Annotated in this window: 164 protein-coding genes, 1 tRNA gene and 2 pseudogenes (1 of these 167 running past the window's edge); 92 read left to right on the top strand and 75 right to left on the bottom strand. The window is 63.2% G+C overall.

Going from position 1 to position 163942, the window contains the following annotated elements:
• The 4 genes from FJ414_RS02150 to FJ414_RS02135 all read right to left on the bottom strand — a co-directional run.
• Window positions 1-341, bottom strand: a 341-nt coding sequence (locus tag FJ414_RS02150) for a transposase (protein ID WP_140640802.1), incomplete at its 3' end; no start/stop codon positions are given.
• Window positions 342-624: 283 nt separating this feature from the next.
• The gene (locus FJ414_RS02145; protein WP_140640800.1) at window positions 625-1920 is read right to left on the bottom strand and encodes a glucoamylase family protein; all 1296 of its coding nucleotides are present in this window, start codon (window positions 1918-1920) and stop codon (window positions 625-627) included.
• Between the two features lie 122 nt (window positions 1921-2042).
• Window positions 2043-3353, bottom strand: coding sequence for a hemolysin family protein (locus FJ414_RS02140; protein WP_140640798.1), 1311 nt, complete (start codon window positions 3351-3353; stop codon window positions 2043-2045).
• 172 nt (window positions 3354-3525) lie between these two features.
• Complete coding sequence (locus FJ414_RS02135; protein ID WP_140640796.1) at window positions 3526-4233, bottom strand: LssY C-terminal domain-containing protein; 708 nt, start codon at window positions 4231-4233, stop codon at window positions 3526-3528.
• Window positions 4234-4370: 137 nt separating this feature from the next.
• Between FJ414_RS02135 and FJ414_RS02130 the strand changes: the two genes are divergently transcribed.
• Entirely contained in the window at window positions 4371-5054 is a 684-nt protein-coding gene (locus tag FJ414_RS02130) for a gamma-glutamylcyclotransferase (protein WP_181181493.1), read from the top strand.
• A gap of 1 nt (window position 5055) precedes the next feature.
• Here the strand turns inward: FJ414_RS02130 and FJ414_RS02125 are convergent, their stop codons facing one another.
• The 3 genes from FJ414_RS02125 to FJ414_RS02115 form a co-directional block, all read right to left on the bottom strand.
• Window positions 5056-5865, bottom strand: a complete 810-nt coding sequence (locus tag FJ414_RS02125) for an extensin family protein (protein ID WP_140640870.1) — start codon at window positions 5863-5865, stop codon at window positions 5056-5058.
• Window positions 5866-6023: 158 nt separating this feature from the next.
• Window positions 6024-7025, bottom strand: coding sequence for an extensin family protein (locus tag FJ414_RS02120; RefSeq protein WP_246672272.1), 1002 nt, complete (start codon window positions 7023-7025; stop codon window positions 6024-6026).
• A gap of 120 nt (window positions 7026-7145) precedes the next feature.
• Entirely contained in the window at window positions 7146-7571 is a 426-nt protein-coding gene (locus FJ414_RS02115) for a DUF3775 domain-containing protein (protein WP_140640790.1), read from the bottom strand.
• 178 nt (window positions 7572-7749) lie between these two features.
• Between FJ414_RS02115 and FJ414_RS02110 the strand changes: the two genes are divergently transcribed.
• Window positions 7750-8286, top strand: a complete 537-nt coding sequence (locus FJ414_RS02110; protein WP_140640788.1) for a tetratricopeptide repeat protein — start codon at window positions 7750-7752, stop codon at window positions 8284-8286.
• Between the two features lie 264 nt (window positions 8287-8550).
• Window positions 8551-9024, top strand: coding sequence for a transcription elongation factor GreA (gene greA, locus FJ414_RS02105; protein WP_027168132.1), 474 nt, complete (start codon window positions 8551-8553; stop codon window positions 9022-9024).
• Window positions 9025-9028: 4 nt separating this feature from the next.
• On the opposite strand, the gene waaC is transcribed toward greA, so the two are convergent.
• From waaC to rfaD, 3 genes are read right to left on the bottom strand one after another with little or no spacing between them, the layout of a single operon-like run.
• On the bottom strand, window positions 9029-10003 hold the full coding sequence (gene waaC / locus FJ414_RS02100; protein WP_140640786.1) for a lipopolysaccharide heptosyltransferase I: 975 nt from the start codon (window positions 10001-10003) through the stop codon (window positions 9029-9031).
• The gene (gene waaF / locus FJ414_RS02095) at window positions 10000-11007 is read right to left on the bottom strand and encodes a lipopolysaccharide heptosyltransferase II (RefSeq protein ID WP_140640784.1); all 1008 of its coding nucleotides are present in this window, start codon (window positions 11005-11007) and stop codon (window positions 10000-10002) included. The genes waaC and waaF overlap by 4 nt, the downstream gene beginning before the upstream one ends.
• A complete protein-coding gene (gene rfaD, locus FJ414_RS02090; RefSeq protein WP_140640782.1) occupies window positions 10980-11930 on the bottom strand; it encodes an ADP-glyceromanno-heptose 6-epimerase in 951 nt (316 codons plus the stop codon). The genes waaF and rfaD overlap by 28 nt, the downstream gene beginning before the upstream one ends.
• Before the next feature lie 153 nt (window positions 11931-12083).
• On the opposite strand from rfaD, the gene FJ414_RS02085 reads away from it, so the two are divergent.
• From FJ414_RS02085 to FJ414_RS02070, 4 genes are all read left to right on the top strand, one after another.
• The gene (locus FJ414_RS02085) at window positions 12084-12716 is read left to right on the top strand and encodes a LysE family translocator (RefSeq protein WP_140640780.1); all 633 of its coding nucleotides are present in this window, start codon (window positions 12084-12086) and stop codon (window positions 12714-12716) included.
• A 153-nt stretch (window positions 12717-12869) separates the two neighbouring features.
• Window positions 12870-14354 (top strand): D-glycero-beta-D-manno-heptose-7-phosphate kinase, encoded by a 1485-nt coding sequence (gene rfaE1 / locus FJ414_RS02080; protein ID WP_140640778.1) that lies wholly within the window; start codon window positions 12870-12872, stop codon window positions 14352-14354.
• A gap of 7 nt (window positions 14355-14361) precedes the next feature.
• Window positions 14362-14934 carry an SIS domain-containing protein gene (locus FJ414_RS02075; protein WP_140640776.1) on the top strand — a complete coding sequence of 191 codons (573 nt, stop codon included), beginning with the start codon at window positions 14362-14364 and terminating at the stop codon, window positions 14932-14934.
• Window positions 14927-15559 carry an HAD family hydrolase gene (locus tag FJ414_RS02070; protein ID WP_140640774.1) on the top strand — a complete coding sequence of 211 codons (633 nt, stop codon included), beginning with the start codon at window positions 14927-14929 and terminating at the stop codon, window positions 15557-15559. Before FJ414_RS02075 ends, FJ414_RS02070 begins: the two co-directional genes overlap by 8 nt.
• 68 nt (window positions 15560-15627) lie before the next feature.
• Here FJ414_RS02070 and FJ414_RS02065 read toward each other — a convergent pair whose 3' ends face one another.
• Window positions 15628-16104, bottom strand: a complete 477-nt coding sequence (locus FJ414_RS02065; RefSeq protein ID WP_140640772.1) for an Lrp/AsnC family transcriptional regulator — start codon at window positions 16102-16104, stop codon at window positions 15628-15630.
• Window positions 16105-16380: 276 nt separating this feature from the next.
• Here FJ414_RS02065 and trxB point away from each other — a divergent pair, with 276 nt between their 5' ends.
• Together trxB and FJ414_RS02055 are read left to right on the top strand one after the other, a co-directional pair.
• Window positions 16381-17355, top strand: a complete 975-nt coding sequence (gene trxB / locus FJ414_RS02060; RefSeq protein WP_140541479.1) for a thioredoxin-disulfide reductase — start codon at window positions 16381-16383, stop codon at window positions 17353-17355.
• A gap of 72 nt (window positions 17356-17427) precedes the next feature.
• Window positions 17428-18324 carry a LysR family transcriptional regulator gene (locus FJ414_RS02055; protein ID WP_140640770.1) on the top strand — a complete coding sequence of 299 codons (897 nt, stop codon included), beginning with the start codon at window positions 17428-17430 and terminating at the stop codon, window positions 18322-18324.
• Window positions 18325-18342: 18 nt separating this feature from the next.
• Here the strand turns inward: FJ414_RS02055 and FJ414_RS02050 are convergent, their stop codons facing one another.
• The 3 genes from FJ414_RS02050 to FJ414_RS02040 all read right to left on the bottom strand — a co-directional run bounded on the left by FJ414_RS02050 (window position 18343) and on the right by FJ414_RS02040 (window position 23320).
• Entirely contained in the window at window positions 18343-18843 is a 501-nt protein-coding gene (locus FJ414_RS02050; protein ID WP_140640768.1) for an isoprenylcysteine carboxylmethyltransferase family protein, read from the bottom strand.
• Window positions 18844-19519: 676 nt separating this feature from the next.
• Window positions 19520-21568: an elongation factor G gene (locus tag FJ414_RS02045; RefSeq protein ID WP_140640766.1), complete on the bottom strand. Its 2049-nt coding sequence runs from the start codon at window positions 21566-21568 to the stop codon at window positions 19520-19522.
• Window positions 21569-21790: 222 nt separating this feature from the next.
• A complete protein-coding gene (locus tag FJ414_RS02040; protein WP_140640764.1) occupies window positions 21791-23320 on the bottom strand; it encodes a bifunctional diguanylate cyclase/phosphodiesterase in 1530 nt (509 codons plus the stop codon).
• A 411-nt stretch (window positions 23321-23731) separates the two neighbouring features.
• Between FJ414_RS02040 and FJ414_RS02035 the strand changes: the two genes are divergently transcribed.
• On the top strand, window positions 23732-24127 hold the full coding sequence (locus FJ414_RS02035; protein WP_140640762.1) for a cupin domain-containing protein: 396 nt from the start codon (window positions 23732-23734) through the stop codon (window positions 24125-24127).
• A gap of 54 nt (window positions 24128-24181) precedes the next feature.
• Here FJ414_RS02035 and FJ414_RS02030 read toward each other — a convergent pair whose 3' ends face one another.
• Window positions 24182-25384, bottom strand: a complete 1203-nt coding sequence (locus FJ414_RS02030; protein ID WP_140640760.1) for a pyridoxal phosphate-dependent aminotransferase — start codon at window positions 25382-25384, stop codon at window positions 24182-24184.
• Between the two features lie 199 nt (window positions 25385-25583).
• Here FJ414_RS02030 and FJ414_RS02025 point away from each other — a divergent pair, with 199 nt between their 5' ends.
• From FJ414_RS02025 to FJ414_RS02015, 3 genes are all read left to right on the top strand, one after another.
• A complete protein-coding gene (locus tag FJ414_RS02025; RefSeq protein ID WP_140640758.1) occupies window positions 25584-26486 on the top strand; it encodes an EAL domain-containing protein in 903 nt (300 codons plus the stop codon).
• A complete protein-coding gene (locus FJ414_RS02020; protein ID WP_140640756.1) occupies window positions 26483-27343 on the top strand; it encodes an EAL domain-containing protein in 861 nt (286 codons plus the stop codon). The genes FJ414_RS02025 and FJ414_RS02020 overlap by 4 nt, the downstream gene beginning before the upstream one ends.
• Before the next feature lie 151 nt (window positions 27344-27494).
• Window positions 27495-28103, top strand: coding sequence for a glutathione S-transferase family protein (locus tag FJ414_RS02015; RefSeq protein WP_140640754.1), 609 nt, complete (start codon window positions 27495-27497; stop codon window positions 28101-28103).
• Window positions 28104-28147: 44 nt separating this feature from the next.
• Here FJ414_RS02015 and FJ414_RS02010 read toward each other — a convergent pair whose 3' ends face one another.
• The 3 genes from FJ414_RS02010 to FJ414_RS02000 form a co-directional block, all read right to left on the bottom strand.
• Window positions 28148-28336, bottom strand: a complete 189-nt coding sequence (locus tag FJ414_RS02010) for a hypothetical protein (protein WP_348639979.1) — start codon at window positions 28334-28336, stop codon at window positions 28148-28150.
• A 62-nt stretch (window positions 28337-28398) separates the two neighbouring features.
• Window positions 28399-28599, bottom strand: coding sequence for a hypothetical protein (locus FJ414_RS02005; RefSeq protein WP_140640750.1), 201 nt, complete (start codon window positions 28597-28599; stop codon window positions 28399-28401).
• A 274-nt stretch (window positions 28600-28873) separates the two neighbouring features.
• Window positions 28874-29086, bottom strand: coding sequence for a cold-shock protein (locus FJ414_RS02000; protein ID WP_027168154.1), 213 nt, complete (start codon window positions 29084-29086; stop codon window positions 28874-28876).
• Between the two features lie 258 nt (window positions 29087-29344).
• Here FJ414_RS02000 and FJ414_RS01995 point away from each other — a divergent pair, with 258 nt between their 5' ends.
• Window positions 29345-29671, top strand: coding sequence for a hypothetical protein (locus FJ414_RS01995; RefSeq protein WP_140640868.1), 327 nt, complete (start codon window positions 29345-29347; stop codon window positions 29669-29671).
• A 131-nt stretch (window positions 29672-29802) separates the two neighbouring features.
• Here the strand turns inward: FJ414_RS01995 and FJ414_RS01990 are convergent, their stop codons facing one another.
• Window positions 29803-30372: a methylated-DNA--[protein]-cysteine S-methyltransferase gene (locus FJ414_RS01990; RefSeq protein WP_140640748.1), complete on the bottom strand. Its 570-nt coding sequence runs from the start codon at window positions 30370-30372 to the stop codon at window positions 29803-29805.
• A 165-nt stretch (window positions 30373-30537) separates the two neighbouring features.
• On the opposite strand from FJ414_RS01990, the gene FJ414_RS01985 reads away from it, so the two are divergent.
• From FJ414_RS01985 to FJ414_RS32065, 7 genes and pseudogenes are all read left to right on the top strand, one after another.
• Window positions 30538-31533, top strand: a complete 996-nt coding sequence (locus FJ414_RS01985; RefSeq protein ID WP_140640746.1) for a lytic transglycosylase domain-containing protein — start codon at window positions 30538-30540, stop codon at window positions 31531-31533.
• Between the two features lie 39 nt (window positions 31534-31572).
• Window positions 31573-32070, top strand: a complete 498-nt coding sequence (locus FJ414_RS01980) for an N-acetyltransferase (RefSeq protein WP_140640744.1) — start codon at window positions 31573-31575, stop codon at window positions 32068-32070.
• A 461-nt stretch (window positions 32071-32531) separates the two neighbouring features.
• Entirely contained in the window at window positions 32532-33752 is a 1221-nt protein-coding gene (locus FJ414_RS01975; protein ID WP_140640866.1) for an ABC transporter substrate-binding protein, read from the top strand.
• 23 nt (window positions 33753-33775) lie between these two features.
• Window positions 33776-34690, top strand: a complete 915-nt coding sequence (locus tag FJ414_RS01970; protein ID WP_140640864.1) for a sugar ABC transporter permease — start codon at window positions 33776-33778, stop codon at window positions 34688-34690.
• A 1-nt stretch (window position 34691) separates the two neighbouring features.
• Window positions 34692-35516 (top strand): carbohydrate ABC transporter permease, encoded by an 825-nt coding sequence (locus FJ414_RS01965; RefSeq protein WP_140640742.1) that lies wholly within the window; start codon window positions 34692-34694, stop codon window positions 35514-35516.
• Window positions 35517-35660: 144 nt separating this feature from the next.
• On the top strand, window positions 35661-36215 hold the full coding sequence (locus FJ414_RS01960; protein WP_140640740.1) for a DUF4142 domain-containing protein: 555 nt from the start codon (window positions 35661-35663) through the stop codon (window positions 36213-36215).
• 281 nt (window positions 36216-36496) lie between these two features.
• A pseudogene (locus FJ414_RS32065) lies at window positions 36497-36880 on the top strand (RidA family protein).
• Window positions 36881-37150: 270 nt separating this feature from the next.
• On the opposite strand, the gene FJ414_RS01945 reads toward FJ414_RS32065, so the two are convergent.
• Window positions 37151-37540: a hypothetical protein gene (locus tag FJ414_RS01945; RefSeq protein WP_140640735.1), complete on the bottom strand. Its 390-nt coding sequence runs from the start codon at window positions 37538-37540 to the stop codon at window positions 37151-37153.
• A 331-nt stretch (window positions 37541-37871) separates the two neighbouring features.
• Here FJ414_RS01945 and FJ414_RS01940 point away from each other — a divergent pair, with 331 nt between their 5' ends.
• Window positions 37872-38468: a hypothetical protein gene (locus tag FJ414_RS01940; protein ID WP_140640733.1), complete on the top strand. Its 597-nt coding sequence runs from the start codon at window positions 37872-37874 to the stop codon at window positions 38466-38468.
• Here FJ414_RS01940 and FJ414_RS01935 read toward each other — a convergent pair.
• The 4 genes from FJ414_RS01935 to FJ414_RS01920 all read right to left on the bottom strand — a co-directional run bounded on the left by FJ414_RS01935 (window position 38461) and on the right by FJ414_RS01920 (window position 44020).
• Window positions 38461-38775 carry a hypothetical protein gene (locus FJ414_RS01935; RefSeq protein WP_140640731.1) on the bottom strand — a complete coding sequence of 105 codons (315 nt, stop codon included), beginning with the start codon at window positions 38773-38775 and terminating at the stop codon, window positions 38461-38463. The two genes, FJ414_RS01940 and FJ414_RS01935, sit on opposite strands and share 8 nt — an antisense overlap.
• Before the next feature lie 258 nt (window positions 38776-39033).
• Window positions 39034-42537, bottom strand: a complete 3504-nt coding sequence (gene carB, locus FJ414_RS01930; RefSeq protein ID WP_140640729.1) for a carbamoyl-phosphate synthase large subunit — start codon at window positions 42535-42537, stop codon at window positions 39034-39036.
• A 227-nt stretch (window positions 42538-42764) separates the two neighbouring features.
• Window positions 42765-43553 carry an SH3 domain-containing protein gene (locus tag FJ414_RS01925; RefSeq protein WP_140640727.1) on the bottom strand — a complete coding sequence of 263 codons (789 nt, stop codon included), beginning with the start codon at window positions 43551-43553 and terminating at the stop codon, window positions 42765-42767.
• 110 nt (window positions 43554-43663) lie between these two features.
• Complete coding sequence (locus tag FJ414_RS01920; protein WP_140640725.1) at window positions 43664-44020, bottom strand: helix-turn-helix transcriptional regulator; 357 nt, start codon at window positions 44018-44020, stop codon at window positions 43664-43666.
• A gap of 194 nt (window positions 44021-44214) precedes the next feature.
• Between FJ414_RS01920 and FJ414_RS01915 the strand changes: the two genes are divergently transcribed.
• Window positions 44215-45393, top strand: a complete 1179-nt coding sequence (locus tag FJ414_RS01915; RefSeq protein ID WP_140640723.1) for an MFS transporter — start codon at window positions 44215-44217, stop codon at window positions 45391-45393.
• Between the two features lie 84 nt (window positions 45394-45477).
• On the opposite strand, the gene FJ414_RS01910 is transcribed toward FJ414_RS01915, so the two are convergent.
• A complete protein-coding gene (locus tag FJ414_RS01910) occupies window positions 45478-45942 on the bottom strand; it encodes a MarR family winged helix-turn-helix transcriptional regulator (RefSeq protein ID WP_140640721.1) in 465 nt (154 codons plus the stop codon).
• Between the two features lie 188 nt (window positions 45943-46130).
• On the opposite strand from FJ414_RS01910, the gene FJ414_RS01905 reads away from it, so the two are divergent.
• Window positions 46131-46925 carry an SDR family oxidoreductase gene (locus tag FJ414_RS01905; protein ID WP_140640719.1) on the top strand — a complete coding sequence of 265 codons (795 nt, stop codon included), beginning with the start codon at window positions 46131-46133 and terminating at the stop codon, window positions 46923-46925.
• Between the two features lie 171 nt (window positions 46926-47096).
• Here the strand turns inward: FJ414_RS01905 and FJ414_RS01900 are convergent, their stop codons facing one another.
• The gene (locus FJ414_RS01900; protein WP_140640717.1) at window positions 47097-47696 is read right to left on the bottom strand and encodes a LysE family translocator; all 600 of its coding nucleotides are present in this window, start codon (window positions 47694-47696) and stop codon (window positions 47097-47099) included.
• A gap of 100 nt (window positions 47697-47796) precedes the next feature.
• Between FJ414_RS01900 and FJ414_RS01895 the strand changes: the two genes are divergently transcribed.
• On the top strand, window positions 47797-48663 hold the full coding sequence (locus tag FJ414_RS01895; protein ID WP_140640862.1) for a LysR substrate-binding domain-containing protein: 867 nt from the start codon (window positions 47797-47799) through the stop codon (window positions 48661-48663).
• Between the two features lie 121 nt (window positions 48664-48784).
• Here FJ414_RS01895 and FJ414_RS01890 read toward each other — a convergent pair whose 3' ends face one another.
• The 4 genes from FJ414_RS01890 to FJ414_RS01875 form a co-directional block, all read right to left on the bottom strand.
• On the bottom strand, window positions 48785-49435 hold the full coding sequence (locus tag FJ414_RS01890) for a glutathione S-transferase family protein (RefSeq protein WP_140640715.1): 651 nt from the start codon (window positions 49433-49435) through the stop codon (window positions 48785-48787).
• Between the two features lie 91 nt (window positions 49436-49526).
• Entirely contained in the window at window positions 49527-50177 is a 651-nt protein-coding gene (locus tag FJ414_RS01885; RefSeq protein ID WP_140640713.1) for a dihydrofolate reductase family protein, read from the bottom strand.
• A 94-nt stretch (window positions 50178-50271) separates the two neighbouring features.
• Window positions 50272-51114 (bottom strand): protein-L-isoaspartate O-methyltransferase, encoded by an 843-nt coding sequence (locus FJ414_RS01880; RefSeq protein ID WP_140640711.1) that lies wholly within the window; start codon window positions 51112-51114, stop codon window positions 50272-50274.
• A 36-nt stretch (window positions 51115-51150) separates the two neighbouring features.
• The gene (locus FJ414_RS01875; RefSeq protein ID WP_140640709.1) at window positions 51151-52509 is read right to left on the bottom strand and encodes an Nramp family divalent metal transporter; all 1359 of its coding nucleotides are present in this window, start codon (window positions 52507-52509) and stop codon (window positions 51151-51153) included.
• A gap of 226 nt (window positions 52510-52735) precedes the next feature.
• Here FJ414_RS01875 and mntR point away from each other — a divergent pair, with 226 nt between their 5' ends.
• From mntR to FJ414_RS01855, 4 genes are all read left to right on the top strand, one after another.
• Complete coding sequence (gene mntR / locus FJ414_RS01870) at window positions 52736-53194, top strand: manganese-binding transcriptional regulator MntR (protein WP_140640707.1); 459 nt, start codon at window positions 52736-52738, stop codon at window positions 53192-53194.
• A 95-nt stretch (window positions 53195-53289) separates the two neighbouring features.
• Complete coding sequence (locus tag FJ414_RS01865) at window positions 53290-53478, top strand: hypothetical protein (RefSeq protein WP_140640705.1); 189 nt, start codon at window positions 53290-53292, stop codon at window positions 53476-53478.
• A 176-nt stretch (window positions 53479-53654) separates the two neighbouring features.
• Window positions 53655-54584 (top strand): neutral zinc metallopeptidase, encoded by a 930-nt coding sequence (locus tag FJ414_RS01860; RefSeq protein WP_140640702.1) that lies wholly within the window; start codon window positions 53655-53657, stop codon window positions 54582-54584.
• Between the two features lie 164 nt (window positions 54585-54748).
• Entirely contained in the window at window positions 54749-56020 is a 1272-nt protein-coding gene (locus FJ414_RS01855) for a TCR/Tet family MFS transporter (RefSeq protein WP_140640700.1), read from the top strand.
• Between the two features lie 110 nt (window positions 56021-56130).
• On the opposite strand, the gene carA is transcribed toward FJ414_RS01855, so the two are convergent.
• A complete protein-coding gene (carA, locus tag FJ414_RS01850; RefSeq protein ID WP_140640698.1) occupies window positions 56131-57336 on the bottom strand; it encodes a glutamine-hydrolyzing carbamoyl-phosphate synthase small subunit in 1206 nt (401 codons plus the stop codon).
• 260 nt (window positions 57337-57596) lie between these two features.
• Between carA and FJ414_RS01845 the strand changes: the two genes are divergently transcribed.
• Entirely contained in the window at window positions 57597-58046 is a 450-nt protein-coding gene (locus tag FJ414_RS01845; RefSeq protein ID WP_140640696.1) for a GatB/YqeY domain-containing protein, read from the top strand.
• 11 nt (window positions 58047-58057) lie between these two features.
• On the opposite strand, the gene FJ414_RS01840 is transcribed toward FJ414_RS01845, so the two are convergent.
• Window positions 58058-59056, bottom strand: coding sequence for a hypothetical protein (locus tag FJ414_RS01840; protein ID WP_140640694.1), 999 nt, complete (start codon window positions 59054-59056; stop codon window positions 58058-58060).
• Between the two features lie 285 nt (window positions 59057-59341).
• Here FJ414_RS01840 and FJ414_RS01835 point away from each other — a divergent pair, with 285 nt between their 5' ends.
• Together FJ414_RS01835 and FJ414_RS01830 are read left to right on the top strand one after the other, a co-directional pair.
• The gene (locus FJ414_RS01835; protein WP_140640692.1) at window positions 59342-60052 is read left to right on the top strand and encodes a DNA helicase; all 711 of its coding nucleotides are present in this window, start codon (window positions 59342-59344) and stop codon (window positions 60050-60052) included.
• 48 nt (window positions 60053-60100) lie between these two features.
• The gene (locus FJ414_RS01830; RefSeq protein ID WP_140640690.1) at window positions 60101-60658 is read left to right on the top strand and encodes a GNAT family N-acetyltransferase; all 558 of its coding nucleotides are present in this window, start codon (window positions 60101-60103) and stop codon (window positions 60656-60658) included.
• 3 nt (window positions 60659-60661) lie between these two features.
• On the opposite strand, the gene FJ414_RS01825 is transcribed toward FJ414_RS01830, so the two are convergent.
• On the bottom strand, window positions 60662-61048 hold the full coding sequence (locus FJ414_RS01825; RefSeq protein ID WP_140640688.1) for a DUF983 domain-containing protein: 387 nt from the start codon (window positions 61046-61048) through the stop codon (window positions 60662-60664).
• Window positions 61049-61161: 113 nt separating this feature from the next.
• Here FJ414_RS01825 and FJ414_RS01820 point away from each other — a divergent pair, with 113 nt between their 5' ends.
• The gene (locus FJ414_RS01820) at window positions 61162-62538 is read left to right on the top strand and encodes a PLP-dependent aminotransferase family protein (RefSeq protein WP_140640686.1); all 1377 of its coding nucleotides are present in this window, start codon (window positions 61162-61164) and stop codon (window positions 62536-62538) included.
• Between the two features lie 16 nt (window positions 62539-62554).
• Here FJ414_RS01820 and FJ414_RS01815 read toward each other — a convergent pair whose 3' ends face one another.
• From FJ414_RS01815 to FJ414_RS01805, 3 genes are all read right to left on the bottom strand, one after another.
• Window positions 62555-63736 carry an MFS transporter gene (locus tag FJ414_RS01815; protein ID WP_140640684.1) on the bottom strand — a complete coding sequence of 394 codons (1182 nt, stop codon included), beginning with the start codon at window positions 63734-63736 and terminating at the stop codon, window positions 62555-62557.
• Between the two features lie 125 nt (window positions 63737-63861).
• Entirely contained in the window at window positions 63862-64071 is a 210-nt protein-coding gene (locus FJ414_RS01810) for a DUF2061 domain-containing protein (protein ID WP_140640682.1), read from the bottom strand.
• A 95-nt stretch (window positions 64072-64166) separates the two neighbouring features.
• Window positions 64167-65831 carry a Na/Pi cotransporter family protein gene (locus tag FJ414_RS01805; RefSeq protein ID WP_140640680.1) on the bottom strand — a complete coding sequence of 555 codons (1665 nt, stop codon included), beginning with the start codon at window positions 65829-65831 and terminating at the stop codon, window positions 64167-64169.
• Between the two features lie 361 nt (window positions 65832-66192).
• Here FJ414_RS01805 and FJ414_RS01800 point away from each other — a divergent pair, with 361 nt between their 5' ends.
• The 6 genes from FJ414_RS01800 to FJ414_RS01775 all read left to right on the top strand — a co-directional run bounded on the left by FJ414_RS01800 (window position 66193) and on the right by FJ414_RS01775 (window position 72832).
• A complete protein-coding gene (locus FJ414_RS01800; protein ID WP_140640678.1) occupies window positions 66193-66555 on the top strand; it encodes an RcnB family protein in 363 nt (120 codons plus the stop codon).
• A 136-nt stretch (window positions 66556-66691) separates the two neighbouring features.
• Window positions 66692-68635, top strand: coding sequence for a DNA primase (gene dnaG / locus FJ414_RS01795; RefSeq protein WP_140640676.1), 1944 nt, complete (start codon window positions 66692-66694; stop codon window positions 68633-68635).
• Between the two features lie 429 nt (window positions 68636-69064).
• On the top strand, window positions 69065-71092 hold the full coding sequence (gene rpoD, locus FJ414_RS01790) for an RNA polymerase sigma factor RpoD (protein WP_140640674.1): 2028 nt from the start codon (window positions 69065-69067) through the stop codon (window positions 71090-71092).
• A gap of 207 nt (window positions 71093-71299) precedes the next feature.
• A complete protein-coding gene (locus FJ414_RS01785) occupies window positions 71300-71593 on the top strand; it encodes a GYD domain-containing protein (protein WP_140640672.1) in 294 nt (97 codons plus the stop codon).
• Window positions 71594-71658: 65 nt separating this feature from the next.
• Window positions 71659-72039: a DCC1-like thiol-disulfide oxidoreductase family protein gene (locus FJ414_RS01780; protein ID WP_181166798.1), complete on the top strand. Its 381-nt coding sequence runs from the start codon at window positions 71659-71661 to the stop codon at window positions 72037-72039.
• A 136-nt stretch (window positions 72040-72175) separates the two neighbouring features.
• Complete coding sequence (locus tag FJ414_RS01775) at window positions 72176-72832, top strand: PadR family transcriptional regulator (RefSeq protein ID WP_140640670.1); 657 nt, start codon at window positions 72176-72178, stop codon at window positions 72830-72832.
• Between the two features lie 81 nt (window positions 72833-72913).
• Here the strand turns inward: FJ414_RS01775 and FJ414_RS01770 are convergent, their stop codons facing one another.
• Window positions 72914-73174 carry a YiaA/YiaB family inner membrane protein gene (locus FJ414_RS01770; protein ID WP_140640668.1) on the bottom strand — a complete coding sequence of 87 codons (261 nt, stop codon included), beginning with the start codon at window positions 73172-73174 and terminating at the stop codon, window positions 72914-72916.
• 42 nt (window positions 73175-73216) lie between these two features.
• Window positions 73217-73894, bottom strand: coding sequence for a PspA/IM30 family protein (locus FJ414_RS01765; RefSeq protein WP_140640666.1), 678 nt, complete (start codon window positions 73892-73894; stop codon window positions 73217-73219).
• Window positions 73895-74068: 174 nt separating this feature from the next.
• Here FJ414_RS01765 and FJ414_RS01760 point away from each other — a divergent pair, with 174 nt between their 5' ends.
• Complete coding sequence (locus FJ414_RS01760; protein ID WP_140640664.1) at window positions 74069-74710, top strand: TetR/AcrR family transcriptional regulator; 642 nt, start codon at window positions 74069-74071, stop codon at window positions 74708-74710.
• A 67-nt stretch (window positions 74711-74777) separates the two neighbouring features.
• Window positions 74778-75071 (top strand): HlyU family transcriptional regulator, encoded by a 294-nt coding sequence (locus FJ414_RS01755; protein WP_140640662.1) that lies wholly within the window; start codon window positions 74778-74780, stop codon window positions 75069-75071.
• Between the two features lie 12 nt (window positions 75072-75083).
• Here the strand turns inward: FJ414_RS01755 and FJ414_RS01750 are convergent, their stop codons facing one another.
• The 4 genes from FJ414_RS01750 to FJ414_RS01735 are packed head-to-tail and all read right to left on the bottom strand — an operon-like array spanning window position 75084 to window position 79086.
• On the bottom strand, window positions 75084-76016 hold the full coding sequence (locus FJ414_RS01750) for a 3-keto-5-aminohexanoate cleavage protein (protein WP_140640660.1): 933 nt from the start codon (window positions 76014-76016) through the stop codon (window positions 75084-75086).
• Between the two features lie 36 nt (window positions 76017-76052).
• Window positions 76053-76883 (bottom strand): carbohydrate ABC transporter permease, encoded by an 831-nt coding sequence (locus tag FJ414_RS01745; RefSeq protein WP_140640658.1) that lies wholly within the window; start codon window positions 76881-76883, stop codon window positions 76053-76055.
• The gene (locus tag FJ414_RS01740) at window positions 76883-77818 is read right to left on the bottom strand and encodes a sugar ABC transporter permease (RefSeq protein WP_140640656.1); all 936 of its coding nucleotides are present in this window, start codon (window positions 77816-77818) and stop codon (window positions 76883-76885) included. The genes FJ414_RS01745 and FJ414_RS01740 overlap by 1 nt, the downstream gene beginning before the upstream one ends.
• Before the next feature lie 17 nt (window positions 77819-77835).
• Window positions 77836-79086, bottom strand: coding sequence for an extracellular solute-binding protein (locus FJ414_RS01735; RefSeq protein WP_140640654.1), 1251 nt, complete (start codon window positions 79084-79086; stop codon window positions 77836-77838).
• Between the two features lie 149 nt (window positions 79087-79235).
• Between FJ414_RS01735 and FJ414_RS01730 the strand changes: the two genes are divergently transcribed.
• From FJ414_RS01730 to FJ414_RS01720, 3 genes are all read left to right on the top strand, one after another.
• Window positions 79236-80159, top strand: a complete 924-nt coding sequence (locus FJ414_RS01730) for a BadF/BadG/BcrA/BcrD ATPase family protein (protein ID WP_140640652.1) — start codon at window positions 79236-79238, stop codon at window positions 80157-80159.
• A gap of 19 nt (window positions 80160-80178) precedes the next feature.
• A complete protein-coding gene (locus FJ414_RS01725; RefSeq protein WP_140640650.1) occupies window positions 80179-81198 on the top strand; it encodes a sugar isomerase in 1020 nt (339 codons plus the stop codon).
• Between the two features lie 149 nt (window positions 81199-81347).
• On the top strand, window positions 81348-82523 hold the full coding sequence (locus FJ414_RS01720) for an ROK family transcriptional regulator (protein WP_140640648.1): 1176 nt from the start codon (window positions 81348-81350) through the stop codon (window positions 82521-82523).
• 122 nt (window positions 82524-82645) lie between these two features.
• Here FJ414_RS01720 and FJ414_RS01715 read toward each other — a convergent pair whose 3' ends face one another.
• Complete coding sequence (locus FJ414_RS01715; protein ID WP_140640646.1) at window positions 82646-83284, bottom strand: FMN-dependent NADH-azoreductase; 639 nt, start codon at window positions 83282-83284, stop codon at window positions 82646-82648.
• A 116-nt stretch (window positions 83285-83400) separates the two neighbouring features.
• Between FJ414_RS01715 and FJ414_RS01710 the strand changes: the two genes are divergently transcribed.
• Window positions 83401-84348, top strand: a complete 948-nt coding sequence (locus FJ414_RS01710; RefSeq protein ID WP_140640644.1) for a LysR family transcriptional regulator — start codon at window positions 83401-83403, stop codon at window positions 84346-84348.
• Here the strand turns inward: FJ414_RS01710 and FJ414_RS01705 are convergent.
• Window positions 84290-84916, bottom strand: coding sequence for a TetR/AcrR family transcriptional regulator (locus tag FJ414_RS01705; protein WP_140640642.1), 627 nt, complete (start codon window positions 84914-84916; stop codon window positions 84290-84292). The genes FJ414_RS01710 and FJ414_RS01705 overlap by 59 nt on opposite strands.
• 66 nt (window positions 84917-84982) lie before the next feature.
• Between FJ414_RS01705 and FJ414_RS01700 the strand changes: the two genes are divergently transcribed.
• Entirely contained in the window at window positions 84983-85408 is a 426-nt protein-coding gene (locus FJ414_RS01700; protein WP_140640640.1) for a VOC family protein, read from the top strand.
• Window positions 85409-85423: 15 nt separating this feature from the next.
• On the opposite strand, the gene FJ414_RS01695 is transcribed toward FJ414_RS01700, so the two are convergent.
• Window positions 85424-86371 (bottom strand): trypsin-like peptidase domain-containing protein, encoded by a 948-nt coding sequence (locus tag FJ414_RS01695; protein ID WP_140640638.1) that lies wholly within the window; start codon window positions 86369-86371, stop codon window positions 85424-85426.
• A 160-nt stretch (window positions 86372-86531) separates the two neighbouring features.
• Between FJ414_RS01695 and FJ414_RS01690 the strand changes: the two genes are divergently transcribed.
• The 3 genes from FJ414_RS01690 to FJ414_RS01680 all read left to right on the top strand — a co-directional run bounded on the left by FJ414_RS01690 (window position 86532) and on the right by FJ414_RS01680 (window position 89197).
• Complete coding sequence (locus FJ414_RS01690) at window positions 86532-87407, top strand: S1C family serine protease (RefSeq protein WP_140640636.1); 876 nt, start codon at window positions 86532-86534, stop codon at window positions 87405-87407.
• 8 nt (window positions 87408-87415) lie between these two features.
• Complete coding sequence (locus FJ414_RS01685; protein ID WP_140640634.1) at window positions 87416-88069, top strand: helix-turn-helix transcriptional regulator; 654 nt, start codon at window positions 87416-87418, stop codon at window positions 88067-88069.
• A 261-nt stretch (window positions 88070-88330) separates the two neighbouring features.
• Entirely contained in the window at window positions 88331-89197 is an 867-nt protein-coding gene (locus FJ414_RS01680) for an NAD(P)-dependent oxidoreductase (RefSeq protein ID WP_140640632.1), read from the top strand.
• Here the strand turns inward: FJ414_RS01680 and FJ414_RS01675 are convergent.
• Both FJ414_RS01675 and FJ414_RS01670 read right to left on the bottom strand, forming a co-directional pair.
• The gene (locus FJ414_RS01675; protein WP_140640631.1) at window positions 89181-89729 is read right to left on the bottom strand and encodes a TIGR00645 family protein; all 549 of its coding nucleotides are present in this window, start codon (window positions 89727-89729) and stop codon (window positions 89181-89183) included. The genes FJ414_RS01680 and FJ414_RS01675 overlap by 17 nt on opposite strands.
• Window positions 89730-90029: 300 nt before the next feature.
• Window positions 90030-92285 (bottom strand): OmpA family protein, encoded by a 2256-nt coding sequence (locus tag FJ414_RS01670; protein WP_348639978.1) that lies wholly within the window; start codon window positions 92283-92285, stop codon window positions 90030-90032.
• 243 nt (window positions 92286-92528) lie between these two features.
• Between FJ414_RS01670 and FJ414_RS01665 the strand changes: the two genes are divergently transcribed.
• Together FJ414_RS01665 and FJ414_RS01660 are read left to right on the top strand one after the other, a co-directional pair.
• Complete coding sequence (locus tag FJ414_RS01665) at window positions 92529-92975, top strand: YcgN family cysteine cluster protein (protein WP_140640628.1); 447 nt, start codon at window positions 92529-92531, stop codon at window positions 92973-92975.
• A gap of 336 nt (window positions 92976-93311) precedes the next feature.
• Entirely contained in the window at window positions 93312-93671 is a 360-nt protein-coding gene (locus tag FJ414_RS01660) for a hypothetical protein (RefSeq protein WP_140640626.1), read from the top strand.
• 187 nt (window positions 93672-93858) lie between these two features.
• Here FJ414_RS01660 and FJ414_RS01655 read toward each other — a convergent pair whose 3' ends face one another.
• Complete coding sequence (locus FJ414_RS01655) at window positions 93859-94569, bottom strand: SIMPL domain-containing protein (protein ID WP_140640624.1); 711 nt, start codon at window positions 94567-94569, stop codon at window positions 93859-93861.
• Between the two features lie 210 nt (window positions 94570-94779).
• Between FJ414_RS01655 and FJ414_RS01650 the strand changes: the two genes are divergently transcribed.
• A tRNA-Ile gene (locus FJ414_RS01650) sits at window positions 94780-94855 on the top strand.
• Window positions 94856-94898: 43 nt separating this feature from the next.
• On the opposite strand, the pseudogene FJ414_RS01645 reads toward FJ414_RS01650, so the two are convergent.
• Together FJ414_RS01645 and FJ414_RS01635 are read right to left on the bottom strand one after the other, a co-directional pair.
• A pseudogene (locus tag FJ414_RS01645) lies at window positions 94899-96044 on the bottom strand (integrase core domain-containing protein).
• A 179-nt stretch (window positions 96045-96223) separates the two neighbouring features.
• Window positions 96224-96544: a YdhR family protein gene (locus FJ414_RS01635; RefSeq protein WP_246672270.1), complete on the bottom strand. Its 321-nt coding sequence runs from the start codon at window positions 96542-96544 to the stop codon at window positions 96224-96226.
• A gap of 220 nt (window positions 96545-96764) precedes the next feature.
• Between FJ414_RS01635 and FJ414_RS01630 the strand changes: the two genes are divergently transcribed.
• On the top strand, window positions 96765-97718 hold the full coding sequence (locus FJ414_RS01630; protein WP_140640618.1) for a LysR family transcriptional regulator: 954 nt from the start codon (window positions 96765-96767) through the stop codon (window positions 97716-97718).
• A gap of 1629 nt (window positions 97719-99347) precedes the next feature.
• Here FJ414_RS01630 and FJ414_RS01615 read toward each other — a convergent pair.
• Window positions 99348-99965 carry a TetR/AcrR family transcriptional regulator gene (locus tag FJ414_RS01615; RefSeq protein ID WP_140640614.1) on the bottom strand — a complete coding sequence of 206 codons (618 nt, stop codon included), beginning with the start codon at window positions 99963-99965 and terminating at the stop codon, window positions 99348-99350.
• 338 nt (window positions 99966-100303) lie between these two features.
• Here FJ414_RS01615 and FJ414_RS01610 point away from each other — a divergent pair, with 338 nt between their 5' ends.
• The 3 genes from FJ414_RS01610 (at window position 100304) to FJ414_RS01600 (ending at window position 103952) form a co-directional block, all read left to right on the top strand.
• The gene (locus FJ414_RS01610) at window positions 100304-101419 is read left to right on the top strand and encodes a substrate-binding domain-containing protein (protein WP_181181492.1); all 1116 of its coding nucleotides are present in this window, start codon (window positions 100304-100306) and stop codon (window positions 101417-101419) included.
• Entirely contained in the window at window positions 101416-102936 is a 1521-nt protein-coding gene (locus FJ414_RS01605; protein ID WP_140640610.1) for a sugar ABC transporter ATP-binding protein, read from the top strand. Before FJ414_RS01610 ends, FJ414_RS01605 begins: the two co-directional genes overlap by 4 nt.
• 191 nt (window positions 102937-103127) lie before the next feature.
• Complete coding sequence (locus FJ414_RS01600; RefSeq protein WP_181181491.1) at window positions 103128-103952, top strand: ABC transporter permease; 825 nt, start codon at window positions 103128-103130, stop codon at window positions 103950-103952.
• 58 nt (window positions 103953-104010) lie between these two features.
• Here FJ414_RS01600 and FJ414_RS01595 read toward each other — a convergent pair whose 3' ends face one another.
• A complete protein-coding gene (locus FJ414_RS01595) occupies window positions 104011-104856 on the bottom strand; it encodes a helix-turn-helix transcriptional regulator (RefSeq protein WP_181181490.1) in 846 nt (281 codons plus the stop codon).
• 189 nt (window positions 104857-105045) lie between these two features.
• Between FJ414_RS01595 and FJ414_RS01590 the strand changes: the two genes are divergently transcribed.
• From FJ414_RS01590 to FJ414_RS01575, 4 genes are all read left to right on the top strand, one after another.
• On the top strand, window positions 105046-105453 hold the full coding sequence (locus tag FJ414_RS01590) for a nuclear transport factor 2 family protein (RefSeq protein ID WP_140640604.1): 408 nt from the start codon (window positions 105046-105048) through the stop codon (window positions 105451-105453).
• A 47-nt stretch (window positions 105454-105500) separates the two neighbouring features.
• Window positions 105501-106997 carry a nuclear transport factor 2 family protein gene (locus tag FJ414_RS01585; protein WP_140640602.1) on the top strand — a complete coding sequence of 499 codons (1497 nt, stop codon included), beginning with the start codon at window positions 105501-105503 and terminating at the stop codon, window positions 106995-106997.
• Between the two features lie 30 nt (window positions 106998-107027).
• The gene (locus tag FJ414_RS01580; protein ID WP_140640600.1) at window positions 107028-108434 is read left to right on the top strand and encodes an aldehyde dehydrogenase family protein; all 1407 of its coding nucleotides are present in this window, start codon (window positions 107028-107030) and stop codon (window positions 108432-108434) included.
• A gap of 483 nt (window positions 108435-108917) precedes the next feature.
• Window positions 108918-109424: a ferritin-like domain-containing protein gene (locus FJ414_RS01575; RefSeq protein WP_140640598.1), complete on the top strand. Its 507-nt coding sequence runs from the start codon at window positions 108918-108920 to the stop codon at window positions 109422-109424.
• A 160-nt stretch (window positions 109425-109584) separates the two neighbouring features.
• On the opposite strand, the gene FJ414_RS31970 is transcribed toward FJ414_RS01575, so the two are convergent.
• On the bottom strand, window positions 109585-109716 hold the full coding sequence (locus FJ414_RS31970) for a hypothetical protein (RefSeq protein ID WP_281405788.1): 132 nt from the start codon (window positions 109714-109716) through the stop codon (window positions 109585-109587).
• 370 nt (window positions 109717-110086) lie between these two features.
• Here FJ414_RS31970 and FJ414_RS01570 point away from each other — a divergent pair, with 370 nt between their 5' ends.
• The 4 genes from FJ414_RS01570 to FJ414_RS01560 all read left to right on the top strand — a co-directional run bounded on the left by FJ414_RS01570 (window position 110087) and on the right by FJ414_RS01560 (window position 112511).
• Window positions 110087-110653: a sigma-70 family RNA polymerase sigma factor gene (locus tag FJ414_RS01570; protein ID WP_226892236.1), complete on the top strand. Its 567-nt coding sequence runs from the start codon at window positions 110087-110089 to the stop codon at window positions 110651-110653.
• A gap of 240 nt (window positions 110654-110893) precedes the next feature.
• Window positions 110894-111049 carry a hypothetical protein gene (locus tag FJ414_RS31310; RefSeq protein WP_181181489.1) on the top strand — a complete coding sequence of 52 codons (156 nt, stop codon included), beginning with the start codon at window positions 110894-110896 and terminating at the stop codon, window positions 111047-111049.
• Window positions 111050-111059: 10 nt separating this feature from the next.
• Window positions 111060-111656, top strand: coding sequence for an isochorismatase family cysteine hydrolase (locus FJ414_RS01565; protein WP_226892177.1), 597 nt, complete (start codon window positions 111060-111062; stop codon window positions 111654-111656).
• Between the two features lie 195 nt (window positions 111657-111851).
• Window positions 111852-112511, top strand: coding sequence for a DUF6766 family protein (locus tag FJ414_RS01560; protein ID WP_140640854.1), 660 nt, complete (start codon window positions 111852-111854; stop codon window positions 112509-112511).
• A gap of 154 nt (window positions 112512-112665) precedes the next feature.
• On the opposite strand, the gene FJ414_RS01555 is transcribed toward FJ414_RS01560, so the two are convergent.
• The gene (locus tag FJ414_RS01555; protein WP_140640596.1) at window positions 112666-114816 is read right to left on the bottom strand and encodes an FdhF/YdeP family oxidoreductase; all 2151 of its coding nucleotides are present in this window, start codon (window positions 114814-114816) and stop codon (window positions 112666-112668) included.
• Here FJ414_RS01555 and FJ414_RS31305 point away from each other — a divergent pair.
• From FJ414_RS31305 to FJ414_RS01545, 3 genes are read left to right on the top strand one after another with little or no spacing between them, the layout of a single operon-like run.
• Complete coding sequence (locus FJ414_RS31305) at window positions 114815-114976, top strand: hypothetical protein (RefSeq protein ID WP_181181488.1); 162 nt, start codon at window positions 114815-114817, stop codon at window positions 114974-114976. The two genes, FJ414_RS01555 and FJ414_RS31305, sit on opposite strands and share 2 nt — an antisense overlap.
• On the top strand, window positions 114976-115782 hold the full coding sequence (locus tag FJ414_RS01550) for a nucleotidyltransferase family protein (protein WP_140640594.1): 807 nt from the start codon (window positions 114976-114978) through the stop codon (window positions 115780-115782). The genes FJ414_RS31305 and FJ414_RS01550 overlap by 1 nt, the downstream gene beginning before the upstream one ends.
• Window positions 115775-116524: a metallophosphoesterase gene (locus FJ414_RS01545; RefSeq protein ID WP_140640592.1), complete on the top strand. Its 750-nt coding sequence runs from the start codon at window positions 115775-115777 to the stop codon at window positions 116522-116524. The genes FJ414_RS01550 and FJ414_RS01545 overlap by 8 nt, the downstream gene beginning before the upstream one ends.
• Window positions 116525-116542: 18 nt before the next feature.
• Here the strand turns inward: FJ414_RS01545 and FJ414_RS01540 are convergent, their stop codons facing one another.
• Window positions 116543-116824: a hypothetical protein gene (locus tag FJ414_RS01540; protein WP_140640590.1), complete on the bottom strand. Its 282-nt coding sequence runs from the start codon at window positions 116822-116824 to the stop codon at window positions 116543-116545.
• 136 nt (window positions 116825-116960) lie between these two features.
• Between FJ414_RS01540 and FJ414_RS01535 the strand changes: the two genes are divergently transcribed.
• Window positions 116961-118172 (top strand): FAD-binding oxidoreductase, encoded by a 1212-nt coding sequence (locus tag FJ414_RS01535; protein WP_140640588.1) that lies wholly within the window; start codon window positions 116961-116963, stop codon window positions 118170-118172.
• A 33-nt stretch (window positions 118173-118205) separates the two neighbouring features.
• Here FJ414_RS01535 and FJ414_RS01530 read toward each other — a convergent pair whose 3' ends face one another.
• From FJ414_RS01530 to FJ414_RS01520, 3 genes are read right to left on the bottom strand one after another with little or no spacing between them, the layout of a single operon-like run.
• Window positions 118206-119219, bottom strand: coding sequence for an ATP-dependent DNA ligase (locus FJ414_RS01530; protein WP_140640586.1), 1014 nt, complete (start codon window positions 119217-119219; stop codon window positions 118206-118208).
• Entirely contained in the window at window positions 119213-119644 is a 432-nt protein-coding gene (locus FJ414_RS01525) for a GFA family protein (protein ID WP_140640584.1), read from the bottom strand. The genes FJ414_RS01530 and FJ414_RS01525 overlap by 7 nt, the downstream gene beginning before the upstream one ends.
• A 47-nt stretch (window positions 119645-119691) precedes the next feature.
• Complete coding sequence (locus FJ414_RS01520; RefSeq protein ID WP_140640582.1) at window positions 119692-120135, bottom strand: PPC domain-containing DNA-binding protein; 444 nt, start codon at window positions 120133-120135, stop codon at window positions 119692-119694.
• A 258-nt stretch (window positions 120136-120393) separates the two neighbouring features.
• Here FJ414_RS01520 and FJ414_RS01515 point away from each other — a divergent pair, with 258 nt between their 5' ends.
• The 3 genes from FJ414_RS01515 to FJ414_RS01505 are packed head-to-tail and all read left to right on the top strand — an operon-like array spanning window position 120394 to window position 124269.
• Entirely contained in the window at window positions 120394-120963 is a 570-nt protein-coding gene (locus FJ414_RS01515; RefSeq protein WP_181175250.1) for a (2Fe-2S)-binding protein, read from the top strand.
• A gap of 1 nt (window position 120964) precedes the next feature.
• Entirely contained in the window at window positions 120965-121987 is a 1023-nt protein-coding gene (locus tag FJ414_RS01510; protein WP_140640578.1) for a xanthine dehydrogenase family protein subunit M, read from the top strand.
• Window positions 121988-121989: 2 nt separating this feature from the next.
• Complete coding sequence (locus tag FJ414_RS01505; protein WP_140640576.1) at window positions 121990-124269, top strand: xanthine dehydrogenase family protein molybdopterin-binding subunit; 2280 nt, start codon at window positions 121990-121992, stop codon at window positions 124267-124269.
• 223 nt (window positions 124270-124492) lie between these two features.
• Here the strand turns inward: FJ414_RS01505 and FJ414_RS01500 are convergent, their stop codons facing one another.
• Window positions 124493-126946, bottom strand: coding sequence for a membrane-bound PQQ-dependent dehydrogenase, glucose/quinate/shikimate family (locus FJ414_RS01500; RefSeq protein WP_140640574.1), 2454 nt, complete (start codon window positions 126944-126946; stop codon window positions 124493-124495).
• A 196-nt stretch (window positions 126947-127142) separates the two neighbouring features.
• Between FJ414_RS01500 and FJ414_RS01495 the strand changes: the two genes are divergently transcribed.
• From FJ414_RS01495 to FJ414_RS01440, 12 genes are read left to right on the top strand one after another with little or no spacing between them, the layout of a single operon-like run.
• Window positions 127143-127799 (top strand): cytochrome c3 family protein, encoded by a 657-nt coding sequence (locus FJ414_RS01495; RefSeq protein WP_210239628.1) that lies wholly within the window; start codon window positions 127143-127145, stop codon window positions 127797-127799.
• The gene (locus FJ414_RS01490) at window positions 127783-130773 is read left to right on the top strand and encodes a TAT-variant-translocated molybdopterin oxidoreductase (protein WP_140640570.1); all 2991 of its coding nucleotides are present in this window, start codon (window positions 127783-127785) and stop codon (window positions 130771-130773) included. Before FJ414_RS01495 ends, FJ414_RS01490 begins: the two co-directional genes overlap by 17 nt.
• A complete protein-coding gene (gene nrfD, locus FJ414_RS01485; RefSeq protein ID WP_140640568.1) occupies window positions 130766-132124 on the top strand; it encodes an NrfD/PsrC family molybdoenzyme membrane anchor subunit in 1359 nt (452 codons plus the stop codon). Before FJ414_RS01490 ends, nrfD begins: the two co-directional genes overlap by 8 nt.
• Window positions 132121-132648 (top strand): DUF3341 domain-containing protein, encoded by a 528-nt coding sequence (locus FJ414_RS01480; protein WP_140640566.1) that lies wholly within the window; start codon window positions 132121-132123, stop codon window positions 132646-132648. The genes nrfD and FJ414_RS01480 overlap by 4 nt, the downstream gene beginning before the upstream one ends.
• The gene (locus FJ414_RS01475) at window positions 132645-133187 is read left to right on the top strand and encodes a cytochrome c (RefSeq protein WP_140640564.1); all 543 of its coding nucleotides are present in this window, start codon (window positions 132645-132647) and stop codon (window positions 133185-133187) included. The genes FJ414_RS01480 and FJ414_RS01475 overlap by 4 nt, the downstream gene beginning before the upstream one ends.
• Window positions 133184-134296, top strand: a complete 1113-nt coding sequence (locus tag FJ414_RS01470) for a hypothetical protein (RefSeq protein WP_140640562.1) — start codon at window positions 133184-133186, stop codon at window positions 134294-134296. Before FJ414_RS01475 ends, FJ414_RS01470 begins: the two co-directional genes overlap by 4 nt.
• On the top strand, window positions 134289-134735 hold the full coding sequence (locus FJ414_RS01465; RefSeq protein ID WP_140640559.1) for a hypothetical protein: 447 nt from the start codon (window positions 134289-134291) through the stop codon (window positions 134733-134735). The genes FJ414_RS01470 and FJ414_RS01465 overlap by 8 nt, the downstream gene beginning before the upstream one ends.
• Window positions 134732-135484: an SCO family protein gene (locus FJ414_RS01460; RefSeq protein WP_140640557.1), complete on the top strand. Its 753-nt coding sequence runs from the start codon at window positions 134732-134734 to the stop codon at window positions 135482-135484. The genes FJ414_RS01465 and FJ414_RS01460 overlap by 4 nt, the downstream gene beginning before the upstream one ends.
• Window positions 135481-136434 (top strand): cytochrome c oxidase subunit II, encoded by a 954-nt coding sequence (gene coxB / locus FJ414_RS01455; RefSeq protein ID WP_140640555.1) that lies wholly within the window; start codon window positions 135481-135483, stop codon window positions 136432-136434. Before FJ414_RS01460 ends, coxB begins: the two co-directional genes overlap by 4 nt.
• Window positions 136431-138071 carry a cytochrome c oxidase subunit I gene (gene ctaD / locus FJ414_RS01450; protein ID WP_140640553.1) on the top strand — a complete coding sequence of 547 codons (1641 nt, stop codon included), beginning with the start codon at window positions 136431-136433 and terminating at the stop codon, window positions 138069-138071. Before coxB ends, ctaD begins: the two co-directional genes overlap by 4 nt.
• Entirely contained in the window at window positions 138068-138703 is a 636-nt protein-coding gene (locus FJ414_RS01445; RefSeq protein WP_140640551.1) for a cytochrome c oxidase subunit 3, read from the top strand. Before ctaD ends, FJ414_RS01445 begins: the two co-directional genes overlap by 4 nt.
• Complete coding sequence (locus FJ414_RS01440; protein WP_140640549.1) at window positions 138700-138948, top strand: cytochrome C oxidase subunit IV family protein; 249 nt, start codon at window positions 138700-138702, stop codon at window positions 138946-138948. The genes FJ414_RS01445 and FJ414_RS01440 overlap by 4 nt, the downstream gene beginning before the upstream one ends.
• Before the next feature lie 10 nt (window positions 138949-138958).
• Here the strand turns inward: FJ414_RS01440 and FJ414_RS01435 are convergent, their stop codons facing one another.
• The 3 genes from FJ414_RS01435 to FJ414_RS01425 form a co-directional block, all read right to left on the bottom strand.
• Window positions 138959-139582: an NAD(P)H-dependent oxidoreductase gene (locus FJ414_RS01435; RefSeq protein WP_140640547.1), complete on the bottom strand. Its 624-nt coding sequence runs from the start codon at window positions 139580-139582 to the stop codon at window positions 138959-138961.
• 94 nt (window positions 139583-139676) lie between these two features.
• Window positions 139677-139961 carry a low affinity iron permease family protein gene (locus FJ414_RS01430; protein ID WP_246672269.1) on the bottom strand — a complete coding sequence of 95 codons (285 nt, stop codon included), beginning with the start codon at window positions 139959-139961 and terminating at the stop codon, window positions 139677-139679.
• Window positions 139962-140187: 226 nt separating this feature from the next.
• Window positions 140188-140505: a hypothetical protein gene (locus tag FJ414_RS01425; protein ID WP_140640545.1), complete on the bottom strand. Its 318-nt coding sequence runs from the start codon at window positions 140503-140505 to the stop codon at window positions 140188-140190.
• A 206-nt stretch (window positions 140506-140711) separates the two neighbouring features.
• Between FJ414_RS01425 and FJ414_RS01420 the strand changes: the two genes are divergently transcribed.
• Window positions 140712-141206 (top strand): hypothetical protein, encoded by a 495-nt coding sequence (locus tag FJ414_RS01420; RefSeq protein ID WP_140640543.1) that lies wholly within the window; start codon window positions 140712-140714, stop codon window positions 141204-141206.
• A gap of 845 nt (window positions 141207-142051) precedes the next feature.
• Here the strand turns inward: FJ414_RS01420 and FJ414_RS01415 are convergent.
• The 6 genes from FJ414_RS01415 to FJ414_RS01390 form a co-directional block, all read right to left on the bottom strand.
• Window positions 142052-142255 (bottom strand): DUF2934 domain-containing protein, encoded by a 204-nt coding sequence (locus tag FJ414_RS01415; RefSeq protein ID WP_140640541.1) that lies wholly within the window; start codon window positions 142253-142255, stop codon window positions 142052-142054.
• 173 nt (window positions 142256-142428) lie between these two features.
• A complete protein-coding gene (locus tag FJ414_RS01410; RefSeq protein ID WP_140640539.1) occupies window positions 142429-142632 on the bottom strand; it encodes a hypothetical protein in 204 nt (67 codons plus the stop codon).
• A gap of 153 nt (window positions 142633-142785) precedes the next feature.
• Window positions 142786-144777 carry a protein-L-isoaspartate(D-aspartate) O-methyltransferase gene (locus tag FJ414_RS01405; protein ID WP_140640537.1) on the bottom strand — a complete coding sequence of 664 codons (1992 nt, stop codon included), beginning with the start codon at window positions 144775-144777 and terminating at the stop codon, window positions 142786-142788.
• A 12-nt stretch (window positions 144778-144789) separates the two neighbouring features.
• The gene (locus FJ414_RS01400; protein WP_140640535.1) at window positions 144790-146550 is read right to left on the bottom strand and encodes a thiamine pyrophosphate-dependent enzyme; all 1761 of its coding nucleotides are present in this window, start codon (window positions 146548-146550) and stop codon (window positions 144790-144792) included.
• Window positions 146551-146693: 143 nt separating this feature from the next.
• A complete protein-coding gene (locus FJ414_RS01395) occupies window positions 146694-147659 on the bottom strand; it encodes a complex I NDUFA9 subunit family protein (protein WP_140640851.1) in 966 nt (321 codons plus the stop codon).
• A 60-nt stretch (window positions 147660-147719) separates the two neighbouring features.
• Entirely contained in the window at window positions 147720-148268 is a 549-nt protein-coding gene (locus FJ414_RS01390; protein ID WP_140640533.1) for a DUF6496 domain-containing protein, read from the bottom strand.
• Between the two features lie 275 nt (window positions 148269-148543).
• Here FJ414_RS01390 and FJ414_RS01385 point away from each other — a divergent pair, with 275 nt between their 5' ends.
• Window positions 148544-148981 (top strand): DUF2267 domain-containing protein, encoded by a 438-nt coding sequence (locus FJ414_RS01385; protein ID WP_140640531.1) that lies wholly within the window; start codon window positions 148544-148546, stop codon window positions 148979-148981.
• A 44-nt stretch (window positions 148982-149025) separates the two neighbouring features.
• On the opposite strand, the gene FJ414_RS01380 is transcribed toward FJ414_RS01385, so the two are convergent.
• The 7 genes from FJ414_RS01380 to FJ414_RS01350 all read right to left on the bottom strand — a co-directional run bounded on the left by FJ414_RS01380 (window position 149026) and on the right by FJ414_RS01350 (window position 157522).
• Window positions 149026-149466 (bottom strand): CBS domain-containing protein, encoded by a 441-nt coding sequence (locus tag FJ414_RS01380; protein ID WP_140640529.1) that lies wholly within the window; start codon window positions 149464-149466, stop codon window positions 149026-149028.
• A gap of 666 nt (window positions 149467-150132) precedes the next feature.
• On the bottom strand, window positions 150133-150675 hold the full coding sequence (locus tag FJ414_RS01375) for a sarcosine oxidase subunit gamma (protein ID WP_246672267.1): 543 nt from the start codon (window positions 150673-150675) through the stop codon (window positions 150133-150135).
• On the bottom strand, window positions 150668-153616 hold the full coding sequence (locus FJ414_RS01370) for a sarcosine oxidase subunit alpha family protein (protein WP_140640527.1): 2949 nt from the start codon (window positions 153614-153616) through the stop codon (window positions 150668-150670). Before FJ414_RS01370 ends, FJ414_RS01375 begins: the two co-directional genes overlap by 8 nt.
• A 4-nt stretch (window positions 153617-153620) precedes the next feature.
• Window positions 153621-153878 carry a sarcosine oxidase subunit delta gene (locus FJ414_RS01365; RefSeq protein WP_140640525.1) on the bottom strand — a complete coding sequence of 86 codons (258 nt, stop codon included), beginning with the start codon at window positions 153876-153878 and terminating at the stop codon, window positions 153621-153623.
• An 11-nt stretch (window positions 153879-153889) separates the two neighbouring features.
• Complete coding sequence (locus tag FJ414_RS01360; RefSeq protein WP_140640523.1) at window positions 153890-155146, bottom strand: sarcosine oxidase subunit beta family protein; 1257 nt, start codon at window positions 155144-155146, stop codon at window positions 153890-153892.
• Between the two features lie 9 nt (window positions 155147-155155).
• Complete coding sequence (locus tag FJ414_RS01355; protein ID WP_140640521.1) at window positions 155156-156304, bottom strand: Xaa-Pro peptidase family protein; 1149 nt, start codon at window positions 156302-156304, stop codon at window positions 155156-155158.
• A 36-nt stretch (window positions 156305-156340) separates the two neighbouring features.
• Window positions 156341-157522 carry a M24 family metallopeptidase gene (locus FJ414_RS01350; RefSeq protein ID WP_140640519.1) on the bottom strand — a complete coding sequence of 394 codons (1182 nt, stop codon included), beginning with the start codon at window positions 157520-157522 and terminating at the stop codon, window positions 156341-156343.
• Between the two features lie 231 nt (window positions 157523-157753).
• On the opposite strand from FJ414_RS01350, the gene ehuB reads away from it, so the two are divergent.
• The 7 genes from ehuB to FJ414_RS01315 all read left to right on the top strand — a co-directional run.
• Complete coding sequence (gene ehuB, locus FJ414_RS01345; RefSeq protein WP_226892181.1) at window positions 157754-158617, top strand: ectoine/hydroxyectoine ABC transporter substrate-binding protein EhuB; 864 nt, start codon at window positions 157754-157756, stop codon at window positions 158615-158617.
• Window positions 158618-158674: 57 nt separating this feature from the next.
• Window positions 158675-159403: an ectoine/hydroxyectoine ABC transporter permease subunit EhuC gene (gene ehuC / locus FJ414_RS01340; protein ID WP_140640515.1), complete on the top strand. Its 729-nt coding sequence runs from the start codon at window positions 158675-158677 to the stop codon at window positions 159401-159403.
• On the top strand, window positions 159400-160059 hold the full coding sequence (gene ehuD, locus FJ414_RS01335; RefSeq protein WP_140640513.1) for an ectoine/hydroxyectoine ABC transporter permease subunit EhuD: 660 nt from the start codon (window positions 159400-159402) through the stop codon (window positions 160057-160059). Before ehuC ends, ehuD begins: the two co-directional genes overlap by 4 nt.
• Window positions 160056-160835 (top strand): ectoine/hydroxyectoine ABC transporter ATP-binding protein EhuA, encoded by a 780-nt coding sequence (gene ehuA / locus FJ414_RS01330; RefSeq protein ID WP_140640511.1) that lies wholly within the window; start codon window positions 160056-160058, stop codon window positions 160833-160835. The genes ehuD and ehuA overlap by 4 nt, the downstream gene beginning before the upstream one ends.
• A complete protein-coding gene (locus tag FJ414_RS01325; protein ID WP_140640509.1) occupies window positions 160832-161581 on the top strand; it encodes a GntR family transcriptional regulator in 750 nt (249 codons plus the stop codon). Before ehuA ends, FJ414_RS01325 begins: the two co-directional genes overlap by 4 nt.
• A 694-nt stretch (window positions 161582-162275) precedes the next feature.
• Window positions 162276-163043 (top strand): SDR family NAD(P)-dependent oxidoreductase, encoded by a 768-nt coding sequence (locus FJ414_RS01320; protein WP_140640507.1) that lies wholly within the window; start codon window positions 162276-162278, stop codon window positions 163041-163043.
• Between the two features lie 61 nt (window positions 163044-163104).
• A protein-coding gene (locus FJ414_RS01315; RefSeq protein ID WP_140640505.1) for a sugar ABC transporter substrate-binding protein crosses the window boundary here: on the top strand, window positions 163105-163942 show its 5' portion. Its footprint extends 233 nt past the window's final position; only the first 838 of its 1071 coding nucleotides appear in the window; its start codon is at window positions 163105-163107; the stop codon falls past the right edge of the window.

Here is a 163942-nt window from a genome sequence, read left to right as displayed (position 1 = left end):
CGACGCCGACGGTTCTGAGACAGCGTCGAGGCGTCGAACACCTTGTCCGTCAGCTTCAGCCGCAGGAACCAGCGGTAAGCGACATTGACCTCGATCTCGCGAACCAACTGCCGCTCCGAGCGCACGCCGAACAGGTAGCCGAGGAACAGCGCCTTGAACATCAAGGTCGGATCGAGCGGCGGTCGGCCATTGTCGGCGCAGTAGAGCGGCGCTGTTAGATCGTGGATGAAGGAAAAGTCGATCGCGCGATCAATCTTGCGCAACAGGTGGTCAGCCGGAACCAGCTGATCCAACGTCACCATCTCGAGCGCAGTCTGTTCAGGGGCGGGTCGCTTCAACATGACCCAGTGAATCAAAAACCCCCGGCAAATGCCAGAGGTTTGTCAGCAGTCTGAGGGCGGCGCTTGCGCCGCCCTTTTTTTTGGTTTGCGGAAGTCGCGAGGCCTCGACGATGGCCTATGCCGATGCGTTCCTGGTCATCATGGTGGCTTTCGTCATCGCCACGGCGCTGGTGCCGTTCCTGCGCAACGTGACGCCGAAGGCGCCGCCGCCGGATGCCCATTGAGCGCAACCGGCGGAGGCCGGTGCGGACGCTGCCCTGCGATACGAACAGTAGGCTCACCCTTACAGCCAGCCGCCCGAAAATCCGGCCCGTCGCAGGCCCGTGGCAATTGCCGGCACGCTTCGCATCAGCCGCCACAGGAAATCGGACCTGTAATTTTCGATCATCAACACTATCGGCCCCTGATTGATGCCGAGATGGTCCGGCGACACCCAGCCGCAAGGCCGGCCTTCAATGGCGGCGATCGTTGGATTGAAGCTCGCGGTGAAGCCGTAGGGATTGCCGTCGTGCAGGTCGATTTCGTGGAAGTAGCGCAGCGCCGGCAGCACGATCTCCGGCGCAAACGGCAAGGAGGCGATCGCCGCCCATGGCGACAGCGTGCCGTCATCGGGACCGAAAGGCGCGCCGCGCGCCAGGTAGTTGAAGAAGCGACGTCCACCGGCCTGGTTCTGTTGCGGGCCCGGGCCGTCGCTGGCCGTGAGGCCCCAGCAATTCTCCCCGTAGCCAGTGAAGCCCTTGGGATTGCGGATGGCATAGTCGCGCTGGAGAAAGGTCGCCTGCCGGCTGTTCTCGAAATAGTCGCTGCCGACATTGCGCATGAAGACATCGCGAATGCCGCGAAAATCGATCCAGATATGCGAGAACTGATGGATGAAGAGCGGACCGGCATAGACAAGGTCCCGGCCATAGATCGTCTTCCATCTATAGCTCGGCAGCCAGGCGGCGTAGCTCTCGGGCGACAATGGGAAAGTCGGCGAGCCGAGGCCCAGCATGTAGAGGATCAGCGCCTCGTCATAGCCTTCCCAGCGGTAACGCAGGAAGCCTTTTTCGGGCCGCCAGCCATGGGTGACGGTGGCGCCGCCATTCTGGGCCCAGCGCCAGTCGGTGCGGCGGTAGAGCGCATCGGCGAGCCGGCGGATCTCCAGTTCGAATTCGTCGTCGGCGTCGAAATAGGCGCCGGCCGTCAGGATACCGGCAAGCAGAAGCGCGGTATCGATGGTGGACAATTCGCAGTTCCAGACGCGGCGTCCGGTCCGCATGTCGAGGAAATGATAATAGAAGCCCTTGTAGCCGGTGGCGTCGGGCTCCGGCCCATGCGGCGCATTCCAGAAGAAGCGGAGCGTGGCGAGCGTCCGCTCGACAGCGGCGGCGCGTGTCATGAAACCGCGCTCGACTCCGACAGGATAGGACGACAAAGCGAGGCCGACGGCGGCTATGCTGGCGGGCGATGCCGCGGTGTTGCGGTCGGCGACCAGGCCGTTGACCGGATTGGCCTCCTTCAGAAAATAGTCGAAGGACAGACGTTGGATGTCTGAAAGAAGCTCGTCGTTCAGCGCGTGTTCGCTCGATGCATCCATGGTTGCCGATATAGACGCTTTCGCAGCGCTTCAAAGCTTTCTGACGGGTCAATCCTAAGTGAGGAAGCGAAGCTTGGCTGCCGCGCCAACCGCCCCGACGCCCGATCGAACTTTCCGGCCACTCAGCGCGCCACCGGGCGATGGCCGCCGGGCAGGCGGGTGACGATCAGCTTGTCGATGCGGCGGCCGTCGAGGTCGACCACCTCGAAGCGCCAGCCTTGCGCGTCGACGCACTCGCCGGTCGTCGGCAGATGGTGGAGATGTGACAGCACATAGCCGGCGACGGTTTCGTAGTCGCGGTTTTCGGGCAGGTCGATGCCCAGCACCTCAGCCATCTCGTCGGCCTGCATGTAGCCGGCCAGCAGCCACGAGCCGTCATCGCGCTTGACGGCGTTCTCTTCCTCGCCCGCCTCGAGGTCGGAGCGGAACACGCCGGTGATGGCTTCGAGGATGTCGGCCGGCGTGACGATGCCTTCGAAATGGCCGTATTCGTCATGAACGAGCGCCATCGGCACGTCCGATTCCCTAAGCTTCTGCAGCACGTCGAGCGCGTCGGCCTGGTCATGCACGATGGGGGCGGCGCGCACATGCTGGCGCGGATCCAGCACCCTGCCGGCGAGAAGGGCGGCCAGCACGTCGCGCGTCTGGATGACGCCGACCATGGCGTCGACATTGCCGTCGCCGACGGGCAGGCGCGAGTGCTGGGTATCCATCAGAAGCTTTTTGACGGCGGTCTCGTCGGACTGCAGGTTCAGCCAGTCGACCTCGGTGCGCGGCGTCATGACGGCGCGCACGGCGCGGTCGCCGAGGCGCATGACGCCGGCGATCATGCGGCGCTCGTCGGATTCGATGGTGCCGTGATGCTCGGCCTCGGCGACCAGCATCTTGATCTCCTCGTCGGTGACCTTCTCTTCCGCCTCGCCGGCCTGGCCGAGCAGCCACAGAACGGCGCGGCCGGAAATGTCGAGCAGGAAGACGACCGGCGCCGAGATGGTGGCAATGATGGTCATTGCGGGCGCCGCGCGGACGGCGACGCGCTCGGGATCGCGCAGCGCGATCTGCTTCGGCACAAGCTCGCCGACGATCAGCGAGGCATAGGTGATGATTGCGACGACGATGCCGACGCCGACAGGGTCGGCGATGTTTTCGCGGATGCCGGTCGTGGCCAGATACTGCGCCAGCCTTTCGCCGAGGGTCGCGCCCGAGAACGCGCCCGAAAGAACGCCGACGAGCGTGATGCCGATCTGCACCGAGGACAGGAATTTGCCGGGGTTCGAGCCCAGCGCCAGCGCGCGGCCGGCGCCCTTGACGTTGCGGTCGATCATCGCCTTGAGGCGGGCGGGCCGCGACGAGACGATGGCAAGCTCCGACATTGCCAGAAGGCCGTTCACGCAGATGAGGACGGCAACGACGGCGATTTCAACATAAAGCATGGGCGGTCAATAGCATTGCTGCAGTGCATTCGAAAATAGCTTGTCGGTATTTTTGGAACATGACAGGCGCGCTGTTCAAGCCGCATCCCAGATCGGCGCCGAGAAATGCCCGACAAGCGCGTCGATGACGACGCGCACCTTCGGCGTCAGCGCGCGCATGGCGGGCGCGCCGTCATTGCGGCGTCTTCAGCACGCCGATCACGGCCATGCCGTCGGTGAAATAGGGATCGCCGCCGCCGTTGCGTCCGGCCTTGGTGGCGCCGATCCCCGGTATCTCGCTGGTGGATGCCAGCAGATCGGCGGCCTTCAGGTCGCCGATCAGGAAGTCGCGCTCGGCGTCGATGTCGGGGCCGATATGGTGGGTGACGGCGCCCGTATCGTGGCTGAGGCCGACGCCGCGATCGAAGCTCGCGGCGCCCAGCCAGAGCGGACGGCCGTCGTCGCCGACCGTATCCGTCTGCCAGAAGCGGACGTGGTGGCGCCGGTCGGCGCTGCCTCCGATCGGCTTTTCGAAGGCGAGGTCCTGGGCACGGCCCTCGAACAAAAGGCGGCTCATCGGCGCATCGGGGTAGGGGCGGGAAAACAAGACGCTTTCGCCGATGTCGATCGCGGTCCGCAGCGTCACGGCATCGGCCGTATCCCAGCCGGCGACGGCGAAGGCGTGGACGACTTCCTTCTCGGTGCCGACCAGGCCGACATTGATCGGGTCGCCGGGAATGCCTTGCGGCGTGTGCGTCACCATCTCGAAGGGCCGCGTGCGGAAGCCGCGCTCCCTCCAGGTCCAGAATTCCGGCGCGGCGAGATAGGCGAGCGCCAAATAGAAGGCACAAAACGCCACCAGCCAGATCGCCGCCCGCCGTCTTAAGCTTCGTTGGCTCATGAATGCCGCCCGACCCGTATGGTATCTGTTGCGCTACAATCATGGGAAATCAATGGCCAGCGATCTGGAGACCATTTATCATTATTTATCGCTAAAGGGGGGTGCGAATGGGGCGGACAAAGACAAGCCACGGGAAAATGGCGCTGACCGCGGAGCTTGTCGCGAGGGTCGAGCGCATGGAGCCCGATCCCGGTCCCGAGCCCGGAACTGACGAACACAGCGATGCCGAATTTGACGATCTGGCCGAACAGCTGCTTGCGCAATATCGGCCTGAGACGCTCTGGGTCTTTGCCTATGGCTCGCTGATCTGGAATCCGGAGTTCATCTATGAAGAGCAGCGTCCAGCCATCGCGCCAGGGTGGCATCGCTCATTCTGCCTGACGCTGACACGTTGGCGCGGAACGCGTGAGTTGCCAGCGCTGATGCTGGCGCTCGACCGGGGAGGCAGTTGCAACGGCATCGCCTACCGGCTGCCGCCGGAGGACCATTTTGGGCAAATCGTCCAACTGCTTCGTCGCGAAATAGACGCGAACCCGCCGACCAATGTGCCCTGCTGGATCAAGCTCCGGACCAAGGACGGACCGTTGCGTGCCCTGGCCTTTGTCGCCGCACCCCAAGGAAGGGCCTATGCCGGCAAGCTGGCGCTGGAGCAGGTTGCGCACACGCTGGCGCGCGCCGCCGGGCATTGGGGCTCCTCGGCGCAATATCTTTTCCGAACGGTCGCCAAACTGGAGGAAAGCGGGATTCGCGACAGAAACCTTTGGCGTATCCAGGATCTGGTCGCCCGGCAGATCATCGCCGCCACCGAAGCCCCAGGCTGATCTAGCGGCAGGCGCGGTAGCCGCTTTTGCGGTTCTTGATGTCGAAATGGAAGTGGTTGCGGTGGTCGTAATTGTAGCCGGGGCCGAGCACCGTGGTGAAATACTCGCAACCGTCGGCGCGCACATTGTTGAGGAAGCCGCGCGTGCGGAAGGCGAACAGGCCGGGCTTGCGGACATCGATGTCATCGCCATTGTTGAGCTCGATGCTCATGACGTCGAGGGCGTTGCCCTTGCCGTGCTCGGACAGGACGCCTTCGCCGGCGATGTTGCGGCAGGAATAGCTGGAGCCCTGGTGGATCGCCTTGACGCCGGAGAAATAGCGCCAGCGGGCGGCCGGCTGCAGCTCGTTCTTCGTCCAGGCGGCAAAGGTGGCGGCCATGTTGCAGGTCAGCGTTGCGGCCGGCTTCATGGCGACGCTGCCGATGGCCGAAACTTTTACCGGGAAATCGATGCCGCACTGGCCTTCATGGATCGGCTGGATGTCCTGATAGACGACGCCCATCCGCTTCAACTCGTTGCGGCAGTCGATCTCGCTGGCCGGCAACTGCTCGCCGGGCGACATCGGCTCGTCCATGCGCGGATAGGCGGCCTCGGTCATGTAGGGATTGGACGGAACGAGGCGCTGCATTCCGGAATATTGCGGCGCGTCGGGCTGCGGCACGGCTGCCGTCTGGCTGCCGACATCGACGGCCGGCTGCAGCGCAAAGACGTCGCCCGTCGTACAGGCCGATATGGTCGCGATGGCAACGCCCGCGGCCAGCCCTGCGATCGTGACGCGCACACGCTTGTTCCGTAGCGCCAAGCCAAGCATGGCGCCAAGTCTTCGAGCCATTGAAAGGCGTCCTTGTCCCCGAATGGCACAAGATTAATCGCCAAGAGTAAAGGAAAGATCAGCGGCCCCATTCACGCATGGGGCGGAATTGCGGCGCTGTTCTTGCCGGACGTGACCAGAGACTTTCGATATCGCGCTTACTGGCAAAAAGTGCCGCCGTGGCGGCGCGGTTCCAGGTCGAGGTGGAAATGCAGCGCATGGTCGGCGTCGGCGCCCGGTCCGAGCACCGTCTTGAACGGCCCGCAGGCAGCCTTGCGCACCGCGTTGAGGAACTTCGCGTCCTTCTCCGGCGGCGCCGGCCCGACCTCGATCGTCCTCCCGTCCGACAAGGTGAAGCTGGCGATGTCGAGCGCGTTGCCGAAGGCGTGTTCCGACAGTTTGCGCGTGCCGTGGCGCGGCCGGCAGACAAAGGCCGAAGTCTGGTTGATCGACTTCAGGTCGGCCCCGAGTTCGGCCTTCGCCGTGGGTTGGACCACATCGGCCATGAAGCGCGCGGCCGCCTCCGCCATCTGGCAGTTGAGCTCGGTGCCGGGACTGATACCGATGGATTTGCCAAGCGTTTTCAAAATTATCGGATAGGGAATCGAGCAGCCGATTTCCGCGTCGTGCTCGGCCTTGTGCTCCTCGAATTCGATGCCAAGCGCCTTCAGCCTTTCCCGGCATGCGGTTTCCTCCGCCGGCATCTTGTCGGCCGGCATCTCGGCGGAACGCGGATCGGGAGGCATCTTTTCCTCGCCCGGCGGTTCGGGTTTTTCCGATGGTTGCGGCCCAGTTTCCGGCGGCTCGGGCTCCAGTTCGGTGGGCTTCTGCGGGGGCGTGGGTACGACATCCGGCGTCTGCGGTTCGGATTGCGTCCGCGGCCCGGATTGAGCGCCCTTCGAACGTGGCGGGCGGGCATCCCATTTCGGATGCGACTTGTCCTGGTTGAGAAAGTCGTCATTGCTGTCGAGGCGGCTTTTGTCTCGCCCGGACCTATCGGCGCCGTTCTCCATATCCCGCGGACGCGACCCCGGAACCGGTGTCGCCGCAGGCGTTTGCGGCGCCGGAGCGGCGCTTTGGCCGGCCGGCGGCAGGTGCCTCTTATGCCGATGATGATGCTTGGCGGCGGCCGGCGTAACCAGCAGGATCGCAGCCGCCACAGGCAGCGCCAGTCTGCAAAATCGTGAAAGGCTCAGCGTTGCCATCGCCCGGAAACGGCGGTCGCGTCGCGAAGTTGCCTGCGCGACCCGCCTTGCCGATCACAATCGGTTACCGGCGCGTTACGCGCCGATGGCTTCAAGGCCTTCCTCCAGCCAGTCGGCAAGCATCGGCAGGCCGAGCAGATACTTGGCCGTGCGCTTCCTGGGACGCTCCCTAGCCGCGGCCACCGCGTCCGCCCATTCGGATGCGTCATAGTCGCCGCGTCCGACCCAGGCGAGCGCGATCAGTTCGGCCGCTTCGTCGATATTGAGATCGTTGATCAGCTCGCGGAATTCCTCCTCGGTGAGGTCTTCCGAGGCTTCCTCGACAAGGCCGTCATGGTGATGGCTGGCATGGGTGTCGCCGTCGAACTCGATCTCGTGCTCGGCGCCGTCGTCATAGTCCTCGTTTACGGCGGCGCTCAGCGCCTTGGCCTTGAGGATGAACAGGCGCACCGTGTCCGGATCGATCGAAAGGTCCCACTCCTTCTCGAGGCGCTGCTGCACGATCCTTCTCCACGTGATGCGCTTGGCCCCGATGATAGCGGAATTAAAGCGCGCGTCACGTCCGGCGGTAACGGCTTCTGTCCGGCCGTCCAAAATAGTTCGGCAGCTACCCGCATTTCGGGATGAAACCGCGCCAAGGCGGCGTTAATCTGGCATTGTCACGCTCATGGAGGCTTCGATGCGCAGACGTTTGCTTGTTCAGGTCATGGCTATTGCGGCGCTGCCGCTGTTCGTTGCGCCGGCTTTTGCAGCTGGTGAAGGCGGCAGCAGCGGTGGCCAGACGACCACCACCTGCAAGAAGGGCGAGGTTTGGGACAAGAAAAAGAAGAAGTGCGTCGTGCCGCAATATGGCATGCTGGATGATGACAGCATCTATGAGGCCGGCCACGATCTGGCGATGGCCGGGCGCTATGACGAGGCGATCTCGGTGCTGACGCTCGCCGCCAACAAGCAGGATCCGCGCATCCTCAATTATCTCGGCTATTCGCATCGCCATTCCGGCCGCGTCACGGTCGGCCTTGGCTATTACGAGGAAGCGCTTCGCATCGACCCGAACTACACGCTGGTGCGCGAATATCTCGGCGAAGCGCATCTGCAGATCGGCGATCTCGCCGGCGCCCAGCAGCAGCTCCAGGAAATCGAAAAGCGGACCGGCAAGGGCTCGCGCGAATACGGCATGCTGTCCGAGCAGATCGATCATTTCCTGAGGAGCTGAGCAGGGCCCGACGTCTCTCGAACCGGCTGTGATTGCTCACAGCCGGTTTTTGTTGCTCGCCGTCAGCCGCGGGCCCGCGAAAGCGGTGATCATTTTGCCGAACTTCAATTTTTGGGCGTGAAAATCGCGCGAAGATCGCTATATTCAGGGAAATTGTGGTGAAACGGTTCCGTTAGCCCGAGGCTGCCGGACCGTTTTCTTTTTGTACCCATTTGACAAGGTTGCTCCCGAAAAGCGGGGGTGGCGGCAGGAAAGGTCAGGCATATGATCAAGGTCCCGATGACAGGCGAGGGGTTCGCGTCATTGAAGGAAGAACTTCGCTGGCGTCAGCAGGAGGAACGTCCCCGTATCATCGAGGCGATCTCCGAAGCGCGCTCGCATGGCGACCTGTCGGAAAATGCCGAATATCACGCGGCGAAGGAGTCGCAGAGCCACAATGAGGGCCGCATCAACGAGCTCGAGGATCTGATCGCGCGGGCCGAGGTCATCGACGTCTCCAAGCTTTCCGGCGACAAGGTGAAGTTCGGCGCGACCGTCGTGCTCGTCGACGAGGACACCGAGGAAAAGAAGACCTACCAGATCGTCGGCGACCAGGAAGCGGACGTGAAGTCCGGCCGCATCTCGATCTCCTCGCCGATCGCGCGGGCGCTCATCGGCAAGGAAGTCGGCGACGCCATCGAGGTCAATGCTCCGGGTGGCGCCAGAGGCTACGAGATCGTCCAGGTGCAGTTTATCTAGCAGCTCAGGCTGGCGCCTTCGATCGGAGCGCCAGCAGCCGTTCCGCTTCCGCTATCACCTCAGCCGCCGTGATCTTGCCGCTGGCCGGCGCCATCAAGGTCGACGCAAACTTCCCGCGCGGGCCGGTGAGACCCGGTTCCGTCGCCAGGAAGATGGCGACCGTCGGCAGGCCGAAGGCGCTGGCGAGGTGGGTGAGGCCAGTGTCGGCGCCGATGACTAGCGTCGAGCGGCCGAGGAGCGCGGCGACGTCCGCGAGCGGCGATTTGGCAACCAGCACCGTCCCTGGCACGGCACCGGCAACGGCTTCCGCCACTTTCTTTTCCGCCTCGTTCGACCAAGTGACCACCGGCGTGAACTGCCGGTCGGCCAGCTGGTGCGCGGTTTCGATCCAATCCTCGACCGGCCATTTCTTGTCCTCGCGGCTGGTGCCGTGCAGCAGGAGGGCGGTTCTGCCTTCAATGCCGGCCGGATTGCCCGCCGGCGGCACGATGCCGGAGTCGAGCGTCGACAGGTCAGGCTGATAGCCAAGCGCCAGCCCGAACAGCCGCCTGGTGCGCTCTATGGCATGCAGGTCGCGCGGCACGGCATATTTGCGCTGATAAAACAGCGTCGCCGATGGCTCGCGGGCGCTCGCCCGATCGAAGCCGGCAATCGGCGCGCCGGCCTGTATGGCGACCAGGGCCGACTTCAACAAGCCTTGGGCGTCGATGACGAGATCGTAGCGGGAGGCGCGCAGCGCTTTGCGCAGTCCGGCCATCTCGCGCCATGTGGTGCCGTCGAGAAGCCGCTTGCGCCAGCGCCGGACCGCCACCTTGTGGATCACTCCAATGGCTGGGTGCAGCGCAACGATCCCGGCAAACGCCTCCTCCACGCACCAGTCGAAATTTATGTCGGGGCGGTTGCGCACCGCGTCCTCGACGGCGGGAAAGGTGTGAATGACATCGCCCATCGACGATGTCTTGACGATCAGCACTTTCATGCGGCTGCCGGAACCTCGAGCAAGCGGTCGGCCGCGGCTGTAACGCGGGCGACATCGAGCGTCTTCAGGCAGTTGAGATGGCCGAGCGGGCAGACCTTCTTGTGGCAGGGCGAGCAGGACAGATGCAGCCAGATCAGTTCGGAGCGGTCGCCGAGCGGCGGCGTGTTTTGCGGCGAGGTCGAACCGTAAACGGCCACGATCGGGGTGCCGACGGCGGCCGCGACATGCATCAGTCCGCTGTCGTTCGACACCGCAAGCTTCGCCGCGGCGATCAGGTCGATGGCGTCCTCCAGCCGCGTCTTGCCGGCAAGGTCGACGGCGCCCGGGGCAAGTGCTGCGATCTCACCGGTCACATCGGCATCATTCTTCGAGCCGAGCAGGACGACGCCCAGTCCCCTGGCCATCATGTCCCGGGCAAGCCCGGCATAATGATCGCTCGGCCAGCGTTTTGCCGGGCCGAACTCGGCGCCGGGCATGAGCGCCACGAATTTCTCGCCCGCCAGCCCGAAGCGCGCCAGCAAATCCGCCTGGTTGGCCTCGTCGACGGTAAGCCTCGGCGCGCGAAAGGTGCCGCCGCGCGCGAGGCCGAAATAGGCGCGCGCCGTGCGCCGTTTCAGCGCTTCGGGCAGCGGCACGACATCGGTCAGCAGGCCATAGCGCATCTCGCGCAAATTGCCGACACGATGCGGGATGCGGGCAAAGAACGGGATCAGCGCCGATTTCCAGCTCCCCGGCAGCACATAGGCCATGTCGTAGCGGCCGCGCAGCAGGCGGCCGAAGCGCCGGCGGCTGCGGAATTCGAGCGCTCCCGGCATCAGCGGAAAGTCGATCTGGCTGCGTATCTCGGGCATGCGCTTGACCAGTGGTGCCGCCCAGGCCGGCGCCAGCACGTCGATGGCGGCGTGCGGATGCCTTTCCTTCAGCGCCGCAAACAGGCACTGCGCCATGACCATGTCGCCCACCCAGCGTGGGCCGATCACGAGGATCGTTGGGCCTTCAGCCATTCGACATAGTCCCTGACGCCGGTTTCGACTGTACGGAATTGGCCATTGTAGCCGGCCGCGCGCAAGCGGGACATATCAGCCTGTGTGAAACTCTGGTAGCTGCCCTTGAGATGGTCAGGGAAGGGGATGAATTCGATCTCGCCCTTGCCCAGCGTGTCGATGACCGTCTCGGCGATGGCGCGGAACGGCTGGGCGCGGCCGGTGCCGCAATTGAAGATGCCGCTCGTGCCGCGTTTCCACAGCCACAGATTGACCTCCGCGACGTCGCCGACATGGATGAAGTCGCGGCTCTGCTCGCCGGGGCCGAAATCGCCATAAGCGCCGAACAGCTTCGGGTTTTCGCCGCGTTCGACCTGGTTGAACAGATGGAAAGCGACCGAAGCCATGGCGCCCTTATGCGCCTCGCGCGGTCCATAGACGTTGAAATAGCGCAGGCCCGCCACCTGCGAATGATCGGTGTCGAAGACGTTACGGCGGACATAGTCGTCGAACAGCTTCTTCGAATAGGCATAGACGTTGAGCGGGCGCTCGCACTCCGGCTCTTCGCGAAATTCTGAGCCGCCGCCATAGACCGACGCCGAGGAGGCATAGAGGAACGGGACACGCAGTCCGAGGCAGGCATGCAGCAGGCGCTTGGAATAGGCGTAGTTCACCTCCATCATGAACTTGCCGTTCCATTCGGTGGTGGTCGAGCAGGCGCCTTGATGGAAGACGGCCTCGATGCGGCCGAGCGCGCCGTCCTCGATCCGGGCGAGAAAATCGTCCTTGTCGAGATAGTCGGCGATGCGCAGGTCGGCGAGGTTGGCGATCTTGTGGCCGTCGGTGAGGTCGTCGACGACGACGATGTCGTCATGCCCCTCGGCGTTGAGAGCGGCGACGATGTTGGAGCCGATCATGCCGGCGCCGCCCGTGACAATGATCATGCTTTTCAGCCTTGCTCCGTTGCCGATTCCGGCCCTTATAGGGGAGGTGGACGGGAGTGTCGATAAAGCAGGCGCTCCGGTGCATCACAGTGAAGCCGCAAAGCTCCCGCTTCAGTAGGCATTCGCTACCCGCAGTACCATGAGGGACCAAGAATGCCGTCGACCGAACTGCTCATCGCGTTCTTCGCCACCACGGCGATCTTCGCCTATATACCCGGCCCCGCCATGCTTTATGCGGCGGCGCAGACCATGGCGCGCGGGCGCTGGTCCGGGCTGACGGCGGCGCTGGGCATCCATCTCGGCGGCTATTTCCATGTCTTCGCGGCCGCCGCTGGCCTGTCCGTGCTGTTCCATGCCGTGCCGCCGCTCTACATGGCGGTCAAGCTCATCGGCGCGCTCTATCTGATCTGGCTCGGCGTTTGTCTCTTCCGCAAGCGCGCGGATGGCGAGACGGCGCTGCCCGCGATCGAGCGGAAATCGGCCCGCCGGGCCTTTTTTGAGAGCATCACCGTCGAGGTGCTCAATCCCAAGACGGCGATCTTCTTCATGGCGTTCCTGCCGCAGTTCATCGACGCTTCGGCGGCGTTGCCGGTCTGGCTGCAGTTCGTGGTGCTGGGAACCATCGTCAATCTGATGTTTTCCTCGGCCGACATCGCTTGCGTGTTCCTGGCCGGCGCGATGATTGCGCGGCTGCGGCGTTCAGGACGCGCGCAGCGGCTGATGCAGCGTGCGGGTGGCGCCGTGCTGGTCGGCCTCGGCGTCCATGTCGCCCTTCAGAGGAGCTGATTGCGCAGCCGTCTCCGGCTTGGGTCCGCGTCGGGCCTGCCGTTGCGCTCGCCCGAATTGCGGTATATCGGCATCGCCTTGAGCAGCCCACGCCACAATTCCGGCGCTGAAACCTAATCAAGTCCGGCCGTCTTCAGGCAGACCTCGAGTGAGATGATCAAGCACAATCCGCCTTCTCCGGAACCTTTGCATCGCACCATCGCCCGGTTCGGCGACGTCACCGTGCTGGTGGTGGGCGATTTCATCCTCGACCGCTTCGTCAGCGGCGTGATCGAGCGCATCTCGCCGGAGGCTCCCATCCCCGTGCTGCATGGCAAAGGCGAGTCGCTGAACATGGGCGGCGCCGGCAATGTCGTATCCAACATCGTTTCGCTGGGTGCTGCCGCCATCCCCGTTTCGGTGATCGGCGCCGACCAGGCGGGTAACAATCTGATGCGCATGCTGGACGAGATCGGCGTCGACACCGATGGGCTCCTGCAGCGCCAGGACCGCATGACCTCGTCGAAAAGCCGCTTCAGCGCGCTCAACCAGCAGGTGCTGCGTTTCGACGAGGAAGAGATCAAACCGCTCACTTCCGCCGAGCGGGCGAAGCTTATCGATCACTTCCAGGCCGCGCTTGGCCGTGCCGACATCGTCATCCTCTCCGATTACGGCAAGGGCATCCTGCTCGACGGCGTCGCCGGCGAGCTGATCGCGATCTGCCGCGATGCCGGCAAGCCGGTGCTGGTCGATCCGAAGGGGCGCGATTACGCGCGCTATGCAGGTGCTACGGCAGTGACGCCGAACCGCAAGGAGCTTGGCGAGGCGGTCGGGCGCAAGGTGTTCGGCGACGACGAGATCGTAGCCGCTGCGCGCGATCTGATCGCCGCGCATGACTTCGAGTTCATCGTCGCCACGCGCAGCGAGAAGGGGATGAGCGTGGTCTCCGCCGAGGATGCCCGCCACATCTCCACCCAGGCGCGCGAAGTGTTCGACGTTTCCGGTGCCGGCGACACGGTCATCGCGAGCTTCGCGCTGTCGCTCGCCGCCGGCGCCGACCGGGTGCATGCCGCCGTCATTGCAAATGCGGCCGGCGGTGTCGTGGTGGGAAAACGCGGCACGGCGCGGCTGAACGTCGAGGAACTGTCCGGCGCGCTGTTCCGCTCACATGGGCCGACCGGTCACCAGGATGCCATCCTCGATTTCAACGCCGCAGCCAGGATGGTCGCCGCCTGGAAGGAAGAGGGACTGACCGTCGGCTTCACCAATGGCTGTTTCGATATCCTGCATGCCGGCCATGTCAGCCTGCTGCATGCCGCGCGCAGCCAGTGCGACCGGCTGGTGCTCGGCCTCAACAGCGACGCCTCGGTGCACCGGCTGAAAGGGCCGGGGCGCCCGGTCAACAACCAGCATGATCGCGCCTGCGTGCTGGCCGCGCTCGCGTCGGTCGATGCCGTCGTCGTCTTCGAGGAAGACACGCCGCTGAAGCTGATCGAGGCGCTTCTGCCGGACATCCTGGTCAAAGGCGCGGATTACACGGTCGAGACCGTGGTCGGCGCCGATGTGGTGCAGAAGGCGGGCGGGCGCGTGGTGCTGGTCGATCTCGTCGCCGGCAAGAGCACGACGAACACGATCGGCAAGCTGCGTGCCACAAACTGAGGATCTCATGTCTGAATTGAACGACTATTTGGCCCGCTCGGCGGCGGCGATCTCGGCGATGGTCGAGCGTGACCTCACCCAGGAGATGGAGCGTGCCGTCACGGCCGTCGTCGAAGCTCTGTCGCAAGGCAAGGCGCTGCTGATCTGCGGCAATGGCGGCTCGGCGAGCGACGCCATCCACATCGCCGGCGAGCTGGTCGGCCGCTTCCTGAAGGAGCGCAAGGCCTATAATGTCATCGCGCTGCCGGCCAATGCCGCAGTGCTGACTGCGTGGGGCAACGACTACGGTTTCGACACCGTGTTCTCGCGCCAGGTCGAGGCGCATGGTTCGAAAGGCGCGGTGCTGCTGGCCATCTCGACCAGCGGCAATTCACCGAGCATCCTTGCCGCGGCCGAGCAGGCGAGGGCGATGGGCATGACGGTGATCAGCCTGACCGGCGAGACCGGCGGCAAGCTCAGACCGCTGACCGACATCCTGCTCAACGTGCCGTCGACCTCGACGCCGATCATCCAGCAGGGGCATTTGTGCCTCTATCATCATCTGTGCGAGGCGGTCGAAGCGCGCCTGAGCGATGGCTGAGGGCGAGGCCGCCTTTCCGCTCGTCGAGCCCGGCCTATGGGTGGAGCGGATTGGTAGCAAGGTCTTTGCGGCCGACCGACCGGCACTGTTTCTCGACCGTGACGGCACCATCAATGTCGATACCGGCTATCCCGACAATCCGGCCGATGTAGTGCTGCGCGACGATATCATACTTGCCATCGAGGCCGCGAACCGGCGCGGGATTCCGGTCGTTGTCGTCACCAACCAGTCCGGCATCGCACGCGGCTATTTCGGCTGGGATGCGTTCGCCAGGGTCAACGAGCGCGTGCTCGGCCTCATGGCTGAACAAAACGCGTTTGTCGACATGGTGCTTGCCTGCGCCTACCACGACGCCGGCAAGGACCCGCTAGCGGTTGCCGACCATCCGATGCGCAAGCCCAATCCGGGCATGCTGCTGGAGGCGGGCCGGCGGCTCGGCCTCGATCTCAAGCGATCGCTGGTCGTCGGCGACAAGCCGGCCGATATGGAAGCCGGCCAGCGCGCCGGCCTTGCGCGTGGCTGGCTGGTCGACGGCGAAGGCTCGACGATGGACGGGCTCTCGGTTTTGCCGTTGCGCGGCGCTCATGACCTCGAGACGCTGCTTACCGCGATACGGTCGCTCTGATCGCGGGTTGATTCAAAGCCCCGAGCTAAACCGCTTGTTTTGCAGGTGAATTTCCGGAAGCCGGCACATTAAGTCGGAAAAGCCACCAGACCCTCATCCTTGACGCGGCGGATGGTCAAGGCGGTGCGCACGGTGTCCACATTAGGGGCCGAAGCCAGCTCCTCGATGACGAAGGTCTGGAAGGTGCCGAGGTCGCTTGCCACGCAATGCAGCAGGAAGTCGGATTCGCCCGACACCATCCAGGCGTCGCGCACGATCGGCCAGCCGCGCGTGCGCTCGGCGAAGGCTTTCAGTTCGGCATCGGCCTGATGATGCAGGCCGATCAGGCAGAAGGCGACGACATCCATGCCCAGTGCCGGGGCGTTGAGAAGCGCGCGGTAGCCGCGGATGATGCCGGCCTCTTCCAGCCGCCTGACGCGGCGCAGGCAGGGCGGCGCCGAGATACCGACCCGGTTGGACAGTTCGACATTGGTCATGCGGCCGTCGCCCTGCAACTCGCGCAGGATCTTCCAGTCGATGGCGTCGAGATCGGCTTTCAGCGGCATGAAGGGCTTTCGCGCAAGAATCTTTCGCAATTTTGTAATTTGGTTTCGCGCCGGAGGCCATAGCTTTGCGATGATTTTCTCCCTGTTTTGAGGCATGCCGTGATCCCAGAGCCGCGCATATCTCTGGACGACATGCATCGGTGACGGGCGGCGATATGGCCCGATATGCAGGGGATGAAGCTTTCCGGGGACGAAAGCCAACCTGCCTTGCTGGTCTCACGGGCAACACTTACATTACGCGCGACAAACCACGGCTGCGCGCCGCAGGGGACTTTCATGAACACCAAACATGCGCCCGTTCTTATCATCGGTTCCGGCCCGGCCGGCTACACGGCGGCGGTCTACGCCGCCCGCGCCATGCTGAAGCCGATGCTGGTCGCCGGCCTGCAGCAGGGCGGCCAATTGATGATCACTACAGACGTCGAGAACTATCCCGGCTTCGCCGATCCGATCCAGGGCCCCTGGCTGATGGAGCAGATGCTCAAGCAGGCCGAGCATGTCGGCACCGACATCATCAACGACATCATCACCGAGGTCGACCTCAATGTGCGGCCGTTTCGCGCCACAGGCGACTCCGGCACGGTCTACACGGCGGACGCCTTGATCATCGCCACCGGCGCGCAGGCCAAGTGGCTGGGCATCCCGTCGGAGCAGACTTTCATGGGCTTCGGCGTTTCGGCCTGCGCCACCTGCGACGGCTTCTTCTATCGCGGCAAGGACGTCGCGGTGGTGGGCGGCGGCAATTCCGCGGTGGAGGAGGCGCTCTATCTGTCGAACCTCGCCAAGAGCGTCACCGTCATCCACCGGCGCAGCGATTTCCGCGCCGAGCGCATCCTGCGCGAGCGGCTGCTCAAGAAGGACAATGTCCGCGTCATCTGGGACACGGTCGTCGACGAGATCACCGGACGGCCGGGCAAGGCGCCGCTGCCGCCCTCGGTCGAGGGCCTGACGCTGCGCAACGTGGTGACCGGCCAGGAATCGAAGCTGCCGGTCGACGGCGTGTTCGTCGCCATCGGCCACGCGCCGGCGGTGGAACTCTTCGCCGGCAAGCTGAAGCAGAAGCCGAACGGCTATCTGTGGACGGCGCCCGATTCCACCCGCACCGATGTGCCCGGCGTCTTCGCCGCCGGCGACGTCACCGACGACGTGTACCGCCAGGCGGTGACGGCGGCCGGGCTTGGCTGCATGGCGGCGCTCGAGGCGGAAAAATATCTGGCGGGCATCGAGGTTCACCGCGAAGCGGCGGAATGACAGATCGGCTGAAAGAAGCCGTTTAAAAGCCTGATTTTTCATTCAGACGCCGAAGGCAACGCGAGGGGAATCATGGCGCTGGACTGGGACAAATTACGCGTATTTCACGCAGCGGCGGAGGCTGGGTCGTTCACCCATGCCGCGGAGACGCTGCATCTGTCGCAATCGGCTATTTCGCGGCAGGTCAGCGCGCTGGAGCATGATGTCGGCGTCGCGCTGTTCCACCGCCATGCGCGCGGCCTGGTGCTGACCGAGCAGGGCGAGATGCTGTTCCGCACGGCGCATGACGTGCTGATGAAGCTGGAAACGATCAAGACGCGGCTGACCGAGACCAAGGACCGGCCGTCGGGCGTGCTCAGGGTAACGACCACGGTGGGCCTGGGCGCCGGCTGGCTGACCGAACGGGTGCAGGAATTCATCGAGCTCTATCCCGAGATCAGCCTGCAGCTGATCCTCGCCAATGAGGAGCTCGACCTCACCATGCGCCAGGCCGATTGCGCGATCCGGCTGCGCCAGCCGCAGCAGCCCGACCTCATCCAGCGCCGGCTGTTCACGGTGCATTTCCACCTTTACGCGGCGCCGTCCTATATCGCCAAGTTCAGCAGGCCGGCCTCGATCGCCGAGCTCAGAAACCACCGCATCGTCACCTTCGGCGTGCCGGTGCCTTCGCATCTGTCGGAGCTGAACTGGCTGGAGACCGTCGGCGATTTCGAGGGCGCGCAGCGGGTGCCGACGCTGCAGATCAACGACATCCTGTCGATCAAGCGGGCCGTGCAGGGCGGCGCCGGCATCGCCATGCTGCCGGACTATGTGATCAACAAGGACTCGAACCTGGTGCAGTTGCTGCCGGAGACCGAGGTGCCGTCCTTCGATACCTATTTCGCCTATCCCGACGCGATGAAGAACCAGGCGAAGCTGCACGTTTTTCGCGATTTCATCATCGCCAAGGCCCGTAGCTGGTCTTACTAAAAGCGCCCGGCCGAGAAACTACTGCCCGCGCCACGGTGTCAGCCGTGGCAGCCAGCCGGGGACGGCGCGGCGGTAGGTTTCGTATTCCGCGCCATAGCGTTTGGCGAGCGTCGGCTCTTCATAGATATTGACGAAGGAGACCATCGCCGCGGCGGCGATCAGGCCGTAGACCAGCACCGCCCAGCTCGAAAAGATCAGCGCCTGGCCAAGGATGATCGCCAGCACAGCCACGTACATTGGGTTGCGCACATGGCGGTAGATGCCGCCGACGACCAGTTTCTCGGTCGGCGCCACGGGAGCGGGCGTGCCCAGGCCCTCGAGGGCAAAACGGGCAAAGGCATGAAGCAGGATGGCGGCGGCTCCGACCACGAGAAGCGAGCCCGCAGACACGAAGCCCGGCAGGGCCGACAGAGGTTTGCGATAGTGGTCGGTCAAGAGCCATGGCGCCAGGCCGGCGACGACGCCGGGCGCAACGACAAGGAACAGCGCGCTGCCGGCGATTGCCGAAAAAGTTCGCATCGTCGGTCTCCTGCCGTAAAAACAAACTCGGCTTGCCGAAATCGACATCATTTCGCCGATTCGCATATTTCCGGGCAAAATCAGCTCGATTTTGCATTTAAGCAGTCGCTTTAGGGCCGGAAACGCACCGGAATCGGCGATTTTTCTGGTCCTATGGGTTCCAGGAATAGGTTGGACCACAGCCTGCGTCTTTTTGCATGCGTGTGTTGCAAAATAGATGCTTGTTTCTTGGGCATGATGAGCACATATATAGTGTCATCTCCAGGGCGCGTTCTCCTCCCATTAGCGCCCTCGAGTGTTCCCCTCTGGAGGTTAGCCCTAATCGGCACTTCCAATCAACTCAGCCGGATCTTTATTGATCCGGCTTTTTTGTTGCCCGCGTGCCTTCGAGCCGGGAAAAAAACGACTGGATCCACCACGTAACAGTGACATGTAACATCGGGTAACATGTCGCGGACGAACTCTATGGTTTAAGTAGAGGATAGGACGCGGTTGGTCGGTTCGGGAGATGGGGGCATCACTCGGAAGACCGGGCTCAGGCAAGCACCGCGTCCGAACCATTTTTCCGGATGCGGCGGACCAGCCGTTGCCTCCCAGGAAAACGGTCCGCAATAGGAACGGCGTCCGGATCATCCGGACGCCGTTCTCATGTCTTCAACAGAAGTCTGCGACCTGCTCAGGCGGCTTTGCCGTTGGCGTTCATCGCCTCGTCGGCGAGCCGGCCGGTGAGCTCGGCCATGTGGTCGAAAGCGGCCTTGTAGCTGGCGACGCCGGCGGTCGCCGAGCGCAGCTCGATGATCAGGTCACCGATCTCGGCCTGCGGCATGGTCGCCTCGACGACGTCCCAGCCGGGCCAGTCGGGCCTTGCATCATAGCCGAGGATCTGACCGCGCCGCTGCGGGATCAGCGCGATGATCTTCGAGGTCGCGTCCGAAGGCGTGACGATCTCGACCTTCATCACCGGCTCCAGCAGGACCGGCGAACAGGCGGTCATGCCTTCCTTCATCGCGAGCTTCGCCGCCATCTGGAAGGCCATGTCGGAGGAGTCCACGGCATGGTAGGAGCCGTCCGACAGGTTGACGGCGACGTCGACAACCGGGAAGCCGAGCGGGCCTGTCTTCAGATAGTCGCGGATGCCGGTCTCCACCGACTGAATGTAGGTTTTCGGCACCACGCCACCGGTGATGGTGTCGGAGAACTGGAAGCCGGACCCGCGCGGCAGCGGCTTGATCTCGATCACCACGTCGCCGAACTGGCCGTGGCCGCCGGACTGCTTCTTGTGGCGGCCGCGCTGCTGCGCTCCTTTGCGGATCGTCTCCCGGTAAGGCACCGCCGGGGCATGACCCTCGATCGGGATCTGGTTCTTGCCCTCGAGGCGCTCGCGCACCACGCGCAGATGCATTTCGCCGTGGCCCGACAGGACGGTTTCGGCGGAATCCTGGTTGTGGCGCAGGCTGAGCGATGGATCCTCCTCGGCAAGCCGCTGGATCGCCGCCGACATCTTGACCTCGTCCTTGCGTTCCTTGGGGCGAAGCGCGAAGGCGAAGACAGGCTGCGGTGGTTCCAGCGTGACCAATGGCCGGATGCCGCCCTTGGCCGAACTCAGCGTCTGGCCGGTCTTGACGTCGTCGAGCTTGCCGAGCGCGACCGTGTCGCCCGCCTTGGCGGATGTCAGCTTCGTCTGGTCCTTGCCGAGCATCTTGTAGATGCCGGAAACCTTCGCCGTGTCGCCGTTGGAAAGGAAGAGCTCGGCCGCGTCGGCCAATTGGCCGGAAAGCACGCGCGACACCGAAAGCTTGCCGCCATGCGCGGTGTGGATGGTCTTCATCACCTGCACCACCGTGTGGCCGTCCGGCGCGCCAAGGCGCTTCCTGGTTGCCTCGACATCGGGCGCGTCGTGGCGAATGGCCTTCAACAGGCGCAGCACGCCATTGCCCTTCTCGGCCGTGCCGATCAGCACCGGCGTTACCGCGCCGGCGCGCAGGTCGGCCGAGAGATCATCGAAGATCGCATCCTTCGGCGGCTCGATCTCCTCCAGCAACTGCTCCATCAGGTGATCGTCATGGTCGGCGAGCGTCTCCAGCATGGAGAACCGCGCCTCCAGCTCGCGCGCCTTGTCGTCGTTCGCGATGTCGGCGACCTGGCTCTCGGCATATTCGCGGTAGATGTAGGCGCGTTCCAGCGCCAGATCGATCGAGCCGATGACGACGCCGTCCTTGCGCACCGGAATCTGGCGCAGCAGCAGCGGCACAGAACTTGCCGGCTGCAGCATCTTCAGCGTGTCGCGCACGCCCGTGATCGCCTTATCGACCTTGTTGAGGAACAGGATGCGCGGAATGGCGAGATCGTCGAGCTTGCGCATGATGAGCTGGAGCGCCGGGATCTTCTTCTCGTCGGCCTCGGCGACGACGACAGCGAGGTCGCAAGCGGCAAGCACGGGTTCGGCTTCGAAGGCGAATTCGATGGAGCCGGGGCAGTCGACGAAGGTGATCTGCTCGCCCATGAAATCGGTGGTGGCGAAGGTCGCCTCGACGCTCATGGCGTGAGCGCGGGCCTCGGGCGAATGATCGGAAACAGTGTTGCCCGACGAAACTGGTGACTGGCGGGGAATGGCGCCCGTGCGGGCGAGTATGGCTTCGAGAAGTGTCGTCTTACCGCTTGCGAAGGGACCGATTATGGCGATGCATTTCGGTCCCGTGCGTCGTCCTCCGGCGCGAGTACCCATGGCTGACCTCCACTCAGGCGTTTCCCAAGAGAGCGACCAGCAAAAGTGAAAACCGGTTTTGCGTCCGATCGCACCCTGTGCAGAGCGGCGGCCGGCCTGTTCGGCCGTCGCGGGCGGGGTTTATCCACCCCTTCCCAAAGCCATCGTCACACGGGTTCGCCGGGAGGGCAAGAAAAATAGGATGTTCGCCGGCTTGGAGTCGTCAGGCCACCATTTCCTATGTCAGGCTGTGAGGGCGAGCGGTTCGCGGGCGGCTGCACACAACGCGCTTGCCTTGTCGCGCGGCGCGGGCTTGCCAAAGAAATAGCCCTGGAAACGGCTGCAGCCGGCGGTCCTGGCGAGGGCGAATTCCTCCGCGGTTTCGACGCCTTCCGCGACGATGGCAATGTCCTGGATGCGGGCGATCTGGGCAAGTGCGGAAACGAAGATCTGCGCCACCTGGTCATGGGCGAGGCTGCGGATGTAGGAGCGGTCGATCTTGACGCTGTCGATGGGCAGCGACTTCAGATAGTTGAAGCCGCAATGGCCGGTGCCGAAGTCGTCCAGCGCAATGTGGAAGCCGAGGCCGCGCAGCGCCTCCAGGCGCCTCAGAACCTCGGGCGTCGCGGCCGTCGCCACCGTCTCGGTGATCTCGATGATGAACTGCGATGCGGACCGGCCGGTTTCGCGCAGGATCCGGTTGCACATCGTCACGATCTCGTCGCGCTTCAACTGCTCGCCCGAGACGTTGATCGAGATACGCCGTCCGGGAAAATGCCCGACATCGGCACAGGCGCGCTTGAAGACCCACTCGCCGATCATGTCGATCAGCGTCGAGCGCTCGGCGAACGGGATGAATTCCGCCGGCGAGATCAAACCGCGCACCGGGTGACGCCAGCGGATCAAGCCTTCCAGCGCGTCGACCGAGCCGTCGGGATTGACGATCGGCTGATAGTGCAGCTCCAGCTCGCCGAGATAGACCGCGGCGCGCAGTTCGCGTTCAACCAGGCGGCGATAACGCTTGTCCGACAGCATCTCCTCATCGAAAACGGTGATGCGGCCGCGACCGGCGGCCTTGCTTTCGTAGAGCGCGAGATCGGCCAGCAGCATCAATTCAGCGCCGTTCGAAGCATGCAACGGCGCGAGCGCGACGCCCACCGAGATCGACAGGGGAATGATCTTGCCTTCATGCCTCTTGCCGGCACGCATCGCGTCCAGCAGCCGGCGTGCGTCCTTGTTGATAATGGCGACGTCGCCATGCGGAACCATGATGCCGAACTCGTCGCCGCCGAGCCGGCCGATGACGCCGTCCTCGAAGATGCGCTGGGCTTCCGCGACCAGGTGCGCCAGCGCCAGATCGCCGAACTGATGGCCGAACGTGTCGTTGAGCTGCTTGAAATGATCGAGGTCGATCAAAAGCAGGCTTGCCTGGCGACGGTTGCGCAAGCCACCCAACCAGTCGCCCAGCGCTTCGATGAAATAGCGCCGGGTCATGGCCCCGGTCATGGCATCGACGGTGAGAAAGCGATGCTTCTCGGCCTCGGCATCCGCCGCCGATTGCAGGCGCTGGACGACGCTCGCGCGCATATACATCAACACCAGAAGCGCCATTAAGGTCGATGCCACCGATACCACCAGCGCGCCTGCGCGGGAGGCGTTCTCCGTCAGCGCGAAAGCCGCAAGCCAGGTGGCGGCGATGCTCATCACGAGCAAAGCCTGGATGCCGCGATAGATACGGCCGCTGTGATCCTTGATTGTCGCCAAGATACTCATGTCCGCGCCCCCACAGCACGCGACATGGCTAGGGCTTCAGCCGTTAACAAACACTGAGTTCGGCGACCGTTCCGCGGCATTAATCAGCGCCGGATTGAGCGGTGGCGTTTTATGGTTAAAAAGCAACGATTTATGACAGTTTGTTGACCGGCTAACGAGCCTCTATCGCGGGGCCTCGACGCGGTCGTCAGGCGGCTGAAAAAGGCCGGTTGCGTCAACAGCGCATCGGGGTGAAACTGCTTCGCAAGACGAGGCTGGAGCGGTTCACCGTCTCGCGGAAACGGCGAAACGCTCCATCTCTTTGTTTTTACGCAATTCCGGACGGAAGGTTACGGCGAAGGCGCCGAACTTAACCGCTCACACTTTTCCTGGAATTGCTCCAGCGAAGCATTATTCGAGAAGGATTGGACGATGAAGATCATTGCGTGCGGCTCAGTGCCGACAGTCATCGCGCCGGACAAATACTTTACCGGGCGGGTGTTGCAGACGCCAATCGTCGAGAAGGAGGCGCCGGCAAGGCTCAGGGCGACGCTGGTCAGCTTCGAGCCCGGCGCGCGCACGCATTGGCACACGCACCCGCTCGGACAGACGCTCTATGTCACCTCCGGCGCCGGGCTTGCCCAGACTTGGGGCGGTCCTGTGCAGGAGATCAGGGCCGGGGATGTCATTTCCTTCGCGCCGGGCGAAAAGCACTGGCACGGTGCCGGGGCGAAAACCGCCATGACCCATATCGCCATGCAGGAGGCGCTGGACGGCGTCCATGCCGACTGGCTGGAAGCGGTCACGCCGGAGCAATATGGTAGCTGAGGCAACAAAAAACCCGGCTGAAGCCGAGTTTCCGATGTGACAGCGTGTGCGCGATCAGGTCAGCGACGCAGTAAAGCGCTGGATGCGCGTGCAGGCTTCTTCCAGCAAGGCATCCGATGTGGCGTAGGAGATGCGGAAGTTCGGCCCCAGCCCAAAGGCCGAACCGAACACCACCGCGACGCCTTCGGCCTCCAACAGTTCGGAGCAGAAGGCTTCGTCGGTGTCGATGACCTTGCCCGTCTTGGTCTTCTTGCCGATCAGCTGGGCGCAGGACGGGTAGACATAGAAGGCGCCTTCCGGCGACGGGCAGGAGATGCCGCGCGCCTGATTGAGCATAGAGACGACGAGGTCGCGCCGGCCCTGGAAGATCGCCTTGTTCTTGGCAATGAAATCCTGCGGCCCGTTGAGCGCCTCGACGGAAGCCCATTGCGCGATGGTGCAGGCGCCCGACGTCTGCTGGCCCTGGATCATGTCCATCGCCTTGACGAGCGGCACCGGGCCGGCGGCATAGCCGATGCGCCAGCCGGTCATGGCATAGGCTTTCGACACGCCGTTCATGGTCAGCGTGCGCTCATAGAGGTTCGGCTCGACCTCGGCGATGGTCTTGAAGACGAAGTCGCCATAGGTCAGGTGCTCATACATGTCGTCGGTCAGCGTCCAGACATGCGGATGCTTGAGCAGCACGTCGGCCAGCGCCCTGAGCTCGGCCTCCGTGTAGGCGGCGCCCGAGGGGTTCGACGGCGAATTCATCAACAGCCATTTGGTCTTCGGCGTGATCGCCTTTTCCAGCACTTGCGGTGTGAGCTTGAAGCCGTTGTCGATCGAGGTGTCGGCGAACACCGACGTGCCGCCGCAGATCGCCACCATTTCGGGATAGCTCACCCAGTAGGGGCGCGGGATGACGACTTCGTCGCCGGGGTTCAGCGTCGCCATGAAGGCGTTGAACAGGATCTGCTTGCCGCCGGTGCCGACGATGGTCTGCTCCGGCCGGTAGTCGAGGTTGTTCTCGCGCTTGAACTTCCTGGCGATCGCCTCGCGCAGCGGCACGATGCCGGAAACCGGCGGATATTTGGTCTCGCCGCGGCGGATCGCCTCGATCGCCGCGTTCTTGATGTTGTCGGGCGTATCGAAATCCGGCTCGCCGGCGCCGAGGCCGATCACGTCACGGCCGGCATTTTTCAGCTCGCGCGCTTTCTGCGTCACCGCGATGGTCGCGGAAGGCTTAACGCGGGAAAGGGCGTCGGCGAGAAAGGCCATGACAAAATGTCTCCTAGGAAAGCGGCCAGGAGCGGCCGCGGCGCCTCTCATGTCGCATCGTGGCGCGGAGCGCAAGCATTGTGCGATGAGCCAGAGGTCAAGGAGGCGTGAGCGGCAACGCTAAATTCATCAACGGCCGGTAAACCCTTGGCTGGCAGGATCGCAGATCGGATTGCGCCTGTTCGCGGAGCGAGAAACCTTGTCGCGCAGCATCGGGCTTGCCCACCTCATCCGTCATGATGACGGCACCTCGACCGGTGTCTGGGGCATCTATACGCTGCAGAGCGCGTTCCAGCCGATCTTCGCCTTCAAGGAGGGCAAGCTTTCGGTCGCCGCTTTCGAGGGGCTGATCCGGCCGTTCCGCGACGGCGAGCCGCAGTCGCCGGGGACATTTTTCGGTACCTGCCCGGCGGCCGACCGGCTGCATATCGAGGCGCTGACGCGCACTCTGCATCTTCTGAACGCCGGCGCCTGCCTGCCACAAGAGGCGTCCATCTTCGTCAATTTCGACCCGTCGGTCTTCACCGATCGCAGCATCGCCGACAAGGCCCTGCGCGACATGCGGCTGGTGCTGCACGAAGCCAGCATCGATCCGCGCCGTATCGTCTGCGAGGTCACCGAGCAGAAATCGGCTTCGCAGGAAACACTCTACGATTTTGTCGAGGCGCTGAGGGCCAACGGCTTCCGCATCGCGGTGGACGACTATGGCGCCGATGAATCCGACATCAACCGGATCAAGGAACTCAAACCAGACATCGTCAAGTTCGATGCGCATTGGATCACCCATCTGATGGAGTCCGGCGCCGGCTTCGCCTTGCTGACGGCGATGGTGCAGAGCTTCGAGAACCAGGGCATCCGCACCGTCTTCGAAGGCATCGAGGAAGGCTGGCAGCTGGAGCTTGCCGAGAGGTCCGGCGCCTCCATGGTGCAGGGCTATGTGCTTGCTCGGCCGGAACTTGCTCCCACCACCTTTCGCGTTTTCAGCAAGGGCACGCAGCAGCCTTCGACCGGAGACAGCAAGGCATCGGCCGCCGCAAGCCCGGCGGCGCCAACGCCGCACGGACGGCCGGCAAGGGTGTTCGGGCGCAAGGTCACGCCATGAGCGGACAACCAGACAGGCGGCGCAACGTCGCCGAGGCGATCTTCGCCGACGAGATCGGCCTCCAGTTCGGCGTTTATGGCGAGTTCCGGCTGTGGAGCGCCTATCAGCCGATTTTCGCGCCGGAGGGCAGGGTGCTCAGAGCCGTCGCCGTCGAGGGGCTGATCGAGCCGCGCCGCGTCGCGCAGCCGGTAGCCTCTTCGGTCTTCTTCGGCGGCATTCCCGCGCCCGACCTTCTGTTTGTCGAAACGATGTGCCGGATGCTGCATCTCGGCAATTATCGCAACATCGGCGTCGAGGGGTTGACGCTGTTCTTCAACTATAATCCGACCATCAACGACCATCTCGGACGGGCGCTCGCCGAGATCCGGCTGATGACCAGGCATCTCGACGATCTGGAGCTTGAGCCCAGCCTGCTGGTCTGCGAGATCACGGAGCAGGCAGCCGACGATCGGGTTCTTGCCAGCGTGGTGCGCGAAATGCGGCGCGATGGCATCCGCATCGCCATCGACGATTTCGGCACGGGGCATTCGACCGAGGCCCGCATCGATCTGCTTGCGCCCGACATCGTCAAGATCGATGGCGCCTGGTTTGGCGAGCTCTGCCGCCATGCCGCCGCCGAACGCTTCTTCCGGCCGTTGGTGGCGACGCTGCACCAGCGCGGCGCCAAAGTGCTGGTCGAGGGCATCGAGAACGCTCAGCATTTGCGCGTCGCGCTCGAGGGTGGCGTCGACCTTTTGCAGGGTTTCCATCTCGCCCGTCCGGCGCTCGCCGGCACGATCTTCAAGGAAGAACCGCTTTCCGTCGACGCCCTGCTCGGCGCCGGCAACAAGGTCGTGCCCCTGCACCAACATCGCTGATGCCGACCAAGGAAAACGCATCAGCATCGCTGATGCGGGACTCCAAAGGACGCATCAGCGCCGCTGATGTTTCGTCTCAAAAACAAATCACTGGATGGGACCTAGCCGCGCGCGTTAGAGCGTTCCCAGGAGACTCGAGAGGGCAAGAGGCATGATCCTTTACGACATGGCCGACAGCGGCAATTGCTACAAGCCGCGGCTGTTGATGGCGAAGCTCGGCATCCCCTTCACCCGGGTCGAGGTGAGCTCGCATACCGGCGAGACGCGCAAGCCCGACTATGTCGCCAAGAATCCGAATGCGATGGTGCCGATGCTCGAGCTCGATGACGGCAGGCGCATCGCCGAGAGTAATGCCATCCTACTTTATCTTGGCGAAGGCACACGCTTCCTGCCCGCCGACAAGTATGAACGCGCCCTGGCCTACCAATGGCTGTTCTTCGAGCAATACAGCCATGAGCCCTATATCGCGGTGCGCAAGGCGCTTTTGACTTTTCCGGAACGGGCGAAGGACGCGACGGCGGAACGATTGGCGCAGACGCTGGAGCGCGGCAACAAGGCGCTCGGCGTGATGAACAGCCACCTGCAGCAAAACGCGTTCTTCGCCGGCAGCGCCTACAGCGTCGCCGACATCGCTTTATATGCCTATACCCACACCGCCGAGATGGGCGGCTTCCAGCTGGACGCCTATCCGGCGGTCGCCGCCTGGCTGAAGCGGGTCGAGGCGGACAAGGGGCATGTGCCGATCGAGTGGAAGGAATGATCTAGCGTCTGCTAGCCGCTTTCGCTGGAGCACAAGCGCGAGGGCTATTTGATAAGTCGATCATATTCGGCATGGGTGCCGATCCAGATCCAGTCAAAACCATCACCGCTTTCAAGAGCCAAGGCCCGATAATTGTCGTCTATTCTCGCCGACCAAAGCTCTCCCACCTTCTTGAAATGGAGGGATGGATGTCGCGGATTGGTCTTCATCAAAATGAAATTCTTGTCGGCCACGCGGCGAGCGGCCTTTGGCAAAGAATTGTATTTTGTCCAGAAGCTAGCGGTGGCTCTGTGCCTCACAGGTCACGCAGTTTGCCGGCGGCTATTTCGGCACGTGCGTCTGCCACCAGCTTATCCAGCCGGCCCGATTTTGCGTCGGCCTCGATCTTCCGGTCCCATAAATCAGCCTGCAGCGCTTCGAACCATGCGGCGAACGCTTTAAGCTCATCTGGGCTGAGCTCCGCGACGGATTTTTCGATCTGTTCGAGTTTGGTCATGCATCAAAGGTAGCATTGATGGGCCAAAAGTGCCACCCGCGGGCTGCTGAGCCCGGACAACAACCCACCCAAAAATCCGGACAACAAAAAAGGCGGGCAATGCCCGCCTTCCTCTGCCGGTAGCCTGATCGGGAGCGTCTGGTCCGGGCTGGCAGCTATCTGCTGTTCCAGCTTGTCGGGTCTTTTCGCTCCGGCGCGCTTCTCGCGCGACCGTCAGTACATCCGTGACTTGCCGCGCGCCCCGAACCTTCGTCCGGCGCGCGCTATCGCCAAATCAGGCTGCCTTGCTAAGAGATCCAGCAGCGGACTTGCCGGTGCGGCGGTCCTGCTCGATCTCGAAGTTGATTTTCTGGCCTTCGGCGAGGCTGGTCATGCCAGCGCGCTCGACAGCGGAGATGTGGACGAAAACGTCCGCGCCGCCATTGTCAGGCTGGATGAAGCCGTAGCCCTTGGTGGCGTTGAACCACTTGACCGTACCAGTTGCCATATAAATGCCCTTCCACATTTGCTTTCGTTTGACCAGACCCGAAGTCCGGCCGGTGGTATCGAAATTTTGGAGACGTCAGCAAACGCGAGGGATCGCGAGGCCCGATCGATCGGCCAAATTCAATGGCCCGCATATAGGACAGTTTGCGAAGGAATACAAGACGGGTTGCAGGCGCGCTGCTCGCGGTTGCATGGAAGTTTTGACAGCGGCCGCGCGTTGTGGAGGGATGAGATGCTTGCCGTTCCATGGAGAGGAACCCTGAAGACCGTTTTGCTTGCCGCCTGCTTCCTGCTGCTGGCCGCCGAGGCGCAGGCGGTGTCGCGCTACGATCCGACGCGCATGAGCTGCGACCGGGTGCAGGCGACGATCGCCAGACAGGGCGCCGTCATCCTGCGCTACCAGTCGACGCGCGTGCCGGGGCTGCCGCTCTACGACCGCTACGTGCGCGACGAGCGCTTCTGCAACGCGGGCGAAGTGAGGGCGCGCGCCTATGTGCCGAGCGCCGACACCAGGTCCTGCATGGTCTATGTCTGCAAGCGTCCGGATTTCGACCGGCGCTTCCGCCGCCGGTTCCTGCACGACTAGAGCGGTTCGGCGTTTCACGGAAACGCCGAACCGCTCTATCTTCTTTGTCTGACGCAATTCCGGACGGAAGGCTACGGCGAAGCCACCGAGCCCAACCGCTATGCATTTTTCCTGGAATTGCTCTTGTGTTATCAGAACCCGAACGAGGCCTGCATGGCCGGCGGCGGGCCAATGCGCACGCCCTCCATGGCCAGCATCTTTTCCTTGGTGGCCGAGCCGCCCGGCGCGGAGAAGCCGCCGATCTTACCGCCGGCCGCCAGGATGCGGTGGCACGGAATGACCAGCGGGACCGGGTTGGCGCCAAGCGCCGCGCCAGTTTCGCGCGGAAGGCCGGCATGGCCGGCGCGCTTTGCCAACTCACCATAGGTGGTGGTCTCGCCGAAGCGGAGCTTGCGCGCCGCGTCATAAATGGCGAGGCGGAAATCGTCGACGCCGTCGAGATCGACCGGCACGCCGGAGAAGTCGATGTCCTCGCCGGCCGCATAGGCCTTGATCGAGGCGATCAGATCGACCACCCAGGACGGCTGGTCTGTCGAGGCAGAGACGCCGGGGTGGCGAAGCAGCCGGCGCTCGACAGCTTCGCGGCTGCGTTCCGGCAGGCAAAGCCGGATCAGGCCCTTCTCGCTCCAGGCGATGCCCATGAAGCCGATCACTGTTTCTAACACTGCGTGGCCGGCCGTGATCTGGGATGTGGGTTTCATGACGTATTCCTTCCGCAAAACAGCGAAAAACGAGTACATATCCAGAACAATATGGCACTTCCGCCCTGTTGTCGCCACCCGAAAACCGCCGGGTGGCCCCGATTGCCGGGTGTGAATCGCTGGTGTAAGGACTCCTTAACAACCGACAAACCGGATCCGCACGGCTTGCCCGCTAAAATCATATTCACCGCGCTCGGCGTGCTCGTTGCCGCTGCTGGTCTGAGCGGTTGCACCTCGACCTCGCAGATGAAGGCCATGCCCGCGCTTGCGGAAGCCGCGACGCCTGCCGCCGCGGACGACACGCCGACCGTCGCGCTGCCTGAAACGGTGGCGGTGCTGCCAGAACCTTCCGGCCTCGCGCAGGTGCAGACCGCGGCGCTGACCGGCGATGCCGTTGCGGCGGCAACCACGCCAGGCTCGCCCGCGACGCAAAGCGCGCTCGCGACGCAAAGCGCGCTGTTGCCGCCACCTGCCCAGGCCGGTGCGCCCCAGTCCGGAGTAGCCTTGGCGCAGCCGGCGGCTTTCGCCGGTTCTACGCCGCTCGTCGGCCAGTTTCCGCCGCCCCCGGTGCTGACCGCCGGCGGCTCGCCGACCGGCCCGGGATCCATCAGCCGAGCGGCGGTCTATACGACCGCGGGCGTCGCCATGCCGGTCACCGGCCAGTCGGCGAAAGTCGCTCCGATGCCCGGCGTCCAGCAGGTCGCCTATGTGGCGCCGGAAAATCCGGCGCTGCTAGCGGCACCCGGCCAACCCGAGCAGCACGCCAGCGGCCCGCGCGGCGAGATCGAACGGCTGATCGAGAAATATTCGGCGATCTATGAGGTGCCGATCGACCTGGTACGCCATGTCGTCAATCGTGAAAGCACCTTCAACCCGAAAGCCTATAATCACGGCCATTGGGGACTGATGCAGATCAAGCACGCGACGGCTCGCGGCATGGGCTATGGCGGACCGGCGACCGGCCTGTTCGACGCCGAGACCAATCTCAAATACGCGGTGAAATATCTGCGCGGCGCCTGGCTGGTTTCGGGCGGCAACGCCAAGCGGGCCGACATGCTCTACCAGACCGGCTATTATTACGACGCCAAGCGCAAGGGCCTGCTCGAGGCGACGGGCCTTGGCGTCGACCGCAAGCGCCGCCGCCTGCAACCCGACGCCTGAGCCGAGGGTCAGGTCGCGCGCGGCGTTCGAGACAGCGCCATGCATGAAAACACAACGCCTCGCCCGCCGGCTGCCAACGACATCCGCCTGCGCAAGCTGTTCGACGATACGCTCGCCGCGCCGCACTGGCCGGAAGGTTTCGTCATGCGCGTGTTCGAGCAGCGGGATGCGCAGGCTTTGCACGCGCTGCTGGAAGAGGTGTTCGATGACGGCGCCGACGGGCCGTTCGACGAATGGTGGCCGCGCATTGCCGGCGATGCGGAGTTCGATCCCGCTCTCTGTTTCCTGGCGATCGACGGCAAGGGCCTGCTGGCGGGCGCGGCGCTTTGCTGGACGTCCGGTTTCGTCAAGGACCTCGCCGTCCATCCGGAATCGAGACGGCAGGGCCTCGGCGAGGCGCTGATGCGGCAGGTGTTCCTGACGTTTCGCGAGCGCGGGGCGGCGCATGTCGATCTCAAGACCAATAGTGTGAAGAACACCACGGCCTTCCGGCTCTACGAACGGCTCGGCATGTTCCCGGTCGGCTGGGAAGGCTGATGCGCAAAGCGCGGCGGGCCGGATTGGAGGCTCCCGGCGCGGCGTTGCAATCACCTGCGCGCGTGAGCATTGTGAACGGCTTCACATAGGCTGACGTTAGGGCATGCTAATTCGTCGTCGTGCCGGGCGGCCGATCGGCGGATCGACGCGGGCAAGGCGTCGGAGGAGGCTGTGCCGGCATGCGTCAGCCACTCCCAGGCGGGCTCCGGGGCGGGGGTTTCGGAGCCCGTCCGCTTTGCGTGAAGCGAGGTGGACGGAACGGGTCATCGACGCGGTCGACCCAACCGAGATCGGCTTCACCAACCCGCCGGCCCGATCGGCACGTACAAGCGCGGGAACCCTAAGCGGCGTCGCGCATTCAACGCAGGGGCCTTGATGAGCCGCGACCTGTGCGTCGCCGGTCGCGCAGGGAGGTCCGCAATCCCGTGAAACTTGCTTTGGCATTCCTGGCCGTCGGCATCATGCTTGGCGCTGTCCAGGCGCGAGCCGTGGAGCTGTCGATCGTGTCGGGCGATACCGGCAACGGCATCAAGATGCTGCGCGAGATACTCGACCGTTACGAGAAGAAGAGCGGCAACAAGGTCGACATCGTCGTCATTCCGCCTTCGACCACCGACCAGTTCGGCCAATACCGGCTCTGGCTCGCCGCCGGCAGCAGCGATATCGACGTCTACCAGACCGACGTGATCTGGGCGCCGCAGCTTGCCAGCCAGCTGCTCGACCTGACCGAGGCGACCAGGGATGTGGTGGGTGAGCATTTCCCGTCGATCATCAGGTCGCAGACGGTCAACGGCAGGCTGGTCGCCCTGCCGATCTTCACCGATGCGCCGGCGCTCTACTACCGCAAGGATCTGCTCGACAAATATGGCGCCAAGGTGCCGACCACCTGGAAGGAGCTCGCCGATACCGCGAAGCTTGTGATGAACAAGGAGCGGGCGGCCGGCAACAGGGACATCTGGGGCTTCGTCTTCCAAGGCAACGCCTATGAGGGGCTGACCTGCAACGCGCTCGAATGGGTGATGTCGAATGGCGGCGGCGGGATTATCGAGCCGGACGGCACGATCTCCATCGACAACCCCAAGGCTGCGGCCGCGCTCGACATGGTCAAGGGCTGGATCGGCACCATCGCGCCGCCGGGCGTGCTCGCCTATCAGGAGGAGGAAGCGCGCGGCGTCTGGCAGACCGGCAATGCCGTCTTCATGCGCAACTGGCCCTATGCCTATGCGCTCGGCAACAGCGAGAATTCGCCGATCAAGGGCAAGTTCGACGTGGCGCCGCTGCCGGCCGGCGAAGACGGACGGCCGGTCGCCACGCTCGGCGGCTGGAACCTTGCGGTCTCCAGATATTCGAAACATCCTGCCGCTGCGATCGAACTGGTCAAGTTCATCGCGTCGCGCGAGATGCAGAAATACCGGACGCTCAAAACATCCAACCTGCCGACCATTTCGGCACTCTATGACGACCCCGACATCGCCCGGCAGCAGCCGATCGTGCCGCGCTGGAAACCGATCTTCCTCGACGCCCAGCCGCGTCCCTCGGCAACCGCCAGGATCAAATACAACGAGGCGTCCAGCGAGTTCTGGACTGCCGTGCACGACACGATCTCCGGCCAAGGCACCGCCGCCGACAATCTGGCCGATCTCGCGGCGAGGCTGGCAAGGCTGAAAGGCAAGGGCTGGTGAGCGCGGCAAGGCGATCGCCGCTGATGCGCCAGCGCGTGCGCACGGCATGGCTGTTTCTCGCGCCGATGCTTTTGGTGCTTGGCCTCGTCGCCGGCTGGCCGTTCCTGCGCACGGTCTACTACAGCTTCACCGATGCTTCGCTGGCCGACCTGGACGCGCGGCAATGGATCGGCTTCGACAATTACTTTTCGGTGCTGCGCCTGCCGAGCGGCCGCCTGCTCTATGACGGGCTGCTTGTCGATCCGGTCTGGTGGCGCGCGGTGTGGAACACGGTGCGCTTCGCCGTGGTGTCGGTGGCCTGTGAGACGGTGCTGGGCATGGTCGTGGCGCTTGCGCTCAACGCCGAATTCCCGGGACGTGGGATCGTGCGGGCGGCGATCCTCATTCCCTGGGCGATCCCGACCATCGTCTCGGCCAAGATGTGGCAGTGGATGCTCAACGACCAGTTCGGCATCATCAATGCCGCGCTTCTCGATCTCGGCCTGATCCACGCCAAGATCGCCTGGACCGCCAGCGCCGACACCGCGATGATCGCCGTGCTGATCGTCGACATCTGGAAGACCACGCCGTTCATGGCGCTGCTGATCCTGGCGGCACTGCAGATGCTGCCGCGCGAGATCCTCGAGGTGGCCAGGCTCGACGGCGCCAGCCCCTGGCAGATCTTCTGGCGGGTGACCTTGCCGCTGATCCGGCCGGCGGTGATGGTGGCGGTGATCTTCCGCGCGCTCGACGCGCTGCGCATCTTCGACCTGATCTATGTGCTGACGCCCAACAATGTGCAGACGAAATCGATGTCGATCTTCGCGCGCGAGAACCTGTTCGAGTTCGACAAGTTCGCCTATGGCTCGGCCGCCTCGACGCTGCTTTTCCTGATCATCGGCCTGCTCACCATCGCCTATATCCGGATCGGCCGGCTGAGCCTGGACGGAGGCCGCTGACATGAGGTTGCTGAAGCGCGCCGGCTTCTACCTGCTGCTTCTGGCGATCGTCTTCGTCGCGGTGTTTCCGTTCTACTACGCCATCGTCACCAGCCTGAAATCGGGAACCGAACTGTTCCAGGCTGGCCTGTGGCCGAAATCGTTCAGCCTTGCCAATTACCGCAATGTGCTGAGCGAAGGTCCCTTCCTGCGCAATCTCGTCAATTCGCTGATCGTCTCCGGCGCGGTCGTCGCGATCTCGCTGCTTCTTGGCGTCACCGCGGCCTATGCGCTGGCGCGCATCCGCTTCCGCGGGCGTTCGGCGCTGATGCTCGCCATCCTATCGGTGTCGATGTTTCCGCAGGTCGCGGCACTGGCCGGGCTGTTCGAGATCATCCGGGCGCTGCACCTCTACAATTCGCTCTTGGCGCTCATCCTGTCCTACATGATCTTCACCTTGCCGTTCACCGTCTGGGTGCTGACCACTTTCGTGCGCGACCTGCCGGTCGAGATCGAGGAAGCGGCGATCCTCGACGGCGCCGGGCCATGGACCATCCTGACGCGCATCTTCCTGCCGCTGATGTGGCCGGCGCTCGCCACCACCGGCCTGCTCGCCTTCATCAGCGCCTGGAACGAGTTCCTGTTCGCGCTCACCTTCACCTCCACCAACACGCAGCGCACCGTGCCGGTGGCGATCGCGCTGCTGTCGGGCAACTCGCAGTTCGAGATCCCCTGGGGCAACATCATGGCCGCTTCGGTGATCGTCACCGTGCCGCTGGTGGCGCTGGTGCTGATCTTCCAGCGCCGCATCGTCTCCGGCCTCACCGCCGGCGGGGTGAAGGGCTGACGCGGCGCGGTCTCAGGCCGCCCGGCGGGCGAAACAGCCGACGCAGGACCGACGGCGGGCCGGTGGGGCTTCTTTCCACGCAACCCCCGACGCCGGTGCCGCGTTGGGGATGGCGGAGGGGCTGTTTCGGATCGGAGATTTGAGATGAAAACGCTGCTGCCCCTGGTCGCCGTCGCGGTTCTTGCCGGCGCGCCCGCCGCGTTCGCCCAATCGGACAATTCGGATGCGGTCGGGCCGATGGTGACCGCCAACAAGGTCGACACCCCGACCTTCGTCGCGACCGTGCCCAACGCCAATGCATTCGAGATTCAGTCGAGCAAGCTGGCCGAGGAAAAGTCGGCGTCCGACGACGTCAAGGCTTTCGCCGCGCAGATGATCAAGGACCACACCAAGGCCGGCGAGGAGTTCAAGGCGGCGCTGAGCCAGGGCCAGACCACCGCTTCGATCAAGCCTGCCGCGCCGGGACTGCAGCCCAAGGAGCAGCAGATGCTCGACGAATTGAAGGCTGCGAGCGGCAAGGACTTCGACACCAAATACATCACGATGCAGACCGACGCGCATAAGGACGCGGTCGCGCTATTCTCGACCTATGCCAATTCCGGCGACGACCCGGCGATGAAGGAATTCGCCAAGAAGACGCTGCCGGTGCTGAAGATGCACGAGAAGCATGCGAAGGAACTGGCGGTGGCGCATCAGTGAGGGGCCGCACTTGCCTTCTCCCCTTGTGGGAGAAGGTGGATCGGCGCGATAGCGCCGAGACGGATGAGGGGTGCTGGAAGAAATGAGACGGAGGTCATTGCGCGCCTTCCGGCGTCGATGGGAAGGGTGCGTGTGAACGGACGCCTCGCTCCGCTGGAGCACCCCTCATCCGTCTCGGCGCTGCGCGCCGATCCACCTTCCCCCACAAGGGGGGAAGGGAAGCCGCTGGCGTTCCCTCGCTGCCGCGATAGGTTCGCGCCCAACAAAGGGGGAGGACCGCCATGGACAAGGAAATCATCGAAGTACCCGTGATGTCGGCAAAGGTGCGCTCGCTCGGCCTGCCGTGCTCGACGGCGGTGAGGGCCAACGGCTTCGTGTTCATCTCGGCGACGCCGCCGGTGGACGGTGACCGGCGAGATGGTGCGCGGCGACATCAAGACCGAGGCGTCGCTGAAGGCGCTGAAACATTGCCTGGAAGCGGCTGGCACCTCGCTTGAAAACGTCGTGATGGTGCGCATCTACGCCGTCAATTCCGGCTTCTACAACGCCATCACCGGGTCTATGCGAAGTATTTCAGCGTGAACCCGCCGGCGCGGAGTTTCGTGCCGGTGGCGTCATGGCCGATGGAGTTTGATATCGAGATTGAGTGCGTGGCGGTGGTGTGAGGTCCAACGGCGTTGACCGCGTGATATTTGATCAACTAGTGTGGTGATGCGTGTTACAGGCACGCATCACCACTACCGGGCTCCCCGGCTGCTCGCTACGGATGACTGAGTCATGCGTAGCGAGGGTTGTAGCTAAGGCGGCTGCATGTAAGGCCTCTTTCAGTCAGAGAACGCCGATCGCTAGAACTGCAATCGTAACGATCGGTAGGGTTAGGGGGCATCTTCGGGTGCCCCGTTCTCGTTTAGGCCGATGAACTTCAAACTGAATTGCTATTTAGGCACCAACACCCATCGATCATCTTCTCTGTAGACGACACCCTCGCCTTTGAGACGGGATAGTTGGGGGCTCAAGCTAGATCTTGGATAGTCAGTTCCAAGCTTTTCATTTACAACCTTAAGAATAGCGTTGGCTGTCATCCCCAAAGGCTCATCGGTCAAAGCTTCTATAGCCGCCTCTTTAATTGTGGTTGGCAATCTTACTCGAGCTATTTTTTCTCTAAACATTTCCTTTTCATCAGGAATTACTATTTCTGCGGCCTGCGCTGCTTTTTCGATCTGCCTAATTTCCTCTTCTATGGACGCAAGTTCGCGCTGCCTTTCTGCACGCGCTCGCAGCAGAGCCCTGTGTCGTGAGGCAAGAAATTCGTTCAGTGAAGCCATATGATAAGTCTAGCTCTAGTCCGATCCGATTGCAAGGGAAATCGGACTCGGAGTCATGGTTAACGAGTCCTACCTAAAACTTTGCGAGCCGTAACTGGCATGGCTTTTGCTACGCGCAGTAGGTCCTCTCCGCCCGGATTCGTCAAATTGTGGGCGAGTCATAGTTAACGAGTCATAAGCGGACTCGACTCGCGATGAGTATCACCGCCACGTAGGCGGGGTGCCTTGGTGAAGCCTCAGTCGGGTGGCTGAGTCAACTCGCCGCATAATGTTAATGATTATTTAACTATATGATTCTGTTATCATTTTTGTGCCAGCGGAGTCGAATCACATGGATGCGACCTATAATCTCAACGGCGGCTTTAAGCCGACGATGAAGCGGTTTGCCGATCTCGCCGGTCCGGATTACTTTCCGACGCCGGCTTGGGCGACGCATGCCCTGATGGAAAATGAAATATTCTCCGGTGAGATTTGGGAATGCGCCTGTGGTGACGGTGCAATGTCCCGAGTTCTGGAGCGCGATGGCAACGCCGTCCGCAGTTCGGATCTTTTTGATCGTGGCTTTGGGGAAGCTGGAATTGACTTCAATACAGCCCGAATGCCAGCGGACAACATCGTGACCAATCCTCCCTATAACAGCGCGGAAAGTTTCGTTCGCTCGGGGGTGAAGCTGGCGCGCAGTAAGTTCGCGCTGCTTTTAAGGTTAGCTTTTCTGGAAGGGGCAAATCGAGCGAATACGATCTTCGCAGAATGCCCACCGGCCCGCGTCTGGGTGTTCAGCGAACGGATCACTTTCTACCCGGCCGGAGCCGTGCAAGCAGGGTCCGGAACCACAGCCTATGCGTGGTTTGTGTGGGACAAGAACGCTCCAGACGGAACAGAACTGAAATGGTTCAAGCCGGGATATAAGAGTAGATTCTCTAGATAAGCCCCTTATTCTTGAGATGTAACAGGCCTGCATCAGTGAGCTGATATAGACCACGACCAACGTGCTCTACAAATCCCTCTGCAATCACGTTGCCGGGCGTCTTGTCGTGTGATTTTAGATTTCGTACTCGCTGCTCCCACATTTCTTCGCCCTGACGGATCAGTGAAGGCTCTTGGTCATCAGCTGTTAGTTTCACTTGGTTAGGAACCTCTCTGATCAAGGTTCTGACGGTCGCCACGTGTTTTGGGCGTGTTACCAGAACTTGCATGACTGCAAGCCCTAGTTTCGGTTCAGATGTTTTTGCCATTTACCCCTCCCGTAGACCTAGGAGTGGATGCTACGCGACTTTTTTCGCTAGTGGGAGTCTATATTTCCTGCTTCTAGTCGCGCATCGAAGTCCCGCCGCAAAATGAAGACGCCCAATGGTTGGCGATGTCAATCTATGCATCTCAAGGGATATTTCCCATCGTTGAGGATAGCTATCAGTATCTCTTGGCAGGCGCCGCCCCTCATCTGCCTGTCGGCATCTTCTTCCCGTATAGTGACGGGGAGAAGAAAGCTTTCTCTAAGCAAAATACTCCTGCAGCGGCCTCACCTCCAAGTTCCCCGCCCTTAACGCCGCAATCGCCTCGGCCACGGCCGCGGCGCCCGACAGCGTCGTGTAATACGGGACCTTCTGCATCAGCGTGGCGCGGCGCAGCGACTTCGAGTCGGACACCGCCTTCTGGCCGTCGGTGGTGTTGAAGACGATCTGGACCTGGCGGTTGCGGATGGCGTCCTCGATGTGGGGGCGTCCTTCCAGGACCTTGTTGATCTTTTCGGCCGTCACGCCGTTCTCGGCGAGGAAGCGGGCGGTGCCGGAAGTGGCGAGCACTTTAAAACCCTGGCCGGCAAGGCGCTTGACCGCCGGCAGGATGCCTTTCTTGTCCTCGTCGCGCACCGAGACGAACAGCGTGCCCGCGCGGGGGAGATCGACACCCGCCCCTAACTGGCTCTTGGCGAAGGCGAGCGCGAAATCGCGGTCGAGGCCCATGACCTCGCCGGTCGAGCGCATTTCCGGGCCGAGCAATATGTCGACACCCGGGAAACGGGCGAAGGGGAAGACGGCTTCCTTGACCGCGATATGGCCGGGATTGCGTGGGTCGGGCATCGCGCCGTAATGGGCGAAGGCGTTTTCAAGCGTCTCGCCGGCCATGATGCGGGCGGCGATCTTGGCGATCGGGCGCCCGATGGTCTTGGCGACGAAGGGCACGGTGCGCGAGGCACGAGGGTTGACCTCCAGCACATAGACCGTGCCGTCCTTGATCGCATATTGCACGTTCATCAGGCCGCCGACATTGAGCGCGCGGGCCAAGGCGGCCGTCTGGCGCTCCAGCTCGTCCACGAGGTCGGAGGGCAGCGAGTGCACCGGCAGCGAGCAGGCCGAGTCGCCCGAATGGATGCCGGCTTCCTCGATGTGTTCGAGAATGCCCGACACGAACGTCGCCTTGCCGTCGCAGAGGCAGTCGACATCGACCTCGATGGCGCCCGAGAGATAGGTGTCGAACAGCAGCGGGTTCTTGCCCAGCAGCGTGTTGATCTGGCCGGTCTTGTCGTTGGGGTATTTCTGCTTGATGTCCTCCGGCACCAGGCCGGGCACGGTGTCGAGCAGATAGGTCTGCAGCATGCCCTCGTCATGGATGATCTGCATGGCGCGGCCGCCGAGCACATAGGACGGGCGCACCACCAGCGGGAAGCCGAGTTCGCCGGCGACGAGGCGGGCCTGCTCGACCGAATAGGCGATGCCGTTCTTGGGCTGGCTTAGGTTCAGCTTGTGCAAGAGCTTCTGGAAGCGGTCGCGGTCTTCGGCCAGGTCGATCATGTCGGGCGAGGTGCCGAGGATCGGGATGCCGGCCTTCTCCAGCGCGTCGGCCAGCTTCAGCGGCGTCTGGCCGCCGAACTGGACGATGACGCCGACGAGTTCGCCGGACGCCTGCTCGGCGCGCAGGATCTCCAGCACGTCCTCCGCCGTCAGCGGATCGAAATAGAGGCGGTCCGAGGTGTCGTAGTCGGTCGAGACTGTCTCCGGGTTGCAGTTGATCATGATCGCTTCATAGCCGGCGTCGCGCAGGGCAAAAGCCGCGTGGCAGCAGCAATAGTCGAACTCGATGCCCTGGCCGATACGGTTCGGGCCGCCGCCGAGGATGACGACCTTCTTGCGCGACGACACGCGCGCCTCGTTGGCGGGCTCGCCGACGAAGGGCACTTCATAGGTCGAGTACATATAGGCGGTCGGCGAGGCGAACTCGGCGGCGCAGGTGTCGATGCGCTTGTAAACCGGATGAACGTCGAGCTTTTGCCTAGCCTTCTGAATCACTTCGGCGTCGGTCTTCGTCAGCGATCCGAGGCGGGCGTCGGAAAAACCCATGGCCTTCAGCATGCGCAGATTGACGGCGTCCTGCGGCAGGCCATGCTCGCGGATGCGTTCCTCCATGGCGATGATGCCGGCGATCTGCTCGAGGAACCAAGGGTCGATCTTGCACATGGCGTGCACGTCTTCCAGCGAGGTGCCCATGCGGATCGCCTGCGCCACCATGCGCAGCCGGTCCGGGGTCGGCGTGCCGAGTGCCGCACGGATCGCGTTGCGGTCGTCGGCGTGGCTGGCTGGCGCGCTGCCGTGACCGAGGCCGGGGATTTCGATCTCGTCCAATCCGGTCAGGCCGGTTTCCAGTCCACGCAAAGCCTTCTGCAGCGATTCCTGAAAAGTGCGGCCGATGGCCATCACCTCGCCGACCGACTTCATGGCGGTGGTCAGCACCGGCTCGGCGCCGGGGAATTTCTCGAAGGCAAAGCGCGGGATCTTCGTCACCACGTAGTCGATGGTCGGCTCGAAGGAAGCGGGCGTCGCGCCGCCGGTGATGTCGTTTTCCAGCTCGTCCAGTGTGTAGCCGACAGCAAGCTTCGCCGCGACCTTGGCGATCGGAAAGCCGGTGGCCTTGGAAGCCAGCGCCGATGAGCGCGAGACGCGCGGGTTCATCTCGATGACGACCAGCCGGCCATCGGCCGGGTTGACGGCGAACTGCACGTTGGAGCCGCCGGTCTCAACGCCGATCTCGCGCAGCACCGCGATCGAAGCGTTGCGCATCATCTGGTATTCCTTGTCGGTCAGCGTCAGCGCCGGCGCGACGGTGATGGAATCGCCGGTGTGCACGCCCATCGGATCCAGGTTCTCGATCGAGCAGATGATGATGCAATTGTCCGCCTTGTCGCGGACGACCTCCATCTCATACTCCTTCCAGCCGAGCACGCTTTCCTCGATCAGCACCTCGGTGGTCGGCGAGGCGTCGAGGCCGGACTGGACGATGTCGTAGAATTCGGCGCGGTTGTAGGCGATGCCGCCTCCGGTGCCGCCCATGGTGAAGGAGGGGCGGATGATCGCCGGCAGGCCGACATGGTCGAGCGCCTGCGCGGCGATCGCCATGCCGTGGCTGATATAGCGCTGCTTGCGGTCGCCTTCGCCGAGGTTCCAGCGGGTTTCCAGCGCATCGAGCGCGGCGTCGAGGTTTTCCGGGTTCTCCGCCTTCAGCGCGGCACGCTCGGCCTCATGCGTCTTGCGGTCGGCGTTCTTGACGTCGGTGGCGTTGGCCAGCATCGACTTCGGCGTTTCGAGGCCGATCTTGCTCATCGCCTCGCGGAACAGCGCGCGGTCCTCGGCCTTGTCGATCGCGTGCGCGTCGGCGCCGATCATCTCTACCTGATAGCGCTCGAGCACGCCCATGCGACGCAGCGACAGCGCGGTGTTGAGCGCCGTCTGGCCGCCCATGGTCGGCAGCAGCGCGTCGGGCCGCTCCTTGGCGATGATCTTGGCCACCACTTCGGGCGTGATCGGCTCGATATAGGTGGCGTCGGCCAGCTCCGGATCGGTCATGATGGTGGCCGGATTGGAGTTGACCAGGATGACGCGGAAACCTTCTTCCTTCAGCGCCTTGCAGGCCTGGGTGCCGGAATAGTCGAATTCGCAGGCCTGGCCGATGACGATGGGGCCGGCCCCGATGATCAGGATCGACTTGATGTCGGTGCGTCTTGGCATATTCGAAAATCCGTTCGGCGAGCGGCTTGCACGAAAAACCGGGCGGGGGAGGACCCGGCCGGTTGTGCTTGCGATTCTGGTATCAGGCTAGGAGGGCCTTATAGGGAAGAGTTTTGGCGGATGTAACCCTGAAAATGCGGGTTAGGCAGTAGGCAGTAGGCAGTAGGCAGTAGGCAGTAGGGAGACGCTCTTGATTGCCCTACTGCCTATTCCCTACTGCCTAACCCCTAATTCCCCAACGCCATCTGGTCCGTGATCTCGAAGCGTTCGGAAACGCCGATGCGGATCATGTTGAGGCTGCCTTCGCGCGTGAAACGGAATTCGTCCGGCGAGTCCGAGCCGCTCGGCTTGCCGCCATGGAAGGTTATGACGCGGCTGCCGCCATCCGGCCAGGTCACCGTCACGGTGCTGTCGGCGCCTGTGTGCGCGACGCTGATCTCGCAACGGATCATTGGCTGGCCGACATCGCGAGCGCAGGGGATGCTGGCGTCTGGGGTGTCGGACTCGGCGCTTGCCGAGGCCGCGAAGGCGAGACCATACGCGTCCTGCATGGCGGTCCTGCCGATCTCGGCCGCAGACGGCGGCTCGGCCGGCTCCCCGCCACCCAGGCGCGCCGCTATATCAGGCTGCTGCTCCCCGGAAGGTTGAGGCGCAACGGCCGCGACCGCCGGCGCGGCGGCGTCTTCAGGCACCGGCGCAGGGTTGTTGGGGCTGAGATAGCGGGCGGGCGCCCAACCGACGATATGCGCATCCTGCGTATCCTCAACCTTGCACCAGGGATAGCCGTTGATGACGTTGCAGCCGAAATTCTTGACGGCCGTGCCGTTGGGCAGCCGCGCCGCCACCTTTCCACTCGGCGAGGCGGTGGCACGGATATTGAGGAGATCGTCCGGTGCAAGGCCGCCGATAATCGAAATGATCGGTCCCGGCGGATCCTGAGCCATGGCCGGCAACGCGGCCAGCAGCAAAGGAGCGGCGATCAGCAGTGTCGATCGGAGCGTGACTTTGCGCTTCATCTTTTAACTGCAAGTTCCAAGGCGCGACCAGATATAGGCGGCGAGGCTGCCGAATGTCATCCTGAATTTAGCGGCGATTGTGAGGCTCGAGCCACGCGCAAATGTGTCGCTCAGGCCGAAACCTCGACTTCAGCGGTGCCGACTGCCGGCAAAGCAGGATCTCCCTCAGCCGCGGCAATCACGCTGTCGAGCAGGCCGGGGAAACGCCTGTCGAGATCGTCACGGCGCAATGTGATCAGCCGGCTGGTGCCGACCGCTTCGCTGCGGGTGACGCCCGCCTCGCGCAGCTTGGCGAGGTGGTAGCTGAGATTGGTCTTGGAGGCGAGGTCGAGGAACTTGCTGCAGTTCAGCGGCACGCCTTCCTTGCTCGCCAGATAGCGCACGATGGCAAGCCGGGTCGGGTCGCCGAGCACGGCAAGTACGATCGGCAGGCTGATCTGGTCGGCGGTTGGATGGGGCAGGGTCATGGCTCAGAATTAAGCATAAACGGCACGAACTTCAACGCGGCTTCCTTTCTGCCGATGGACATAGCCTCTCCATTTTGGCCCCGGTCCTGACACAGGGCTGTCAGCAGGGTTCAGCTATTTTGTCCCGGCTCGGTTGACATCATGCCCTGTTATGTCCAATTGTTCAATAACTTTTGAACTAAGGACAACTCCCCATGGACAAGCGGATCTTCTGGCTTGCGCTCGGATCGTTTGCGATCTCGACCGAAGGCTTCGTCATCTCGAGCCTTCTTCCCGATATCGCCACTGACGCCGGCATATCCGTGCCGCTCGCCGGCTCGCTGATCACCGCCTTCGCGCTCGCCTATGCGATCGGCGCGCCGGTGCTGGCGACGCTGACCGGCGAATGGGACCGGCGCCGCGTCATCCTATGGACGCTGGTGTTCTTCGTCATCGGCAACATCGTTGCCGCGCTCAGTTCGTCCTTCGAACTGCTTTTGATCGCGCGCATCGTCATGGCGCTGTCGTCCGGCCTGTTCGCGGCGACCGCGCAAGGGACCGCCGTGGCGCTGGTCGACGACCATCACCGGGCGCGCGCCATTGCCGTCGTCGTCGGCGGCACCACGGTGGCCGTGGCGGTCGGCGCGCCGCTCGGCGCGCTGGTCGCGGCGATCGCCGGCTGGCGCGGCACCTTCTTCGCCATTGCCGGGCTCGGCGCGCTGTCCGGCGCGATCCTGTGGTGGCGGCTGCCGCGCGGCATCGTCGGCACCAGGCTGCCGCTGAAGCGCAGGCTGGCGGCGGCTGTGCGCCCCGGCGTGATGCCGATCCTTCTGACGACGGCGCTTGCGCTGGTCGGCGCCTTTACCGTCTTCAGCTTCATCGCGCCCTTGGCGATCCAAGGCGGCGGGCTCTCGCCGATCGCGCTGCCGGGCATGCTGCTCGCCTTCGGCGTCGGCGCCGTCATCGGCAACATCGCCGGCGGGCAGGCGGCCGACCGCTTCGGCGCCACCCGCACCGTCGCCTGGTCGCTGGCGCTCTCCGCCGCGATGCTCGCCACCTTCTCGCTGATCCCGGCCTTCCTGCCGCATCATCTCGCCGGGCCGGCGCTGATGGGTATGATGGTGCCGTGGGGCATCGTCGGCTGGGCTTTTCCGCCGGCGCAGGCGAGCCGCATCATCAAGCTCGCTCCTGACGCCGCGCCCATTGTTTTGTCGCTCAACGCCTCGGCGCTTTACTTCGGCGTCGCGCTGGGCGCCGTGGTCGGCGCCGCCGTGCTGCGCTTCGGCGTCCCGGCCGACCTCGGCCTGATCGCCGCCGTGTTCCCGATTGTTGGCCTGGGCATCGTGCTCGCCGGCCGCATGTTGGCCCGGCCAGTGGCGATGCCGGCCGAATAAGAGGTGCCGATATTCAGGTGAGCCCAGCCCGACCTGGATCTCGGCACCTCTTCACAGCTAAAGAATTAACGGGCGGCCGCTTCTTCAAGGCGAAAGAGCGGCCGCCGGCATTTGAAGATCGAGATCGGCCACCGCGTCCAGCGCCGCGCGCAGCTTCGTTGCCCGCTCCGCGCCGACCTTGTCCTCGAATTGCCGCTGCGCGAAGCTCCAGAGCTTGAGCGCCTCGTCGAGCTTGGCCTGGCCTTGCGGCGTCAGCCGCAAACGCTTGACGCGGCGGTCGTTCGTGTCGGCAAAACTCTCGACATAGCCGTCGCGGATCAGCGGCTTCAGCGTGTGGCCGAGCGCCGACAGGTCCATGATCAGGGCGTCGGCCACGGTGCTCATCGCAGGCTCGTTGCTGACATGGATCTGAAAGAGCAGTCCGAACTGCGTGCCCTTCAGGCCCGAAGGCGCCAGCGCGTTATCATAGAAGCGGCCGAGGCTGCGCGCGGCGCGGCGCAGCGTGGCGTTGTTGCAGCGGCTGAATCCGGGTTGTTGAGCGTCGGTCATGTTCACTCCTGCCGGCGAGGCGACGGGCCGGCCTGCCGCAGAAATAGTTTTCGCGGCCGCCGTTGACAAGATAGTGGCATATACCTACTTCGGCGAAAGTGGCATATGCCACTAATTGAAATCAGAGGCTCAGCGGATGACGTGATCATCGACGCCGAACCAAGCGAAGCGAACAAAGGAACAGGACTATGAGCACGAAGGACAACAAGGGCACGGCGGTCATCACCGGCGGATCGTCGGGCATCGGCGCGGTCTATGCCGACCGGCTGGCGGGGCAGGGCTACGACCTGGTGCTGGTGGCGCGGCGCGCCGACCGGCTGCAGGAAGTGGCGGACAAGCTGGCCTATGCCTATGGCCGCAAGGTCAAGACGATCGTCGCCGATCTCTCCGTCGATGCCGATCTGCGCCGCGTCGAACAGACGGTCGCGACGGACGATAGCGTGACGCTGCTGATCAACAATGCCGGCGTGGCCGGCCTGGAGACGATTGCCGACGCCGACGCCGACACGGCGGAGCGCATGATCAAGGTCAATGTCGTGGCGCTGACAAGGCTGACCAGAGCCATCTTGCCGGGCCTGCTTGCGCGCAACCGCGGCGCCATCATCAACATCGCCTCGGTCGTCGCCTATGGCATTGCCGTCGGCGGCATCTACAGCGGCACCAAGGCTTATGTCGCCAACTTCACCGAGGCGCTGCAGAAGGAGGTCGCCGGCACCAATGTGAAAGTCCAGTCAGTGGTGCCCGGACCGATCCGTACCGAGCTGTGGGACGTCTCCGGCATCAGCCTCGACGGGATCAATCCGGACTGGATCATGAGTGCCGAAGATCTGGTCGATGCGGCACTTGCCGGGTTCGCCCAGGGCGAGGCCGTCACCGCGCCCGGTCTTGCCGATGCGGCCGGGCTGGCCACCTATCTCGGTGCCAGGGACCAGTTCTTCGGCAGCCTGTTCTCAGGCAAGCCGGCGGCGCGCTACGCCGTCTGAAGTTCCTCGCCCCACGAAGTGGGGAGAGGTGGCCGCGGAGCGGCCGGAGAGGGGCTTTCGTAGGGCGATCCCGTCACCGGATAATTGGCAACCTTGGGCGCCAGCCCCCTCTCCGTCTCGGCTTCGCCGAGCCACCTCTCCCCCACTTTGGTGGGGGCGAGGAATAAGCGTTCATACCGGCCGCCACATCTGCAGGATCGAGGCGGCCAGCAGCAGGCCCAGCACGAGGTTGAGCATACGCCACTGGCGCTCGGTCTTGAGCAGGCGGGCAAGCAGGGTTCCCGCCACGCACCACAGCGACAGCGAAAAGGCCGCTGCCAAGCCGAACACGGCGCCGAGCAGGAGCGCCAGTTGCAAGGGACCATCGGCCAGCGCCGCGAAGGATGCGGCCGCGCCCAGTCCCATCGCCCAACCCTTCGGGTTCATCCACTGGATGCCGGCGCCACCGAAGAAGCTGTTTGGCCTTGCCATGCTGATGTCGAGGTTGGGGGGACCGCTGCGGCCGATCTTGATGGCCAGCCAGATCAGATAGAGTGAGCCGGCGATCTTCATGGCAAGCTGCAAGGACGGCACCGCGGCGAGCAGACTGGCCAGCCCGGCAGCGCCCGCAGCCGCCACGGTAGCCAAACCGGCGGCGCTGCCGGCCATCAAAGGCACGGAACGGCGGAAGCCGAATTGCGCGCCGGACGCCGTCGACAATGTCGTGGCGATGCCTGGCGTCGAGGTCGAGATCAGCGCGAACAGGACCAGCGGGATGATGGTGTCGGACATGCGGGCTTCCCAGTCGAGGAAGCCGGCATGCTTAGGCGCTTCGTAGCATCAGTAAATGCAATGTTTGATATGGTTTGCATTAGGGATTATAATGCAAGTCATGATCCGCGATCTCGATATGACTCTCATCCGCACCTTCGTCACGACGGCCGACAAGGCCAGCATGACGGCGGCGGCCAATGCCCTTCACCTGACGCAAGGCGCCGTCAGCCAGCAGGTCAAGCGGCTGGAAGAGGTGCTCGGTCAGAGCCTGTTCGAGCGCGACCGCCGCGGCCTGAAGCTGACGCGATCCGGCGAGCGGCTGCTCGACAGGGCAAGGCGCCTGCTGCAGCTCAACGACGAGATCCTTGCCGAAATCAGGGGCGGGGCGGTTGCCGGGCAGGTGCGGATCGGCGTGCCTTACGATCTCGTCGGCACGCTGCTCGCGCCCGCGCTGAAGGCCTATGCCGAAGCGTATCCGCAGGTGGAGATTTCGCTGGTCTGCGCGTCCTCGCCGGAACTCGCGGCGGCTCTGGCGGCGGGCACGATCGACCTTGCCGTCGTCGAGGAGCGCGTCGGTCCCACCGCCGGCGAATGCCTGCTCGTCGACCGGCTGGTATGGGTGGGCGCCAGAGGCGGGGCGGCACGCCTGAAGCGGCCGCTGCCGGTTTCCATCGTCGCCGACACCTGCGCCTTCCGGCCGGCGGTGCTGGCAGCGCTTGGCGAGCACGGGCTCGACTGGCGCACCGTGTTCGAGAACGGCAACATCGATGCGACGACCGCCACTGTGCGGTCGGACCTCGCGGTGACCGCATGGCTTGCCTCGACGGTTCCGACCGATCTCGACATCCTGTCCGATGCCGGGCTTCCGGCGCTGCCGAATTTCTCCGTCAACCTGCATATGCCCAAACATGCCACCCAACCGGCCGCGCAGGCTTTTGCCAGCCATATCCGCGGGGGCCTTTCACGCTATCGCCAGGCAGCGTGAACGGCTAGCTAGAGCAATTCCAGGAAAAGTGTGAGCGGTTTTCCGTCCGGAATTGCGTAGAAACAAAGAGATAGAGCGGTTCGCCGTTTCCGTGAAACGGTGAAACGCGCTAGGCACCCGGTCAGCCGTTCGACGCGGCCATGGCGACCGCCAATTGCGCATCGAAAGCGCGCCTGAAGGCGGGCCGAGCCTCGCCGCGGGCGACATAGGCGGCAACGTTCGGGAATTCGTTCAGCAAACCCGATCTCTGCAGCCGGCGCAGCACGCCCACCATGACGAGGTCGCCGGCGCTGAACGCGCCGTCGAGCCAGTCGCTATCGCCGAGATGGCGGGAGAGCTCGGCCAGCCGCTTGCGGATCCGGTCATCGACCAAAGGCAGGCGCTGGTCGTGCCACGCCGCGTCGCGCTCCAGGATCACGGCTGTCGTGCGATCGAGGATCGGCTGCTCCACGGTGCTGAAGGCTGCGAACATCCAGGCGATCGCGCGCGCCCGCGCGTTTGCATCCTCGGGCATCAGGCCGGGGTGACGAACCGCGATGTGAAGGACGATCGCGCCTGACTCGAACAGAGCGAGATCGCCTTCTTCATAGGTCGGGATGCTGCCGAAGGGGTTGATCGCAAGAGGCGCGGGTCGCTTCATCGCATCGAACGAAACAAGACGAACGTCATAAGGCTGGCCGACTTCCTCGAGTGCCCAGCGCACGTGCATGTCGCGCGCCAGCCCCCTGCCGCCATCGGGCGAGCATTCAAAGGCGGTAATGGTGGGGATCATCGGCGGCTCCTGACCGTTCAGTCGTCGTTGCGAAGAGAGGCTTCATAAAGCGAATACGCGGCGGGCCCGGCCGCCGCGCGACAGCCTTGTGCTACTTCCAGTTCCTGCGCCGTTCGAGTTCGGCTTTGGAAGGCTCCTGCTGAGCAAACGAGCCCGTGTGGATTTCGCCCGCGCGCTCATAGATCGCTATGATGACGCCGGTGGCGGAAGCTTGCGATTTGACGAGCTTGAACGCCGCCGGCATCGCGCTGTCGCCGAACAGCCGCTTGCCCTTGCCCAGGACCAGCGGGAAGGTCATCAGCCGGATCTCGTCGATCAGCCCGTTGGCGAGCAAGGTCTGGGTCAGATTGCCCGATCCCTGGATGAGCAGGTCCGGTCCGTCTCCCTGCTTGAGTTCCTTAAGCCTGGCAACGATATCGGGCCCGAGCGACTGCGTGTTCTGCCAGGTCAGCGAATCCGGCCGGTGCGTGGCCACATATTTGGTTGCAGGGTTGAAGACGTCGGCGATGGCGTCGTTCTGATACGGCCAATACGCGGCGAAGATATCGTAGGTTCTGCGGCCGAGCAGCAGGTCGAACGGTTTGGAGAACAGTTCCTCCATGGCCGCGCCTGCCACCTCGTCAAAATAATGGAAGGTCCAGCCACCGAATTTGAAGCCGCCGACCGGATCCTCTTCCGGCCCGCCCGGCGCCTGCATGACGCCGTCGAGGCTGACGAATGTGGCGGCGATGATCTTGCGCATCTGTCTTCTCCTTTTCGCTGATCCGCGCCGTCAGGCCGGATTTCGAGCTAAGGACGAACGGCAAGGCCGCTTTCCGACACGGCCCCGCGAATTTCTATCGCGTGTTGTCGGCGCGAATGGTGCGTGACGAGAACCAGACATCGCCGAAGACGGCGGTGGCGGTGCGGTCGGGCGCCTTGTCCTTCCTCAGCCAGATCGAGCGGGTGCGCGCGGCGCGCTCGCGCGTCGGTATTTTCGCGCCCGGCTCGGCGGTTGAGGCGCCGATGCAAGGGATGAACCAGGAGCCCATGAAGGGCCGGCAGGCAAAGCCGTTTTTCAGGCGCGTTATGATGACCGCGAGGCCGACGGTTTCGGAGGGACGCCACGGAAAGATCATGCGGCCGCCGGGTTTCAGCGCTTTCAGCCATGCGACGGGCGGGGCGACGACGCCGGCATTGACATAGATGATGTCGGAGGGCGGCAAAGGATCGGAGACAGCATCGCCATGAATCACCTCGATGTTGGCGTACCGGGCGAGGTTCGCCCTGGCGCGCGTGGCGAGACCGGCCTCGATCTCGAAGGCGGTGACGCTGCCGCCCGGCTCGACCAGCCTCGCCAGCAGCGCCGTGTAATAGCCTGTGCCGGCGCCGATATGGGTGACGTGCTCGCCCGGCTTCGGCTCGACCTTGCCGAGCCACATCGCGTGCAGCATCGGCTCGCCATTGTTGATGCCTTTGTCGGCATCGAGCACGACAAGCACGTTCTGGTAGATATAGGTTGGATCGGCACTTGGCGTCTCGAACCGGCCCTCGCCGGCAAAAACAGTCCATGGTCCCGGACCCAGGAAAGCCTCGCGCGGCACCGAGGCGAATACCTCCTCGATGCGCGGATCGGACGACCGGGCCTGCGCGGCCATCAGCCTGGCGTAGAATCTGCGGGCTTCGTCCGGTTTGGCCATGGCGCGAAGATAGCGCGGCCGGCGCGAATGTCGCGGTCAGCCGGCGAAGGTGTCGTAGAGCAGCTTGAAGTTGAGAACGAGGATGACGGCGGCCACCACCCAAGCCAGCGCCGCGACGCCGCGCGGTACGGCGAAATTGCCCATCTTCTTCTTGTCCGACACGAACTGCACCAGCGGGATGACCGCGAAGGGCAGTTGCATCGACAGCACCACCTGACTGAAAACCAGCAATTGAGCTGTGCCCTTTTCGCCGTAGAGCGCGGTGACGAACACCACCGGGACGATGGCGATGCCGCGCGTCAGGAGGCGCCGTGCCCATTGCGGGATGCGCAGTCGCAGAAAACCTTCCATCACGATCTGGCCGGCAAGCGTCGCGGTGACGGTCGAATTGAGGCCAGAAGCCAGCAGCGCTATGGCAAACAGGATCGAGGCGATGCTCAGGCCCAGCAGCGGCGACAGCAGCTCGAAGGCCTGGCCGATCTCGGCGACGTCCTGATGACCGGTGCCGTGGAAGGCGACCGCCGCGACGATCAGGATCGAGGCGTTGACGAACAGCGCCAGGATCAGCGCGATGGTCGAATCCGTCGTCGCCCATTTGATGGCGTCGCGCTTGCCTGCATCGGTTCGCTCGTAGGCGCGGGTCTGCACGATCGAGGAGTGCAGATAGAGATTATGCGGCATGACCGTCGCGCCGATGATGCCGATGGCGATATAGAGCATCGTCGGATTGGTGACGATCTCGGGTGACGGCACGAACATCGAATGCAGGATCGTGCCGGCCGGCGGCGCGGCGACGAAGATCTGGACGGCAAAGCAGCCGAAGATGATGATCAGGAGCGCGATCACGAAGGCTTCGAGATAGCGGAAGCCCTTGTTCATCAAGAGAAGCACCAGGAAGGCGTCGAGCGCGGTCAGCATGGCGCCGCCGATCAGCGGAATGCCGAACAGAAGCTGCAGCGCGATCGCCGTGCCGATCACCTCGGCGAGGTCGCAGGCGATGATCGCCAGCTCGCAGGCGATCCAGAGCACGAAATTGACGGGGCGCGGATAGTAGGCGCGGCAGGCCTGCGCGAGGTCGCGCCCGGTGGCGATGCCGAGGCGCGCGGCGAGCGCCTGCAACAGGATCGCCATCAGGTTCGACAGCATGATGATGAAAAGCAGCGTGTAGCCGAACTGGGCGCCGCCGGCGAGGTCGGTTGCCCAGTTGCCCGGATCCATATAGCCGACGGAGACCATGTAGCCCGGTCCCATGAAGGCGAACAGGCGGCGGAACCAGACTCCAGTCTGTGGCACCGCGATCGAGGCGTTCACCTCGCGCAGGCTTGGCTGCTCGTCGTCGGGCTTGTCAAATCGCCATGTGGGTCGGGCTACGGTTGCTGCATCGGCATCGGACATGGGGGATTTCCGCTGGAATGTATCGAAGGTACCTTTTATCTACGCCATGGCTCAACATTATGCAATAGGCTATATTTCATTGATCATGCTTTCGTGATGCGCCGGAGCAGGTCTGGACGCGGGCGACCGCAAACGCTGGTTGCGCCCGCGCGGGAATGCAAATAAACGGCCGGACCATCAGGGGTTCGTGTTATGGATACGACCCCGATTCAAGGAGGAGCGCGTATTGGCGCTTAGGAACAAACCAGTTCGACGCGAGGAGCCGCTTCCCGATGCCGAAATCCATTCGGAGGGTTTCCGGCAGACGCGCGAAGCGCGCCGCGGCGCGCTGGTCGAGGACTATGTCGAACTGATCGCCGACCTGATCGAGGACGGCAACGAAGCGCGGCAGGTGGATATCGCGGCAAGGCTCGGCGTCGCGCAGCCGACGGTGGCAAAGATGCTGACTAGGCTGTGCGCCGATGGGCTGGTTTCGCGGAAGCCCTATCGCGGCGTGTTCCTGACTGAAGCCGGCCGCAAGGTCGCCGAGGAAAGCCGTATCCGCCACCAGACGGTGGAGGCCTTCCTGCGCTCTCTCGGCGTCAGCGCCGAGACGGCGCGCATCGACGCCGAGGGCATCGAGCACCATGTCAGCGCCGAAACGCTGGAAGCTTTCCGCCGGGCGATGACGAACCGCCAGGACTAGGTCTGCGGTCCGTCCGAGCGTATTGAAGCGGAACCGACGCATCTCCGCCGCATTACTTCCCACATCGCGCGATTGCCGCGCTCAAGGAGGAAGCAATGGGCGTCGAACAGGCTCCGACCGCTAAAGGGAAGCAGGCAGCCAGGGGATTGCGGCAGGCGGCCGCCAAGGACGAGCGCAAGACCGAAGCCGAGACCGGCCATCCGCTGAAGAAGGGCGCGGCGCGTTTCGAGGAACGTTCGAAAAGTTCGGACGGCAAGAGCGCCGGCGCCAAGCAGAAAAGCTGATGCTTTTAGCCGGTTTATGGTCGGTGGGCTTTGCTTGTCCGATTGAGGTTTCCGGTGCGTCCGACATTTGGCGGGAGCGAAAAATTCTGTGACTTAGGCCAGCCGTTGCGATAATTGTCTGCAGGGGGTGGTCGTGGGCCAGTCCCTCCAGGACATTCGCGTTGCGAGGAGTTGCCATGCTTTGGAGAGGCCGTCGTCAGAGCGACAACATCGAGGATGACCGTAGCGACAGCGGCGGCGGACTTGGCGGCGGAATGGGCGGCGGCGGTCAGTTCCGACTTCCCGTCGGCGGCCGTACCGGTGGCGGCGGCAGCATTATCCTGGTCATCCTGGTCGTGCTTGCGGGATGGTATTTCGGTTTTGATCCGTCGCAGATCCTGGGTGGCGGCGACGGCGGATTGCTCCCGGGCGGCGGCGGCCAGATCACCGACAACAGCGGCTCGCAGGACAATGGCGGCGCGCCCGCCAATGACGAGATGAAGCAGTTCGTCGCGACGGTGCTGGCGGAAACCGAAGACACCTGGACCGGCATTTTCAAGGCCCAGGGCCTGACCTATGAGGATCCCAAGCTGGTGCTGTTTAGCGGCCAGATCCGTTCAGCCTGCGGTTTCGCCTCGGCGGCGGCCGGGCCGTTCTACTGCCCGGGCGATCGCAAGGTCTATCTCGACATGACCTTCTTCCAGCAGCTCGACCAGCAGTTCGGCGCTTCCGGCGAGTTCGCCCGTGCCTATGTGGTGGCCCATGAGGTCGGTCACCATGTGCAGAACCTCACCGGCATCATGAGCAAGTTCAACCAGATGCGCCAAGGCATGAGCGAGGCCGACGCCAACCAGCTCTCGGTGCGCATCGAGCTTCAGGCCGACTGCTTCGCCGGCGTATGGGCCCATTACACCGCGCAAAAAGGTATATTGGAGCAGGGTGACATCGAAAGCGCGCTGAATGCCGCCAAGCAGATCGGCGACGACACGCTGCAGAAGAAGATGCAGGGCTATGTCGTGCCGGAAAGCTTCAACCATGGCACTTCGCAGCAGCGGCAGACATGGCTGGCGCGCGGCTACAAGAGCGGCAAGCTGTCCGACTGCAACACGATGAGCGGTCCGATCTGAGGCGGCGCTGCCGCTTCTTTCGGGTGACGACCAACGATCGAAGGCGGCTGGCAAGGGATGTCAGCATAAGACGTTTGCATTCGTTCGCGGATTGTTCCCGCCGCTAACCTCGCCTATAAGGTCCCTCCCGCCTATGCCGCAAGGCGGTTGAGGAGCTTGTCACCATGATCGACCCGAAGACCGCCAGGCGGGGCCTTGCGCTCGTTTTCACGACGCTGCTGCTCGACATCATCGGCTTCGGCATCATCATGCCGGTGCTGCCGGCCTATCTGGAGGAACTGAGCGGCGTCAGCGTCAGCGAGGCCGCGATCGAGGGCGGCTGGCTGTTCTTCGTCTATGCGGCGATGCAGTTCGTCTTCGCGCCGATCATCGGCGGCTTGAGCGACCGCTTCGGACGACGGCCGATCCTGCTTGCCTCGGTGCTGACCTTTTCGATCGACAACCTGATCTGCGCCATCGCCTGGTCCTATCCGATGCTGTTCATCGGCCGCGTGCTCGCGGGCATTTCCGGCGCCAGCTATTCGACGACATCGGCCTTCATCGCCGACATCTCGAACGACGAGAACCGGGCGAAGAATTTCGGCCTGCTCGGCATCGCCTTCGGCGTCGGCTTCGTCATCGGCCCGGTGCTGGGCGGGCTGCTCGGTACGTTCGGGCCGCGCGTGCCGTTCTATTTCGCCGCAGCACTCGCCTTCGTGAATTTCCTGATCGCGATGTTCCTGCTGCCGGAGACGCTGGATGAAAAACATCGTCGCCGTTTCGAGTGGAAGCGTGCCAATCCGGTCGGCACGCTCATGCAGATGCGCAATTATCCAGGCATCGGCTGGATCGGGCTGGTGTTCTTCCTGATGACGCTCGGCCACATGATGTATCCGGCGGTCTGGTCGTTCGTCTCCACTTATCGCTATGGCTGGAGCCAGCAGCAGATCGGCTTTTCGCTCGGCGCCTTCGGCCTGTGCGGCGCAATCATCATGGCGACGGTGCTGCCGCGGATCATTCCCAAGCTCGGCGAATGGAGGACGGCGGCTATCGGGCTGACCTTCACCGCGCTCAGCGCCTTCGGCTATGCATTTTCGACGCAAGGCTGGATGATCTATGCGGTGATCGTGGCCGGGTGCCTGGAGGCGCTTGCCGATCCGCCGCTCAGAAGCCTCGCCGCCGCCAAGGTGCCGCCCTCGGCGCAGGGCGAATTGCAGGGCGCGATGACCTCGATCTTCTCGATCACCTCGATCATCACGCCGCTGCTCTACACGGCGATCTTTTCCTGGTTCACGAGCCCGACGGCGCCGGTCGTGTTCGGCGGCGCGCCCTATGTGCTGGGCGCGATCTTCCTGACGCTGGCGGTCATCGTCTTCGTGACGAAGGTGGCCAAGCCGACGCCGAAGGAAGTCGAGCGCATGCACACGCAGGAGGCGGCGGTGACGGACGCTGCTTAAGCTGGCGGTTTGAGCTAAGCGCGTCGCGCTGAAGCGGATTCAGGCGACGCGCTTTAAAAGCCTTTGTATGTCGTTATCGCAAAACCGCTGCACACTTTGCGCGACATGCATTAGGCGCGTTCGGCCAGCGCTTCCTCGCCGCGCCGCTCGCGGATGAGGTTGACGAAGCGGCGGAAGAGGTAATGCGAATCCTGCGGGCCGGGCGAGGCCTCGGGATGGTGCTGGACCGAGAAGACAGGCCGGCCGGTCAGCGCGATGCCGCAGTTCGAGCCGTCGAAGAGCGAGACATGGGTTTCCTCGACGCCTTCGGGCAGCGAGTCCGCGTCGACGGCGAAACCGTGGTTCATCGAGACGATCTCGACCTTGCCGGTGGTGTGGTCCTTGACCGGATGGTTGGCGCCGTGGTGGCCCTGGTGCATCTTCTCGGTCCTGCCGCCGAGCGCCAGCGCCAGCATCTGATGGCCGAGGCAGATGCCGAACACCGGGATGTCGGTCTTCAAGAGGTTCTGGATCACCGGCACGGCATATTCGCCGGTCGCCTCCGGGTCGCCGGGGCCGTTCGACAGGAAGATGCCGTCCGGCCGCATGGCCAGGATCTCCTCGGCACCGGTCTTGGCCGGCACGACGGTGACCTTGGCGCCGAGACCTGCAAGCAGGCGCAGGATGTTGCGCTTGACGCCGTAGTCGACGGCCACGACGTGCATGGAAGGCTCGCCACGCTCACCATAGCCTTCATTCCAGATCCAAGGCGTCTCGCGCCAGACCGAAGACTGGCCCGACGTGACCTCCTTGGCGAGATCGAGGCCGATCAGGCCCGACCAGGCCGCAGCGCGCCGCTTCAGGTCCTCGATGTCGAAGACGCCATCGGGCGCATGCGCGATGACGGCATTGGGCATGCCTTTCTCGCGGATCAGCACGGTCAGCGCGCGGGTATCGATGCCGGACAGCGCGACGATGCCGCGCCGCTTCAGCCACTTGTCGAGATGGCCGGCGGCGCGATAGTTGGACGGGTCGGTGACGTTGGCCTTGAAGATCGCGCCGACAGCGCCCGCGCGGGCGGCTGGATGCAAATCCTCGATGTCCTCGTCATTGGTGCCGACATTGCCGATATGCGGGAAGGTGAAGGTGACGATCTGGCCGGCGTAAGACGGATCGGTGAGGATTTCCTCGTAGCCGGTCAGCGCGGTGTTGAAGCACACTTCCGCAACGGCCGATCCCGTGGCGCCAAGGCCGCGGCCTTCGATCACCGTGCCGTCGGCGAGGACCAGAAGGGCGGTCGGCTTTTCGGTTGCCCAGGGGGCGGTGGTGGTGGCCATTGCGGCACTCCTGTCAGGCGCGGCAATCGGTCGGCAGGACCATTTGCGCGGCAAGGCGCGAAGCTGGATTTCCCGGCTCCCACGCGTCAACTCATTGTCTCATGCAGGACCGAGTACATAGGCGAACGGGCCGGAGCGGTCAATGCGGCGTCCCCGGACCATGGCCGATTTGCTTTCGTCCAGCAATATCAGCATCTTGCCGCGATTTGCGTTGGCCGTTCGGCAAAGCTATTGTCCGCCGCATTCGAAGGAGAAGCACGATGCGCGAGAAAATCGCCGAATCCATGAAGAGCGCGATGAAGGCGCAGGACAAGCACCGCCTGCCGACGCTGCGGCTGATCCAGGCCGCCATCCACGATCGCGACATCGCCAATCGCGGCGCCGGCAAGCCGCCGGCGAGCGAGGAAGAGATCCTGCAGATACTCGCCAAGATGGTGAAGCAGCGCGAGGAATCGGCCAAGGCCTTCGAGCACGGCAAGCGGCCGGAACTGGCGGCGCAGGAGCGCGGTGAGATGGAAATCATCCGCGCGTTCCTGCCGACGCAGCTCGACGACGCGGCGATCCAGGCTGCGGCGCGCAAAGCGATCGCGGCGACGGGTGCGGCCAGCCAGAAGGACATGGGCAAGGTGATCGGCGCGCTGAAGCAGAAGTATGCCGGCCAGATGGACTTCGCCAAGGCCAGCGCCATCATCAAGGGGCTGCTGCAGTAGGTGCGGCTTCGCTAATCCTTGCACATCGGTATCGGCTGCGGCGGTGGTGCCGGATGATCCTTCTTGTACTGCGCGATGATCGGCTCCAGCGTCTTCCTGGGCCAGAATTTCGGCGAGCCGATCTCGCTCAGGCAGGAGGCGTTCCAATAGAGGCCCGCGCCTGACAGCGATTGGCCTGCGGCCTTGGCCCGGGCGACAGCGGCGATGTCGCGCGATTCCGGATAGATGTAGAGCGTCGTCGGTTTGTTCTTCACCAGCGGGATGATCTGCTCGGCGTCAGCGGGCGACCAACTGGTGCAGCCATTGCTGCGGCCGCCGGCATAGTTCACCAGCTTGCCGAACGGAACAAGGCCGTCATGGTCGGCGTATGAGCTGCTCGGGTCTTTGCGCATGCACATGCCCCTGAGCAAGGCAGCCGGATGGCCGCCGATCACGCGCTGCCTGGCGTTCGCCGCTTCGCCTTCGCCGTCGAACTGGATGAAGCTGCGCATGAACACCGCGTTCTGCGCGCCGACACGGTAATACCCCTTGAAGGACGTCTTGGTCTCGGCGGTCATATAGGCGCCGCCGGCCGTCAGCGCCGAGTCCATCGCGTTGCCGAAGTTCTTCGCGCAACGCCTGCCGTTGGAGAAATCGGCAACGCCTTTCAGGTTGCGGCCGCCGCCATGGCCCGAGGAAACCGCGCGGAAGAGCTGCTTGCTTTCGCATATGATGTAATAGCGCTGGCCCAGCACGCTATTGCCCAAATCCCCGGGACGCGTGGCATCCATGGCGAAGTAGCAGGGGTTGCCGACCGAACCATCGCTGACCTTCTTCTGGTAGAGCGCGCGCGCCCGCTCCAGAACGACCTGCGAAATCTGGCCCTCGCCGTCGCCGACATGGCGCTGCAGCCAATCGGGAACGGTCGACGGCCGCAACGCCGCGAACGAGCTGACGGACGCCGTCAATGCGGCGAGGGTCGCGACAAGACAAAAGATGGCCGCGCCCAGCGGAACAGATTTCAACCCCACCGTTTTGCCCCTCCTGTCGAAGCGTTGTCTCGTACCCGTGAATCACCCAGGTCGATCATAGAAGATCTCGCATCCGTCGGCGAAACACTTCTAGTTTAGCGACGCCTTTTGGAAGTCGGATTTCCGGACCGCTTCGATTGAGCTATGATCTGATTCCGGCGCGCCCACGCCTCCTCCCTCCATCGGGAAGCATCGTTCATGCAGGGCAATTCACATCCAACCAACTGTTCGAGCGCCAGGCAAAAGGAGGGGTTGTCGAGACTGCTCGCGGCAGGAGGTTTTTCGATGCGGCTTTCCGCACCCGTCTATCATCTGAAACGCCAGGCGAGGCTCCTGTCCCGCCGGGAAAATGTTCCGCTCCATCAGGCGCTCGACCGCGTTGCCGCCAAGGAAGGCTTTGCCAGCTGGAGCCTGCTTGCGGCCAAGGCCGCCGAGGGCGCGCCCGGCGACAGCTTGCTGAGGCGGCTGATCCCCGGCGACATGGTTCTCGTGGCGGCGCGGCCAGGCCAGGGCAAGACGCTGATGAGCCTCGATCTCGCCGTGGCGGCCATGAAGCAAGGCAGTCGCGCCGTGTTCTTCACCCTGGAATACATGCATGCCGACATTCTCGACCGGTTCCGCGACATCGGGATCGACCCGGCCGATTTCAATCACCTGTTCGATTTCGACAATTCCGACGCCATAAGCGCCAGTTATATCGTCGAGAGGTTGCGGTCGGCGCCGCACGGCACGTTGGCGGTCATCGACTATCTGCAACTGCTCGACCAGAAGCGGGAGAATCCCGAGCTCATGGTCCAGATCCGCGCCTTGAGGTCGTTTGCCCGGGAACGGGGACTGGTGCTGGTCTTCATCTCGCAGGTCGACAGGTCCTATGATTCCTCCGGGAGACCGTTCCCGGGTATCGGCGATATCCGGCTGCCGAACCCGCTCGACATGTCACTGTTCGACAAGGCCTGTTTCCTGAACAAGGGCGAAATCCGGTTTCAGGCGACTTGAGGGCGATCCGTGTCGCGGCTATGCCGGGTCACGACAGGGAAGCGAACCATGATCGAGATCGTCAAACCCGCGCTCGAACATTTGCCTTCCTACAAGGCGGCGCTGGAGCGCGGGTGGTCGCCCGACAATGTGCGGTTCCTCGAAGCGACGCGCGAGCAGCTCGAGGCGATCGAGAAAGATCCCGTCGAATTTCTCGCCGGCCTCGACGACCCCGAAGCGAAGGGGCCCCCCATCACCTTGCCCGACGGCACAACCGTGCCGCGCCTACCGAGCTTCCGGCGCTGGATCTGGGATGGCGAGGCCGCCGGCTCGATCGGTTTTCGCTGGCAGAAGGGCACGTCGGCGCTGCCCTCGCATGTGCTTGGCCATATCGGCTATGCGGTTGTGCCGTGGAAGCGGAGCCGAGGCTATGCCACCGAAGCGCTGCGGCTGATGCTGGACGAGGCGAGAGCGGTCGGGCTCGACCATGTCGAGATCACCGCGAAGCCGGGCAATCCGGCTTCGCACAAGGTCATCACAGCCAATGGCGGCAAACTCGTCGGCCGCTTCTTCGAGGACGCCGCCTATGGCGGCGCGGAGAGCCTCAAGTTCCGCATCGACCTTTGAAGGTTACTCGCCGGGCCTGGCCAGCCTTCCTTCTTCCGCCTTGTGGTAGAACTGGCTTGCGACGAGCCAGCCTTTGAGCGGCCTGAGCGGCGGGATGCAGGTCGCAAGAACGATCGGGATCGAAACGAAAGCGTGGAACCACATGGAGGGCTCGAAAGTCACCTGCGCCCAGACGGCGAACAGCACCGAAGGCACACAGGCAAAGCAGATGACGAAGAACGCCGGGCCGTCGGCTGGATCGGCAAAGGAATAGTCAAGCCCGCAGACATCGCATTTCGGAGCCAGTTTCAAGAATCCCTCGAACAGGTGGCCCTCGCCGCAACGCGGGCAACGGCCACGGATTCCTACCTGCCAAGGTACCAAACGTGGATAATGCGCAAGGTCTTCCATGATCGCTCCAATGGACCTCGCGTGAGGGCCGGTGCAGGCCTTGAGGTCTCGGATACATACATATATCATACTTGTATGCATACAATGCGACAAAATGTGTGGATTGGCGATACGTGACGGGCGAAAGCGACATCGGCTGGCTCCCGGTTCTGGAGGCAGGGCCGCGACCGGTCTATCTGAAGATCGTCGACGCCCTTGCGGATGCCCGCTCGAACGGCCGGTTGCAGCCTGGCGACAGGTTGCCGCCGCAGCGGGAACTCGCACGGCTGCTGGGGGTCAATCTCACGACGGTCACGCGGGCGTTTTCCGAAGCCAGGCGCAGGAACCTTATCGACGCGAACGCGGGCCGGGGCACCTTCGTCACGCCGGGCGAGCCGGAAGAGCCTGTCCTCGACCTCAGCATGAACATTCCGCCGGCACCCGCCGGCCTCAACCTGCCGGCCTTGATCAGGGCGGGCATCGAGGGATTGCTGAAGCGCTCCAGCGCCGAAGCGCTGCTTTCCTACCATCCCGGTCCGGGCTCGCCCGTTGAGCGGGCCGTCGGCTCGTCATGGCTTGCCGAAACGGGGGACAGGCTGCCGGCCGACAGGGTCGTTGTCGGCTCGGGCGCGCAGGCGCTGCTCACGGCCGTCGTGCTGTCTCAGACCCGCGAGGACGACACGATCCTTTCCGATGCGCTGACCTATCCCGGGCTGATCGCGCTAGCCGAGGCCGCGCGCCGCAAGCTCGCCGCTGTCGCAAACGATGGCGAGGGCATGCGGCCGGACGATCTCGAAGAGGCGGCGCGACGGCATGGCGCCCGTATTCTCTACCTCAATCCGACGCTTCAAAATCCGACCGCATCCGTCATGCCCGAAGGCCGCCGGCGCGAACTCGCCCGCATGGCCGAAAAACTCGAGCTGACCATCATGGAGGACGATCCCTACAGAAGGTTGCTCGCCGCACCGCCGCCGGTCTTTCTGAATCTGGCGCCGGAGCGGACCTTCCATGTCGCGACATTGGCGAAATGCATCTCACCTTTCCTGCGCACGGCCTTCCTGGCGGTACCCGATCAGCAAGCCGCCGAGCGGATCGCCACAGCGATACGCGGCACGACGATGATGGCGCCGCCGCTGATGACGGGCCTTGCCTGCGAGTGGCTGCGCAGCGGTCTTGCCGAGGAGATCACCGCCGCCGTGCGCGCCGAAGCGCAGGCCAGGCAAGAGATCGCGCGCAACATCCTGCCCGAGGGTTTTGTGGCATCGGAGTCCGGCTTGCATCTATGGTATCCGCTGGAGAGCCAGTTGCGCTCGGAAGAGCTCGCTGGCACCGCCCGCCGCCGAGGGCTAGCCATCAGCCCCGCGGAAGAGTTCGCCGTCGGGCAGGAGTTTCCCAACGGCTTTCGCCTGGCGCTGGGCGCCACCCCTAATCGGGAACGGTTGAAGGAAGGCCTTCAAGGCCTGGCTTCCATTCTTTCGGGAACTGCGGACCCTTCGCGGCCAAAAGTCTGAGGCAAGCGAAAGCCTGCTATTCAGCCGCCGCCGGCAGCGGCGGGATCGCGCGGCTGCGCCACTCCCAGGCCTGCGAGGCGATAGCTACCACCACCGCCAACAGCATGGCCAGGGCCCCTGCCAGCGGCAGGCTGCGATAGCCGTAGCCGGCATTGAGCATCGCCGCGCCCAGCGAGGCGGCCAGCGCAATGCCGACATTGAAGCCGGACGGGATCAGCGAAGAGGCGAGGTTGGAGGCATCGGCCGTCCAGGCGAGGATGCGTGTCTGGATCGGCGCGCCGATGGCGAAATTGAGACCACCCCAGATGACGATGGCGACGACCATCGGCACCGGGTAGGGGCTGACAAGATGGATGATGCCCAGCGCCACCGCCTGCAGGGCAAGCATGACGATGAGCGATGGCATCAGCTTCCAGTCGGCGAGCTTGCCGCCGACCAGAACGCCGATCGTGGCGCCGACGCCGTTGAGCAAAAGCACAAAGGGGATCAGGCTCTCGTCGAGGCCAGTCACTTCAAGCAGCATCGGGGTGATGTAGGTGAACAGCGCAAACTGGCCGATCATCAGCATCAGCATCAGGATCAGCGACGTCCAGACCTGCTGGCGGGCGAGCACACGAACTTCGCGCGCCAGGCCCGCTGGCCGATTGGCGGCGCCCGCCGTTCGCGGCAGCAGCGCCAGCATGGCGAGGATTGCAATGATGCCCAGCGCGCCCATCACCCAGAAGGTCGCGCGCCAACCCCACAGGCTGCCGATCGCCGTTCCCGCCGGCACGCCGATGACATTGGAGACCGTCAGCCCCGAGAGAATGACCGCGACCGCCCGGCCGCGCTGGTCCTCGCGCACCAGGCTGACCGCGACCACCATGGCGACGCCGAAATAGCAGCCATGCGCCACGGCGGTGGCGATACGCAGCAGAAGCATCGAGGTGAAATCGGGCGCCAGCGCGCAGGCCGCCTGACCAAGGGTGAAGGCGATCGTCAGCCCGATCAGCAGCGTCTTGCGCGAAACCTTGCCAGTGGCCAATGCCAGCAGCGGGCCGCCGATGGCAATGCCGCAGGCATAGCCGGAGACGAGGTAGCCTGCGGTCGGCACCGAAACGCCGAGGCCCTGCGCCACCTCGGGCAGCACGCCGGCGATGACGAATTCGGTGGTGCCGAAGGCGAAGGCGGCAAGGAAAAGGGCAATCAGCGGCAGCATGGTTCAAAACACAGGCGAGGAATGCACGCCTCAAACCACGCTCGGGCGGGCGCGGCAATGCAGAAATTGACGATGGCGCTTTAGCTTTTCTTGACCGACCGATCAGAACCGGCCTGCCGCCGCGACTACGCCGCCGTTTTGCGTCCATACGGGATCTTCAGCCAGGCCCGTTCATGCAGGTAGTAGAGCAGCGACTTGGTGACGACTTCGGTGAGCCCGATGGTGGCCGCGAGCTTGATGCTGCCGGTCACCACAAGCGATATGATCATCGTGTCGATCGTGCCGGTGACGCGCCAGGAAAGCGCCTTGGCGAAGCTGCGCGAATGCGTGTCCATCGACGGATCGTCCTCTTAACAGGTCCCTCAGGCGATCCTTAGCCGACGGAAGCGAGGATGAGCAAAGATTAATTTTTCGGCTGCCTTCGATAACCTCAGCTGGCTTTCAGCCGCGAGCCGCCAAGCAGGCCGCGCTCCTCCAGCACCGGATAGGCAATGGAGGCAAGCAGCGAGTTGATCTGCTTCAGGTCGCGGATCGTGTCGAGGTGGATCGAGCTCGTCTCGACGCTCTTGGCGGTGCCTTCGCGCAGGCGCACGAAATGGCTGGCGCTGGTTTCTTTCTCGCGTTCGCGCAGCAGGTCCTTTTCCAGCACCAATTGCCTGGCGGTTTCCGGATCGCGCGAGACCAGAACGTTGAAGGCAAGCCGCGCATTGGCAAGCACGGAGGAATGGAAAGCGCAAAGTTCCTGCCAGCCTTCCGGCGTGAATTCCAGGCCGCGCTCCAGCTTCTTCCTGACATGCACCAGCATGTTGCGCACGATGATGTCGCCGACCTGCTCGAGCTTGACGCAAGCGCCGATCAGCTCCTGGCACCGCAATGCCTCGTCCTCGGTCAGCGGATTCCTGGTGATCTTGGCGAGATAGAGCTTGATCGCGGCATGCTTCCTGTCGACGCGGTCGTCGAGCGCGGCAAGCGCCTTGATCTTGGCGGGGTCGGCATCCTCGTAAAGCTCGATGATGCGCTTCAGCATGATTTCGACGATTTCGCAGACCCGCACCACCTCACGCGTCGCGTTGGCCAGCGCCTGGCTCGGCGTATCGAGGGCGCTCTCGTTCAGCGCCGACAGCTCGACGACCTCGAGCGCGGCGGCCGGTTGAGGCTTGCTGCCCAGCGCCACGATCCTTTCGGAAGCGCGGTAGACGAGGCCGGCCAGCGGCAGTCCGGCCAGCAGGATCAGCACGTTGAACAGGATATGGGCGTTGACGATCTGATCCGGCGCGGTCTTGCCGAGGAAGGCGACATCCGGTTTGAAGGTCATGATCAGCACCAGCATGATCAGCGAGCCGAGGCCGCGCATCAAGAGATTGCCGATCGGCACGATGCGCACCTCGGGCGGCGCGGACCGCGTCAACATCGGCGCGATCAGCGACGAGCCAAGGTTGACGCCAAGCACCAGCACCACGCCGAGCTCCGGCGTGATCAGCCCGCGGCCCGCCAGCGTCGCCATCAGCAGCACCGCGGCAATGCTGGACTGGAACAGCCAGGTGACCAGCGCGGCCAGGAGATAGGTGGTGATGGAGTCGCCCGAGAAATAATTGATGATCAGCGGCATCAACTGGCTGTTGCGCAGCGGCTCCGACGCCTGACCGATCATCTCCAGCGACAGGATCAGCAGGCCGACGCCGATCAGGATACGGCCCAGCTGCCGCCAATCGCGCCGCTCGGTGGCCATGAACATGACCGTGCCGGCGATCAGGCAGAGCGGCACCAAGAGCGTCAGGTCGAAGGTGAGCAGCTTGGCCACCAGCGCCGAACCGATCTCGGCGCCGCGCACTGCCAATTGCCCGGCGGCGCCCGAAACGATGCCGGCTCCGGCGAAGGAGCCGACCAGCAGCGTCACCGCGGTCGAACTCTGCAGCGCGACCGCCAGCCCACAGCCGGCCAGCACCGCCATGACCGGATTGCGCATGGTGGCGCGCAGCCTGTGGCGCAGCACGTCGCCATAGGCGCGCTCGACGCCTGTCTTGACCATGCGGGTGGCGAACAGCATCAGCGCCACCGCGCCGGCAAGGTGCAGGAGGACGACGGAGCCGCTCAAGGCCGACCTCGCAAGGTGGCTCTGGCAATGCGTGGAGGAGGACGAATCTCAATCATTTCAATGCGTGGAAATATACCAATTAAGATTAGCCGAATAATAGATTTTTCTGATGCGATGATAGTCCCGACTCGACGGCGCATGTCGGAAATGAATGGCGGAAACATTGGTTGCATGCGCTGGCGGCTGCGCCTTCGCTCGGAATGAAGCGATGCCGGGACGGCACGACCGGCGCGATCCAAGCCTTGTTGAAGCAGGCTCTGCAAGCATCGGAAACCATTACAGAATTGTAATTTTCATGTTCAGTTTCAGTTCATTCATTGGCGGCTATTCCTCTGCCTATCGACAACAAGGAGTACTGACCATGAAGCGTCTCATACTTTCCGCCGTCACCGCCTCCATGCTGGCCGCCTCGGCCTTCTCCGGCCAGGCCGCGCCGCTCGCCCAGCCGAGCGCGCCGCAGTCGAACTACACGCAGGTCGACTGGCAGAAGCCCAATCGGCATGTCGACAAGCGCGTCATCGTCAAGAAGAAGGTGGTAAAGCGCAGCCATTGGCGCAACGGCCAGCGCTATTCCAACTGGAAACGTCACCAGGCGGTCCGCGACTGGAACCGCCATGGCCTGCGCCGCCCCGGCCCCGGCCAGGAGTGGATCCGCGTCGGCAACGACTACGTGCTGGTCAGCGTCCTTTCCGGCATCATCTTTGGCGCGATCGCCGCGCAGTAATCCACGGCAATCCCGAAATTCAGAAGGCGGCCGCCCGGCCGCCTTCTTTTCGTCTGTGAAAAGCGGGTACGATGGGCCGGACGGAGTCGCCGTGCCCGGGCGGCTTGATTATATGGAGGGCAAACGAGTTTCCCCGATGCGCTTTCCGCCCGCCTTCCTCGACGAGATACGCGACCGCGTGCCGATTTCGCAGGTCATCGGCACCCGCGTCGCGTGGGACAGGAAAAAGACCAACGCGTCGCGCGGCGACTACTGGGCCTGTTGCCCGTTCCACGGCGAGAAGAGCCCGTCCTTCCATTGCGAGGACAAGAAGGGTCGCTACCACTGCTTCGGCTGCTCGGTTTCGGGCGACCATTTCAAGTTCCTCACCGAACTCGACGGCATGAGCTTCCCCGAAGCGGTCGAGAAGATCGCCGAGATGGCCGGCGTGCCGATGCCGGTGCGCAACGAACAAGAGGAACGGCGCGAGAAGGAACGCGCCAGCCTGACCGACGTCATGGAAATGGCGACCGCCTTCTTCCAGGAGCGGCTGCAAGGACCGGAGGGTGCCAAGGCCCGCGCCTATCTGCGCGACCGCGGGCTGACGCCGGCGACGCAGCAGTCGTTCCGGCTGGGTTATGCGCCGGACAGCCGCAATGCGCTCAAGGAACATCTTGCCGCCAAGGGCGTGCCGAAGGCCGACATCGAGGCTTGCGGCCTGGTGCGGCATGGCGACGACATCCCGGTCTCCTATGACTGGTTCCGCGACCGCATCATGTTTCCGATCCCGGATTCGCGCGGCAAGATCATCGCCTTCGGCGGGCGGGCGCTGGCGCCGGACGCCTTGGCCAAATACATGAACTCGCCCGACACCGAGCTCTTCCACAAGGGCAATGTGCTTTACAATTTCGCCCGCGCCCGCAAAGCTCTCGCCAAGGGCGGCACGGTGATCGCGGTCGAAGGCTATATGGACGTGATCGCGCTGACGCAGGCCGGCTTCGAGAACGCCGTGGCGCCGCTCGGCACGGCGCTGACCGAAAACCAGCTCGAGCTGTTGTGGCGCATGGCCGGCGAGCCGGTTCTGTGCTTCGACGGCGACCAGGCGGGGCTGAAGGCGGCATGGCGCGCCGCCGACCTGGCGCTGCCGGCAGTCCAACCCGGACGCTCGGCGCGCTTTGCGCTGCTGCCGGAAGGCAAGGACCCTGACGATCTGGTCAAGGCGGACGGACCGGACGCATTTCGCGCGGTGCTTGCCGATGCGCGACCGCTGGTCGATCTGTTGTGGATGCGCGAGACTGCGGGCGGCGTCTTCGACACGCCGGAGCGTCGGGCGGAACTTGGAAAGAGGCTGCGTGAGCTCGCAAGTCGTATACGCGACGAAAGCACACGCTATCACTACCAACAGGAAATGCGCGAGCGGGAGCTGAGCTTCTTCGGCTCGCAGCGCGGCCCGCGGCAGGGCCGCCAGGATAGCGGCCGACCAGGCGAGCGCGGCCAAGGCAAAGCCGCGGCACCCGGTGGACAGTTCGCCAAGAGCGGAAGCGGGCGCATCGCGATCAGCGAAAGCCTCGGCAAGTCGGCGCTGGTCAAGCGGGGCGAGGGGATGTCGGTGCGCGAGGCGACAATCATCGTGGCGCTGGTCAACCATCCGGCGCTGATCGACGAGAATTTCGCGCATGTCGAATTCCTCGACCTCGCCAATTCGGATTTGCTGAAGCTCCATGCCGCCATTCTCGACGCGATGGCGCATGACGCGGCCGACGAGCGCGGCGCGGTCATCGCCACCATCGAGCGCGCCGGCTGCGGCGGCATCTGGGAGCGGGCGGTGGAGCTGATCAAGCGCGCGCGTCAATGGCCGGCGCTGGAGACCGCGGCGCTCGAGGATGCCCGCGACGCCTTCAACCAGGCGATGCACTTGCAGCGCAGCGCCCGCACATTACATAGAGAGCTGAAACAGGCGCAGGCGGCGCTCGATGCAGACCCTTCGGACGAAAACTTCCGGCATCTCGTCGAGATTCAAGCGCAATTCAACGATGTGCAGGCAACGGAAGCGCTGATCGAAGGGTTTGGCGTTTCATCGGGCAGGGTTGGCCGCGTTTAGGGCCGAATACCTCCATTGGAAGTGAAGTGGAAATGCGCAGCGCGTCGAATCGACGCCTCTAAGTCGGGTAATTGATTCGCTTTTTTCATGCGAATCATGCCAGAGGCGCTTGACCTTCTGGCAGATTGGCGGAATCAGGACGATTCGAAACGTTAACCCGTGCCCCGGCGTCGGCGGGAAATTCGAGCGATGTGAGGCACTGGTGACAACTGGACAGGCAAAGTGCCCGCTCCAGATATCAGGGTTAATCTGGACTTAATGCATGTCGCCCAAAAGTGGAAACCGGTTTGGGACTAGCGACAGGCACAAAACAAAAGCGATGACACGGTTGCCGGACCGATGAAAAGCGTTCTGGCGCGAGCGCGTCCAGCATAACCGGTACGGCAGTTTATGCGGCCTCGATATTCGGCCGCTTGGAGACGACAAAGAATGGCGACAAAGGAAAAGGAAGAGGTCGAGACCGAACGCGAAGGCGCCACCGATGGCCCCCTGCTCGACCTTTCCGACGATGCTGTCAAGAAGATGATCAAGGCCGCGAAGAAACGCGGCTATGTCACGCTCGACGAGCTCAACGCGGTGCTGCCCTCGGAAGAGACGGATCCGGACCGCATCGAAGATATCAATGCAATGCTCAGCGACATGGGCATCAACGTCGTCGAGGACGACGAGGTGGGCGAGGAGACCGAAGCTGAGCCGGCCGCCGACGCCGAGGAAGACGCCAACGAGCTCGCCGAGCAGACCGGCACCGCCGTCGCCGCCACGACCACCAAGAAAGAGCCGACCGATCGCACCGACGACCCGGTGCGCATGTATCTGCGCGAGATGGGCTCGGTCGAGCTTCTGTCGCGCGAGGGCGAAATCGCGATCGCCAAGCGCATCGAGGCCGGCCGCGAAACGATGATCGCGGGTCTGTGCGAAAGCCCGCTGACCTTCCAGGCCATCATCATCTGGCGCGACGAGCTCAACGAATCGAAGATCCTGCTGCGCGAGATCATCGACCTCGAGGCGACCTATGCCGGCCCCGAGGCCAAGCAGGCGCCCGTGGTCGAACGCGTCGAGGAAGCGCCCAAGCCCGAAGAGAAGCCGCGCGGCCGCGCGGCGGCGCGCGAGGAAGAAGACGACATCACCAATGTCGGCGGCGACACGCGTGGGCTGGAGGAAGAGGAAGACGACGAGGACGAGGCGAGCCTGTCGCTGGCCGCGATGGAAGCGGAACTGCGTCCGCAGGTGATGGAGACGCTCGACGTCATCGCCGACACCTACAAGAAGCTGCGCAAGTTGCAGGACCAGCAGGTCGAGAACCGACTGGCCGCGGCCGGCACGCTGTCGCCCAGCCAGGACCGCCGCCTGAAGGAGCTGAAGGACCAGCTGATCAAGGCGGTGAAGTCGTTGTCACTCAACGCCGCGCGCATCGAGGCGCTGGTCGAGCAGCTCTACGACATCAACAAGCGCCTGGTGCAGAACGAGGGCAAGCTTTTGCGCCTCGCCGAAAGCTATGGCGTGCGCCGTGAGGAATTCCTCAGGGAGTATCAGGGCTCGGAGCTCGATCCGAACTGGACCCGCTCGATCGCCAACCTGACCTCGCGCGGCTGGAAGGAGTTCACCAAGAACGAGAAGGACGCGATCAAGGAGCTGCGCGCCGAGATCCAGAACCTCGCCACCGAAACGGCGATCTCGATCCTGGAATTCCGCAAGATCGTGAACCAGGTGCAGAAGGGCGAGCGGGAGGCGGCGATCGCGAAGAAGGAAATGGTCGAGGCGAACCTTCGCCTGGTCATCTCCATCGCCAAGAAATACACCAACCGCGGCCTGCAGTTCCTCGACCTGATCCAGGAAGGCAATATCGGCCTGATGAAGGCGGTCGACAAGTTCGAGTACCGCCGCGGCTACAAGTTCTCGACCTACGCCACCTGGTGGATCCGGCAGGCCATCACCCGCTCGATCGCCGACCAGGCGCGCACCATCCGCATTCCGGTGCACATGATCGAGACGATCAACAAGATCGTGCGCACCTCGCGCCAGATGCTGCACGAGATCGGCCGCGAGCCGACGCCGGAGGAACTGGCCGAGAAGCTCGCCATGCCGCTGGAAAAAGTGCGCAAGGTGCTGAAGATCGCCAAGGAGCCGATCTCGCTCGAAACGCCTGTCGGCGACGAGGAGGATTCGCATCTCGGCGACTTCATCGAGGACAAGATGGCGATCCTGCCGATCGACGCGGCGATCCAGGCCAATCTGCGCGAGACGACGACGCGCGTGCTTGCCTCGCTGACGCCGCGCGAGGAACGCGTGCTGCGCATGCGTTTCGGCATCGGCATGAACACCGATCATACGTTGGAAGAAGTCGGCCAGCAGTTCTCGGTCACCCGCGAGCGCATCCGCCAGATCGAGGCGAAGGCGCTGCGCAAGCTCAAGCATCCGAGCAGGTCGCGTAAGCTCAGAAGCTTCCTCGACAGCTGAGCGGAACCAGACATATCAAGATCCAAAGGGCGCCTCCGGCGCCCTTTTTCGTTCCCGGCCGTCTCTCATGCCGGCTTGCCGGCTTTGCCCGACAGGAGGATAATTTCGGGGTCGGATGCATTTATGGGCGACAAAGCCGGATGCCCGCCCCGGCGCCGGTCGTAACGGCCAGGCGTCGAGCTCCGTGGCGCCGGAGGGAGGTGTGCCATGACAACCTACATCGTGCTTATCAACTGGACCGAGCTGGGCGCCAAGAATGTGCGGGAGTCGCCAAAGCGGCTCGATGCCGCCAAGAAGCTGCTGGGAGAAATGGGCGGATCGTTCAAGTCGTTCTATCTGACCATGGGCGAATGCGACATGGTCGCCATCGTCGAAGCCCCGGATGATGCGGTGCTCGCCCGCTTCGCGCTGCTGTTGTCGTCGGGCGGCAATGTCAAAACGCGGACGATGAAGGCGTTCCCGGAATTCGCCTATCGCGAAATCATCAGCTCGCTCGGGTAAGGCGACTTAGCCTAGGGATCGGCGCGGCTGTTGCGAAGCCGCGCCGCATTCCCGATAGTCGCGCCATGCCCGAGCCGCTGCTCACCGTCTGGTACAACACGCGCTGTCCGGTGTGCGACGCCGGCATCAACCACCAGAAGCGGCGGCTCGCCGAAGCGGTCAAGGCGGGCCGCGTCGAATTCCGCGACATCAATTTCGAACCCGAGGCGCTCTCCGCATTCGGCGCCTCGCTGGAGGATATCCGCCGGCGCCTGCACGCGACCGACGCCAGCGGGCGGTTGCTGGTTGGCGCCGACGTGGCTATCGCGGTCTGGCGGATCACGCCGGGCGGGGGATGGCTGGCGAGCTTGTTCGGCAACCCAATCGCCCTGCCGTTGACGCGCTTTGCCTATGACCGTTTCGCGGACGTGCTCTACGCCTGGAACCGACGCAAGGGCCATTGGTAGCGCTCTCGGCCCAGCTATACGAAGACGCATAAGCGGTCTTGGCACGGCGTAAGATACATCTTAAGATATATCTTGACTTCGCAAGCGATGATCCTTACTTACGATATATCGTAAGATATAACTCAAGGAGCAATCCATGCACAGACACAACAACTTCGGCGAGCGCATGTTCATGCATATGGCCGGCAAATTCGGCGGCCGCGGCGGCGGTGGCTTTGGCCCGTTCGGCCATGGCGGCAGGGGCGGCGGACGCGGCGGCCCGGGCGACATGTTCCGCGCCGGGCGCATGCTGGCCGACGGCGATCTCAAGCTGATCACGCTGTCGCTTTTGGCCGACGCGCCGCGCCACGGCTACGACATCATCAAGGCTCTGGAAGAACGCACCAGCGGCGTCTACAGCCCGAGCCCGGGCGTGGTCTATCCGACGCTGACCTTCCTGGAGGAGGCGGGCTACGCGGTGTCCTCGAGCGAAGGCAACAAGAAGGTGTTTTCGATCACCGAAGCCGGCAAGGCGCATCTCGAGGAGAATCGCGAGATGATCGACAGCGTGCTCGACCATCTTGAGCGTTTCGGCCGCAAGATGGCCGCGGCGCGCGAATGGTTCGGCTGGGGCGACGACAAGGACGAGGGGCGCCGCGGCCGCTCGGAGACGCGCGACCGGTTCCGCGCGCTGCGCCACCGGCTGCGCGCCGCGCTCGGCGACATCGCCGACGCGCCGGAAGACAAGCAGGCCGAGGCGATCAGCATCCTGGAAGACGCCGCCGAGGCGATCGAGGCGCTGTCGCGCCGCTAAGGCATCCTCACATAGAACCCGAAAAGCCCGGATCGCTCCGGGCTTTTCTATGTTCAGTTAAGCGATCAGCAGCAGCAGAAATCAATCCTTGCCGACATATTCGCTGATCAGCTTCTCGTTGCGCGCCTTCTCGATCTTGGCCGTGGTCTCGGCCGCGATTCGCTCGTCGGTGCGGTACTTGACCAGGTTCACCAGGCTGCCGGTGAGCAAGAGGACGCCCATCGCCCAGTAGCCTTTGGTCGAGAGGTCGACCGGCGCCAGCCACAGCGACAGGGCCAGCATGAAGTAGGCGGCGCCCACCGACAAAGTGTTGAACAGGATGTAGGTCCGATTGCCGTTCATCGTGGTGTTCCTTTGCTTTGATCCGTTTTGGAAATTTCGGGCTCAGTTCAGCGATTTCAGGCGCGCCAGGACATGCTCAGCACGCACCTTGGTGGCCGGTCCGTGGCCTGCTTCGGCGAGGCGTTCACGGATCGCCTCGTGGCGCAGATCGCCGTCGATCTCGTCGAGGATGCCGGCCTCCTCGAACGGGTCGCTGCTTTCCTTGATGCGAGCAAGCAATTCCTCCGCTTCGTTGATGCTCGCCGTGCGGCCGATCGAACGGTTGAGACGGGACTGCGCCTTGCGTTCTGCATCGATCGCACGGGCGGAAATCATGCCCTGGTTGAGATCGATGATACGGCGATGCGCCTGTTCTACGGACAGGCGCATCCGCAAGGTCTTCTCGCCCAGGCTCTTGACCGTGGCGCGGCGGACCTCGCGCTCGTTCTCGAGTTCGGCGATTGCGGAAGCGCCGCCTTCGGCAAGCGCCTGGTTGTTGGCCGAAAGCGCGCTGAGCGTGCGGGTCTCCAGATCGGCGATGCGGCGGTCGAGCTGGTCGAGGCTGGTCTGCTCGGCTCGCTGGCGTACGATCAGCGAGGCGAGCGTCTGCTTGGCGGCGGCAAGGCCCGCCTCCGCGTCGCGGATGCGCTGGGCCAGGAGGTCGATCGCAAAACGATCCTTCAGATTGTCCTCGGCCCGTGCGCTGGCGCCGTCCAGCAATGTCTTGATCAGGCTAAGCATGGTCTTCTCCCTGTTTACGTGAACGATGTTCACAAACTCAACATAGCAGGAAATGAACATTGTTCAAGGATTATTTTGAACGCTGTTCATGGGCCGCCGGACATGGTAAACGCAAGCAAATGGAATGGATTCCGGGCTAGGCTTGCGACTTCGGACATAAGGACAGGAAAGAGCATGGCGCTGGACAAGGAAGAGATGGGCGAGAAGGTGCTCGCCATCGCCGAGGCGCTGCTCAACGAGGGCGGCGCCGAGAACCTGAAAGCGCGCACCATCGCCGAGCAGGCCGGCATTTCCGTCGGATCCGTCTATAACCTCTTTGCCGATCTCGACGAGGTGCACCGCGCCGTCAACATGCGGCTGCTCGACCGGTTGGGCGCGACAGGCTTGGCGGCGATGGCCGATCTCGAAAGGCAAGGGGTGACCGATGTCCAGCATCGCATCCTGGCGATGGCGGCTGCCTATGTGCGCTTCGTCGAGGCGCATCCCGGCAGTTGGCCGGCGGTGCTTGCCTTCAACCGCCGCCGCGCGACGCGGCCTGGCCCGGACGCCTATGACGCGCTGCTCGACGCACTCTTCGACATCGTCGCCGGCGTGCTCAAGGCAGGCGATTTCGGCCTCGACGACGACCGCCGCGCGCTTGCGGCGCGGACCTTGTGGTCAAGCGTGCATGGCATTGTGACCAGTGGCTATGTTGCAAATTCGAACAGCAAGCAGGCCGAGGAGATCTGGCATCAGATCGAGCTTCTTGTCGGCGTTTTCGTCAAGGGGCTGGAACACGGCGGCGCATTCGCGCATGCTGAGACGAAGCCTGCGTGAACAGGGCCTGCGCGAACAGGGAATGCCGTGATTCCTCTTGTGTGGGCGTGAACGGGAGTTTTGAAAAATGTCTTTTCTGAAAAAGCTTTTTGGCGGCGGCGGCAGCGAGGCAACGGAGACCGGCACCGCCAAGCCGGCCAAGCAGGTCGAGCACAAGGGATTCCTGATCAGCGCGACGCCCTACAAGGCCGAAGGCCAGTACCAGACCTGCGGCGTCGTCTCGAAGGAAGTGGACGGCGTGATGAAAGAGCACCGCTTCATCCGCGCCGACCGTTTCGCCGGGCTGGACGACGCCGTCGACATCTCGATCAAGAAGGGCATCCAACTCGTCGACGAGCAGGGCGAGCGGATGTTCGGCTGACCGGCGCCCCAGTCAGAACGCGACCTTGTCGCCGCCCTTGAGCTGCAGGATATGGCGCGCCTCGTCGGGCGTGGCGATCGAGGCGCCGAGGCCTTCGATAATCTGGCGGACCTTGGTCACCTGCTCGGCGCTGGAGCGGGCAAGCTTGCCCTTGCCGATCCACAGCGAGTCCTCCAGGCCGACACGCACATTGCCGCCCAGCGCGATCGCCTGCGTGGCGATCGGCAACTGGTGGCGGCCGGCGCCCAGCACCGACCAGTGATAGTTGTTGCCGAACAGGCGGTCGGCCGTGCGTTTCATATGGGCGACGTCCTCCGGATGCGTGCCGATGCCGCCGAGGATGCCGAACACGCTCTGGACGAAGAACGGCGCCTTGACCAGGCCGCGCTCGACGAAATGCGCCAGCGTGTAGAGATGGCCGATGTCGTAGCACTCGATCTCGAAGCGCGTGCCGTTGTCGGCGCAGGTGCGCAATATGTGCTCGATGTCGCCAAAGGTGTTGCGGAAGATGCGGTCGCGCGAGGATTCCAGATAAGGCCGCTCCCAATCATGCTCGAAGGTCTTGAAGCGCTCCAGCATCGGAAACAGCGCGAAATTCATCGAGCCCATGTTGAGCGACGCGACCTCGGGCGCGAACACCTTCGCCGGTCGGACGCGCTCCTCCACGCTCATCGTCGCAGCACCACCGGTGGTGATGTTGACGACGCAGTTGGAGCGCTGCTTGATGACCTGCAGGAAAGGGGCGAACGCCTCTGTCGACTGGTCGGGGCGTCCATCGACCGGATTGCGGGCGTGAAGATGGACGATCGCGGCGCCCGCTTCGGCGGCCTCGATGGCGGCGGTGGCGATCTCCTCGGCCGTCACCGGCAGATGCGGCGACATTGACGGGGTGTGGATCGAGCCGGTTACGGCGCAGGTGATGATGATCTTGTTCTGGTTCGCCACTTTTGATGCCTCGATCTCTTCGCTGTCTGACTGCGCCTATTTCACCGCGCCTTGCGTGATGCCAGAAATGAACTGCTTCGACAGCACGATATAGAGCAGGGTAATCGGCAGCGCCGCCAGTGTCAGCCCGGTGAACAGCACCCCCCAGTCGGTGGTGAATTCGCCGACGAACACGGTCAGCCCTTGCGGCAGTGTCTTCAAATTGTCGGAAGTGATCAGCACCAGCGGGAAGAAAAAGTCGTTCCAGATTGGCACCGCGTTCTGGATCGCCACGATGACCAGCGCCGGCCGCGCCAGCGGCAGCATGATCGACCACATGATGCGGAACTCGCTGGCGCCGTCCATACGGGCGGATTCCTCCAACTCGCGCGGCAAGGTGCGCAGGAAGCCGGTCATGATGAAGACAGCCGAGGGAATGCCCATGGCCACATAGACGAGCACCAGCCCGAGATAGCTGTCGACGAGACCGAGCGTGTCCAATTGGATGAACAGCGGGATGATCGCCAGCTTCAGCGGCACGGTCATGCCGCTCAGGAAAAACATCAGGACCAGCGAGCTCAGCCGGAACCGGTAGCGGGCGATCGCATAGCCGGCGAGCGTGCTGAACAAAAGGATCAGCGCGACCGAGGCCGCGGTGATGCCAACCGAATTTGCCAAATAGCGGACGAAATTGGTCTCGGTCCAAACCTTCTCCAGATTGGCGGTCGAGAAATGCGTCGGCAGCGAGAGCGGCGAGGAAAAGATCTCGGCGTTGGTCTTGAACGACGATGCCACCATGACGAACAGCGGATAGATCATGATCACGGCATTGACCGCCAGCAAGAGCTGGATGGCGCCGTTCCTGATCGTCTCGCCGCGATCCCTCATCACTGCTCGATTTCGCGACGGCGCAGGTAACGCAGGGCGATGGCGGTGACGCCGGCGACGAAGACGAACATCAGCACGGCCAGCGCGCTGCCCTGGCCGAAATCCTGGATGCCGGTGGTCGTGCTGCCGAAGGCCGTGCGGTAGAAATAGAGGCCGAGCACGTCGGTCGAGCCGCCCGGCGAACCGGTCAGGCCCGCCATCACATAAGGGATTTCGAACCAGTTGAAGCTGCCGATGAAGGTCAGGATGGTGACGATGGTGACGCTCGGCGCGATCAACGGCCAGACGATCTTCGTCATCAGCGCGTAGTCGCCGGCGCCGTCGAGGCGGGCGGCCTCCAGCACGTCCTTGCTGATGCGCTGCATGCCGGCAAGCAGCACCAGAGTGGGGAAGCCGAGCCAGTGCCAGATGTTGGCGAACAGGATGCTGCCGAGCGCAGTGTTTTCGTTGCCGAGCCACGGAATGGCGCCGACGCCGACCAGGCCAAGGAGCTGGTTCACCAGCCCGAACAGGGGATGCAGGAACAGCTTCCACAGGAAGCCGACGATCACCGCCGACAGCACCACCGGCAGGAAGACGATGACCTGATGGACGCGATGGCCCGGCAGCGCCTTGAGCAGCGCGAAGGCGATCAGGAAAGCAGTGCCGTTCTCGAAGACCATCAGCGCCAGAAAGGCGACGACGTTGTGCTTCAGCGCATTGTAAGTCCAGTCGCTATATGGCTTTTCGAACAGGACCTCGCGGAAATTTTCGAAACCGATGAAGCCGGACGGACGCAGGCCGTTGAACTCATAGAAGGCGAAGCGGAAGGCCGACAGGAGCGGCCACAGCACGAACAGCACCATGACCACCAGCGCCGGCGTCAGCAGCGCGGCAATCCAGAGCGACCGGCGCCACGGAAAAGGTCTTTCGGTGTGGCGCCAGCCGTCCGTCATCTCACTTGCCCTGGAACTCACTGGCCCTGGAACGGCTTGTACCATTTGGCGAGGCCGTCGGTGATGTCGGCGGCGAGTTGGTCTGGCGTGATCGATCCGGACATCATCTTGGTGATGTCGCCCTGCAGCAGCTCCGATCCCGTCGGCTTCTCGAAGCGGAAATAGACGACATTGATATGCGGCATCGCCGTCTCGTTCAACTTGGCGACATGCGACAAGAGTTCGTCCTTGATGACGACGCCCTTGATCGGCGAGATGTTGCCGAGCAAGGCCGAGAACTTGTCGCCGAACTCCTTGGTGCCCATCCAGTTGACCAGCTTGAGCGCCGCTTCCTTGTTGGCCGACTTGGAATTGACCGCGTAGCCGCCGTCGAAGAATTTCGTGGCTTGCGGCGTGTCGCCGGCCTTGGCCATTGGCGGGGCGACGAAGTCCATGTTGATGGCGGGGTTCTGCGACCGGTAGGTGGCGATGTCGAAGCTGCCGCCGGCGAGCATCGCCGCCTTGCCGCTCAGGAACAACTGGCCGGCCGTCTCATAGTCGATGCCTTCGAAGCCTTCGGGCATATAGGGCCGCAGTTCGAGCAGCTTGCCGAGTGCCGCGACATAGCGCGGGTCCTTGAAGGTGGTCTTGCCGCTGGTCAGGTCGCTGACGAAGTCCTGGCCGAGGAACGGGTTGGTGAAGATGGCCACGAACATCTCGTTGAACCAGCTGGTGCCCATGCCGTTAGCCAAGGGATAGATGCCCTTTTCCTTCAGCGCCTTGCTGACGGCGATGAACTCATCCCAGGTGGTCGGCGGCGTCAGGCCGGCCTTGGCGAAGACGTCCTTGTTGATGAACAGGCCAAGCGTCTGCGAGGCGAAGGGCAGCGAATAGACCTTCTTGTCGGCGCGGTAGGTGCCGGACACCAGCGCATCCGCCGGCTGGTTGGCGAGCGAGGGCACGGTGCTCATGTCGAGCGGCTCGAAATAACCGGCCTTCACGAATTGCTCGAGCCAGCCATAGGCATGGGTGTGGATGACGTCGCCGCCCTTGCCGCCGGCCAACGCCGTCGAGACGATGGTCGGATAATTCTCGTCCGGGAAGGACTCGAACTTCACGTGGATGTCCGGATTGGCCTTGGTGAAGTCGGCGAAGAGCTCGTTGTAGGCGGCCTTGTCTTCCTGGCGCCAGGTCCAGAACGAGATGTCGGCGGCGTGCGCCAGACTTGTTGCGAATCCCCATGCGAAAGAGGCGGCCGCGAGGGCCAGGCCGATCCTTCTCCTGCTCATTTTCCCGATCTCCCATTCAGCGCTTCATGCGCTTTGACGCGATTAATCAAATCATAGTTCTTGCCGTCTGGAAAGATAGTTTGTAAAGTTTCCTAACTAACGTGATTGTGACGTCGTGCGGTCCATCGGTAACCCGTGGGACGAGGGGAATGTTCGTGGATCAGAACCTGGTGGCGGGCGTGGACATAGGCGGCACCAAGACGCGCATCATGGGGCGCCGCGGCGACACCTTGTTGTTCGACAAGACGGTTGTCACCGACGAGTGGCGGATCCGCCAGATGGAGGCCGATGCGGCGAAACTGGCGGCCATCGTTGCGGACCTGTGCGGCGGATCATCGCCGGCTGCCATGGCCGTCGGCGCGCATGGTTGCGATACCGACGAGCAATGCCGGCGTTTCCAGGCGCTGCTGTCAGCCAACCTCAAAACGAGGGTGCAAGTGGTCAACGACGCCGAACTGATGGTGCCCGCGGCCGGCTATGATGACGGCATCGGGGTGGTGGCCGGAACCGGTTCGATCGCGGTCGCGCGCACAGCCGAGGGCAAGATGCTTGCCGCTGGCGGCTGGGGCTGGATCCTGGGTGACGAAGGCAGCGCCGCCGCACTGGTGCGCGAAGCGGCCAAGGCGATCCGCCGCGCGCTCGACCGCGGCCAGGAGGGCGATCCGCTGATCGCCGTGCTGATGCGCGAAATCGGAACCGACGACCAGACCAAGCTCGGTATATTGCTCAACGAGACGAGGGGTGCCGCGGCCTGGGGCCGTTACGCCAACGCCGTCTTCGATGCGGCAACTGCCGGCTCGCCGCTCGCTTCCCGCGTCATCAAGGAAGGCGGGGAGGGACTTGCCGCGCTCGTCCAATTGCTGATCGAACGCGGCGCCAATGCCGCGCTTGTCGTTGCCGGCGGCGGCGTCATTGCCGAGCAGCCGATGCTGATGGATGCTTTCGTCGAGGCCATGGCGTCGGTGTCGCCGATAAGCCACGTGGTCCTGCTGCGCGAGCCGCCGGTGATCGGCGCGGTGGCGCTGGCTGGACGCCTTGTCGCGGGCCAAACAGCTTCCCGCAGCAGAGCATAGCAGTCATGGAGCATCGAAAATGAAGCGTATCGGCTACCGAACGGCGGTGTCCCGCCAAGCTGAAAGCCTTGAGACCGGAAGGCAGGCTGTGGCCAAGGCACTCGACACGCTCGACCTCTCGGGCTTCACCGCGGGAGCCATCGGCTTTGCCGGTATCGGCGCCAGCTATCAGGCGGCGCTCGCCGGCGCCTTCTATCTGCGCCAGTCCGGCAGGCGGGGGTTCGCTTTCGTGCCGACCGAGCTCTATGGCCGGACAGATGCGTCCGCGGAGGCCTTTGTCGCTCTGTCGGCCTCCGGCCAGAGCCGTGAAATCGCCGATGTGATGCTACAGGCGAAAGCCTATCCTCGCCTTGCCATCTGCCGTGGCGGCGACAATCCGCTGGCCGGTATAACTGGCGCGGTGATCGCCATGGAATCGGGCGCCGACAATGGCGCGAGTTCGACCGGCTATACCGGCACTTTGCTCGCGCTCGGCATGCTGGTCGACAGGATCACCGGCGGCTCCTTCGACTGGGCGCAATTGCCGGGGGCAGTCGAGCGACTGCTGGCCGATGGCTGGGAAAGTGCCGGCCGGGCAGCGAGGCTGCTGGCCGGCCGTGCCTCCATCGACATCGTCGGCGCCGGTATAGGTTTTGCGAACGCGGGCGAGGCGGCGATGCTGATCCGCGAGGCAGTTCGGGTTCCTGCCTCCGGCTGGGATACGCTGAACTATCTGCACGGCCCGATGGAATCGCAGGACGCGGCCACAGGCCTTGTCGCCTTCGGCGACGGCCGCGAGGTCAAGATCGCGCAGGATGTCGCGGCCTTCGGCTGCCCCTCGGTCCTGATTACGCGCAGGATGGACATCGCTGCTGCCGACAGGCTGGCTGTCATCTCCATTCCGGCGCTGGGCAATGCGATGGCGAACGGCATCCTGGAAATCATCGCGCTGCAGATGATCGTCGGCGACATGCAGGATGCGGCCGGCCTCACCGATATCACCTTCCGCTACCGGCAGACGGACACCAAGCTGAAACCCTGGTCGCCGACTGAGCTTTGATCCCGTCGCCGCCGCTGTTCTTGCCGGGGAATTCGCGGAAACCGCTCAAACCCTTCACAATGACGGCTGTCGTGTTTGATTCGCGATATACGCTACGGCAGGTCCGGGCCAAGCGCCAAGAGGAATTAGAGGCGGGATAAACGTCGCAGATGGCTCCAGCCGACATCCCCAGCTTGACGGAAAGCGCCCGCGCCGTGCTGCGCCTGCTGGCCTCGCAAGGGCCGGTGACGCGGCCGAAGCTCGGCTCGATGCTGGAACTCTCCAAGCCGACCATGTCGGCCGCCGTTTCAGAGCTCAGCGCGCTCGGCCTCGTTGCGTCGCGCGGGACGGAACGCGGCGCCGTCGGGCGGACCGCCACCGTCTATGGCATTGGCCCCGGTGCCGGCTATGTGATCGGCATCGATGTCGGCGCCGCACAAGTGCGCGCCGTCGCCTATTCGATGGATGCCCAGCCTTTGGCCACGGGGGAGGAGAGCATTGCGGACGGGGCGACCATCGATGAGATCGGCGCGGTCGTTCTGTCGGTGGCCAAATCGATCCCCGCAAAGGTTGGCAAGACTTTCCGCACCTTGCGCAGCATAGCGGTCGCGGTGCCGCGCATCGTCTCGCACAGCCGCCTCGGCAATGGCCAGGGCAATAGTCCGGACGCCGTGCTGCACACGCTTCGACGAAAGATCGATGTGCCGATCATCCTGGAGAACAACGTCAACTGCGCGGCGATCGGCGAAATGCATTTCGGCGCGGCGCAAGGTCACCAGACCTTTGCCTTCCTGCAGGTCGGCGTGCGCGTCGGCCTTGGCCTCATCAATGAAGGCCGGCTTTATCGCGGCGCAGGCGGCGCTGCCGGCGAAGTCGGCCGCATGCCTTTTCCGTGGTCGGTCAGCGAAGTGCCTTATCGCGAAGGGTTGGAGCACTATCTCGGCTCGCGGGCGCTGATCGAACGCAGCCGGCAGACCTGGCCGGCGCAAGAAGGAGCCCCGCCTAACTCGGCCAAGGAATTGTTCGCGCTGGCGCTCGCAGGGTCGCGCCCGGCCGCCGAGGCAGTGTCGCGCCATGCCGCCGATATCGGCCGGCTCGCGGCCGGCTGTATCGGCATGTTCGATCCGGGCCTGATCGTGCTTGGTGGTGGCGTCGGGCGCAATACGCTGATGACGGCGGAGGTCGAACGGGTGGCCGGCGAATTGGCATGGCCGACGCAGATTGCGGTCAGCTCGCTGGAAGATGTCGGAACCGCGCTTGGCGCCATGAAGCTGGCGCTGGATTACAGCTTGGGGCTGATCCTGCGCGAGGATCGCCATCCGGCGGTAGTGCTGCCGCCGCTGTAGGGCGGCCACCTACCAGCGAATGCAAAAAGAGGCACGCGCTGGCGGGCGGCCACCTACCAGCGAATGCAAAAAAGAGGCACGCGCTGGCGGGCGCCTGCCTCTTTCATTATCGGCATCGGCGATCACGCCGCGGCGGCGACCTGATTGGCGTTGGCGGCAGCGATCGCATCGACCTTGGCGGTGGCCTGGGCCAGCGCGGCGGTGACCGCATCTGCACCCATGCCGACGCCCTCGACGCGGATGACTTCGACGTCGGTCATGCCGAGAAAGCCGAGCACGCTGCGCAGGTAAGGCACGGCATGGTCCATCTGCACCGCGGCGCCTTCAGAATAGATGCCGCCGGAAGCCAGCACGATATAGACCTTCTTGCCGCTGACGAGACCCTTCGGGCCGCCTTCGCCATAGGCAAAGCTCTTGCCCGAGCGGGCGACGTGGTCGACCCAGGACTTCAACGTGGAAGATATGTTGAAGTTGATGAAGCCGGTGGCGAGGATAACCGTGTCGGCGGCGAAGAGCTCGTCGAGCACGGCGTCGGAAACGCCGACGACTTCGGCCTGGCGAGGCGTACGGGCTTCGGCCGGCGTATAGATGCCGGTGGCGTAGTCAGGATCGATATGCGGCAGCGGATTGGCGACCAGATCGCGCACGACAAGCGTGCTGGTCGGATCGGCGGCAACCAGCTTCTGGGCAAGATCAGTGGCGACGCGGGTCGAGTGCGAAGCGGCGCCGCGCGGGCTGGAGGTAACGAGGAGAATAGACATGGCGGTGTCCCCTTGGGGTTGGATTGAAACTTTCCTCACCAATATGGGATTGCTGCTCCATCAGGATAACTGGTATAATATGCATACAATCCATCAATAAAATGGATGGCCTAGCCATGCAGCCGAACCCGACATTGGATCAGCTCCAGATCCTGGTGGCAGTAGCCGACACCGGCAGCTTCTCGGCGGCGGGGCGCAAGCTCAATCGGGCGCAGTCGGTGGTGAGCTACGGCATCGCCAATCTCGAAGCGCAGCTCGGCTTGAAACTGTTCGAGCGCGAAGGCGTGCGCGAGCCGCAGCTGACCGATGTCGGCAAGGCGATGCTGGAGGACGCGCGGCGCATGATCGGCGTCCTGCAGCGCATCCGCTCGCGCGCCGACGGTTACCAACAAGGGCTGGAAGCGGAAGTTGCAATATCGGTCGACGTGGCGCTGCCTTCACCGGCGCTGGTGCGCGTGCTCAAGGCCTTCGAGGCGCAGTTCCCGGCGGTGATGCTGCGGCTTTACATCGGCTCGCTCGGCCTGATCGTCGACCAGGTCGTCAATGGCCAGTCTGATCTTGGCTTTGGCGGCTTGCAAGGCGACGCCGACGTCAATCTGCTGCGCATCGGCTTCACCTCGATGGTGCCGGCGGCGGCGCCCGACCATCCGCTGGCGAAGCTGCCCAGACCCGTCGCCATCGAGGATTTGCGCGAGCATATCCAGCTCGTCGTCACCGACCAATCGGAGCGGACACGCGGGCGCGACTACGGCGTGTTTGCCTATCGGACGTGGCGGCTGACGGATGTGCGCACCAAGCATGCCTTGATGCGCGAAGGCCTCGGCTGGGGCGGCCTGCCGCGCTGGCTGATCGCCGACGACTTTGCCAGCGGCCGGTTGGTCGAACTCGATCTCGAGCCCTATCGCGAGGTACGCTCGCCGCTCTATGCCATGCACCGCGTCGACCGCAGCCCCAAGCCGGCGGCATCCTGGCTGATCGACGAGTTCAAGCGGCAGCTCGGCTGCTTCAATGAGATGGAGCCGGGCGTGTGGACGGAGGAAGGGCCGGAGACAAGCCGTCCATGAGCGCGATCAGCACCGCGCGGTAATCCGCGCCGGACGCGCCCGCCTCGATGGCCAAAGCCGCCCGATCGAAGGCGGCCGCCAGCAGCGCGGTCAGCGCCTCAAGAGGCAATCTGGTCATCGCTTGCGCGCGCATCGCAGCCGCCAAACCTTCGCGCAGCGAGCGGTTGCCGTGGCGGTTGTCGATCTCGTCCATGGCGGCGCGCCCGAGCACAGCCGGCCCGTCGAGCAGCAGAAGCCGCGTGCGGCCGGGCGCGCGCATTGCCTTGAGATAGGCGTCTGATCCGGCGATCAGCGCGTCACGCGCGGATAGCGAGGGCGGGGATGCATGGTCGATCTCCGCCGCCACGGACGCGGCCTCCTGCTCGACGACCGCCGCGAACAGCGCCTGCTTGTCGGCGAAGTGATGGTAGAGCGCGCCGCGCGTCACGCCGGCCTCGGCGACGATCTCCGGCGTGCCGGTCTCGGCATAGGATTTTTCCGTAAACAGCTTTCGCGCCGCGCGGATCAGATCGGCGCGCGTCGCCTCGGTGCGGTCGCGGTTGGAGCGGCGCCCAAACTCTTGTTGCATACATGCAGCCTGTATGTTATGTGAACTCACATACAGACTGTATGTTGGATGCGAGGAGAAGGAAAGATGAAGACGACCAGCTATTATCCGGTGCTGATGACAGGCGATGTCACCGGGACGGCGGCCTTTTACGTCGAGCATTTCCGCTTCACCCCGCTCTTCGAGAGCGACTGGTATGTGCACCTGCAGTCGGTCGAGGACAGGCGCGTCAACCTCGGCATCGTCCAGGGCGACCACGAGACGATCCCGCAAGAGGGACGGGGGCGCGCGTCCGGCCTGCTGATCAATTTCGAGGTCCGGGATCCCGACGCCGTCTATGAGCGCGTCGTCGCCGCAGGCCTGCCGATCCTGCGCGGCTTGCGCGACGAGCCCTTCGGCCAGCGCCACTTCATCACCAGGGACCCCAACGGCGTGCTGATCGACGTGATCAAGCCGATCCCGCCAAGCGAGGAGTTCCTGGCGCATTACGCCGAGGGCGCGGCCGGGGGCTAGGCCGCCCGACGGCTCTCAGTTCGTCCGCGCCACCGGCATCACCGTCACCTGGCTGACGCCGGTGCGGCGCACGACGGTGCAAAGCGTCTCGCGGCCGATGCGCTCGGCGTCGAGCATGCGCACGAGGTCGTCGACGCCGGTGACCGGCCGGCCGTCTATTGCCGCGATGATGTCGCCCTCCTTCAGGCCGGCCCTAGCGGCGGGGCCGTCCTTCTCGACGCCGCGCAGACGCACCGCCGTGTTCGTGGTCACTTGAGACAGCAGCGCCGCCCGGCGCGGCAGGTTGGTCGTGTCGGCGGAAACGCCGATGAAGGCGCGGCGCACACGGCCGAAACGGATGATTTCCGAGATGACGAAATTGGCGGTGTTGGAGGCGACCGCGAAGGCGATGCCCTGCGCGCCGTGGATCATGGCGGTGTTGACGCCGATCACCTCGCCCGCCGACGACACCAGCGGTCCGCCCGAATTGCCGGGATTGAGCGCGGCATCCGTCTGGATGACGTCGTCGATCAGCCGCCCGGTCGAGGCGCGCATCGAGCGGCCGAGCGCCGAGACGACGCCGGCGGTGACTGTCCATTCGAAACCGAGCGGATTGCCGATGGCGATGGCGATCTGGCCGCGGCGCAGGCGCTTGGAATCGCCGAGCGGCGCGACGTCGGCGAAACTGCCGTCGGCGCGCACCAGCGCGATGTCGGTGTCGGGATCGCGGCCGAGCACATGGCCTTCGCGCGCGGCGCCGTCCGGCATGGTGACGCGCACGGCGCGCGCGTCGCCGACGACATGGAAATTGGTGACGACCAGTCCGTCCTGCGCGATGACGAAGCCCGAACCGTGGCCGCCGGCGCCGATGCGCTCGATGCGGCACACGGCCGGACCGATGCGGTCGACGGCATCGGCGATGGATACCGAGTAAGCGTCGAGCAAAGTGTCATCGGATGGAAGTTTTTCGGCTGCGAAAGCCATGGGCGTGTTCCCTCGTACAATGATGACTATATGTGCGGAGCGGCCGCAATTGCCGCGACCTGACCAGATGGCCAGTCGGGCCGGTGACTAGCCGTCAGGCGAGTACCCGAGGCTGCGCTACCGAGCGATATCTGGGTCACCGAACCCAGGAGACAGTCTTATGAGCGACTTCAATCTCAGTGCCTTTTCCGACGCGATCGCCGACGTCGCGGCCACCGCTGCCCCCGCGGTGGCGAGTTTCGTCACGCACCATCACCGCACCGCGAGCGCCTTCCACTGGCGCGACGGTTTCTTCGTCACCGCCGAGGAAGCGGTCGAAGCCGGCGAGGAGATCGAATTGACGCTGGCTTCCAGCGAGGCCGTCAAGGCCGAGCTTGTCGGACGCGATCCTTCGACGGGCGTTGCCCTGCTAAAGCCGGCTTCCGGTGCTGCCGGTCTCCCGCAGTTGACCCAGGCCTCTGCCGTGCGCCCAGGCAATCTGGCGATCGCCGCGGGCAGCAGCGAGGGAACCGCGCTTGCCGTGTTCGGCACGGTCGGAGAGGTCGGGCCGGCCTGGCGCTCGATGCGCGGCGGCACGATCGACCGGCGCATCAACCTCGCCATCAACACCGGCGGGCGCTTCGAGGGCGGGCCGGTGCTCGACGCCAAGGGCGGCGTGATCGGCATGCTCTTGTTCGGACCGCGCCGGCGCGCGCTGGTTATGCCGTACGAGACCATCGAGCGCGCGGTCGCGACACTGCGCGAGAAGGGCCATGTCGCGCGCGGCTATCTCGGCGCCGGGCTGCATCCAATCCGCAATGGCGACACCAAAGGCGCTATGGTGATGAGCCTCGACGATAAAGGCCCGGCCAAGGCTGCCGGCCTGCATGTCGGCGATATCGTGGTCGCCTGGAACGGCGAGGTCGTGCATGGACCGCGCGAGCTGATCCGCAAGCTCGGACCGGACAGCGCGGGCACCACCGTCACTCTAGGCGTTTCGAGCGGCGGCGCCGAGCGCGACGTGTCGATCACCATCGGCGAGAAACCGCTGAGCTGAGAGGATCGATGGCCAGCAGCGCGGCACAAACGATTACGAGACCGGAGCCGGCAACCCACCAGCTGACGGTGCTTGTCGCGCTTGCCGATGCCCAGCGCGCCGAGCAGCTTGCCGATGCGCTGGCCGCGAGCGACGATCTGGCGCCGGCATTGGCTGGAAGTGGCGTCGGCCAAATGGCGGATGTCGCCGTCGCCGATGAGGCCGGCCTGGAAAGCCGGGTCGTCAGTTCGGCGACGCCCATCGTTCTGCTTTCGCGGCGTGCGGGCGGCAGCGAGCGGGGGGCGGCGGACAATGTGCTGGCCGTGCTGCCTGTCTCCGCAGATGGCCTGCTGATCGCCGCCGCTGCGCGATTGGCGGCGTCAGGCTACCGCGTCGGCAAGGCGCCGCCGTCGGAGGTCGCGCATGGCGATTTCCACGATGACGAGCTTGCTGGGGAAGAGACGCCTGACGACAACCAGCCTCGCCCGGCCTTGTCGCCGCGCGAGGCTGAAGTGCTGGCGCTGCTGGCCGAAGGCGCGCCGAACAAGATCATCGCCCGGCGGCTCAACATTTCCGTCCACACGGCGAAGTTCCACGTCGCCGCCATCCTGATCAAGCTCGGCGCCGCCAACCGGACGGACGCGATTGCCATCGCCATGCGGCAGGGGCTGGTGCTGGTCTAGGGGTCACTTGAGATTCAGGTGAGGCCAGCCTGCGAATGGCGGCTTCCTGCGCTTCCGGTGCTCACGTACTTCAAGTACGCTCCGCTCCGGTTCTCGGAACCCACCATTCTCGACTCGGCCTGACCTGAATCTCAAGTGACCCGCTCCGCGCCACGGTGGTTTCCTACGCTACGCAGCGTAACCGCTTCGCCTCCTTTCGGCTCTTGCGCCGTGCCCATCAGCCGCGCAAGTTGCCTTCCGAATTGATGAGGGAGGCGAAGGATGTCGCTCAACGGAAAGACGCTGTTCATCTCGGGCGGATCGCGCGGCATCGGGCTGGCGATCGCGCTGCGCGCGGCGCGCGACGGCGCCAATGTGACGATCGCGGCCAAAACCGCCGAGCCGCATCCGAAACTGCCGGGCACGATCTATAGCGCGGCGCAAGAAATCGAACAGGCCGGCGGCAAGGCGCTGCCGGTGCTTTGCGACATTCGCGACGAAGCGCAGGTCGCCGAGGCGGTGGCCAGGACCGTGGAGCGGTTCGGCGGCATCGACATCTGCGTCAACAATGCCAGCGCCATCCAGCTTACCGGCACACTGGAGACCGACATGAAGCGCTACGATCTGATGCACCAGATCAATACGCGCGGCACCTTCCTGGTCTCCAAAATGTGCATTCCCCACCTCAAGTTGGCAGAGAATCCTCACATTCTGAATCTGGCGCCGCCGCTCGACATGAAGGCCAAGTGGTTCAAGAACCACGTCGCCTACACGATGGCCAAGTTCGGCATGTCGATGTGCACGCTTGGCATGAGCGCGGAGTTCGCCGGAGCCGGCATCGCCGTCAATTCGCTGTGGCCGATCTCGACCATCGATACGGCCGCCGTGCGCAATCTGCTTGGCGGCGCGACGGTGGCGGCGATGAGCCGCTCGCCCGACATCATGGCCGATGCGGCGCATGCGATCTTCCTGCGCCCGTCGCGCGAGGCGACCGGCAATTTCTACATCGACGAAGAGGTTCTGCGCGCCGAAGGCGTCACGGACTTTTCGGTCTACGCACCGGGCGCGGCCAATCAGCTCGCGGGCGACTTTTTTGTCCCCGACGAGGTGTTTGCGAACGCGCAGACGAAAGTCAGAAGGATCTACTGACGGAGCGCTCGCCTCGATCCATCGCGGCCTTCTTGCCCTTGGCCAACGCCATGACCCGGTCGATATAGGCCAGCATCAGCGCCGAAACGACGAAGGCGAGATGGATGATGGTCAGCCACATCAGCTGGTCGGTCGTGTAGGACACGGAATTCAGGAACACCTGCAAAAGGTGGATGGAGGAGATGGCGACGATGGTCGAGGCGACCTTGACCTTCAGCGAGCCGACATCGATCGTGCCCAGCCAATGGACCTCGCCGTCCTGCTCGTCGAAGCGGCTGACGAAGTTCTCGTAACCCGAGATGATCACCATCACCACCAGCGAGGCGACAAGCGCGGCGTCGATCAAGCCCAACATCTTCAGGATCGTGTCGGTGTCGCCGATCGTGAAGGCGCTCATCACGAACTCATAAAGCTTCTTGCCGAAAGAAAGCGCGTAGATCGCCAGCGCCACGCCGAGCCCCAGATAGAAGACCACCAGCAGCCAGCGCGAGGCCAGGATGACGGATTCGATGGCGAGTTCGAGACGCTTCATGAAGGCTTCCGTTCAAATTGCGATAGAGGGTATTTCGGCCAGACAGGGCCGGTTTTCAAGACAAAAACCCCGCCGGGGAGGGGACCCGACGGGGCTCAGTGTGTCCCGCTGGAGTCGGGACAGGGCAGGGAACGCCCTGCACGGAATCTGGGTGTCGCAATGCGGCGATTCAATGAGCAGTCGCTAATCGGCAGGACAAATCTTCTTGAGCCGGCAAGAAGAAAGGCCCGTCCGGACGGGACGGGCTTTCATCTTGCGCACTGATTCCGAAAATCCGGACAGGATCTTGAAATCACACGCTCATTGCTGGTCGCTGTTGCTCGCCACCGGCGCCACCAGCGAGGTGATGCGACGGATGGCGACACGCCGGTTCTCGCGGTTCGGGCCGGGCGTGTTCACCTTGAGATACTCCTCGCCATAACCCTGCGTGGTGAGGTTCTCGGCCGGAATGCCGAAGGCGTTGGTGAGCGCCTCGGCGACCGCCTCGGCGCGACGGTCCGACAGAGCGAGGTTCGCGTCCGGCGTGCCGACGGCGTCGGTGTGGCCTTCGATCAGGAAGGTCTCGGCCGGGTTCTTCTTCAGAAGCTTTTCCATGGCGGTGGCCACGCCTTCGAGCTTCTGCACCTCGGTGTCGGAGATGGTGGCCGAGCCGAAGTCGAAGTTCAGCGTGTCGAGGTCGATACGCCGGGCGATGTCGCGCACGCGGGCCGAGCGCTTGACCTCGTCGATCGAGTAGAGACGCTGCACCCTTTCCACAGGTGGCTGCTCGAGGAAGGTATAATATTCGTCCGGATCCTCGACTTCCTCCGAATCCAGGATGTAGTCCCGGCGCGGAATGTCGAGCCGCATCGGTGGCAGGTCGTCGCCGGGATCGCGCCACTCGTCGACGTCGTTATAGTAGCGCTCGTCGACATAGCTCAGCACGTATTCGCGGCCATCCGATGTAACGCGAGATCGCCGGATGACGTCGCCATTACGGTTGCGGATGGTGATGATCCTGACGCCGTTGTCGCGCTCCACGATTTCGCGGGTGCGGCCGCCCGAAAGATCCTCGTAGTAAACATCCCTGGCGCCGCGGGTGATGCGAGGAGCTTCGTTGCTTTCCACGAATGTCTGGTTGTTGAACTGAAGGATCACCCGGTCGCCGAACTGCTTCACCACGTCGGCACCCTGCGGCCGGCGGCGCTCACGGACAACCTGCTCGGGCGTAAGCTCGATCCGCTTGCCTTTCTCCTGGTCCACTGGGACGATCTTCTCGGGCTTGATCGCCTGCTGCGCCGACTTGTCGTCGGTGGGCGGCGGTCCCTGATCGACCGGAGCCGGCCTCTGCGCCTGCTCGCCACCCTGCCGCTGTCCGGCCTGATTGGTCTTCTGGCCATTGCCGGCCTGACCGTTGTCGTTCTGAGCACCACCGTTCTGGCCGTTATCGTTGCGACCCCGGTGCTTGCGCACGGCATCTTTCTGGCTGTCCAGGACAGGTGCCTCGTTCGGATTGGCGGTTTCGCCCTGCGCGGCGTTGCCGCCATTGGCAGGCTGGTTGTTGTTCGCCGGCTGTTCGCCGGTCCCGGGTTGCTGCTCGCCGGTGGCGGGCTGGCGGCCAGTCTTTGTCTGCTCGCCGTTGGCAGGTTGCTCACCGGTAACGGGCTGTTCACCGTTTGCCGGCTGTTCGGCAGCCGGTTTCTTGCCGCGCTTCTTCTTGTCCTGGGTCTGTTCGCCCTGGACCGGCTGCTCGCCGTTTTGCAGTGGCTCGGCCTGTGGCACGGGTTCGCCCGCCGGAGCGGCCTCGTTCTGCTGGTTCTGCCGGTGCTTCTTGCGCCCCTGGTTGCCGCCTTGCTGGTTGTCGTTGGCGGGAGCGGTCTGATCGGTGGGCGCCACCTGCTCGCCGGTCTGACCGGCCGGCTCGCTCTGCTGCTGATCGTGCTTGCGCTTCTTGCGACCCTGGTTGCCTTGCTGCTGGTCGTTCTGCTGCTGGTTACCGGCGGCAGGTGCGACCTGTTCCGCGGGCTGCTGGTCGGCCGGCGCTGCTTCGATCTGCTGCTGATTGCGCTTCTTCTTGCGCGGCTGCTGCTCGTCGGTCGCGGGCTGGCCGCCTTGGTCGGCGGGCGCCGCCTCGATCTGCTGCTGTTGATCGCGCTTCTTGCGCGGCTTGATCGGCTGCTCGTCGGTCGCGGGCTGGCCGCCCTGATCGACGGGCGCCGCTTCGATCTGCTGCTGTTGGTCGCGCTTCTTGCGCGGCTTGAATTGCTGCTCGGCCGGGGCAGCCTCCCCGGACTGGCCATTGTCCGTCTGCTGCTGCTCGTGCCGTTTCTTGCGCGGCTGTTGCTCGGACTCGGCGGGTGCGGCTTGTTCAGCCGGCGCCGATTCGCTTTGCTGTTGCTGTTCGCGCTTCCTTTTCCGCGGCTGTTCCCCCTGCTGGCCGCCACCGGCCTGGGCGCATTCCTCGGCCGACTGGCCTTCGGCGCAGGCGGCTTGCGCGAGAATGAGTGGCGCGCCGTGCAGGCTGCCAGAAGCGACACCCCCCTGCAGCGGGTACGCGCCCAACGGCGCGGATGCCATAAGCAGGCCGATTGCCGTGCCCGCCAGAATCCGTGGTTGGCGTTTCATATCAATTTTCTCCTAGTGGGGTCCCATCCCTGCCCAAACTTTCATCATCCGCAATTGGTTCCGTCAGGCATTGGCACCAGCCAAGGACGCCCAACCGGCCTTTTAAAGGCAATTTCATGTTTTTCTAATGTTGATACGGGGTCAGCGTCACAGCAGCGCTTGACCGGAAGGCCGCGGAGGGCCAAATCCACCAAAATGACCGCGCCGTTCTGGAAAACCAAGACGCTTGAAGCGATGACCCCGGCCGAATGGGAATCGCTTTGCGACGGCTGCGGCAAATGCTGCCTGTCGAAGCTCGAGGACGAGGATACCGGCGAGATATTCTGGACAAGCGTCGGCTGCAGGTTGTTCGACGCGCAGAACTGCCGTTGCTCCGACTATGCCAACCGCCTGGCGCGGGTGCCCGACTGCGTCGGCCTGACGCCGCAGAATGTGCGCACCATCACCTGGCTGCCAAAAACCTGCGCCTACCGGCTTATCGCCGAGGGCCATGATCTCTACTGGTGGCACAGGCTTGTTTCGGGAAGCGCCGCGACCGTGCACGATGCCGGGATTTCAATCCAGGGCCGTGTGAAGGCCAAGGAAACCGATCTGGCCGAGCCAGACGACTATTTCGATTATATACTGGATGACGAACCGTAACCGGTTCGCATCTGGATGACGAACCCTGACGGGTTCGCGTTTTGACGACGAACGACGAACCCTGCGGGTTCTTGACGACGAGCCCTAACGGGTTCGCGTCTGGATGACGAACCGTAACCGGTTCGCAACGCATATTGATGACGAACGCTGAAGGGTCCGCGTTTAAGGACGAACCGTCGTGGGGTTCGCGTTTAAGCACTGCGAGCGGGGAACCTTGGCGGGTTCGCGCTACATGAACCGGACATGAATGGTCGGTTCGCAGAAAATTCAGACACAAAAAGGCATTTTCCAATCATCGGTTCTACGGGCGAAAGCCCACAACAAGGAGAGAAGACGATGTTCAACACGATCAAGACGGCAGCCCTTTCGGCCCTTGTCGGGCTTGGCACTTTGGCCGCCATTCCGGCGCATGCGGACAGCCTCTATCTCGGTTTCGGGGACAGGCACGACCCGCGTTTCGGCATCTACACCGGCGACGATGACGGCTATCGCCGCGACTGGCGCCGTGACCGCGACCGCGACTGGCGCGGCTGCTCGCCGGACCGCGCCCTCGACAAGGCCGAGCGCATGGGCCTGCATCGCGCGCGCATCGTCGACATCAGCCGCCGTACCGTGAAGGTGGCCGGCCGCCAGTATGGCGACCGTGTCGTGGTGGTGTTCGCTAACGAGCGCGGCTGCCCGATCATCTATCGCTGAAAGGACGATCCTTTGCGAGGATCGCCCGAAAGCATGATCCTTGCGAGGATCAGCTATCAGATATGATCTCCTGCGAAGATCAATCTCGAGTAGCGGAGCCCCTCAAATGAGGCGCGGCTCAAAAAGCCCCGGAGGATGATTCCTCCGGGGCTTTTTGTTAACGGCATGCCCGCGACTGGGCCGGGCGTCATTTCAGCTCGAAGGTGACCGTGACCTGGACGTTGTAGGAATTCTCGCCCGCCTGCACCGGCACGGCCGAACGGGCCGCATCGAACGACTTGGCCGCCATCGGCATCGGCACCGGCGCGACATTCTGGTCGGTGATCTCGAGCACCTTGCCCAGGCTGACGCCGGCCGCTTCGGCGAGCGTCTTTGCCTTGGCCATCGCGTCGGCGACGGCCTTCTTGCGCGCCTCGGTGATCGTCGCCTTCGGATCGTCATTGGTGAAGGTGATGCCGCCACCCTGGTTGACGCCGAGCGACACCGCCTTATCGAGAATCTCGCCCGTCTTGTCGACGTTGCGCACGCGCACCGACAGCGTGTTGGTCACCTGATAGGCGACGAGTTGGGCTTCCTGGCTGCCGTCGGCCTTGTTGGTGTAATTGTAGCGCGGGTTGATCTGGATGCCGGCGGTCTGCAGGTCGCGGTCGGCAATGCCTGCGGATTTCATCGCCGCGATCACCGCCGCCATGGCGTCGTTGTTGGCATCGAGCGCTTCGCGCGCGCTCTTGGCCTCGCGCATGACGCTGAGCGAAAGGATCGCCATGTCAGGCGCCACCGTCGCTTCGCCTTCACCGGACACGATGATGCGGGGCGGGGGCTGGGTGTCGGCGGCGCTTGCCAGCGCCGGGAACGCGACCGCGGCAGCGAGCGCGATGGGCAAAAGATGTCTGGTCATGAAAACTCCTCGAAGTCTGCTGTCCGCCGCCCGTGCGACCCCGCAAAGGCGCCGATTCCCTGCAGTGCGGTGCATGGCCTGGACCTGTTCACGCGCCTTTATGGGCGCAAGCCGCTCTACGCAGCGAATATGGGCTGATTTTGACGGTTCCCGCCAGCGTTTTCGAAAGCCTTGTGCGGACGAACGAAAAACACTAAGCCAGCCCGCGTGGGGCCTGTAGCTCAATGGTTAGAGCCGGCGGCTCATAACCGCTTGGTTGGGGGTTCGAGTCCCTCCGGGCCCACCATTCAGTCTGTGTACAGCCCGGAGACATGGGTAACAGTTCGTACCTATGACCTGGGTGACAATCTCGTGCCGAACGGATTGTCGATGGTCTGCAAGGTCCTCTGTTCCAGGTCGATATACCCCAGATCGTAGTGCATGAAGCTTAAGAGCCAAATGCCGTCGTCCACCTCCTTTATGCCGAGCCTCTGGCCGGCGAGCACGGTCGAGACGTTGATCTTCTTCCTCATCATGCAGATGCGGCCGCAGGTGGTGACCATGGTGTCCTTGTCATGGAAGGGGTAGGTCAGCTCCGGCAGGCCATCATAGGGCCGTGACGAGGGGTCATAGAGTTCGGCCGGCACCTTCATGTCGATGGCTTCGTGGGGCCGTTCCTCATTGAATTCGCTGATGAAGGCGTCGAACCTGGCCTGCTGCTGGAGAGCATTCATGCCCGGCGGCCGCGTCGTCTCCTGCTTCAAGATGCGGTGCATGCGCTCGTGGCGGCCGTTCTGCTGCGGATGACCGGGCCTGATGCGCTCGATTGCGATCCCCAGCCGCAGCCACCAGACGGAGAGCCTCGAGAGATTGTAGAGGCCATTGGGGCTGGCGAAGGGGATGCCGTTGTCGGAGCGGATGGCATGCGGTAGGCCGCGTTCCTTGAAGAGCCGGACGAAGGCCTCGATGACCGGAGCTTCCTTTGTCGCTTCAAGCGCTTCGGCGAGAAGCAGGTAGCGCGAGGCCTGATCGGTGACCGTCAAGGGGTAACAGTATCGGCCGTCGCCGAGCTTGAACTCGCCCTTGAAATCGGCGCACCACAGGTCATTGGGCTGGACAGCCTGCGAGAGCGGCGTGCCCTCGGCCTTGTTCGCCCGGTTCCTCTTGCGGGCCTCGCTCACAAGGCCGTGACTGTCGAGCACCGCGTGCACCGTGCTCTTGGCGGGAATACGCACGTCCCCGGCCAGCTTGCGCACCAGAAGCTCCCTGATCTTCCGGGCGCCCCCAATGCGGCTTGTCGCGCTTGGCCTCGACGATCAGCCGCTCGATCTGGTCGGGCAGTTGGTTGGCGTAGCGGACCGGCCGGCGCGAGCGGTCGCATGGGCCTCGAGCCCCTCCTGCATCACCGCACGGATCACTTCGCGCAAACCCTCTGCGTTCGAAAGCAGAATGTCTTTGACGGCGGCGCTGGCAGTCTTATTTTCAGTCTTGGTCATGGGGGCGTTCCGTCGCGGGTATCAGGTGACGTTGAACATCACCAGCCTGCCATGACCGCCCCTCTCAGCGAATTTGCAGAACTCTCAGCACACTACCCCTGCCGCGCTATGAGCGCGGCAGGGCGGCCGGGCCGCCGATAAGGCACGGCCCGCGCCAATCCTGAAGACTTCTTGGGCCGCTAGGCCGCCTTGCTGGCCGGCGCTGCGTTGTCGACGATCACCGGCGTGTCGAACCAGGTGATCTCAGGCGCGCCGCCAAAGAGCTTTGCGACGTGCTCGCGCCACTCCGTGCTGTAGGCCGCCTCGGCCGCGGCGCGCGATTCCCATAGATAGACGCCGCCGGCCGTGCGCCCATCCTCCGCCCGCAGGTAATATTTCCGGATCAATCCCGGCAAATTGCGGTAGCTCGGGGCACTCGACTCGAAACGGCGCGTCGCCTCGTCGAGGCTGATCGGCTGTGGCAGGCGGAATTGCACCACTGTGGTGATAGTATTGCGCACGATGTTTCTCCTCTCTGATCGGGTCATGCGACCTGGCATTCATCCTGACCGTAAGGCGCCCAGACACGGCATAGCCTACGTGAGAGAGACTTGGCTGCTGCCTGTTCTTGTACCATAATCGCCTGCCGGAGGACGGTTACGCTAGCAGCAGCAAAGCCAGGGCTGAATTCGCGAAAACTCGACGCGCTTTGTGCAAATTTGCACAGGACGGAGGCTCGCCATGCAGTGGGATGATTTGAGGATCTTCCTCGCTGTCGCGCGCGATGGATCGATCAGCGGCGCGGCAAAACGGATCGACGTGCAGCATTCGACGGTCTCTCGCCGCATCAAGGCGCTGGAACAGCAGCTCGGCACGCGCCTGATCGAGCGCAAGGCGTCGGGCTACGAGCTCACCAGCGCGGGCGAGGAGCTGAAGCTCGCTGCCGTCAAAATGGAAGTCGAGGTGCTGGAGGTCGAAGGCGCGCTCGGCGGCGAAGAAGATCGTCCAACAGGCGTACTCCGCGTCGCTGCGATCAACAACATGGCCTCGTCGGTGCTGATGCCGATATTCGCGCGCTTCAGCGCAAAATATCCAGAAATCGAGCTGCACGTGCAGGTCTCGAACAAGTATGTCAGCCTGGCCGAGCGCCAGGCCGATGTTGCGATCCGCCAGACCAACACGCCGCAAGAGACACTGGTCGGCACGTTGCTCGGCAAGGTTGCCTCTGCCGTCTATGGCGAGCGCGACTATGTAGTCTCATTGCGCTCCGGCGCGACGCCGAAATGGCTGGGCGTGGAATGCTGCGCCTTCCACCAGTCGTTGACAAATGCCGCGTGCCCCAACCGCGACTACAGCTTTTTTGTCGACGATACTTTGTTGACTCTCGCGGCGCTGCGCGAGGGAATGGGCCTCGCCTATCTGCCGTGCTTCATGGGCGACAATGACGCCCGACTGCTCCGTTATCTCGCCCCGGAGCCGCATCATGATGTCGGCCTCTGGCTGCTCTACCATCCCAATCTCCGACGCACCAAGCGTGTGCGACTGTTTCGCGAACACATGCTGGCGGAAATGGTGAGCCAGCGGGAGCTGTTCGACGGTTTGAAGCCGCGACGTGACGGCCGGAACAATCTCGGCACGATGTCGTCGCCGCAGCCGAAACGCCACGGACGACAGGCTGCGGCCAGTGTGAAATAGAGTTGGCCTCCGTTGCCGTTGCGGCGCAACATGTCGCCTTCTGGCCCTAGGCGGCGGTTTTTGAATGTCCGTTCTTCCTGCGCTCCTGAGGCAGTTGGCACGTCAATACGACGCACTTGCGTACATGCTAAAATAATGAAATACGGCCCGCGAGGGGATGATGGCAGGGAATTGGGTGGCATGTATTTTCCTCAGTTTCTCACGGGAATGGTGGTGACGTCGGGCGCCTTAGCGGCGCGGGCATATGGCGCGACAGGCTCCCTATGGATCGCGGCCGTCTGGGCCATTCTCACGTTGGTGCTTCTGCAAGTCGGATATTTTGTGCTTGTGCTCGGGATCGTTTATGGGTCGCGAGATAGCGGTCGAGCGTCGGATGCAGGTTCTAGCCAGACAGCAAGTCGCGTAGCGCGATAGAGTCCGCGCGGGACTGCAGAACAATTCGCTTCTTACCCCCTGTCTCCCGAAGCCTAATGCCGTGGGGGGCACCGCCATGAAGACTTTGGCCGGCTTGGACTCCGGCGGGTAGGCTTTCGAACTCACGCAACTTCCAGCCCCAGTTCGGGCAGTCAATGAACAGTGAGGTATCCGTGGCCCATGGCCGGGGTGATCTGCCTTGCACTTCCCTGTTAGGCAATGGTCAGTTCCCTGTTAGCTTGCGTAGAGAAATTTCCCTCAAAGTGTTGAATCTCCGGCGAGATTCCTGACCAAAATTTGCCAAGGCACTCAAGACGACCGAAATTTCGCTGTTTTTGGGCGCCTAACAGGGAAAACCGACCAGAGACTGGTTCGCTGGTGACTGCCAGCACCACCATTGTCGTTATTTATCAATGATTTGGCGTCTATTTCTTCCTTCGGTTAGCCGAGTTCCTTTGGCGAACCTCCGCGCATCGCCTTGATTTTATTGACTTGCGGTGGGCTGCTGAGAGTTCGAAGAGGCGGCTAGCGGCTGGCCGACCGCGACCGTTCTCTGCTCACGAATCCCGCTTATGTCATGCTGTCGATGGCGGCAACGCCGGAGTTCCGCCGCCGATCGAGCAAAAATCAGCCGTGGCGGCTTCAGCGTGCGCTGGTAGCAGTTGACCATCTGCTCACTCTCGATCGGAATGCACGTGGCTGCTCGCATTCCCGGCGGGGCGACCTTTGAGGATGGAAACAAAGATCAGACGGTTCTCAAACGGCACGATCAGCGAATGTCGGCGTTGGTGCTTGCGTGCCCCCGCAACCAACGTACGCAGTACCGCATGCATTGTTTTTGTAGCGGGAGGTGAGCGCAGCCTCAACCTGTGTTGTTGTTGTTCGGTTCGCCGGACCATACGAGACGATGCGAAGGATATGGGTTGGCTAACCATCCGCCAAACCATTGATTTTTAGGGGGTCTCACACCCTCGGTGACTAACATAATCGTTATAAATCAATAGCTTGCGAAGCGGTTCGCCAAAGTCGATTCAAGGACGGGTCCAGCTACCCGTGTAAAGCGCCTCCCGGCGGAGACTCGCCTCGGCCACCTTGCGGCCTATCTGCGCAGCTTCACGGGGCAGGAACCAAGCGACGCCGACGTGGTCCACTTTTCCACCTTCGTCATGCCGGCGCGATCATGACAAACAGCCCCCAAATAGCGGCAAGATGTCCTCAGGCCTGTGCCGTTGCCACGTGCATCAAAATATCCACCAGGCGATCCTGGCCCGACCCTCGAAGCGCTTCCGGCGGACTCCGACCGTAGCCAACCGTCAGCAGCAGTCCATCCGTAGTGGCCATGATGACGGCAGCGCGCTGCAGCCCGGCGTCGAAGGAGAGTTCCGGCCTTATGCGCAGGATCAGATCGCGGAAGCGGACGAGCTGCTCGTCGCACAGCCGATCCAGCGCTTTGCTGGCGATGGGGTCGCGATGCGCCAGGTTCCAGAGTTCGTAGAAGAACCCGGCGGTGTGGGCGTTCTTGTTGTCCTCGATGAGGAAATGCAGCATGCGCCGAAGCTTGGTCTCTGCATTGCCGAGAGTCTCGCTTTCGAGGCGGCCAAAGGCTTCGTTGTAGTCATGCGTAATGGAGTCGATGACGGCCTCGAAGAGTTTTGCCTTGTTGCCGAAGAAATGTTGAACGGTGGCGATTCTCACATCGCAGCCGGAGGCAACGGCCCGCAGGGTGAGGGCGCCATAGCCGTCGCCGATCATGATCGCACGCGCGACGTCTACGATCTGGGCGCTGCGCTCGCCGGCGGCCATTCTCTTCTTGCCCTTGACCCGCTGATCCATCTTGCCCTCCGTTTCCCTCGACTAGCAGTTCGAGGCGTTTGCGTCATCGCGTTCACGAGAACGGTATAGACGGTATTCGGCGTATTGCTTATAGGTCAATTGACACATTGAGTGGGCTTTGTTAACACATTAACTACCGCTTGGCCGCAGCGGTGGCGAGATTTTTGGGTTCACGTCGGAGGAGGACAGCAGGCTCAATACAAATTCAATCCACAGACGGGATTGGGCGTCCGCTCATCGCCCTGATGTTGGCCGCTCTTTCGCCCGGAGATGCGAGACGAGGCAGACAACCATTACCAACAATCATGCGGTTCACGAAATCAACCAAGGGGAAGAACATGTCGCATCGTTCATGGCCACCGCTATCCGGATTTGGCGCGGCGTTGATTGGAGCCTTCTCAGGCTGGCTCATGCCGGGTCAGGCGGGCGCTTCGGATTTCCCATCTCTTCAGGATCTCTACACGGGGAGCTATCGGCTGCCGCCGTCTGAAAGCCCCAAACCCGTCACCGGCAAAAAGATCTGGTTCGTTTCCTGCAGCCAGGACGTCAGTCTCTGCGCGGCGGAGGCAGCAGGTACTCAGGAAGCGGGCCGGCTGTTGGGATGGGACACCACGATCTTCGATGGAAAATACGATCCGGCCGTCATGGCCAACGGCATCAGGCAGGCGATCGCCGGCAAGTTCGATGCGGTTGTTCTCGCCGGCGCCGACTGCAACGGCGTCAAGGGACCTTTGGCGGAGGCCAGGGACTCCGGCCTGAAGATCGTCAGTATCGAGGGGGTGGACTGCAGCGTCAGCGATCCGGGCGAGCCTTCCCTGTTCGACGCTGCCGTCACCTATGTCGAGGGCGATCTCATTCCCTGGGTCAAGAAATATGGTGCCTGGCAGGCCGACTACGTCATCGCCAAGACCGGGGGCAAGGCTGAGGCCATTGTGTTGGTCAGCGACGAGGTGCTCGTTTCAAAGCTGACGAGCGAAGCCACGATCGAAGAGTTGAAACGCTGCCCGGGCTGCACTGTCCACGAAGTGTCGTTCAGCTACGGTTCCCAAGGCCCGCAACTGCAACAGCTTGCTGAACAGGCATTGTTGCGCTTCCCCAATGCGAACAGCCTCATTGTTCCCGCGGATTCCGTCATCCTGAGCGGAGTCGGACCGGCGATCGAAGCGTCCGGACGAGATTTGGTTGTCGTGGCCGCGGAGGGCCAGGAGGCAACGATGAATCTTGTGCGGGCGGGCAGCCGGCAGGTCAGTGCGGGCGTCGGAATTCCCAGCGCCTGGGAAGGCTATGCCGCGGTTGACGCGTTAAACAGGGTCTTCAACGGGCAACCGGCCGTCAATTCGGGGGCTGGCCTGCAAGTTTTCGACAAGGATCACAACGCTGGCACCGCCGGTGCGTTCAATGCTTCGACGGATTTCGTCGCCGCCTACAAGAAAGCCTGGGGCATCACGGAATGAATGCGGCTAAATTCGCCGTCAGGTTGCACGCAATCTCGAAGGCCTATGGAGCGACCCGGGCTTTGGAGGATGTATCGTTCGATGTATCCTCGGGAAGCATCCATGCGCTGCTCGGCGGCAACGGATCGGGCAAATCGACGCTGATCAAGATCCTGGCCGGTGTCGTCGGAGCCGACGCAGGTCGGATCGACCTCGGGGGCGTCGAGTTTGCCGCGTCCACTTTTTCGGCGGCAACGGCGAAGAAATGCTCGATCCACGTCGTGCACCAACATTCCTCGACATTCCCGCATCTGTCGGTGGCAGAAAATCTTTCAATAGGCAGGGGCTTCGAGACGGCCGGGTTTGGACGCATTTCCTGGTCGAGTGTCAGGCGGAGGGCCAACAAGGTGCTCGAGCGCTTCGGCATCGAGGCAGATCCGGATCAACTTCTCTCGAATTTGCGCCCGGCGGCCCAAATGATGGTGGCGATCGCCCGAGCCCTGCAGGATCAGGAGGGCGAATCGAGCGGATTGCTGGTTCTGGACGAGCCCACTTCGGCGCTGTCGGCGGCGGAAGCGGACAGGCTCGCCGCAGCACTCCGCCGCTTCTCGGCGGCCGGCCAGACCATCATCATCGTCACCCATCATCTTCAGGAGGTCATGGATCTTGCCGACCACGTCACGGTGCTGCGTGATGGAAAGGTCGCGGGGAATCTTTCCGGCGATTCAATAACCAAGGCGATGCTTGTCCGGCTCATCGCGGGCCCCAACCACACTGCTGCTAGCAGGCCGGCGGGTGTGGTCCCCGGCGCGATGCTGCTGGAGACAAGAGGGCTTAAGGGCGGGCCGCTTCGCGGCGTCGACCTGTCGGCACGAGCCGGCGAAATCATCGGTATCGCCGGACTGTTGGGCAGTGGCCGAAGCGCGCTGCTGCGTACCCTCTTCGGCATAATCAGGCCGACCGGGGGTGCAATACTGCTCGACGGACATCCGTATACCGCGGTCGATCCCAGGGCCGCTGTGCGTGCCGGCATGGCCTTCGTTCCCGAGGACCGGATGGCAGACGGAATATTTGCCAGCCTGTCGGTCATGAACAATTTCAGCGTTGCAAGTCTTGATCGATACTGGTCGGGATTGCGCCTGCGCTTCGACGCCGAAAAGCGGGAGGCGCTCCGCCTTGCCGATCTGGTCGGTCTCAAACCGCGTCGCGTCGATCTCGCCGTCGACAAACTATCCGGTGGCAATCAGCAAAAGGTAGCGATCGGACGATGGCTGTCGCGCAAACCCCGCTTGCTGCTTCTCGATGAGCCGACGCAGGGTGTCGACATCGGCGCCAGGGCGGAGATCCACCGACTGATCCGCGCCGCCGCGATGGAAGGCGCGGCGGCCATTGTCGTCTCATCGGATTTTTCTGAACTTGTCGACCTGTGCGATCGCGCCCTGGTGCTGAACGGTGGCAGGATCTGCGCCCATGTGTCCGGAAACGAACTCACGACACAACACCTCCATGAACTCACCCAACTGCGAGTGGCAGCATGACCGAACCAGCTCTCGTCGCAACCGGCACGAACAATGCAAAGCCCGCGCCGCGGGAGTATGGCGCCCGTAGGTTCTTCCGCCTTTATGGCGAGGCCTACGCTCTTGTGGCACTCCTGGCTCTGATCGCGATTTTCTTCACGCTCTTGCCGGCGACACGCGAGACCTTCCCGACGTCGGCCAATCTGCGCATCGTGATCGCCAATCAGGCGGTCTTGGCGATCGTAGCGCTGGCAGCCTTCGTCCCGCTGATCGTCAACGAGTTCGACGTCAGCGTGGGCGCAAATCTCGGGCTTTCTTCTATTTTTGCAGCGGTCGCGATGTCGGCAGGCATGCCCTGGTTCCTGGCGCTGTTGCTTGCGGTCGCGATCGGCACATCCATCGGTGTCGTAAACGGCGTCCTGGTCACACGCGCCGGAATCAACTCGTTGATTTCGACACTCGGCATATCGATCATTATCCATGGAATCGTGACCTGGAAGACTGGCGGCGTCAGCATCGTCAGCAACATTCCGCCGATCCTGTCCAAATTCGGATCAGGCACCCTGTTCGGGATTCCGCTGCCCTTCTTCGCTCTTCTCATCGTCGCGCTGCTTCTCGGATATGTGATCATCTTCACGCCGTTCGGCCGCTATCTCTATGCGATCGGCTCAAACATCTCGGCAGCCAAACTCGTCGGCATCAATACGACCCGCATGGTGATCCTCAGTTTCGTGATATCCGGTGCCCTGTCGGGCTTCGCCGGTTTCATCCAGATCGCCAGGACGGGCGGCGCAAACCCGCGTGTCGGCGAATCCTTCACCTTGCCGGCCCTCGCGGCGGCGTTTCTTAGCGCCTCCGCAATTCTGCCGGGCACCTACAACGTCGCCGGAGTTATCGTCGCCGTATTCTTCCTGGCGACCATCAACAGCGGTCTCAACCTTGCCGGCGCCGAGGTCTACGTCAACGATCTGGTCAACGGCTTTGCCCTCATCCTCGGTGTCGGTCTTTCCAAGTTCCTGGGTCGCAACCGCGCCTGAAGTGCCGCCGCCCTCAAGGGAGCTTGGCCGTCTGCGGCGCGACGCGGCTCAACTTGCCTCAAACGGCGTCCTCCCGAACGTCACTCATGATGTGGTCGAGAAAGAGCCGGAACAGTTCGCGCTCGGAGGTGATGTCCAGTTTGTCATAGACCATTCGCTTGCGGTTCTTGACCACCTGATGGCTGATGCCCATGGCCTTCGCGATGGCGGCATTGTGATAGCCTCGAAGGGATAGATGCACGATCTGGAGTTCACGCGGGGCAAGGTTAGCAGGACTGTAGGTTTCGACCGCGACATCGAACAGAAGCGAAGGCGGCGCGCCGCGCGTGGCGGACAAGCCGTCTGAGACTTGGTCTGTTTGAGCCGTCGGGTTCGCGTTGGGCGTACCGAGATGCGTCTGATGAATCGAGTTTGCCAGCGCCAGATAGGTGCGCAGCAAAAGCACCGTCCGCATGGAGAACTGCCCCTCGGCGCGATCCCAGCAGAGAACCAGGGTAGCGCCATTCGAATCCGGAAGCATGACGACGATATCGTCGGACACGCCTTCCGATGTCAGCAGGTCGTGATAGGTCTGAAATCCTCTTTCGGCAACGGTGTGGTCGCGGAACAGCTCAACGCCGAGTTGGGGGCCATTCAGGCACAGCCGGTAGAACGGATCGAACCGGTAGAAACCGCTCAGGTAAACATCGAACGAATGAAAATCGCCGCCTTCTCGAAACAGGCAAACTGGCGGCTCGTTGGGGCCATAGCGGAAAATATAGCGATAGTTCCAATGCAGCAGGGAGCTCAACGCTTCCAGGAGTTGGAACTGGAAGTCAGCCTCGCCCCGGTGGTCGAGTGCACGCGATAACAGTCCCAATGTGACTTCCGAGGATCGCGTCACCATTTCCCTGGCTTTCGCCAAGCGCTCCCGCCTGGATCGGCGTACACGCCCGCGTCTGAAAAAGCCTCCTTCCGCATAGGTCGTGGTTCCTCCGACAAACGGCGCATGGGTACTGGGGTCATCATGCATTTTGCCTGTCTTCTCCATAGCTTAGTCAAGACCCGAGAGCGTCGCAATTGCGCGCCGCAAGAAGATAGCGAGGAACGCTGGATGGCTGTGAAGACAGAAGCTTTTTCCAACCCCGGAGACGCGCTGCAAGCCTACGTGCGCGCCTTCGCGCGGAAGGATATTGGCGCGATCATGGAGCTGTTTTCCAATGGCGGACTCGTCGAGATTCCCATGCTGAAGCCGAACCGGCTGTTCGGACAGACAGAACTGCGCCGCGGTCATGAAGCGATTTTCGAGGCCGTCTCTTCGTCACGCTTCGAACTGTCTGAGCCAGCGGTCAACGATATCGTTGCCATTGCAAGCGGCAGGCTGAAAACGGAGCGGGGCGGCGTCCAGCACGTGCATCCCGTCGCCGTTGTTGCGGAAGTCGATTCGGAGCGCCTGATGCGTCTCAGTCTCTATATGGACGGCCGCAATCAGCGCCTCTGGTCAGACAAGGCGATCCTTTAGGCTCCCGCACTTTTCACGTCGAAAACGCATCGAAAGCACCAATAGCCATGACCCCCACACAAGCGTTCCGCAGATATTGCGACCATTTCATCGCCGGCGATGCCGAGGCGATCGCTTCAATGTTCACCGATGATGGGGAGTTCATCGTACCCATGGCCGACAAGCCGGCTAAAGGCCGCGCCAGCATCGAAAAGGAGATGCGGCAGGCGGCCCTCAGCCAAAAGAACATACAGGTGGAGGTCACTGCGGCGATCGACGCCGGTGCGACCGGTTTTGTTGAGGCCAACTACTCCGCAGAGGTTGTCGGGACCGGCGGCAAGCTTGATGGCACGCCGCATCGCGTCGATTTTCGCATGGTCGGCGAGATCACGCTCGTCGACGGCAAGATCAAGCGGCTTACGGAGTACCTGGACCGCCGACCGATCTTCCCCGAAGAGCGCCAGCGGGTCTTCACCGTCAATCGACTCTCGCCCTATTTCGGTAAGTCCGTGGAAGAGGGCTGCATGGAGTGGATGGTCTACAACAACATGCATTTCCCGATGATCTACGGGCGAATGCCCTTCCAGGAATACGACACCCTTCTCAATGGCGTTACGCTGTGGGATGTCGGCCTTGAGCGGCAGACCCAGCTCAAGGGTCCCGACGCGCTGCGGTTCATGGACTATCTGTCATGCCGGGACATGTCCACCATGAAGGTCGGCCAATGCCGTTACACATTGCTGACCGACGAGAACGGTATCTGCTTGTGCGATCCGGTCGTGCTGCGTCCATCGGAAGACACGATCTGGATCTCGCACGGAAACACCGACATCACGCTTTGGGCGCGCGGCATCGTGATGGGCTCGGACTGGAAGGTGGAAGTGTCCGAACCGGACATCGCCCCCATGCAGATTCAGGGCCCGCTCTCCATCGAGGTCATGAAGGCGATATGCGCGGACCCGGTCTGGGAGTTGAAGAACTACACATGCATGCGGACAACGGTGCTCGGCAAGGATGTGGTCGTTTCGCGCACGGGCTGGAGCAGCGGCGAAGGCTTCGAAATCTATCCCCTGTCGTCCGTGGGCGCGACCGACATCTGGGACGCGGTCAAGAAAGCGGGCGAGCCTTACGATATCATGGTCATGGGCCCCAACATCTTCCGCGCGCTCGAGCGGGGCGTGACCGACATCAGCTACTACACCAATTCGGGCATGAACGCGCTTGAGGATCTTGGCAACAAATTCGTCCATCTCGACGTCGAGGCCGATTTCATAGGCAAGGATGCGCTGAAACGGATCAGGGCCGATGGCGTCAGGCGCAAGTCGGTTGGCCTGTTCATCGAAGGACCGGTTCCGCGCATGGAGTGGTTCTGGGATGCCAAGGACGCGAGAGGCAATCCCGGCGTCGTGCGATGGGCGGCGCACTCATTCGCGCTCGACCGCAGCCTCGGTATCGCGCTGGTCGATGCCTCGGTCGAAGTCGGCGATGTGATCGAAGTCAGCCACCCGCTCGGCGTCGTGAAGGCCGAGGTCACCACGGTTCCGTTCGTTGGCAAATCGTCCTGAGCGCACAGGCATCGTACCCGGGAGAGAGCGATGAACGATTTCTGTCACATCATAAACGGCGTGCAGGTTACGGCGCGCAACCATTTCAACGTGTACAACCCGTCGACGGCGGCGATCGCAGGCAGAGCTCCTGAGGCAGAGAAAACGGATATCGACAACGCAGTCTCGGCGGCGCGGGCGGCGTTCGAAGGCTGGAGCAGGACGTCGAATGAAGTCCGCAAGAAGGCCGTTCATGATGCCGCCAATGCCATCGAAAAGCATCTGGAAGAGCTCGCGACACTGCTGACCCTGGAACAGGGTAAGCCGCTTGGCGGGATGGGCTCACGCTTCGAACTCGCAGGCGCCATGGCCTGGACCCGTTACACCGCGGACCTCGAACTTCCGGTGCAAATCCTTCAGGACAACGATGAAGGCCGCGTCGAGCTCCATCGAAAGCCGCTCGGCGTGGTCGGCTCTATCACCCCCTGGAACTGGCCGCTGATGATTGCTTGCTGGCATATCATGCCGGCGATCCGCGCTGGCAATACCGTCGTCGTCAAGCCGTCGCCCTACACGCCGCTGTCAACCATCCGTATGGTCGAAATTCTTAACGGGTGCCTGCCGGCTGGCGTGGTCAACGTCGTCGCCGGCCAGGACAATGTCGGCCACCTGATCTCCGAACATGCCGGCATCAGCAAGCTTGTCTTCACGGGCTCGACATCGACCGGCAAGAAGGTGATGCGGTCGGCCTCTGATACGCTCAAGCGCCTGACTCTCGAACTTGGAGGCAACGACGCGGGCATCGTCCTTCCAGATGTCGATCCGGTCGCGATTGCCGAAGGGCTTTTTTGGGGCGCCTTCATCAACAGCGGACAGACCTGCGCTGCCATGAAACGGCTTTATGTGCACGCCGACGTTCATGACGCAGTCTGCGAGAACCTGGTTTCCTTTGCCGCAAAGGTGACGATGGGCGACGGCATGGACGAGGCCAACTTGCTGGGGCCAATCCAGAACAGGGCCCAGTTCGACAAGGTGACGCGGCTGGTGGAAGACGCCAAGGCGCGTGGCGGGAAAGTTCTGCTCGGCGGAAGCGCCAAGGAAGGCCCAGGCCACTTCTATCCGATCACCCTTGTCTCCGGCCTCGCCAATGGGGATCCATTGGTCGATGAGGAGCAGTTCGGCCCCGTCCTGCCGATCATCCGCTATGCCGACGTCAACGATGCGATCCGAGAGGCCAACAACAGTGTGAACGGCCTTGGTGGCTCGGTATGGTGCAGGGATGTCAGGGAAGCCAAACGGATCGCATCGCACCTCGAATGCGGCTCGGTCTGGATCAACAAGCACGGCGCCATCCAGCCGAACGCACCGTTCGGGGGCGTCAAATCTTCCGGCATCGGCGTCGAATTTGGGCAACTTGGACTTGAGGAGAACAGTTCGGTTCAAGTCATCTTTTCATGACTGCAGCTAAAGATAAATCAATAAAATACGAAGAGTAATCTCCCCATCAATTCAAATCATCTGAAGCGTAATCGAGTTGTCAAGTATAATGGCGAAATTTCTGGGATTTATGGCATTCCAGACCTCTGGTCGAGCGGGTAAAGTCAGACGGAGAGCTTGTTTCGCTCGCTGGGCGGAGGCGCGGCGCCTTCACATTACGCCCGCGACTCACCCGCGGATCAATCATGCCGAGCGTCGCTTGGCGGCGACCTTCCCCATAACTGCTCCATTGTCGTTATTTTATCAATCGTTACGAAGGGCTTGGCAAAGGCCGGCGCCGGGCCATCTCGTCCGCCTGCGAACCCGGCTTGTGACTCCTTATGGCCGAGCCAATCGCTCAATCGAGCCTAGGGAACATTCAGCAGACCTCGCGATTAGGCGGCTTCCGGGCTCATCACAGTCTGGAAGTCCAGCAATTGCGGTCACAAACGAAAGGCGGCCATCATGGGTTTTTTCTCGAAGGACATCAAAACGTTGGACGACCTGTTCGTTCATACGCTTCAGGACATCTACTATGCGGAGCAGCAGATCCTAAAAGCGCTGCCAAAGATGATCGAGAAGGCTTCAGACGGCAATTTGAAGGCTGGGTTCGAGAAGCATCTTCGCGAAACGGAGGGCCATGTCGCGCGGGTCGAAGAGGTCTTCGAGATGCACGGCCAGAAGATTAAGGCGGTCGATTGCCCTGCGATCGACGGCATTCTCGAGGAGGCTGATGATGTCAGCGCTGATGTCGACGACAAGGAGGTTCTCGACGCTGCTTTGATCGCGTCGGCTCAAGCCGTCGAGCACTACGAAATGACACGCTATGGAACGCTGATAGCGTGGGCCAAGCAACTCGGCCGAAACGACTGCGCCGCTGTCCTGGCCGAGACCCTCAAGGAAGAGAAAGCGGCTGACGACAAGCTGTCGGAAATTGCCGAGCGCAAGGTCAATGCCATGGCGGCGGAATGACAGGCCGCCCGGCTCCGCCGCTCAATTCTCCGAGGAAGGCAGGAAGGGAACTTTGCTTTGATTGCCGGTTACGCCGGGTGTGTTAACATTTGTTATGAGCAGGCCCGTGCGTCGACACACCGTGATCCCGATAGAGACCCAAACCGCGGCTCCAAAGCGTTCAACGCTCGATGGGGAACTGCTTGCCGCGTTTGAGATCGTCGCGGACGAGCCAGCCCCTGAGCGGCTGGTTGAGTTGGCGCGAGAATTGGAAGCGGCTGCTCGGATGGCGAAAGCCGGCGGCAAGCTGCACTGACAAAACTTCAAGGTGGCACCGCCAGCCGGGTTAAATCCCGTCTGGCGGTGTTTGAGGCTTCTGGCGTCAAAGCTTGAGAGCATAGATGCCCGCTTTGAAATCTGCTTGCCGAGCGCACGCCGAAATGGATGCGCAAACTGCGGCGGCCGGCTGGTGCTATGTCGCGCAAGCCGCGAGAGATTGCACACGGCGTCAAGCGCGATCCCGGCTTCGAGGGCGAAGATCGATCGCCAAAGTAAAGACAGCGCTCGAAATTTTTACAGCGGCTGAACATCGATTGAGGCCGCAACAGGAACCTACCTGTTCGCGGCGCATTAGCCTTGATCATCCAATCCAAGCTATCCTCCAGGAGGCGTTTTTGCGGACGATGAATTCCGGCTCGTCAGCCCTCCAAAATGAGGCGACGATCCTCGATCTGATCCCAGCCTTGAGAGCCTTTGCGCGCACCTTCTGTAGAGACAAGACCGACGCGGACGATCTCGTGCAGGAAACTCTCCTCAAGGGCATAGCGCATATCGATCAGTTCGAACCCGGCACGCGAATGAAGTCGTGGCTGTTCACGATCATGCGCAACACCTTCTACACAAAGCACAAGGTCTATATGCGCGAGGCGCCAGGAGCGACCGACTGCGCGTCGGCCCGTTCAATCAGCTATGGCGACCAGGAATGGCATATCCGCAGCCAGGAGGTTCACGCCGCCATCGGCAAATTGCCGCCCCAGCAGCGCGAGGTCCTGGTGCTGATCGCCATCCTGGGCGTGAGCTATGAGGAAACAGCGAGCATTTGCGGTTGCGCCATCGGCACGATCAAAAGTCGGTTGAACCGAGCACGCATGTCATTGATTGAAGACCTGGGGGAGACGTCTCCAGCCGCCGCCGTGGACACGTCGTCCAATGTTGCGGTGCCTTCCTGGTCGTCCTCCAGCCGGCGCTAGAGCAATTCCAAGAAAAGTGCGCAGCGGTTTTCTGTCCGGAATTGCGTAAAAACAATGAGTTGGAGCAGTTCGGCGATTCTATCAAACGCTGAACTGCTCCAAGTGCAAGAATGCATTACGCTTTTATGGAACAGACCGCCTGCCATCGAGTTAGTCGCAGACACACGACTGGAAACCCACAATGGCATACGCTGCCGAAACTCCCTCACCGGAATCGTCGAACGGGAACGGTGCGCGGCCATGGCCGAGGCACAGGCAATGGAATTCGAACGCATCAAGATGTACCCGGTGGCGCGCGCGATGCGTGCCTTGGCGCGTCGCATCAAGGAGTCCGGCTTGCCGATGAGCTTCCAGTCGCAAACTGCTTCCGGCAGCATCGAACGTGCCGCCATTTGATGGCCGTGACTTGAGCGACCTCGCACCGATTTCGGCGAAGGCCATACACATTTGCGTCGACATGCAGCGGATGTTCGCGCCGCCGGGTCCTTGGGCGGTCGAATGGCTGCCCGCGATCCTGCCGCAGGTGCAGAGGCTGGTTGGCAAGCGGCCCGAAGCCACCATCTTCACCAGGTTCATCCCCGCGAGAAATCCCGGCGACGGCCACGGCCAGTGGAAGCAGTATTATGAGCGTTGGGCGCAAATGACGATCGCAAGGGCAGGCAAGGAAATGATCGAACTGTTGCCCGAGCTTGCCGTCCATCTGCCGCCGGCGCGCCTGTTCGACAAGCCGATCTATTCGCCATGGCTAAGCGGCGAACTGTCGGGCGTGCTCCAGTCCGAAGGCGTCGAAGAGATCATCGTCAGCGGTGGCGAGGCCGATATGTGCGTTCTGGCCACGCTGCTGGGCTCGATCGATCTGGGTTACCGCACCATCCTTGCCGAGGACGCCATCTGCAGCACGTCGGACGAGGCGTATGAGAACATCCTCAAGCTTTTCACCAAGCGCTACTCGCATCATGTCGAGGTGGCGCCGGTGGAAGCCATCCTCGAATGCTGGCAGTAGGCGACCCATTGATAGGCCGCGCCGTCTGAACGGCAAGCTCCATTTCCACCCGGGAACATTTCGCGGCGACCTCAGTGGTCGGACTTGAGCACGCCGACCCGAAAGAGATTAAGGTGAAGCTCGACCGATTGGAAAAGGAGGCGGGACTCGAGAGTTGAAGAGAGCAGGCGGCGAGAAATCAAGGAGTTATGGATGATGCGTTTTTTTCGAAATAACGGCCTGCTGATCACCGTCTTCGCCATCTTCGTTGCATGTCTGGTCGGCCAGGCAATCTCGGGCTATTTCGCCAGCCAACAGGACAGGGCGATGCATGGCTTGGCGAACCAGTCCTTTGCCTCGTTTCTCGGATCCGGTGAATTTCAGGAAAGCGTTTTCGAGAACTGGGAAAGCGAATTCCTGGAAAAATGGGCCTATGTTTTCCTCACCGCTTATCTGGTGCAGCGCGGTTCGGCAGAGTCCAGGGATCCCGATGCGGACTCACCGGAAAACGAAGATCCCGCCAGACATCGCGAAGACCCCGATGTCCCCTGGCCGGTAAAGCGCGGTGGGATCATTCTCTGGCTCTATTCGCATTCGCTTGGAACAGCGCTCTTCCTGATCTTCGTCGCGACCTTCGTCTTCCATCTTTGGCAAAGCACGCGCCACGCGGCAGAAGAAGCCGCGCTGCATCACCAGCCGGCGGAGACCATTCTGGCGCATCTCGTTTCCGGGCAATTCTGGTTCGAGAGCTTTCAGAACTGGCAGAGCGAGTTTCTGTCGACGGGCGTCCTGGTGCTGCTGGCAATCTGGCTGAGGGAGCGCGGCTCCCCGGAGAGCAAGCCTGTGCACGCGCCGCATGCGAAAACTGGCCATTGACAGCAGCGACCATCACTCGCCCCGATCGGCTGGCTGTATAGGCTGGCCTTTGTGCCCTCACTTGGGATAGGCCCGGCCTGCATTCCTGTGTCACAAATGAGATCACAGGCCGGGCTTTGCGCCAGCTTCATCCGCATGGGCTCATGGGCGAGCGTCATCCCGGTATGACCACCCGAACCGGAACCGATTTCGCCGCTGGCACGTGCGCCTTTTCGGCCCGATGCCAGAGCGGGATGAGCGGATTGAGCTCGGGATAATAGCCGGCGCAATCGCCGCGCGGAATTGAGTAGGGCGTAACGCGAAGGCCGCGCACCCGTCGTTCGACACCGTCATCGGCCGCGGACTCCAGGTCGATCACCTCGCCGTCATGGAGGCCCAGCCGTTCGATATCGTGCGCGTTCATCAGCAGCACCATCCGCGTCCCGCTGATGCCGCGAAGGCGATCCCGGTAGCCATAGATGGTGGTGTTGAACTGGTCGTTGGAGCGAACCGTGATCAGTGTCAGCGCATCCGACCGCGAGACGTCGATGTCGGGATCCGTTTCGAGCATCGTCGGCGGCTTGAAGTTGGCTTTCTTGTTGGGGGTCTGCCACACCCGCTTGGAGGCCTTGATGTCGCGATGAAAACCGCCCGGCACCAGGAAGCGCTTGTTGAAGTCCTTGAAGTGGTCTGGATAACAACGTTCGATTTCGTCGCGCACGCGCGAATAGTCGGCCACCCATTCATCCCAGGGAATTGAACTCCTTCCCGCGACCGTCGCCTTGGCGAGCTCGGCGACGATCTTTGGCTCGGAGAGCAGACTGGGTCCGGCCGGCGGGCGATAGCCGAAGGAACCGTGGATGCAGGCTGTGGAATCCTCCATCGAGACATGCTGCTCGCCGGTAGCCTGCAAATCCTTCTCGATGCGTGAGAGACAGGGCAGCAAATAGGTGATCGCTCCCGGTATCAGGTGACTGCGGTTCAGTTTCGTGGCGATCTGGACATGCAATCTCAGGTGCCGCCAGGCGTCTTCGACAAGTCCGGTTTCCGGAACGGCCCGCACGAAGTTGCCGCCCAGTCCGATGAACCCCTTCACCGAGCCGTCGATCACGCCTTCGCATGTTTCGACCGTGTCGCGCCCTTTCTCGCGCGGCGGCTCGAAATTGTAGAATTCGGCGAACTTGTCGAGGGGGACAAGTTCCGGCTTTTCGGAGATGCCGACGGTGCGTTGGCCCTGGACGTTGGAGTGGCCGCGAAGCGGCGACACGCCGGCGCCGGGCTTGCCGACATTGCCGCGCATCAGCAGCAGATTGCAAAGCATGTGGACGTTCTCGGTCCCGTGCCGGTGCTGCGTCAGGCCCATGCCGTAATTGCCGATGACCGCCGATGCCTTGCTGTAGATCTTAGCCACATGCTCCAGATCGGCGCGCGCAATGCCCGAACGCGCTTCGATCCTGTCCCACGATGTGCGGCGCAGATAGGCTTCGAACGCATCGAAGCCGTGTGTATGTTCCTCGATGAAAGCCGTGTCGAGGGCACGCGGCGCGCCAGCATTCTTTGCCGCGTCGTCGAGCGCCAAAACGGCCTTCGCAATGCCCGTCATGGCGGCGATGTCGCCGCCGCCGCGAATCTGGAAGAAGTCGCTCGACATCCTGGTGCCGGCGCCCGGCGAAAGCATTTCAACTGGGCTCTGTGGATTCTTGAAGCGCTTCAGGCCGCGCTCCGGCAGCGGATTGAAGGTGATGACGGGTATGCCGCGCTGGCGCGCCTCCTCGATCGGGTGAAGCAATCGCGGCGCGCTCACGCCGGTGTTGTGGCCAAAGAAGAACATCAGGTCGCAATGGCCGAAGTCCTCCAATTGCACGGTGCCGACCGGCGAGCCGATGGACTCGGGCAGGCCGACCGAAGTCGACTCGTGGCACATGTTGGAGGAGTCCGGCAGATTGCCCGAGCCGTAGATGCGCGCGAAAAGCTGATACATGAACGACGCCTCGAGCGAGGCGCGCCCCGAGGTGTAGAGCACGACCGATCTCGGATCGAGCTTGCGGAGCTCCTCGCCGATGTCGCGGAACGCGGCCTCCCAGATCGTGGCCTTGGCGCCGTTCTCGCAGAATTCGAACGGGCGCGGCTCGGCGGGCTTCGCCCAGGAGCAGGAGACGCACATATAGCCGTCGGCCTTGTTCTGCTTGAGCAGCGTGCTCCAGATGCCCGACATCAGCAAGCCTTCGCCGCGTGCCTTGCGGATCAATGATTTGAGGGATCCCCATCCGCCGGTCGGATGGTTGTACTTGCGGATTTCGACATGATCGGTGGTGGAGGGATTCATGGTGGAGCTCGGCTCGTATTGCTTTGATCTCCAACCCGCACGGTTTCACAATGTTCCAGCCTCCACCGCCATGAAGATGCCGCTGACGGCGGAACAACACCGGATCGCCGCTGTTTACCGAAACAGGTGGAAGAAGATAAAAAGCCGGAGCGACGGTTGATGGCCAATGACGAGTTGCCGGGAGTGCTGGCGACGCTGCCTGTGATCGACGCAAAGGCGGAGCCGACGCTGAAGAGCGCCGAAGCGGAAGCCTTCTATACGCACGCGATCCGCGAACTTGCTGCCACCGACATCCCTTTCCTGGTCGCCGGAACCTACGCCGTCAGCGCCTATACCGGCGTCGTGCGCCAGACCAAGGACCTCGATATCTTCTGCAAGGCCGGCGATTGCCCGCGTATCCTCGCCCATTTCAAGGATATCGGCTACGCGGTCGAGATCGAGGACGACCGCTGGCTGGGGAAGGTCTTCGAAGGCCCGCATTTCTTCGATGTGATCTTTGCTTCCGCCAACGGCACCATGCAGGTCGAGGACCAGTGGCTGGAGAATGCCCGCCAGGTCGAACTCTTGGGCAACCGGGTCCGCATCATCGGGCCGACCGAGCTCATCTGGTCGAAATGCTTCATCCAGGACAGGGGCCGGCATGACGGCGCCGACATCGCCCACACCATCCTCAAGGCGCATGAGCAGATCGACTGGCAAAGATTGCTGTCCTATCTCGACACCCACTGGGAGGTGCTCTTGATGCAGGTGCTGAATTTCCGGTGGATCTATCCCAGTGAACGCGACCACATTCCCGACTGGCTGCTGGACAATCTGGTCGAGCGGCTCGCCAGGCAGCGGCAATTGCCTCCGCCGAGGATGAAGATCTGCCGCGGCCGGCTACTGTCGCAGGTCGACTATGAGATCGACGTCAAGGAATGGGGTTTTGCGGGCGTCGGCGGCGTTGGAGAATTCCGCGATGGCTGAACGAAGCAAGGCAGATCGCAAAGCGAGCGGCAACGGCAAAGTCAAAGTCGCTGCCGTGGGCGATCTGCATGTCCAGGAAGATGCGCAGACGTCCTACCGCGATCTGTTCGGCGAGGTTTCGCGCGAGGCCGACATCCTCGTGCTTACCGGCGATCTCACGAACCTCGGCAAGCCCAAAGAGGCCGAGCTTCTCGCCGAGGACCTGCGGGCCTGCTCGATCCCCGTCGTCGCCGTACTCGGCAACCACGATTACGAATCCGGCTGTGTCGACCAGATCGCGGCGACGCTCCGCCAGGCCGGCGTCTATCTCCTCGACGGGCAGGCGACGGAACTGATGGATGTCGGCTTTGTCGGCGTCAAGGGTTTTGTCGGCGGCTTCGGCTCGAGGATGCTCGGCTCTTTCGGCGAGCCGGCAATCAAGGCCATGGTGGCCGAGAGCGTCAATGAAGCGATGCGGCTGGAGAACGCCATGCGACAGGTCCGCGCCAAGCGCACGCTGGTGGTTCTTCACTATGCGCCGATCCCGGAGACGGTCGCCGGCGAGCCGCCGGAAATCTTCCCGTTCCTCGGATCATCCCGCCTTGCCGAAACGATCGACCGGTTCAAGGTGAGCGCCGTTGTGCATGGCCATGCGCATCGCGGCAGCTATGAGGGCCAGACCCCCGGCGGTGCCAAGGTCTACAATGTCGCCATGCACATCACGAAGCCGACGGGCCGGCCCTACGCGCTGCTCGAAATCTGAACTGGCTGGCGACCGCACCTAGACCTCGTCGAAACGACTGCCTTCCTTGGAAGGATCCTTCGACAGGACGCGTTCCTCCTCGTCGTCGGGCAAGGCTTCGTCGCTGTCCTGGAAGGGGTTGTCGTCATCTTCCTCGGGAAGATCTCCTTCCGCTTCGGCGTCATCCTGCGGGTCGCCGTTTACGGCAACGCTGTCCGGCAGGATTCTGCCACCCTCAAGAGCGTCCCAATCCTGCTGCTCGATGGTCGGGGCTTCGGTTTCTTCGGTCTTTGCCGGCCGCTGTTTGTCGCGCGGGTCCATGACGTTCTCCAATACTGAGCTTCGACTGGAGAACCCGCCGCAAGACGAGTTGTTCCGCTTCTTGTTCGCCGCGGAACGCCGTCGACCGGGAACGGCAGCGCGCCTTGTGACTTATCGTGCGGAACCGGGAACTTTCATGCCTCGCAAGCTCGATCTCAGAAGCGGCACACCTATCTGGGCTGCCTATCGCTCAACTGCGGTGCCGGCAGACCGCCTGACCCGAGATGTAAAAACCGACATCCTGATCGTCGGCATGGGCATCAGCGGCGCGATGATGGCCGAAGCGCTGACCCGCGATGGCCATTCCGTGATTTGCATCGACAGGCGCGGGCCGCTGAAAGGGTCGACGGCAGCCACGACGGCGCTTGTCCAGTTCGAGATCGATCAACCGCTCATCAGGCTGTCCCGGATGATCGGAGGCGATGCCGCTCGACAGGCTTGGCGGCGCTCGCGACTGTCGTTGCTCAACCTGCGCGGACGCATCGCGGAACTCGATATCCGCTGCCGGGCGGCGGATACGCCATCGCTTTACCTGGCCGGCAATAGGCTCGATGCGTCGGACCTGCGCCGCGAGGCGGAGGCACGCCGCGAGGCGGGCATTGGAGCGTGCTTGCTAACGCGAAAAAAACTGAGAGAGGATTTCGGGATAGGTCGCGCCGCAGCAATTCTGAGCCATGGCAATCTGGCGCTCGATCCGCGCCAATTGACGTCCGGACTGCTGAGCGCGAGCCTGCAACGCAAGGCGCGGTTCTATGCGCAGGCGGAAGCGACTGCGATCAAGGACAATCGGCTCGGCGTGACGGTGGCGACCCGAGATGGCCCTGTGATCAAGGCGCGCCATCTTATTCTCACAACCGGATACGAACTGCTCGACATCGTGCCGAATACCGGCCATCGCATCATCTCCACATGGGCGATCGCGACGCGCCCGCAGCCGAAAAAACTCTGGCCGCTCGCCGCCATGATCTGGGAGGCTTCCGATCCGTACCTCTATCTCAGGGCCACATCCGACGGCCGCGTGATCTGCGGCGGCGAAGACGAGGAGTTCACCGACGAAGAACGGCGCGACGCCCTGACCGCGCAAAAGACGGATCGTCTTGAGCAGAAACTCGGGAAGATGTTCCCGCAACTGGACACAGCGGCGAACTTCGCCTGGGCAGGCTCATTCGGCGCCACCGGAACCGGACTGCCGATCATCGGCGGCGTGCCGGGGCATCCGCGCGTTCATGCGGTGATGGGCTATGGCGGAAACGGGATCATCTTTTCCCAGATCGCGTCCGAGATCATCTCGGCGTCCATCGCCGGCAAAGATGATGCGGACGCAAGTCTGTTCGCGTTCAAGACATGATCCTCCAGACTTTGTAGCCGCCGGCAGGTTAGGCTACTCGATCTGCTCGAACGTGCACTGGCGCGGCGCTTTGTCGGGCCGCCAGCGCAAGAGCCTGGTGCCGTGGCGGAAGCGGTCGCCGGTGACATGGTCGAAACGCACCTCGACCACCAGTTCCGGCTTCACCGCCTCCCATTCGCCGCTGCGCTCTGTGCTCCAGCGGCTCGGTCCGCCGGGGGCCTTGCCGGTGAAACCCGGCCCTCCGCGCAACGCCTCGAGCTCCGTCGTGAGCGCGGCGCGGCTCTCATTGGCAATGGTCGATGTGAAGCCGACATGATCGAGCTGCCCTTGGTCGTTGTAGAGGCCGAGCAGCAACGATCCGACCTGCCGCTTGCCGTTCAGATAGCGGAAGCCGCCGACCACACAGTCCGCCGTGCGCAGCCGCTTGACCTTGACCATCGCGCGCTCGCCTGGCCGATAAGGCTCGTCGAGCATCTTGGCGACGACACCGTCGGTCGAGCCGTGGCCGGCGCCTTGCAGCCATTGCCTGGCGGTGGCGACATTGGTGGTGGATGGCGACAGCCGGAGCCTGGCAGAGGGTACTTTGGCCAGGAAGGCCGCCAAAGCGTTACGCCGATCGCCCAAGGGGCGTTCGAGCGTGATCTTGCCGCCCGGGGCGACGAGCATATCGAAGAGGATCAACTGCGCCGGCGTCTCGATGCTTAGCTTGCGGATGCGGCTCTCGGCCGGGTGCAGCCGCATCTGCAACGCGTCGAAGGAAGCGCGACTGTCGATCTCGATGACGATCTCGCCGTCGACGACGAAATCCCCGGCATCGAGGCTTTGCATCGTCGCGATCAATTCGGGAAAGTAGCGGCCAAGCGGCTTGCCCGACTTCGCCCTTAGATCGACCGCCTTGCCGTCCTTGAAGGCAAGACAACGAAATCCATCCCATTTCGGCTCATAAAGCCAAGGGCCGTTTCCCTCCGGCAACACTTCCGCCGTTCGCGCTTCCATCGGTGGCGTGTCCAAGGGCAACGGGAAGCCGCTGTCTCGTGCCGTTACCATCGCTCTTCCGTGTCATGGTGTGGCAGGTCGATGCCGCAGCAGACCCAGCCGAGCCGCTGCGAAGAACCGTAATTGTGTCGTGGCTCAAGCTCGGCCGGATCGTCAAAGGTCCCGATATGCATCGCGATTTCCTGCGGGTTCGCGTCATAGGCAAGGGTAAGAGGCGTACCGCAGGATTGGCAGAAGCTTCTCCGGGCGATTGGCGACGAGCGGCGACAGGTCGGTTCCACGGTCAGCCACGAGAGGCCGGCGACAGGCACCCAGCCAAGCACGGCGAAGGCGCTCCCGGTCGCGCGACGGCACATATCGCAGTGGCAATAATGCACGCGCGGCTCGCCGGTCAGGCGGTAACGGATGTTCCCGCACAGGCACCCGCCATATCGCTCGACGGCTGCGTTTCGCGTAAAGACGTCCGGTTGTTCCATCAAGTTTGAACGCGTGATCGAAGATGCGGTTTCGGTAGCGCAGGATTTCACGCGTCAAGATCGATCAGGGCGATGCCGAGGGCTGGTCGTTTCGTGCGCCGCAAATGCACAGGCGATTCCGTGATCATGACTTCCAGTGTCGGCTTCACCATGCCTTCGAGCAGATGTCCGCCGCGGGTCGATCCATCGCTCAGGCCAAGAACGGCATGGAGATGCAAGCTCGCCTTGCCGCTGTCGTCGACGGCGATGTCGCCGATCGCGCTCAGCACCTCGCATTGTTCGGCGACCGGGATCTCGCGGTAGGATTTCGATTGGAAGTCGAACCAGCCAACCGTCGCTTTTTCAAACGCGCCGATCGCCGTCAGGGAGGCGCCGGCAATTCCCTTCTGACCGGCAAAGTCGGTGAGCGACGCGAAGGCTTCCTCGCCCGGATCGAGCACGACCACGAATGTCCTTTGCCCGGGGGTCTCTGCGACCAGTTTCGATTTCATGATGCCCTTTGGATGTGCCGGTGGCTCTTGGGCAAGAACTCCTTATCAGGACGCATGTTCCAGTCTGTTGAGAGACCCAAGCGACGATCCAGCCGTCAATGGCGGAGTCACGCTTCCGTGAAGTGCCACGGGTTTTGGGGTGGCCAATTGGAACATTGGCTTCGTTGAAAGGTTAGCGCACGGACCCAGCCAGCCCAGGAGCGAGCCATGTCCCAGCCCTCAGCCCTATCCAATAATGGTCTCAGTCGAAGGCGTTTCATGGCAGGTTCGGTGTCGGCGGCCGCCACTGCGCCTTTGCTTGCTTCGCATGCACGGGCCGAAGCGCCGAGCGCAGCCCAGCCGAAACTGAGGCAACCGGCCGTCACGTCGTTGCGGATCAACAGGCAGGCTTATGAGCTGTCGCTCGATACGAGAACCAGCCTGCTCGATGCGTTGCGGGACCATGTCGGACTGACCGGCACCAAGAAGGGCTGCGACCATGGCCAATGCGGCGCGTGCACGGTGCTGGTCGACGGCAAGCGCGTGCTGTCCTGTCTGAGCTTCGCCGTGATGAACGACGGCAAGGACATCACGACGGTCGAAGGGCTCGCCTCCAGCGATGGCAAGTTGCATCCGATGCAGCAGGCCTTCATCGACCATGATGCTTTCCAGTGCGGCTATTGCACGCCGGGACAGATCCTGTCGGCGATCGGCTGCGTGAATGAGGGTCACGCGGAATCCGAAGATGACATCCGCGAATATATGAGCGGCAACATCTGTCGCTGCGCCGCCTATCCCAACATTGTCGCCGCTGTCCTGCAGGCACGCGATCAGATGAAGGGAGCGTGACATGCACCCCTTCGTCTACGAACAGCCGACCGACATTTCCGCTGCGGTCGCGATCGCCTCACGCTTCACCACCAACGACGACCAGCCGACACGCGCGAATGCGCAGTTCATCGCCGGCGGCACCAATCTTGCCGACTATATGAAGCTCGGCGTTGCCGAGCCGAACCGGCTGCTCGACCTCAACCGGCTTGCCGACCCTGGTCTCAGGCAAATCCGGGTCACCGATAATGGTATCCGCTTCGGCGCCCTGGTACGGATGGGCGAGGCCGCCGACCATGCGGAGGTCAAGCGCCGCTATCCGGTCATTGCCGACAGCCTGCGGCTGGCCGCGAGCGGCCAGATCCGCAACATGGCGAGCCTCGCCGGCAATATCCTGCAGCGCACGCGCTGCGAATATTTTCGCGAGACGTCCTGGCACTGCAACAAGCGCGTGCCCGGTTCGGGTTGCGCGGCAATGGAAGGTTTCAATCGGCAGCACGCGGTGCTCGGCGCGAGCGACGCCTGCATCGCCACCTATCACGGCGATTTCGCCCAGGCGCTGATCGCGCTCGATGCCGTCGTTCATGCCGAAGGCTTGCGCGGGACGCGAAAGCTGCCATTCGCGAAGTTGCATCGGCAGCCCGGCGACACGCCTTATATCGAGACCGACCTTGCAGCAGACGAGATCGTCAGCGCCATCGAAGTACCCGCTATTCCGTGGGCGCGGCGCTCGCTCTATCTGAAGATTCGCGACCGCGAATCCTATGCCTTTGCGCTGGCTTCAGCCGCCATTGCGCTGGATCTCGACGACGACAATGTTCGTGAAGCGCGCATCGCGTTGGGCGGCGTGGCGACGGTGCCTTGGCGCGCCCGCGCGGCCGAAGAAGCCCTGCAAGGCAAGAAGCTGGACGAGGCATCGGCAGGAGTTGCGGCGGATGCCGCCTTCGCCGAAGCACAACCGCGCCAGCACAACGCATTCAAGATCGAACTCGGCAAGCGAACGCTGGTGCGCGCGCTGCTCGAAGCCCGCGACATGGAGGTGTGACCATGGACACAGCTGCTCCAAGACCCAAAGAGAACCAGGGCGCACCGCTGCCGCGGGTCGATGCGCGCCTGAAAGTCACCGGTCAGGCGCACTATCCCGCCGACTTGCCCACCGCCAACATCGCCTATGGCGCGCTGGCCGCCAGCAGCATCGCCAGAGGCAAGGTGACGAAGCTCGATCTGGACAAAGCCCGCGCGGTGCCCGGCCTGCTCGACATCATCACCTATGGCGACATGGACAAGGTCGACAAACCGAAATTCGGCAATTCCGGCGCCACCTCGATCGGCCCATTGCACGACCGTACGATCTTCCATGACGGGCAGATCATCGCGCTTGCCGTCGCCGAGACTTTCGAAGCGGCTGAAGAGGCGGCGCAGCTGATCCGCGCCGAGTATGAGGACGACAAGCCAACCGCGAGCTTCGACAGCCCCGGCACGAAAACCGTCCCGGCGGCCGGCAAGAGCCCATTGTTCAAGGAGGACGTCAAGGCAGGCGATTTCGACGCGGCTTACGCCGCCGCAGCGGTCAAGATCGACCAGCGTTATTCGACGCCTACCCAGCACCACAATCCGATCGAGTTGTTTTCAACGACCGCGTTCTGGGAAGGCGACCAGCTTGTCGTGCACGAGGCCTCGCAGAACGTCACCGGCTGGAAAGTCGAGCTCGCCCGGCAATTGAAGATCGATCCCGGCAAGGTGCGCATCGTCAGCCCTTTCATCGGCGGCGCCTTCGGCTCGAAGGGACCGATGACGCCTCGCACCGCGATCGTGGCCGTTGCCGCCAAGCGGCTCGGACGTCCGGTGCGTTGCGTGACCAGCCGCATGCAGGCTTTCGGCATTCAGACCTATCGGGCCGAAACGCGGCACCGCATCCGCATCGGCGCCGGCAAGGACGGCCGCATCACCGCTTTCGCGCATGAGGGCTGGGAGGTTACGTCGCGGCCGGACCTTTATGTCGTCGGCGGCACCTCGGCGACTGGCCGGATGTATGACTACGGTTCGGTGCTGACGCATGTCTCGCTGGTGCAGGCCGACCGCAACACGCCTGGCTATATGCGCTCGCCACCCGAAACCCCGTACGTCTACGCGTTGGAGAACGCCATGGACGAAATGGCGGTGGCGCTCGGCATGGATCCGGTCGAGTTCCGTCGCATCAATGAGCCGAAGACGGAGCCGATCGGCAAGAAACCGTTCTCCAGCCGCTCGCTGACCCAATGCTACGATCAGGCGGCGGATGCGTTCGGATGGGCCAAGCGAGATCCCAAGGTCGGCGCGATGCGCGACGGCGACTGGCTGATCGGCATGGGCTGCGCCACGGCCATCTATCCGACAGCGGTAGCGCCATGCGCGGCACGCGTGCGCCTCACAGCTGACGGCGAAGTTCGGGTGCAATGCGGTTCGCACGAGATCGGCACCGGCGTGCGCACCGTGGCCGCTCAGATGGCGTCGGAGCGCCTCGGCGTCGGCATCGACAAGATCAGCGTCGAAATGGGCGACAGCAGCCTGCCTCCGGCTCCGGTCTCGGGCGGGTCGATCTCCACGGCCAGTGTCTGCTCGGCGGTGCTCAAGGCATGCGACGCGATCCGCACCAAGCTCTATGCCGCCGCGACCGCCGAGGGTGGTCCGCTGGCCGGTTCCCATAACGAGGAATTCGACCTCGCCGACGGAAAGATCATGGCAAAGGGCGGTGCGTCGGCCAAGGTCGAGGACGTCCTGAAGACCATGCAGGTCGGCGCCATCGAGGAATATGTCGAGTTTGCGCCGAAGGGCGCGACGCCCGAGGCGCTGAAGAAGCTCTATGCCGGCACGCCGGAGTTCCATGGCGCGGACCAGGACGAGGACTCCGTCAAATACGCCTTCGGCGCCGAATTCGTCGAGGTCCGCATCAACCGCTATACCAGGGAGATCCGCGTGCCGCGCATCGTTGGCGCCTTTGCCGCCGGCCGCATCATGAACACGCGCACCGCGCGCAGCCAGTTGATGGGCGGCATGATCTGGGGCATCGGCCAGGCGCTGCACGAGGCGACCGAAGTCGACAGTCGCTATGCCCGCTATGTGAACCGCGATCTGCAGGACTACCTCGTTCCGGTCAATGCCGACATCAAGGACCTGCAGGTGATCCTGGTGCCGGAGGTCGATCACGCCGTCAATCCGGCCGGGGTGAAAGGCCTCGGCGAGCTCGGCAATGTCGGCACGGCCGCGGCCGTCGCGAGCGCGGTCTACCATGCGACCGGCAAGCGCATCCGCGACCTGCCGATCAGGATAGAGCAACTGCTCGCCTGACCATGTCGGATGAAGATCTCCCCGGGAGAGACCAATGTTTCACATTGGCATATGGATGCTGCCTGTCGCGGGCATCCCTCTCATCCTCATTCTGATCTGGATGTACTTTCTCGCCAGGCGCCGAAGCCGACGGTTGGCGAGGAACAGGAGCGAGCCGTCGCAGGCGACAGTGCGGAGCAACGATGGGGAAAGCTAAGGCTTGAGAGCCTGGCCACAAACCTATTCAGCTCGCAGGCAGGGCATAGGCGATGACTTCGTCGCCGACTTTCGTCTCCATGAAATGATGTCCGCCGGGCGCGATGACGATGTATTGCCTGCCATCGACCTCATAGGTCATCGGCGTCGTCTGGCCGCCGGCAGGAAGGTCGGCGTGCCATACTTCCTTGCCCGTCTTGATGTCGATGGCGCGCAGCTTGTTGTCGGTGGTCGCGGCGATGAAGATCAGGCCGCCGGCCGTCACCAGCGGGCCGCCATTGTTCGGCGTTCCAATGGTCAGCGGCAGCATGGAAGGAAGGCCGAAGGGCCCGTTGTTGTCGGCGCTGCCGAGCGGCTCGTCCCACAGCGTCCTGCCGGTCTTGAGATCGATCGCGCGGATATGACCATAGGGTGGCTTCGAGCACAGCAGGCCCGTTGGCAAGCGCCAGCCGGCATTGACGGCAATGGCGTATGGCGATCCGGCCTGCGGATCGCCGATGTCCTTCACCTTTTTCGGGCTGCCGCCCTTGTCTATCGGCTTAAAGCCCATCTGGTCGGCCTTCTCGCGCGGGATCAACTGATTGTAGTTCGGCATGTCGTTGTAATTGGCGATCAGCACCCCGCTGTCGGTGTCGACGGCGATGCTGCCCCAGTCCGAGCCGCCATTGTAGCCGGGATATTCGATGAAGGGCCGGTCGACCGTCGGCGGCGTGTACTCGCCCTGATAGGAGGCGCGATGGAACTGGATGCGGCAGTAGAGCTGATCCAGCGGGCTCATGCCCCACATGTCCTTTTCGGTCAGCACCGGTTGGTCGAGATGCGCGTAGCCTGAATAGGGCTGCGTCTTGGAGAGCTTGTCCGGTTCGACGCCGCCCGAGGGCACATTGCGCTCCTCGACCGGGAAGAGCGGCTTGCCGGTCTTGCGGTCGAGCACGTAGATCTGGCCCTGCTTGCTGGGCACGATGATGGCGGCGATCTTGCCGGTCACGGTCGGGAAATCGACGAGCGTCGGCTGTGAGCCGAGGTCGTAGTCCCAAAGATCGTGGTGCACCGTCTGGAAATGCCAGGCCGGCTTGCCGGTCGTGACGTCGATGGCGACGATCGATGAGTTGAACTGGTTCTCGAAATCCTTGCGATCGACACCATAGTAGTCGACGGCGGCATTGCCGAGCGGCAGGTAGACATAGCCGAGTTGCGGATCGGCGGCCGCGACGGTCCACATGTTCGGGGTGCCACGCGTGTAGGTATCGCCGGCAGGTGGCGCGCCCGCCCGATCGGGATGTCCCATGTCCCATGCCCAGGCGAGCTTGCCGGTGGTGGCGTCATAGCCGCGGACGACGCCCGAAGGCGCGTTCTCGGCCTGGCCATCCTTGACCTGCGCACCGACGACCGCGATACCGCGCACGATGGTTGGCGGCGCGGTGACAGAATACCAACCGGGGACCGTCTCGCCGATGCCTTGCGTGAGGTCGACGACGCCCTGCTGGCCGAAGTCCGTGCAGGGTTTGCCGGTCTTGGCATCGATGGCGATCAGGCGCGCGTCCAGTGTTCCGATGAGAAGCCTTGTCGCGCAGGCTTGATCCGCCTTGGCGCCCGGCACGGCGAAATAGGCAACACCGCGACAGCTCGCGCCATAGGGTATGGCGTCGTCGGGGACCTTCGGGTCGTAACGCCATTCTTCCTTGCCGCTGCGGGCATCGGCGGAAATGATGATGTCCTTGGCCGAGCAGGCATAGAGATGGCCGCCGATCTCGAGCGGCGTGTTTTCGGGCGAGTAGAGGTCCTTGGTCGCTTCGTTCGGCATGTCGCCGGTGTGGAAGGACCAGGCGCGGGCGAGCTTGGAAACATTGGCCGCGGTGATCTGGTTCAGCGGCGAATAGCGCTTCCCCAGTTCCGATCCGCCATAGACCGGCCAGTCATTGCCGGCCTGATGGGTCGCGGTGTCCGTCGAGGCCGACGTTCCGTTCGGCGCGGGCTGCGCGGCAGGCGCCGGCGGTTGCGCCGGTGACTGCGCCAAGGCATCGATGTGCAGGAAGCCGAACGCGCCCAGCGCAATGACCGGCAGCAGCAGGCTTGTCACATAGGCGGCGTTCCTGCTGCCTCGGCTGCCGATGTCGCGGAAGGCCGGAACGGCAAGCAGGACGAAGATGAGGATGATCGTGGGAGCCAAGACGCGCGGCATCAGCGCCCAGCCGTCGAGACCGACCTCCCAATAGGCCCAGGCAAGCGTTGCGAGCCATGTCAGGACGTAAAGCCAGACACCGGCCATATTTCCTGCGAGCAGCAGAATGCCCGCGAGCAGCAATGCAATGCCGGCGGGCAGATAATACCAGGAGCCGCCGAGCGCGACGAGCCAGGCGCCACCGCAGCCGATCAGCAGGCCGAGAACGACCAATAGGATGCCGACCAGCCCTCTCCACCAGTAGGCGACACCGCGATGGCGTAGAGGACGATCGGGGTTGTTTGCAGCGGCGTCGGTCATGGCATTTTCCAGCGTGAAACAGATCGTGATATCTGGCGAACGCATGCAGCCGGCTGTGGTTGCGGATTAAATTCGGGATCCGCCGTCGCTGCCGGTCACCATTCTGTGATCCTTTTGCGGCTTCGGAACCTTCGTGGCGAAAGCACCGTTAGGTGTCGTCAACTCTGAGTTTGCCTTCAGCAGAATCGGCGAGGGGATGCCGCAGATCTTCTCGAAAAACGCCAATGGCGTTGCGCGCTTTGTCATCTGGGGAAGTTGTGCAGTTCTGCTGATCGCCGCGGCGACCGGGACAATCCTTCCCCGTTCGGACCTGGTAACGGGAGTAGGTGAGCCATTGGCGCAGCCGGTGCCGTTCAGTCACAAGCACCATGTCGGCCAGCTCGGCATCGACTGCCGCTATTGCCACAACGGTGTCGAGACCTCGTCTTCGGCGGGCCTTCCGGCCACCGAAGTCTGCATGACCTGTCATTCGCAGCTTTTCACCAACGCCGAGATGTTGGTGCCCGTGCGCGCAAGCCTGGCCAGCGGCAAACCGATCGAATGGCAGCGCGTCAACAGCGTACCCGACTTTGTGTTCTTCAATCACGCGATACACGTTAATAAGGGCGTCGCCTGCGAGACCTGCCATGGCGAGGTCGACCAGATGCCGCTGACCAGGCGAGCGCATACGCTGAGCATGGAATGGTGCCTCGGCTGTCATCGCAATCCCGGACCCAATCTGCGTCCGCCGCGGGACGTGTTCCTGATGCACTGGCAGCCACCTGAGGACATCGCCGAGATCAGGCGACGGCTTATCGGCATGCTCGACATCCATCCCGAGACGATGACGGATTGCTATGTCTGCCATCGCTGAAGGAAAGGCGCGGCCCGCTATCGACATCGCAGCGCTGCGCCGACGGCTGACGAGCGGCCGCGACATGTGGCGCAGCCTCGACGAGATTGCCGGCACCGTGGAATTCCGGCGCTTCGTCGAAGCCGAATTTCCGGCAATCGCGGAGCGCCTGCCGGCCAGGCCGAACCGGCGCACGCTGCTGAAGCTGATGGGCGCTTCGCTGTCGCTTGCCGGGCTGGCCGCCTGCAGCAGGGCGGAAGGCATCGTGCCTTATGTGCGCCAGCCGGAAATGCTGATCCCCGGCAAGCCGGCCTATTACGCGACAACATTGTCGAGCGACGGCTTCGGCATCGGCGCGATCGTCGAAAGCCATGAAGGGCGGCCGACCAAGGTGGAGGGCAATCCGGATCATCCGGCGTCGCGCGGCGCCACCGACGCTGTGATGCAAGCGGCAGTACTGACGCTTTTCGACCCTGATCGCTCGCGCACCCCGCTCAAGGATGGACAGCCGGCATCCTATGACGATTTCCTCAAGGACATGGCGGCACTCGTCTCGCGCTGGACGGCCTCACAAGGACAGGGCGGAGCTCTGCTGGTTGAAGCGACTACCTCGCCGACTCTTGCGGCGCAGTTGGATGCGCTGCGGGCACGCTATCCGAAACTGAAAATCCATCGTCACGACCCGTTGGCGATACCGGCGGCGACGGAGGCGTCACATGCACTGTTCGGATCGGCGCTGACGACGGTCTACCGCTTCGATCGTGCCGAAACGATCGTCAGTCTCGACGGCGATTTCCTGGGCGAGGGGCCAGGGCGGCTCGCCTATGCGCGCGACTTCGCGGCGCGGCGACGTGTGCGCAGCCCGAACGACGGGATGAGCCGGCTCTATGCGGTGGAATCGACGCCGACGATCACCGGCGCGGCGGCCGATCATAAGATAGCGATACGGCCGAGTGAGGTCGAAGCCGTGGCTGCCGGGCTTCATGCCACGCTGGAAGGCCAAGCTGGGGCTTTCGTAGCGCCAATCGACCAGACTCCGATCGACGCGCCATGGATGAATGCGCTGGTCGATGATCTGAAGGCAGCCGGCCGCAACGCACTGGTCGTGCCGGGTGCGCATCAGAGCGTATTCGTTCACGCTGCCGCGTTTGCCGCCAATGCGAGGCTTGGCGCGCTCGGCAATACGATGGAGTTTATCGCGGCGCCGGATGCGCTGCAGGTCGATGGCGATCTGGAGGCGATGTGCGAAGCGATTGGCCACGGGGCGATCGACACGGTCGTCGTGCTCGTCGCAAATCCGCTGCACACCGCGCCGGCAGGCCTCGATGTGCGCAAAGCCTTTTCCGGCCTGAAGCTGCTTGTCCATCAGGGGCTCTATCGCGACGAGACGGCATTCCTGGCGCATTGGCATGTGCCTGCGGCGCATGAACTCGAGAGCTGGAGCGACATCCGAGCCCATGACGGCACGGCCTCGCTGGTGCAGCCGCTGATCAGGCCGCTTTACGATGGCAAGACCGCGCATGAGCTGCTCGCCGTGCTTGGCGGCCAATTCCAGACTGATCCGCTGTCGCTTGTCCGGCAGCATTGGGCAGAGCTCGATGATGACACGTGGAGAAAGGCTCTGCGCGACGGCGTTATAGCGAACAGTGCCGCCAGGCCGGCATCCGTTACAGTGCCGCCGGATCTGGCGGGACTGAAGACGGCGGCAAACGCGGGCAATGGCATCGAGGTCCGCTTCGTCGCTGATCCGTGGCTGCGTGACGGCCGCTTTGCCAATGCGTCGTGGCTGCAGGAGCTGCCGCGACCGCTGACCAAGATCGTGTGGGGCAATGCTGCGCTCATATCGCCCGCCACTGCCGAGCGACTGAAAATCGAAAACGGCGATGTCATCAATGTCGCCTCAAATGGCGCGGACGTTGATGGACCGGCCTGGATCGCGCCCGGCCATCCGGACGAAACGATAACGCTTTCCTTTGGCTTCGGGCGAAAGGTCGGTTCCGTTGCCGCGCTGTCGGAAGGCTACGACGCCTTCCATTTGCGCCGTGGTTCGGAATGGTTCGCGACCGGCGCGGCGATCGCACCCCGCAAGAACAGCATGCGCGTCATCACCACGCAGCTTCACCAGGCGATGGAAGGTCGCGCCATCGTGCGCCACGCCGCGCTCGACGCATTCCGGCAGAACCCGGATTTCGTGCGCAAGGATGCGCCGCCGACCCCAACGGAATCGCTTTATCCCGAATGGCGCTACAACCAGGAAGCCTGGGCGATGGCGATCGATCTATCCGCCTGCATCGGATGCATGGCCTGCGTTTCGGCCTGCCAGGCGGAGAACAACATCGCGCCGGTCGGGCCGGAGGAATGCGAGCGCGGCCATGAGATGCACTGGCTGCGGGTCGATCGCTACTATGCCGGTCCGCTCGACGCGCCCGAGACATTCTTCCAGCCGGTGCCGTGCATGCATTGCGAAAAGGCGCCCTGCGAAGTGGTGTGCCCGGTCAACGCAACGGTCCACACGCATGATGGGCTGAATGCGCAGGTCTACAACCGCTGCATCGGCACGCGCTATTGCTCGCAGAACTGCCCCTACAAGGTGCGGCGCTTCAACTTCCTCGACCACCAGTCGTTCGACAAGGACGAGGCCGGTCCGGAGCAGGGCGTTCACAACCCCAATGTCAGCGTACGCTCGCGCGGCGTCATGGAGAAATGCACCTACTGCGTCCAGCGCATCAGCGCCAAGCGCATCCAGGCGCAGATCGAAAATCGCGACATCGCCGACGGCGAAGTGGTCACCGCCTGCCAACAGGCCTGCCCAACCCAGGCCATCACCTTCGGTGATCGCAACAGGAAAGACGCAAAGGTCGTTCGGGAGAAAAGCGCGCCGCAGAACTACGCGCTGCTGGAGGAGCTGAACACACGGCCGCGCACCTCCTATCTCGGCAAAATCTCCAATCCGAACGGCAGGCTCGCCAGGCCAAGCGAGGCGACCGATGGCTGAAGCCGGCGCGAACAGCTCGGCTGTCCTGCGCGGCCGCCACGACTTTCCCGAGATCAGTGGGCGCATCGGCTCGATCGTGCTCAACGGCCGCCTGCCGCGTCATTTCTGGACGGCGTTCTTCTTTTGCTTCCTGCTCGTCCTGCTGCTGCTCTACTCGATCACTTACCTGATCGCCGTCGGTGTCGGCGCCTATGGTATCGACATTCCGGTGGCCTGGGGCACGATGATCTCCAACTTCGTCTGGTGGATCGGCATCGGCCATGCCGGCACGCTGATCTCGGCGGTGCTCCTGCTGCTGCGCCAACCATGGCGCGCCTCGATCAACCGCTTCGCCGAAGCCATGACGCTGTTTGCCGTCGCCATGGCCGGCTTGTTCCCGATCCTGCATCTCGGCCGGCCGTGGTTCTTCTACTGGCTGCTGCCGCTGCCCAATGTGCATATGCACTGGCCGCAATGGCGCAGCCCGCTCGTCTGGGATTTCGCGGCGATCGCGACCTATGCGACCGTCTCGCTGCTCTTCTGGTATATGGGTCTGCTGCCGGATCTGGCGGTGCTGCGCGACCGCGCGAGAGCAAGGCCGGCGCAGCTCTTCTACGGCATATTGGCGCTTGGCTGGCGCGGCTCGGCCTATCATTGGTCGCGCTATCAGGTCGTCTATTTCCTGCTAGCCGCCCTGGCCACGCCGCTGGTCGTTTCGGTCCACTCGATCGTCTCGCTCGACTTCACCTTCGCCATCACGCCCGGCTACCACTCGACGATCTTCCCGCCCTATTTCGTCGCCGGCGCGCTGCTCTCAGGCTTCGCCATGGTGCTCACCATTGCCATTCCGCTGCGTTGGGCTTTTTCGGTCGAGGACCTGATCACGGTCAGGCATATGGACAATGCCGCCAAGCTGATGATCGCCGCCGGCATGGTCGTCGCCTATGGCTATGTCTCCGAAGCATTCTTCGCCTGGTATTCGGGCGAGCCCTACGAACGCGCCATGATGGCGCAGCGCGCGCTAGGTCCCTATGCGCCGCTGTTCTGGACGATGCTCGGCCTGAACTGTGGCGTGCTGCAGTTGCTGTGGTTCAGACGCATCCGCCGCAACATGCCGCTGCTGTTCGCGATCGCCATTGCCATCAACATCGGCATGTGGATCGAACGCTACATCATCGTCGTGACGGGGCCGAGCCGCGACTACCTGCCGTCTGCCTGGGGCGAGCAGTCGCTGACCTGGCTCGACTTCGGCATCCTCTTCGGCTCGATCGGCACCTTTTTCGCGCTGGTCTTCCTGTTCATCCGCATCCTGCCGGCGATCACCATCTTCGAGGTCGAGGAACTGGCTGAGGAGGAGGGCAAGCTCAGATGAGCCTCTACGGTCTCGTGGCTGCGTTTGCCGCACCCGAATCGCTTGTCGAGGCAGCCCGCGGCATGCGCGAGCGCGGCTACCGGCGCATGGATGCGTTCTCGCCGTTTCCGCTGAAGGAATTGGATGAGATACTGGAAATTCGCGCCACGCGCCTGCCTTGGGCCGTGCTCGCCGGCGGCATTGCCGGTGCCGCTCTTGTCTATGCGCTGATCTGGTACTCCGTCGAGATCGACTATCCCATCAATGTCGGCGGCCGGCCGCTGCATTCCTGGCCGCCTTTCGTCGTCATCGCCTTCGAGGCCGGCATTCTCGGCGCAGCCTTCGCAGGCTTTCTGGGTGTGCTCGCGGCCAACGGCCTGCCCCGCTACCATCATCCGGTCTTCAACGCCGAGAGCTTCAGCTATGCCCGCGGCGGCAAGTTCTATCTGCTGATCGAAGCGGCCGACCCGAAATACCGCAAGGGCGTGACCCGGGGCCAACTGACGCGGCTCGGTGCCGAGACGGTCGAGGAGGTCGAAGCGTGAGCCGTCTCGGCCTAACGCTTCTGCTCGGTGCGCTGGCGGTCGCCGGCTGCCGGCAGGACATGGAGGACCAGCCGCGCTACGATCCGCTGGAGGCGAGCAACCAATTCGCCGACGGCATGTCGGCACGCACGCCGGTCACGGGCACTGTCACACGCGACGCCGATCTTTCGCCTGTCCCGGACAAAATCCCCTATCCGATCACGACCGAGCTGCTACAGCGCGGCCAGCAGCGTTTCGACATATTCTGTTCGCCCTGCCACGGCCGCACCGGCGACGGCCACGGCATGATCGTCCAGCGCGGCTTTCCGGCGCCGCCAAGCTACCATCAGGATGCGCTGCGCAAGGCCTCGGACCGCCACTTCTACGACGTCATCACCAACGGCTACGGCGCGATGTACTCTTATGCGGCGCGCGTGCCGCCGCAGGACCGCTGGGCGATCGTCGCCTATATCCGCGCGCTGCAATATTCGCGCGCCGCTCCAGTCGCCGAACTTCCGCAAAGCCTGCGCGCGCGGCTTGAAGCGGAGGCATCGCCATGAGCCGCCTCGAGCAGGGTTTTGTGGCGGTCGGCATCGCGGGACTGGTCCTGTGCGTTCTTGGCGCATCGCTTGATGCCAAAGCGATGCTGGGCGCCTGGGTCGCGGCAGCTATCTTCGCGATCAGCCTGCCGCTCGGCGCGCTGACCATATTGATGGTGCACGGGCTGACCGGCGGACGCTGGGGCGAGGCGGTCCGCCAGCCTTTGCGGGTCATGATCGCGATGCTGCCATTTGCGCTCATCTTGCTCCTGCCGGTGCTGATGAGACTCGACCTTATCTTCCCATGGGCCGGCGCGGATTCCGCGACGCTTTCTGAGAAGGTTCGAGAGAAGCTCACTTATCTCAACGTGCCGTTCTTCCTGCTGCGCTTCGCTGTCTGCGCGGCGATCTGGCTCGTTCTCACATGGGTGGTGCTCGGCTCGACTTCAGAGGATTCCGAGAAAGCTGGCAATGGGAGGAAATATGCTCTTGGCCTGATCCTCCACGCGCTTGCCGTCAGCGTCTTTGCCATCGACTGGATGCTTTCGATCGAGCCGGAATTCACCTCGACCATTTATGCGCTTTGTGAGGCCTCCGCCGAAGTCGTCGGAGCTTTCGCCCTGGCGATCCTTGTACTGGCCGCAAGACGGGCAGTGGAGGTCATACCCGGTGGCGAGGAAGATGTCGCGCTCAGCGAGGACCTTGCCAACATGCAGCTGGGCTTCCTGCTGACCTGGATCTACCTCGTCTTCATGCAGTGGGTTGTCGTCTGGGGCGGCGACCTGCCCGACGAGATCGGGTGGTACATCATTCGCGCGACGGGGGGCTGGCGGTATCTGCTGTGGCTGCTGATTGCCTTGCAGGCGGCTGCGTTCACAGGCTCGCTCAGCCGACGGCTCAAGCGCAGCCATGACGGCCTGGTCTGGCTGGCGGGGGCAGCTCTTGCAGGCCATTTCGCCGATGTGTTCTGGCGTATAAGGCCACCGCTCTTTTCCGGCGGTCTGCTAGCGCTCTGGCATGATGCGGTCGCTTGGATGGGACTGGGTGGGCTGTGGCTTGCGCTGTTCCTCTTCCTGCTCCGCCGGCCAGACAGGATCGTCTGGTGGAGGCGGGAGGTCGCCCATGGCTAAGGCGCACCGCCATCCCGAGACGCGCGATGTCCAGCCGCGGGTACTGCTCGCTTTCGGTGGCGGGCTGCTGCTGTTCATCGCCTTGGCCGCGATCAGCATGAAGCTCGCCTTCAACACCACGCCGACATGGCTGCCGGTTCCGACGGAAACCAGTCCGGAAAGCCCCGATCTGCAGACCGCGCCAAGGCAGGATCTGGCAAGTCTTCGCGCCGAGGAGGATCGCCAGCTCAAAATGCTTGGCTGGGTCGACCGCAATGCCGGCATCGCCCGTATTCCGATCGACGACGCCATGTGGGCAATTGTCAGCAACGGTCTGCCGGATTGGTCGCAGCAGCGATCCGCGACGACTGGAGCCGATAACTGCGCCCTGGTCACAGCGGCCGTTCCCCGCGCTCCGCCGGCCCAGAATTGCCGACGGCAAAGCGGGGCAGGGCGATGAGAAGCTTGTTAGCCGCCCTTTGTCTATTCGTTGCCGGCGCGGCCCCTGCCGCCGAGCGACCGACATTCGATCCAAAGCTCGGCGCACAGCTGACGCTGGACCGCGAACTGATCGACGCCAGCGGCCGGAAGCTGACGCTGGGCGAAACGCTGGGCGGCCGTCCGGCGCTTGTCATCTTCGGGTACGACAAATGCCCGAACCTGTGCGGCGTTACCCAGCAGGCCGTTGCCTCCGACCTGAACAAGACATCGCTTCGGCCGGCAGACTACCGCGCGCTGTTCATCTCGATCGATCCCGAGGAGACCCCGGCCGACGCGGCCACGGCGCAAGATGACATCGCTTCCGCCGCCGGTCCGGCAGGCCTGCCCGCCTGGCGTTTCCTGACCAGCAGCGACGGCGCAGGCGCAGTGCTCGCGAACGAAGCCGGCATCACTTTCGACCGGCGCAAGGGCATCGATCAGTTCGTCCATCCGATCGCGGTCATAGCACTTACGCCGTCGGGCCGGATTTCACAGGTGCTGCCGGCGCTGACCTTCACGCCGCGCGATCTCAAGCTCGCGCTGGTCGAAGCGTCGGAGAACAGGCTCGGATCGATCGCCGATCACATCTTCCTGCTCTGCGCCGGCTTCGACAGTTCGAAAGGCCAATACACGCCAACGATCTGGGCGGCGCTGAAAGTCGCGAGCCTGGCAACGCTGCTTGGCCTCGGCGCAACCGTTCTCTGGCAGAGCTGGGGGAGGGAAAGGTGAGCTTCGGCATTCCCTTCTTCCCCCAGGAGGCTTCCTCGGAAGCCGGCCAGGTCGATGCGCTGTTTTACACTTTGCTTGCTTTTTCCGTCGTTCTCGGACTGGCGCTGACCGGACTGGTCGTCGGCTACGCGGTGAAATACCGCGTCGGCTCAAAGGCGGATCGAACAGGCAAGCGTTCCCGCAGCCTGCCGCTGGAAATGAGCTGGACGATCGCCAGCCTGATCGTCGCTTTCATCTTCTTCGGCTGGGGCGCCATGCTTTTCGTTCGCCGCGACCATCCGCCGGCGGACGCGCTCGAGATCACCGGACTCGGCAAGCAATGGATGTGGGAGTTCAGGCAGCCGGGCGGCCAGCGCGAGATCAACGAATTGCATGTTCCCGTCGGCAAGGCCGTCGTCGTATCGCTCGCCTCACAGGACGTCATCCACTCCTTCTACGTGCCGGCGTTCCGTATCAAGCAGGATGCGGTGCCGGGCCGCACGACGCATATCTGGTTCATCGCCACCGAGCCAGGCCGCTACCACCTGTTCTGCGCCCAATATTGCGGCACGCAGCATTCCGAAATGGGCGGCTGGGTGACCGTTATGGCGCCCGAGCAATATGCCGCGTGGCTGAACAGCCAGGGCGAAGGCGAGACGCTTGCCGTGGGCGGCGAGAAATTGTTTCGCGCGCTCGGCTGCTCCGGTTGCCATGGCGCGAGCAGCAAGGTGCGGGCGCCGTCGCTTGACGGCATCTTCGGCCGGCCGGTGGCGCTCGACAACCAGCAGACGGTGATCGCAGACGAGCGTTATCTGCGCGACTCCATCCTCAATCCGAAGAAGGAAATCGCGGCGGGCTATGAACCGGTCATGCCGAGCTTCGACGGCCTGATCGACGAAGGCGAACTGCAGATGCTGCTCGCTTATCTGAAGTCGCTTTCGCCGCAACCAACGGCTGGAGCCATGCCATGACCAACGTGGCGATGCAGGGCACGTATTTGGGGGAGGGGAGCGGGCCTCGCGCGTGGCTGCTGACCACCGACCACAAGCGCGTTGCATGGCTCTACCTGATCTCGCTGACTGCCTTCTTCTTCCTCGGCGGCGCCATGGCGGTGCTGATGCGCATCGAGCTTGCGACACCGGCCGGCGACCTCGTCTCCGACGATGTCTACAACCGGCTGTTCTCGCTGCACGGCATCATCATGGTCTGGTTCTTCCTGGTGCCGTCGATCCCGGCGACATTGGGCAATTTCCTTTTGCCGTTGATGATCGGCGCGCGCGACCTCGCGTTCCCGCGGCTGAACCTCGCCAGCTGGTATGTCTTCATCTTCGGCAGCTTGTTCGCGCTGTTTGCGGTGGTGGCGGGCGGCGTCGACACCGGCTGGACGTTCTACACGCCGCTGTCGACGCTCTATGCCAATGGCTGGGTTTCGACCGCGGCGTTCGGCGTCTTCATCGTCGGCTTCTCGACGATCATGACCGGCATCAACTTCATCGTCAGCGTGCACACGCTGCGCGCGCCCGGGCTCACCTGGTTCCGCCTGCCGATCTTCGTCTGGACGCTCTACGCCACCAGCCTGGTGATGGTGCTGGCGACCCCGGTGCTCGCCGCCTCGCTGATCCTGATCGTGCTGGAGCGTGTGTTCGGCATCGGCATCTTCAATCCCGATCTCGGCGGCGATCCGCTGCTCTTCCAGCATCTCTTTTGGTTCTACTCGCACCCGGCGGTCTACATCATGATCCTGCCAGGCATGGGCGTGGTGTCGGAGGTGCTGCCCTGTTTCAGCCGCCGGCCGCTGTTCGGCTACAAGGCCGTGGCGATGTCGTCGATGGCGATCGCCGTCTTCGGCTTCCTGGTCTGGGGCCACCACATGTTCGTCAGCGGGCAATCTTCCTATGCCGGCGTGGTATTCTCGTTCCTGTCCTTCTGCGTCGCGATCCCGTCGGCGATCAAGGTCTTCAACTGGAGCCTGACGCTGCGCAAGGGCGAGATCAGCTTCGAGACGCCGATGCTTTACGCGCTGTTCTTCCTTGCGCTTTTCACCTTCGGCGGATTGGCGGGGCTCTTCCTTGCGGCGTTGGCGGTCGATGTCCATGTCCACGACACCTACTTCGTCATCGCGCATTTCCACTACATCATGGTCGGTGGCATGGTGACGGCGTACATGGCGGGACTGCATTTCTGGTGGCCGAAATTGACCGGCCGCATGTATTCGGAAACCGCGGGGCGTATAGCAGCGACCGTCACTTTCGTCGGCTTCAATCTGACCTTCTTCCCGCAATATGTGCTGGGCTTCGACGGCATGCCCCGGCGCTATCATACCTATCCGCCGGAGTTCCAGTTCTGGAACGTGCTGTCCTCGGCTGGCGCAGTGGTGCTGGCGATCGGCTATTTGATGCCGTTGTTCTATCTCGGCTGGTCGCTGTTTCGCGGCGCTCGCGCGACCGACAATCCGTGGAACGCCACCGGGCTCGAATGGCAGACAGGCTCGCCGCCGCCGCCGCATAATTTCGAGACGATGCCGGTTGTGACCCGACCGGCCTATGCCTACGACATGAAGGGGCTTGAGCACGAACGCTTCAGTCCGCATCTGGAGGCAGGCGGATGAGCGGGACCGAGAGCGTCGCCTTCGACACTCCCCAGCGCGAACGGCGCGCCGACAATTTTGCCATGTGGGTGTTCATCGGCTCCGAGGCGATGCTGTTCGGCGCCATCTTCCTGGTGTTTCTTGTCGCGCATATCGATTTCGGTCCGGCTTTCGCCGCGGCGTCGAAACACCTTTCGCTGCCGCTCGGCACCCTCAACACCGCCGTGCTGATCACCAGCAGCTTCACCATGGCGCTGGCGCACAGGCTTGCGCTGCAGAGGCGTTGGCGCGCGACGGTCTGGGCGCTGGCCGCGACTTCTGCGCTGGGTATTTGCTTCCTGGCCGTGAAAGGCATCGAATATGGCAAGGAAATCGGTGAAGGCCTGGCGCCGCTCCTTGGCCTGCCGTTTCGCTATGCCGGGCCGGATCCGACCCACGCCGAATTCTTCTTCGGCCTCTATTTCGCGATGACCTCGCTGCACGCGCTGCACCTGATCGGCGGCATCGTCGTCATCGCCGGCATGGTCGCGCTCTGGCGGACCGCCAGCCCTGCCAACCGGCTTCGCCGGGTCGTGGCCGTCGGTCTCTACTGGCACTTCGTCGACATCATCTGGGTGTTCATGTTCCCCGTCCTTTACCTGATCAACCGATGAGCGAACTGCGCAAACTCACCTTCGGCTATCTAGGGCTGCTCGCGCTGCTGGCACTGACGGTCGGCTCGTCCCTTTTCGACCTTGGCGGCTTCAATGTCGCCCTCAACCTGGCGATCGCCGCCGCGAAGGCGGTCCTGATCGCCATGTTGTTCATGCATCTGACAGGCATGTTGCCGCGGCTCGCCGTTGCGGCCGCCGGGCTTTGGCTCGTCATCCTCTTCGGGCTGACGCTGATCGGACGATAAGAGAGCGATATCAATCGCCCTCTGGCACGCCGACATAGTTTTTCGTCTTGAAGAGTCCGGCCAGATGAGCGGCATTGGACGCCGCCATCTTGATCATGCCGACGACTTTTTCAGGCGTGCCGGGAAGATCGACGAAGTTGACGTTACCCATCGCTTCTCCAACCCAGTACACGCCGCCATTGGCGGGAACGGTGAAACCGACGTCGTTGAGCGCCTGATAGCACTCGGCATGGCAGTGATGCGCGCCATCCTCATTGCCGACGATCGCCACCAGCGCCACCTTTCCGGCAGCCGGCATGCGTCCGCTGTCGTCGGTCTCGGACAGGAAAGCGTCCATCCGCTCCATCACGCGCTTGGCGGCGCTCGACGGCTGCCCCATCCAGATCGGCAACCCAAGGATGAAGATGTCGGCGGCCAGGATCTTTTCCCGCAGCTTCGGCCAGTCGTCGCCTTCGCCCATATCGGAAAGCACGCCGGGCCTGATGTTGTGGACAAGAGCGCGGGCGGTTTCGCATGCGACGTCATGCGCGGCCAGCGCCTTCGCCAACTCCGCCAGCATTCTGTCGGTGGAGGATTCTTCCCCGTCCGTCGGCATTTTAAGCGTGCAATTGAGCGCGAACGCGGTGAGCGACATCATATTCTCCTGCCGGCTTCGGGCGACCGTCTCGCCCTGACGATCCGAGCCTTGGATGGTGGCGCTTTCGTAGGGGGGAAGGTCGGCCGGGTCATCAAGTGTCCAACCGCGTGTGCTCCGATATGTTCCTGCGGTTGTCCCGCACCTTTTCGATCTCTTCCGGTTCCTTTTCGTCGATACCCGCGACAGCGTCGCTCGCCGTTCGACTTGATGTGATCAGCTCGTCCAGTTTGGCTTGAAGAGCCTGCGTGTCGCGGTGCTCGGCGTGCTGTATCAATAGGGTCATTACCCAGGTCGCAAGGGTGGCGATACCGTGCCAGTCCAAGGTCTTCGGTTCGAAGACGAGCCACGCCGCCGGCTTTGTTGCCGGTCCGCTCAAGTCAGGCCGCCCGCAATGTCAGCCTCAATCCTGATACCTGGTGCCACCCGCGCCGTTCTGCTTGTTTGCGTCCCGCAGCAGGCGGACAATGGCATCCACGGGGGACGGGTCGGTTGCGGGTTGGGCTTTCCAGCGCCACAGATGGCGAAACAAAATCCTCAAGCTTGGCATCGCAACAGCCTCCTGCGCTATCAACCTGGAACCGGGAGCGATGTTCCTTTCGCGGCTAGCGGAAGACCGCGGCGACGAGAAATGCGACGGCGGCCACGACAACCAGCGCCACTACGACCAGAACCGGGCCGCTTCTGCGCGGCTGCAGGTCGGGCGCGTTCTCCGGCTGTCGCATCGCGTTGGCAAAACTCGCCTGGTTGGTGAAGTTCGATTTGCGCGCCTCGGCCGGCTGAGCGGAAGTTGCGACATCGCCGGCCTCGGCATCTGTCTCCTGCGGCGCCGCCGCCGGGTCGAATCCGGGCGTCTTGTCCTGGGTCCTGCCGGCTTGGATTTCGCCGCGTGCTTCGGCGGATGTATGTTGGTTGGGTGACATTTTGCGCCTCCTTTGTCTCCAAACCTGCTTCCGGCCCCGCTGTTCCAACCGGGCGTCAAGGCAGGAGGCGGGATCAAGCAAGCGCTTTCGACTTCATTGCCTGCGCGACGTCAGGCGCACGGTTGCCGAGATCGATTCTTGAACTCGAACGGAACTTTCGGGTCAGGGGAGCCTTGTATCCTCGATAGCAGGACAACGAGGCAGGAATGCAAGTTCTCGACACAGCGATACATGCCGATCCCAAAGGCGCGACAGTCGAGTTTCTTGGCGAGGGCGGGGAAAAGATCGCTGTCACCATGATTGTGTCCGACCCGTTGCTTGGCGACGCCGCGCTTATCGATCGCGCCAGAGAGATGATGCTTCAGTGCGCGGCATTCAGCTACCCGGCAGAACGAGACGAACCGGACGGCAAGGTGGACGCAGGCCGGCCAGGCGTCGAGCGGCAAAACGATATGGGCCAGGGTCCGTACACATTCGAATATCGCGACGGCGGCAGTGTGAGGCGGGTCGAAGGCGTTGAATTGCCCGACCTCGAAGCTGCTCGCCATGAAGCGGTGCGCTCGGCGATCGATCTGCTCGACGATGCGGCTGAACCGCATCAGGACGGCTGGGCGGTTCGGGTTTGTGGCGGCGGCGGTGATGTCGTCTTGTCCGTCGATTTCGAAGAAGCAAGGCAGGAAAGGGCAACCACCGCGATGTGAGGGAAGGCGGCGTCTGTGAAAGGTATGATGATGCATCCCTTCATGTCACTGCATATGCTTGCAAATTCACGGGGCGATGGGCTCAGACCGGAGTTCTTCGTCTCTTCGAGGCGCGCGCCGCCTTGTCGAGCCCTGACGTGATAGAACTCCGTCTCGGCAAGGAGCAGGCTGGTCCAAATCCCATCGGCAGCGCCGCAACCGCGGCGCAGCAACACATCCCGCGCTTTCCTGGCGGGCACGCTGAGAACAATCGCGAGCCCGAGCCAAGGAGGGGCACGGTAGGCTAACGGAGGCCGAGATGCGGACGCCCTTGGCACTGATCATCGAAGATGAATATCTGATCGCTCCGGACGAGGCGCTTCTTTGAATTGTCCGATTGGCAACTGCATGATGTCGTCTGCAGCTGTGATGCCGGCGCCACGATGCAGGCGAGTTGGGCTGCCGCGCGAGTTCGCAGGATCGTAAAAGGCAATCTCGCCTGGCTCAGGAGCCGTTTGGTGCATTGAAAAGCCGGTCGTCCGGCGAGCACGGGGTCGCCGGACGACACGGCTGAGATCAGTGCAGGCTCCGCGCGAGCGCGCTATTCCAAGCGGGGTGGCGCCGATCCGGAAATACGGCAGCGATCCGGACATGCTCGATCGCGAGGTTGTAAAACTGAAACGCGACACGGCAGCCGGTGAGGCTGGCCGTACCTCAGCCACCTTGGTCGATAGCGTGCGGCGACGGCTGCTGGGCGCCGCCGCTGGGGCGTCTGTTGTTCTGGTCAGCCCAAAGCCAAAGGGCGATCAGCACGATCAGCAGGGCCGCGACAAGTGTACCGATACGACGCATTGGTCGCCGTGCCTTCAGCCGCCGGGCTTGTTGGTGGCTGGATCCGAGCCGACGCCAACCGCGGGATCCGGTGTCACCGGGCCGCGCTCGGCTTCCGAGCCTTCCGATTCGATCTCCTGGACGGCCTGATCCCAGTGCTCCTGCTCACGCCCATCGGGGCGGCCTTCGCGTTCCCAGATATCGTGGGCGCGTTGCCTGATGCGTTCTTCCCGGTCCATGCTTTCCTCCTGTCGCGCCTGACATTGGCGCTTATCTGCGCCCAATCGAGCGCTGAGAGGTTTGTTCCATTGGATTCGAATGGATTGAGTGCGTTTGCAAAGCCTCGGGGAGTCGCCTTTGGAATCCCGCCCATGCCGGTGGCCGCTGGCACGGTCGGGAGGGCGAGGACAGTTTACTTGTTCGTGCGAATTTTCTGACGCGGGTTGATTCCGCCCGTTGAGGTGGTGTCGTTTTCTACATCTCCCTCGACCGTGTTCTCGCCATGCTCCAACTCGTCACCTTCCTTGATGGTGCCCTTGGAGGTTCCAATGCCGGGATCGTTCTCCATATCGGCGTCGCTCGGTCTTTTCGATTTCGGGTGCTGGTTTCCGCTCATGGCCGTTCCTCGATTAGTGCGTTTCACCGTTTCACGGAAACGGCGAAGCGCCCTACCTCTTGATTTACGCAATTCCGGACGGAAAAACCGCTCACGCTTTTCCTGGAATTGCTCTGGCCTCCCAAACTGGAAGGGATGCCGAATGTTCCGGCGTCAGAAGCCGAACGGATAGGTTTCCGGCACGCCTTCGGCAGCGTGCTCGGGTCCGAGCGGCGTGACCGCGTTGGTTTCATCGAACCACACAAAGGCATCGAACTGCCGCGCCAGCGAGGCGTCGGCATAGTGGCTGTGCAGTTCGGTTTCCGGCCGGTAGATCACCCCGATGAATCGTTCCAGCCGGCGCTCGGTCAGGCGGTCGCGCAGGTCCGGGTCGTGCCCGAGGTCAAGCAGGAACCGGTGAATGCCGGCGTCGTGGCAGAGCCGCTCGTAGCTGTCTTCGCGAGAGGGCCGCACCGACTTGATTTCCATGTCTCCGTCCCAGTCGGTCGCTGCCGCGACGGTGCCTGCATGCGTGCCTAGGCCGATGAGTGCCGCGGCATCGCCAAACTTCTGCCGGCAGAGCTGGCCGATATTCACTTCGTCGCGCGAGATGCCCATTTCGGTGTAGCGCGCGTCGCCGATATGCGAATTGTGCGCCCAAACGACAGCCTTCGCCTTGGGGCCCCGCGCATCGAGGATATGCTCCAGCGTTTCGAACATATGGGTATCGCGCAAATTCCAGGATTGCGGGCCGCCATAATACATGGTGCGGTAATAATGCTCGGCGGAGGCGACGAGACGGGCATTCTGCGCGGCGTCGAAAAGGTCGTCGCCGTCTTGTCCGGTATCGTCAAGCTGCCTCGCCAGCATCTCGCGGCATTGTTCGAGAACCGCTTCCTCGCATTCGCGGTAACCCCTGATCAGCGCGGCGCGGCCATAGGTCGACGGCTCGGTCTGCCAAGGCGTCAGGCAGCCATAGCGCTCGCGCGCAACCTTTGCCGCTTCCGGCTCTACGCGGTCGAGATACTCCAGGACGGCGGCGATCGAGGCGCGCATGTTGTAGATGTCGAGGCCATAGAAGCCTGCTTGCGGCTGGAGTGCCTTGACCTTGTCATTGTGCTCGCGCAACCACTCCACGAATGCCGCGACGTCGGTGTTGCGCCACATCCAGGTCGGAAAGCGCTGGAAGGGTCGCTCGGCGCCAGCGGAAGTGCTCTTACCGCGAACATAGCGGTCGATCGCAGCCGCATCGGGCCAATCGGCCTCCACCGCCACGATGGTGAAGCCGTGTCTCTCGGTTAGCCTTTTGGTGATTGCCGCGCGCGCCCGGTAGAATTCGGATGTGCCGTGGCTGGCTTCGCCGAGCAAGACGATCCGCCGGTCCGCGAAGCGGTCGAACGGTTCGGCAAAGCCGGGATCGTTGAAGTCGGGCAGCGGCTCGGCGGCCGCGGCGATCATTTCCGGGAGGCTGCGCTGGCGCGCCAGTGGAATCGCGCGGACAGTCGCCGGGCGGCTTTCCTCCCGCCAGCCCTGTTCGCCGATGAGCGGGACGAACCGCACCCCGCCGAAATCCTCCTCGCTGTAGGTCGAGGCGCCCGTGCGGGTTACCTTGAGCAGGCGCTGCTCGTCGGGATCGTCGCCCACCGGGATGACCAGCCTGCCGCCGACGTCGAGCTGCTGCTGCAAGGCCAGCGGCGCGCCCGGCCCGCTCGCCGCGACCACGATGGCATCGAAGGGCGCCGCTTCCGGCCAGCCTCTGGTGCCGTCGCCGGTCCGAACTTCGATGTTGTCGTAGCCTAGTCTTTGAAAGCGGTGCCGTGCGGTTTCGGCCAGCGCTGTGTGGCGTTCGATCGTGTAGACATGGTCGACGATCCGGCTCATGACGGCGGCTGCGTAGCCCGATCCTGTGCCCACCTCGAGCACCTGGTCGCCCGGGCCGATTTCCGCCATCTCCAGCATGAAGGCAACGATGTAAGGCTGCGATATCGTCTGGCCTTCCGCGATCGGCAGCGGTCCATCCTCATAGGCGAATTCCTCGTAGCCGGGATCCACGAAGACTTCGCGGGGGACCTCGCGCATCGCCGCCAGGATTTCCCGATCATGGATGCCGCGGCGGCCGAGATGAACATCGACCATCCGACGGCGCTCGCGGGAAAGATCGAGCATCGGAATTCCCTCCTATTGTCCTGCCTCCATCATCGTCTTGGCGGGCTCCCGGGCGACGTTTTCCTCGATCTCACCGCGACCCGGAGTCTGAGGCAGCGCCTTGCGGAAGTTCTTGGCGTAGTCGGGTGGCATTTTCGGCGGCATCATCGGCTCATAGGCGTCGACCAGCGCCTCGATGATCACTGGGCCGCTGGTGGCGAAAGCCTGGTCCAGCACGCGCTCGACCTCCTCCGCCCGCTCGATGCTGAAACCTTTTCCGCCCATCGCCTCGGCGGCCTTGGCGAAATCGATCGGCTGCAATTCGCAGCCGAATTGCGGGTTGCCGAGAAACATCATCTGCTCCCAGGCGATCTGGTTCAGCATGTTGTTCTTGATGACCAGGATTTTCAGCGGGATGCCGTAGCGCACCGCCGTGGAAAACTCGCCGAGCTGCATGGCAAGCCCGCCGTCGCCGACGATCGCCGCGATCGGCCGGCCGGGAAAGGCGATGCCGGCGGCGATCGCATAGCTGAGACCGCAGGACATGGAGGCGAGCGCGCCCGAGACGCCGAAGGCCTGCCCAGCGCGGAGATCGACATGGCGGGCGGCGAGTTCCGTGTTCTGGCCGGAATCGGTTGCCAACAGGCTGTTCTGCGCAAGGCGTTCGCCGAAGGCCCGTGCGACGTGCTGCGGCTTGAGCGGATGCGCCGAGCCATCTTCGGACTGACGCATCATCTCGCGCCATTTTTGCATCGCGCTTTGCGCGGTCGCCAGGAATTCGCCGTCGCCTTTCTGCTTCAGCCGCTTGTTGAGGGCGCGCAAGGTCTCGGCCGCGTCGCCGACCAGGCCGGCCTCGACGGGGAAGCGCAGGCCGATACGCTGCGCGTCGCAATCGATCTGGACGCCACGCGCTGTGCCCGGCTGCGGATAATATTCGATGTAAGGGAAGGTCGAGCCGACGATGAGGACGGCGTCGCACGTCTCCATCGCCTCCTGTGATGGCAAGGTGCCCAGAATGCCGATGCCGCCGGTGGTGTAGGGATGGTCGTCCGGCAGCACCGCCTTGCCGAGCAGCGCCTTGACGATCGGCGCCTGCAGCAGCCGCGCCGTTTCCTCGAGCTCCACCGCCGCGCCGATGGCTCCGCGCCCCGCTAGGATCGCCACGCGCCCTGCATCATTGAGGACGGCCGCGGCTTTGTCCAACTCCGCATCTTGCGCGAGGCAGTGAGGTGCGAACATGTCCTGCGGCGTGTGCGCCGGGCGGTTGCGCTTGGATCGCTTGGCCGCGTCGGCGGGCTGTTCCTGGATATCGCTGGCGATCGAAAGATGGGCGACGCCCTTGCGGGCAAGCGCTGTGCGGCAGGCGAGGCTTGCTACGTTCTCCATATGCGCGGCGTCCGAGACCTGGACGTTGTAGACGCTGACGTCGTTGAAGACGCGAGTAAGATCGACATCCTGCTGCGTGAAAGTCTCGATCAGATCATGGAACTGCATGCCGGTGATTGCCAGCACCGGCGCCTGGTCGAGCTTGGCGTCGTAGAGGCCGGTGAGAAGATGGGTGCCGCCGGGTCCGGATGTTGCCAGGCACACGCCGAGCCTGCCTGTCCATTTGGCGTAGGCGCAGGCCATGAACGCGGCCGACTCCTCGTGACGAACTTGGACGAAGGATATCCTGTCCTGGTTTTTGCGCAGCGCTTCCATGACGCCGTTGATGCCGTCGCCGGGGAGCCCGAACACGACTTCGACGTTCCAGGCAATCAAGGTGTCGACGAGAATTTCGGCTGCATTGGGCATGGCGAGGCTCCGCTGTTGGCTTCCGAACCAGCAAGGCTGCGGTTGGTTCCCTCGCCGGATCGAGGCGGCTCATGGCCAAAAGGAACAAACCCGATTGCGCCCCTTGGCAGGGAATATCCAGGGACAATTGGTAGCGAGCGGGGCTAGCGGCGGCTGGCGCGCGTTCTGCCTGCCGGCACGATTGCAGATCGCAGCACCTGGTCGATGTCATGAGGTTCTATTCCGAGGTCGCGAAATCCCGGCAGCTGGGTGTCCGCAACGGTGTCGATCTGCATGAGGTCGACCTGATTGCGTGTCAGCGGTGCGCCGGGGATGAACTCGCCGAAAGTGGCAAGAATGCGCCATAAGACAAATGGAACCGGCACCAATCGTGTCTTGATGCCAAGCAATTGAGCGACTTCCAGCACCAGGGTTCGATAAGTGTAGACACGCGGTCCACCGAACTCGAACAGACGGGCGTCGGCGCCTCCGGAGGCGATCCGCGCGATGGCTTCGGCAACGTCTTCAACGGATGCTGGCTGGAGGCGGGTATCGCCATTGCCGAACAGCGGATATGCGGGAAGGATGGGCAACAATCTCGTGATCGTTGTCAAAAACCTGTCGTCTGTTGCGGTCATCACCGCAGGGCGGACGATAGTCGCGCCCGGAAATCCGACGTTGACGGCCTCCTCACCTTGCCTTCGCGCCCTGATGTAACTGGACTGCGAACGTGAGTCGGAGCCGATGCCGGATATCTGTATGTATCGTTCGGCGCCACCTTCCCGCGCCGCGTCCGCTAATTGGGAAGCGGCCTCGACGTGGATGCGTTCGAAAGTAACGTCTCCATGTTCGGAATAGAGGCTGACTGCGTTGACTACCGTTGCTGCATCCGAAACGGCCGCTGCAACTTGGCTTCGATCGAGGATATCGGCTTTGACTGCGCTAAAGGACTTGCCATTAGCCCACCCCGGTCGCGCATACGCGGGATGGCGGGAGGCTGAACGAACGATAAGTCCGTGATCCAAGAGATGCCTGACGATCCTTCGCCCAAGAAAGCCGGATCCTCCGAACACGGTGACGCACCCCGACCGCGGTCGAGTGTTTGATGACGAAGTTTGTGCGATGGCCATACCGTCAACGGTCTTGCAAAGGTTCTTCGTCCAGCAGGCGTCCGTCAAGGCAATCTGTGGCTAGCTGCGGGTGGCACGCGTTCTGGCTGCCTTCTTCGCCGCTTGCTTCCTGCCTTGAGCGCCTTTGGTCTCCACAGCTTTCCGCGCGGCCGCCGAGCGCCCGGCTGCGCCTTTCGTCGCGGCCGCTTTCTTGGCAGAGGCCGATCGCTCTTTAGCGGTCCGTTGCGAAGCCGCTTCCCTGGTTTGTCGCGACAGCGCCTTGCGAGACGCACTGCTTTTCGGTTCGTGCTGGAGGACCTCAGACACGGCCTTAGAAACCTTCGGCCGGGGCTTGGGTTTGCGTTCACCTTGGCCGACTTCGTGGGCATATTCAGCGCTTTTTCGCGTGCTCTCCTTGACCTTACCCTTCTTTGGCGGAGGTAGGTCGACCCCGGCGCGGCGCGCTTCGGAAAGGCCGATGGCGATCGCTTGTTTTGTGGAACGCGCGCCGTGCTTGCCACTGCGAATCTCATCAATCTCCTCACGCACGAACTCGCCCGCTTGCGTGCTCGGCGACTTGCCTTGGCGCTTATCCCGTCGCGCCCTTTCGATGGTTTTCTTGTCGGGCATCGCTTTCTCCCTTCTCGGATAGGGGACCCAACTGATTCGCGCCCCAAAAGGCGGGAACGCGTCAGAGACGCAATTGATCCTTGATCCAATGATCCTTGATCCAAAAGTTCCGACGGCGCCTGCGGCAGCGTTTGGTCCTTCGCCACTTGGGGCCACCCCGATCGCGCTACGGGCGACCGCGCTCGCACACCCGGCCCGGAGAACGAAACAATAGTTTTAGTCGGACGTTCCAACTGGAGCAGGGTGCGGAGCGCGCCTCTATCTGGGAGATTACGATGAGCGCAAATGGCCTCGACGTTTTCGACAAAACCGTTCAGATCACCAATATCTGGTTGAACGAGATCATGGACGATCTCGGCCCGGATCGACAACTCGCATGGCATGCGCTTGGTGTGGTTCTGCGCGCCTTACGCGACAGGCTGCCCGCGGAACTGGGTGCCAAGCTTGGCGCGGAGCTGCCGCTTATGATCCGTGGTGCATATTACGACCAATACCAGCCGTCCAATGTGCCGAACCGACATCGCTCTGTCGAAGAGTTCTTCGACACCATAAACGAAGGCCTGAAGTCCGGACGACCGGTAAACGCCGGCGACGCGGCCAGAACAGTATTCAAGGCACTTGCCCATCACATCGATCTAGGCCAGTCGGCGAAAGTGCGCGATGGCCTGCCCAAGGATGTCAAGGCGTTGTGGCCCGAAAGCATCGGGGCGTAGGCGGCTTGACAGGACTGCAGCAACGCCGGCCCACACCGCGAACTCTAATGGGCGGTTTGTGAATGTTCTCCGGCTGGCATTGATATGCCACCCAAAGCCTCCCCAGCCTCCGCCGCTTCTCCATTCTTCGCGAGGTCGCCAAGGGAGATGATGCCGACAAGCCGTTTGTCGCGGTTGAGAACGGGAAGCCGGCGCACCTGCAAGTCGCCCATGTTCGCAAGGACATGCTCGATATCTTCATCATCGAAGCAGTATTTGATGTCCCCAACGCTCATGACGTCGCGCACCTTGGCATCCGGCCCATTGCCCAACGCTACGCCGCGGACCACGATATCGCGGTCGGTGATCATGCCAACCAGCCGATCGTTGTCGCCGACGGGCATCACCCCGGTATCGAGGCTGCCCATCATCTGGGCTACATCTCGAATCGAGTGTTCAGGATTTGCGATTTTGACGTCCCTCGTCATGCAGTCGCCGACTTTCATGGCAATCTCCTATCGGTTTGCAAAAGACCCCCGCCGGATCGCTGTGACGACGGAACGAACTGTTCAACGATAACGTTCCACCAATTCACCTGCGGATCCGCTTTTCGCGGCGTTCCGCATCGGGAAGTCGACCCCCGCGCATCGCGCCTATCCAGCCGCAGACGTAGGTCGCGCGCGTCCAGATCGACCCGCCGGAACCAGAAAGCAGCCTAATTGCTTGATGTGAACTTACGGGTGCGGCGCGATTGGGCCATGCGTTTGCGCTAGATCAAAGCCTGTTCGCGGTTTGCCGGGTAGTCGTGGCGGCCGGTTTCGCAACGACCGGAATGAACGGTGCAGGCATCAACGCGTTGTGCTTCAGCCGCGGCCTGCTTGTCAAAGCGGAGCGCAAGGCAGCAAGTGCCAAGGGTGTATGGAGCTGTCGGGACAAAGCATAGCCAACGGCTTTGCCGGAACCTGGAAATCGTCGGCCGAATACGCGCTTACGAAGATGAATGAGATGGCTTGGTGCTCCAAAGCGTCGGCGACCGGTGCGGCGGCATCTCTTTCCGCCACCAGCTATTCGTCTTCGGCCACCAACAGCCGGCGGGGGCGCCGACACCCGGGCCTCGTGCTGCTTGAGTGGACGGGTTGAGAAACGGTTCCATCTTGTCGGCCAGCGGGCAGTTAATTGCGCGCTTTAATTCCGGGCGAAGAACGCTTGCTGGCGCTGTCGGCGATCCAGTCCGCAAGGCTGCGCGCGAAGCTTCGCGGCACGATCATGACGCAGCTGGTCTCGCTCGTGCGCAGGACAAGCACCGGTACGTGATGCAAGGCCGTTTGAATTGCGCGGCCCGGCGCTGCGCCTGGCGCGCGCCAGTCGACTGCGATGCAGCCGGAGAGGATTTCCAGGATGCGCGCGCCGCTCAAGCTGAAGCGCACGCGTCCCTCGCCGAGGGGAACCGAACAGCCCAGTTCGGGATCGATCGCGGGCTGCGGCGGTTTTGCATCCGTCTCCATCATCAGCCAGAGACGGCGGGGGGAGACCCGAACGATGAGCGTGTCGGCATGGCGGACCGTCTCGCCAACCGAGACCGGCAGGGCAGTGCCCAGCATTTGGGAAACGTTCAGCTCAAACCGGGCCAGCATCCCGTGCCAGCCCTCGACCTGAACGATCGGGCAGTCGGACCTCGACAGAGTGAAATCTTTCGATACCAGAGCCTCAGCCATGCAGCCGCTCTCCTTTCGGATCCAGGAAGACGGGCGAGACGATGCGGGCGCGAACGGTTTCAGCCTTCATCGGATAGGCAGCGAGGACTTCGCTTCCCTCCACCGCGACATCGCCTGCCAGCAGGGCGAGGCCGACATAACGGCCAAGCTCCGGGCTGAACGTCACCGACGTTATCCGGCCGCGTCCGTGCCCGGCGACGGTATCGCCCGGCATGAACAATATCGCACCGCCACGAAGGCGCTTGCCCTCTTCGGTGCATTCCAAGCCAACCAGGCGCTGACGGTCGGAAGCTTGAAATGCCGGACGCCGTCGCAAGACATCACCGACAAAACCTGCGCGTTTTCCGACCATGCGGCCAAGACCGAGATCGTCGAGCGTGGTGCGGCCATCGATTTCGGGTCCGGCGACATGGCCCTTTTCGACCCGCAACGCGCCCAGCGCCTCGACACCGTAGGGTCTCAGGTCGAAGGGTGCGCCCGCCTCAAGCAAATGGCGCCAGACCGTCTCGCCGGCAGTTGCGCCGACATAGATCTCGTAGGCGCGTTCACCCGAATAGCTGAGGCGCATGATCCGCAACGCCCGGCCGCCGAACTCGCCTTCGGCAAGGCCCATATGCGGCAGCGTATCGTTTGAGACATCGAGTTGCGGAAAGGCGGCGGCAAGGATATCGCGGCTCCTCGGTCCGGCGACCGACATCGCCGCCCATTCGTCGCTGACCGAGGTGACGGCGACGCGCAGATCCGGCCAGGCCGTGTCGAGCAGGAATTCCAGCCGCGACAGGACATCCGCCGCCTTGGCGGTCGAGGTGGTCATGAAGAACCGGCTTTCCGACAGCCGTGTGGTAGTGCCATCATCGAAGACGATGCCATCATCGCGCAACATGACACCGTAGCGGGCGCGGCCGACCGGCAGCTTGGCAAAGCCGTTGGCATAGACACGGTCGAGGAAAATGGCCGCATCCGGTCCTTGCACGTCGATCTTGCCGAGGGTTGAAATGTCCATCAGCCCCGCGGCCTCGCGCACCATGCGCATCTCGGCGACATAGGCTTCGTTCACGTCGCGGCCGGCGGCGCGGTAGAAATACGGACGCATCCACAGCCCAACCTCGAGCATGTCGGCGCCATTCGCCACATGCCAGTCATGCATCGGCGTAAGGCGAAACGGCTTGAGATGGTGGCCGACGGCGCGGCCGGCTAGCGCGCCGATGGCGACGGGCGCGTAGGGTGGTCGAAAGGTCGTGGTCCCGGTTTGCGGGATCGTCTCGTGGCGCAGCGCCGCCATGGCCGAAAGTGCTGCAAAATTGCTGGTTTTGCCTTGATCGGTGCCCATGCCGAGCGTGGTGTAGCGCTTCAGGTGCTCGACCGATTGATAGCCCTCGCGATGCGCCAATTCGATGTCTTTGGTGGTCACATCCATCTGGAAATCGACAAAAGCCTTTCCGCGGCCGACAAAGGGGATTGCGCGGAACGCGTTGGCTGCGGCTTCGCCGAGATCGAGCCTCGCGGGAGCCGGTGCGGCTGCCGATTTTCCGCAGAAGGCTGCGGCTTCGATACCGGCATGGTGTCCGCCGTCGATGGCGCCGGCGGTTGAAAAGCGGCCCATCATTGCGCCCGCGCCAAAATTCCCTGCCGGAAAGCCGCCGGGAATGAAGCCGTCCACGTCGTCGCGATAGACGGGTTTGACACCGAGATGCGCGGTGAGATGCACGGTCGGTGACCAGCCGCCGGACACGCAGAGGAGGTCGCAAGCGATCTCTGAGTTGCCACCCGGCCCGGCGAGCTTTACGGCTTTGACTGCATGGCCGCCACGCAGGCCGGCGATTTGGGTCCCTGATCGGATCGTCATGTTCAGGCGCCTGGCTTCCGCGGCCAGAGCGGCGGTCAGGTCGCCGCGCTGATCCGCGACCGTCACCTCCGCACCGGCGGCAGCAAGATCGAAGGCGGTCCGATAGGCGCCGTCATTGGTGGTGGCAACCAGGATCCGTCGGCCGGACAGAACGGCGAAGCGGTTGAGGTAGGCCCGGGCGGCCGATGCCAGCATGACACCAGGCCGGTCATTGTTGGAGAACACCAGCGGTCGCTCGATGGCACCCGCCGCAAGGATGATGGAGCGGGCGCGAAGCATGGTGAAGACCTGCCGCGCAGCGCCTTCCTCGGCCGGATCGTCGTTTCGTTCGATCAGACCTAGCGTGTTGCCGTCATAGGTGCCGAATGCCATCGTTTTGCGCAGCATGGCGACGTTGGGCAGGCCCATGAGTTCGGCCTCGGTCGCCTTCAGCCAGGCTGCCGCCTCGCCATCGGGGCGCTCCGACAGCAACTGGCCGCCGAGCAGAAAATCCTGCTCGATGAGGGCGACCGTGGCGCCCGCGGCCGCCGCCGCGCGCGCCGCCGAGAGGCCGGCCGGGCCGCCGCCGACGACGGCGACGTCGGCGAATGCATGCCGCGTCTCATAGCGGCCGGGATCGGGCTCGGCGCCGGCTCGGCCCAGGCCTGCCGCCCGGCGGATGAAATGCTCATAGAACATCCAAGCGCGCCGCGATGGCCCCATGAAGGTCTTGTAGTAGAAGCCGGCGGAAAGGAACGGCGCAAACAGCCCGTTGATGCTCTGCAGGTCAAAGCCGAGCGAGGGCCAGTGGTTCTGGCTTTCGGCGATCATGGCTTGCGCCAGTTCGAGCGTAGTTGCCGGCATGTTGGGTTCGCGTCGTCCACCAGCCCCGAGCGTGACCAGCGCGTTCGGTTCTTCGGGTCCGGCCGAAAAGATGCCGCGCGGCCGGTGATACTTGAAACTGCGTCCGGTGAGTGTGACGCCGTTGGCCAGCAGGGCCGAAGCCAGCGTGTCGCCTTGATAGCCATACAGCTTGCGGCCATCGAAGCTGAAGTCGATCGGTTGCGCACGATCGATACGGCCACCGGCCGGCAAACGTCTGTCGCTCGAGTTCATGCTTCTATTTCCTGGCGAAGCCGACGGAGAGGATGGAATGGTTGCGGGTGTCGCGTTCGACGACCAGCCATTGCCGGCAGCCGGTCACGTGTTGCCAGAACTCGCTATGTGGCCCGGGCGGGTTTTTGCGTACATAAACATAACGGTACCAGGACTCCGGGTCCGGATCGTCATGACGCGGACGCATAACTGAAGCGTCGCCGCCATAGCGGAACTCGTCATGATCGCGCGGGCCGCAGCACGGACATTCGATGCGAAGCATTCGTCTTGCTCCTATTGCAGCCAGGCCGCGGGGCCGGCTCCGGCCTCGTCGAGCGTGTGGCCGGTACGGAAACGGTCGAGCCCATAGGCGGCGATCAATGGATGCGGCTTGCCGGTCGCCAGCGTGTGCGCAAAACACCAGCCAGAAGCCGGTGTCGCCTTGAAGCCGCCATAGCACCACCCACCGTTGAGATAGAGCCCATCGATCGGCGTCGGGCAGATGATCGGGCTGGCGTCGGGTGTCATGTCCATGACACCGCCCCAATGGCGCAGCAGCCTGACGCGCGAGATGCAGGGCATCAGCGCGATCGCGGCCTCGGCCACCTCGCGCACGATGCCGAGATTGCCGCGCTGGGCGTAGGAATTGTAGCCGTCGAGATTGCCGCCGAAGACAAGCCCACCCTTGTCGGACTGGCTGACATAGAAATGATCGGCGCCGTAGGCGACGACATGGTCGACCAGCGGCTTCAGCGGTTCGGTGACGAAAGCCTGGAGCACGTGGCTTTCGATCGGCAGTTCCAGGCCGGCCTTCTGTCCGAGCACTGAGGTGTGGCCGGCGACTGCCAACCCGACCTTGCCGGCGCCGATGCGGCCCTTGCTCGTCTCCACGCCGACGATCCTGTCGCCATCGCGGACGAAGCCGGTCACCTCGCAGTTCTGGATGATGTCGACGCCATGGCCGTCGGCGGCGCGCGCATAACCCCAGGCGACGGCATCGTGGCGGGCGGTGCCGGCGCGGCCCTGCAGGATCGCGCCGTGGATTGGAAACCGCGCTGTGTCGGAGAAATCGAGATAGGGCACGAGCCGCCGCACCTCCTCGCGGTCGAGAATGTCGGCATCGATGCCGTTCAGCCGCATGATGTTGGCGCGATGGCTGAACGTGTCGAGCTGATCCGCCGAATGGGCGGTGACGATCTGGCCGCGCTGCGAAAACATGACGTTGAAATTCAGCGCCTGCGACAGGCCTTCCCATAGCTTGACCGAGAATTCGTAGAATTGGGTGTTGCCGTCGAGCAGATAATTGGAGCGGATCACTGTGGTGTTGCGGCCGACATTGCCGCCGCCGATATAGCCCTTCTCCAGCACGGCGACATTGCGGATGCCGTGGTTCTCGGCGAGATAGAAGGCGGTGGCCAGCCCATGTCCGCCACCGCCGACGATGATCACATCGTAGGCCGTCTTCGGCTCTGCCGCGCGCCACGCGCGCTGCCAGTTCTTCTGGCCGGACAGGCCGTTACGGAAAATCGAGAACGCCGAATAGCGCGACATGTTCATGGTCTAGCGGACGATCGAGCCGGCCGGAGTGCGGGTCAGCACTTCAGCGCCCGCGTCGGTCAGCAGCACGGTGTTTGAAATGAAATGGTCGCCGCGGCCGGTGCCCATCAGCCAGGACAGGATATGGAAGCTCATCCCCGTCTCGATCTCGAGATCGGAATCGTGCCTCAGGCCGGTCACCGAGTTGCCGCCGGTCCAGGATGGCGGCTGGCCGATGCCGACCAGGTAGCCGCAATGGTGGCGGCGATAATGCGAGAGACCTGCTTCGTCTGCGGCGCCCTGCCAGGCACCATAGACGTCGCGCGCCTTGACGCCAGGCTTGAGCGCCTTGAGGACGGCATCGAATGCTTTGGCTGTGACCTCGGCCATCGCCGCGTCTTCATCCTTGATGCTGCCGATGCGGATCAGCCGGCCGAGCGGCGCGTGATAGCGCGAGATGCAGCCGGACAGTTCGACGAAGACCGGCTCGCCGGCGCGGTAGATGCCGTCGCCCCAGGTCGTATGCTCTTCGCCAAGCCTGGCGGCGGGACGGATGAACGGGCCGAAGCCCGGCGCGTGGCCGCCGGCGCGGATCATCGCCGCCACGCATTGGGCAGCGACCTCCTGCTCGGCAGCCCCGTCGGAAATCGCTGCGATTGCTGCACCGGCAGCGGCATCCGTAACCTTTGCAGCGCGGCGCATCAGCGCCTGCTCCTCGGCACTCTTCACCAGCCGCATCCTGTCGACCAGCCCGGAGACATCGCTCCATTTGGCGTTGGCCTGCGCCTCGAGCTTCAGGGCGAGGCCGTGACTGAGGCCCGACGTCCAGTGCTCGAGACCGATGCGCTTGCCCGTCAGGCCAAGCTCGGCAAGGACACGCGCGGCAAGGTCGGCGGCCGTCTCGCTGTCGGAATGGCCGCGGAAATCCGCCGCCTTCACTTGGTTCTCGATCGTCACCTTTTCCATCGACCGCGTGACTAGAACCGGTCGACCGCCGAGCGGGATGATCAGGAAGTGTGGCGCGAAGTAGCCCCAATGGTCGAGGCCCGTGAGGTAGAAGATGTTTTCCGGCGCAGAGAAGATAGCTGCATCAAGCCCGCGCTCTGCCAGCGCAGTGCAGACCTTCGACAGGCGGCCGGCGATTTCTGCTTCGGAAAAGGGATTGCGGTCCATTGGGTATCCTTGAAGTTACCGGCTGTCGGGTGGTGGTCAGTCAATGACGATGAGATCGCGGGCCACGTCGCAAAGCCGTTCGCCGCCGGCTTCGGTAACGACGAAGGATTCGGAAATGGCGACGCCGAAATCGTCGAGCCAGACGCCGGCCATGAAGTGGAAGCACATGCCGGGCTGCAGCTCGGTCTTGTCGCCAGGCCTGAGGCTTGCGGTGCGTTCGCCCCAATCCGGCGGATAGGCGAGGCCGACGGGATAGCCGACGCGGCTTTCCTTCTTCAGTCCGTTTCTGCGCAGCACCCCCTGCCAGGCGGCTTCGACCTGTTCACAGGTGTTGCCGGGCCGAGCCAGATCGAGGCCCGCATCGACGCCTTCGACGATCACCTTGGCCATGTCGGAGAGGGCGGCCGGCGGCTTGCCGAAATGCACGGTCCTGGTCAGTGCCGCGTGGTAGCGCCGCCGCACGCCGGCGATCTCGACGATGGCCAGCCCACTGTCGGGGAGCGGCGCGTCCGACCAGGTCAGGTGCGGTGTGCTCGTGCCTTCGCCCACCGGCATCAGCGGGCAGATCGCGGCGTAGTCGCCGCCGGCGCCCGGCATGCCCATGATCTGCGCATGATAGATCTCGGCAATCACGTGGTTCTGCGGCACGCCCGGGCGCATCTTTTCAACAGCGCGGTTCATGGCATTGCTGCAGATCGCGCCGGCCTGGCGGATCAACGCCAGCTCGGCGTCCGATTTCACCAGCCGGGCCCAGTTGACCAGGTCGTGGTTGTTGGCGAGGTTCGCTTCGGGCAGACCGCCGACGAGATGGTCATGGCAGCGCGCCGTGTAATAGTGCGCATCCATTTCCACGCCGATCCGCGCCCGTCCCCAACCGCGTGTCCGGATCAGACCGGCCAGCTCGTCATAGGGATGCTCGACGGGCTGCTGCACCAGACGCTCCGAGAACGAAACGATGTTTTCTTCGGGCAGGCCGGTGGTCATGCAGGCGCTTCTGGCATCCTGCGCCCTGCCGAACCAGATCGGCCGATCTTCTTCCAGATGGACGAGCACGCACTGCGGCACGTAGAAGGACCACCCATCATAGCCGGTCAGCCAGCACATATTTGCCGGGTCCTGACAGATGATGAGATCGAAGCCAGCCTTTTCCATGCGCCGCTTCACGCCTGTCAGGCGCCGTGCATATTCTGCCTTTGTGAAGCTGGCTGAGCCGCTCAAACCCGTTTCCCCTGACCGCCGCGTCAATTCGAGAAAAATAGCATAATTGTGCACAACTATTGGCTATTCGACCGTACACTCGATCCGAATGTGCGGATTTTTCAGGATTCGTACAGCGTGTCTTGCGATATGTCTAGATCAGTTGTATACGTCTTACATGCTCGCTGCGACGGAGGAGAAACGTCGTCCGAGCCAAAGCAATCGTCAAAAAGAAAAGGGGAATGCATGCTCATGTCACAGATATCTCGCCGCACGGTTGTGAAGGTGGCCGCCGGCTTTGCGCTCGCCGCGACCGCATTCACGGCGTTGCCGGCCCATGCGGAGACGACCCTCGAACGGGCCAAGAAGGACGGCTACATCCGTGTCGGCTTCGCCAACGAGGCGCCGTTTGGTTTTGCGACGCCCGACGGCAAATTGACCGGTGAAGCGCCTGAGGTCGCCAAGGCGGTGCTTGCCAAGATGGGTATTGCGCAGGTCGACGGCGTGCTGACCGAATTCGGCTCGCTCATCCCAGGCCTGAAGGCCGGGCGCTTCGACATCATCGCCGCCGGCATGTTCATCAATCCGAAGCGGTGTGCCGAGATCAATTTCTCCGAACCGTCCTACGGTATCGGCCAGGCCATGTTGGTGACCAAGGGCAATCCGAAGGGCATAAAGGATTATTCGAGCATCAAGGATAATCCGGACCTCAAGCTCGCCGTGATGGCGGGCGCGGTGGAGGGCGGATACGCCAAGGATGCAGGTGTCGCGGCGGGGCAGATCGTCGCCTTGCCCGACCAGTCCAGTCTCGTCGCCGCCGTCCAGGCAGGGCGCGCCGACGCCGCCGCGCTTACCGCATTGTCGATCGCCGATATGGCCAAGAAGGCCGATGGCGTCGAATCGACCAAGCCCTTCGGCGAGGTTGCCGGCAAGTCGGTGAAGGGGCATGGCGGCTTCGGCTTCCGCAAGGAAGACACCGATCTGCAGGAAGCGTTCAATGCCGAACTGAAGAAATTCATCGGTTCGCCGGAACACATTGCGCTGGTCGAACCGCTCGGCTTCGGCAAGGACTATCTGCCCAATAAGACAACCGCGCAGCTCTGCAAGGGCGAATAAGTTCCCAACTGCTGGGCGGTGTGAGAGCGCCGCCCCCTTTTTTCCTCGGAGAAGCAGATGGGTATCCGCACGCTCGTTGGCATGCTGGTCGTCTCGCTGGCCTTGATCGCCGTGCTGGCCACGCAGGCAACATACAGCCTGTTCCTGCCGGGACTGCTGCAGGGCGCCGCCTTGACGATCGAGATCGCAGTCCTAGGCAGCCTACTGGCGGTCGTCGTGGGCGTGCTCGCCGCGTTGGCACGCATGTATGGTCCGGCGCCGCTCAGATGGCTGGCGACGGTCTATGTCGAGATCTTTCGTGGCACCTCGGCGCTGGTGCAGTTGTTCTGGCTGTTTTTCGTGCTGCCGCAATTCGGCGTCACGCTCGACGCATTTCCCGTTGCCGTGCTCGCGCTTGGCCTGAATGTCGGGGCCTACGGATCCGAGTGCGTGCGCGGCGCCATCCAGTCGGTCGCGCGCGGCCAGTGGGAAGCGGGAACGGCGCTCAACATGAGCCGTGCGCAGATGCTGCGCCGGATCATCCTGCCGCAAGCCTTCATCGCCATGATCCCACCCTGGGGCAATTTGTTCATCGAGCTGCTGAAGTCGACCGCGCTGGTGTCGCTGATCACACTGTCCGACCTCGCCTTCAAGGCGCAGCAGATGAACCAGAACACGTTCAAGACCATTCCGATCTTCACGCTGGTGCTGCTGATGTATCTCGCCATGTCGCTCACCGTTTCCATCGGCATGCGGCTTCTCGAAAGGCGAGCCTCGCTCGGCCTGGCACGAGGAAAGGCAGCATGATCTGGGATTGGAGTTTTGCCCTCGAGATCCTGCCGGTGCTGGCCCGCGCCGCCGTCATCTCCATAGAGGCGACGCTGCTTGGTTTCGCCATCGCGGCCTCGCTCGGCCTGATCCTGGCGGTGATCCGCATCGCCGTGCCGTGGACAGGCTGGACGATCTCGGTGCTGGTCGAACTGATCCGCTCGACGCCACTGCTCATCCAGATCTTCTTTGTTTATTTCGTCTTTCCGAAATTCGGCCTTGTGCTCGACGCGTTCACGGCGGGTGTTCTGGCGATCGGCATCCACTATGCCGCCTACTGCTCGGAGGTCTATCGAGCGGGCTTCGACAATATCCATCGAGGCCAATGGGAAGCCTCGATCGCGCTCAATCTCTCGTCCTGGACGACCTTTCGCGACATCATCATTCCGCAGGCCATCCCGCCGATCGTGCCGGCACTCGGCAACTATCTCGTCGCGCTGTTCAAGGAGACGCCGCTGCTTTCGGCCATCGCCGTGCTGGAACTCATGCAGACAGCCAAGATCATCGGCTCCGAGACATTCCGCTACACCGAACCTATCACACTGGTCGGCCTGTTCTTCCTCGCGATGAGCCTGGTTTCGGCCGCGCTTATTCGTGCCCTTGAACGCCTGCTCAACCGGAGGAACGCGCGATGACGGAACAACCGATGGTCCGCTTCGACAATGTTTCCAAACGCTACGGCGCGTTGACTGTTCTCGACGGCCTGAACCTCGAAATCGCGCGCGGCGAGAAGGTTTCCGTCATCGGTCCGTCCGGTTCCGGCAAAACCACCGTGCTGCGCATGCTGATGACGCTGGAGACGATCAATGACGGCGTCATCTGGGTCGAGGGCGAGCCGCTGACCCATATGCAGCAGAATGGAAAGCTGGTGCCTGCCAACCTTGCTCACATCCGCCGCATCCGGGCGAAGATCGGCATGGTCTTCCAGTCCTTCAATCTGTTTCCGCACATGACGGCGATGGCCAACTGCATCGAGGCGCCGATAACCGTGCTTGGCATGAAGCGGGCCGATGCCGAGGCGAGGGCGGCCGAGCTTCTCGACATGGTCGGGTTGTCACAGAAGAAGGACCACTATCCTTCCCAGCTCTCCGGCGGCCAGCAACAGCGTGTCGCCATCGCCAGGGCGTTGGCGATGCGGCCCAAGATCATGCTGTTCGATGAGGTGACCTCCGCGCTCGACCCGGAACTTGTCGGCGAAGTGCTGCAAGTGATAAGGCAAATCGGCCGCGAGCATGATTTGACGATGCTTATGGTCACGCACCAGATGGGCTTCGCCAAGGAATTTTCCGATCGCGTCTGCTTCTTCTACCAGGGCAAGATATGCGAGCAGGGACCGCCAGGCGAGTTGTTCGGTGCCCCTAAGAACGAGCGGACGCGGCAGTTCCTGCACGCTGTCCTGGAGGCTGGATGACGCTGGAGACGGATGCCTCGGCCACCACCGCGATCGTGGACGCGCCACGACCGCTTTCGGCGCGAGAACGGTTCGAGCGTATCTACCGGATCCTGCGTGATCGCATCTGCCTGCTCGACTACCCGCCGGGAAGCCGGCTCTCCGAGGAAGAACTCGCGCAGGAATTCGAGATCAGCCGCACGCCGGTCCGCCGCGTGCTGGCGCGCCTCGAATCCGAGGGTCTGGTTCAATCCGTCCACGGCGTCGGCACCATAGTCACCGATGTCGATATCGAGGAATTGCAGCAGGTCTATCACCTGCGTCTGGAACTGGCGCTTTTGGTCGGCAAGCTTTCGCCGATCCCGCGGACGGCCGCCGACCTGGACCGGATCCGGGCACTGATTGCACGCTGTGATTCCGATATGCTCAATCCGGATCAGCGGGCTTTCCTGCAACTGAACATGGATTTCTTCTCCGAACTGACCGCCATGACAGGGAACCAGCCCCTGCGCGAGATCAGCGAGAGACTGTATTTCCAGGTGGCGCGTGTCGTCCTGAAGATGATGCCGCAACTAGGTTTGGTGGAGGAGTTCACGGCCTTCCGGCGCGAAATGGAGGAGGTCCTGGCCGCGGCGGAGATCGGCGACTGGGAGTCGATCGGACACATCAGGCGTGCGCATATCTCAATGAGCTTTCGACGCATGATGCGGCATGGGGGTCATGCCAAGGACACGAACAGCGATCGCTTGGTACGGCAAGAAAAATAGTCCGAGCACTCGCCTGCTCAGGCAATTAACGACTCTTCCTTTGCCGAAGTTCGAAACGAACCAACTGGCGCCTTGATGAACCTTTTGACTTTCGCCAATTTGAAGTTTGCCAGGTTTTTTCCTAGCCATCCCAATCCCTACCCCTGACGTGCTTCCCTGTTTTGTCCGCGTCGTCCATGTTATCCGACCCGAAGCGGACAACAGCAGGCGCTTTGGTCGCAGGAGCTTGGAAGTCGCAATTCTTTGGTGCCTGCGCCGGCTTCTACATTCATTGGATCTGAAATCCGCGAGCCGAGGGTCACGGTCGTCGACGGAGATGGTGTTATGGCCGATGACCCGTGCTGACACTCAGTTTGATGCCCTTGAATGAGCCGATGTCGCGTTCCGTCCTCGATGCGGCCCCTCGATATGACGTGGGATTTTGGGGGCAGGCAGGCTTAGCCGTCGAAAACGGCAAGCCAAGAAGTCCAATATGACATTTGAATCGACCCACCAATTGGAAACGATATAAGCTCGACAATCCCTATTTCCATACCACAAACTGCTTTATATTCCGACTGTTACGGCAAAATCCTTGTATGCAATATCAACGATGTCATCGTCCTTGACAGGTATCGTGGAAACGATATTGTTTTGATGCATCGGCGCGACCAACGGCGCATCTTTGCCGTGATCGGCTGGCGGAGGAGCACTGATGAGGGGCCTCAACGGCAAGATTGCCGCAGTGACGGGCGCAGGTTCCGGCATAGGGCAGGCGGCGGCCAAGCGTCTTGCGGAAGAGGGGTGCAAGGTTGCCATACTCGACTGGAACGAGGAGAGCGCAAAGGCAACCGCGCAGCAGATCGCGCAGGCGGGCGGCGAAGCGCTGCCGCTGAAAGCCGACGTAAGCAACGAATCCCAGGTCGAGGCCGCTTTCAAGGCGATCGTCGCCAGGTTTGGCCGCCTCGACATTCTGGTTTCCAATGCCGGGATATTCTCCGGCGAACGCGACGGCAAAGTCGACGGGCTTTCCAAAGCGGTGTGGGACGAGATCGTTGGCGTCAATCTTACTGGCATGTATCTCAGCTGCAAACACGGCGTCGCCGCGATCAAGGCGACGGCCGGAAAGGGTGCGGTGGTGCTGACCGGATCGCCTACCGGCATGTCGGGCTGCACGCCGGCCAATGTCGCCTACGGCTCCAGCAAGGGCGGAGTGCATGGCCTGTCGCGCGTCATGGCTGTCGATCATGCGCCGGAAGGCATCCGGGTGAATGTGGTTGTTCCCGGTTTCACGTTGACCCCGATCGTACGGGAACTTGTTGCCGACCCTAAAGTCTATGAATGGCAGATACAGAACATCCCATTGAAGCGTGGCGCCGAGCCCGAAGAGATCGCAGGCGCGGTGGCGTTCCTGGCTTCCGACGACGCGTCCTATATGACCGGGTCCTTCATGTTCGTCGATGGCGGCCTGACCGCCATCTGACCCAGCTCCATCAAAAGAAGACGTGCAGACCGATAACGATCAAAAGGGAGGAGCAATTCACATGGCAATCACAAGGTTCAAGACGACATTGCCGCTCGGCGCGCTGGCGCTGGCGTTCAGCGTGTCAGGCGCACTCGCTGAAGACATCACCATCGGCTTCGTCGCTCATGCGCAGGGCGACCCGTTCGTGCAGCAAATCCAGGATGGCGCGCAGGCCGCCGCCAACGATCTCGGCGTCAAGCTGGTGACAGCGCAACAGGCCGGCGGCGCACCGGAAGGGCAGCTGAAGCTGGTGCAGAATTTCGCCAATTCAGGCGCCCAGGGGATAGCGACGTCGGTGCCTGGCGAATCCATGGCCAAGGGTCTTAACGACACCATCTCGAGCGGCGTGCCGATCGTGCAGTTCAACCTGCTGTCGAAGGCGGTGAATGCACCCTATGTCGGTGAAAAATCGGTCGAGAGCGGCCGCGTTCTCGGCCGCATGGTGCTGGACAAGATCGGCGGCGAAAGCGCCAAGGGAACGGTCATCATCGGCAACTGCTTCCCCGGTTTCCCGGTTCTGGAAAATCGCGCCAAGGGTGTCGAGGAATCGCTCGCCAAAGCCTCCGGCATCAAGGTGCTGGGACCTTTCGATGTCAAAGTTTCGGCGGTCGACAACTACAATCATTGGGAACAGCTCTATAGCGCAAATCCTGACGCGGTGGCCTTGATCGGCCTTTGCGCGCCGGACGTGACCAGCCTCGGCAAGCTCAACGCCGCCAATGGCGACAAGTTCGTGGCCGGCGGCTACGATCTGACGGAACTGAACCTCAAGGCCGTCAAGGAAGGCCACGCTTACGTGACCATCGGCCAAAGCGCCTTCGTGCAGGGCTATCTGCCGGTCGCGCTGCTGGTCAATG

Source organism: Mesorhizobium sp. B3-1-6, from assembly GCF_006439555.1.
Taxonomy (GTDB): domain Bacteria; phylum Pseudomonadota; class Alphaproteobacteria; order Rhizobiales; family Rhizobiaceae; genus Mesorhizobium.
The sequence above is the reverse complement of the archived record's forward strand: the minus strand, read 5'-3'. Positions and strand labels throughout refer to the sequence as shown.

Bases quoted from the DNA above. Each gene is read 5' to 3' on its own strand.
- FJ414_RS01365 (WP_140640525.1), bottom strand. From the start codon at position 153,878: ATGCTTCGCATCGAATGTCCGTGCTGCGGCCCGCGCGATCATGACGAG.
- FJ414_RS01690 (WP_140640636.1), top strand. From the start codon at position 86,532: ATGAGCGACTTCAATCTCAGTGCCTTTTCCGACGCGATCGCCGACGTC.
- FJ414_RS01675 (WP_140640631.1), bottom strand. From the start codon at position 89,729: ATGAAGCGTCTCGAACTCGCCATCGAATCCGTCATCCTGGCCTCGCGC.
- FJ414_RS02130 (WP_181181493.1), top strand. From the start codon at position 4,371: ATGGCGCTGACCGCGGAGCTTGTCGCGAGGGTCGAGCGCATGGAGCCC.
- FJ414_RS01405 (WP_140640537.1), bottom strand. From the start codon at position 144,777: ATGCTCGATCTTTCCCGCGAGCGCCGTCGGATGGTCGATGTTCATCTC.
- FJ414_RS01325 (WP_140640509.1), top strand. From the start codon at position 160,832: ATGACGCTGGAGACGGATGCCTCGGCCACCACCGCGATCGTGGACGCG.
- FJ414_RS01660 (WP_140640626.1), top strand. From the start codon at position 93,312: ATGTTCAACACGATCAAGACGGCAGCCCTTTCGGCCCTTGTCGGGCTT.
- FJ414_RS01610 (WP_181181492.1), top strand. From the start codon at position 100,304: ATGTCGCATCGTTCATGGCCACCGCTATCCGGATTTGGCGCGGCGTTG.
- FJ414_RS01880 (WP_140640711.1), bottom strand. From the start codon at position 51,114: ATGGCCAAACCGGACGAAGCCCGCAGATTCTACGCCAGGCTGATGGCC.
- FJ414_RS02140 (WP_140640798.1), bottom strand. From the start codon at position 3,353: ATGCTTTATGTTGAAATCGCCGTCGTTGCCGTCCTCATCTGCGTGAAC.
- FJ414_RS01920 (WP_140640725.1), bottom strand. From the start codon at position 44,020: ATGACCCTGCCCCATCCAACCGCCGACCAGATCAGCCTGCCGATCGTA.
- FJ414_RS01970 (WP_140640864.1), top strand. From the start codon at position 33,776: ATGCGCCAGCGCGTGCGCACGGCATGGCTGTTTCTCGCGCCGATGCTT.
- rfaE1 (WP_140640778.1), top strand. From the start codon at position 12,870: ATGATCAAGCACAATCCGCCTTCTCCGGAACCTTTGCATCGCACCATC.
- carB (WP_140640729.1), bottom strand. From the start codon at position 42,537: ATGCCAAGACGCACCGACATCAAGTCGATCCTGATCATCGGGGCCGGC.
- ctaD (WP_140640553.1), top strand. From the start codon at position 136,431: ATGACCAACGTGGCGATGCAGGGCACGTATTTGGGGGAGGGGAGCGGG.
- FJ414_RS02020 (WP_140640756.1), top strand. From the start codon at position 26,483: ATGAGCGGACAACCAGACAGGCGGCGCAACGTCGCCGAGGCGATCTTC.
- FJ414_RS02135 (WP_140640796.1), bottom strand. From the start codon at position 4,233: ATGAGCCAACGAAGCTTAAGACGGCGGGCGGCGATCTGGCTGGTGGCG.
- FJ414_RS01355 (WP_140640521.1), bottom strand. From the start codon at position 156,304: ATGGACCGCAATCCCTTTTCCGAAGCAGAAATCGCCGGCCGCCTGTCG.
- FJ414_RS01735 (WP_140640654.1), bottom strand. From the start codon at position 79,086: ATGAGCAGGAGAAGGATCGGCCTGGCCCTCGCGGCCGCCTCTTTCGCA.
- FJ414_RS01585 (WP_140640602.1), top strand. From the start codon at position 105,501: ATGACCCCCACACAAGCGTTCCGCAGATATTGCGACCATTTCATCGCC.
- FJ414_RS01825 (WP_140640688.1), bottom strand. From the start codon at position 61,048: ATGGAAGACCTTGCGCATTATCCACGTTTGGTACCTTGGCAGGTAGGA.
- FJ414_RS01875 (WP_140640709.1), bottom strand. From the start codon at position 52,509: ATGTCCGATGCCGATGCAGCAACCGTAGCCCGACCCACATGGCGATTT.
- FJ414_RS02050 (WP_140640768.1), bottom strand. From the start codon at position 18,843: ATGCGAACTTTTTCGGCAATCGCCGGCAGCGCGCTGTTCCTTGTCGTT.
- FJ414_RS01915 (WP_140640723.1), top strand. From the start codon at position 44,215: ATGGACAAGCGGATCTTCTGGCTTGCGCTCGGATCGTTTGCGATCTCG.
- FJ414_RS01830 (WP_140640690.1), top strand. From the start codon at position 60,101: ATGATCGAGATCGTCAAACCCGCGCTCGAACATTTGCCTTCCTACAAG.
- FJ414_RS01745 (WP_140640658.1), bottom strand. From the start codon at position 76,883: ATGAGGGATCGCGGCGAGACGATCAGGAACGGCGCCATCCAGCTCTTG.
- ehuD (WP_140640513.1), top strand. From the start codon at position 159,400: ATGATCTGGGATTGGAGTTTTGCCCTCGAGATCCTGCCGGTGCTGGCC.
- FJ414_RS01550 (WP_140640594.1), top strand. From the start codon at position 114,976: ATGGCCAATGACGAGTTGCCGGGAGTGCTGGCGACGCTGCCTGTGATC.
- FJ414_RS01410 (WP_140640539.1), bottom strand. From the start codon at position 142,632: ATGAGCGGAAACCAGCACCCGAAATCGAAAAGACCGAGCGACGCCGAT.
- FJ414_RS01765 (WP_140640666.1), bottom strand. From the start codon at position 73,894: ATGCTTAGCCTGATCAAGACATTGCTGGACGGCGCCAGCGCACGGGCC.
- FJ414_RS01965 (WP_140640742.1), top strand. From the start codon at position 34,692: ATGAGGTTGCTGAAGCGCGCCGGCTTCTACCTGCTGCTTCTGGCGATC.
- FJ414_RS01540 (WP_140640590.1), bottom strand. From the start codon at position 116,824: ATGGACCCGCGCGACAAACAGCGGCCGGCAAAGACCGAAGAAACCGAA.
- FJ414_RS01515 (WP_181175250.1), top strand. From the start codon at position 120,394: ATGGCAGGTTCGGTGTCGGCGGCCGCCACTGCGCCTTTGCTTGCTTCG.
- FJ414_RS01530 (WP_140640586.1), bottom strand. From the start codon at position 119,219: ATGGTAACGGCACGAGACAGCGGCTTCCCGTTGCCCTTGGACACGCCA.
- FJ414_RS01480 (WP_140640566.1), top strand. From the start codon at position 132,121: ATGAGCCTCTACGGTCTCGTGGCTGCGTTTGCCGCACCCGAATCGCTT.
- nrfD (WP_140640568.1), top strand. From the start codon at position 130,766: ATGGCTGAAGCCGGCGCGAACAGCTCGGCTGTCCTGCGCGGCCGCCAC.
- FJ414_RS01555 (WP_140640596.1), bottom strand. From the start codon at position 114,816: ATGAATCCCTCCACCACCGATCATGTCGAAATCCGCAAGTACAACCAT.
- FJ414_RS01375 (WP_246672267.1), bottom strand. From the start codon at position 150,675: ATGGCTGAGGCTCTGGTATCGAAAGATTTCACTCTGTCGAGGTCCGAC.
- FJ414_RS02110 (WP_140640788.1), top strand. From the start codon at position 7,750: ATGCGCAGACGTTTGCTTGTTCAGGTCATGGCTATTGCGGCGCTGCCG.
- FJ414_RS01695 (WP_140640638.1), bottom strand. From the start codon at position 86,371: ATGGCTTTCGCAGCCGAAAAACTTCCATCCGATGACACTTTGCTCGAC.
- FJ414_RS01415 (WP_140640541.1), bottom strand. From the start codon at position 142,255: ATGGACCGGGAAGAACGCATCAGGCAACGCGCCCACGATATCTGGGAA.
- FJ414_RS01535 (WP_140640588.1), top strand. From the start codon at position 116,961: ATGCCTCGCAAGCTCGATCTCAGAAGCGGCACACCTATCTGGGCTGCC.
- FJ414_RS02045 (WP_140640766.1), bottom strand. From the start codon at position 21,568: ATGGGTACTCGCGCCGGAGGACGACGCACGGGACCGAAATGCATCGCC.
- FJ414_RS02075 (WP_140640776.1), top strand. From the start codon at position 14,362: ATGTCTGAATTGAACGACTATTTGGCCCGCTCGGCGGCGGCGATCTCG.
- FJ414_RS01590 (WP_140640604.1), top strand. From the start codon at position 105,046: ATGGCTGTGAAGACAGAAGCTTTTTCCAACCCCGGAGACGCGCTGCAA.
- FJ414_RS01980 (WP_140640744.1), top strand. From the start codon at position 31,573: ATGCATGAAAACACAACGCCTCGCCCGCCGGCTGCCAACGACATCCGC.
- FJ414_RS01420 (WP_140640543.1), top strand. From the start codon at position 140,712: ATGCAAGTTCTCGACACAGCGATACATGCCGATCCCAAAGGCGCGACA.
- FJ414_RS01630 (WP_140640618.1), top strand. From the start codon at position 96,765: ATGCAGTGGGATGATTTGAGGATCTTCCTCGCTGTCGCGCGCGATGGA.
- FJ414_RS01700 (WP_140640640.1), top strand. From the start codon at position 84,983: ATGAAGACGACCAGCTATTATCCGGTGCTGATGACAGGCGATGTCACC.
- FJ414_RS01770 (WP_140640668.1), bottom strand. From the start codon at position 73,174: ATGAACGGCAATCGGACCTACATCCTGTTCAACACTTTGTCGGTGGGC.
- FJ414_RS01910 (WP_140640721.1), bottom strand. From the start codon at position 45,942: ATGACCGACGCTCAACAACCCGGATTCAGCCGCTGCAACAACGCCACG.
- FJ414_RS01655 (WP_140640624.1), bottom strand. From the start codon at position 94,569: ATGACCAGACATCTTTTGCCCATCGCGCTCGCTGCCGCGGTCGCGTTC.
- FJ414_RS01895 (WP_140640862.1), top strand. From the start codon at position 47,797: ATGATCCGCGATCTCGATATGACTCTCATCCGCACCTTCGTCACGACG.
- carA (WP_140640698.1), bottom strand. From the start codon at position 57,336: ATGGCCACCACCACCGCCCCCTGGGCAACCGAAAAGCCGACCGCCCTT.
- rfaD (WP_140640782.1), bottom strand. From the start codon at position 11,930: ATGATCATTGTCACGGGCGGCGCCGGCATGATCGGCTCCAACATCGTC.
- trxB (WP_140541479.1), top strand. From the start codon at position 16,381: ATGAACACCAAACATGCGCCCGTTCTTATCATCGGTTCCGGCCCGGCC.
- ehuA (WP_140640511.1), top strand. From the start codon at position 160,056: ATGACGGAACAACCGATGGTCCGCTTCGACAATGTTTCCAAACGCTAC.
- FJ414_RS02055 (WP_140640770.1), top strand. From the start codon at position 17,428: ATGGCGCTGGACTGGGACAAATTACGCGTATTTCACGCAGCGGCGGAG.
- FJ414_RS01520 (WP_140640582.1), bottom strand. From the start codon at position 120,135: ATGAAATCGAAACTGGTCGCAGAGACCCCCGGGCAAAGGACATTCGTG.
- FJ414_RS01975 (WP_140640866.1), top strand. From the start codon at position 32,532: ATGCTTGGCGCTGTCCAGGCGCGAGCCGTGGAGCTGTCGATCGTGTCG.
- FJ414_RS01615 (WP_140640614.1), bottom strand. From the start codon at position 99,965: ATGGATCAGCGGGTCAAGGGCAAGAAGAGAATGGCCGCCGGCGAGCGC.
- FJ414_RS01855 (WP_140640700.1), top strand. From the start codon at position 54,749: ATGATCGACCCGAAGACCGCCAGGCGGGGCCTTGCGCTCGTTTTCACG.
- FJ414_RS01605 (WP_140640610.1), top strand. From the start codon at position 101,416: ATGAATGCGGCTAAATTCGCCGTCAGGTTGCACGCAATCTCGAAGGCC.
- FJ414_RS01505 (WP_140640576.1), top strand. From the start codon at position 121,990: ATGGACACAGCTGCTCCAAGACCCAAAGAGAACCAGGGCGCACCGCTG.
- FJ414_RS01570 (WP_226892236.1), top strand. From the start codon at position 110,087: ATGAATTCCGGCTCGTCAGCCCTCCAAAATGAGGCGACGATCCTCGAT.
- ehuB (WP_226892181.1), top strand. From the start codon at position 157,754: ATGTCACAGATATCTCGCCGCACGGTTGTGAAGGTGGCCGCCGGCTTT.
- rpoD (WP_140640674.1), top strand. From the start codon at position 69,065: ATGGCGACAAAGGAAAAGGAAGAGGTCGAGACCGAACGCGAAGGCGCC.
- FJ414_RS01390 (WP_140640533.1), bottom strand. From the start codon at position 148,268: ATGCCCGACAAGAAAACCATCGAAAGGGCGCGACGGGATAAGCGCCAA.
- FJ414_RS02065 (WP_140640772.1), bottom strand. From the start codon at position 16,104: ATGCCGCTGAAAGCCGATCTCGACGCCATCGACTGGAAGATCCTGCGC.
- FJ414_RS01780 (WP_181166798.1), top strand. From the start codon at position 71,659: ATGCCCGAGCCGCTGCTCACCGTCTGGTACAACACGCGCTGTCCGGTG.
- FJ414_RS01905 (WP_140640719.1), top strand. From the start codon at position 46,131: ATGAGCACGAAGGACAACAAGGGCACGGCGGTCATCACCGGCGGATCG.
- FJ414_RS01800 (WP_140640678.1), top strand. From the start codon at position 66,193: ATGAAGCGTCTCATACTTTCCGCCGTCACCGCCTCCATGCTGGCCGCC.
- FJ414_RS01510 (WP_140640578.1), top strand. From the start codon at position 120,965: ATGCACCCCTTCGTCTACGAACAGCCGACCGACATTTCCGCTGCGGTC.
- FJ414_RS01775 (WP_140640670.1), top strand. From the start codon at position 72,176: ATGCACAGACACAACAACTTCGGCGAGCGCATGTTCATGCATATGGCC.
- FJ414_RS01865 (WP_140640705.1), top strand. From the start codon at position 53,290: ATGGGCGTCGAACAGGCTCCGACCGCTAAAGGGAAGCAGGCAGCCAGG.
- FJ414_RS02005 (WP_140640750.1), bottom strand. From the start codon at position 28,599: ATGACCAAACTCGAACAGATCGAAAAATCCGTCGCGGAGCTCAGCCCA.
- ehuC (WP_140640515.1), top strand. From the start codon at position 158,675: ATGGGTATCCGCACGCTCGTTGGCATGCTGGTCGTCTCGCTGGCCTTG.
- FJ414_RS01760 (WP_140640664.1), top strand. From the start codon at position 74,069: ATGGCGCTGGACAAGGAAGAGATGGGCGAGAAGGTGCTCGCCATCGCC.
- FJ414_RS01940 (WP_140640733.1), top strand. From the start codon at position 37,872: ATGGATGCGACCTATAATCTCAACGGCGGCTTTAAGCCGACGATGAAG.
- FJ414_RS01320 (WP_140640507.1), top strand. From the start codon at position 162,276: ATGAGGGGCCTCAACGGCAAGATTGCCGCAGTGACGGGCGCAGGTTCC.
- FJ414_RS01560 (WP_140640854.1), top strand. From the start codon at position 111,852: ATGCGTTTTTTTCGAAATAACGGCCTGCTGATCACCGTCTTCGCCATC.
- FJ414_RS01755 (WP_140640662.1), top strand. From the start codon at position 74,778: ATGTCTTTTCTGAAAAAGCTTTTTGGCGGCGGCGGCAGCGAGGCAACG.
- FJ414_RS01525 (WP_140640584.1), bottom strand. From the start codon at position 119,644: ATGGAACAACCGGACGTCTTTACGCGAAACGCAGCCGTCGAGCGATAT.
- FJ414_RS01435 (WP_140640547.1), bottom strand. From the start codon at position 139,582: ATGTCGCTCACCGCGTTCGCGCTCAATTGCACGCTTAAAATGCCGACG.
- FJ414_RS01990 (WP_140640748.1), bottom strand. From the start codon at position 30,372: ATGAAACCCACATCCCAGATCACGGCCGGCCACGCAGTGTTAGAAACA.
- FJ414_RS01680 (WP_140640632.1), top strand. From the start codon at position 88,331: ATGTCGCTCAACGGAAAGACGCTGTTCATCTCGGGCGGATCGCGCGGC.
- FJ414_RS01725 (WP_140640650.1), top strand. From the start codon at position 80,179: ATGAAGCGTATCGGCTACCGAACGGCGGTGTCCCGCCAAGCTGAAAGC.
- FJ414_RS01575 (WP_140640598.1), top strand. From the start codon at position 108,918: ATGGGTTTTTTCTCGAAGGACATCAAAACGTTGGACGACCTGTTCGTT.
- FJ414_RS01720 (WP_140640648.1), top strand. From the start codon at position 81,348: ATGGCTCCAGCCGACATCCCCAGCTTGACGGAAAGCGCCCGCGCCGTG.
- FJ414_RS02035 (WP_140640762.1), top strand. From the start codon at position 23,732: ATGAAGATCATTGCGTGCGGCTCAGTGCCGACAGTCATCGCGCCGGAC.
- FJ414_RS01580 (WP_140640600.1), top strand. From the start codon at position 107,028: ATGAACGATTTCTGTCACATCATAAACGGCGTGCAGGTTACGGCGCGC.
- FJ414_RS01465 (WP_140640559.1), top strand. From the start codon at position 134,289: ATGGCTAAGGCGCACCGCCATCCCGAGACGCGCGATGTCCAGCCGCGG.
- FJ414_RS01890 (WP_140640715.1), bottom strand. From the start codon at position 49,435: ATGATCCCCACCATTACCGCCTTTGAATGCTCGCCCGATGGCGGCAGG.
- FJ414_RS01815 (WP_140640684.1), bottom strand. From the start codon at position 63,736: ATGCTGCCGCTGATTGCCCTTTTCCTTGCCGCCTTCGCCTTCGGCACC.
- FJ414_RS01935 (WP_140640731.1), bottom strand. From the start codon at position 38,775: ATGGCAAAAACATCTGAACCGAAACTAGGGCTTGCAGTCATGCAAGTT.
- FJ414_RS01545 (WP_140640592.1), top strand. From the start codon at position 115,775: ATGGCTGAACGAAGCAAGGCAGATCGCAAAGCGAGCGGCAACGGCAAA.
- FJ414_RS01860 (WP_140640702.1), top strand. From the start codon at position 53,655: ATGCTTTGGAGAGGCCGTCGTCAGAGCGACAACATCGAGGATGACCGT.
- FJ414_RS01710 (WP_140640644.1), top strand. From the start codon at position 83,401: ATGCAGCCGAACCCGACATTGGATCAGCTCCAGATCCTGGTGGCAGTA.
- dnaG (WP_140640676.1), top strand. From the start codon at position 66,692: ATGCGCTTTCCGCCCGCCTTCCTCGACGAGATACGCGACCGCGTGCCG.
- FJ414_RS01705 (WP_140640642.1), bottom strand. From the start codon at position 84,916: ATGCAACAAGAGTTTGGGCGCCGCTCCAACCGCGACCGCACCGAGGCG.
- greA (WP_027168132.1), top strand. From the start codon at position 8,551: ATGATCAAGGTCCCGATGACAGGCGAGGGGTTCGCGTCATTGAAGGAA.
- FJ414_RS01445 (WP_140640551.1), top strand. From the start codon at position 138,068: ATGAGCGGGACCGAGAGCGTCGCCTTCGACACTCCCCAGCGCGAACGG.
- FJ414_RS02015 (WP_140640754.1), top strand. From the start codon at position 27,495: ATGATCCTTTACGACATGGCCGACAGCGGCAATTGCTACAAGCCGCGG.
- FJ414_RS01945 (WP_140640735.1), bottom strand. From the start codon at position 37,540: ATGGCTTCACTGAACGAATTTCTTGCCTCACGACACAGGGCTCTGCTG.
- FJ414_RS31310 (WP_181181489.1), top strand. From the start codon at position 110,894: ATGGCCGAGGCACAGGCAATGGAATTCGAACGCATCAAGATGTACCCG.
- FJ414_RS02085 (WP_140640780.1), top strand. From the start codon at position 12,084: ATGCCGTCGACCGAACTGCTCATCGCGTTCTTCGCCACCACGGCGATC.
- FJ414_RS01960 (WP_140640740.1), top strand. From the start codon at position 35,661: ATGAAAACGCTGCTGCCCCTGGTCGCCGTCGCGGTTCTTGCCGGCGCG.
- FJ414_RS01885 (WP_140640713.1), bottom strand. From the start codon at position 50,177: ATGCGCAAGATCATCGCCGCCACATTCGTCAGCCTCGACGGCGTCATG.
- FJ414_RS01360 (WP_140640523.1), bottom strand. From the start codon at position 155,146: ATGTCGCGCTATTCGGCGTTCTCGATTTTCCGTAACGGCCTGTCCGGC.
- FJ414_RS01500 (WP_140640574.1), bottom strand. From the start codon at position 126,946: ATGACCGACGCCGCTGCAAACAACCCCGATCGTCCTCTACGCCATCGC.
- FJ414_RS01925 (WP_140640727.1), bottom strand. From the start codon at position 43,553: ATGAAGCGCAAAGTCACGCTCCGATCGACACTGCTGATCGCCGCTCCT.
- FJ414_RS01425 (WP_140640545.1), bottom strand. From the start codon at position 140,505: ATGTCACCCAACCAACATACATCCGCCGAAGCACGCGGCGAAATCCAA.
- FJ414_RS01470 (WP_140640562.1), top strand. From the start codon at position 133,184: ATGAGCCGCCTCGAGCAGGGTTTTGTGGCGGTCGGCATCGCGGGACTG.
- FJ414_RS01810 (WP_140640682.1), bottom strand. From the start codon at position 64,071: ATGGACACGCATTCGCGCAGCTTCGCCAAGGCGCTTTCCTGGCGCGTC.
- FJ414_RS01835 (WP_140640692.1), top strand. From the start codon at position 59,342: ATGCGGCTTTCCGCACCCGTCTATCATCTGAAACGCCAGGCGAGGCTC.
- FJ414_RS02145 (WP_140640800.1), bottom strand. From the start codon at position 1,920: ATGGATGCATCGAGCGAACACGCGCTGAACGACGAGCTTCTTTCAGAC.
- FJ414_RS02070 (WP_140640774.1), top strand. From the start codon at position 14,927: ATGGCTGAGGGCGAGGCCGCCTTTCCGCTCGTCGAGCCCGGCCTATGG.
- FJ414_RS02030 (WP_140640760.1), bottom strand. From the start codon at position 25,384: ATGGCCTTTCTCGCCGACGCCCTTTCCCGCGTTAAGCCTTCCGCGACC.
- FJ414_RS01715 (WP_140640646.1), bottom strand. From the start codon at position 83,284: ATGTCTATTCTCCTCGTTACCTCCAGCCCGCGCGGCGCCGCTTCGCAC.
- FJ414_RS01400 (WP_140640535.1), bottom strand. From the start codon at position 146,550: ATGCCCAATGCAGCCGAAATTCTCGTCGACACCTTGATTGCCTGGAAC.
- FJ414_RS01685 (WP_140640634.1), top strand. From the start codon at position 87,416: ATGGCCAGCAGCGCGGCACAAACGATTACGAGACCGGAGCCGGCAACC.
- FJ414_RS01900 (WP_140640717.1), bottom strand. From the start codon at position 47,696: ATGTCCGACACCATCATCCCGCTGGTCCTGTTCGCGCTGATCTCGACC.
- FJ414_RS01380 (WP_140640529.1), bottom strand. From the start codon at position 149,466: ATGAAAGTCGGCGACTGCATGACGAGGGACGTCAAAATCGCAAATCCT.
- FJ414_RS01490 (WP_140640570.1), top strand. From the start codon at position 127,783: ATGTCTGCCATCGCTGAAGGAAAGGCGCGGCCCGCTATCGACATCGCA.
- FJ414_RS02040 (WP_140640764.1), bottom strand. From the start codon at position 23,320: ATGAGTATCTTGGCGACAATCAAGGATCACAGCGGCCGTATCTATCGC.
- FJ414_RS01395 (WP_140640851.1), bottom strand. From the start codon at position 147,659: ATGGCCATCGCACAAACTTCGTCATCAAACACTCGACCGCGGTCGGGG.
- FJ414_RS01845 (WP_140640696.1), top strand. From the start codon at position 57,597: ATGCGCGAGAAAATCGCCGAATCCATGAAGAGCGCGATGAAGGCGCAG.
- FJ414_RS01385 (WP_140640531.1), top strand. From the start codon at position 148,544: ATGAGCGCAAATGGCCTCGACGTTTTCGACAAAACCGTTCAGATCACC.
- FJ414_RS02125 (WP_140640870.1), bottom strand. From the start codon at position 5,865: ATGCTTGGCTTGGCGCTACGGAACAAGCGTGTGCGCGTCACGATCGCA.
- FJ414_RS01730 (WP_140640652.1), top strand. From the start codon at position 79,236: ATGTTCGTGGATCAGAACCTGGTGGCGGGCGTGGACATAGGCGGCACC.
- FJ414_RS01670 (WP_348639978.1), bottom strand. From the start codon at position 92,285: ATGGCATCCGCGCCGTTGGGCGCGTACCCGCTGCAGGGGGGTGTCGCT.
- FJ414_RS01370 (WP_140640527.1), bottom strand. From the start codon at position 153,616: ATGAACTCGAGCGACAGACGTTTGCCGGCCGGTGGCCGTATCGATCGT.
- FJ414_RS01740 (WP_140640656.1), bottom strand. From the start codon at position 77,818: ATGACGGACGGCTGGCGCCACACCGAAAGACCTTTTCCGTGGCGCCGG.
- FJ414_RS02000 (WP_027168154.1), bottom strand. From the start codon at position 29,086: ATGGCAACTGGTACGGTCAAGTGGTTCAACGCCACCAAGGGCTACGGC.
- waaF (WP_140640784.1), bottom strand. From the start codon at position 11,007: ATGGCTGAAGGCCCAACGATCCTCGTGATCGGCCCACGCTGGGTGGGC.
- FJ414_RS01460 (WP_140640557.1), top strand. From the start codon at position 134,732: ATGAGAAGCTTGTTAGCCGCCCTTTGTCTATTCGTTGCCGGCGCGGCC.
- FJ414_RS01495 (WP_210239628.1), top strand. From the start codon at position 127,143: ATGCCGCAGATCTTCTCGAAAAACGCCAATGGCGTTGCGCGCTTTGTC.
- FJ414_RS01440 (WP_140640549.1), top strand. From the start codon at position 138,700: ATGAGCGAACTGCGCAAACTCACCTTCGGCTATCTAGGGCTGCTCGCG.
- FJ414_RS31305 (WP_181181488.1), top strand. From the start codon at position 114,815: ATGGTGGAGCTCGGCTCGTATTGCTTTGATCTCCAACCCGCACGGTTT.
- FJ414_RS01785 (WP_140640672.1), top strand. From the start codon at position 71,300: ATGACAACCTACATCGTGCTTATCAACTGGACCGAGCTGGGCGCCAAG.
- waaC (WP_140640786.1), bottom strand. From the start codon at position 10,003: ATGAAAGTGCTGATCGTCAAGACATCGTCGATGGGCGATGTCATTCAC.
- FJ414_RS01665 (WP_140640628.1), top strand. From the start codon at position 92,529: ATGACCGCGCCGTTCTGGAAAACCAAGACGCTTGAAGCGATGACCCCG.